196 protein-coding genes, 3 tRNA genes, 1 pseudogene and 1 riboswitch (1 of these 201 running past the window's edge) are annotated in these 227,786 nt (G+C 64.8%); of the genes and pseudogenes, 113 read left to right on the top strand and 87 right to left on the bottom strand.

What is annotated here, in order from left to right:
* Positions 1-1,815, top strand: the 3' portion of a protein-coding gene (locus ACIPK7_RS24820) for an LTA synthase family protein (protein ID WP_401090800.1). It extends 261 nt beyond the left edge of the window; only the last 1,815 of its 2,076 coding nucleotides appear in the window; its start codon lies beyond the left edge, outside the window; its stop codon occupies positions 1,813-1,815.
* A gap of 287 nt (positions 1,816-2,102) precedes the next feature.
* Positions 2,103-2,888, top strand: coding sequence for a sulfite exporter TauE/SafE family protein (locus tag ACIPK7_RS24815; RefSeq protein ID WP_192433820.1), 786 nt, complete (start codon positions 2,103-2,105; stop codon positions 2,886-2,888).
* Between the two features lie 19 nt (positions 2,889-2,907).
* Here the strand turns inward: ACIPK7_RS24815 and ACIPK7_RS24810 are convergent, their stop codons facing one another.
* Positions 2,908-3,924 carry an AraC family transcriptional regulator gene (locus tag ACIPK7_RS24810; RefSeq protein WP_401090798.1) on the bottom strand — a complete coding sequence of 339 codons (1,017 nt, stop codon included), beginning with the start codon at positions 3,922-3,924 and terminating at the stop codon, positions 2,908-2,910.
* A 146-nt stretch (positions 3,925-4,070) separates the two neighbouring features.
* On the opposite strand from ACIPK7_RS24810, the gene ACIPK7_RS24805 reads away from it, so the two are divergent.
* The 6 genes from ACIPK7_RS24805 to ACIPK7_RS24780 all read left to right on the top strand — a co-directional run bounded on the left by ACIPK7_RS24805 (position 4,071) and on the right by ACIPK7_RS24780 (position 9,502).
* Positions 4,071-5,546, top strand: coding sequence for an NAD(P)/FAD-dependent oxidoreductase (locus ACIPK7_RS24805; RefSeq protein ID WP_192433816.1), 1,476 nt, complete (start codon positions 4,071-4,073; stop codon positions 5,544-5,546).
* Positions 5,530-6,492: an alpha/beta hydrolase gene (locus ACIPK7_RS24800; RefSeq protein WP_401090796.1), complete on the top strand. Its 963-nt coding sequence runs from the start codon at positions 5,530-5,532 to the stop codon at positions 6,490-6,492. The genes ACIPK7_RS24805 and ACIPK7_RS24800 overlap by 17 nt, the downstream gene beginning before the upstream one ends.
* Positions 6,489-7,250: an SDR family oxidoreductase gene (locus ACIPK7_RS24795; protein WP_192433812.1), complete on the top strand. Its 762-nt coding sequence runs from the start codon at positions 6,489-6,491 to the stop codon at positions 7,248-7,250. The genes ACIPK7_RS24800 and ACIPK7_RS24795 overlap by 4 nt, the downstream gene beginning before the upstream one ends.
* Before the next feature lie 33 nt (positions 7,251-7,283).
* The gene (locus tag ACIPK7_RS24790; RefSeq protein ID WP_401090794.1) at positions 7,284-7,967 is read left to right on the top strand and encodes a VIT1/CCC1 transporter family protein; all 684 of its coding nucleotides are present in this window, start codon (positions 7,284-7,286) and stop codon (positions 7,965-7,967) included.
* A 276-nt stretch (positions 7,968-8,243) separates the two neighbouring features.
* Positions 8,244-8,582 (top strand): ribonuclease E inhibitor RraB, encoded by a 339-nt coding sequence (locus ACIPK7_RS24785; RefSeq protein ID WP_045208619.1) that lies wholly within the window; start codon positions 8,244-8,246, stop codon positions 8,580-8,582.
* A gap of 215 nt (positions 8,583-8,797) precedes the next feature.
* Positions 8,798-9,502, top strand: a complete 705-nt coding sequence (locus ACIPK7_RS24780; RefSeq protein WP_401090792.1) for a type 1 glutamine amidotransferase — start codon at positions 8,798-8,800, stop codon at positions 9,500-9,502.
* Between the two features lie 92 nt (positions 9,503-9,594).
* Here ACIPK7_RS24780 and ACIPK7_RS24775 read toward each other — a convergent pair whose 3' ends face one another.
* The 5 genes from ACIPK7_RS24775 to ydcS all read right to left on the bottom strand — a co-directional run bounded on the left by ACIPK7_RS24775 (position 9,595) and on the right by ydcS (position 15,364).
* The gene (locus ACIPK7_RS24775) at positions 9,595-11,019 is read right to left on the bottom strand and encodes a gamma-aminobutyraldehyde dehydrogenase (RefSeq protein ID WP_401090790.1); all 1,425 of its coding nucleotides are present in this window, start codon (positions 11,017-11,019) and stop codon (positions 9,595-9,597) included.
* Between the two features lie 166 nt (positions 11,020-11,185).
* Complete coding sequence (locus ACIPK7_RS24770) at positions 11,186-12,007, bottom strand: ABC transporter permease (protein WP_401090788.1); 822 nt, start codon at positions 12,005-12,007, stop codon at positions 11,186-11,188.
* On the bottom strand, positions 11,997-12,848 hold the full coding sequence (locus tag ACIPK7_RS24765) for an ABC transporter permease (RefSeq protein ID WP_225614938.1): 852 nt from the start codon (positions 12,846-12,848) through the stop codon (positions 11,997-11,999). The genes ACIPK7_RS24770 and ACIPK7_RS24765 overlap by 11 nt, the downstream gene beginning before the upstream one ends.
* 47 nt (positions 12,849-12,895) lie before the next feature.
* The gene (locus ACIPK7_RS24760) at positions 12,896-13,915 is read right to left on the bottom strand and encodes an ABC transporter ATP-binding protein (protein ID WP_401090787.1); all 1,020 of its coding nucleotides are present in this window, start codon (positions 13,913-13,915) and stop codon (positions 12,896-12,898) included.
* A gap of 276 nt (positions 13,916-14,191) precedes the next feature.
* Positions 14,192-15,364: a putative ABC transporter substrate-binding protein YdcS gene (gene ydcS / locus ACIPK7_RS24755; RefSeq protein WP_192433800.1), complete on the bottom strand. Its 1,173-nt coding sequence runs from the start codon at positions 15,362-15,364 to the stop codon at positions 14,192-14,194.
* Between the two features lie 325 nt (positions 15,365-15,689).
* Here ydcS and ACIPK7_RS24750 point away from each other — a divergent pair, with 325 nt between their 5' ends.
* The 4 genes from ACIPK7_RS24750 to ACIPK7_RS24735 all read left to right on the top strand — a co-directional run bounded on the left by ACIPK7_RS24750 (position 15,690) and on the right by ACIPK7_RS24735 (position 19,666).
* Positions 15,690-17,102 (top strand): circularly permuted type 2 ATP-grasp protein, encoded by a 1,413-nt coding sequence (locus ACIPK7_RS24750; RefSeq protein ID WP_192295392.1) that lies wholly within the window; start codon positions 15,690-15,692, stop codon positions 17,100-17,102.
* A gap of 2 nt (positions 17,103-17,104) precedes the next feature.
* Positions 17,105-18,055, top strand: coding sequence for an alpha-E domain-containing protein (locus ACIPK7_RS24745; RefSeq protein ID WP_192433797.1), 951 nt, complete (start codon positions 17,105-17,107; stop codon positions 18,053-18,055).
* The gene (locus tag ACIPK7_RS24740; protein WP_192433795.1) at positions 18,052-18,861 is read left to right on the top strand and encodes a transglutaminase family protein; all 810 of its coding nucleotides are present in this window, start codon (positions 18,052-18,054) and stop codon (positions 18,859-18,861) included. The genes ACIPK7_RS24745 and ACIPK7_RS24740 overlap by 4 nt, the downstream gene beginning before the upstream one ends.
* 70 nt (positions 18,862-18,931) lie before the next feature.
* The gene (locus ACIPK7_RS24735) at positions 18,932-19,666 is read left to right on the top strand and encodes a proteasome-type protease (RefSeq protein WP_192433793.1); all 735 of its coding nucleotides are present in this window, start codon (positions 18,932-18,934) and stop codon (positions 19,664-19,666) included.
* 235 nt (positions 19,667-19,901) lie between these two features.
* On the opposite strand, the gene ACIPK7_RS24730 is transcribed toward ACIPK7_RS24735, so the two are convergent.
* Positions 19,902-20,705 (bottom strand): cytochrome c, encoded by an 804-nt coding sequence (locus tag ACIPK7_RS24730; protein WP_192433791.1) that lies wholly within the window; start codon positions 20,703-20,705, stop codon positions 19,902-19,904.
* Positions 20,706-21,377: 672 nt separating this feature from the next.
* On the opposite strand from ACIPK7_RS24730, the gene ACIPK7_RS24725 reads away from it, so the two are divergent.
* The 4 genes from ACIPK7_RS24725 to ACIPK7_RS24710 all read left to right on the top strand — a co-directional run bounded on the left by ACIPK7_RS24725 (position 21,378) and on the right by ACIPK7_RS24710 (position 26,341).
* Complete coding sequence (locus tag ACIPK7_RS24725) at positions 21,378-22,583, top strand: acetyl-CoA C-acetyltransferase (RefSeq protein WP_054908479.1); 1,206 nt, start codon at positions 21,378-21,380, stop codon at positions 22,581-22,583.
* A gap of 17 nt (positions 22,584-22,600) precedes the next feature.
* Complete coding sequence (locus tag ACIPK7_RS24720) at positions 22,601-24,745, top strand: 3-hydroxyacyl-CoA dehydrogenase NAD-binding domain-containing protein (protein WP_401090783.1); 2,145 nt, start codon at positions 22,601-22,603, stop codon at positions 24,743-24,745.
* 100 nt (positions 24,746-24,845) lie between these two features.
* Positions 24,846-25,400: a cysteine hydrolase family protein gene (locus ACIPK7_RS24715; RefSeq protein WP_401090782.1), complete on the top strand. Its 555-nt coding sequence runs from the start codon at positions 24,846-24,848 to the stop codon at positions 25,398-25,400.
* Between the two features lie 203 nt (positions 25,401-25,603).
* Positions 25,604-26,341 (top strand): amidotransferase, encoded by a 738-nt coding sequence (locus tag ACIPK7_RS24710; protein ID WP_401090780.1) that lies wholly within the window; start codon positions 25,604-25,606, stop codon positions 26,339-26,341.
* Positions 26,342-26,442: 101 nt separating this feature from the next.
* Here the strand turns inward: ACIPK7_RS24710 and ACIPK7_RS24705 are convergent, their stop codons facing one another.
* The 4 genes from ACIPK7_RS24705 to ACIPK7_RS24690 form a co-directional block, all read right to left on the bottom strand.
* Positions 26,443-27,414, bottom strand: coding sequence for a magnesium and cobalt transport protein CorA (locus ACIPK7_RS24705; protein ID WP_081520665.1), 972 nt, complete (start codon positions 27,412-27,414; stop codon positions 26,443-26,445).
* 91 nt (positions 27,415-27,505) lie between these two features.
* Positions 27,506-27,727, bottom strand: coding sequence for a hypothetical protein (locus ACIPK7_RS24700; protein ID WP_192433778.1), 222 nt, complete (start codon positions 27,725-27,727; stop codon positions 27,506-27,508).
* A 347-nt stretch (positions 27,728-28,074) separates the two neighbouring features.
* Positions 28,075-28,266 carry a hypothetical protein gene (locus ACIPK7_RS24695; RefSeq protein ID WP_192433776.1) on the bottom strand — a complete coding sequence of 64 codons (192 nt, stop codon included), beginning with the start codon at positions 28,264-28,266 and terminating at the stop codon, positions 28,075-28,077.
* Between the two features lie 159 nt (positions 28,267-28,425).
* Positions 28,426-29,115, bottom strand: a complete 690-nt coding sequence (locus tag ACIPK7_RS24690; RefSeq protein ID WP_401090778.1) for a crotonase/enoyl-CoA hydratase family protein — start codon at positions 29,113-29,115, stop codon at positions 28,426-28,428.
* A 237-nt stretch (positions 29,116-29,352) separates the two neighbouring features.
* On the opposite strand from ACIPK7_RS24690, the gene ACIPK7_RS24685 reads away from it, so the two are divergent.
* Complete coding sequence (locus ACIPK7_RS24685) at positions 29,353-30,627, top strand: hypothetical protein (protein ID WP_401090776.1); 1,275 nt, start codon at positions 29,353-29,355, stop codon at positions 30,625-30,627.
* A gap of 22 nt (positions 30,628-30,649) precedes the next feature.
* Complete coding sequence (locus ACIPK7_RS24680; RefSeq protein ID WP_024765462.1) at positions 30,650-30,934, top strand: GNAT family N-acetyltransferase; 285 nt, start codon at positions 30,650-30,652, stop codon at positions 30,932-30,934.
* Positions 30,935-31,053: 119 nt separating this feature from the next.
* Here ACIPK7_RS24680 and ACIPK7_RS24675 read toward each other — a convergent pair whose 3' ends face one another.
* A complete protein-coding gene (locus ACIPK7_RS24675) occupies positions 31,054-32,130 on the bottom strand; it encodes a 3-deoxy-7-phosphoheptulonate synthase (RefSeq protein ID WP_138216372.1) in 1,077 nt (358 codons plus the stop codon).
* A gap of 180 nt (positions 32,131-32,310) precedes the next feature.
* Positions 32,311-32,730, bottom strand: coding sequence for a PilZ domain-containing protein (locus tag ACIPK7_RS24670; protein ID WP_192433769.1), 420 nt, complete (start codon positions 32,728-32,730; stop codon positions 32,311-32,313).
* On the opposite strand from ACIPK7_RS24670, the gene ACIPK7_RS24665 reads away from it, so the two are divergent.
* The 5 genes from ACIPK7_RS24665 (at position 32,729) to cysB (ending at position 36,715) form a co-directional block, all read left to right on the top strand.
* Positions 32,729-33,115: a thioredoxin gene (locus ACIPK7_RS24665; protein WP_401090774.1), complete on the top strand. Its 387-nt coding sequence runs from the start codon at positions 32,729-32,731 to the stop codon at positions 33,113-33,115. The two genes, ACIPK7_RS24670 and ACIPK7_RS24665, sit on opposite strands and share 2 nt — an antisense overlap.
* On the top strand, positions 33,115-34,062 hold the full coding sequence (locus ACIPK7_RS24660; protein WP_401090772.1) for a putative 2-dehydropantoate 2-reductase: 948 nt from the start codon (positions 33,115-33,117) through the stop codon (positions 34,060-34,062). Before ACIPK7_RS24665 ends, ACIPK7_RS24660 begins: the two co-directional genes overlap by 1 nt.
* Before the next feature lie 17 nt (positions 34,063-34,079).
* Positions 34,080-34,991 (top strand): 5'-nucleotidase, encoded by a 912-nt coding sequence (locus ACIPK7_RS24655; protein WP_401090770.1) that lies wholly within the window; start codon positions 34,080-34,082, stop codon positions 34,989-34,991.
* 96 nt (positions 34,992-35,087) lie between these two features.
* Positions 35,088-35,573, top strand: coding sequence for a universal stress protein (locus tag ACIPK7_RS24650; RefSeq protein WP_192433761.1), 486 nt, complete (start codon positions 35,088-35,090; stop codon positions 35,571-35,573).
* 167 nt (positions 35,574-35,740) lie between these two features.
* Positions 35,741-36,715, top strand: coding sequence for an HTH-type transcriptional regulator CysB (gene cysB / locus ACIPK7_RS24645; RefSeq protein WP_192433759.1), 975 nt, complete (start codon positions 35,741-35,743; stop codon positions 36,713-36,715).
* Positions 36,716-36,771: 56 nt separating this feature from the next.
* Here the strand turns inward: cysB and ACIPK7_RS24640 are convergent, their stop codons facing one another.
* The 3 genes from ACIPK7_RS24640 to ACIPK7_RS24630 form a co-directional block, all read right to left on the bottom strand.
* Positions 36,772-37,956: an MFS transporter gene (locus tag ACIPK7_RS24640; RefSeq protein ID WP_401090768.1), complete on the bottom strand. Its 1,185-nt coding sequence runs from the start codon at positions 37,954-37,956 to the stop codon at positions 36,772-36,774.
* A gap of 77 nt (positions 37,957-38,033) precedes the next feature.
* Entirely contained in the window at positions 38,034-38,378 is a 345-nt protein-coding gene (locus tag ACIPK7_RS24635; protein ID WP_192433754.1) for a hypothetical protein, read from the bottom strand.
* A gap of 86 nt (positions 38,379-38,464) precedes the next feature.
* The gene (locus tag ACIPK7_RS24630) at positions 38,465-39,199 is read right to left on the bottom strand and encodes a phosphoadenylyl-sulfate reductase (protein WP_192433752.1); all 735 of its coding nucleotides are present in this window, start codon (positions 39,197-39,199) and stop codon (positions 38,465-38,467) included.
* 189 nt (positions 39,200-39,388) lie between these two features.
* On the opposite strand from ACIPK7_RS24630, the gene thrH reads away from it, so the two are divergent.
* A complete protein-coding gene (gene thrH, locus ACIPK7_RS24625; RefSeq protein WP_024765701.1) occupies positions 39,389-40,006 on the top strand; it encodes a bifunctional phosphoserine phosphatase/homoserine phosphotransferase ThrH in 618 nt (205 codons plus the stop codon).
* A 166-nt stretch (positions 40,007-40,172) separates the two neighbouring features.
* Here thrH and pabB read toward each other — a convergent pair whose 3' ends face one another.
* A complete protein-coding gene (gene pabB, locus ACIPK7_RS24620) occupies positions 40,173-41,516 on the bottom strand; it encodes an aminodeoxychorismate synthase component I (protein ID WP_401090765.1) in 1,344 nt (447 codons plus the stop codon).
* Between the two features lie 162 nt (positions 41,517-41,678).
* Between pabB and ACIPK7_RS24615 the strand changes: the two genes are divergently transcribed.
* The 7 genes from ACIPK7_RS24615 (at position 41,679) to ACIPK7_RS24585 (ending at position 52,516) form a co-directional block, all read left to right on the top strand.
* Positions 41,679-44,387, top strand: a complete 2,709-nt coding sequence (locus tag ACIPK7_RS24615) for a LuxR C-terminal-related transcriptional regulator (protein ID WP_401090763.1) — start codon at positions 41,679-41,681, stop codon at positions 44,385-44,387.
* Between the two features lies 1 nt (position 44,388).
* Entirely contained in the window at positions 44,389-47,112 is a 2,724-nt protein-coding gene (locus tag ACIPK7_RS24610; protein ID WP_401090761.1) for a LuxR C-terminal-related transcriptional regulator, read from the top strand.
* Between the two features lie 231 nt (positions 47,113-47,343).
* Positions 47,344-47,799 carry a DUF6160 family protein gene (locus tag ACIPK7_RS24605; RefSeq protein WP_017516894.1) on the top strand — a complete coding sequence of 152 codons (456 nt, stop codon included), beginning with the start codon at positions 47,344-47,346 and terminating at the stop codon, positions 47,797-47,799.
* Positions 47,800-47,889: 90 nt separating this feature from the next.
* Positions 47,890-48,651, top strand: a complete 762-nt coding sequence (locus tag ACIPK7_RS24600; RefSeq protein WP_081520584.1) for a C39 family peptidase — start codon at positions 47,890-47,892, stop codon at positions 48,649-48,651.
* A gap of 48 nt (positions 48,652-48,699) precedes the next feature.
* Entirely contained in the window at positions 48,700-49,704 is a 1,005-nt protein-coding gene (locus ACIPK7_RS24595; RefSeq protein WP_081520583.1) for a transporter, read from the top strand.
* An 18-nt stretch (positions 49,705-49,722) separates the two neighbouring features.
* Entirely contained in the window at positions 49,723-51,321 is a 1,599-nt protein-coding gene (locus ACIPK7_RS24590) for an outer membrane protein transport protein (protein ID WP_401090759.1), read from the top strand.
* A 10-nt stretch (positions 51,322-51,331) separates the two neighbouring features.
* Positions 51,332-52,516, top strand: a complete 1,185-nt coding sequence (locus ACIPK7_RS24585; protein WP_401090757.1) for a MalM family protein — start codon at positions 51,332-51,334, stop codon at positions 52,514-52,516.
* Between the two features lie 157 nt (positions 52,517-52,673).
* On the opposite strand, the gene ACIPK7_RS24580 is transcribed toward ACIPK7_RS24585, so the two are convergent.
* From ACIPK7_RS24580 to ACIPK7_RS24555, 6 genes are all read right to left on the bottom strand, one after another.
* Entirely contained in the window at positions 52,674-53,660 is a 987-nt protein-coding gene (locus ACIPK7_RS24580; RefSeq protein WP_024765708.1) for an alpha-L-glutamate ligase-like protein, read from the bottom strand.
* Between the two features lie 3 nt (positions 53,661-53,663).
* Complete coding sequence (locus ACIPK7_RS24575; RefSeq protein WP_401090755.1) at positions 53,664-55,196, bottom strand: inactive transglutaminase family protein; 1,533 nt, start codon at positions 55,194-55,196, stop codon at positions 53,664-53,666.
* 4 nt (positions 55,197-55,200) lie between these two features.
* On the bottom strand, positions 55,201-55,743 hold the full coding sequence (locus ACIPK7_RS24570) for an ATP-dependent zinc protease (protein WP_081520578.1): 543 nt from the start codon (positions 55,741-55,743) through the stop codon (positions 55,201-55,203).
* Positions 55,744-56,026: 283 nt separating this feature from the next.
* Positions 56,027-56,920 (bottom strand): DUF2950 domain-containing protein, encoded by an 894-nt coding sequence (locus ACIPK7_RS24565; RefSeq protein WP_192433734.1) that lies wholly within the window; start codon positions 56,918-56,920, stop codon positions 56,027-56,029.
* Between the two features lie 10 nt (positions 56,921-56,930).
* Entirely contained in the window at positions 56,931-58,559 is a 1,629-nt protein-coding gene (locus ACIPK7_RS24560) for a DUF3300 domain-containing protein (RefSeq protein WP_401090752.1), read from the bottom strand.
* A gap of 154 nt (positions 58,560-58,713) precedes the next feature.
* Positions 58,714-59,532, bottom strand: a complete 819-nt coding sequence (locus tag ACIPK7_RS24555) for a pyruvate, water dikinase regulatory protein (protein ID WP_017516884.1) — start codon at positions 59,530-59,532, stop codon at positions 58,714-58,716.
* A gap of 166 nt (positions 59,533-59,698) precedes the next feature.
* Here ACIPK7_RS24555 and ppsA point away from each other — a divergent pair, with 166 nt between their 5' ends.
* From ppsA to ACIPK7_RS24515, 8 genes are all read left to right on the top strand, one after another.
* The gene (gene ppsA / locus ACIPK7_RS24550) at positions 59,699-62,068 is read left to right on the top strand and encodes a phosphoenolpyruvate synthase (protein ID WP_401090750.1); all 2,370 of its coding nucleotides are present in this window, start codon (positions 59,699-59,701) and stop codon (positions 62,066-62,068) included.
* A gap of 65 nt (positions 62,069-62,133) precedes the next feature.
* Complete coding sequence (locus tag ACIPK7_RS24545; RefSeq protein ID WP_401090748.1) at positions 62,134-63,108, top strand: alpha/beta fold hydrolase; 975 nt, start codon at positions 62,134-62,136, stop codon at positions 63,106-63,108.
* A gap of 96 nt (positions 63,109-63,204) precedes the next feature.
* Entirely contained in the window at positions 63,205-63,693 is a 489-nt protein-coding gene (gene rraA / locus ACIPK7_RS24540) for a ribonuclease E activity regulator RraA (protein ID WP_024765711.1), read from the top strand.
* Between the two features lie 101 nt (positions 63,694-63,794).
* Complete coding sequence (locus ACIPK7_RS24535; RefSeq protein WP_081516451.1) at positions 63,795-64,793, top strand: zinc transporter ZntB; 999 nt, start codon at positions 63,795-63,797, stop codon at positions 64,791-64,793.
* 54 nt (positions 64,794-64,847) lie between these two features.
* Positions 64,848-65,096, top strand: coding sequence for a hypothetical protein (locus tag ACIPK7_RS24530; protein ID WP_017516812.1), 249 nt, complete (start codon positions 64,848-64,850; stop codon positions 65,094-65,096).
* Positions 65,097-65,098: 2 nt separating this feature from the next.
* Positions 65,099-65,923 carry a mechanosensitive ion channel family protein gene (locus tag ACIPK7_RS24525; protein ID WP_045208529.1) on the top strand — a complete coding sequence of 275 codons (825 nt, stop codon included), beginning with the start codon at positions 65,099-65,101 and terminating at the stop codon, positions 65,921-65,923.
* A gap of 73 nt (positions 65,924-65,996) precedes the next feature.
* Entirely contained in the window at positions 65,997-66,587 is a 591-nt protein-coding gene (sigX, locus tag ACIPK7_RS24520) for an RNA polymerase sigma factor SigX (RefSeq protein WP_138216354.1), read from the top strand.
* 109 nt (positions 66,588-66,696) lie between these two features.
* Positions 66,697-67,755, top strand: a complete 1,059-nt coding sequence (locus ACIPK7_RS24515) for an OmpA family protein (RefSeq protein WP_192433726.1) — start codon at positions 66,697-66,699, stop codon at positions 67,753-67,755.
* A 68-nt stretch (positions 67,756-67,823) separates the two neighbouring features.
* Here ACIPK7_RS24515 and cobA read toward each other — a convergent pair whose 3' ends face one another.
* The 11 genes from cobA to acnB form a co-directional block, all read right to left on the bottom strand.
* Positions 67,824-68,561 carry a uroporphyrinogen-III C-methyltransferase gene (gene cobA, locus ACIPK7_RS24510; RefSeq protein ID WP_192433725.1) on the bottom strand — a complete coding sequence of 246 codons (738 nt, stop codon included), beginning with the start codon at positions 68,559-68,561 and terminating at the stop codon, positions 67,824-67,826.
* Positions 68,558-71,311, bottom strand: coding sequence for a molybdopterin-dependent oxidoreductase (locus ACIPK7_RS24505; RefSeq protein WP_401090745.1), 2,754 nt, complete (start codon positions 71,309-71,311; stop codon positions 68,558-68,560). Before ACIPK7_RS24505 ends, cobA begins: the two co-directional genes overlap by 4 nt.
* A gap of 32 nt (positions 71,312-71,343) precedes the next feature.
* Positions 71,344-71,673, bottom strand: a complete 330-nt coding sequence (nirD, locus tag ACIPK7_RS24500; protein ID WP_192433721.1) for a nitrite reductase small subunit NirD — start codon at positions 71,671-71,673, stop codon at positions 71,344-71,346.
* Between the two features lie 55 nt (positions 71,674-71,728).
* Complete coding sequence (gene nirB / locus ACIPK7_RS24495; protein WP_401090743.1) at positions 71,729-74,179, bottom strand: nitrite reductase large subunit NirB; 2,451 nt, start codon at positions 74,177-74,179, stop codon at positions 71,729-71,731.
* 268 nt (positions 74,180-74,447) lie between these two features.
* Positions 74,448-76,118 (bottom strand): protein kinase, encoded by a 1,671-nt coding sequence (locus tag ACIPK7_RS24490; protein ID WP_401090742.1) that lies wholly within the window; start codon positions 76,116-76,118, stop codon positions 74,448-74,450.
* 116 nt (positions 76,119-76,234) lie between these two features.
* Positions 76,235-77,446, bottom strand: coding sequence for a nitrate/nitrite transporter (locus tag ACIPK7_RS24485; protein WP_401090740.1), 1,212 nt, complete (start codon positions 77,444-77,446; stop codon positions 76,235-76,237).
* A gap of 313 nt (positions 77,447-77,759) precedes the next feature.
* Complete coding sequence (locus ACIPK7_RS24480) at positions 77,760-78,188, bottom strand: thioesterase family protein (protein ID WP_401090738.1); 429 nt, start codon at positions 78,186-78,188, stop codon at positions 77,760-77,762.
* 98 nt (positions 78,189-78,286) lie between these two features.
* The gene (locus ACIPK7_RS24475) at positions 78,287-78,979 is read right to left on the bottom strand and encodes a polysaccharide lyase family 7 protein (RefSeq protein WP_192433711.1); all 693 of its coding nucleotides are present in this window, start codon (positions 78,977-78,979) and stop codon (positions 78,287-78,289) included.
* Between the two features lie 237 nt (positions 78,980-79,216).
* The gene (locus tag ACIPK7_RS24470; protein ID WP_192433709.1) at positions 79,217-79,795 is read right to left on the bottom strand and encodes an ANTAR domain-containing response regulator; all 579 of its coding nucleotides are present in this window, start codon (positions 79,793-79,795) and stop codon (positions 79,217-79,219) included.
* A 2-nt stretch (positions 79,796-79,797) separates the two neighbouring features.
* Positions 79,798-81,000 carry a CmpA/NrtA family ABC transporter substrate-binding protein gene (locus ACIPK7_RS24465; protein WP_192433707.1) on the bottom strand — a complete coding sequence of 401 codons (1,203 nt, stop codon included), beginning with the start codon at positions 80,998-81,000 and terminating at the stop codon, positions 79,798-79,800.
* 395 nt (positions 81,001-81,395) lie between these two features.
* On the bottom strand, positions 81,396-84,005 hold the full coding sequence (acnB, locus tag ACIPK7_RS24460) for a bifunctional aconitate hydratase 2/2-methylisocitrate dehydratase (RefSeq protein WP_192433705.1): 2,610 nt from the start codon (positions 84,003-84,005) through the stop codon (positions 81,396-81,398).
* A gap of 381 nt (positions 84,006-84,386) precedes the next feature.
* On the opposite strand from acnB, the gene ACIPK7_RS24455 reads away from it, so the two are divergent.
* Positions 84,387-84,863 carry a DUF1289 domain-containing protein gene (locus ACIPK7_RS24455; protein WP_192433703.1) on the top strand — a complete coding sequence of 159 codons (477 nt, stop codon included), beginning with the start codon at positions 84,387-84,389 and terminating at the stop codon, positions 84,861-84,863.
* A 61-nt stretch (positions 84,864-84,924) separates the two neighbouring features.
* Here ACIPK7_RS24455 and ACIPK7_RS24450 read toward each other — a convergent pair whose 3' ends face one another.
* Positions 84,925-85,788: a universal stress protein gene (locus tag ACIPK7_RS24450; RefSeq protein ID WP_192433701.1), complete on the bottom strand. Its 864-nt coding sequence runs from the start codon at positions 85,786-85,788 to the stop codon at positions 84,925-84,927.
* Positions 85,789-85,961: 173 nt separating this feature from the next.
* Between ACIPK7_RS24450 and ACIPK7_RS24445 the strand changes: the two genes are divergently transcribed.
* Positions 85,962-86,573: a tRNA-(ms[2]io[6]A)-hydroxylase gene (locus tag ACIPK7_RS24445; RefSeq protein ID WP_401090735.1), complete on the top strand. Its 612-nt coding sequence runs from the start codon at positions 85,962-85,964 to the stop codon at positions 86,571-86,573.
* A gap of 144 nt (positions 86,574-86,717) precedes the next feature.
* On the opposite strand, the gene ACIPK7_RS24440 is transcribed toward ACIPK7_RS24445, so the two are convergent.
* The 3 genes from ACIPK7_RS24440 to ACIPK7_RS24430 form a co-directional block, all read right to left on the bottom strand.
* Positions 86,718-88,046: an SPFH domain-containing protein gene (locus ACIPK7_RS24440; RefSeq protein WP_192433698.1), complete on the bottom strand. Its 1,329-nt coding sequence runs from the start codon at positions 88,044-88,046 to the stop codon at positions 86,718-86,720.
* Positions 88,047-88,169: 123 nt separating this feature from the next.
* Positions 88,170-88,892: a UDP-2,3-diacylglucosamine diphosphatase gene (gene lpxH / locus ACIPK7_RS24435; RefSeq protein ID WP_192433696.1), complete on the bottom strand. Its 723-nt coding sequence runs from the start codon at positions 88,890-88,892 to the stop codon at positions 88,170-88,172.
* 4 nt (positions 88,893-88,896) lie between these two features.
* A complete protein-coding gene (locus tag ACIPK7_RS24430) occupies positions 88,897-89,403 on the bottom strand; it encodes a peptidylprolyl isomerase (RefSeq protein ID WP_192433694.1) in 507 nt (168 codons plus the stop codon).
* A 121-nt stretch (positions 89,404-89,524) separates the two neighbouring features.
* Between ACIPK7_RS24430 and ACIPK7_RS24425 the strand changes: the two genes are divergently transcribed.
* Positions 89,525-91,207, top strand: coding sequence for a glutamine--tRNA ligase/YqeY domain fusion protein (locus tag ACIPK7_RS24425; protein WP_401090816.1), 1,683 nt, complete (start codon positions 89,525-89,527; stop codon positions 91,205-91,207).
* Between the two features lie 3 nt (positions 91,208-91,210).
* Positions 91,211-92,599 (top strand): cysteine--tRNA ligase, encoded by a 1,389-nt coding sequence (gene cysS / locus ACIPK7_RS24420; RefSeq protein WP_401090732.1) that lies wholly within the window; start codon positions 91,211-91,213, stop codon positions 92,597-92,599.
* 63 nt (positions 92,600-92,662) lie between these two features.
* On the opposite strand, the gene folD is transcribed toward cysS, so the two are convergent.
* Positions 92,663-93,517 carry a bifunctional methylenetetrahydrofolate dehydrogenase/methenyltetrahydrofolate cyclohydrolase FolD gene (gene folD, locus ACIPK7_RS24415; protein ID WP_401090730.1) on the bottom strand — a complete coding sequence of 285 codons (855 nt, stop codon included), beginning with the start codon at positions 93,515-93,517 and terminating at the stop codon, positions 92,663-92,665.
* Between the two features lie 262 nt (positions 93,518-93,779).
* Here folD and ACIPK7_RS24410 point away from each other — a divergent pair.
* The 9 genes from ACIPK7_RS24410 to ACIPK7_RS24370 all read left to right on the top strand — a co-directional run bounded on the left by ACIPK7_RS24410 (position 93,780) and on the right by ACIPK7_RS24370 (position 102,729).
* A tRNA-Arg gene (locus tag ACIPK7_RS24410) sits at positions 93,780-93,856 on the top strand.
* 31 nt (positions 93,857-93,887) lie between these two features.
* Positions 93,888-93,963 (top strand) — tRNA-His (locus ACIPK7_RS24405).
* Between the two features lie 52 nt (positions 93,964-94,015).
* Positions 94,016-94,100, top strand: a tRNA-Leu gene (locus ACIPK7_RS24400).
* Between the two features lie 142 nt (positions 94,101-94,242).
* Positions 94,243-95,553, top strand: a complete 1,311-nt coding sequence (gene tig, locus ACIPK7_RS24395; RefSeq protein ID WP_192433688.1) for a trigger factor — start codon at positions 94,243-94,245, stop codon at positions 95,551-95,553.
* Between the two features lie 93 nt (positions 95,554-95,646).
* Positions 95,647-96,285, top strand: a complete 639-nt coding sequence (gene clpP / locus ACIPK7_RS24390; protein WP_138216336.1) for an ATP-dependent Clp endopeptidase proteolytic subunit ClpP — start codon at positions 95,647-95,649, stop codon at positions 96,283-96,285.
* 107 nt (positions 96,286-96,392) lie between these two features.
* A complete protein-coding gene (gene clpX, locus ACIPK7_RS24385) occupies positions 96,393-97,673 on the top strand; it encodes an ATP-dependent Clp protease ATP-binding subunit ClpX (protein WP_401090728.1) in 1,281 nt (426 codons plus the stop codon).
* 133 nt (positions 97,674-97,806) lie between these two features.
* Entirely contained in the window at positions 97,807-100,203 is a 2,397-nt protein-coding gene (gene lon, locus ACIPK7_RS24380) for an endopeptidase La (protein ID WP_401090726.1), read from the top strand.
* 136 nt (positions 100,204-100,339) lie between these two features.
* A complete protein-coding gene (gene hupB / locus ACIPK7_RS24375; protein WP_003087931.1) occupies positions 100,340-100,612 on the top strand; it encodes a nucleoid-associated protein HU-beta in 273 nt (90 codons plus the stop codon).
* Positions 100,613-100,839: 227 nt separating this feature from the next.
* The gene (locus tag ACIPK7_RS24370; RefSeq protein WP_401090725.1) at positions 100,840-102,729 is read left to right on the top strand and encodes a SurA N-terminal domain-containing protein; all 1,890 of its coding nucleotides are present in this window, start codon (positions 100,840-100,842) and stop codon (positions 102,727-102,729) included.
* 87 nt (positions 102,730-102,816) lie between these two features.
* Here ACIPK7_RS24370 and fabI read toward each other — a convergent pair whose 3' ends face one another.
* The 8 genes from fabI to gloB all read right to left on the bottom strand — a co-directional run bounded on the left by fabI (position 102,817) and on the right by gloB (position 113,652).
* On the bottom strand, positions 102,817-103,614 hold the full coding sequence (gene fabI / locus ACIPK7_RS24365; RefSeq protein ID WP_401090724.1) for an enoyl-ACP reductase FabI: 798 nt from the start codon (positions 103,612-103,614) through the stop codon (positions 102,817-102,819).
* A 27-nt stretch (positions 103,615-103,641) separates the two neighbouring features.
* On the bottom strand, positions 103,642-105,252 hold the full coding sequence (locus ACIPK7_RS24360; RefSeq protein ID WP_401090722.1) for an ABC transporter ATP-binding protein: 1,611 nt from the start codon (positions 105,250-105,252) through the stop codon (positions 103,642-103,644).
* A 1-nt stretch (position 105,253) separates the two neighbouring features.
* Positions 105,254-106,273 carry an ABC transporter permease gene (locus ACIPK7_RS24355; RefSeq protein ID WP_192433675.1) on the bottom strand — a complete coding sequence of 340 codons (1,020 nt, stop codon included), beginning with the start codon at positions 106,271-106,273 and terminating at the stop codon, positions 105,254-105,256.
* A 4-nt stretch (positions 106,274-106,277) separates the two neighbouring features.
* Entirely contained in the window at positions 106,278-107,360 is a 1,083-nt protein-coding gene (locus tag ACIPK7_RS24350) for a microcin C ABC transporter permease YejB (RefSeq protein ID WP_081516482.1), read from the bottom strand.
* Positions 107,360-109,225: an extracellular solute-binding protein gene (locus ACIPK7_RS24345; protein ID WP_401090720.1), complete on the bottom strand. Its 1,866-nt coding sequence runs from the start codon at positions 109,223-109,225 to the stop codon at positions 107,360-107,362. The genes ACIPK7_RS24350 and ACIPK7_RS24345 overlap by 1 nt, the downstream gene beginning before the upstream one ends.
* On the bottom strand, positions 109,222-111,051 hold the full coding sequence (locus tag ACIPK7_RS24340) for an extracellular solute-binding protein (RefSeq protein ID WP_401090718.1): 1,830 nt from the start codon (positions 111,049-111,051) through the stop codon (positions 109,222-109,224). The genes ACIPK7_RS24345 and ACIPK7_RS24340 overlap by 4 nt, the downstream gene beginning before the upstream one ends.
* Before the next feature lie 116 nt (positions 111,052-111,167).
* Positions 111,168-112,778 carry a LysM peptidoglycan-binding domain-containing protein gene (locus tag ACIPK7_RS24335; protein WP_401090716.1) on the bottom strand — a complete coding sequence of 537 codons (1,611 nt, stop codon included), beginning with the start codon at positions 112,776-112,778 and terminating at the stop codon, positions 111,168-111,170.
* A 79-nt stretch (positions 112,779-112,857) separates the two neighbouring features.
* Positions 112,858-113,652, bottom strand: coding sequence for a hydroxyacylglutathione hydrolase (gene gloB / locus ACIPK7_RS24330; protein ID WP_192433649.1), 795 nt, complete (start codon positions 113,650-113,652; stop codon positions 112,858-112,860).
* Between the two features lie 89 nt (positions 113,653-113,741).
* Here gloB and ACIPK7_RS24325 point away from each other — a divergent pair, with 89 nt between their 5' ends.
* The 9 genes from ACIPK7_RS24325 (at position 113,742) to nudC (ending at position 125,641) form a co-directional block, all read left to right on the top strand.
* Positions 113,742-114,497, top strand: a complete 756-nt coding sequence (locus tag ACIPK7_RS24325; protein ID WP_401090814.1) for a class I SAM-dependent methyltransferase — start codon at positions 113,742-113,744, stop codon at positions 114,495-114,497.
* Between the two features lie 11 nt (positions 114,498-114,508).
* The gene (rnhA, locus tag ACIPK7_RS24320) at positions 114,509-114,952 is read left to right on the top strand and encodes a ribonuclease HI (RefSeq protein ID WP_192433647.1); all 444 of its coding nucleotides are present in this window, start codon (positions 114,509-114,511) and stop codon (positions 114,950-114,952) included.
* Positions 114,953-115,024: 72 nt separating this feature from the next.
* Positions 115,025-115,762 (top strand): DNA polymerase III subunit epsilon, encoded by a 738-nt coding sequence (gene dnaQ, locus ACIPK7_RS24315; protein WP_401090714.1) that lies wholly within the window; start codon positions 115,025-115,027, stop codon positions 115,760-115,762.
* 192 nt (positions 115,763-115,954) lie between these two features.
* The gene (locus ACIPK7_RS24310) at positions 115,955-118,207 is read left to right on the top strand and encodes an Orn/Lys/Arg decarboxylase N-terminal domain-containing protein (protein WP_401090712.1); all 2,253 of its coding nucleotides are present in this window, start codon (positions 115,955-115,957) and stop codon (positions 118,205-118,207) included.
* A gap of 106 nt (positions 118,208-118,313) precedes the next feature.
* Complete coding sequence (locus ACIPK7_RS24305) at positions 118,314-120,500, top strand: putative bifunctional diguanylate cyclase/phosphodiesterase (RefSeq protein WP_401090710.1); 2,187 nt, start codon at positions 118,314-118,316, stop codon at positions 120,498-120,500.
* Between the two features lie 191 nt (positions 120,501-120,691).
* Complete coding sequence (locus ACIPK7_RS24300; RefSeq protein ID WP_192433638.1) at positions 120,692-122,035, top strand: amino acid permease; 1,344 nt, start codon at positions 120,692-120,694, stop codon at positions 122,033-122,035.
* A 238-nt stretch (positions 122,036-122,273) separates the two neighbouring features.
* On the top strand, positions 122,274-123,086 hold the full coding sequence (locus ACIPK7_RS24295; RefSeq protein WP_192433636.1) for a crotonase/enoyl-CoA hydratase family protein: 813 nt from the start codon (positions 122,274-122,276) through the stop codon (positions 123,084-123,086).
* A gap of 42 nt (positions 123,087-123,128) precedes the next feature.
* Positions 123,129-124,802: a ferrous iron transporter B gene (locus tag ACIPK7_RS24290; RefSeq protein ID WP_401090708.1), complete on the top strand. Its 1,674-nt coding sequence runs from the start codon at positions 123,129-123,131 to the stop codon at positions 124,800-124,802.
* The gene (gene nudC, locus ACIPK7_RS24285; protein ID WP_401090706.1) at positions 124,802-125,641 is read left to right on the top strand and encodes an NAD(+) diphosphatase; all 840 of its coding nucleotides are present in this window, start codon (positions 124,802-124,804) and stop codon (positions 125,639-125,641) included. The genes ACIPK7_RS24290 and nudC overlap by 1 nt, the downstream gene beginning before the upstream one ends.
* 167 nt (positions 125,642-125,808) lie before the next feature.
* On the opposite strand, the gene ACIPK7_RS24280 is transcribed toward nudC, so the two are convergent.
* Positions 125,809-126,591: a TSUP family transporter gene (locus ACIPK7_RS24280; protein ID WP_192433630.1), complete on the bottom strand. Its 783-nt coding sequence runs from the start codon at positions 126,589-126,591 to the stop codon at positions 125,809-125,811.
* A gap of 155 nt (positions 126,592-126,746) precedes the next feature.
* Here ACIPK7_RS24280 and ACIPK7_RS24275 point away from each other — a divergent pair, with 155 nt between their 5' ends.
* Positions 126,747-127,391 carry a hypothetical protein gene (locus tag ACIPK7_RS24275; protein WP_401090704.1) on the top strand — a complete coding sequence of 215 codons (645 nt, stop codon included), beginning with the start codon at positions 126,747-126,749 and terminating at the stop codon, positions 127,389-127,391.
* A gap of 153 nt (positions 127,392-127,544) precedes the next feature.
* Here the strand turns inward: ACIPK7_RS24275 and ACIPK7_RS24270 are convergent, their stop codons facing one another.
* From ACIPK7_RS24270 to ACIPK7_RS24255, 4 genes are all read right to left on the bottom strand, one after another.
* Entirely contained in the window at positions 127,545-128,312 is a 768-nt protein-coding gene (locus ACIPK7_RS24270) for an SDR family oxidoreductase (protein ID WP_024763300.1), read from the bottom strand.
* 168 nt (positions 128,313-128,480) lie between these two features.
* The gene (locus ACIPK7_RS24265) at positions 128,481-129,548 is read right to left on the bottom strand and encodes a phosphotransferase family protein (RefSeq protein WP_192433624.1); all 1,068 of its coding nucleotides are present in this window, start codon (positions 129,546-129,548) and stop codon (positions 128,481-128,483) included.
* 334 nt (positions 129,549-129,882) lie between these two features.
* Positions 129,883-130,194 (bottom strand): SCP2 sterol-binding domain-containing protein, encoded by a 312-nt coding sequence (locus tag ACIPK7_RS24260; protein WP_081516542.1) that lies wholly within the window; start codon positions 130,192-130,194, stop codon positions 129,883-129,885.
* Positions 130,195-130,252: 58 nt separating this feature from the next.
* Positions 130,253-130,963: a histidine phosphatase family protein gene (locus ACIPK7_RS24255; RefSeq protein ID WP_192433622.1), complete on the bottom strand. Its 711-nt coding sequence runs from the start codon at positions 130,961-130,963 to the stop codon at positions 130,253-130,255.
* Between the two features lie 211 nt (positions 130,964-131,174).
* Between ACIPK7_RS24255 and sohB the strand changes: the two genes are divergently transcribed.
* Together sohB and ACIPK7_RS24245 are read left to right on the top strand one after the other, a co-directional pair.
* Positions 131,175-132,203, top strand: coding sequence for a protease SohB (gene sohB / locus ACIPK7_RS24250; RefSeq protein WP_192433620.1), 1,029 nt, complete (start codon positions 131,175-131,177; stop codon positions 132,201-132,203).
* A gap of 74 nt (positions 132,204-132,277) precedes the next feature.
* Positions 132,278-133,270, top strand: a complete 993-nt coding sequence (locus tag ACIPK7_RS24245; RefSeq protein WP_401090701.1) for a YhdH/YhfP family quinone oxidoreductase — start codon at positions 132,278-132,280, stop codon at positions 133,268-133,270.
* Between the two features lie 33 nt (positions 133,271-133,303).
* On the opposite strand, the gene ACIPK7_RS24240 is transcribed toward ACIPK7_RS24245, so the two are convergent.
* Complete coding sequence (locus ACIPK7_RS24240; protein ID WP_401090699.1) at positions 133,304-134,158, bottom strand: alpha/beta fold hydrolase; 855 nt, start codon at positions 134,156-134,158, stop codon at positions 133,304-133,306.
* Between the two features lie 11 nt (positions 134,159-134,169).
* Positions 134,170-134,607 (bottom strand): hotdog fold domain-containing protein, encoded by a 438-nt coding sequence (locus ACIPK7_RS24235; protein ID WP_192433614.1) that lies wholly within the window; start codon positions 134,605-134,607, stop codon positions 134,170-134,172.
* Positions 134,608-134,733: 126 nt separating this feature from the next.
* Here ACIPK7_RS24235 and ACIPK7_RS24230 point away from each other — a divergent pair, with 126 nt between their 5' ends.
* On the top strand, positions 134,734-135,312 hold the full coding sequence (locus ACIPK7_RS24230) for a TetR/AcrR family transcriptional regulator (protein WP_192433612.1): 579 nt from the start codon (positions 134,734-134,736) through the stop codon (positions 135,310-135,312).
* A gap of 158 nt (positions 135,313-135,470) precedes the next feature.
* On the opposite strand, the gene ACIPK7_RS24225 is transcribed toward ACIPK7_RS24230, so the two are convergent.
* The 5 genes from ACIPK7_RS24225 to ACIPK7_RS24205 all read right to left on the bottom strand — a co-directional run bounded on the left by ACIPK7_RS24225 (position 135,471) and on the right by ACIPK7_RS24205 (position 140,276).
* Positions 135,471-135,974 carry a DUF934 domain-containing protein gene (locus ACIPK7_RS24225; protein ID WP_401090696.1) on the bottom strand — a complete coding sequence of 168 codons (504 nt, stop codon included), beginning with the start codon at positions 135,972-135,974 and terminating at the stop codon, positions 135,471-135,473.
* A complete protein-coding gene (locus ACIPK7_RS24220) occupies positions 135,958-137,616 on the bottom strand; it encodes a nitrite/sulfite reductase (RefSeq protein ID WP_192433608.1) in 1,659 nt (552 codons plus the stop codon). The genes ACIPK7_RS24225 and ACIPK7_RS24220 overlap by 17 nt, the downstream gene beginning before the upstream one ends.
* Before the next feature lie 256 nt (positions 137,617-137,872).
* Positions 137,873-138,370 carry a PaaI family thioesterase gene (locus tag ACIPK7_RS24215; RefSeq protein WP_192433606.1) on the bottom strand — a complete coding sequence of 166 codons (498 nt, stop codon included), beginning with the start codon at positions 138,368-138,370 and terminating at the stop codon, positions 137,873-137,875.
* Positions 138,371-138,685: 315 nt separating this feature from the next.
* Complete coding sequence (locus ACIPK7_RS24210; protein ID WP_045208331.1) at positions 138,686-138,901, bottom strand: DUF2970 domain-containing protein; 216 nt, start codon at positions 138,899-138,901, stop codon at positions 138,686-138,688.
* Positions 138,902-138,950: 49 nt separating this feature from the next.
* Positions 138,951-140,276 (bottom strand): MATE family efflux transporter, encoded by a 1,326-nt coding sequence (locus ACIPK7_RS24205; protein WP_401090693.1) that lies wholly within the window; start codon positions 140,274-140,276, stop codon positions 138,951-138,953.
* A 230-nt stretch (positions 140,277-140,506) separates the two neighbouring features.
* Positions 140,507-140,594, top strand: a riboswitch (cyclic di-GMP riboswitch).
* Positions 140,595-140,715: 121 nt separating this feature from the next.
* On the opposite strand from ACIPK7_RS24205, the gene ACIPK7_RS24200 reads away from it, so the two are divergent.
* The 4 genes from ACIPK7_RS24200 to ACIPK7_RS24185 all read left to right on the top strand — a co-directional run bounded on the left by ACIPK7_RS24200 (position 140,716) and on the right by ACIPK7_RS24185 (position 142,716).
* On the top strand, positions 140,716-141,315 hold the full coding sequence (locus ACIPK7_RS24200) for a hypothetical protein (RefSeq protein WP_192433600.1): 600 nt from the start codon (positions 140,716-140,718) through the stop codon (positions 141,313-141,315).
* Positions 141,312-141,842: a GTP-binding protein gene (locus ACIPK7_RS24195; RefSeq protein ID WP_401090691.1), complete on the top strand. Its 531-nt coding sequence runs from the start codon at positions 141,312-141,314 to the stop codon at positions 141,840-141,842. Before ACIPK7_RS24200 ends, ACIPK7_RS24195 begins: the two co-directional genes overlap by 4 nt.
* Positions 141,843-141,874: 32 nt before the next feature.
* Positions 141,875-142,285: a hypothetical protein gene (locus tag ACIPK7_RS24190; protein ID WP_192433596.1), complete on the top strand. Its 411-nt coding sequence runs from the start codon at positions 141,875-141,877 to the stop codon at positions 142,283-142,285.
* A 71-nt stretch (positions 142,286-142,356) separates the two neighbouring features.
* Positions 142,357-142,716: a hypothetical protein gene (locus ACIPK7_RS24185; protein ID WP_024763315.1), complete on the top strand. Its 360-nt coding sequence runs from the start codon at positions 142,357-142,359 to the stop codon at positions 142,714-142,716.
* Between the two features lie 81 nt (positions 142,717-142,797).
* On the opposite strand, the gene ACIPK7_RS24180 is transcribed toward ACIPK7_RS24185, so the two are convergent.
* From ACIPK7_RS24180 to metH, 3 genes are all read right to left on the bottom strand, one after another.
* A complete protein-coding gene (locus tag ACIPK7_RS24180; RefSeq protein WP_401090689.1) occupies positions 142,798-144,159 on the bottom strand; it encodes an FAD/NAD(P)-binding protein in 1,362 nt (453 codons plus the stop codon).
* Positions 144,160-144,333: 174 nt separating this feature from the next.
* Positions 144,334-144,684, bottom strand: coding sequence for a 50S ribosome-binding protein YggL (locus tag ACIPK7_RS24175; protein ID WP_081516557.1), 351 nt, complete (start codon positions 144,682-144,684; stop codon positions 144,334-144,336).
* A 185-nt stretch (positions 144,685-144,869) separates the two neighbouring features.
* Positions 144,870-148,562 (bottom strand): methionine synthase, encoded by a 3,693-nt coding sequence (gene metH / locus ACIPK7_RS24170; protein ID WP_401090686.1) that lies wholly within the window; start codon positions 148,560-148,562, stop codon positions 144,870-144,872.
* 222 nt (positions 148,563-148,784) lie between these two features.
* Here metH and ACIPK7_RS24165 point away from each other — a divergent pair, with 222 nt between their 5' ends.
* Both ACIPK7_RS24165 and nfuA read left to right on the top strand, forming a co-directional pair.
* Positions 148,785-151,022 carry a fatty acid cis/trans isomerase gene (locus ACIPK7_RS24165; RefSeq protein WP_401090812.1) on the top strand — a complete coding sequence of 746 codons (2,238 nt, stop codon included), beginning with the start codon at positions 148,785-148,787 and terminating at the stop codon, positions 151,020-151,022.
* A gap of 165 nt (positions 151,023-151,187) precedes the next feature.
* Entirely contained in the window at positions 151,188-151,772 is a 585-nt protein-coding gene (gene nfuA / locus ACIPK7_RS24160; protein WP_184597512.1) for a Fe-S biogenesis protein NfuA, read from the top strand.
* Positions 151,773-151,937: 165 nt separating this feature from the next.
* On the opposite strand, the gene ACIPK7_RS24155 is transcribed toward nfuA, so the two are convergent.
* The 8 genes from ACIPK7_RS24155 to lpdA all read right to left on the bottom strand — a co-directional run bounded on the left by ACIPK7_RS24155 (position 151,938) and on the right by lpdA (position 162,013).
* Positions 151,938-153,104: an MFS transporter gene (locus ACIPK7_RS24155; RefSeq protein ID WP_401090684.1), complete on the bottom strand. Its 1,167-nt coding sequence runs from the start codon at positions 153,102-153,104 to the stop codon at positions 151,938-151,940.
* A 9-nt stretch (positions 153,105-153,113) separates the two neighbouring features.
* On the bottom strand, positions 153,114-153,356 hold the full coding sequence (locus ACIPK7_RS24150) for a DUF1272 domain-containing protein (protein ID WP_401090682.1): 243 nt from the start codon (positions 153,354-153,356) through the stop codon (positions 153,114-153,116).
* A gap of 29 nt (positions 153,357-153,385) precedes the next feature.
* Positions 153,386-154,390 carry a GlxA family transcriptional regulator gene (locus ACIPK7_RS24145; RefSeq protein ID WP_401090680.1) on the bottom strand — a complete coding sequence of 335 codons (1,005 nt, stop codon included), beginning with the start codon at positions 154,388-154,390 and terminating at the stop codon, positions 153,386-153,388.
* A gap of 101 nt (positions 154,391-154,491) precedes the next feature.
* Positions 154,492-155,037, bottom strand: coding sequence for a DUF4256 domain-containing protein (locus ACIPK7_RS24140; protein ID WP_401090678.1), 546 nt, complete (start codon positions 155,035-155,037; stop codon positions 154,492-154,494).
* A gap of 64 nt (positions 155,038-155,101) precedes the next feature.
* Positions 155,102-156,103 carry an HD domain-containing phosphohydrolase gene (locus ACIPK7_RS24135; protein ID WP_401090676.1) on the bottom strand — a complete coding sequence of 334 codons (1,002 nt, stop codon included), beginning with the start codon at positions 156,101-156,103 and terminating at the stop codon, positions 155,102-155,104.
* Positions 156,100-159,783, bottom strand: a complete 3,684-nt coding sequence (locus ACIPK7_RS24130) for a PAS domain S-box protein (RefSeq protein WP_401090674.1) — start codon at positions 159,781-159,783, stop codon at positions 156,100-156,102. Before ACIPK7_RS24130 ends, ACIPK7_RS24135 begins: the two co-directional genes overlap by 4 nt.
* Positions 159,784-160,098: 315 nt before the next feature.
* Positions 160,099-160,368 (bottom strand): hypothetical protein, encoded by a 270-nt coding sequence (locus ACIPK7_RS24125; RefSeq protein ID WP_026079120.1) that lies wholly within the window; start codon positions 160,366-160,368, stop codon positions 160,099-160,101.
* A gap of 244 nt (positions 160,369-160,612) precedes the next feature.
* Complete coding sequence (gene lpdA / locus ACIPK7_RS24120) at positions 160,613-162,013, bottom strand: dihydrolipoyl dehydrogenase (protein WP_192433571.1); 1,401 nt, start codon at positions 162,011-162,013, stop codon at positions 160,613-160,615.
* 210 nt (positions 162,014-162,223) lie between these two features.
* Between lpdA and ACIPK7_RS24115 the strand changes: the two genes are divergently transcribed.
* The 5 genes from ACIPK7_RS24115 to ACIPK7_RS24095 all read left to right on the top strand — a co-directional run bounded on the left by ACIPK7_RS24115 (position 162,224) and on the right by ACIPK7_RS24095 (position 165,849).
* On the top strand, positions 162,224-163,345 hold the full coding sequence (locus ACIPK7_RS24115; protein WP_401090672.1) for a M14-type cytosolic carboxypeptidase: 1,122 nt from the start codon (positions 162,224-162,226) through the stop codon (positions 163,343-163,345).
* 288 nt (positions 163,346-163,633) lie between these two features.
* Positions 163,634-163,789, top strand: a complete 156-nt coding sequence (locus tag ACIPK7_RS24110; protein ID WP_171039465.1) for a hypothetical protein — start codon at positions 163,634-163,636, stop codon at positions 163,787-163,789.
* Positions 163,790-164,125: 336 nt separating this feature from the next.
* Complete coding sequence (locus ACIPK7_RS24105; protein WP_348589848.1) at positions 164,126-164,518, top strand: hypothetical protein; 393 nt, start codon at positions 164,126-164,128, stop codon at positions 164,516-164,518.
* A gap of 145 nt (positions 164,519-164,663) precedes the next feature.
* Complete coding sequence (locus tag ACIPK7_RS24100) at positions 164,664-165,116, top strand: PaaI family thioesterase (RefSeq protein ID WP_401090669.1); 453 nt, start codon at positions 164,664-164,666, stop codon at positions 165,114-165,116.
* A gap of 175 nt (positions 165,117-165,291) precedes the next feature.
* Positions 165,292-165,849, top strand: a complete 558-nt coding sequence (locus ACIPK7_RS24095) for a hypothetical protein (protein WP_192433560.1) — start codon at positions 165,292-165,294, stop codon at positions 165,847-165,849.
* 203 nt (positions 165,850-166,052) lie between these two features.
* On the opposite strand, the gene ACIPK7_RS24090 is transcribed toward ACIPK7_RS24095, so the two are convergent.
* Positions 166,053-166,559, bottom strand: coding sequence for a BRO family protein (locus ACIPK7_RS24090; RefSeq protein WP_401090667.1), 507 nt, complete (start codon positions 166,557-166,559; stop codon positions 166,053-166,055).
* Between the two features lie 374 nt (positions 166,560-166,933).
* On the opposite strand from ACIPK7_RS24090, the gene ACIPK7_RS24085 reads away from it, so the two are divergent.
* The 3 genes from ACIPK7_RS24085 to ACIPK7_RS24075 are packed head-to-tail and all read left to right on the top strand — an operon-like array spanning position 166,934 to position 168,509.
* The gene (locus tag ACIPK7_RS24085; RefSeq protein WP_401090665.1) at positions 166,934-167,515 is read left to right on the top strand and encodes a PAAR domain-containing protein; all 582 of its coding nucleotides are present in this window, start codon (positions 166,934-166,936) and stop codon (positions 167,513-167,515) included.
* Positions 167,512-168,225: a peptidoglycan recognition family protein gene (locus ACIPK7_RS24080; protein WP_401090663.1), complete on the top strand. Its 714-nt coding sequence runs from the start codon at positions 167,512-167,514 to the stop codon at positions 168,223-168,225. Before ACIPK7_RS24085 ends, ACIPK7_RS24080 begins: the two co-directional genes overlap by 4 nt.
* Positions 168,222-168,509, top strand: a complete 288-nt coding sequence (locus tag ACIPK7_RS24075; RefSeq protein WP_401090662.1) for a hypothetical protein — start codon at positions 168,222-168,224, stop codon at positions 168,507-168,509. The genes ACIPK7_RS24080 and ACIPK7_RS24075 overlap by 4 nt, the downstream gene beginning before the upstream one ends.
* Positions 168,510-168,621: 112 nt before the next feature.
* Here the strand turns inward: ACIPK7_RS24075 and ACIPK7_RS24070 are convergent, their stop codons facing one another.
* The 4 genes from ACIPK7_RS24070 to pobA form a co-directional block, all read right to left on the bottom strand.
* Positions 168,622-169,776, bottom strand: a complete 1,155-nt coding sequence (locus tag ACIPK7_RS24070) for a catalase family protein (protein ID WP_401090660.1) — start codon at positions 169,774-169,776, stop codon at positions 168,622-168,624.
* Between the two features lie 268 nt (positions 169,777-170,044).
* Complete coding sequence (locus ACIPK7_RS24065) at positions 170,045-171,952, bottom strand: di-heme-cytochrome C peroxidase (RefSeq protein ID WP_401090658.1); 1,908 nt, start codon at positions 171,950-171,952, stop codon at positions 170,045-170,047.
* A gap of 191 nt (positions 171,953-172,143) precedes the next feature.
* Positions 172,144-172,380 carry a hypothetical protein gene (locus ACIPK7_RS24060; RefSeq protein WP_401090656.1) on the bottom strand — a complete coding sequence of 79 codons (237 nt, stop codon included), beginning with the start codon at positions 172,378-172,380 and terminating at the stop codon, positions 172,144-172,146.
* Positions 172,381-172,848: 468 nt separating this feature from the next.
* Positions 172,849-174,033, bottom strand: a complete 1,185-nt coding sequence (pobA, locus tag ACIPK7_RS24055; protein ID WP_401090655.1) for a 4-hydroxybenzoate 3-monooxygenase — start codon at positions 174,031-174,033, stop codon at positions 172,849-172,851.
* A gap of 116 nt (positions 174,034-174,149) precedes the next feature.
* On the opposite strand from pobA, the gene ACIPK7_RS24050 reads away from it, so the two are divergent.
* The 20 genes from ACIPK7_RS24050 to ACIPK7_RS23955 all read left to right on the top strand — a co-directional run bounded on the left by ACIPK7_RS24050 (position 174,150) and on the right by ACIPK7_RS23955 (position 195,953).
* Positions 174,150-175,019, top strand: coding sequence for a helix-turn-helix domain-containing protein (locus ACIPK7_RS24050; protein WP_401090810.1), 870 nt, complete (start codon positions 174,150-174,152; stop codon positions 175,017-175,019).
* Positions 175,020-175,025: 6 nt separating this feature from the next.
* Positions 175,026-175,955, top strand: a complete 930-nt coding sequence (pcaQ, locus tag ACIPK7_RS24045; protein ID WP_401090653.1) for a pca operon transcription factor PcaQ — start codon at positions 175,026-175,028, stop codon at positions 175,953-175,955.
* Positions 175,956-176,072: 117 nt separating this feature from the next.
* Positions 176,073-176,792 carry a protocatechuate 3,4-dioxygenase subunit beta gene (pcaH, locus tag ACIPK7_RS24040; RefSeq protein ID WP_401090651.1) on the top strand — a complete coding sequence of 240 codons (720 nt, stop codon included), beginning with the start codon at positions 176,073-176,075 and terminating at the stop codon, positions 176,790-176,792.
* A 12-nt stretch (positions 176,793-176,804) separates the two neighbouring features.
* A complete protein-coding gene (gene pcaG / locus ACIPK7_RS24035; protein WP_192433541.1) occupies positions 176,805-177,410 on the top strand; it encodes a protocatechuate 3,4-dioxygenase subunit alpha in 606 nt (201 codons plus the stop codon).
* Positions 177,400-178,479 (top strand): cell division protein ZapE, encoded by a 1,080-nt coding sequence (zapE, locus tag ACIPK7_RS24030; RefSeq protein ID WP_401090649.1) that lies wholly within the window; start codon positions 177,400-177,402, stop codon positions 178,477-178,479. Before pcaG ends, zapE begins: the two co-directional genes overlap by 11 nt.
* 292 nt (positions 178,480-178,771) lie before the next feature.
* Positions 178,772-179,614, top strand: coding sequence for an IclR family transcriptional regulator (locus ACIPK7_RS24025; RefSeq protein WP_017519476.1), 843 nt, complete (start codon positions 178,772-178,774; stop codon positions 179,612-179,614).
* Between the two features lie 290 nt (positions 179,615-179,904).
* Positions 179,905-181,254 carry an MFS transporter gene (locus ACIPK7_RS24020; RefSeq protein WP_192433537.1) on the top strand — a complete coding sequence of 450 codons (1,350 nt, stop codon included), beginning with the start codon at positions 179,905-179,907 and terminating at the stop codon, positions 181,252-181,254.
* A 277-nt stretch (positions 181,255-181,531) separates the two neighbouring features.
* A complete protein-coding gene (locus ACIPK7_RS24015) occupies positions 181,532-182,044 on the top strand; it encodes a GspH/FimT family pseudopilin (RefSeq protein ID WP_192433535.1) in 513 nt (170 codons plus the stop codon).
* Between the two features lie 8 nt (positions 182,045-182,052).
* Complete coding sequence (gene pilV / locus ACIPK7_RS24010; protein WP_401090646.1) at positions 182,053-182,598, top strand: type IV pilus modification protein PilV; 546 nt, start codon at positions 182,053-182,055, stop codon at positions 182,596-182,598.
* Between the two features lies 1 nt (position 182,599).
* Positions 182,600-183,376 carry a PilW family protein gene (locus ACIPK7_RS24005; protein WP_192433532.1) on the top strand — a complete coding sequence of 259 codons (777 nt, stop codon included), beginning with the start codon at positions 182,600-182,602 and terminating at the stop codon, positions 183,374-183,376.
* Positions 183,373-183,915: a PilX N-terminal domain-containing pilus assembly protein gene (locus ACIPK7_RS24000; RefSeq protein WP_192433530.1), complete on the top strand. Its 543-nt coding sequence runs from the start codon at positions 183,373-183,375 to the stop codon at positions 183,913-183,915. The genes ACIPK7_RS24005 and ACIPK7_RS24000 overlap by 4 nt, the downstream gene beginning before the upstream one ends.
* Before the next feature lie 28 nt (positions 183,916-183,943).
* Positions 183,944-188,281, top strand: a complete 4,338-nt coding sequence (locus ACIPK7_RS23995; protein ID WP_401090644.1) for a pilus assembly protein — start codon at positions 183,944-183,946, stop codon at positions 188,279-188,281.
* Between the two features lie 12 nt (positions 188,282-188,293).
* Positions 188,294-188,707: a type IV pilin protein gene (locus ACIPK7_RS23990; protein WP_192433528.1), complete on the top strand. Its 414-nt coding sequence runs from the start codon at positions 188,294-188,296 to the stop codon at positions 188,705-188,707.
* A 221-nt stretch (positions 188,708-188,928) separates the two neighbouring features.
* Positions 188,929-189,882 (top strand): AraC family transcriptional regulator, encoded by a 954-nt coding sequence (locus tag ACIPK7_RS23985; protein ID WP_192433526.1) that lies wholly within the window; start codon positions 188,929-188,931, stop codon positions 189,880-189,882.
* A gap of 191 nt (positions 189,883-190,073) precedes the next feature.
* Entirely contained in the window at positions 190,074-190,517 is a 444-nt protein-coding gene (locus ACIPK7_RS23980; protein WP_192433524.1) for a cupin domain-containing protein, read from the top strand.
* Positions 190,518-190,667: 150 nt separating this feature from the next.
* Entirely contained in the window at positions 190,668-192,035 is a 1,368-nt protein-coding gene (benA, locus tag ACIPK7_RS23975) for a benzoate 1,2-dioxygenase large subunit (protein ID WP_401090641.1), read from the top strand.
* The gene (gene benB, locus ACIPK7_RS23970) at positions 192,035-192,520 is read left to right on the top strand and encodes a benzoate 1,2-dioxygenase small subunit (RefSeq protein ID WP_225614926.1); all 486 of its coding nucleotides are present in this window, start codon (positions 192,035-192,037) and stop codon (positions 192,518-192,520) included. Before benA ends, benB begins: the two co-directional genes overlap by 1 nt.
* 154 nt (positions 192,521-192,674) lie before the next feature.
* Complete coding sequence (gene benC, locus ACIPK7_RS23965; RefSeq protein WP_401090639.1) at positions 192,675-193,685, top strand: benzoate 1,2-dioxygenase electron transfer component BenC; 1,011 nt, start codon at positions 192,675-192,677, stop codon at positions 193,683-193,685.
* 153 nt (positions 193,686-193,838) lie between these two features.
* Positions 193,839-195,167, top strand: a complete 1,329-nt coding sequence (locus ACIPK7_RS23960) for an MFS transporter (RefSeq protein ID WP_401090637.1) — start codon at positions 193,839-193,841, stop codon at positions 195,165-195,167.
* 12 nt (positions 195,168-195,179) lie between these two features.
* Positions 195,180-195,953: a 1,6-dihydroxycyclohexa-2,4-diene-1-carboxylate dehydrogenase gene (locus ACIPK7_RS23955; RefSeq protein ID WP_401090635.1), complete on the top strand. Its 774-nt coding sequence runs from the start codon at positions 195,180-195,182 to the stop codon at positions 195,951-195,953.
* An 18-nt stretch (positions 195,954-195,971) separates the two neighbouring features.
* Here ACIPK7_RS23955 and ACIPK7_RS23950 read toward each other — a convergent pair whose 3' ends face one another.
* A complete protein-coding gene (locus tag ACIPK7_RS23950; protein ID WP_192433514.1) occupies positions 195,972-196,844 on the bottom strand; it encodes a LysR family transcriptional regulator in 873 nt (290 codons plus the stop codon).
* Positions 196,845-196,992: 148 nt separating this feature from the next.
* On the opposite strand from ACIPK7_RS23950, the gene ACIPK7_RS23945 reads away from it, so the two are divergent.
* The 9 genes from ACIPK7_RS23945 to pcaC all read left to right on the top strand — a co-directional run bounded on the left by ACIPK7_RS23945 (position 196,993) and on the right by pcaC (position 205,487).
* Positions 196,993-198,114: a muconate cycloisomerase family protein gene (locus tag ACIPK7_RS23945; RefSeq protein ID WP_401090633.1), complete on the top strand. Its 1,122-nt coding sequence runs from the start codon at positions 196,993-196,995 to the stop codon at positions 198,112-198,114.
* A gap of 43 nt (positions 198,115-198,157) precedes the next feature.
* A complete protein-coding gene (catC, locus tag ACIPK7_RS23940; protein ID WP_081516603.1) occupies positions 198,158-198,448 on the top strand; it encodes a muconolactone Delta-isomerase in 291 nt (96 codons plus the stop codon).
* A 47-nt stretch (positions 198,449-198,495) separates the two neighbouring features.
* Positions 198,496-199,428 carry a catechol 1,2-dioxygenase gene (gene catA / locus ACIPK7_RS23935; RefSeq protein ID WP_401090631.1) on the top strand — a complete coding sequence of 311 codons (933 nt, stop codon included), beginning with the start codon at positions 198,496-198,498 and terminating at the stop codon, positions 199,426-199,428.
* A 404-nt stretch (positions 199,429-199,832) separates the two neighbouring features.
* A complete protein-coding gene (locus ACIPK7_RS23930; protein WP_192433508.1) occupies positions 199,833-200,681 on the top strand; it encodes a CoA transferase subunit A in 849 nt (282 codons plus the stop codon).
* Positions 200,681-201,463: a CoA-transferase subunit beta gene (locus ACIPK7_RS23925; RefSeq protein ID WP_138216258.1), complete on the top strand. Its 783-nt coding sequence runs from the start codon at positions 200,681-200,683 to the stop codon at positions 201,461-201,463. The genes ACIPK7_RS23930 and ACIPK7_RS23925 overlap by 1 nt, the downstream gene beginning before the upstream one ends.
* Entirely contained in the window at positions 201,460-202,665 is a 1,206-nt protein-coding gene (gene pcaF / locus ACIPK7_RS23920) for a 3-oxoadipyl-CoA thiolase (protein ID WP_401090629.1), read from the top strand. The genes ACIPK7_RS23925 and pcaF overlap by 4 nt, the downstream gene beginning before the upstream one ends.
* Positions 202,666-202,806: 141 nt before the next feature.
* Positions 202,807-204,177 (top strand): 3-carboxy-cis,cis-muconate cycloisomerase, encoded by a 1,371-nt coding sequence (locus tag ACIPK7_RS23915; RefSeq protein ID WP_401090627.1) that lies wholly within the window; start codon positions 202,807-202,809, stop codon positions 204,175-204,177.
* Positions 204,178-204,186: 9 nt separating this feature from the next.
* Entirely contained in the window at positions 204,187-204,975 is a 789-nt protein-coding gene (pcaD, locus tag ACIPK7_RS23910; protein WP_401090625.1) for a 3-oxoadipate enol-lactonase, read from the top strand.
* 113 nt (positions 204,976-205,088) lie between these two features.
* On the top strand, positions 205,089-205,487 hold the full coding sequence (pcaC, locus tag ACIPK7_RS23905; RefSeq protein ID WP_045208224.1) for a 4-carboxymuconolactone decarboxylase: 399 nt from the start codon (positions 205,089-205,091) through the stop codon (positions 205,485-205,487).
* Between the two features lie 318 nt (positions 205,488-205,805).
* On the opposite strand, the gene ACIPK7_RS23900 is transcribed toward pcaC, so the two are convergent.
* From ACIPK7_RS23900 to ACIPK7_RS23850, 11 genes are all read right to left on the bottom strand, one after another.
* Positions 205,806-207,761, bottom strand: a complete 1,956-nt coding sequence (locus ACIPK7_RS23900; RefSeq protein WP_401090623.1) for an acetoacetate--CoA ligase — start codon at positions 207,759-207,761, stop codon at positions 205,806-205,808.
* Between the two features lie 101 nt (positions 207,762-207,862).
* Positions 207,863-208,633, bottom strand: coding sequence for a 3-hydroxybutyrate dehydrogenase (locus ACIPK7_RS23895; protein ID WP_401090621.1), 771 nt, complete (start codon positions 208,631-208,633; stop codon positions 207,863-207,865).
* A 203-nt stretch (positions 208,634-208,836) separates the two neighbouring features.
* Positions 208,837-210,228 (bottom strand): GntP family permease, encoded by a 1,392-nt coding sequence (locus ACIPK7_RS23890; RefSeq protein ID WP_401090619.1) that lies wholly within the window; start codon positions 210,226-210,228, stop codon positions 208,837-208,839.
* A gap of 93 nt (positions 210,229-210,321) precedes the next feature.
* Positions 210,322-211,587 carry an OprD family porin gene (locus ACIPK7_RS23885; protein WP_401090617.1) on the bottom strand — a complete coding sequence of 422 codons (1,266 nt, stop codon included), beginning with the start codon at positions 211,585-211,587 and terminating at the stop codon, positions 210,322-210,324.
* Positions 211,588-211,906: 319 nt separating this feature from the next.
* Positions 211,907-213,331, bottom strand: a complete 1,425-nt coding sequence (locus tag ACIPK7_RS23880) for a sigma-54 interaction domain-containing protein (protein ID WP_401090615.1) — start codon at positions 213,329-213,331, stop codon at positions 211,907-211,909.
* Between the two features lie 409 nt (positions 213,332-213,740).
* Positions 213,741-214,643, bottom strand: coding sequence for a hydroxymethylglutaryl-CoA lyase (locus ACIPK7_RS23875; protein WP_401090613.1), 903 nt, complete (start codon positions 214,641-214,643; stop codon positions 213,741-213,743).
* Between the two features lie 259 nt (positions 214,644-214,902).
* Positions 214,903-216,864 carry an acetyl-CoA carboxylase biotin carboxylase subunit gene (locus tag ACIPK7_RS23870; RefSeq protein ID WP_401090611.1) on the bottom strand — a complete coding sequence of 654 codons (1,962 nt, stop codon included), beginning with the start codon at positions 216,862-216,864 and terminating at the stop codon, positions 214,903-214,905.
* Complete coding sequence (locus ACIPK7_RS23865; RefSeq protein ID WP_401090609.1) at positions 216,864-217,661, bottom strand: gamma-carboxygeranoyl-CoA hydratase; 798 nt, start codon at positions 217,659-217,661, stop codon at positions 216,864-216,866. Before ACIPK7_RS23865 ends, ACIPK7_RS23870 begins: the two co-directional genes overlap by 1 nt.
* A 10-nt stretch (positions 217,662-217,671) precedes the next feature.
* Positions 217,672-219,279, bottom strand: coding sequence for a carboxyl transferase domain-containing protein (locus ACIPK7_RS23860; protein ID WP_401090607.1), 1,608 nt, complete (start codon positions 219,277-219,279; stop codon positions 217,672-217,674).
* 122 nt (positions 219,280-219,401) lie between these two features.
* Positions 219,402-220,565: an isovaleryl-CoA dehydrogenase gene (locus ACIPK7_RS23855; RefSeq protein ID WP_401090605.1), complete on the bottom strand. Its 1,164-nt coding sequence runs from the start codon at positions 220,563-220,565 to the stop codon at positions 219,402-219,404.
* A gap of 57 nt (positions 220,566-220,622) precedes the next feature.
* Positions 220,623-221,027, bottom strand: a complete 405-nt coding sequence (locus tag ACIPK7_RS23850; RefSeq protein WP_401090603.1) for a MerR family DNA-binding transcriptional regulator — start codon at positions 221,025-221,027, stop codon at positions 220,623-220,625.
* Positions 221,028-221,277: 250 nt separating this feature from the next.
* Here ACIPK7_RS23850 and ACIPK7_RS23845 point away from each other — a divergent pair, with 250 nt between their 5' ends.
* From ACIPK7_RS23845 to ACIPK7_RS23825, 5 genes and pseudogenes are all read left to right on the top strand, one after another.
* Positions 221,278-223,176 (top strand): sigma-54-dependent Fis family transcriptional regulator, encoded by a 1,899-nt coding sequence (locus tag ACIPK7_RS23845; RefSeq protein ID WP_401090601.1) that lies wholly within the window; start codon positions 221,278-221,280, stop codon positions 223,174-223,176.
* Positions 223,176-224,903, top strand: coding sequence for an ABC transporter ATP-binding protein (locus ACIPK7_RS23840; RefSeq protein ID WP_401090599.1), 1,728 nt, complete (start codon positions 223,176-223,178; stop codon positions 224,901-224,903). The genes ACIPK7_RS23845 and ACIPK7_RS23840 overlap by 1 nt, the downstream gene beginning before the upstream one ends.
* Positions 224,893-225,566 (top strand): annotated as a pseudogene (locus ACIPK7_RS23835) (S8 family serine peptidase). The gene ACIPK7_RS23840 and the pseudogene ACIPK7_RS23835 overlap by 11 nt, the downstream one beginning before the upstream one ends.
* A gap of 191 nt (positions 225,567-225,757) precedes the next feature.
* Positions 225,758-227,074, top strand: a complete 1,317-nt coding sequence (locus tag ACIPK7_RS23830; RefSeq protein ID WP_401090597.1) for an NAD(P)/FAD-dependent oxidoreductase — start codon at positions 225,758-225,760, stop codon at positions 227,072-227,074.
* A gap of 63 nt (positions 227,075-227,137) precedes the next feature.
* Positions 227,138-227,665, top strand: coding sequence for a hypothetical protein (locus tag ACIPK7_RS23825; protein ID WP_401090595.1), 528 nt, complete (start codon positions 227,138-227,140; stop codon positions 227,663-227,665).
* The last annotated feature ends 121 nt before the right edge of the window (positions 227,666-227,786 follow it).

Genomic DNA, 227,786 nt, shown 5'->3' with positions numbered 1-227,786 from the left:
GTGGTCAGCGTACGCGCCATGGGTTGGCGCTGGCTGTGGAAGACCTGGCTGACTATTGCCGCGAGCATCACGCTGTTCCTCGGTGTGCTGGAGATGGACTTCTACCGTGAATTCCACCAGCGCCTGAACAGCCTGGTGTTCCAGTACATGTCCGAAGACCCGAAGACGGTCATGAGCATGATCTGGTACGGCTACCCGGTGGTTCGCTACCTGCTGGCCTGGGCCATCGCCACCTGGCTGCTGTACATGCTCTTCCGCGGCATCGACCGCGCCACCCGCCCGGCCGCCTGCGGTCCTTCGGCTGCCGCCTGGTATATCCGCGTTGCGGCGCTGCTGGTGATGATCGTGCTGTGTGTCGTCGCTGCCCGCGGCACTCTGCGCCAGGGCCCGCCGCTTCGCTGGGGCGATGCCTTCACCACCGACTCGCAGTTCGCCAACCAGCTCGGCCTGAACGGCACCCTGAGCCTGATCAAGGCTGCCGAGAGCCGCTTCTCCGAAGACCGCGACAACATCTGGAAATCCACCCTGCCCCAGGACCAGGCCCTGGCCACCGTGCGCAAGATGCTGGTGATGCCGGACGACAAGCTGGTCGACGCCGATGACGCACCGGTTCGCCGCGACTACACGCCGCCGGCCGATGGCACTCTGCCGGTGAAGAACGTCGTGGTGATCCTGATGGAAAGCTTCGCCGGTCACTACGTTGGTGCGCTGGGCGCTCCAGGCAACATCACACCGTACTTCGACAAGTTGGCGAGGGAAGGGCTGCTGTTCACCCAGTACTTCTCCAACGGCACCCATACCCACCAGGGCATGTTCGCCACCATGGCGTGCTTCCCTAACCTGCCGGGCTTCGAGTACCTGATGCAGACGCCCGAAGGTGGCCACAAGTTCTCCGGCCTGCCGCAGCTGCTGTCGGCGCGCAAGTTCGAGGATGTTTACGTCTACAACGGCGATTTCGCCTGGGACAACCAGTCGGGCTTCTTCGCCAACCAGGGCATGACCTCGTTCATCGGTCGCAATGACTTCGTCAACCCCGTGTTCTCCGACCCGACGTGGGGCGTGTCCGACCAGGATATGTTCTCCCGCGGTAACGAGGAACTGGACAAGCTGCACGCTACCGGCAAGCCGTTCTATGCGCTGCTGCAGACCCTGTCCAACCACGTGCCCTACGCGCTGCCCAAGGACCTGCCGGTACAGCCGGTGACCGGCTATGGCAGCCTGGACGAGCACCTGACCGCGATGCGCTACTCCGACTGGTCTCTGGGACAGTTCTTCGAGAAGGCCAAGAAGTCTCCGTACTACAAGGACACCATCTTCGTGGTCGTCGGCGACCACGGCTTCGGTACTCCCGAGCAGCTGACCGAGATGGACCTGTTCCGCTTCAACGTACCGCTGCTGGTCATCGCCCCCGGCATCCAGGAGAAGTTCGGCGCTACCCGCGACACCGTCGGCACCCAGATCGACATCGTGCCGACCATCATGGGCCGCCTGGGCGGCGAAGCGCGTCACCAATGCTGGGGCCGGGACCTGCTGAACCTGCCTGAGGGCGACAAGGGCTTCGGCATGATCAAGCCGTCGGGTAGTGGCCAGGACGTGGCGCTGGTTTACGGCAACCGCATCCTGATCAAGCCTAAGGAAGGCGACATCCGAGTCTATGACTACAAGCTGGGTAAGGACTTCGGCGCGACTCGTATCGAGAACACGCCGGAGCAGTCGGAGATGAAGACTCGTCTGGAATCCTTCATCCAGACCGCCACCCAGGCCCTGCTGGACAACAAGACCGGTGTTGTCGACGGCAAACCTGACGTGAAGTGATCGAGCGGTAAGCGAAAAAGGGGCCTTCGGGCCCCTTTTTCTTTGGCATTTCGTAGACGTGAGCGTGCTCGCGAAGCACTTTGGGGACAGTGCCACGGTGTGGTTCGCGAGCAAGCTCGCTCCTGCAGGGGAAGCAGCTTGCCAAAGCCTTGGCGTGGGAATAGATAAGCGGACACGCGGCAAGAAGAAGTTATAAAGTAAGACGATATCGATCTAATGAATTATAAGAAAACTCGTTATCCTGCCGCCCACACCACGAGGTGATCAGTTTTCGTCAGGACGCGTAGATGGATGTTGGCAATATCGGTTTCGTAATCGCGGGTCTTGTCGTTGGCTTTATCGTTGGAATGACTGGTGTCGGCGGCGGTTCGCTGATGACGCCGATTCTCCTCTGGTTCGGTATCAATCCCGCTGCCGCAGTGGGCACCGACCTGCTCTATGCCGCCATCACCAAGTCCGGCGGCGTCCTGGTTCACCGCAACAACGACAACATCGACTGGCGCATCACCGGCTGGCTGGCCTTGGGCAGTGTCCCGGCGGCGGCGCTGACGCTGCTGTTCCTGCACAGCCTGCACACCGATACCGCGGCGATGAACGCCGTGATCAAAAACGCCCTGGGCGTCGTGCTGCTGCTCACCGCACTGGCGGTGCTGTTCAAGAAGCAGGTGCTGGCCTTCGCCCAGCGCCATGCCGGCGACAGCTTCCACTTCAGCGGCTCGAAGCTGAACACCCTGACCGTGATCACCGGCGCCATCCTCGGTGCGATGGTCGCGTTGACCTCTATCGGCGCTGGTGCGCTGGGCACCGTGGCGCTGTTCATCCTCTATCCCTTCCTCGCCACCCGCCGCCTGGTAGGGACCGAGATCGCCCACGCCGTACCGCTCACCCTGGTCGCCGGCCTCGGCCACGCCAGCATGGGCAACATGGACTGGGGCCTGCTGGGCTACCTGCTGATTGGCTCGCTGCCAGGCATCTACGTCGGCAGCCACCTGGCCGGGCGTATTCCGGACGGCATCCTGCGGCCGTGCCTGGCGGTGATGCTGGCAATGATCGGCTACAAGCTGGTCTTCTAAGCGCTCGTTTGCCCTGCGCTCAGTTGCGGCGGAAACGCCCCGGAGTCACGCCTTTCCAGCGGCGGAAGGCGTGGATGAAGTTCGACACCTCGCCATAGCCGAGCCGCTCGGCAATCTCCTCCAGACGAATCGCTCCGGTGGCCAGTAACTCCTCGGCCAGCGCCTGGCGCACCTCGTCCAGCAAAGTGCGATAACTGCTGCCCTCGGCTTCCAGCCGGCGGCGCAGCGTGCGCGACGTCATGTGCAGTTCGTCCGCCAGTTGTTCCATGTCCGGCAGCCGCCCCGGCGTACCCAGCAGCCGATCACGAATCAGCCCGGACAGCCCTGTGCGCACCTGGCGCCTGGCGAGAAGGGCGCGGCACTGTTCCTCGCAGCGGCGAGCCACCTCGGGATTGGCGCCGGGCAGCGGCATGTCGAGGATGTGGCTGTCGAAGACGATGCGGTTCTCTGCCTGGCCAAAGAGTGGCGTCACGCCCAGCTCGTCGATGTAGGGCTGCTGGTCGGCCGGCGCCTCGCGGCGGAACAGCGCCTGGCGGATCGGCGGCGGCTGGTTGGTCAGGTCGCGCTGGATGCGCAGCACGCCGCCGCCGTCGCGGTCGATGAGAAAGTCGCGCAGGTCCTCCGGCACCGCTGCATCGTCCAACACCAGATGCGCCTCGCCGTCGTGCTCCTCCAGCGTCATGCGGTGGAAGGCGTAGGTCAGGTCGAGGTAGCGCAGGCCCAGATGCGCCGCGCTGAGGAAGGTCGAGCTGCTGAGCAGGGCGAAGCCCCAGATGCCGTACGTATTCAGGTGATAGCGCAGACCGGCCTTGAGGCCGATGCCGGGGCGCTGGCCGACCTGCCGGTTGATGTTGCGCAGCAGCTCCAGTTCCTGCGCGGCTTCCACCTCGGCGCCGGGGTCGGCGAGCACGCCGATATCCAGGCCGGTGCCGTCCAGGCACTGTTCCAACGTCATGCCATGGTCGAGGCCGAACTGGGTCATGAGCTGCACGCTGATGGCGCTGCGCCTGGATGACCAGGCTGGGGTGGCAGGCATCGGAACCTCGGCTTTCAAATGACCGAAAATCGGGGGTGACCGAAAGTCACAATTTTATGTCCGACTATGCCATAACCCGCCGTAGGAAGTCGCACTAGGATGTTGTCATCCGCCGCCGTGCGGACTTCGAAACCGGGAGCACAACAATGACAACACCTTCCCGTCGATCGGCCGCCCCGCGCGTGCTGATCATCGGTGCCGGCTTCGCCGGCCTGGGCCTGGCGATCCGCCTGCAGCAAGCGGGTATCCAGGACTTCCTGATCCTCGAAAAGGCCGCCGACGTCGGTGGCTGCTGGCGTGAGAACGTCTATCCGGGCGCCGCCTGCGACGTGCCTTCGCACCTGTATTCGTTCTCCTTCGAACCCAAGGCCGACTGGTCGCGTAAGTTCGCGCCACAGGCGGAAATCCTCGACTACGCGCGGCACTGCGCGGACAAGTACCGCTTGCGCGAGCACATCCGCTTCAACTGCGAAGTGCGCGAGGCGAGCTTCGACGAAGCGGTCGGCGAGTGGCGGGCAATCTGCGCCGATGGCGAGGAGCTGCGCGCCCAGTCGCTGGTCTGCGCCCTTGGCCAACTGAGCCGCCCGCTGATCCCGAAGCTGCCGGGCATCGAATGCTTCCAGGGCAAGGCGTTCCACTCCGCGCAGTGGGACCACGGCACGCCGCTGGAGGGCAAGCGCGTCGCGGTGGTTGGCACCGGCGCCAGCGCCATCCAGTTCGTCCCGCAGATCGCTCCGAAGGTGGCCGAGTTGCTGCTGTTCCAGCGCAGCGCCGCCTACGTGATTCCCAAGCCGGACCGCCTCTACGCCGACTGGGAGCGCCGTATCAAGGCGCGCCTGCCCTGGCTGCAGCGTCTGGACCGCGGCCTGAAGTACATCCAGCACGAGGCACGCGCTCTAGCCTTCACCGTGTTTCCGCCGATGATGAAAATCATGCGGATCAGCTTCCACCTGCACATGCGCAAGAGCATCAGCGATCCGCAACTGCGCGCGCGGCTGGAGCCCGATTACCCCATGGGCTGCAAGCGCATACTGATCAGCAACGACTATTACCCGGCGCTGGCGCGCAGCAACGTGAAGCTGGTGGACGCCGGTATCCGCGAGGTCACCGAGGACGCCATCGTCACCCGTGACGGTGTGCGGCATCCGGTGGACACGATTATCTACGGCACCGGTTTCGCCGCCACCGAGTTCCTCGCACCGATGCGCATCACCGGCCTGGGCGGGCGCGAGCTGAACCAGGCCTGGAGCGATGGCGCGGAGGCCTACAAGGGCATCAGCGTCAGCGGCTTCCCCAACTTCTTCATCCTCTACGGGCCGAACACCAACCTGGGGCACAACTCCATTATCTACATGCTGGAGAGCCAGTTCCCCTACGTGCTCAGTTGCCTGCAGCGGATCCAGCACGACGGCCTGAAGTACCTGGACCTCAAGGCGCCAGCGCAACAGGGCTTCAACCGCCAGTTGCAGCACGACCTGCAGCACACCATCTGGGAGCGCGGCTGCAGCAGCTGGTACAAGACCGCCAGCGGACGCAACACCGTGAACTGGCCGGGCTTCACCTTCCGTTACCGCCAACAGACCCGTCAGCCGGAGTTCGCCGACTATGACTGCATCCGTTGAACCGCAACTGCCGCAATCGACCCGCCAGAAGCTGCTCACGGCCACCCTGCGCGGCGCGCTCAACCTGCTGTTCCGCGGGTTGATGGGGCCTCAGTTACCGGTGAAGGCGCAGCGCGCCCTGCTGCGCGGGCTGACGGCCGCCACGCTGACGCCGCGTGGCGTGCACCGGGAGCAGACGACGCTGGGCGGTGTTCCCGCCGAAGTCTGGCGACCGGAAGGCGTGGGCGAGGGCCGGGTGATTCTCTATCTGCACGGCGGCGCCTACCTGATCGGCTCGCCGGCCACGCACCGGGCAATCACCGCCAACCTGGCGCGGCGCTGCAAGGCCGAGGTCTGGGTGCTCGACTACCGTCTCGCCCCCGAATACCGTTTCCCCGCACAGCGTGACGACGCCGTGGCGGCCTACCGCGCTCTGCTGGACAAGGGCATTTCCGCACCAGGCATTGCGGTGGCGGGGGATTCCGCCGGCGGCCACCTGACTCTGCAACTGGCCTTGGAGGCCAAGGCGCAGGGCTTACCGGCGCCGGGCGCGCTGGTGACCTTCTCGCCGGTGACCGATCTCTCCAACGAGCACCTGCACGCTCCAGCGGCGGGAGACCCGTTGATCACCCGCGCCTGGATGGACAGCGCCATGCAGATGTTCTGCCCGCCGGGCGTGCCCCGCGCGGACGCCCAGCTGTCGCCGCTGCACGCCGATCTCAGCGGCCTGCCGCCGCTGCTGATCCAGGTTGGCGAGGACGAGGTGCTGCGCAATGACAGCCTGCGCTTCGCCGATGCCGCGCGGCGCTATGGCAATACGGTGCAATTGCAGCGATTCCCCGGATGCTGGCATGTGTTCCAGGCTCATGCCGGGCTGCTGGACGTAGCCGACCGTGCGTTGCAAGACGTTGCCAAATTCCTCGCCGGGCACTTGCGGGCCGGCAATCCGCAAGGAACGCCTCTATGAACACCATCCTGATCAGCGGAGCGGCCTCGGGCATCGGTGCCGCCACTGCAAAACTGTTCCACCAGCGCGGCTGGCGCGTAGGCTTGATCGATCTCAATCCCGAACCGCTGGCGGCTCTGGCTGCCGAACTGGGCGGCGCCTGGCAGCGAGCGCTGGATGTCACTGACGCCGAGGCAGTGACGGCGGCGGTGCGCGAGTTCGCCGAAACCAACGGCGGCCACCTGCGCCTGCTGTTCAACTGCGCGGGCATCCTGCGCTTTGGGCGCTTCGAGGACATCAGCCTCGCGGAGCACAACCGCATCATTGCCATCAATGTGCAGGGCGTACTCAATTGCTGCTATGCCGCGCTGCCGTTCCTCAAGCGCACGAAGGGCGCGCAGGTGCTGAACATGGGGTCCGCGTCCGGGCTCTACGGTGTGCCGCTGATGGCCAGTTACTCGGCGTCGAAGTTCGCCGTGCGCGGGCTGACCGAGGCGCTGGAGCTGGAATGGCGCGAGCTGGGAATCCGCGTCGCCGACCTGATGCCGCCCTTCGTGCGCACGCCGATGGTTGCCAGCCAGACCGTCGAGCCGCCGGTGTTGCGTCGCCTCGGCGTTACCCTGGTGGCCGAAGACATCGCCAAGGCCGCGTGGCGGCAGGCCCAGAGCGGCGGTGTGCATCGACCGATAGGTGCGATGTTCCGCGCGATGTACTGGTCCGGACAGTTGTCGCCACCGGCGATCAACCGGTGGGTCATGGCCTGGCTCAGCCGCGCCTGAGTAGACTGCAGGGGCGGCGAAGGAGGCCGTCCCATGCAGCAGAACCCTGAACCTCAGCCATCGGCCTGGCAGCGCGTGCTGCAGGACATCACCTCGCCCTTCGACCGAATCAGCGAGATGACCTACGGGGTGATCATGACCCTGACCATCATCTCGGTGATTTCCGCCGCCAGTGCAGGGGCGAGCCGGCAGGACCTGATCGTCGCCGCGCTGGGCTGCAACCTGGCCTGGGGCCTGGTGGATGCGCTGATGCTGCTGGTACGCCTGCGGGTCGAGCGGGTGCACCAGCACAGCCGGCTGCGTGCCCTGCGCGGTACTTCCAGCGATATCGATTTCCGCGAGGGGCTCGACGAGTTCCTGCCACCGCGACTGGTGGCCGCGCTGCAACCCGACGAAGTCTGGCGGCTGCGCCAGCGCCTGATGCGCTCCGAACTGGGCACCGGGCAACTGCGTCATGGTGGTGCCGAGGTATGGCTGGCGGCTTTGCTGATCGTGCTGCTGGTCACCGGTATCACCCTGCCGCTGATCCTCCCGCTATGGCTGGTGCCGGACGACCGGCTGGCGCTGCGCGTGACCCAGGGCATCGGCGTCGCCATGCTGTTTGGCCTGGGCTGGTTGCTCAGTCGTTGGTCAGGTGACTCGCCTTGGCCGGGTGCACTCGGCTTCATGGCGCTGGGTATCGCCATGACCGGCTTGTGCATCGCGCTGGGTGGCTAGCGGCGATGGATTGGGGTATCGCCGCCTGTCGCCGGCTAACGGCGCAAAACGTCAAAGGAGCGGCACGTACCGCCCTCAGGCGCTACTCTGAGCAAAGTGGCTGGGAGATTTCCGCTGCGCCGCTCGGCGCGTTCGGCGGAGTTGGCCACCATTTCGGGGGACGTTGCATCATTTGACGTTTCCCGGCGGCACACTGAAGTGCCCGGAACATGCCCGCCCAGGGCGTGTTCGTTGGCGGGGAATACACTCTGAACGTCTCGACAGGAGGTGCGTACCATGGAAAAGCCCCTCTCGGAGGATATCAGCGTCAACGTGTTGCGCCGGATGAAGGAAGGTGGCTTCGATTTCGCTCGTATTCATCCCATCGACTTTTTCGCCATCTTTTCCGATGAACAGAACGCCCGCAAAGCTGCCCGGCAGTTTCGCGGAGAGTCGCTGAGAACCCAGGTCGAAGCGCGCGATGACGGCGGCTGGAACCTGCAGATCAGCAAGGTGATGTTCGCCACCCATGCCGCCATCGGCGATTTCGAACACGACCTTGAGGAAGTCGTGGTGCCACTGGGCGGTACGCTCGATGGATGGGGCGTGACCCAGGAGGTCACCTCCCTGCGTTGATCGCAACACGTCGTTGAGCCGTCTTTCGACGGCCGATCTTCTACCCGCGCTCTTTACCCGTAAGAATGAAAATGCGCGCCGTTGCCAACTGTGACGGCGCGCCTTTCTTCGCCCGGCAAACGTCTCCAGGGCGGCAGCCGTGCAAGGACGAGCTTGCGGGCACGCCCGGTTTCCTCATCGCCACCGATGCGGCAGACTGCCGCGCGGAGGTGACCATGACCGATATCCTGATCCTGACCCACGTCGATTTCTGCCCGCCCGGCCACCTGGGCGCGCTGCTCGACCGTCTGCAATTGCCGTTCGATGTACGCCGTGCCGACCTGGGCGAGTTGCAGGGCTACGACCTGGAGCGGCCAAAAGCCGTTGCCATCATGGGCGGGCCCATGAGCGTGAACGATGACCTGCCATGGCTGCGGGACGAGATCAGCGCAATCCGTCGCTTCATCGAGCGCGACGTACCGATGATCGGCCACTGCCTGGGCGGCCAGCTGCTGGCCAAGGCGCTCGGCGCCGATATCCACCGCCTGCCGTACACCGAGATGGGCTGGCAGCCGATGCGCCGCCAGGAAGGGCAGAGTCCGTGGCTGGCGCACCTTCCCGAGGAATTCTCGATCTACCAGTGGCATGGCGATACCTTCGACATTCCCGAAGGCGCCACCCGCTTGCTGTCCAGCCCCTGGTGCGAGAACCAGGGCTTCAGCTTCGGCGACCGTATTCTTGGCCTGCAGGGCCATCCGGAGATGACCGAGGAGCTGGTGAGCGGTTGGGTCAATGGCTTCCCGGAATACCAGGACCCCAGCCAGCCGAGCCAGGAGTGCGCGGAAGCGATGCTGGCCGAGCTGCCGCAGAAGGTCGCGGCGATGAACCGCGTGGCGGAGGGGTTCTACCAGCATTGGCTGAAGCTGGCCGGGTTGGTCTGATCCTGCTGTTTCGGCACGGCGGCGAGCCATCGAGGGCGGAGTCCGCTCTACGCTGCGGCGACGCTCCTACAGGTAAAACACTCCCGTGCAGCTCAATGCTTGAACATGATGTGCCGCGCGACGGTGTAGTCCTCCAGGCCATACATGGACAGGTCCTTGCCGTAGCCGGACTGCTTGAAGCCGCCGTGGGGCATCTCGCTGCACAACATGAAGTGGGTGTTCACCCAGGTGCAGCCGTACTGCAGCCGCGCCGCCACCCGTGAGGCGCGGCCGACATCCTTCGTCCACACCGACGAGGCCAGTCCGTAGTCGGAGTCGTTGGCCCAGCGCACGGCTTCGTCGGCGTCGCTGAACGGGGTCACCGATACCACCGGACCGAACACTTCGCGGCGGACGATCTCGTCGTCCTGCTGCGCGTTGGCCACCACCGTCGGTTCGTAGAAGAAGCCGTTGCCACTGACCACTTTGCCACCCGTGGCGATCTGGATGTGCGGGCTGGCCTTGGCGCGCTCGACGAAGCCGGACACGCGGTCGCGCTGGGCCGCAGTGATCAGCGGGCCGAGTTCGGTACCGGGGTCGTTCTGCAAGCCCGTCTTCAGGCTCGACACGGCGCTGGCGAGGTCGGCGACGAAGTTGTCGTACACCTTCTTTCCGGCATAGATGCGGCACGCGGCGGTGCAGTCCTGCCCGGCGTTGTAGAAGCCGAAGGTGCGGATGCCGGCGATCACGTCTTCCAGGTCGGCGTCGTCGAAGACGATCACCGGGGCCTTGCCGCCCAGCTCCATATGCAGGCGCTTCACGCTGTCGGCGGCGCTCTTGATGATGGCCTTGCCGGTGCCTACGGAGCCGGTCAGCGAAACCATGCGCACCAGATCATGGCTGACCAGCGGCGCGCCCACGCTCGGGCCGCGGCCGAACACCAGGTTGACCACGCCGGCGGGGAACAGCTCGGCGATGAATTCGGCCACCCGCAGGGCAGTCAGCGGCGTCTGCTCGGAAGGCTTGAGCACCACGCAGTTGCCGGCGGCGAGCGCCGGGCCGAGCTTCCACGCGGCCATCATCAGCGGGTAGTTCCACGGCGCGATGGAGGCGACCACGCCCACCGGGTCGCGGCGGATCATCGAGGTGAAGCCGGGCAAATACTCGCCGGCGGCGGAGCCGGGCAGCACGCGGCAGGCGCCGGCGAAGAAGCGGAACACGTCGGCGATGGCCGGGATCTCGTCGTTCAACGCGGCGGCGTAGGGCTTGCCGCAGTTGTCGGATTCCAGCCGGGCCAGTTCCTCGGCGTGTTCCTCGATGCGGTCAGCGAGGCGCAGCAGGAGCATGGCGCGGTCTTTCGGGGCGGTCTGCGACCAACCGTCGAAGGCTGCGTCGGCGGCGCGCACGGCGCTGTCCACCTGGGCTTCGCTGGCCTCGGCGATCTGGCCGATCACGGCGCCGGTGGCGGGGTTGAGGATGTCCAGCGGGGCGCCTTCGCCGGCGACGAACTGGCCGTTGATCAGGAGTTTGGTTTGCATGGGGGCTCCTCCTTCAATGGGTTTCCCCTCACCCCAACCCTGGCTGCGCGCCCCGCTCCTGAGGGAGAGGGGGCTGTCCTCTGCGCGGTGGTATCCCGCTGCACGGATGCTCCCTCTCCCTTCAGGGAGAGGGCGGGGGAGAGGGCGCTTCGCAAAACGCCAGGATTCATTTCCCGCCCCCCGCCACGTCGCTGGTCCCGCGCGTCAGGTAGTAGGCGCCAAGAATGGGCAGCATGGTGGCGAGCATCACCAGCATGGCGACGACGTTGGTGATGGGCACGTCGCGCGGGCGACTCAGCTGGTTGAGCAGCCACAGCGGCAGGGTGCGCTCGTGGCCGGCGGTGAAGGTGGTGACGATGATCTCGTCGAACGACAGGGCGAAGGCCAGCATGCCGCCGGCCAGCAGCGCCGTGGCGATGTTCGGCAGGATGATGTAGCGGAAGGTCTGCCAGCCGTCGGCACCCAGGTCCATGCTCGCTTCGATCAGGCTGAAGGAGGTGCGGCGGAAGCGGGCGATCACGTTGTTGTAGACGATCACCACGCAGAAGGTCGCGTGGCCGATGACGATGGTCAGGAAGCCGGGTTCGATCCCCAGCGTCTTGAACGCCGACAGCAGGGCGATACCGGTGATGATGCCGGGCAGCGCGATGGGCAGGATCAGCATCAGCGAGATGCTCTCCTTGCCGAAGAAGTCGCGGCGGTACAGCGCGCCAGCGGCCAGGGTGCCGAGGACCATGGCGATCAACGTGGCGACGCAGGCGATCTTCACCGACAGCCAGATGGCGTCGAGCACGTCGCCGCGCTGGAAAGCAATGCTGAACCACTTCAGGGTGAAGCCCTGCAGCGGGAAGCTGTAGGCCGACTCCTCGGTGTTGAACGCGTAGAGCAGGATCACCAGGATCGGGAAGTGCAGGAACACCAGCCCGCCCCAGGCCGCCAAGCGCAGGAGCCAGGAGGGCCGATCGGTGGAGTGTGCGTCAGAGCGCATCGAAGGCCCCCAGTCGCTTGGCGATGGACAGGTAGACGGCGATCAGCACGATGGGCACCAGGGTGAAGGCCGCCGCCAGCGGCATGTTGCCCACCGCGCCCTGCTGCACGTAGACCATGGTGCCGATGAACAGCCCGCTGGGGCCGACCAGTTGCGGGATGATGAAGTCGCCCAGGGTCAGGCTGAAGGTGAAGATCGAGCCCGCCACCACGCCGGGGAAGGCCAGCGGCAGGATCACCTGGAAGAAGGTCTGCCGCGGGTGCGCACCGAGGTCCGCCGAGGCTTGCAGCAGCGAGGGCGGCAGGCGTTCCAGGGCGGCCTGGATCGGCAGGATCATGAACGGCAGCCAGACGTAGGTGAACACCCAGAAACGGCCCAGGTGCGAGGTGGACAGCGTGTTGCCGCCCACGGCTGGCACTTGCAACAGCAGGTCCAGCAGGCCGAGCAGGTGCAGGTGCTCGATCACCCAATAGAGGATGCCGCCCTTGGCCAGGATCACTGTCCAGGCGTAGGCCTTGACGATGTAGCTGGCCCACATCGGCAGCATCACCGCGATGTAGAAGAACGCCTTCTCCTTCGGCCCGGCGTAGCGCGCCATGTAGTAGGCGATGGGGAAGGCGAGGACGGCGCTGGCCACCGACACGGTAATCGCCATGCTGAAGGTGCGCAGGACGATGTCGTAGTTGGCCGGGTTGAACAGGGCCTGGTAGTTGGCCAGGGTCAGGTCCGGCGTCACCGCCATGGTGAAGTCGTCGAAGGTGTAGAAACTCTGCCAGAGCAAGGCGAACAGCGAGCCGATGTAGATCACCCCGAACCACAGCAGCGGCGGGATCAGCAGCATCAGCAGATACAGCGTGCTGCGCCGGTAGAGGAAGCTGGAGATCGCCCTCACGGCGCCGGTTCCTCGAGCAGCGGCACCAGCGCGCTGCGCGCCCAGCAGGCGGTCACCGCGTCACCCGGTTTCGGCCGTTGCTCCTCTCGCTCGCCATTGGGTAGGGCGGCCACCAGACGCACGCCGTTTTCCAGTTCGATCTCGTAGCGGCTGCTGGCACCCATGTACTGCACGTCGAACAGCGTGCCGCTGACTTCCAGTTCGCCTTCGCCTGCATGGCCGAAGCGCACGTGCTCGGGGCGCAGCGAGTGCGGGCGCGACTCGCCCAGCAGGCGTTGGCCGAGGTCGCCGCGCAGCACGTTGGCAGTGCCGACGAACTCGGCGACGAAGCGCGTGGCGGGGCGCCGGTAGAGGTTGCCGGGGGTGTCGACCTGTTCGATGCGGCCCTTGTTGAACACCGCCACGCGGTCGGACATGGACAGCGCTTCGCTCTGGTCATGAGTGACGAAAATGAAGGTGATGCCGAGTTGGCGTTGCAGCTTCTTCAGCTCCACCTGCATCTGTTCGCGCAGCTTCAGGTCGAGCGCGCCGAGGGGTTCGTCCAGCAGCAGTACGCGCGGGCGATTCACCAGCGCACGAGCCAGGGCGACGCGCTGGCGCTGGCCACCGGAGAGCTGCGCCGGCTTGCGCTTGCCGTAGCCGGCCAGGGCGACCATGCCGAGGGCCTCTTCGGCGCGGTGGTAGCGCTCGGCCTTGGCCACGCCTTTCACCTTCAGGCCGTAGGCGACGTTGTCCAGCACGCTCATGTGCGGGAACAGCGCGTAGTCCTGGAACACCGTGTTCACGTCGCGCTCGTAGGGCGGCAGGCCCGACGCTTCCGCGCCATGGATGCGGATGGAGCCGGAGGTGGGTTGCTCGAAGCCGGCGATCAGCCGCAGGCAGGTGGTCTTGCCCGAGCCGGAAGGGCCGAGCATGGAGAAGAACTCGCCGTCGCGGATCTCGATGGATACCGAATCGACGGCGCGCACCTCGCCGTAATGACGGCTCACGTCGGTGAACTGGACGGCTGTGGTCATGCTGCTGGCTACCTGAATGGCGGGGCTGCATCAGAAAAGGTAGCGCATGGGGGGAAGGGCGCTTGGTCAGCTGGAGATCATGGTGTGGCTCATATCGCGCTCCCTCTCCCTAACCCTCTCCCTGAAGGGAGAGGGGACTGTTCGGCGAGCGCGGTTGATTCACCACTCACTGCGAAAACGAAGTTTCCGGCTGGCTCAGCTATCAGCTCCCGCTCGAACGACTCCCTCTCCCTTCAGGGAGAGGGCTGGGGAGAGGGGCTCTCAATCGCGGAAGTGTCACCGGCCCCCCATGATCGCAATGTAATCCTGCGTCCACCGGCTGTACGGCACGCACTGCCCCTGGGAACACTTGGCCTGCGGGGTCTTCCAGAAGGCGATGCGATCGAACTGGTCGTAGCCGTTGGTGGCGCAACCCTGGGCGCCGAGCAACTGGCTGCCGGTGCAGCCGTCCGGCACGGCCGGTACCGAGCCGAACCAGGCGGCGACGTCGCCCTGCACCTTGGGTTCCAGCGACCAGTTCAGCCACTTGTAGGCGCACACCGGGTGCTTGGCGTCGACGTGCAGCATGGTGGTGTCGGCCCAGCCGGTGACGCCTTCGCCGGGGATGGTGGAGGCGATCGGCTGCTTCTCGCCCAGCAGCGCGTTCACCTGATACGGCCAGGAGCCGGAAGCGGCCACGCCCTCGTTCTTGAAGTCGCTCATCTGCACCGTCGCGTCGTGCCAGTAGCGGTGGATCAGCTTCTGCTGTTCACGCAGCAGCTTGAGCGCGGCGGCGTACTGTTCCTCGTTGAGCTCGTAGGGGTCCTGGATGCCCAGCTTGGGCTCGGCGGTCTTCAGGTAGAGCGCAGCGTCGGCGATGTAGATCGGGCCGTCGTAGGCCTGCACGCGGCCCTTGTTGCTCTTGCCGTCGGGCAGCTTCTGTTCGCTGAACACCACACTCCAGCTTTCCGGCGCCTTGGGGAAGACCTTGGTGTTGTACATCAGCACGTTCGGCCCCCACTGGTAGGGCGTGCCGTAGTGCTTGCCGTCCACCGTGTGCCAGGGCGCGTCCTGCAGGCGCTGGTCGACGTTCTTCCAGTTGGGCACCAGGGCGATGTTGATCGGCTGCACGCGCTTGCCGTAGACCAGCCGCAGCGAGGCGTCGCCGGAGGCGGTGACCAGGTCGTAGCCGCCCTTGGCCATCAGGCTGACCATCTCGTCGGAGGTGGCGGCGGTCTTCACGTTGACCTTGCAGCCAGTGTCCTTCTCGAATTGGCTCACCCAGTCGTAGTTCTTGTCGCTCTCGCCGCGTTCGATGTAGCCGGGCCAGGCAATGATATCGAGGGCGCCTTCGGGGTTGCCCAGCTGCTTGAGCGCCTCGGCGGCCTGCAACGAACCGCTGGCGAGCAGGCTGATGCCGGCGAAAGCCAGCGCCGCGACTTTCGCTGAAGACAATTGCACGGATGACATGGACGGACTCCTGTTGTTCTTCGTGTGGGAGCCACTGCGGAACCAGCGCGCAGAAAAATGGCACCTCCGTTCACCGCTGCGTGTCCATGGGGAATGGCCACGCTCTTGCAGCGTAGTTCTGGCCCCGGAGGCTGACAAGCGAGCCCCGGCGCGGCCCGTGGGCGCAAAAAGGGCGCAGCGCACGCGGCCTGCAGCGGTTTCGCACCATGGCAGTGCGGTCTGCGCCAACAGCCTTTGCAAGTCATTGAATGGACAGGAAATCGACCTCTGGCACGAGCCTTGCGAAGCTCTGTTGCCGAGTGAGAGCGGCAACAAGGAGTGGAAGATGGCTCGGGTGTTCTATGACGAAATGCATGACGCCGCTGGCGCCTGCCGACCGCACTACACGGAGTTCGCCCGCTGGCTGGCGGACATGCCCGGCGAACAGCTGCAGCAGCGCCGCCGAGAGGCCGACCTGCTGTTTTATCGCGCGGGTATCACCTTCACCCTCTATGGCGACGACCAGGGCACCGAGCGCCTGATCCCCTTCGACACCATCCCGCGCAGCATCCCCGCCAGCGAGTGGAAGATCATCGAGGCCGGCTGCATCCAGCGGGTGCAGGCGCTCAACCTGTTCCTCGCCGACCTCTACCACGACCAGCGCATCCTCAAGGAAGGCCTGATCCCGCCCGAGCAGGTCCTGGCCAACGACCAGTACCAACTGGCGATGCAGGGCCTGGACGTGCCCGGCAACGTCTACGCGCACATCGCCGGCATCGACCTGGTGCGCGACGGCAACGGCGCCTACTACGTCCTCGAAGACAACCTGCGCACTCCCAGCGGCGTCTCCTACATGCTGGAGAACCGCAAGATGATGATGCGCCTGTTCCCCGAACTGTTCGGCGCCCAGCGCATCGCGCCCATCGACCACTACCCGAACCTGTTGCTCGACACCCTGCGCCAGGCCAGCGAAGTGGAGCAGCCCTGCGTGGTGGTGCTGACGCCGGGCCGCTTCAACAGCGCCTATTTCGAGCACGCCTTCCTTGCGCGCGAGATGGGCGTGGAGCTGGTGGAAGGCGCCGACCTGTTTGTCCGCGACGAGCGCGTCTACATGCGTACCACCTCCGGCCCGATGCCGGTGGACGTGATCTACCGGCGCGTCGACGACGACTTCCTCGATCCGCTGGCCTTCAACCCCGACTCCATGCTCGGCGTGCCCGGCCTGCTGGCCGCCTATCGCGCGGGCAACGTGGTGCTGGCCAACGCCATCGGTACTGGCGTGGCCGACGATAAATCCGTCTATCCCTACGTGCCGGAAATGATCCGCTTCTACCTCGACCAGGAACCGATCCTGCACAACGTTCCGACCTGGCAGTGCCGCCGGCCGCAGGACCTGTCCCACGTGCTGGCGCACCTGCCCGAGCTGGTGGTGAAGGAAGCCCAGGGCTCCGGCGGCTACGGCATGCTGGTCGGGCCGGCCGCCAGCAGCGCCGAAATCGAAGCCTTCCGCGCCCGGCTGATGGCGCGTCCGGAGGCGTACATCGCGCAGCCGACCCTGAGCCTGTCGACCTGCCCGACCTTCGTCGAGAACGGCATCGCCCCGCGCCACATCGACCTGCGGCCGTTCGTTCTGTCCGCGCCGGACAACGTGCGCCTGGTGCCCGGCGGGTTGACCCGCGTGGCGCTGCGCGAAGGTTCGCTGGTCGTCAACTCGTCACAAGGTGGCGGTACCAAGGACACCTGGGTGGTGGGGGATTAAACATGCTCAGTAGAACCGCTTCCGACCTGTACTGGATGTCGCGCTACCTGGAGCGCGCCGAGAACCTCGCGCGCATGCTCGACGTGTCCTACTCGCTGTCGCTGATGCCCCAGGACGGCCGTGGCGATGGCCTGGAAGAACTGGCCATGCCGCTGCTGATCACCGGCAACCTCGACGCCTACCTCGCCCGCCACGGCGACCTGCACGCTGAGCGCCTGCTGAACTTCTTCGCCCTCGATGCGCAGAACCCGGCGAGCATCTATTCCTGCTTCGGCGCGGCCCGTGCCGGCGCCCATGCGGTGCGCGGACGGATCACCACCGACATGTGGGAGAACATCAACGCCACCTGGCTGGAGATGCGCGACATCGCCCACCAGGGCCTGCTGCGCTACGGCATCAGCCACTTCTGCGAATGGGTGAAGGACCGCTCGCACCTGTTCCGCGGCGCCACTTTCGGCACCAGCATGCGCAACGATGCCTTCCACTTCATCCGCCTGGGCACCTACATCGAGCGCGCCGACAACACTCTGCGCCTGCTCGACGCACGGCATCAGGTGCTGGGCGAGCACAGTGCCGGCCCGGCCGAAGGCACGGCGCGCGGCTACTACCAGTGGACCGCGCTGCTGCGCGCGCTGTCGGCGTTCGAGGGCTACACCGAGCTGTACCGCGACGCCCTCAACGCACGGAATATCGCCGAACTCCTGCTGTTGCGCGAGGACGTCCCGCGCTCGCTGCTGGCCTGCGCCGAAGAGCTGCGCCAGATCCTCGCCAGCCTGCCCGGCATCAACGGCCGCCCGGCCCAGCGTCTGGCCGCCGAACTGGAGGCGCGGGTGCGCTACACCGGTATCGACGAAGTGCTGGGCAGCGGCCTGCATCCCTGGATCACCGACCATATCGGGCTGGTTCGTCAGCTCGCCAACGCCATTCACAGCTCGTACCTGGAGGCCGCATGAAACTCTCCATCCGCCATGACACCACCTACCGCTACGAAGACCAGGTGCGCGCGAGCATCCAGTACCTGCGCCTGACCCCGCAGGAAAGCGAGCGCCAGCACGTGCTCGACTGGCAGCTGCACCTGCCGCGCCCGGCGCATCCGCAGCGCGATGCCTACGGCAACATCCTCCACGTGCTGACCCTGGACGAGCCCCACGAGGCCATCGTCATCGCCGCCCACGGCCAGGTGGAGATCGACGTGGAGAACGAGCGCGAGCACGATCACCTGTCGCCGCTGCCGTTCCTGCGCAGCACCCGCCTGACCCAGGCCGACGGCGCGCTGCAGGAGTTCGCCCGCGCCCAGTGCGCCGAGCGGCGCGACCGCAAGGCGATGATCAGGCTGATGCAGGCCTTGAACGAGCGCATCGCCTACGTGCCCGGTTCGACCCAGGTCGACAGCACTGCCGCCGAAGCCTTCGCAGCGGGGCAGGGCGTCTGCCAGGACCACGCCCACGCCTTCCTCGCCTGCCTGCGCCACCTGGGCGTGCCGGCGCGCTATGTGTCCGGCTACCTGTATACCGACGTCGAGGACCACCTGGCCAGCCACGCCTGGGCCGAGGCCTGGCTCGACGACGCCTGGTACAGCTTCGACGTGACCAACGTGCTGGACCGCCCGGAGCGCCACCTGAAGCTGGCGGTGGGCCTGGATTACCTCGACGCCTGTCCGGTGCGCGGCATGCGCCGGGGCGGCGGTGGCGAGCAGATGCACGCCCGCGTCACCGTGGCGCCTGGGCATCTGCAGCAGATGCAACAGGCGCAGCAGTGATGAGGTTGCGTGGCACAAGCGTCGGCACCGGCATAAGATCGGTGCCAGTTCCCGCCGCCATGAGAAAGCCATGACCTACTGCGTCGCCATGAACCTCGCCCAGGGCCTGGTCTTCGTTTCCGATTCGCGCACCAACGCCGGCGTCGACAACATCGCGGTGTTCCGCAAGCTGCATATCTTCGGCACGCCGGGAGAGCGCCTGATCGTGGTGCAGAGCGCCGGCAACCTGGCCACCTCCCAGTCGGTGATCAGCACGCTGCGCCAGCGCATGGGGAGCGACGGGCCCAACCTCGGCACGGTGGAAAATCTCTTCGAGGCCGCGCGCCTCGTGGGTACGACGCTGCGCGAGGTGGTCGATCATGACGAGAACATCGGCCAGAACCAGGGTGTCGACCTGGGCAGTTCCTTCCTGGTCGGCGGGCAGATAGGCACTGAAGTGCCGCGCCTGTTCAACGTCTACCCACAGGGCAACTTCATCGAGTCATGCCGTGATACGCCGTACTTCCAGATCGGCGAGAGCAAGTACGGCAAGCCGATCATCGACCGCGCCATGAGCTACGCCACGCCGCTGGAACAAGCCCTGCGCTGCGCGCTGATCAGCTTCGACTCGACTATCCGCAGCAACCTCTCGGTGGGCATGCCGCTGGACCTGCTGGTGTACCGCGAGGGCAGCCTGGAAGTGCCGGCGGGGTACCGCATCCAGGAGGGCGACCCATACTTCGAGGGCATTCGTAACCAGTGGGGCGCCGGGCTGCGCCAGTTGCTGGGCGAACTGCCGGCGCCGCCGGGGGATTACTGGCACTGAGGCCTGGTTAAGCATCTGCGCTTGAGCTGAAACCCCTTACCCCAGCCCTCTCCCAAGGGGAGAGGGAGCCGTCCGTGCCGGCTGACGCGGTCGTTTCATCCTGCTCCGAACGGTCCCCTCTCCCTCTGGGAGAGGGTTAGGGTGAGGGCAATCCCTTGCGCCGATGCACCCGGAACTTTCGATGGATGCTCTGCAGGAGTGAGCATGCTCGCGAGCCATTACCGTGCCGGTTTGGTTACCCGCCAGCCTTCACCTTCCGCCCCGCCATGTGCTTCAGGTAAGCGACGATCTGGTCCAGTTCTGCATCGCTGATCACATCGGCGGCGAAGCCCTTCATCCGCGCTTCCGGCCAGTGCCGCAGGCTCTGCGGGTCACGGATGTACTGCTTGAGATAACCCGGCGCGAAGTACTCGGTGGGGTTGTGCGGCAGGTTCAGGTCCGGGCCGAACTGAGAGTCGCCGGCGCCGTTCAGACGGTGGCAGGCCAGGCAGTTCTTCTGGAACTGGGCGAAGCCCTTCTGCACTGATTCCGGCGCATTCTTCGCCGGCAGCAGCGCCGGGAAGCGCTCGGCCAGCGGCTTGAGGTAACGAATGCTGGCGACCTGGAAGGGCCATTGCTCCGGGCCGATGCCAGCGGCTTTCGGATCGCTCCACACCAGGTAGAAAGGCCCGGCGGATGGCTTGCCCTCGGCCAGCGGGGGCCAGGGTTTACCCGACTCCTCGATGGCCAGCCAGGCGCGCGAACCTTTTTCTGCCAGCAGCGGCGCGGCCGGCAGTTCGGCGGCGAATCCATCCAGCGCCACGGCCTGCAGGTGGTCGGCCGGCTGCACACCTTGCAGCAGCGCCGCCAGCGGCACCGCGCGGTAATGCATGGTGCGGTTGTAGGAGACGTCGGCGGGAATCTCGATGTCCTGCGCCTTTGGGTTGGCCAGCAACTGTTCCGTGCTCAAGTCGTGCTTGCCGTCGGGCAATTCCAGGGTGAGCGTGGCGGCGAAGGTGGTGGGGCAGAGCAGGAGCAGCGTCAGCAGCAGTGGGCGCATGGTCGCATCCGTGGCGGGAGTGGGCCGCGGAACATTAGCAGAGGTGTGGGCGTAGCAGGAGGTAGGTGGCTCCCGCGCTGCGTTGACCGTGGCTCGCGGATGGCGGCGCGCGGTACGCAGCGGCGGGGTAGCCGGGTGTTGGCCCTAGCCGACCAGACGACTCAGATTGGGGATGATCAAGACTACAGTGGTTGCGAACACGATCAGGCTAGCCTGACGCCATTTTCTCGATTGTTTGTCCATGATGTCCTTCCGCCTTTCTTGTTCTTGGCACGGCTCACTCACGGCCTGTTGATAGTGACGCGCATGCCTTGGCTTCTGGTTTATCGAGCCGAGCCGGCAAAACCCGGCAACGGCACTCTTCGCATCATCTGCCTGATTGAGTCTAAGCCTAGTGCCGCGCGGGCTTAGACCATCTGGCAGCAAGTCCTGCAGCTTCAGGCATATTCCCTCTATATGACCGAACCGTGACAGCTGCGTTCAGCTTTTCGACCGCTCGTCCATCTTCCCCGACAGGCCCTTTCCAGAGCCTTCGAGCTTTTCGCCGCCGGTCGGTCGCTGAGCGTGGCGGTCAATTGCGCTGAGCGCTGCGGTCATTGCCCCTTGCCGATACGCCGCTAAGGTAGGCCGACACGCCACGCCTGCGTGACGACAACTCTAAGAGAGAACGCCATGACCGAAGCATTCATTTACGACGCGGTGCGTACTCCCCGCGGCAAGGGCAAGAAGGACGGCGCGCTGCACAGCGTCAAGCCGGTCAACCTGATGGCCGGTGTCCTGCGCGCGCTGCAGCAGCGCAACCAGCTCGATACCGCCCAGGTCGACGACATCGTCCTCGGCTGCGTGACCCCGGTGGGCGACCAGGGCTCCGACATTGCCAAGACTGCTGCGCTGGTGGCCGACTGGGACGAGCAAGTCGCCGGCGTGCAGATCAACCGCTTCTGCGCCTCGGGCCTTGAAGCGGTCAACCTGGGCGCCATGAAGGTGCGCTCGGGCTTCGAGGACTTGGTGGTGGTCGGCGGCGTGGAATCCATGTCCCGCGTGCCCATGGGTTCGGACGGCGGCGCCTGGGCGCTGGACCCGGAAACCAACCTGCACACCAGCTTCGTCCCCCAGGGCATCGGCGCCGATCTGATCGCCACCCTGGAAGGCTTCAGCCGCGCCGACGTCGACGCTTTCGCCCTGCGCTCCCAGCAGAAGGCCGCCAAGGCCCGCGCCGAAGGGCTGTTCGCCAAATCCCTGGTGCCGGTGACAGACCAGAACGGCATCGTCCTGCTCGACCACGACGAATTCATCCGCGCCGACTCCACCCTCGAAGGCCTTGGCGCGCTCAAGCCCAGCTTCGAGATGATGGGGCAGATGGGCTTCGACGCCAGCGCGCTGCGCAAGTACAGCTTCGTCGAGCGCATCGAACACGTGCACACGCCGGGCAACAGCTCCGGCATCGTCGACGGCGCCACCGCCATGCTCATCGGCTCTGAGGCCAAGGGCCGCGAACTGGGCCTGAAGGCCCGCGGACGCATCGTCGCCACCGCGGTGACCAGTACCGACCCGACCATCATGCTCACCGGCCCCGCGCCGGCGACCCGCAAGGCGCTGGCCAAGGCCGGGCTGAAGGCCGAGGACATCGACCTCTACGAGGTGAACGAAGCCTTTGCCTCGGTGGTGATGAAGTTCATGAAGGACATGGGCGTGCCGGAGAGCAAGGTCAACGTCAACGGCGGCTCCATCGCCATGGGCCATCCACTTGGCGCCACCGGCTGCATGATCCTCGGCACCCTGCTGGATGAGCTGGAGCGGCGCAACCTGCGCTACGGCCTTGCCACCCTCTGCGTGGGCGGCGGCATGGGTATCGCGACGATTATCGAAAGGGTTTGAGGCCGGAGAACAAGAAAATGACCGACGCCATCCGTTATGAGAAAGGCCAGGACAATATCGTCGTCCTGACCATGGACATGCCCGGCCAGAGCGCCAACACCATGAACGGTGTCTACCGCGAGGCCATGGCCGCCACCGTGGCGCGCCTGGAAGCCGAGAAGGATTCGATTGCCGGCGTGGTGATCACATCCGCGAAGAAGACCTTCTTCGCTGGCGGCGACCTCAATGAACTGATCAAGGTGACCAAGGCCGATGCCCAGGCCTTCTACGAAGGCATCCTGGTGCTCAAGGGCCAGCTGCGTCGCCTGGAAACCCTCGGCAAGCCGGTAGTCGCCGCCATCAACGGCGCGGCCCTGGGCGGCGGCTGGGAAATCTGCCTGGCCTGCCACCACCGCATCGCCCTGGATGAAAGCCACGTCCAGCTCGGCCTGCCGGAAGTCACCCTCGGTCTGCTGCCCGGCGGTGGCGGCGTGGTGCGCATGGTGCGTCTGCTCGGCCTGGAGAAAGCCCTGCCGTACCTGGCCGAAGGCAAGAAGGTACGCCCGGACCAGGCGCTCAAGGCTGGCCTGATCCATCAACTGGCCTCCAGCCGCGAAGAGCTGCTGAGCAAGGCCCGCGAGTGGATCGCCGCCAACCCGGCTGCCAAACAGCCGTGGGACAGCGCCGGCTACAAGATCCCCGGCGGCACGCCGGCAAGCCCTGCCGTGGCGCAGATGCTGGCCATCGCCCCGTCCGTGCTGCGCGACAAGACCAAGGGCTGCTTCCCGGCGCCGGAGAAGATCATGTGCGCCGCCGTCGAAGGCGCGCAGGTGGACTTCGACACTGCTCAACTGATCGAGGCGCGCTACTTCACCGAGCTGACCACCGGCCAGGTGGCGAAGAACATGATCGGCACCTTCTGGTTCCAGCTCAACGAGATCAACGCCGGCAAGTCCCGCCCGCAGGGTGTCCCGCCGCAGCAGACGAAGAAGGTCGGGGTGGTCGGCGCCGGCATGATGGGCGCGGGCATCGCCTACGTCTCGGCCGCCGCTGGCATCGAGGTGGTGCTCAAGGACGTTTCCCTCGAAGCCGCCGAGAAGGGCAAGGCCTACTCCGCCGGCCTGCTGGACAAGAAGGTCGGCCGGGGCCAGATGAGCGCCGAGAAGCGCGACGCCTTCCTCGCGCGGATCAAACCGACCGCCAGCGACACCGACTTCGAAGGCTGCGACCTGATCATCGAAGCGGTGTTCGAGGACCGTGGCCTGAAGGCCAAGGTCAGCGCTGCCGCCGAATCCGCCGCGCTGCCCGATGCGGTGATCGCCTCCAACACCTCGACCCTGCCGATCACCGGCCTGGCCGAAGCCGTGGCGCAACCGCAAAAGTTCATCGGACTGCACTTCTTCAGCCCGGTGGACAAGATGCCGCTGGTGGAGATCATCCGCGGGGAGAAGACCGACGACGTCACCCTGGCTCGCGCCTTCGACTACGTCCTGCAGATCAAGAAGACCCCGATCGTGGTTCACGACAGCCGTGGCTTCTTCACTTCGCGCGTGTTCGGTACCTTCACCAACGAAGGCCTGGCCATGCTCGGCGAGGGCGTGTCGGCGGCGATGATCGAGAACCAGGCGCGCCAGGCCGGTATGCCGGTGGGCCCGCTGGCGATCAGCGACGAAGTGTCGATGAGCCTGATGACCCACATCCGCGAGCAGACCCGTAAGGACCTGGAGGCCGAAGGCAAGCAGTTGCCCAAGCATCCGGCCTTCGCCGTGGTGGACCTGATGGTCAACGAGTACAAGCGTCCGGGCAAAGCTGCCGGCGCTGGCTTCTACGACTATCCGGCCAACGGCAAGAAGCACCTGTGGCCGGAGCTGAAGCAGCGCTTCGAGAAGGCTGACGCGCAGATATCCGCCGAGGATGTGCGCGACCGCATTCTCTTCGTGCAGGCGATCGAGACGGTGCGCTGTGTGGAGGAGGGCGTGCTGACCTCCACCGCCGACGCCAATATCGGCTCGATCTTCGGAATCGGCTTCGCGGCCTGGAGCGGCGGCGCGCTGCAGTTCATCAACCAGTACGGCCTGAAGGACTTCGTCGCTCGCGCCCAGTACCTGGCCGAGCAGTACGGAGAGCGCTTCCTACCGCCGGCGCTGCTGTTGGAGAAGGCGGCGCGGGGCGAGAGCTTCTGAGGCGTTCTCCTCTGAATGAGAAAACCGGCCCGAGTGGCCGGTTTTTTCTTGCCCGAGCAAATCGTAGGATGGCGCCTTCCCCATCAGCAGGATCGCCCCGATGACGCCTCCCGCCTTGTTGATCATCGACCAGCAGAAAGGCATGCGTGACAGCCGCGAGCCGCGCAACAACCCGCAGGCCGAGCAGCGCATCGGCGAACTGCTGGCGGCCTGGCGCCGGGAAGGTTGGCCGCTGGTTCATATCCGCCACATGTCGCGCACGCCGGGCTCACCGTTCTGGCCGGGACAGCCGGGCGCCGAGTTCCAGGATGCGCTGGCGCCGCTGGAGCATGAGCACGTGGTGGAGAAGAACGTCCCCGACGCTTTCATCAACAGCGGGCTGGAGCGCTGGCTGCGTGTGCGGGACATCGGGGCGCTGGTGATCTGCGGGGTCAGCACCAACAACTCGGTAGAGGCCACGGCGCGTTCTGCGGGCAACCTGGGCTTCGCTGCGCAGGTCGTCGCGGACGCCTGTTTCGCCTTCGACAAGCGCGATTTCAACGGTGTGCAACGCAGCGCCGAGGAAGTTCACGCCATGTCGCTGGCCAATCTGCAGGGCGAGTACGCGCAGGTGCTGGAGACGAACTTGGTGCTGCAAAGGCTGTCCATCGGCTGAATCCTTGCCAACCGGCCGTCACCCCTGTGCATCCGTGCAATTGAAGGAAGTCGGTTTTTCCGGTATTTCCCCTGAAATTCCTGCACAAGAATCCGCTCGGCATCTTGTGTGGTGAAAAAATAGGGCGTAATTTTCACGCGCGTTTCATCAGTGTCAGGAAAACCATCCTTATCAGCCGCTAACCCCCCAGGAATCACCCCTGCATGTCGTTGCACATCTGCATTCTGGAAACCGACATCCTCCGCCCCGAACTCATCGATCAGTACAAGGGCTATGGCTGGATGTTCCAGCAACTGTTCGCCAAGCAACCCGTTCCGGCCGAATTCACGGTCTACAACGTGGTGGAAGGGCATTACCCGCCCGACGATGAGAAGTTCGACGCGTATCTGGTGACCGGCAGCAAGGCGGACTCCTTCGGCACTGATCCCTGGATCCAGACCCTCAAGGACTACGTGCTCAAGCTCTACGAGCGCGGCGACAAGCTACTGGGCGTGTGCTTCGGCCACCAGTTGCTGGCGCTGGTGCTGGGCGGCAAGACCGAGCGCGCGAGCCAGGGCTGGGGCGTGGGCATCCACGACTACCGCATCGAGGAGCAGCCGGAGTGGATGAGCCCGGCGCCGGGCGACGGCCTGACCCTGCTGGTCAGCCACCAGGACCAGGTCACCGAACTGCCCCACGGCGCGCGTCGCATCGCCTCCAGCGACTTCTGCCCGAACGCCGCCTACGCCATCGGCGATCAGGTGTTGTGCTTCCAGGGCCACCCGGAGTTCCAGAGCGACTATTCCCAGGCGATTCTCGAACTGCGCAAGCACATCTTCAGCGAGCCGGTATTCCAGTCCGGCATCGACAGCCTCTCGCGCCCGCACCAGGGGACGGCAGTCGGCGAATGGATGATGCGCTTCGTCCAGCAAGGTCGCGATGAGAAGAAGAGCGCGGCCTGATTCCTGCCGTGTTGACTGAAAACGCCGCTTATTCGAGCGGCGTTTTTGTTTCTGAAGAGCGCCTTGCAGGTGCTTATCGTGGGCATGGCCGTCTGGCCGGACTAAAGCCAATCCGCCTGCTTGAAGCTGATGTATAGCCCGACGCAGCCCAGCGCCAGCAGCCCCATGATCAGGAAGTAGCCGTAGTGCCAGTGCAGCTCCGGGATGTACTCGAAGTTCATCCCGTAGATGCCGGCCACGGCGGTGGGGAACGCGAGGATGGCTGCCCAGGCGGCGAACTTGCGCTGCACCACGCTCTGCCGCGAGGACTCCAGCGCCAGCCCGACCTCGATGGTCTGGCTGGCCACGTCGCGCAAAGTGGTGAGGTCTTCGAGCAGGCGGTTCACGTGGATCGCCACGTCGCGGAAGTAGGGGCGCATCTGCTTGTCGATGAAGGGGAAGTCCAGGCGCTGCAGCTCCTGGCAGATTTCCACCATGGGCGCGGCATAGCGCCTGAGCCGCAGTACTTCACGGCGCAGGCCGTAGATCTTTTCGATCTGCTCCTGGGTCAGCGACTTGCGCAGCACCTCTTGTTCCACCTCCTCAATCTCTGCGCGGATCGCCTCGACCACCGGCTCGTAATTGCTCATCACGAAATCCAGCAGGGCGTAGAGCACGAAGTCGGTGCCATGGGCCAGCAGCAGCGGCCGCGCCTCACAGCGCTGTCGGACCTGGGCGTAGGACTGGGAGAAACCGTGGCGTGCGCTGATGATGTAGCCGATTCCGGCAAAGAGATGGGTTTCGACGAACATCAGCCGACTATCGGCGCGGATCGGTGAGTAGATGACGATGAACAGCGCATCACCGAAGGTTTCCAGCTTCGGCCGGCTGTGCTTTTCCAGCGCGTCTGACACGGCCAGTTCGTGCAGGTTGAACTGCCGTTGAAGATTGAACATCTCTTCCGGCGTTGGCTCCTGCAGGCCGGTCCAGACGAAGTGGTCGGGCTGGCACGCCCAGCGGTAGCCGTCCTCCAGCGGGATGTCGGAGACCTTGCGGCCCTTGCTGTAGACGGCGGAAGCAATGACTCGGCCCATGCTGAAGCCCACCCTGCTGCGGATCGGTCGGGAGTCGTTCTGCTGGGATTGAGTGTTGGCCAGCCTGGCGCGACGCGCCAGCGCAGCGGAATCAGGAGTGAGGTGTGAGCGCTTCCTGAAGGCCCTGCAGAGCCACTGGCACCGCCTGGTTGAAGCGTTCGAAAAGCCCACTGCGGTCGATGTTGTCCACTGGGGCACGGCGCGCGTCGTCGAAGCCGGCGCTGAGGGCGGTGACTACCAGGATCACGATGGTGTAGAGCCCCAGGACGGCGAGGGCGCCGTTGCGGGCGTAGCGGTGGGCTTGGCGGTTCATGCTGGCGACTCGGGCTCGGGGAAGTGATGGCCTAGTGTCGCTTTGGTCAATTCGATTGAATAACGATGCCGGTTGGTTCTCGGTATCAGGCAGATTGATAGATAGCGGCGCTACGACCAGACGCAAGGAGGTGAGTGGCGGGACGCTATCGGAGGTTTTCGGGACTCTGGCGGGCTTCATGGCTGCTTGACCCTCGTCAGGGAGGGGAGGCGACGGGCGTGGCGGCCGTCGAAAAGCACTGAGGTTGCTTCATCGTCTCTGAAAGGCCCGGCATCACGCCGGGCTTTTCGCTTCGGGCAGGGCTGCATGACGTCACCTGCGGCAGGCGGCTGGCGGGATGGGAGGTTTCAGCCCTGCTTGGAAGCGGCTTCGACATTCACCTGGCTGGCGGACTGTTCGGACTGCTGTTGCCCGATAGCGGCCTGGGTCATGTGAACCATGCGGTCCTGCATAAGCGGCGATTCTTCGGCGAAGCTGGCTTGGGCGGCAAAGGCGGTAGCGGCGGCGAGTACACTGGCGGCGATGATGTTGAGTTTCATGATGAACACCTCTGGGTTGGTTTGTTTTGGGTTCATCCATAGGTTAATGCGTAATAATTTTTGAAAAATAGCAAACTGGCTTAATCAGTGTTGCTATTTGGGTAATAGTGATGGCATGAAAAAGCCCGGCACCAGGCCGGGCTTTTTGTCATCGGGCGATCAGACCAGGTGGTTCCGGTCCAACTCGATGGACTTGTCCAGGGTTTCCAGCAACTGCTTGCGCACTTTCAGCTTGGTGTTGCGGTGGGCAGTCATGTTCAGCTTCTTCAGGTGCTGGGCGGCCTCCAGAGCAGCGGCCTGAAGTTGTTCGGCCGGCACCACCTTGTCGAGGAATCCGGCGTCCACGGCGTCGCGCGGGTTGAACATTTCGGCGTTCACCACGGAGCGGGTGAAGGCGGAGCGGCGCAGGCGGTCACGGGCCAGTTCGATGCCGACGTGGTGCATGGTCATGCCGATGGCCACTTCGTTGAGGCCGATCTGGAACGGGCCGTCGACGCCGATACGGTAGTCCGCCGAGAGCAGGATGAACGCGCCCTTGGCTACCGCGTGGCCGGTGCAGGCGACAATGACCGGGAACGGGTGGGACAGCATGCGGCGGGCCAGGGTGGAGCCGGACGCCACCAGGTTCACGGCGTTTTCCGGGCCGGAGGTCATCACCTTGAGGTCGTAGCCGCCGGAGAGAATGCCTGGCTGGCCGGTGACGATGACGATGGCACGGTCCTTTTCCGCCTGGTCCAGGGCCTGGTTGAAGGCTTCGATGACCGCCGGGGAGATGGCGTTCACCTTGCCGTTGTTCAGGGTCAGGATGGCGATGCCGTCTTCGAATTGGTAGCTGATCAGCTCACTCATGGCAGAGGGTCCTGGGTTGCAGTCCTTGGGTTGGAAGTGGCCAGAACATACTGACACGGGCCTGGTGCGTAAAGCGTTTTGACTGACTGATGAGTCAGCTGCATGCCACTGGATTCGGGCGATTTCTGTGCGCTGTGCACGCAATTTCCGACTGCATTCGTGGAGAGGTCTCAGGCGTACTGTTAAGCTGCCACTATCCCTACGCGCTGCTCTCGCACAATCCAGGATGTGCCTGCCATGTCGAAGATTCTCAAGTGGTCCCTTTTTGCCGTCGTGGCGATCGCCCTCATTATCAAGGCGTCGCTGTGGCTTTCCGTGCGCAGTGTGGTGAACGATGCCATAGCCCGCGTCTCGCCGTTCATGGACATCACCTATGGCGGCATCTCCTCGTCGTTCGACGGCCGGGTGGGATTGCAGAACGTGGTGATCAGGGTGCCCATGGCCGGCGACAGTCTGAAGGTTTCCCACGCCCAGCTGAAGTTCAATGGGCTGCGCGAGCTGCTGAGCTTCAAGGAGCGCCTGGATGAGGGCAAGCTGCCGGAGCAGTTGGCAGTGGACCTGAAGGGTGTCGAGCTGCAGATCCACGGTCCTTTCATGCAATCGCTGTATGCCCAGCCGGCAGAGAAGAGTGCCTTCACCGCCATGAGCGAAGTGGCCTGCGACAACGTACGCAATATCGGCGTCGACGAATTGCTGCAGATGGGGTACCGCACCCTCGAGTCGGATATCGAATTCTCCTACCGCATGCAGCCAGGTGCGCAGACCCTGACCTTCGACCTGCGCAGCGATACCCGTGACATGCTGGACATGCACACCAGCATGACGCTGATAAACGTTTCCGAGCGTCCCGGCGACATGCGCGTGAACCCGCCGCGGGTCTCCCAGGTCGTTATCGAGATGAACGACAACCAGTACCAGCGCCGGGTCAGCGAATTCTGCCGTGGCAAGCTGGGCGTGGATCAGAAGGCCTATACCGCGCTCTCGCTGGAGAAATTCGACAAGTCCCTGCGCCAGCAGCGCATCGCACTCGACAAGCCGATACTTGAGGCTTATGGCCGTTACCTGGAAGATCCGCGCTCGCTGCGCATCGAGTTGACGCCGAGCGAAGGCATGACCTGGGGCGGTCTGCAATTTTTCGAGCCCAAGGATGTGATCCAGATGCTGCATCCGGTCGTCTTAGTGAACCAGCAGTCAGTCACACCGCTGGGGTTCGCCTGGGTCGATCCGGTTAAGGAAAAACTCACGCCGGAAAGCCAATATCAAATGGTTTCGGCCCCGGAAACGGTTGAGTCGCAGGCCAAAACGCAGCAATATGAGTTCGTTAGCGTTGAAAGCCTTGCCCAGTACACTGGCAAGCGCCTGCAGTTCATCACGTTTGATGGTGCCTATTATCAGGGTGTGCTGCACAAGGTGGAGAACGGCCGAGTCTATATTACTGTCCTGATCGGGACTGGCTCGGCGGAAATGTTCCTCCGCCTGAACAAGATCAATCAGGTGCGGGTCATGTTGTGAGGCCCTGCGAAGGAGAGAGCAAGTGAGTGAGTCGTTGTCCATCCAGCATGATGAAACCAGCCATCAGTTCGTAACGACTGTTGATGGTCATCGCGCCTATCTGGCCTACATGGATCTGGGCAAGCAGACGCTCGACATCTATCGCACCTTCGTTCCGGACAGCCTGCGTGGCCGTGGTATCGCCGCCGCACTCACCGAACATGCGCTGCAGTTCGCCGAGCGCAAGGGCTACAGCGTCATCCCGTCGTGCTCCTACGTCGAGCGCTACCTGGAACGCCGCCAGCGCCACACCGATACCGCGCTCTGACTTTCAGCGCGCAGAAATAAAAAAACCCGGCCCATGCCGGGTTTTTTGTGCCTGCGGAATTGTCGCACGCCAAAGAAAAGCCGGGCTGATGCCCGGCTTTTTCGTGCGTGCCTGGAGTGTCAGCCGCGCTGGCGCTTGGGCAGAACTTCCTTGAGCTTGGCGTGCATGCTGCGCACGGCCTTCTCGGTGGTGTCCCAGTCGATGCAGGCATCGGTGATCGACACGCCGTACTGCAGCTGGCACAGGTCCTTCGGGATCGGCTGAGCGCCCCAGCCCAGGTGGCTTTCCACCATCAGGCCGACGATGGAGTTGTTGCCTTCGGCGATCTGGTTGGCGACGTTGTCCATCACCAGCGGCTGCAGGGCCGGGTCCTTGTTGGAGTTGGCGTGGCTGCAGTCGACCATCACGTTCAGCGGGATCTTCGCTTTGGTCAGTTCCTGTTCGCACAGGGCGACGCTGACCGAGTCATAGTTCGGCTTGCCGTTGCCACCGCGCAGCACTACATGGCCGTAGGCATTGCCCTTGGTGGTGACGATAGAGACGCCGCCTTCCTGGTTGATACCCAGGAAGCGGTGCGGGCTGGAAACCGACTGCAGCGCGTTGATCGCCACGGTCAGGCTGCCATCGGTGCCGTTCTTGAAGCCGACCGCCGAGGACAGGCCGGAAGCCATCTCGCGGTGAGTCTGGGATTCGGTCGTGCGCGCGCCGATGGCCGACCAGCTGATCAGGTCCTGCAGGTACTGCGGGGAGATCGGGTCGAGCGCCTCGGTGGCGGTGGGCAGGCCCATCTCGGCGAGGTCGCGCAGCAATTGGCGGCCGATGTGCAGACCGTCCTGGATCTTGAAGGAGTCGTCCAGGTACGGGTCGTTGATCAGGCCTTTCCAGCCAACCGTGGTGCGCGGTTTCTCGAAGTACACGCGCATCACAAGGAACAGCGTGTCGGAAACTTCCGCGGCCAGCACCTTCAGGCGCTCGGCGTATTCGTGGGCGGCCTTGATGTCGTGGATCGAGCAGGGGCCGATCACCACGAACAGGCGGTGGTCCTTGCCATCAAGGATGTCGCGGACGACCTGGCGGCCGTTGGCGACGGTGCGCAGGGCGGCGTCGGTCAGGGGGATTTCGCGCTTGAGCTGCTCCGGCGTGATCAGTGTCTCGTTGGAGGCAACGTTAAGGTCGTCGATCTGTAAATCAGCCATCGTGGTACTCAATCAGGTCACGGGTGCCGGCCGCCAGAAATCCCCGTGCGATGGGGCGCAGGCAGAGGTGTCGCTAAGGGGAACCCGAACCTTAACCGTTCAGGCAGCGCCTCGACAATGGCTCGATGCAGGAAAATGCCCGCAACACGGGCATTTGCGCGACTTTCTGCGGGGTGCCGATCAGACCGCGCAAAACATTGGGAAGTCGGCGGCGTTCTGCGCGATCCACTCCAGTGCCAGGGTCTCGAACGGCAGGCTGGCGCCGCTGGCCTGCTCCCGCTGGCGGCGGTACTGCTCTATCTGGCAGACCTGCTCGACCATGCGCGCCCGGAACAGAGTGTCCTCGTCGATGAAGGCAATGCCCACACGGTAGTCGCTGGCCTGCTTGCGGCTCCAGGCGATGACGCCGGGGTAGCAGGCGGAGTCGCCCAGCAAGGGGATGCGCAGCTCGATAGAGGTGCCGCGGCGAAAGCCCCGTGGCGAATTGCACGCGACGCCGCCGAGGCTGATATTGTGCAACCGCTGGCGCGGCAGGAAAGTCTGTTTGCGGATGACCAGCTCGACCGGGAAATCGCAAGGGTGACGCAGGAACTGACGCATGACGGAACGCTCCGACTGCAATCTTTATAGTGGTGGCACCTTGAGTATAGTGCCGGCCCACGAGCTGACCGACCTGGACGCCGACCGCCGGCTGCTGGAGCTGCCGGGCGTGTCGCTGCTGATTTTTACCGGGGAAGGCTGCTCTACCTGTCGCTGGGCGAGGCAAGTGCTGCCGGAGTTCGGCCTGCCCATCGACCGCCTGTGCTGGATCGACGCTGGGCACAGCGGCGGGCTGGTCGAGCGCTACGAGGTCTTCCACTTGCCGTCCCTGTTCCTGGTGCGCGACGGCCACTTCCTCGGCCCGGTCCACGCACCGCTGCGCCCCGAACCCCTGATCCAAGCCCTGCGCGCTGCCCTGGCGCGCCCTGCTGAGGAATTGCCTTGATGAATCTGCGAATCGGCATCATCGGAACCGGCGCCATTGGCGGCTTTTACGGCCTGATGCTGGCCCGCGCCGGCCATGACGTTCATTTTCTGCTACGCAGCGAGTATCCCACCGTCGCGCAGAACGGCTTGCGCCTGAACAGCCAGGTGCACGGCGCGCTGAGCCTGTCGCCGGTGAATGCCTACGATGACGTGGCGAAGATGCCGCCCTGCGACTGGCTGCTGGTGGGCGCCAAGACCACCAGCAACGCCGATCTCGCGCCGCTGATCATTCAGGCCGCCGGGCAGGGGGCGAAGGTCCTGCTGCTGCAGAACGGCCTCGCCGTGGAAGACGAGTTGCGCGCGCTGCTGCCTGAACACATCCACCTGCTCGGCGGTCTCTGCTTCATCTGCGTGCACCGTGCCGAGCCGGGCGTGATCGAACACCAGGCCTTCGGCGGGGTGAACATCGGTTACCACTCGGGCTCCGCCCAGGAGGCCGAAGCGCACCAGGCGGTCGTGGAGGAGGGCGCAGCGCTGTTCCGCAGCGCCGGCCTGGACTCCAATGCCATGCCCAACCTGGAGCAGGCGCGCTGGCAGAAACTGGTCTGGAATATCCCCTACAACGGGCTATCCGTGCTGCTCGACAGCGGCACCCGGGCGATCATGGACAACCCCGACAGTCGCACCCTGGTGGCCGAACTGATGGAGGAAGTCATCGCCGGCGCCGCCGCGTGCGGGCACTCGCTGCCCCAGGGCATCGTCGGGGCGATGCTCAACTCCACCGACGCCATGCCGGACTACCTGCCCAGCATGTACCATGACTTCGCCCAGCGCCGGCCGCTGGAGCTGGGCGCAATCTACGCGGCGCCTCTGGAGGCCGCACGCAGGGCCGGACGTGAACTGCCTAAGATCGAGGCGCTGTATCGCGCGCTGCGATTCATTGACGCACGCAACCGGACTCGCTGACGAACACCGGGGGAAACATGGCAAAAGGGCTGGGCGACAAGCTGGTAGTGGCGATCTCCTCGCGGGCGCTGTTCGACCTCCGGGAAAGCCATCAGGTCTATGAAAGCGAGGGCGTCGAAGCCTATCGCCAGTACCAGATCGACCGCGAGGACGAAGTCCTGCCGCCGGGCGATGCCTTTGCTCTGGTGCAGAAGCTGCTCGCGCTGAACGGCGGGACCGATAGCGCACCGGTGGAAGTCGTACTGGTGTCGCGCAACAGCGCCGACACCGGCCTGCGCGTGTTCAACTCCATCCAGCACTACGGCCTGGGTATCTCCCGCGCCGCCTTCGTCGGCGGCCGCAGCCCTTATCCCTACCTCAAGGCGTTCAACTGCCACCTGTTCCTCTCCACCCATATAGAGGACGTGCGCAATGCGCTGGACGCCGGCTTCGCTGCCGCGACCATCCTTTCCGGCGGCACCCGCCGGGAAGCCAGTGGCGAATTGCGCTTCGCCTTCGATGGTGATGCCGTGCTGTTCTCCGACGACTCCGAGCGCGTCTACCAGCAGGGCGGCCTGGAAGCCTTCCAGACCCACGAGCGCGAGTCCGCCCGCGAGCCGTTGGGCGGCGGGCCGTTCAAGCCCTTCCTGAAAGCGCTCAACCGCGTGCAGCAGGCCTTCCCGCAGGAGTCCTGCCCGATCCGCACGGCATTGGTCACCGCGCGCTCCGCACCGGCCCACGAGCGGGTGATCCGCACCCTGCGCGAGTGGGACATTCGTCTCGACGAATCGCTGTTCCTCGGTGGCCTGGACAAGGCCGCCTTCCTCGAAGCCTTCGCCGCCGACGTGTTCTTCGACGACCAGCCGATGCACTGCGAGAAGGCACGGGAGGTGGTGGCGACCGGCCATGTTCCCCACGGCGTGAGCAACGAGCAGAAGGTCTCGGGATAGCCGCCCGGCCGCGACATCCGGCCTTCTCGGAGCGATTCGCGTTCTCCTGCTACGCTGCTGGATAGGCCCCGCCGCGCAGGCAGTCGAGGAGGCCGCATGATCCGAACGATTCTTTACGCCACCGACCTCGGTCTTTACGCCCCCTACGTCCTTCAGCACGCACTTTCGCTGGCCCGTGCCTACGGAGCCGAGGTGTATGTCGTGCACGCGGTAGAACCGTTGGGGTTGTTCGCCGAATCCGTCCTGCAGACCTATCTGGACGAAGGCACGCTGAAGGAGATGCGTACCAACGGCCTGACCAACGTCATGGGCAGCATCGAGCAGCGGGTTATGGAAGGGTTCCGCGATGAACTGGGGGAGGCGCGCCAGGACGCCGAGCTGATCCGCTCGGTGCGCGTGGTGCAGGGGGATGCGCCGATGGTGATTCTCGACGAGGCCAAGCGCCTGGACGTCGACATCATCGTCGCTGGCAGCCACAGCCACGGTGATGGGCTGAACGCGCCGCTGGGACGCACCGCTGCGCGCCTGGTGCAGCTGGCCGAAGTGCCGGTCTACCTGGTGCCGATGCTGCAGCACCGCTGAGAGCTTTGTGACGATACGTCGGCCAAGCCCGGAATTTCCGTGGGGCTTTAGACGAATGGCATGCACGGCGAAAAAAAACGTCTAGTTTTATTCCTTAAACCATTAATATGGTTATAAAACGACAAGGCCCTGATCGCGGGTCGCGACATTCATTTCGAGGAAAGTCCATGAAGCTTCAACAACTGCGCTATATCTGGGAAGTCGCGCACCACGATCTGAACGTCTCGGCCACTGCCCAAAGCCTGTACACCTCCCAGCCCGGTATCAGCAAGCAGATTCGCCTGCTGGAAGACGAGCTGGGTGTCGAAGTCTTCGCCCGCAGCGGCAAGCACCTGACCCGCGTCACCCCGGCTGGCGAGCGCATCATCACCACCGCCGGCGAGATCCTGCGCAAGGTCGAGAGCATCAAGCAGATCGCCCAGGAATTCTCCAACGAGAAGAAGGGCACGCTGTCCATCGCCACCACCCACACCCAGGCGCGTTACGCCCTGCCCGGCGTGATCAGCGGCTTCATCAAGCAGTACCCGGACGTCTCCCTGCATATGCACCAGGGCACGCCGATGCAGATCGCCGAGATGGCCGCCGACGGCACCGTCGACTTCGCCATCGCCACCGAGGCGCTGGAGCTGTTCGGTGACCTGATCATGATGCCGTGCTACCGCTGGAACCGCTGCGTGATCGTGCCCCAGGGCCACCCGCTGACCAAGGTGCCGAAACTGACCCTGGAACTGCTCGCCGAGCAGCCCATCGTCACCTACGTTTTCGGCTTCACCGGCCGCTCCAAGCTCGACGAAGCCTTCAACCAGCGTGGCCTGGTGCCGAAGGTGGTGTTCACCGCCGCCGACGCCGACGTGATCAAGACTTACGTGCGCCTGGGCCTGGGCGTGGGCATCGTGGCCCACATGGCGGTCGATCCGAAACTGGACAACGATCTGGTGATGCTCGACGCCAGCCACCTGTTCGAGTCCAGCGTGACCAAGATCGGTTTCCGTCGCGGCACCTTCCTGCGTGGCTTCATGTGCGACTTCATCGAGAAGTTCGCCCCGCACCTGACCCGCGACCTGCTGGCCAAGGCCGTGCAGTGCCACAACAAGACCGAGCTGGACGAGCTGTTCGACGGCATCGAGTTGCCGATCTACTGATCGCGGCCCGTACCCGAAAAAAGCCCGGCATCTGCCGGGCTTTTTCATTGCTGACTTCAGTGGATACGCCAGCGCAGCAACAGCAGGGCGGCGAAGGCGAGTGCCGCGCCAATCAGAAAGGTCCAGCTGGCGCCGAAGCTCTGCCACAGCCAGCCGGCCAGTATGCTGGCCAGCAGCATGGCGACGCCGCTTGCCAGGTTGAACACACCGAATGCGGTGCCCTTGAGATCGGCTGGCGTGGTATCGGCGATCAAGGTCGCCAGCAGTCCCTGGGTGAAGCCCATGTGCAGGCCCCACAGTGCGACGCCGACGAGCATCAGCGGCGTGGAGTCGGCCCAGGCCAGCAGCAGGTCGGCCGCCACCAGCAGGAGCATGCCGATAGCCAGCAGGCCGGTGCGGTCGGTGCGGTCCGACCACCAGCCCACCGGGTAGGCCGAGAGCATGAATACCAGGGCCATCACCACCATGACGATTGGCGTCCAGGCCATCGGCAGGCCAATGTCCTGGGCGCGCAGCACCAGAAAGGCTTCGCTGAAGCGGGCGAGGGTGAACACCGCGCCGACGCCGACCACCCACCAGTAGCGCGCCGGGAAGCTGAGCAGCGCATCGCGATGGATCGGCGAGCGGAAGCGCTGGGTGCCTTCCGCCTGTTCCGGTTCCTTGACGAAGAAGATGATGGCCAGCACCGCGATGCCGGCGGGAATGCAGGCGAACCAGAACACCAGCGGCAGGTTGTTGCCCAGCCAGAGCATCAGCACGATGGCCAGCAGCGGGCCGGCGAAGGCGCCGACGGTATCCATGGACTGGCGCAGTCCGAAGCACGCGCCACGGATCGACGGCGGCGAAACGTCCGCGATCAGTGCATCGCGTGGTGCGCCGCGGATGTCCTTGCCGATACGGTCGAGCAGGCGCGCGGCGAAGATGGTCTCGCCGGAGGTAGCCAACGGGAACAGCGGCTTGGACAGCGCCGCCAGGCCATAGCCGAACAGCACCAAGCCCTTGCGCCGACCGAGGAAGTCGCTGATGGCGCCGGAGAACACCTTGACGATCAGCGCGGTGGCTTCGGCGATGCCTTCGATCAGGCCCACCGCGACCATGCTCAGCCCCAGACTACCGACCAGAAACAGCGGCAGCAGGCTGTGCAGCAATTCGGAGGACACGTCCATGAACAGGCTGACAAAGCCCAGCGCCCAGACTGTGCCGGGAATGCGAGGGTGTGTGGAGTCCGAGCCGTCTGCCATGAGTTACATCCTTGTACGTCAGGGAAGGAACAAACAGTCTGGCCGGACGGGCATCAAGAAAGCGTCAAAGGCGGCGCTCAGAGGCGATCGAGGTCGTCGCGCTGGGCCAGTTCGGCCAGGGCTTCGCGGGAGTCCAGCGGGAGTTCGCCCCGGCCTTCGAGCACTTCGTGGAGGAAGCTCATGAACACCGTGTAGACGACCTCGTGGCCGTCATCGTGGCGGACGACGAAAAAGGGTGCGGTGTCCACGCCGTACTGCGCGGCGACCAGCCAGCCGGTGCTGGCGGGGTTGCGCTCGTCGGCGACCAGGGTGCGGTCGATTCGACTCAGATAGCCGCCCTTGACCAGGCGTTCGTGGACTTCGCGGCACTTGCGGCAGTCCTGGCCATCGGCCAGGACTTTCTTCACCAGGGTGATACGCATGGGATCGGCTCCGTCGCAGGCGTGCAGGCGTCCGATCCTGGGCTGCGGGCTGACAGGGAATATTCCGTCAGCGAAAGGGTAAGACCTCAGGCCTTGCTGATCAAATTGCCAGCGTGCAGGCCGCACTCTTTCTGTGTGGCTTCTTCCCACCACCAGCGGCCTTCTCGCTCGTGCTGGTTCGGCAGTACCGGGCGGGTGCACGGCTCGCAGCCGATGCTGATGAAGCCGCGCTCGTGCAGGCTGTTGTAGGGGATTTCCAGCATGCGGATGTAGGCCCAGACCTCTTCGCTGCTCATGTTCGCCAGCGGGTTGAACTTGATCAGCGGTTTCTCCGGGGTGGAGAAGGCGCCGTCCAGTTCGACCACGGCGACTTGGCTGCGGGTGCCGGGGCTCTGGTCCTTGCGCTGGCCGGTGGCCCAGGCGGTCACGGTGGACAGCTTGCGCTTGAGCGGCTCGATCTTGCGGATGCCGCAGCACTCGCCATGGCCGTCCTTGAAGAAGCTGAACAGGCCCTTTTCCTTGACGAACGGCTCCAGTAGACGCGGGTCCGGAGTCATCACCTCGATGGCGATGCCGTAGTGCTCGCGAACCTGTTCGATGAAGCGGTAGGTCTCCGGGTGCAGGCGGCCGGTGTCGAGGCTGAACACCTTGACGTTCTTGTTGAGCTTCCAGGCCATGTCCACCAGTACCACGTCCTCGGCACCGCTGAAGGAAATCCACAGCTCATCGCCGAAGTGCTCGAAGGCAAGCTTCAGGATGTCCTGTGGGGCTTTACTGGCATAGCTCGCGGCGATTTCCGCGATATCGAACGGGAGGCTCATCAGGCGGTATTCCTAGTTTTAATGGCGCAAGGCGCTCTGTGGGCGCGATGGTAGCAAAGAGGGGAATATGCCCCTAAATAACCATCAGGAAGGTTGACTGTGGTGTTTGGGTATAAGTGGCGCGTTGCACGGGTTGGAGCGAGCGGCTAGAGTGCCGCCTCTCAAGTCAAACCTGCGGGGAAATCGTTCGTGGAAATCGCCTGTCTCGACCTGGAAGGGGTTCTGGTTCCGGAAATCTGGATCGCCTTCGCTGAAAAAACCGGTATCGAAGCGCTGAAGGCGACGACCCGTGACATCCCGGATTACGACGTGCTGATGAAGCAGCGTCTGCGCATCCTCGACGAGCACGGCCTGAAGCTGTCCGACATCCAGGAAGTGATCGCCACCCTGAAGCCGCTGGAAGGCGCGGTGGAGTTCGTCGACTGGCTGCGCGAGCGCTTCCAGGTGGTGATCCTCTCCGACACCTTCTACGAGTTCTCCCAGCCGCTGATGCGCCAGCTCGGTTTCCCGACCCTGCTGTGCCACAAGTTGATCACCGACGAGACCGATCGCGTGGTGGATTACCAACTGCGCCAGAAGGATCCGAAGCGTCAGTCGGTCATTGCCTTCAAGAGTCTGTACTACCGTGTGATCGCCGCTGGTGATTCCTACAACGACACCACCATGCTCTCCGAAGCCCACGCCGGCATTCTGTTCCACGCGCCGGAAAACGTGATTCGCGAGTTCCCGCAGTTCCCGGCCGTGCACACCTATGAGGACCTGAAGAAGGAGTTCCTCAAAGCATCCAACCGCCCGCTAAGCCTGTAACACCGGCTGTGACGAAAAAGCCCCGCATCTGCGGGGCTTTTTATCTTGGGCGCTTTTGTAGGAGTGAGGGGACGCCGTCGTTATTGCTCGCGAACCCGCTCAACTCGAACGTTGCCGGCGAACTCTGTTCGCGAGCAGGCTCGCTCCTACAGGGAGATACCCGGCCTCACAGGCCTTCCAGGGTCCGCAGCAGCACGCCCACCTTGGTCAGCGATTCCTCGTATTCCTCTTCCCAATTCGAGTCGGCGACGATGCCGCCGCCGGCCCAGCAGCTCGCATGGCCGTCCTTGACCAGCACGGTGCGGATGGCGATGGAGCTGTCCATTTCGCCACGCACGTCGAGGTAGAGCAGGCTGCCGCAGTAGATGCTGCGCTGGGTCGGCTCCAGCTCGTCGATGATCTGCATGGCGCGGACCTTCGGTGCGCCGGTGATGGAGCCGCCGGGGAAGCTGCCTTCGAGTAGGTCGAACGCGTCCTTGCCGTCTGCCAGTTCGCCACGCACGCTGCTGACCAGGTGGTGGACGTTGGGGTAAGTCTCCACCGCGAACAACTCGGGCACGCGCACGCTGCCGGGTCGGCAACTGCGGCCCAGGTCGTTGCGCAGCAGGTCGACGATCATCAGGTTCTCGGCACGGTCCTTCTCGCTGGCGAGCAGGGCGTCGGCGTTGGCCTGGTCGGCCTCGGGCGTGTCGCCGCGCGGGCGGGTGCCCTTGATCGGGCGGGTTTCCACCTGCTTGCCGTGGAGCTGGATGAAGCGCTCCGGCGATAGGCTGAGGACGGCGCCTTCAGGCAAAGCCATATAGCCGGCAAAAGGCGTAGGACAGGCCTCGCGCAGCGCGCGGTAGGCCGACCAGGACGATCCATTACAGGGGGCACGGAAGCGCTGCGTGTAGTTCACCTGGTAGCAGTCGCCGGCGAGGATGTAGCGGTGCACCCGCTCCAGCGCTTCGCGGTACTGCTCGCGGCTGAGGTCGGGACGGAAGGGAGCGGAAAGCTGGAAGGGCGTTAACGCTTCATCGTCAGAGGCGTTCTCGAACAGCGCGATCAGACGCTCTCGCTCGCTCGTCGCCAGTGACGGGTGGAAAACCAACTGGCTGCTGAGTTTCTCGTGATCGGTAATCAGCGCCCAGGCGTACAGGCCCAGGCGGGCGTCGGGCAAGGCGAGGTCGTCGAGGTTCGGCACGGGCAAATGCTCGACCCGCCGGCCGAAGTCATAACCGAGATAACCGATCATTCCGCCGACGAATGGCAATTGGTGGTTGTCCGGGACTTTTGCCTCGCCCAGGCTCTGCAGGGCGGCTCTTGCGCGGGCGAAAAAGCGCTTGGCCGATTCGTCGGCGGTTGGTGCCAGTTCTGCCAATGGCCAGGCGCTCAGAAGGTCATAGCGTCCACGTGTGGCAATGGGTCTACCAGCGTCCAGGAGTACGGCGCCGGGTGCCCGATGAATCAGGGCGAAGCGTTCGCCCGGGTCTTCCTGGTAGGGAAGCGGGTGCAAAAAACAGTCAGGCATGGGTAACAGCGTGCAGGCAAATGAGGTGATCAGGTCGGCTGAAGTGTCGATCCTAGAGCTATTTCTTCAGTTTACGTAGGAAAAGCATTCTGATAAGAAGTGACGAATCCCACGCGGACAGTGCTCCGTACCAACAACGATAATGACATAGGGATACAGGCCGTGGATGTAGTGCTCGAGCCCGCAGCCGGCAGCCTTCTGCGCTCCAGATTAACACCCCCTCGGGTGCCTGCTGATTATTTGATTCGTCCCGAGGTCCAGAATGCCCTGGACCGACATCCTTATGCCTCGATACTGTCGTTCTCGGCGCCCGCCGGCTTCGGCAAGACCACTGCGTTGGCGGCGTTGGCCGGCAAGCGTGCAAGCGAAGGCCACAAGGTCGCCTGGCTTTCCCTGGAGAGCGACGACGACGATCCCGGCCGTTTCTGCCTGAAGCTTATCCAGGCCCTGGCCACCGCCGTGCCGGGCACTGGCGAGGATGCGCTGGGCTACGTGCACAACACCATGCGTGTGCCAGTGGTCGCGGTCATGGAAAGCCTGCTGATGGACCTCTCCCGCGACGAGCGCAAGGTCCTGCTGGTACTCGACGACCTGCATGAGATCACCCATTCCGATGTCTTCGCCGGCCTCAATCGCCTGGTGCAGTACGCGCCGCCTGGCCTCACCCTGGCCATCGGCAGCCGCTCCCAGCCGCCGCTGAACCTCGCCACCTGGCGGGCCAAGGGCCTGCTGCTGGAAATCGGCCAGGACGAGTTGCGCCTGTCCCGCGACGAAACCCGTGAATACCTGGCCCGCGATGGCCTGCAACTCGAAGATAGCTGCCTGCAGTCGTTGCACAACCAGACCGAAGGTTGGATGGCGGGGGTTCACCTGGTCAGCCTGTGGTTGCGTCAGCAGCCGGGCGCTCCGGAAGACCTCAAGCTGCTCAGCAACGACAAGGCAGCGGTCGGGGATTACCTGCTGCGCGCGGTGTTCGAACGTCTGCCGGCCGATGTGCAGGGCGCGCTGCTGTCCCTGGGGATTGCCAATCGCCTGAACGGCGACCTGGCCAACACCCTGACCGGTCGCCAGGACGGCCAGGCGTTGCTGGAGCACCTGGACAGCATGCAGCTGTTCCTCCTGCCGCTGGACCGCGACCGCCAGTGGTACCGCTTCCACCAGCTGTTCGCCGACTTCCTCCGCGCCCGCCTGCGCGAGCGTGATCCGGAGCGCTTCAAGCAACTGCACTTCAACGCCAGCCTGTGGTTCACCAACCACCACATGCCGACCCTGGCCATCGAGCACGCCTGCCTCGCCGAAGACCCGGAGATGCTCGCCGCGCTGGTCGATGGCTGCGGCCTGGAGCTGATCAACCGTGGCCAGCTCTACCTGATCTCGCGCTGGCGCAAGCACGTGCCGAACGAGATCGCCGAGCGCTACCCGATCCTCGTGCTCAGCGACGTCTGGACCCGCGCCACCGAGCTCAGCCTTCCCGAAGCCAACCGTATGATCGACGAGTTGCTGGCGCGCTGGGGCGACGCACGCGGCAGCGGCCCGATGGGTAACCAGTACCTTTCGGCGCTGGCGGTTAAAGCCGTGCTGGCGCTGCAGAAAGATGACCTCGAACAGTGCATCACCCTGGCGCGCAAGGTGGAGAGTCAGTTGGGGCAGAACTCGGCGTTCCTCGAGGGCGCGATTCTGCTGATCGGAGCTTTCGCTCAGGTCGTGCGTGGCCAGGCTGAACAAGCGCGTCGCCTGATGGGGTTGGCGCAGCAGCGCAACCACTTCCTCGACGGCCGCTATCTGCACATGCAGCAATGCACCATCGAGGTGGTGCTGGCGCTGGAGCAGGGCCAGGTCAAACAGGCGCAGATGCTCATCGAGCGCGTGCGCGAGCAGGCCATGCCGCTGTTCGACAAGCGCTCGCAGGCTCTCGCGCTGCCGGCCATCGCCGAAGCGCTGACGGCCTATTACCGCACCGAGCTGGATGGCCTGGAAGAGCGCCTGCGCTGGGCGCTGGGCCGGGTCGACGTGGTCAACCCGATCGACCTCTATGCCCAGGGCATGCAGTGCCTGGCGCGCATCCAGCGCCTGCAGGGGCGCGGCAAGGAGGCGCTGGCCACCCTCGGGCTGATGCAGACCCTGGCTTCGCGCAACCAGTCCTGGCGCTTCTTCGCCATGGCGGTGGGCGAGGAGATCAACCTGATCCTCCAGGAGACCGCCACCGACCGCTGCAAGCGCGCCGAGCAGCGGCTAAAGGCGATCGACTGGGCGAAGCTCGCCAGTCACTACAAGCAGATGCCGTTCAACCCGGTGCTCTGGGTGCAGGGCATCAGCCGCGTGCGCCTGCTCCAGGCGCGCGGGCACTTCAGCGAGGCGCTGCACGAAATCACCCAGCTGCGCGGCATGCTGCAGCCGGGCTGGCACGGCCTGCAACGGCTGCGCCTGGATCTGCTGGCGGCCCTGAGCTACCAGCGCCTGGGTTACCAGGAACGTTCCCACAGCCTGCTCGGACAATGCCTGGTCGGCGCCGAGCGGGAAGGGGTGCGGAGCATTTTCATCGAGGAAGGCGAGGGGATTCGCCAGTTGCTGCAGCAACTGGAATCCACCGAGCGACAACCGGCGCTGCAGGTCTTCATTCGCGGAATGTTGACCGTCTGGCCGGGGCAGGAAGCACGCAGGTCCCCCGAAGTGCTCGAAGAAGGTCTGACCGACCGCGAGCGCGAAGTGGTATGCCTGGCGGCCCAGGGACTCTCCAACGAGGAGATCGGCCAGCAGCTGTCGCTGGCCCTGGGCACCGTCAAATGGCACCTGCACAACATCTACGAGAAGCTCAAGGTGCGCAATCGGACCCAAGCGATACGCCGTGCCCGCGAGCTGAGTCTGCTCTGACATGACGACCCTGACCACACTGCCGCAGCAACCCTTACCGCTGCTGCGCACCAAACTGTTCCCGCCGCGCACCGACAGCGATTCGCTGTTGCCGCGCCGCGCCCTGATCGACCGCCTGTACGCCAACCGCCAGCAGCGCGTGCTGATCCTCAGTGCGCCGGCCGGGTTCGGCAAGAGCACCATTCTCAGCCTGTTCCGCCAGCGTCTGCTGGAGGGTGGCGCGCGGGTTGCCTGGATGTCCTGCGACGAGGGCGACAGCGAACCGCAGCGTCTGGTGCAGTACCTGGTGGCGAGCATCCGCAGCGTCGAGGCGGATTTCGGCACCAACACCTCGAACCTGCTGCAGTCTGATATGACCCTGCCGTTGGAAGGCATCATCGACGCCTTCCTTTCAGACCTGCGCCGCCTCGACGGACCAATCTACCTGCTGCTCGACGATTTCCACCAGATCCGCCACCCGGCGCTGGCGCACGGCGCGCGTTACCTGATCGAGCACCTGCCGGACAACATCCGCCTGGTCACCAGCACCCGCTATCGCCCGCGCTTCCTGGTCGACGAACCGGGCCTGGCGCCCTGGGCCTTCTGCCTGAGCGGCGACGACTTGCGCCTGACCCGCGAGGAAACCGACACATTCCTCACCGGACTCAAGGGCCTGGCGCTGAACGACAGCGAGCTCAAGCTGCTGCACAAACGCACCGAGGGTTGGATCACGGCGCTGCACCTCGCCGCCCTGGCGCTGGCGCGCAACCCGGACCGCGCGGCGCTGCTCAAGGGGCTCTCCGGCACCGAGCGCGACCTCGCCGATTACCTCGCCGAGGATGTGTTGCGCAGCCTGCCCGAACCGCTGCAGCAGTTCCTCGACCAGACCTCGGTGCTCGACGAATTCTGCGCCGAGCTGTGCAACGCCCTGACCGGGCGCCGCGATGGCCTGGACATGCTGATGCGGCTGCAGAACGAGCAGTTGTTCATCATTCCCTTGGACGACCAGCGCGAGTGGTTCCGTTACCACCACCTGTTCGCCGAGTTCCTCCAGGGCCGCCTGGCGCGCAACGCCGACCCGACGCCGCTGTTGCACGCCGCCGCGCGCTGGTGCGAGGGCCGCGACATGGCCGACCGTGCGATCAAGTACGCCCTGCGCGCCCGCGACTACGCCTTCGCCGCCGACCTGCTGGAGCGCCAGGGCGCCAAGCTGATCGCCGGCAACCGCGTCTACGGCATCCTCGGCATGCTCAGCAGCATTCCCGCCGAGGTGATCCGCGAGCACCCGGTGTTCCAGATCTTCTACGCCTGGCAACTGGCCTTCGAGCAGAAGTTCGCCGAGGCCGAGGCGCTGATCGAAGAGCTCAGCGTCCGGTTGCTGCAGGGGCAGGGCAAGGTGCGCCACTTCGGCATGGCCGAATTGCTCGCCGTGGCCCAGGTGCTCAAGGCGCTGGTGCTGCTCTACCAGGACAAGCTGGAGGCCTGCCTGAAGGTGGCGCGCCAGTGGCTGGCGCTGGTGCCAGGCAACCAGCCGGTGTTCCGCGCCAGCCTGTCGTGCATCCAGGCGGCGGCCTATGCGCTGCTGGGTGACTACGCCGAAGCGGCGAACGCTATCGGTGTCGCCCGCGATTGCCTGCGCATGGCCGACAGCGAATACCTGCAGGTCGTCGTCAGCATGATCGAGGCGCTGATCTGCAAGGAACGCGGTGAGCTGGAGCGCGGCCGGACCATTGCCGAGAGTGCGCGCAGCCGCGTGGAGCGGGTCTTCGGCCGGCGCAGCCGGGTCGGTGGGCCGCTGTCCCTGGCCTATGCGGACCTGCTGTACGAGCAGGATCGTCACGCGGCGATCCTTGCCGAACTGCCGCTGGCCACCACCTGGCGCGACGTTGCCACACCGGTGGAGCTGATCAGTCGTGGCCAGTTGGTGATGGCCAAGGCGCGATTCTTCGCTGGTGAGGCCGAACAAGGGTTGGCCCAGCTCGACGAATGGCTGGTTGGCCTGCAGTCGCCGGGCTACGAGCGGGTGCATGCGCTGGCCATGAGCTGCAAGGTGCAGCTGCTGCTGTGGATGCGCCGGCCCAACGAGGCCGAGCGCGTGTGTCTGCAACTGGCGCGGCACCTGTCAGGGCTCAACGCCGAACGCTACGCCGATGCCCACGCGGCGCTGGTGATGGCGGAGGCGCGCCTGGCGCTTTCCGAGCGCCACGCCGAACGTGCGCAGCAGCGTCTGGAATCGTGCCTGGCGGGCTTTACCTCGCCCTATCAGCGCGACCGGCGGCTGCGTCTTTCGCTGTTACTTTCTGTGGCGTATTGGCAGAAAGGTAACAGCGAAAAAGCCTTCGCTCTGTTCGCCCCCACCCTCGAGGAAGCCTGGAACCTGGGTTACCGGCGCCTGTTCCAGGACGACGCCCTGTGGCTACTGCCGCTCTGGGAGGCCTGGAAAGGCGCCGAACCCAAGCGCGCATCGGCCTGGCAAGGGGTGGCCGAGATGCTTCGCGAACAGTGCCGCAGGCTCTCTGTAGACCCTGAAAGTTTCGATGAAAATCAAGATGTTAGCCATCGCGAGCGGGAAATCCTGCGGCTCGTGGCGGCGGGTTTGTCGAACCGGGATATCGCCCAGGCGGTGCATCTGTCGGAGGCCACCATCAAGTGGCATCTGCACAACCTGTTCGCCAAGCTCGGCGTGCGCAGCCGCACCCAGGCGGTACTCAAGGGGAAGAGTCTGGGACTGCTCAGCGAAGCTTGAGTCGGAAGGTTGGTTTTGCGCCATCCCTTGGATGGGCTGGCAGGTTCACGGCGGGTCAGTAGCTTGGAGACCAGGACGAGAAGCTTCGTGCTTCACGAATCCATACCCGCGGCGCCTAAGGAAGAAGTCGGGGGTCTGGAAGATCGGCAGCAGCCGGTCAACCTGCAGCGGGGTAGGACGCCCCTTGCAGTGCCTGGGGCAACCCCACCTGAACACTGGAGAGTTATAACAATGAAAATCAAGCAACTGGTTCTTGCAAGCGCAGTTCTGGCCGCTCCGTTCCTGGCACATGCCGACATGAAATCCATGGATGACGCTGCACTGTCCGGTATCACCGGCCAGGATGGCATCAGCATTTCCGGTACCTTCAACGCCTCCATTGGCGCTGTCACCTACAAGGACGCCGACACCAACGGCGGTTCCCTGGTCCTGCAGGGTATCCACCTGCCGAGCGTGACCATCGCCGACAACGCGCCGATGACCGTCGACGTGGTGAAAACCAACATCACTCCGGTTGGCGGCGGCACCGCCGTAGCCACCGAGCAACTGGCCATCGGCCTGCCCACCGTGACCGGTGACGTCACCATCGACGCCGTCAAGGTAGGCACCGGCGGCGCCAGCATTGGTTCGCTGACCGTTTCCAACCTGAACCTCGCCGGTTCGACCGTGAAGGTCTGGGGTCACTGATCCCGAAGGTTGAAGCGCAGTACCCCTTGCCGGCGCCTGCCGGCGAGGGTCTTCCAGGAATGACTTCCAGAATTTGAAGCGAGGGGTGGGATGTTCGAGATTCTGCTGGGAAGCCTGCTGGGCCTGTTCGGTTTTACCCAGGCCGTGGATACCAAGCCGCAACAGCAGGGCACAGTGAACATCTCGCAGCCGCTCACGCCCAACGGTCCCTTCCGTGAGTCGGTCCAGCTCGAGCCGATGAGCCAGGTGCAGTTCCGCAACGTCATCCGCCAGGCCTACGACTACAGCTGCGGCTCGGCGGCGCTGACCACGCTGCTGGACTACTACCTGGGCCGCAACCTGGAAGAACGTCAGGTCATGGAAGGCCTGATCAAGTACGGCGAGGCCGACAAGATCGTCCAGCGCCGTGGATTCTCGCTTCTGGACATGAAGCGCTATGCCGCCGCACTCGGCTACAAGAGTGGCGGCTTCCGTGCCGAGTTCTCCGACCTGGACTCGCTCGAACACCCGGCGCTGGTGCCGATCCACTATGCCGGCTTCAAGCATTTCGTCGTGGTCCGCGACGTCTACAACGACCACGTCTTCGTTGCCGATCCTGCCTTGGGCAACATCAGTTTCACCCGCGCCCGTTTCGAGGAAATCTGGGACCAGAACGTGCTCTTCGTGATCTACCCCAGCGGCCAGGAGCCCAGGAACGCCCTGGAGCTGAAGGAGGCCGACATGCGCCTGGTGGACGACCGGACCGTGAGCCTGCTGGCTTTCCGCGAGTTCCCGGAGATGAGCAAGGTCACCCAGAACCAGATTGGCACAGCCGCCACGAACGGAGATGTCCAGTACATCCGGCGCAAGTGATCGCCCGATCGGCCCATACGAATAAGAACAAGACCAGGGGATAGCAACATGGATTTCAAGGGGTTTGCGTGCGTTGCCGCTCTGGCCTTGCTGGCAAGTACCAGCACCATCGCCGAAGAAGCGACAACCGAAGACGCGCGTGATGCGCTGGCCAAGAAGGATACCGACGCCGACAGCGCCAAGGCGCTGGAGCAGGTATTCCAGGCCGCCGAGAAGAGCTACACCCTGCTCAAGAAAGGTGAGCGCCAGCTGACCTACGGCTTCGACTACACCCTGATGCGCGACACCCGCCTGCAGGCCGTGCGCAGTGGCGAGAACGTCTACAGCGTGCTGGCCCAGAGCGAGGCGCAACACACCTTCACCAACTCGTTCACCTTCGACTATGGCATCTGGGACAACCTGACCTTCAGCATGCGCCTGCCGTTCGTGGCCAAGTACGACACCGAGCGCGACATCCATGCCTACAGCCTGGGCGACGTCTCCGCCACCCTGCGCTGGCAGCCCTGGGCCGCGCGCCGCGGCGCCCCGGTCACCACGCTCTACGCGACCCTCGGCCTGCCCACCGGCGATAGCCCGTACAAGGGCAACGTGCAGGATGACGTCTCCACCGGCAACGGCTTCTACAGCCTGGGCGCCGGCGCCAACATGTCCTACGTGATCGACCCCGTCGTGCTCTACGGCTCGCTGGGCTACACCTACAACATGAAGGTCGATGACATCCACCAGAACCAGTTCGGCGAGGAGCTGGAGAAGGTGGTGCCGGGTGACACGCTGAACTTCGCCATGGGTATGGCCTACGCGCTGTCCTACGACGTTTCCCTGGCCACCTCCTACCAGATGGCCTACTCGTTCAAGAACAAGTACTACTTCAACGACCGCACGGTCGAGGCGCCCGAGCAGACCAGCGCGATCATGAACTTCTCGCTCGGCCTGCGAACATCGCCGGACTACATCGTCAACGTGAACGCCGGTTTCGGTCTGACCGAAGACTCGCCGGATGTACTGCTGGGGGTTTCCCTTCCCCTGGATATCCAAGGCCTCAAAGCCCAGTAACCGACGAGCGACTACCACATGACTATGCGCATTTCGCCCCTCGCGGTGGCGATGGCAGGGGTAGGGTTTGGCTGGGCGACGCTCGCCAACGCCCAGCTCGCCAACGACCTGACCATCGGCAACCCCAAGGCCATGGCCATGGCCAACGCGGTCACGGCCGACTCCACCGGCATCGACGCGGTGCACTACAACCCTGCTGCCCTGACCAAGCTCAAGGGCCGCCAGACCCAGCTCAAGCTGATCACCGGGGTCATGGATATCCGCGCCGGTTTCAAGGCGCCGCCGGACTATGGTTCGTCCTCCTTCGGCCTGGACGACGACCCGGTGGCCGGTGAGAACAGCCGTACCCTGACTCCGACCATGTACCTGCCGGGCCTCGGCGGCATGACCGACATGCCGCTGCTGGTGGCGCCACTGGCCGGCCTGTCGATCAACCCGCCGGGCTCCAAGTTCACCTTCGCCACCAACGTCTACGCGCCCCAGGCGCTGGGCTATTCGCGCGACTCCGACAGCGACCCGGCACGCTACGAAGGCCGCCGCGTCTCGCTGCAGCGCATCACCTACTTCTCACCCTCGGTGGGCTACGAGGTCAACGACGACCTGTCGGTGGGCCTGAGCATCGGCTTCTCCCACCAGGCGATGGCGCTGGATACCGACTTCCGCAACCCGGGCCTGCTCACCGGCCTGCTGCAGACCCTGCACGACACCACCTGCGTGCCGGGTGCGCAGGAGATCGTCGAGCTGGTGTTCAACGTCTGCGGCGGCCGCATCGGTCCCTACGACTCGCTGGCCAACCTCAAGCTGGACATGCAGCAGACCCTCTCGCCGAGCTTCAACCTGGGCGTGCTCTGGGAACCCTACGACTGGCTGGCCTGGGGCGCGACCTACCAGAGCGAGTCGCGCATGCACCTCAAGGGCAAGTACCGCGTCGACTACACCAAGGACTGGCAGGGCTTCTGGTCCGGCATGCAGAACTCGATCTTCGGCGCCTTCCTCAGCCCGCTGTTCCCCTACGGTAATGCCGAGGAAGAGCACGGCGTGGCGACGCTGAACATGGTCAACCCGGACAGCTTCTCCACCGGTATCAAGGTGCGCCCGTTCGACAAGTGGCAGTTCAACTTCGACCTGAAGTGGACCGACTACAGCGACTGGAACAACCTGGAAATCGAGTTCGACAAGGAGCTGGACCTGCTGCGCATCGCCAAGAACTTTGCGCCCAACGGCGCCACCGACCACAGCATCATCCTCGACCGCGGCTACCAGGACACCTGGAGCTATGCCATGGGCGTGCAGTACGACGTCAACGACCGCCTGCAACTGCGCGCCGGGTATGAGTACCGTCCCTCGGCGATCCCCAAGGACAAGGCCGACGCCCTGGTGCCCATCGGCGATGCCGATCTCTACGGCCTGGGCCTGGGCTATCAGTGGGACAAGGACACGGTGATCGACCTGGGCTTCAACTACTTCGTCTCCAAGCAGAGCATCAAGGCGGGCACCAGTTGCAACCTGAACTGCACCGGCATCGACAACCTGGTGTACAACCCCTATGCCGGCCTCGACGTCAGCACCACGGTAAAGGCCTACGTGTTCGCCATGACTTACCGCACCACCTTCTGAGGGCAACAACATGAGCAGGCTGACCCTCCTGATTTCCTGCTTCGCCGCCGTCGGCGTGGCGAGCGCATCGGCGCAGGCTGCCAGCGGCCGCTACCTGTCGTGGATCGACGACAGCGGCCAGGTGCATAACACCTTCGTCGACGCCAACTACGCCCAACAGCAGCGCCAGGCGGACAGGCGCATCGACCAGAGCGACCGCGCGCGACTGATCGACCTCAGCGCCACCCAGTGGCCTGGCAGCCGGCCGGCGGGGGAGAGCAAGCGCCGCTACTTCACCTGGGTGGACGCCCAGGGCAACCTGCAGAACAGCTTCTACGCCGCTGGCCAGGTCGCACCCGGTCGCGCCGATTACGTGCTGCCCAACGGTGATCACTCTTCCGAGTACATCGACGCGGAATCCTATGAGGACCGCGGTTTCGTCCGCAGTGAGAACGGCAACCCGTACTTCACCTGGGTCGATGACAAGGGCCAGGTGCGCAACTCGCCGATCACTGCGGAACAGCGGGGGGCGATGTTCCGCCGCGGCGAACAGGGCGGCAGCAATATCGCCTTCACCGAAGGCCGGCAGATCGACCTGAAAGGGCGGTCGAACAATTTGCCGGGGCTCGACGGCATGGGCGAGCAGACTGATGCCATGAAGGCGCTGCTCAAGGGCAGCGGCAAGACCCTGGACGACCTCTACGTCGACCTGCAGCGGCGCTGCTGCGACCAGATGGGCGACGGTGACTTCACCGAGCTGTCGGTGGAGGAGCCCCGCTACGAGGAGCTGAACAAGTTCTCGCCGAGCTTCGACTTCCCCATGGGCAAGAGCTACTTCGTGGCGATGAAGCTGCCCAGCTCACAGCACGTCTACGGCTTGCGCGTGCGCAGCTTCGCCAACCACCAGGTGGTCTACCCGTCGCTGCTGTTCCTCGACGAGCAGAAGCGCCCGACGCGACTGGTGAGCGATGCGGTGTACAAGCTCAACCCGGAGACCTGGTACCGCTATGCCTTCATCGAAGGGACTATCCCGGTGCGCGCCAACCAGGGGGAGCGCTACGTGCTGCTGCTGACCACCGACGAGGACCGCAGCCTGCAGACCCTCGACAACAAGCCTTACAAGCGCCCGCTGGAAGACCTGGCGGTGAACGAGGCGGGGATGAAGGTGCGCGAGCACGGCGATCAGGGTGGGTTCGAGTTGGCCGTAGTGCGCTGAAGTCGTTCCGTAGGGCGGATAACCCGGAACGGGTTATCCGCCAGCCTTCACGGCGCATAACGCCGTTGGCGTTATGCGCCCTACGCGCCACAGCCTGAGTGAGCGTGAATGAAAAAGCCCGGCGAATGCCGGGCTTTTTTTTGTGGGGCAGGGCGCCTCAGACTTCCTTCGGATGCACGTGGCCGAAGAGCTGCTGGGAGAAGCGCACGCGCTCTTCCACGGTTTCCTTCACGCCCTTGGCTTCCAGCTCGGCGATATGCGCCTCGACGGCATGGGTGCGCAGGGTCAGGCCGCAGTCGTTGGCGATCTGGATGTTCAGGCCGGGGCGGGCGTTGAGCTCAAGGATCAGCGGGCCCTTGTCCTGGTCCAGAACCATGTCCACGCCGATGTAGCCCAGGCCGCACAACTCGTAGCAGCCGGCGGCGAGTTTCATGAAGCCGTCCCAGTTGGGCAGCTGTACGCCGTCCACTGCGTTGGTGGTGTCCGGGTGCTTGCTGATCTTGTTGTTCAGCCAGGTGCCGCGCAGGGTCAGGCCGGTGGCCAGGTCTACACCCACGCCGATGGCGCCCTGGTGCAGGTTGGCCTTGCCGTTGGACTGGCGGGTCGGCAGACGCAGCATCGCCATCACCGGGTAGCCCATCAGCACGATGATGCGGATGTCCGGCACGCCTTCGTAGCTGATGCTCTTGAAAATCTGGTCCGGGGTCACGCGGTACTCGATCAGCGCGCGGTCGCGGTGGCCGCCCAGGGAGTACAGGCCTGTGAGGATGCTCGACAGCTGGTGCTCGATTTCCTCATGGCTGATGATTCGCCCGGAGACCGTCTTGTAGCGCTCCTCGAAGCGGTCGGCGATCACCAGGATGCCATCGCCGCCGGCGCCCTGCGCCGGCTTGATCACGAAGTCGCTGCGCTCGCCGATGATTTCCGGCAGGCGTTCGATCTCCTTCTCGGTGGAGATGATCCCGTACATTTCGGGTACGTGGATGCCCGCCTCGATGGCGCGCTGCTTGGTGATGATCTTGTCGTCGACGATCGGATACAGGTGCCGCTGGTTGTACTTGAGCACGTAGTCCGCGTTGCGTCGGTTGATGCCCATGATGCCTTTGGCTTCCAGGGCTTTCCATCGCTTGATCAGGCCGAACATGGCTTAGTCCTTGAGGAAGGCTTTGAAGCGGAACAGTTCGGTCAGGCGGTAACCGCGGTAGCGACCCATCGCCAGCATGAACGACACCAGAATCAGCAGCACGGCCGGGAAGGTGAACACGAAGTACACCAGCTCCGGGACGCGCATCAGGATGTGCGCCAGGGCGGCGGCGAACAGGGTGCCGATGGCGGCCTTCATGGCGTGGGCGGCGCCGCGCTCTTCCCAGGTGATCGACAGGCGTTCGATGCTCATGGTCAGGATCACCATCGGGAACAGGGCGACCGACAGGCCGCTCTCGAAGCCGAGCTTGTGGCTGAGCAGGCTGATGGCGGCGATCATCACCACCACGAAGGTCAATACCACCGACAGGCGCGGCAGCATCTGGAGCTTCAGGTGTTCCAGGTACGAGCGCAGCGACAGGCCCAGCGCGGTGATCACGGTGAACAGGCCGATACCCCATTGCAGGCCGGTCTCGCGGAAGGCGAGGGCGATCAGTACCGGGGTGAAGGTGCCCAGAGTCTGCAGGCCGATCAGGTTGCGCAGGATCAGGATCACCAGCACGCCGAACGGGATCATGATCATGATCTGGAAGGTCTGCTGGGTGGACAGCGGCAGGCCGTAGAGCGAGTACTCGAGGAAGGCCGCGTCGGTGTTCTCGTCCGACAGCTTGGCCAGGCGGATGGCGTTCATCTCGCTGCTGTTGAGGCTGAAGCTGACCTGGGCCTTCTTGCCACCTTCGATGGACAGCAGGCTCTCGTCACCCAGCCACCAGATCAGGCGATCGTTGGGCAGGCCGCGCTCGCCGGTTTCCGGGTTGAAGTACAGCCATTCCTTGCCGTTGTAGCTGCGCAGCCAGAGTTCGGGCTGCTGCGGCTGATTGGCGACCAGGCGGATGGTGTGCACGCGCTCCAGCGGCACGTGGGCCACCGCGAGCAGGGTTTCGACCACGTGGGAACGCTTGTCCAGGCTGGTGTCGCCGGCCAGCAGCAGTTTCACGTTGTCATCGTTGAGGTTGTTGGCGCGCTTGATGGCTTCGCTGACGAAGGTCTCGACGTCCGCAGAGTGCTGGCGGATGGGCGCGATCAGGGCTTCGGCGGCGATCTTGTCCGGGCCTTCCAGGGGCAGGCTGTCGCGGAAGATCGGGCCCTTTTCCTTGGCCTTCTCGGTGGCGCCGGCATAGCGCTTGGTCAGCACCAGGCGGTAGTAGAGGGTCTGCTGGCCGTTGGCGCGGCGCGAGGACCAGGTCACCTTGCGGTTGCCGTCGGAGCGGTTGATGCCCACACCGTAGTTGTTGGAGACGAAGCTCTCGTTGAGGCTGACGTAATCCTGGGCCAACGGCGGCACGAACATCTGCACCTTCACCGGAGTCTTCGGCGTGGCGACGAACTCGACCTTGGCGTCGATGTTCCACAGGTCGTCGGTCTCGGCCTCGGTCATGGGAATGCCGAGGACGAAGATCTGGTAGGCGGTGATCGCGACGCCCAGCGTCAGCAGGATGGCGATCAGGACCTTCAGATGCAGGGTAAGAGAGCGCATGGGATTACTCGGCAGGTTTCGCTACGGGTTGGCAGCCGGGCTTGCCGGCAGCGTATTTCAGGCTCGGGTCGACCAGGGCGCCGAAGCGCTTGAGCGCGTCGGAGCCGATCAGAAGCGGGTATTGGAAGGCGCTGCGGTCGGTAAGGTTCACTTCGATGGTGCGCAGGGCCTTGCCCATGCACAGCTGAAGCTCGATGACCGGACGCGCGGTGTAGGCCTTGCCTTCGTCGGGGTCGTAGTCGCCGTGGCGGCGCTTGATCTTGCTGATGCGCGCCAGGGGTTTCTCGATCGGCTGGCTGTCGGCGGTGTCGGTGGCCAGGTAGAAACGCACCCAGGTCTCGCCATCGCGCTTGAAGCGCTTGATGTCGCGGGCACTGAGGGAGGCGGTCTTGGCCCCGGTGTCGAGCTTGGCGGCGAGCTCGATGTCCAGGTCGTTGATCCGGGCGTACTCGTTCAGGCCATAGACGGTCTTGCCGGCAGCTGCGCTGATGCCGGGAAGCAGGAAGATGCTCAGGAAAAGGAGCAGGGCAGTGGGCTTGAGTCTCATGGGCCTTGATGAGTGAGTGGCCGCAAAGCCTTGAAAAGAAACGCCCCGGTCGTCACCCCAAATAGCTGTGGCCGGCATGCCGGCCGGCGTGGCCTGGTGACGCCAGGCAATAGCGCGCCGAATTCTACCATGTGGTTTTTCGCTGGCGACAGTCGGTTGGCGCGTTGGCAGGGTATTTGTTTCAGGCGTATGACGGGGCCTTGCGCGCCCGTCGAGTGCCGGGCGAGCGACGGGCTCTGCCAGAACCCGTCCGACCGCCGGACAGTCGGACGGGTTCAGTCACTCAGGGCTTTTCCTCCTCGGTGGTGACCTCGGTCCAACTGCTGTCCGGGTCGAAACGGCTCATCTTCTTGGCGATCTTGTCGCTCTCCGGGCCGAGGTTCTTGGAGAAGATCTCGCCGTCGTGGCTGATCATGAAGCTCATCACGCCGCTGTCGCCGTACTTCACCGGCCAGGCGATCAGGGCGAAGCCGCGGGTCATCCTGCCGCCGATCTTGTAGTCGTAGGCGCCACCGGGGGCCGAGGGGCCCTGGGCGGTGAGGATGCGGTAGTGGTAGCCATGCCAGCCGTCGCCCGGCAGGTCGTCGCCGAACAGCGGGCCGAGCGGGCTTTCCTCGCCGCCGTCTTCCTCCGGCCAGTACAGACCGTCATGGTGCCCGTCGCTGCTGACGAACTTCTGCGCGTATTCCAGGACGCCGTCGCCGTTGCGGTCGACCTCGGCGTAGTCCATCTGCGCATCGTGGTACGCCTGCACGGCTTCCAGGGTCGACTCCTCGTTGCGGCCGATGCGGCGAATGCGGATTTCTTCGCCGCCAGCCTTGGCATTGAAGGCCCAGCCGTTCTTGTCGTGGACGATCGGCAGGGGCAGGGTCCAGGGATCGTTGCCGACGACCAGGTGGGCGAGGTGCGGGTTGTCTTTCTCGATCTGGTGCTTGTCCTTGTAGTGGGCGAGGAAGGCGTCCACTTCATCCCGGTCGATGCCGGCGGTCGGTATATAGCTCTGCCAGTCCTTGCCCAGCAGGGCGGCCAGGCGTTCGGGGTCGGCCTTTTCGGTGCCGAGCGCGGCAATGAAGGCGTCGGCGGCCGCGTCGGGGGTGGGGAAGCTGTCCTGGGCCAGCAGGCTGGCGGGCAGGGCGGCGAGGAGGGCGAGCGCCAGCAGGCGCGATGCGATGGGCATGGCTCGTCTCCTAGCGGCGCCGGCCGCCGCCGGAGGGCGCGCGGGCAGGACGTTGGACGGTGTGGCCGGCGCGGGCAGCCTGCGGGCGGCTGGCTGCGGCGCGACTGACTTGGCCGCGGTTGGCAACTTCGCGGGACTGTCTGGGATTGTTGGCGCCGGCAAAGGCATTGTTGCGCGGGGCCTGGGTGCGGGCATGCTGCTGGCGCGCCTGTTCACGGATCTGCTGGTTGTTCTGAGTCCGCGGCCGTTGCTGTGCCTGGTTGCTGCGGTTCTGCACCTGGTTCTGAGCGCGCTGGCGGTTTTCCTGCGTGCGGTTCAGCTCGCGGGTGGCGGCCTGCGCCCGATCACGGGCTTGGGCGTTGTCTCGGTTGCCTTGCTGCAGACGCTGCTGGGCTTGCGGGTTGTCCCGCAGGTCGCGGGTCGCCGCCTGGGCGCGCTCGCGGGCCTGGGCGTTGTTTTGCGCCGGTGGGGCAATGCCGCGTTGGCTCAGGCTTTCCCTGGCCTTCGCGCGTTCCTGGGTGCGCGTCGAGTCGAACCCGCGCAGGGCATCGCGCTGCTCGCTTCCGGCCAGCCGGCGGTTGTACTGCGCGCGGCTGGCAGAGTCGCGGTAGGGCACTCCGTTGCGGTAGGTCGGGTTGTGCTGCCACTTTGCCCGGTTGCCGTTGACGTTCCCGGTGAAGTCTCGGTTTACATTCCGGTTCACGTTCCGGTTGCTGTTGAAGTTGTTGTAATGCTCCACATCGACGTCGATGTCATGGTCGTCCCAGTCGCAGTCACCCCACAGCGAGCCGACGATGGCGACGCCAGCGCCGAACGCAAGGCCGGTGGCCAGCGCCGTGGCCACCGGGTATTCGGGCGGCGGTGGGTAATAGACAGGCGGGCTGGCGGGATAGGGCCAGGATCCGTAGACCTGCGTGGGGTTGTAGCTGGGCACGTAGACCACTTGCGGATTGGCGGGCTCGATGATGATCGTTTGCGCCGCTGCCGGTTGCTGCACTACTACGGTGTCTCCACCGGAAGCGGGCTGCGCCGGTGCCGGCTGGGCGGCCGGCTTGATGGTCACGGTCTGCTGCTCGTTCGACTGCAGGTTGCCGGCGGCCTGGGCCTGACGACGCAGGCGCTGGATGGAATCCATCACCGCATCGGGCTGGGCGAGGAAGGCATCGCCGACGCGTTGCACCCAGGCCGGGTCCTGCCCCAGCGTGGCGAGCACCAGGGGGAAGGCGACCAGCGACTGGACGCTGGGGTCCCAGGGTTGGTTGGCGACCTGTTTCACCGCGTCATCGCCTACCGCCTTGGGATTGGCCTTCGACCAGGCTGCGGCGTCGGCCACGTTACCGGGGTAGGTGGTGGCCATCAGCACCTGGGCCAGCAGCGAATCGGGATACAGCGCCAGCGGCGCGAGCATCTGGTCCAGTTCCTCGACGCTGAACACCGCCTGCGAGGGCGCGGCAGCGGGCGCGGCCGGGGCGGCGGCTGGAGGCGGGGCAGGGGGCGCTGGCGGAGGAGGCGCTGTCGCGGCGGGCGGGCTGGAGGGTGGTGTGGCGGCCGTGGCGGTCTTGGCGACGGGCTTGTCGCCCGAGTCGCAACCCGTCAATGCCAACAAGGCGACCAGAATCAGGTACTGACATTCTCGCATGGCGCTCTCCTGTGCCGGGAATGCCCGATCCGTGAAAACTGCCACGGGTAAAACGCGGGTTCAGAGAATGATAGGCGCCCGAATGAAAGGCTGCAGAAAGTCGAACGGCCGGTGATGCCGGCCGTCGGTTGGGGGATTTTTACGCGGTGGACGGTTACTTTAGCCGGCGCTCGACGCCTTTCTCGACGAGAATCTTGGCGGAGATCTCCTCCACCGAGAAATGCGTCGAGTTGATGTAGGCGATGTTCTCGCGGCGGAACAGGTTCTCCACCTCGCGAACCTCGAATTCGCACTGGGCGAAGCTGGCGTAGCGGCTGTTGGGCTTGCGCTCGTGGCGGATGGCGGTGAGCCGGTCCGGATCGATGGTCAGGCCGAACAGCTTGTGCTTGTAGGGCTTGAGCGCGTTGGGCAGTTGCAGGCGCTCCATGTCTTCTTCGGTCAGCGGGTAGTTCGCCGCGCGGATGCCGTATTGCAGGGCCATATAGAGGCAGGTGGGTGTCTTGCCGCAGCGCGAGACGCCGACCAGGATCAGGTCGGCCTTGTCGTAGTAGTGGGTGCGGGCGCCGTCGTCGTTGTCGAGGGCGAAGTTCACCGCATCGATCCGCTCCATGTAGTGCGGGTTATGGCCGATGCTGTGGGATTTTCCGACGGAATACGACGAGTCTGAGGATAATTCTTGCTCGAGCGGGGACAAAAAGGTCGAGAAGATGTCAATCATGAAACCGTTGGATTGCGCCAGGACCGAACGGATCTCACGATTGACGATGGTATCGAAGATGATCGGTCTTGCCCCGTCTGCCTCCGCAGCCCGGTTGATTTGCTGTACCATGACGCGCGCCTTTTCTTCGGTATCGATGTAAGGTCGTGTCAGTTTGGTGAAGTTGATGTTCTCGAACTGCGCCAGAAGGCTCTGGCCGAGGGTTTCGGCAGTGATGCCGGTGCCGTCGGAAATGAAGAATGCAGTTCGTTTCATGTGCGCTGCGGGCCTTATAGGTAGGATCGAATCCTGGTTATGATAGGCCCCGCGTTTGCAAGGCCCTTTGCCGGGGCATTCTCACCCATTTTTCCGGCTCCGGCCAGACAGGGTGGGGCCGCGCCGACTTGTATGACCTTTTCCAACACTTAGTGGAGAGATCACCTTGGTAGAGTACGTAGTTTCCCTCGATAAGCTCGGCGTCCATGATGTCGAACATGTGGGGGGCAAGAACGCATCCCTGGGCGAAATGATCAGCAACCTCGCCGATGCCGGCGTTTCCGTACCGGGTGGCTTCGCCACTACCGCCCAGGCCTACCGTGACTTCCTCGAGCAGAGCGGCCTGAACGATCGCATTCACGCGGCCCTCGACGCCCTGGACGTGGACGACGTCAATGCCCTGGCCAAGACCGGCGCGCAGATCCGCCAGTGGGTGATGGACGCCGAGTTCCCCGAGCGTCTGGATGCTGAAATTCGCAAGGCCTTCGCCGAGATGGCTGGCAGCAACGACAACATGGCCGTGGCCGTGCGTTCCTCCGCCACCGCCGAAGACCTGCCGGATGCGTCCTTTGCCGGCCAGCAGGAGACCTTCCTGAACATCCGCGGCGTGGACAACGTGATCCGCGCGGCCAAGGAAGTCTTCGCCTCCCTATTCAACGACCGTGCCATCGCCTACCGCGTGCACCAGGGCTTCGACCACAAACTGGTCGCCCTGTCCGCCGGCGTGCAGCGCATGGTCCGCTCGGAAACCGGCACTGCCGGCGTGATGTTCACCCTGGACACCGAGTCCGGTTTCCGTGACGTGGTGTTCATCACCGGCGCCTACGGCCTTGGCGAGACCGTGGTGCAGGGCGCGGTGAACCCCGACGAATTCTACGTCCACAAGCCGACCCTGGAAGCCGGCCGCCCGGCCATCCTGCGTCGCAACCTGGGCAGCAAGGCGATCAAGATGATCTACGGCGACGAAGCCAAGGCCGGCAAATCGGTCAAGGTGGTCGACGTGGAGAAGGCCGATCGCGCCCGCTTCGCCCTGTCCGACGCCGAAGTGACCGAGCTGGCCAAGCAAGCCCTGATCATCGAGAAGCACTACGAGCGTCCGATGGACATCGAGTGGGCCAAGGATGGTGACGACGGCAAGCTGTACATCGTGCAGGCCCGTCCGGAAACCGTTAAGAGCCGTTCCAGCGCCAACGTGATGGAGCGCTACCTGCTCAAGGAAAAAGGCAAGGTCCTGGTCGAAGGCCGCGCCATCGGCCAGCGCATCGGCGCCGGCCCGGTGAAGGTGATCCACGACGTTTCCGAAATGGACAAGGTCCAGCCGGGCGACGTGCTGGTCTCCGACATGACCGACCCGGACTGGGAACCCGTGATGAAGCGCGCCAGCGCCATCGTCACCAACCGTGGCGGCCGTACCTGCCACGCTGCGATCATCGCCCGTGAACTGGGCATCCCGGCAGTCGTCGGCTGTGGCAACGCCACCGCGGCGCTGAAGGATGGCCAGCGCGTGACCGTCTCCTGCGCCGAAGGCGATACCGGCCTGATCTACGAAGGCGAACTGGGCTTCGACGTCCGCCAGAACTCGGTCGACGCCATGCCCGACCTGCCGTTCAAGATCATGATGAACGTCGGCAACCCGGATCGCGCCTTCGACTTCGCGCAACTGCCGAACGAAGGTGTGGGCCTGGCCCGCCTGGAATTCATCATCAACCGCATGATCGGCGTGCACCCCAAGGCGCTGCTGAACTTCGCCAGCCTGCCGGCGGACATCAAGGAAAGCGTCGAGAAGCGCATCGCTGGCTACGACGATCCGGTCGGCTTCTACGTCGAGAAGCTGGTCGAGGGCGTCAGCACCCTGGCCGCCGCTTTCTGGCCGAAGAAGGTCATCGTGCGTCTGTCGGACTTCAAGTCCAACGAATACGCCAACCTGATCGGCGGCAAGCTCTACGAGCCGGAAGAAGAGAACCCGATGCTCGGCTTCCGTGGCGCCTCGCGCTACATCAGCGAGTCCTTCCGCGACTGCTTCGAGCTCGAATGCCGCGCGATGAAGAAGGTCCGCAACGAGATGGGCCTGACCAACGTCGAACTGATGGTGCCGTTCGTCCGTACCCTCGGCGAAGCCTCCCAGGTCGTCGACCTGCTGGCCACCAACGGCCTCAAGCGTGGCGAGAACGGCCTGCGCGTCATCATGATGTGCGAGCTGCCGTCCAACGCCCTGCTGGCTGACGAGTTCCTCGAGTTCTTCGACGGCTTCTCCATCGGCTCCAACGACCTGACTCAACTGACCCTGGGCCTGGACCGTGACTCGGGCATCGTCGCGCACCTGTTCGACGAACGTAACCCGGCGGTGAAGAAGCTGCTGTCCAATGCCATTCAGGCGTGCAACCGCGCCGGCAAGTACATCGGCATCTGCGGCCAGGGCCCGTCGGACCACCCGGACCTCGCCAAGTGGCTGATGGAGCAGGGTATCGAGAGCGTGTCGCTGAACCCCGACTCGGTCCTCGACACCTGGTTCTTCCTCGCCGAAGGCCAGTCCTGACGGTTCCTTCTCCATCCTGAGAGGGGCGGGTGATTTCACCCGCCCTTTTTTATGCAAGCGATTCCATGCAAAGCAGCAGTCAACTCTTCCCCGTCGCGCTAGTCAGCGCGGAATTGCGCGGCGACCTCACCGAGGACGTCTACCGCCTCAAGCCGAACAACAGCCCGGACTCCAGCGTCGAGCTGGCGGTCACCCGTCTCGGTCGCCCCGAAGGGCGGCGTGGCGTGCCGGTGATCCTGTTGCACGGCAGCTTCTCCAACCGTCGCTTCTGGTTCTCGCCCAAGGGTATTGGCCTGGGTGCGTATCTGGCGCGTGCCGGCTTCGATGTCTGGATCGCCGAGATGCGTGGCCATGGCCTGTCGCCGCGTAACGAGGACTACGATCGCAATCGCGTTGCCGACTACGCGCGCTTCGACCTGCCTGCCATCGCCAATTTCGTGGTCGAGCAGAGCGGCCAGGCGCCGCATTGGGTCGGGCACTCTCTGGGTGGCGTCACCCTGGCTGCGGCGCTGGGGGGCGGCTACCTGGGTGAGCAGCAGGCCGCCAGCGCGGCGCTGTGTGGCAGCCAGATCAGCCGCACCTACTGGCCGTTGAAGCTGCCGCCCGTGGCCTGGGGCGGGCGCTTGCTGCTCAAACGCATGGGCGGGCTGTCCGGTTCGCGACTCAAGCGCGGTCCGGAGGACGAGCCGTTGGGACTCGCCCTCGAGGCCCTGCACTGGTACAGCCTGTTCGGCCGCTTCGGCGAGAAGGACAACGACTGGTGGGGCGGTTTGCAGAAGGTTTCCCTGCCGGTGCTGGCCATCGGCTCCGATGGCGATATCCAGGACCCGGCCTGGGCCTGTCGCAAGTTGCTGGAGCAGTTCGGCTCCGAGATTCGGCAGTTCCTGCACCTGGGCCGCCGCCACGGCTTCTCGGAAGATTTCGGCCACGTCGAGATGCTGATCAGCAAGGGGGCCCAGCGTGAAGTGTGGCCGCTGCTGCAATATTGGCTGGAGCACAGCGGCTTGCCGGAAGGGCAGGGCGCTCTGGCGCAGGCTTGAGCTTGACGTGGCAGGGAGTAGACTGTGACGCCATTGCGGCTTTCGGTCACATCCAGGCCTGAAACCCTGCCGGATTTCATCAAGAGGAGCTTCTCCATGCATTACGTCACCCCCGATCTGTGCGATGCCTACCCGGAGCTGGTCCAGGTCGTCGAGCCGATGTTCAGCAACTTCGGCGGACGGGACTCCTTCGGTGGCGAAATCGTCACCATCAAGTGCTTCGAGGACAACTCGCTGGTCAAGGAGCAGGTCGAGAAGGACGGCAAGGGCAAGGTCCTTGTGGTGGACGGTGGCGGCTCGCTGCGCCGTGCACTGCTGGGTGACATGCTGGCCGAAAAGGCCGCCAAGAGCGGTTGGGAAGGTATCGTGGTGTACGGCTGTATCCGTGACGTCGACGTGATCGCCCAGACCGATCTGGGCGTGCAGGCGCTGGCCAGCCACCCGATGAAGACCGACAAGCGCGGCATCGGCGACCTCAACGTGGCCGTGACCTTTGGCGGCATCACCTTCCGCCCGGGCGAGTTCGTCTATGCCGACAACAACGGCATCATCGTTTCGCCTAAAGCGTTGAAAATGCCGGAATAATTCGAACCTTCCAGGTAAAGTTCGGGTCAATGCCGGGAGCGAAAGCTTCCGGCATTTTTCATGGGGCCTCGCGCAAGCGACCTTGAGCGAAGGAAAAGCGCATGCAGCAGTACGAGAGCGGCACGGAACGCGGACTGATCGACGGCTTCGTGCTGGACGGCCACGGTGGTGGCCGGCGGATCACCCGTAGCGAGTTGCCGCTGCTGGATCTCAAGCCCGAGGAAAGCCTCTGGGTGCACTGGGATCGCGGTGTGCCCGAAGCCCAGTCCTGGCTGCGCGAGTCCAGCGGTCTGAACGAATTCGCCTGCGACCTGCTGCTGGAAGAGGCTACCCGCCCGCGCCTGGTCGACCTGGGGGGCGAGCGCCTGCTGCTGTTCCTGCGCGGGGTCAACCTGAACCCCGGCGCGGTGCCCGAGGACATGGTCTCGCTGCGGGTCTATGCCGAGTCGCAGCGCGTGATTTCCCTGCGCCTGCGTCCGCTCAAGGCGGTGGCCGACCTGCGCGCCGACCTGGACGCCGGCACCGGCCCGAAGACGGCCTCGGAAGTGGTGCTGTACCTCGCCCACTACCTCACCGACCGCGTCGATACCCTGATCGGCGGCCTGGCTGATCAGCTCGACGCGATGGAAGAGGCCATCGAGGAAGACGAGCGCAGCATTCCCGACCAGCACCAGCTGCGCACCTTGCGGCGACGTGCCGCGGGATTGCGCCGTTACCTGGCGCCGCAGCGGGAAATCTACTCGCAGATGGTCCGGTTCAAGGCTTCCTGGACGGTGGCCGACGACGCCGACTACTGGAACGAGCTCTACAACCGCCTGACCCGCAACCTGGAAGAACTGGAGCTGGTGCGCGAGCGCATCAGCCTGATCCAGGAAGCCGAACATCGTCGAATTACCGAGCGGATGAACCGCACCATGTACCTGCTTGGTATCATTACCGGCTTTTTCCTGCCCATGAGCTTCGTGACCGGTCTCCTGGGCATCAACGTCGGCGGCATTCCCGGCTCCAGCGCACCTTACGGCTTCGCCGTGGCCTGCCTGGTGATCCTCGGGATAGTGGCTTTCCAATGGTGGATATTCCGCCGCATGCGTTGGCTCTAGGTGTGACTTTCGAGGTGGTGGGGGCGTCAAGCACCTCACACAGGCGAGGTGCGTATGCACGACCCATTTGAAGAATCCTTGCGCGATCTGCTGCGAATGCCCCCGGAACAGCCGGGAGACGACTCGCGCCTGGATCGCGTCCTGAAGACCGCCAACCGCCAGGTGGGCGCGGGCGATCTGTTCAGCCTGATGGGGCATTGGTTCCAGGCCCTGTCCATCGGCGTGAGTCGAGGCGCCGCACATCTTGCACCCGTCTCGCGCCACGCGCAGAATTCCGCCCCTTCCGCTGACAAGGCCGACTGAACATGCAATTCGACATCTGGACGCAAAGCCTGCTCACCGCCATGAACACCCTGTGGGGTAAGCTGGCCGGGTTCATCCCGAACCTGCTCGCCGCGCTGGTGATCGTGCTGCTGGGCTTCGTCGTCGCCAAACTGCTCGATGCGCTGCTCTCCAAGCTGCTGGCCAAGCTCGGCCTGGATCGCCTGATGGCGGGTACCGGCCTGACCAAGCTGCTGGCCCGCGCCGGCATCCAGGTGCCGGTCTCGACCCTGATTGGCAAGATCATCTACTGGTTCGTGCTGCTGGTATTCCTCGTTTCCGCGGCGGAATCCCTCGGCCTGCAGCGCGTCTCGGCGACCCTGGACATGCTCGCGCTGTACCTGCCCAAGGTGTTCGGCGCGGCACTGGTGCTGATCGTCGGCATCCTGCTTGCCCAATTGGCCAACAGCCTGGTGCGCGGCGCTGCCGACGGTGTCGGCCTGGAGTACGCCAATGGCCTGGGCCGCGTTGCCCAGTGGCTCGTCATAATCATCAGCATCTCGGTGGCTATCGGCCAGCTCGAGGTCAAGACCGACCTGCTGAACTACATCATTGCCATCGTGCTGATCACCATCGGCCTGGCCGCCGCCCTGGCCCTGGGCCTGGGCAGCCGCGAGGTGGCGGGGCAGATCATCGCGGGCATTTACGTGCGCGAGCTGTATCAGGTCGGACAACAGGTGAAAGTGGCTGATGTCGAAGGCATCATCGAGGAAATTGGTACCATCAAGACTATCCTGCTGACAGATGAGGGTGAGCTGGTGTCGATCGCCAACCGCATCCTGCTCGATCAGCGTGTAACCAGTCGCTGAAGATGATGACCGATTACCGGTACGGCTTCTGCAAAGCCGCGCCGGACGCTGACTTGACCTGGCCCGACCCGACTTGAACAAGCCGCAATCACTGTCCTTGCGCTATGACCCGCGCCAGCTCACCGACGAGGAGCTGGTGGAGCGTTCCCACGAGGAGCTCTACCACGTGACGCGGGCCTATGAAGAGCTGATGCGCCGCTACCAGCGCACGCTCTTCAACGTCTGCGCGCGCTATCTGGGCAATGACCGGGACGCCGATGATGTGTGTCAAGAGGTCATGCTCAAGGTGCTGTATGGTCTGAAGAACTTCGAGGGGAAGTCGAAGTTCAAGACCTGGCTGTACAGCATCACTTACAACGAGTGCATTACCCAGTATCGGAAGGAACGGCGTAAACGCAGATTGCTCGATGCGCTGAGTCTGGATCCCATCGAGGAAGCTTCTGAAGAGAAAGCTCCGAAAGTCGAAGAACGGGGTGGACTAGACCGCTGGCTAGTTCATGTCAATCCCATTGATCGGGAAATCCTCGTGCTTCGATTTGTTGCGGAACTGGAGTTCCAGGAGATCGCCGACATCATGCACATGGGGCTTAGCGCTACGAAGATGCGCTACAAACGTGCACTCGATCGAATGAGAGAAAAGTTTTCGAATGTGACGGAATCTTAGTCCGGGAAATATTGTCTCTCTGTTTGGCAAGTTCTGATAAACTTGCCACCCAAGTTGTACGGCCTATGGTTAGGACAACTTATTGACCACCAAGATGGGGATTTAACGGATGAAACTGAAGAACACCTTAGGCGTCGTAGTTGGCTCGCTGATCGCCAGCGCCGCTGTCAATGCCTTCGCTCAAGGCCAGGGCGCCGTCGAAGTCGAAGCATTCGGTAAGCGCTACTTCACCGACAGCACCCGCAACATGAAGAACGCGGACCTGTACGGCGGCTCCGTTGGTTACTTCCTGACCGACGACGTCGAGCTGGCTCTGTCCTACGGTGAGTACCACGACGTACGTGGCACCTACGAGACCGGCAACAAGAAGGTCCATGGCAACCTGAGCACTCTGGACGCCATCTACCACTTCGGCACTCCGGGTGCTGGCAACCTGCGTCCGTACGTTTCCGCAGGTATCGGCCACCAGAGCCTGACCAACATCAGCGATGCCAATGGCAGCCGTCAGAACCTGACCATGGCCATGATCGGCACCGGCCTGAAGTACTACTTCACCGAGAACTTCTACGCCAAAGCCAGCCTCGACGGTCAGTATGGCCTGGAGCAGCGTCAGAACGGTCACCAGGGCGAGTGGATGGCTGGCCTGGGCGTCGGCATGAACTTCGGCGGCGGCGCCAAGCCGGCCCCGGCTCCCGAGCCGGTTGCTGAAGTCTGCTCCGACTCTGACAACGACGGCGTCTGCGACAACGTCGACAAGTGCCCGAACACCCCGGCCAACGTCACCGTTGACGCCAACGGCTGCCCGGCTGTTGCCGAAGTCGTTCGTGTTCAGCTGGACGTGAAGTTCGACTTCGACAAGTCCAAGGTTAAAGAGAACAGCTACGCTGACATCAAAAACCTGGCTGACTTCATGAAGCAGTACCCGTCCACCTCCACCACCGTTGAAGGCCACACCGACTCCGTCGGCACCGACGCCTACAACCAGAAGCTGTCCGAGCGTCGTGCCAACGCCGTTCGTGACGTACTGGTCAACGAGTACGGTGTTGAAGGCGGCCGCGTAAACGCTGTTGGTTACGGTGAGTCCCGTCCGGTTGCTGACAACGCAACCGCCGAAGGCCGCGCTGTTAACCGCCGCGTAGAAGCCGAAGTGGAAGCCCAAGCCAAGTAATTGGTCTGAGCTGACGAGAAAAACCCGGCCTAGGCCGGGTTTTTCTTTGCCTGCAGGAAATGTGAGCTTCAGGCGGAGCGGGCCAGGATTGCCTGCTGGGCAGCGGCGGCGACTTCGCCGATCACCAGGATTGCCGGGCTCTTCAGGGCGAAGCTATGGGCGTCTTCGAGCATGTCGCCCAACTGGCTGCGGTATTCGCGTTGGGTGGGCAGGGAAGCGTTCTCGATCATCGCCACCGGCGTGCCGGCCGCCATGCCGCCTTCGAGCAGTCCGTCGCGGATTTCCGCCAGTTTCGCCACGCCCATGTAAACCACCAGCGTTGTTCCGCCTTCGGCCAGGCCGCGCCAGTTCAGTGGGCTGTCGTCCTGGGTGTGCGCGGTCACCAGGGTCACGCCCCTGCTGACGCCGCGCAGGGTTACGGAGATGCCGCACTGAGTCGCTGCTGCCAGCCCGGCAGTGATGCCGTTGACCAACTCGCAATCGATACCCCGCGCAATCAGCCAGTCAGCTTCTTCACCGCCACGGCCGAAGATGCACGGATCGCCGCCTTTCAGGCGTGCGACGCGGCGCCCCTGGCGGGCGTAGCGCAGCATCAGGCGGTGGATAAAGTCCTGCGGGGTGGAGCGGCAGCCGCCGCGTTTCCCGACGCAAATCACTCGCGCCGAAGGGCTGTGCTCCAGCACCGCCGGATTCACCAAGTCGTCGATGAGCACCACGTCGGCCTGAGCCATGGCCCGGACGGCCTTCAAGGTCAGCAGCTCCGGGTCCCCGGGGCCGGCGCCGATCAGCCAGACTTTTCCACTCATGCCGTTCTCCTCAGGCTGCCGTCTTCGCGGCTTGATTCAGGCGTATCTGCCAGTGGCTCTTGAGCCAGTAGGCGCTTGATTTCCGGTACGCAGGAGCCGCAGGCGGTCCCGCACTTGAGCTCACATTTGAGGCCTTCCAGGTCGAGGCCCTTGTCGATTCCGGCCTGGATGCGGCTCTGGCTGACGTTCAGGCAGTTGCACAGGGTCTTGTCCGCTGCTGCGCCGGCTTTGCCCGGGGCAGCACTGAGCGGGGCGAGCAGCCAGCGGCGCAGTTCCTGGTCGGCGCGGCCTTCCTTCCACAATTCGCGCAGCCAGGCGCGAGCGGCGGTTTCACCGGCGAGCCGCAGCGAGACGATTTGCGATTGTTCGATACGCACGCGTTTGCCGACGGTGCGGCGCGGGTCGTCATAGGCCATGACCGGGCCGGAACCGAGGTCGAGCAGGGCGTCGATACGGGCCAGCCACTCCGCACTGGGGGCTTCGTGGTGCGCGGCACGGATCACCAGTGCCGGGCGTTCACGGCCGGTAGGGCTGAAGCTGGCGTAGCGCAGGTCTTCGAACAGCGGGCGCAGGGCGTCGAAGCGCTTCTGCACCTCACCTTCCACCAGCGCGAAGAACTGCCAGGGCAGCTCGATGCGGCTGACCTCCACCGTGGCGTGTTTCAACTCGGGTTGGCGGGACAGCGGGTCCACCGCGGGCAGGGTGAGCACGTTGATGCCCAGGCCCTTGAGGAAGCGGTCGCCCCAGTGCATCGGCAGGAAGGCCTGGCCGGGGCGCAGGCGGTCGTCAGCCTGCACCGGCAGCACCAGCTCGCCCCGGCGGCTGTGCAGGCGCACCAGTTGGCCGTCGCGCAGGCGCCGGCGGCGCAGTTCATCCGGGTGCAGGCCGAGCACGGCTTCTTCCACGTGGCCGAACAGTTGCGGCGCGGTGCCGGTGCGGGTCATGCCGTGCCACTGGTCACGCAGGCGGCCGGTGTTGAGGATCAGCGGATAGCGCGCGTCACGCTGCTCTTTCGGCGCGCGGTAGGGCTCGGCGATCAACCGGGCGCGGCCATTGGCGGTGGGAAACTGGCCGTCGCCGTACAGGCGCTCGGTACCGCACGTTGCGCCGGGGCGGAACGGCCATTGCTGCGGCCCGCGACTGTCCAGCAGCGCGTAGTCGATGCCGGAAAGGTCGAGGTCGTGCTCACGGGTCAGCAGTTTGTATTCGTCGAACAGTGCGGACGGCGAGTCGAAGTCGAACAGGCTGGGTTTGCCGGGGCGCAGGCGCTGCTCCAGGCGGCGGGCGAAGTCGCAGACGATGTTCCAGTCCGCCCGTGCTTCGCCGATGGCCGGGATGGCCGGGCGCACGTGGCTGATGCGGCGTTCGGAGTTGGTCACCGTGCCTTCCTTCTCGCCCCAACTGGCGGCCGGCAGCAGCAGGTCGGCGTACTGGCAGGTCTCGCTGGTGGTGAAGGCTTCCTGGACGATGACGAAGGGGCAGGCGGCCAGGGCTTCGCGCACGCGGGTCTGGTCCGGCAGTGATTGAGCCGGGTTGGTGCAGGCGATCCACAGGGCCTTGATGCGCCCGTCGCGTACGGCGTCGAAGAGTTCGATGGCGCTCAGGCCGGGGTTCTCCGGCAGTTGTTCGACACCCCAGTAAGCCGCCACTTCGGCACGGTGTTCGGCGTTGGCCGCCTCGCGGTGGCCGGGCAGCAGGTTGGACAGGCTGCCGGTCTCGCGCCCGCCCATGGCGTTGGGCTGGCCCGTGAGGGAGAAGGGGCCGGCGCCGGGGCGGCCGATCTGCCCGGTGGCCAGGTGCAGGTTGATCAGCGCGCTGTTCTTCGCGCTGCCGGCGGTGGACTGGTTCAGCCCCATGCACCAGAGCGAGAGGAAGGAAGGCGACTGGCCGATCCACTGGGCTGCGCGCTGCAGGTCGTCGGCGGCGATGCCGCAGATTTCCGCCACGGCCAAGGGCCCGTAGTCGCGCACCAGGGCTTTGAGTTCATCCAGGCCGTCGGTGTGGGCATCGATGAAGGCGCGGTTGATCCAGCCTTCCCAGAGCAGGATATGCAGGATGCCGTGGAACAGCGCCACGTCGGTGCCGGGCAGGATCGCCAGGTGCAGGTCGGCTTGCTCGGCAGTGTCGGTGACGCGCGGGTCGATGACGATCAGTTTCATCTGTGGGCGACGTGCGCGGGCCTCTTCCAGGCGGCGGAACAGCACCGGGTGGGCGTAGGCCATGTTGCTGCCGGCGATCATCACGCAGTCGGCCAACTCGATGTCCTCGTAGCTGCAGGGTGGGGCGTCCGCGCCCAGGCTGCGCTTGTAGCCGACCACTGCCGAGGACATGCACAGGCGCGAGTTGCTGTCGATGTTGTTGGTGCCGACCAGGGCGCGGGCCAGTTTGTTGAAGGCGTAGTAGTCCTCGGTCAGCAACTGGCCGGAGACGTAGAAAGCCACGCTGTCCGGCCCGTGCTCGCGGAGGGTTTCGGCGAAGACGCCGGCAGCATGCTCCAGCGCGGTGTCCCAGTCGGTGCGGGCGCGCGACAGGCCCTTGCCCAGGCGCAGCTCCGGGAACTGCGCGCGGGCATCCGCATCGCCGGTGAGGTGCAGGGTCGAGCCCTTGCTGCACAAGCGGCCGAAGTTGGCCGGATGCTGCGGGTCGCCCTGAACGCCGAGGATGCGCTCGTCGTCGTGCTCGATCAGTACACCGCAACCCACGCCGCAGTAGCAGCAGGTGGAGGCGGTGGTGCGAAGGTTCGGAGTCATGGCGCGGCCTCGCTCTGAATCAAATACTGGGGTCAGGCGCAGTGGGCCAGGTTGTCGCGCAGGGCCAACAGCACACGGCCATCCTCGATCTTCACCTCGTGGCGATGGGCGCAGCCCTGGTCGGGCGCCACGGCCTCGCCGCTTTCCAGTTCGATCTGCCAGTTGTGCAGCGGGCAGGCCACGCGCTTGCCGTAGATCAGGCCCTGGGACAGCGGTCCGCCCTTGTGCGGGCAGCGGTCGTCGAGGGCGAAGACCTCGTCATCGGAGGTGCGGAAGATCGCGATGTCGCCCTTGGGGCCGGCGATGACGCGCGAGCCCAGCGGGTTGATGTCGTCCAGGGCGCAGATGTCTAACCAGTTCATGGGGTGTCTCCGGCAATCGGGTAGTAGGGGCCCCGGTGGCGGGGCCGGCGGGCACTCAGGCGGGTTCCAGCTGCTTGAGAGGAATCCGTTCGAATTCCTTCTTCAGCGGCTGCTGGGCGATGCGCTCCTGCCACGGGTCCTGCTCCAGCGACAGGGAGAACTGCAGGCGGGCATTGAGCGCCTTGCGGTTTTCCGCGTCTTCCAGCACGGCCTTCCTGATGCGCTCCATGCCGACCCGCTGCAGGTAGTGCACGGTGCGTTCGAGGTAGAAGGCTTCCTCGCGGTAGAGCTGGAGGAAGGCGCCGCTGTACTCGCGGACCTCGTCGGAGGTCTTGAGCTTGACGAAGAACTCCGCCACCTCGGTCTTGATCCCGCCGTTGCCGCCGATGTACAGCTCCCAGCCCGAATCCACGCCGATGATGCCGATGTCCTTGATGCCGGCCTCGGCGCAGTTGCGCGGGCAGCCGGAGACCGCCAGCTTGACCTTGTGCGGCGACCACATGTTGAACAGGTCGTGCTCGAGGTCGATGCCCAGCTGGGTCGAGTTCTGCGTGCCGAAGCGGCAGAACTCGCTGCCGACGCAGGTCTTCACGGTGCGGATGGACTTGCCGTAGGCGTGGCCGGAGGGCATGTCCAGTTCCTTCCAGATCGCCGGCAGGTCGTCCTTCCTGATACCCAGCAGGTCGATGCGCTGGCCGCCGGTGACCTTGACCATAGGTACCTGGTACTTGTCGGCGACGTCGGCGATGCGCCGAAGTTCGGCGGCGTTGGTGACGCCACCCCACATGCGCGGGACCACCGAGTAGGTGCCGTCCTTCTGGATGTTGGCGTGGGCGCGCTCGTTGATCAGGCGCGACTGCGGGTCGTCCTTGGCTTCGCCCGGCCAGGTGGAGATCAGGTAGTAGTTCAGTGCCGGGCGGCAGGTGGCGCAGCCGTCCGGGGTGCGCCAGTCCATGAAGCGCATGGCGCCGCTCAGGGTGATCAGGTGATGGTCGCGGATCGCCTGGCGCACCTGGCCGTGGTTGAGGTCGCTGCAGCCGCAGATGGCTTTTTCGCTCTTGGGCTTCACATCCGCCGCGCCGCCCACGGTGCTGATCAGGATCTGCTCGACAAGCCCGGCGCAGGAGCCGCAGGAGCTGGCGGCCTTGGTGTGCTTCTTCACCTCGTCGACGCTGAACAGACCGTTCTCCTGGATTGCCTTGACGATGGTGCCCTTGCACACGCCGTTGCAGCCGCAGACTTCGGCAGTGTCAGGCATGTTCGCCGCACTGTTCTGGCCCTGGTGGCCGACGTCGCCGATGCTGCTCTCGCCGAACATCAGGTGGTCGCGGATTTCGCCGACGTTGTGGTTCTCGCGGATCTGCCGGAAGTACCAGCCGCCATCGGCGGTGTCGCCGTAGAGGCAGGCACCGACCAGCACGTCGTCCTTGATCACCAGCTTCTTGTACACGCCGCCGATGGGATCGGAGAGGGTGATGGTCTCGGTGCCTTCGCCGCCCATGAACTGGCCGGCGGAGAACAGGTCGATGCCGGTGACCTTGAGCTTGGTGGAGGTCACCGAGCCCTGGTAGCGGGCGAAGCCGAGCATGGCCAGGTGGTTGGCGCAGACCTTGGCCTGCTCGAACAGCGGGGCCACCAGGCCGTAGGCGATGCCGCGGTGGCTGGCGCATTCGCCTAGGGCGTAGATTCGCGGGTCATAGGTCTGCAGGGTGTCGTTGACCAGGATGCCGCGGTTGCAGGGCAGGCCGGTCTTCTCCGCCAGTTCGGTGTTGGGGCGGATGCCGGCGGCCATCACCACCAGGTCGGCGGCGATCGTTTCGCCGTCCTTGAAGCGGATGGCGCAGACGCGGCCGCTGCCGTCGTCGATCAGTTCTTCTGTGTGGGTGTTCAGGCGGAACTGGATGCCGCGCGATTCCAGCGCTTCCTGCAACAGCTTGCCGGCGGTGCGGTCCAGTTGGCGCTCCAGCAGCCAGTCGGAGAGGTGCACCACGGTGACGTCCATGCCGCGCTGCTTGAGGCCGTTGGCCGCTTCCAGGCCGAGCAGGCCGCCGCCGATGACCACCGCGTGGCTGTGGGTGCCGGCGGTGTCGATCATGGTCTGGGTGTCGGCGATATCGCGGTAGCCGATCACGCTCTGCAGGCGGCTGCCCGGCACCGGCAGGATGAAGGGATTGGAGCCGGTGGCAATCAGCAGTCGATCGTACTCGGCCTCGGTGCCGTCTTCGGCATAGACCTTGCGGCGATGACGGTCGATGCGGGTGACCTTGCGGTTGAGCAGCAGGCGGATGCCGTTCTCGCTGTACCAGTTGAGGTCATTGAGGACGATGTCCTCGAAGGCCTGCTCGCCGGCCAGTACGGGGGAGAGCAAGATGCGGTTGTAGTTGGGGTGGGGCTCGGCGCCGAACACGGTGATGTCGTAGAGGTCCGGTGCGATCTTCAGCAGTTCTTCCAGGGTCCGCACACCGGCCATGCCGTTGCCGATCAGTACGAGCTTGAGCTTTTTCATATCAGTGCTCCGTCACGCAATCGCGGAAAACAAAAAAGGCGTCCCGCCGGTTACCCAGCGAGGACGCCTTTGTCCAAGTCCCGATCGGTCGGGAAGTGCGAGCCTCTTCGTTGAGGGCCGCGCTTTTGTAGATTGTTGCCAGGGTCATTGCAGGGGCTGTGCCAACTTGCTCAGTGCCTGGCTTTCGCGGCTTTGGGAGGCTTCCTTCGGCATTCCGGCTTTGACTGTTGCACTGAGGTGATGCGCTGCGAACCGAACTGGTGCGACTTCAGCCCCCGTGTAGCAGCCAGAACAGCAGCCCCAGGTTGATCGCCAGCGAGGCCAGGGCGACGCCGCGCCAGACCCGCAGCGGCTCGCGTTCCAGCAGAGGACGCGGACGCGCCGGGGCCTGCCGTTCGCCTTGCTCCAGGGCAAGCAGGCATTCCTCGGCGGTTTCGAAGCGCTGCTGCGGCTGGGCGGCGATCAGTTTCGCCAGCCAGTCGTCGAGCCAGGCCGGTACGTCCGGGCGATAGCGGCTGGCCGGGGTGGCCGTGCCAAAGCGCGGATGCTGGAAGGCTTCGATCTCGCCGTAGGGGTAGTGCCCGCAGAGCAGTCGGTAGAGCGTGACGCCGGCCGCATAGAGGTCTTGGCGGGCCTCCGGCGCCGCGCCCTGGAAGGATTCCGGTGCGAGGTAGCTCGGGGTGCCGGGCAGGTCGTGCGGGTCTTCCTGGGACAAGCCGGGGCAGTAGGCCAGACCGAAGTCCAGCAGGCGCAGCTCGCCGTCGTCGGCCCAGTGCAGGTTTTCCGGCTTGATGTCGCGGTGCAGGATGTTACGCCGGTGCAGTTGGCCCAGGCCGCGCAGCAGGCGCTGGGCGAGGTCGAGCCAGTCGGGCAGGTTCAGCGGGCCGTCGAGTTTCAGGTGCTCGTCCAGGGTCTGCCCCGGATGCTCGCGCATCACGTAGTACAGGTGCTGCCGTTGCGGCAGGCTGTGCACTTCGGGGAAGTAGCGGCCCTGCACGCGGCGCAGGAACCACTCCTCCAGCAACAACGCCTGGGCGGCTTCCGCGGAGTCGCGCAGTGCCGGCGGCAGGGTCTTGAGCAGCCAGGGACGGTTCTGCCGGTCGCGCACGCGGTAGATCAGCGATTGGCGCGACTGCGCCAGTCGTCCCTCCACCTGCCAGCCTTCGAACTCCTGGTCGTCCCGCAGTGCGGGCGGCGCGGGCCAGTGGTCGAGTTGGGCGAGGGCGTCGCCGAGGCTCGCGGGCGGCAGTTCGTCCACCTGCAGGAGCAGGGCGCTGGCGTTGTCCTGGCTGCCGGCGAGGTGGGCGGCGCTGACCAGTGCGTCGGCGCAGGCCTGCAGGCTCTGCGCATCCTCCAGCAGGCGCTGGATGGCGCTGTCGCCAAGGGCGGCCCAGATGCCGTCGCTGACCAGCAGGAAGCTCTGTCCGGCTTCCAGTTCGCCGTCGCAGTAGTCCACCACCAGATGCTGGTCGAGGCCCAGTGCGCGTTTGAGCACGTGCTGCATGCCGGGTTGTTCCCAGACGTGGTCCTGGGTCAGGCAATCCAGCTGGCCGGCGTGCCAGCGGTACAGGCGGCAGTCGCCGACATGGGCGAGGGTGAAGCGCCGGCCCCGCAGGATCAGCGCGGTGAGAGTGGTGAGCAGCGGCTGGCCACCACCGTTGGCCTGCAGCCAGCGGTTCTGCGAGATCAGCAGGCGGTCGAGGGCCTGGGCGACGGCCCAGGTCTCGGGGGTGGCGTAGTAGTCGGCGGCCAGCGTCTGCAGGCTCAGGCGCGCGGCCAGGCCGCCGTCGGCGCAGTGGCTGACGCCGTCGGCGATGGCGAACAGGTGCCCCTTGCTGGCGGCCAGCCCCGCGGGCGGGGTGACCACCCGCAGGGCATCCTGGTTCTCGTCGCGCGGGCCGGTGGCGCTGGCCTGGGCAAAGGATAACTGCAAGGTCATCGCCACCACCTGTAGGAGCGAGGGGGACGCCATCGTTGTTGCTCGCGAACTGATTTCCAGGCGACTTCGGTGTCAAGCGGTTCGCGAGCAAGCTCGCTCCTACAAAGGCGCATCGTTCAGACTCGCGCCGCGGTAACGGCCGCGCTACCCCAGGTGGTGCGCCAGCGGGCTTTCACTGCATGCAGGCCGAACCAGGCCAGTACGCCGAGGCTGGCGAACAGCCAGAGGCCGATCTGGTAGTCGCCGGTGGCCTGCTTGATTGCGCCCAGACCCGCCGTCAGGCAGAAGCCTCCAATGCCGCCGGCCATGCCGATGAGGCCGGTCATCACGCCGATGGTCTGGCGGAAGCGCTGCGGCACCAGCTGGAACACCGCGCCGTTGCCCGCGCCGAGGCTGAGCATGGCGACCACGAAGAGGCTCAGTGCTGCCACCGCGCTGGGCAGGTGGAAGCCCACGGCGGCGATGCAGATCGAGGCGACGGTGTACATCACCAGCAGGCTGCGGATACCGCCGATGCGGTCGGCCAGGGCCCCGCCCAGCGGACGCATCAGGCTGCCGGCGAAGACGCAGGCGGCGGTGTAGTAGCCGGCTTTCACCGGGTCGAGGCCGTACTGGTCGTGGAAGTAGCCGGGCAGGGTGCTGGCGAGGCCGAGGAAGCCGCCGAAGGTCACGCTGTAGAAGAACATGAACCACCAGCTGTCGCGGTCGCTCAGGGCCTTCAGGTAATCCGCCAGGGATTTGGCCGGCGGGCGTTCCGGGGCGTTCCGGGCGAGCAGGGCGAACACCACCAGGGTGGCCAGCAGCGGGATCAGCGCGAAGCCGAAGACATTCTGCCAGCCGAACGCGGCGGCGATAGCTGGGGCGAACAGCGCGGTGAGCACGGTGCCGGAGTTGCCGGCGCCGGCGATGCCCATGGCCTTGCCCTGGTGCTGCGGCGGGTACCACTGCGAGGCCAGCGGCAACGCCACGGCGAACGAGGCGCCAGCCATGCCCAGCAGCACGCCGAGGATCATCGCCTGCTCCAGGCTGTGGATACCCAGCCGCCAGGCGCCGAACAGCGCGCTGATGACGATCACTTGGCCGAGGATGCCGGCGGCCTTGGGCGACCAGCGATCGGCCAGCAGACCCATGAGGAAGCGCAGGATGGCGCCGGAGAGGATCGGCGTGGCGACCATCAGCGCGCGCTGCTGGGTGGTCAGTTGCAGGTCGGTGGCGATCTGCACCGCGAGCGGGCCGAGGACGTACCAGACCATGAAGCTCAGGTCGAAATACAGGAAGGCGGCAAACAGGGTCGGCGCATGGCCGGCTTTCCAGAAACTCGTGTTCATCGAACACCTCGTCAGCAACGGTAGAGGAGCCCGGTCATGCGCCGCGTGGCAGCCGCCGGGTTCAAGAGGATCCTGAGCCCCTGCGCCGGGGCAAACGAAAAAGGCGTCGCTCCACCCACCGCACTGCGCGGGTGTGGATGCGACGCCTTTGTCGAAGTCGGGTAATCGCCGTTGATTACCATCGCCTTGTGTAGAGCAAGGCGCGGGCCAGGATGAAAAATCCCAGTTGGATCAAGGGGATGGATAGTGAGGTCGGATCATGGATGATCCATCGAAGGGCGCGCCGTGCTGCGGCGTGCCCTGTGCTGGAGCGTCAGGCGATCCAGTTGACGTTGGGGAAGGTGTCGCGGAAGGCCTCGGGGATCGGTACGACCTTGCCGAGCTTGTAGTCGAAGAACACGAAGCCCGACTTGGCCATGGCCACCAGGGTGTCGTCGGCCGGGCGGGTGATGCGGAAGATGATGTCGCCGCCGTACTTGTTGAAGTCCATCACGCCGACTTCGAATAGCAGTTGGTCGCGGGCGTGGGCCTCGGCGCGATAGGTGGTGGCGAGATCGGTGACGATGATGCCGGTCTCGCGGATGCCGTAGTCGAACAGGAAGCGCGCACGGGCCTCGGAGATCATCGAGATCATCGAGTCGTTGCCCAGGTGGTTGGCGCCATTGATGTCGGTGACGCGGACGGTGAGCTTGGTTTCGTAGATGAAGAGTTCTTCGGGGAATTCCAGTTTCAGGCGGGCCATGGCGGTCTCGGTGACAAGGCAACGGGTGGTGCGGATGTGCTGCGCATTCTACGCGCAGTCCGCGCGCCCCGCGCCTCATCAGGCCAGTGAATGGCGAATCAGCGGTGCGCCGAGTTCAGGTGGAAGACGGTCACCCGCGCGCCCTCGCTGTTGTCGCCGTAGTTGTCGTTGATGTAGGCCCCGGCCTTGAAGTAGAGCAGTTGCTTGGACCAGGTAGTGCTGAGGATCTTGCGGTAGTAGTTGGCCCGGCCGTCGGAGGTTTCCACGCGAATCGCCAGGTTGCCCACCGAGGTGACGCGCAGGCTGTAGTTGAAGGTCTGGTCCAGGGCTATGTTGTCGATCAGCGGGACGTTGATGCTGGCGCTGTCGTCGGGGTGGTTGCGCACCAGTGCTTCCAGTCGTCCGCTCTCCAGGGTGGGCAGGTAGTGGTACTGCAGCTTGACCAGCGGCTCGCCGTCGCCGGTATAGGGCGAGCGGCTGTGGATCTGGCCGATGATGATCTTGTTCTTCGAGGGCACCTGCTGAACGCTCATGGTCACGCGCAGCTCGTTGTCGCCCTGGGTGTAATACCAGTTGGAGACCTCGCCGTTGGACAGGGTCTCGCGCAGCTCGCTGCGCGGGTAGACGCTGTCGGAGGTGTGCGAGCCGGTGACGGGCACCCAGAACACCACCTGGCTGCCGCCGCGCTGGAAGTAGCGGCTCTGGTAGCCGCGGGCAATCTGCTCGGTGGTGACTTCGGTGGGGCGAGGGTCGGTGGGAACGCTGAGGTTCCAGGTGGAGAGGTCGATCATGGGCTTGCCCTTGCTGAGCCGCGCAGGCGGCGAGGTCGGGTGGGCGCCGAGGTGCCTAGCCGGCGGCGGCCACTTCGATGCGCCATCGAACCCTGCCGATGACGCTCCTGGGGCCCGGCCAGAAGACCGGGCGGCCGCAGAATAGGGCGTTGCGGGCGGGGCGGGGGCCAGCTCGGCGACTGGCGAAATGATCGCGCCGTGCCGCCGCTGGCAGATGGCCGGCCCCTGCTGGCAGCCTCAGGGGCCGAGCATCTCGTGCATCGCGATGATCTGTTCCGCCACCTGCGCCAGCTTCTGCTGGCGGCCCATGGCCTGGCGGCGCATCAGGGTGTAGGCCTCTTCCTCGGTGCAGCCTTTCATCTTCATCAGCAGCCCCTTGGCCAACTCGATGCGCTTGCGCTCGGCCAGTTGCTGCTCACGGGCCTGCAGTTGCGCGCGCAAGGCCTGGTCGCTCTCGAAGCGGGCCATGGCGACATCGAGGATCGGCTGCAGGCGCTCGGCCTGGATACCCTCGACGATGTAGGCGCTGACCCCGGAGCGGATCGCCTGGCGCATCACCTGTGGGTCGTGCTCGTCTGTGAACATGACGATGGGGCGCGGCTGGTCGCGGCTGACCAGTACCACCTGCTCCAGCACGTCGCGGCCGGGGGATTCGGTGTCGATCAGGATCACGTCGGGTTGCAGCGCTTCCACGCGCTGCGCCAGGTCAACCGTGAGGCCGGATTCGTCGATGACCTCGAAGCCGCTTTCCATCAGGGCGGCCTTGAGGCGCCCGACCTTCTTCGGGGTGTCGTTGATCAGCAGGACGCGCAGCATGCTCAACCTCGCTCCGCCAGGGCATTCAGCTCGAAGCTGCGGGCGTAAGCGGCCGGGTCGCTGCCGTCCCAGAGCCGGCCGTCGATCAGGGTCGAGGCGCGCATCGGGGTATCCGGCACGCTGACGCCGATGGCGCTGGCGGCTTCTCGGTAGAGGTCGAGTTGCTGGACCTGGCGGACGATGCCCAGGTAATCGACGTCTTCGCGCAACAGGCCCCAGCGGCGGAACTGGGTCATGAACCACAGTCCGTCAGAGAGCCAGGGAAAGGTCGCGTGACCACCACTGAAGAAGCGCAACGAATGCGCGTCCTGCCAGGCATGGCCGAGCCCGTCCTGGTAGCGGCCGAGCAGGCGCGGCTCGATGCTGGCGAGCGGGGCGTCGACGTAGTCTTCGCTGCTGATCAGTTGGGCAGCGCTGCGCAGGTTGTCGGCGTTGGCTTCGATGAAGCGGCTGGCATCGAGCAGGCTCATGATCAGTGCGCGGGCGGTATTGGGATATTCCTCGACGAAGGCGCGGGTGGTGCCCAGGACCTTCTCCGGGTGGTCCGGCCAGATCTGCTGGCTGGTGGCGAGGGTGAAGCCCATCCCTTCGTCCACCGCCAGTGCGCCCCAGGGACCGCCGGCGCAGAAGCCGTCGATGCGCCCTGCTTTCAGGTGCTCGACCATCTGTGCCGGCGGCACCACCAGGCTGCGCACGTCATGCAGGGGATGGATGCCGTGGCTGGCCAGCCAGTAGTAGAGCCACATCGCATGGGTGCCGGTGGGAAAGGTGTGCGCCAGGGTGAGTTGCGCACCATTCTGGCGCACGTGGCTTTGCAGTGCCTCGGCAGAGGTCACGCCATCGCGCATCAAGGGGGCGGAGAGGTTGATCGACTGGCCATTCTGGCACAGGCCCATGAGCACGGCCATGTCGGTAGCTGGGGCGCCGCCCAGGCCAAGTTGTAGGTCGTAGATGAGCCCGTAGAGGCTTTGCGCGGCGTCCAGTTCGCCGCTGAGCAGCCGATCGCGCAGGGCGGCCCAGGAGTTTTGCCGCTGCAGGTTGAGTGTCAGGCCGTAGGGCTGGCCGAAGCCCTGGGTAGCAGCTACCACCAGAGAGGCGGAGTCAGTCAGGGCCATGAAGCCCAGGTTGAGCGCAGTCTTCTCCGGGGCATCGGAGCCGGCCACCCAGGCCAGGCTGTCGGGCAATGGGCTGGTGCTGTCGATCATCTCCACCTCTGAGCACGTGATCCATACAAAAAAGCGCCGCGCTGCCTGCCGTCAAAGGAAGGTAGCCGCGACGCCATTGTCGGGGGCGGTCCATCGTTGGGCCGCAGGTAGCAGGAGTCGAGCAAGTGCTGTGCCAGTGGCAGTGCGGAAAAAAAAGAAGCCCCGCCATGGAGGCGGGGCGCAGAGGAAGGGAGCGCACCTCTGGAGGGTTCCACAAGGGCACCTGAGCACGGATATCGGCAGGAGCCTGTCGTCCACCTTAGACCCGGTAGCCCGTGGCGCAACCGGTCAATAAGTATTAGGCCCATCGTTAGGAGAGGGCGTGAGCGCTCTATTCCGGGTCCTGGAAAAGAAAAGCCCCGCACGAGGCGGGGCTTTTCATCACGCTAGGAATCTCAGACCTGGACGGCCGGGATCTTCGCGTTGGCTGCAGCTTCGCGGAACTCGGCGATCTGGTCGAAGCTCAGGTAGCGGTAGATATCGGCAGACATGCTGTCGATGTCCTTCGCATAGGCCATGTACTCCTCGACGGTCGGCAGCTTGCCGATGATCGAAGCGACAGCGGCCAGCTCGGCGGATGCCAGGAACACGTCGGTGGCGTCGCCCAGACGGTTCGGGAAGTTACGGGTCGAAGTGGAGACCACGGTGGAACCGGTCTGTACGCGAGCCTGGTTACCCATGCACAGCGAGCAGCCCGGCATTTCCATGCGCGCGCCGGCCTTGCCGTAGATGCCGTAGTAGCCTTCTTCGGTCAGCTGGTGGGCGTCCATCTTGGTCGGCGGAGCCAGCCACAGACGGGTCGGAATGCCACCCTTGACCTTGTCCAGCAGTTTGCCGGCAGCGCGGAAGTGACCGATGTTGGTCATGCAGGAGCCGATGAAGACTTCATCGATCTTGCGGCCTTCGACACTGGACAGCAGACGGGCGTCGTCCGGGTCGTTCGGAGCGCAGAGTACCGGCTCCTTGACGTCGGCCAGGTCGATCTCGATGACCGCTGCGTACTCGGCGTCCTTGTCGGCTTCCAGCAGTTGCGGGTTGGCCAGCCAGGCTTCCATCGCTTGCGCGCGGCGCTCCAGGGTACGGGCGTCGCCGTAGCCTTCGCCGATCATCCAGCGCAGCAGGGTGATGTTGGACTTCAGGTACTCGGCGATGGCCTCTTCCGGCAGCTTGATGGTGCAACCGGCAGCCGAACGCTCGGCGGAGGCGTCGGACAGCTCGAAAGCTTGCTCGACGGTCAGGTCGTTCAGACCTTCGATCTCGAGGATGCGGCCGGAGAAGATGTTCTTCTTGCCCTTCTTCTCAACGGTCAGCAGGCCAGCCTGGATGGCGTAGTACGGGATCGCATGGACCAGGTCACGCAGGGTGATGCCCGGTTGCAGCTTGCCCTTGAAGCGCACCAGAACCGATTCCGGCATGTCCAGCGGCATGACGCCGGTGGCAGCGGCGAAGGCGACCAGGCCGGAACCGGCCGGGAAGCTGATGCCGATCGGGAAGCGGGTGTGCGAGTCGCCGCCGGTGCCGACAGTGTCAGGCAGCAGCATGCGGTTCAGCCAGCTGTGGATGATGCCGTCGCCCGGACGCAGGGAAACACCGCCGCGGGTCATGATGAAGTCCGGCAGGGTGTGGTGGGTCTTGACGTCGATCGGCTTCGGGTAAGCAGCGGTGTGGCAGAAGGACTGCATCACCAGGTCGGCGGAGAAGCCCAGGCAAGCCAGGTCTTTCAGCTCGTCGCGGGTCATCGGGCCGGTGGTGTCCTGGGAACCGACGGTGGTCATCTTCGGTTCGCAGTAGGTGCCCGGACGTACGCCCTGGCCTTCGGCCAGACCGCAGGCGCGGCCAACCATCTTCTGGGCGAGGGTGAAGCCCTTGCCGCTGTCGGCCGGCGCTTCCGGCTTCTTGAACAGGTCGGACGCAGGCAGACCCAGCTCGGCGCGGGCCTTCTCGGTCAGGCCACGGCCAACGATCAGCGGGATACGGCCGCCGGCGCGGACTTCGTCCAGCAGAACCGGGGTCTTCAGCTCGAAGGTGGTGACCACTTCGCCGCTGTCATGACGCACGACCTTGCCTTCGTACGGGTACACGTCGATGACGTCGCCCATGGCCAGGTTGGTGCAGTCGAATTCGATCGGCAGGGCGCCGGCGTCTTCCATGGTGTTGTAGAAGATCGGGGCGATCTTGGTGCCGAAGCAGAAGCCGCCAGCGCGCTTGTTCGGAACGTAGGGGATGTCGTCGCCGAAGAACCACAGCACCGAGTTGGTGGCGGATTTACGGGACGAACCGGTGCCGACCACGTCGCCGACGTAGGCAACCGGGAAGCCTTTGGCCTTGACGGCTTCGATCTGCTTCAGCGGGCCGACGGAGCCCGGCTGGACCGGCTCGATGCCGTCGCGAGCCATCTTCAGCATGGCCAGGGCGTGCAGCGGGATGTCAGGGCGCGACCAGGCGTCCGGAGCGGGGGACAGGTCGTCGGTGTTGGTTTCGCCGGGGACCTTGAACACGGTCAGGGTCAGCTTCTCGGCGACGGCCGGACGGGCCTTGAACCACTCGCCTTCGGCCCAGGATTGCAGCACGGCCTTGGCGGCGGCGTTGCCTTTCTTGGCGCGCTCGGCGACGTCGTGGAAGGCGTCGAACATCAGCAGGGTGTGCTTCAGTTGCGCGGCGGCGACTTCGGCCAGCTCGGCGTTGTCCAGCAGCTCCACCATGGTGGCGATGTTGTAGCCGCCCTGCATGGTACCCAGCAGCTCGAGGGCGCGGGTCTTGGAAATCAGCGGGGAAGTGGCCTCACCCTTGGCGACGGCGGACAGGAAACCGGCCTTGACGTAGGCAGCTTCGTCCACGCCCGGCGGTACGCGGTTGGTGATCAGGTCGAGGAGAAATTCTTCTTCGCCGGCCGGCGGGTTCTTCAGGAGTTCGACCAGACCAGCGGTCTGTTCGGCGTTCAGCGGCTGGGGCACGACGCCCTGGGCGGCACGCTCTTCTACGTGTTTGCGATAGGCTTCAAGCACAGTATTTCCCTCATCAGTGGTCCCGGAGGACGCGTATCCAGGAGACCCCTCCGATCCATTCGTCAGGCATGGTGGACGGTAATCCACTGACCTACGACGGCACCGGCGATCTCCGGGCAGAAGCTGTTTTCAAAGTTTTACGCCGGGTGGCCTGGGACTGATGGGTCTGGGCGCTTGAGGGAGGCGCCCAGACCGCGCGGCTGCCGGAATCTGTGCTTCGTGACGCTTTGAAAACAGCTTCTTTCGGACAATGACGCCAAAAAGGCGCAGCCATTCTAATGGAATTAATGGGGCTTGGTAAGCCGAATTGCGTGGCGCCAAAGGGTGATCTTGCCTAGACAAAGGGCTAACATGCCCGCTTTGCCAGCTATCTGCTCAGCCATGTCTTCGCAACGCATCAAAACCCCCTGTGTCGGGCTCTGCTCGACGGTCTATGGCGACCTGGTCTGCCGTGGCTGCAAGCGCTTCCACCACGAAGTGGTGAACTGGAACCGCTATGGCGACGAAGAGAAGCGGGCGGTCCTGAGCCGTCTCGAGATCCTGCTGACGCAGGTGATGATGGCCAAGCTGGAAGTCTTCGATGCGTCCCTGCTGCGGAGCCAGCTGGAGCAGCGGCAGATCCGCTTCGTGCCCGAGCAGTCGCCCTATTGCTGGGCCTACCAGCTGATTGCCCGGGGTTCGCGGATGATCAACCAGGTGGAGGCCTACGGCTTGGCGCTGCTGCCGGAGTTCCGCGAATGGCCGTTGCCGGATCTGCGCGACGCCATCGACAAGGAGTTCTTCATCCTCTCCGAGGCGCATTACGAGCGGTACATCGCGCCGAGCTTCCTGGCTGACGGGCTGGAAGCGCGGCTCTGAGCTTCACGTTGCGATAAAAAAGAAGCCGCCCGAGGGCGGCTTTTTTCGTCGCGGCGCTGGATCACGGCTTGGCGACCAGTTCCTCCAGGTGGGCAATGATGTCGTCCGGCTTGAGGACCAGGATGTCGCTCTCCAGCGAATCCAGCACCACTTCGGCGGTGTTGCCGATCAGCGCGCCAGATAATCCGGTGCGCGCCACGCTGCCGATTACTGTGACCGCTGCGTCGAGATTATGCGCTGCGCGGGGAATCAGTACGTCCGCCGGGCCTTCCTCGATATGCAGGTGCTGATCGTCGACGCCGTATTCGGCCTGGAACGCCTTGCACGCCTCGCGGTACTTGGCCTCGATGGTCTCGCTGAGCTGGAAGGTCGGGTCGGCGGCCGAGAGCATGGGCGAGGGGTGCGCGCTGATGACGTGCAGCTGGCCGTGGGCGAGGCCGGCGATGTCGTAGGCGTGGCTGACGATCCCCGCATGCAGGGTGCGGTGCTCGACATCATTGTTGCCCACATCCACGGCGGCGAGGATGTTGCGCCCGGCCCAGGGCAGGCTGGTCTTCACCAGCAGTACCGGGGCAGGGCAGAAGCGCAGCAGCTTCCAGTCGTCCGGGGTGAGCAGGGCTTTCTTCAGCGGGTTGTCCGGGCTGTGCTGCTTGATCACCAGCCCGCAGCCTTCGGCCTGCTGCTCGGCGATGATGGTCTGGTGCAGGTTGTCCTTCCAAGCCTGGCGGCTGGAGGCGCTGAAGCCCTCCTGGCGCAGCACCTCGGCGACTTCCTCGAGCTTGACGCTGTAGTCGGCGCGCCGCTCGCAGGCCAGCAGGTGCAGGTGCGACTGGGTCACGCTGGCGATCAGGCGGGCCCGTTTCAGCGCGAGACCTTCCGGCTGGTCCGGGTCTACGACTACGAGGATGCTACGGATGGCTTGCATGATCGTCTCCCTTCGTGCGCGTTGTTTATGTGGAACAACTGTAGTCGGGATATCTCGTTCATGACGTTGAGGCATATCAACGCCGGAAGCTGGTTCCGCGCGGTGGCATTCGTATAATGCTCCGCCTTTATGACACCGGCCAGCCGGTAGGTCGCGAGCTCGGAGTTTTGAAAATGCTGTCTGAAATCAGGGAATTCCTCGGTTGTGCCACGCCGGATGCGTGGGTGGAAGCCGCGCTGCGGGATCAGACGGTGATGCTGATCGACCACAAGAACAACGAATTCAAGGCCGCCAGCACGGCCCTTGCCCTGATCGCCAAGTACAGCGCCCACGAGGAGCTGGTGAACTTCATGTCGCGCCTGGCGCGCGAGGAGCTGCGTCACCACGAGCAGGTGCTGGCGATCCTGAAGAAGCGCGGCATCCCCCTGCGGCCGATCTCCGCCGGCCGCTACGCTTCCAGCCTGCGTACCGTGGTGCGCAACCACGAACCGCAGAAGCTGGTGGATACCCTGATCGTTGGCGCTTTCATCGAATGCCGCAGCTGCGAGCGTTTCGCTGCGCTGGTGGATCACCTGGACGCCGACCTGGCGAAGTTCTACGGCTCGCTGCTGAAATCTGAGGCGCGGCACTTCCAGGGCTACCTGAGCCTGGCGCGCCGCTATGGCGATGAGGCCGACATCGACCGCCGTGTGGCGGAGATCCGCGAAGTGGAGGCTGGCCTGATCCAGTCGCCGGACAGCGAGTTCCGTTTCCACAGCGGTGTGCCGGTCGAGCTGGCAGCCTGATCTTTCTGCCGAAATAAAAAAGCGCCCGACTGGGCGCTTTTTTATTTCGGCTCTTCGTAGGAGCGAGCTTGCTCGCGAACCAGCCCAGCGCCGGAGCTTCTGGGAAATCCATTCGCGAGCAAGCTCGCTCCTACAGATACCGACTCAGTCCTTCACCTTCAGATCCAGCGCCAGATCCCGCGCGGCCTTGGTCGCCAGGACGCCCATCAGCTGGCCGATTTCATCTTGGCGACTGCTGGCACTGTTCTGTCCGCCGGCCATCATCACGCTGGGGACGGGCGCCTGGGCGGCAGCTTCGGCCCAGACCTTGTTGATGGCAATCAGCGCGTCCAGCTTGGGCTGCAGCGCGCCGTCCGCCTTGATCACCGCTTCGCGGGCGTAGGCATCGGCGTCGGCGGTGATCTTGGTGGCTTGCGCCGTCACGGCAGCCTTGTCTCGCAGCAACTCAGCAGTTTGCTTCTCGATCTCGGCGCGCTGCCTCTCGCGCTCAGCGTTGATCACCGCCAGCTGTTTCTCGGTTTCCGCCTGGGTGGTGCGCTCGATCTGGTCGCGCAGGGTTTCCTGGCGCTTGGCTTCCACTTCCTTCTCGCCGCGGGCGGTAACCAGCAGCTTCTCTTCCTCTTCCTTCAGGCGGTTCTGACGAGCGACGGCCAGCTCGGCCAGCGCCTGCTGGACCTTGACCATGCGCTGCTTGTACTGCGGATTCGGGTCGACGTTGGTGATGCGCGCTTCCACCACTTCCACGCCAAACTTGCGGAACTGCTGTTGCTTGCGGACCGGGATGCCCTTGGCATCAGTGACTTTCTCGGTGACGAACTGGCTGGCGTTGTTGTCGCCGAAGCTGCCCTGTTCGGTGCCGGCCTGGAGGATGGCGGTCTGGTGCGGTACGGCACCACGCGGGCCACGGACCTCCTTGCGCTTGATCAGGTACAGGCCGTCGTTGAGCTGGTTCTCGAACTCCGCGGCGAATTCGCTGCGGGCGCCGGCATAGTAGTCGTCGGCGGTCATCAGCGAGGCGGTAGCCTGCAGGGTTTCCTTGATCGCCGGGACCAGCGCGGTACGGATGAAGTTGTCCGGGTTGCGGTATTCCTGGGCCATCTTCAGGAACTGGTCGCCGCCGGGGAGGCGGAAGCGCGCCGAGGATTCGACCTTGGCGTCTACGTTGCCGAGGAAGACGATGGGGAAGGCTTCGATGGTGGCACCCAGCCCATCGTTATCCGGGTTGTTGTCGTTCTCATCCATGATCAGCACGGACTGCACGCTGATGGCCTTCTTCCAGGTGGTGGCGCGGCCGAACCACTTGGTGGAGTAGCCCACGTCGTCGACGATCTTCTCGTCGCCGAAGATGGTCCGCACGTGGGTCATGAAGCCGGCTTCGTTATAGAAGAAGACGCCGTTGAACAGGATGAAGGCGGCGGCGACCAGTGCCAGGGGCAGGGCGCCGAACTTGATGAGGTTTCCCTTGCTGAACATGTTTCTTCCTTGAGTGAGCAAATCGCAAATGCTGCGCAAGGCGGTCGGTGCCGGTCAAGGAGAAATGTCTGACAGTGCGGCTGGGTTAACGCCAAAAGGCCACCATTGCGGTGGCCCGGAGCGTCACAGCGGGAAGGGTGCCTGCTGCAGGCCCTGCTCGTCGGCCTCCAGTGCCCAGCCCTGGCTGTCCCAGTCGCCGAGGACGATGCGCCGCGCGGGGCGGCCGTCGATTTCCAGTTCGTGGACGGCGGGGCGGTGGGTGTGGCCGTGGATCAGAATGCGTACGCCTTTGTCGCGCATGATCTTCTCCACTTCCGCCGGGGTGACGTCGACAATCTCGCTGGCCTTCATGCGGGTCTGCGTGCGGCTTTCCTTGCGCAGCTTGCGCGCCAGCTTGTGGCGGGTAGCCAGTGGCAGGTTGCGCAGGATGAACAGTGAGAGCGGATTGCGCAGCCAGCGGCGCAGCTTCATGTAGGCCGCGTCGAGGGTGCACAGGCTGTCGCCATGCATCAGCAGGATTTTCTCGCCGCCCAGGTCGATCAGGCTCGGGTCGCGCAGCAGGGTGCAGCCGGCTTCCCGGCAGAAGGCCTGGCCAATCAGGAAGTCGCGGTTGCCGTGCATCAGGAAGATGCGCGTGCCGCTGTCGGACAGTTCACGCAGGGCGCGGGCGATGGAGTGCTGGAACTCGTCCATGCCGTCGTCGCCGATCCAGGCTTCGAAAAAGTCGCCGAGGATATACAGCGCCTGCGCCCTGCGGGCTCGGGTGGAGAGGAAATGCAAGAACGCCCGGGTGATATCCGGGCGTTCTGCTTCGAGATGCAGGTCCGAGATGAACAGGACGCTCATCAACTCACTCGCCGATGACTTCTGCTTTCTCGATGATCACGTCGTCGGCCGGTACGTCCTGGTGGCCGGAGCGCATGGTGGTGGCGACAGTCTTGATCTTGTTGACCACGTCCATGCCGTCCTTCACTTCACCAAACACGCAGTAGCCCCAGCCCTGTACGGTCGGCGCGCTGTGGTTGAGGAAATCGTTGTCGGCGACGTTGATGAAGAACTGCGCGCTGGCCGAGTGCGGCTCCATGGTGCGGGCCATGGCGACGGTGCCGATCTTGTTGCCGACGCCGTTGTTGGCTTCGTTCTTGATCGACTTGCGGGTGGACTTCTGCTTCATGCCCGGCTCAAAACCGCCGCCCTGGATCATGAAGTTGTTGATCACGCGGTGGAAAACGGTGTTGTCGTAGTGGCCGGCCTTCACGTACTCCTTGAAGTTGGCCACGGTTTCCGGCGCCTTGTCGTCGAAGAGTTCAAGGGTGATGTCGCCGAAGTTGGTCTGCAGTTTGACGGTGGTAGGCATCAGGGAATTCCGCTCTTTGAAAAAATCGAAGGCCTGTCAGGGGGTTGACAGCTTCGGCTATGATAAGCGCTTTGGTTTGGCTGGCCTACCCTGGCCGAACACCAGCATGATCAAGGACACCATGAGCAAGCCTACCGCCGATACGAAAGAAGCCACTGTTGCCGCCAACTTCCTGCGCCCGATCGTTGCGGCCGACCTGGAAAGTGGCAAGCACCAGAAAATCGTCACCCGCTTCCCGCCGGAGCCCAACGGCTACCTGCATATCGGTCACGCCAAGTCCATCTGTCTGAACTTCGGCCTGGCCAAGGAGTTCGGCGGTGACTGCCACCTGCGCTTCGACGACACCAACCCGGCGAAGGAAGACCAGGAGTACATCGATGCCATCGAGGCCGATGTGAAATGGCTGGGCTTCGACTGGGCCGGCCAGGTGCGCTATGCGTCCAACTATTTCGATCAGTTGCATGATTGGGCGGTAGACCTGATCAAGGCCGGCAAGGCGTTCGTCTGTGATCTGAACGCTGAGGAAATGCGTGCCTACCGTGGCTCGCTCACCGAGCCGGGCAAGAACAGCCCGTTCCGCGAGCGCTCGGTGGAAGAGAACCTGGACCTGTTCGCCCGTATGAAAGCCGGCGAGTTCCCGGACGGCGCCCGCTCGCTGCGCGCGAAGATCGACATGGCCTCGCCGAACATCAACCTGCGCGACCCGATCCTCTACCGCATCCGCCACGCCCATCACCACCAGACCGGCGACAAGTGGTGCATCTACCCCAGCTACGACTTCACCCACGGTCAGTCGGACGCCATCGAGGGTATCACCCACTCCATCTGCACCCTGGAGTTCGAGGATCACCGCCCTCTGTACGAGTGGTTCCTGGCCAACCTGCCGGTCCCGGCCCAGCCGCGCCAGTACGAATTCGCGCGCCTGAACCTGAACTACACCATCACCAGCAAGCGCAAGCTCAAGCAGCTGGTCGATGAAAACCACGTGCATGGCTGGGACGACCCGCGCATGTCGACCCTCTCCGGCTACCGCCGCCGCGGCTACACCCCGGCGTCGATCCGTGCCTTCTGCGACATGATCGGCGTGAACCGCGCTGGCGGCGTGGTGGACATCGGCATGCTGGAGTTCGCCATTCGTGACGATCTGGATGCCAACGCCGGCCGCGCCATGTGCGTGCTCAAGCCGCTGAAAGTGGTCATCACCAACTACCCCGAAGGCCAGGTCGAGAACCTCGAGCTGCCGCGCCATCCGAAGCAGGACATGGGTGTTCGCGTGCTGCCGTTCAGTCGCGAGATCTACATCGACGCCAGTGACTTCGAGGAAGTCCCGCCGGCCGGCTACAAGCGCCTGATCCCAGGTGGCGAAGTGCGCCTGCGTGGCAGCTACGTGATCCGTGCCGACGAAGCCATCAAGGATGCCGCCGGCAACATCGTCGAGCTGCGCTGCAGCTACGACGAGAACACCCTGGGCAAGAACCCCGAGGGTCGCAAGGTCAAGGGCGTGATCCACTGGGTGCCGGCTGCCGAGAGCGTCGAATGCGAAGTGCGCCTGTACGATCGCCTGTTCCGCTCCGCCAACCCGGAGAAGTCGGAAGAGGGCGGTAGCTTCCTCGACAACATCAACCCCGATTCCCTGGTGGTGCTCAAGGGCTGCCGAGCAGAGCCGTCGCTGGCCAGCGCCACGGCCGAGGATCGCTTCCAGTTTGAGCGCGAGGGTTACTTCTGCGTCGATGCCAAGGACTCCAGGGCCGACGCCCTGGTCTTCAACCGCACCGTAACCCTGCGCGACTCCTGGGGGCAGTAAGGGATGGCTGACTTGCAGATCTACAGCACGCTGTCCAAGACCAAGGACAGCTTCAAGCCGCTGGTGGGCAACCAGGTGCGCATGTACGTGTGCGGCATGACCGTGTACGACTTCTGCCACATCGGCCATGCCCGCGTGATGGTGGCGTTCGACGTCATCGCCCGCTGGCTGCGCCATCGCGGCTATGACCTGACCTATGTGCGCAACATCACCGACATCGACGACAAGATCATCCGCCGCGCCCAGGAGAACGGTGAATCGTTCGAAGACCTGACCGCCCGCATGATCGCCGCGATGCATGAAGACGAGGCGCGCCTGTCGGTCCTGCGTCCGGACATCGAGCCGCGCGCCACCGGCCATATCGCCGGCATGCACGAGATGATCCAGACCCTGATCGACAAGGGTTACGCCTACGTGCCGGGCAATGGCGACGTCTACTACCGGGTCGGCAAGTTCGCCGGCTACGGCAAGCTGTCGCGCAAGAAGATCGAGGACCTGCGCATCGGTGCGCGGATCGAGGTCGACGAATCCAAGGAAGACCCGCTGGACTTCGTGCTCTGGAAGGGCGCCAAGTCCGGCGAACCGAGCTGGGAGTCGCCCTGGGGGGCCGGGCGTCCGGGCTGGCACATCGAGTGCTCGGTGATGTCCACCTGCTGCCTGGGCGAGACGTTCGATATCCACGGCGGCGGCCCGGACCTGGTGTTTCCGCACCACGAGAACGAGATCGCCCAGAGCGAGGCGGCCACTGGCAAGCTCTATGCGGCCAGTTGGATGCACGCCGGCGCGGTGCGCGTGGATGGCGAGAAGATGTCCAAGTCCCTGGGTAACTTCTTCACCATCCGCGAGGTGCTGGAGAAGTACCACCCGGAAGTCGTGCGCTTCCTACTGGTGTCCAGCCACTACCGTAGCCCGATCAACTATTCCGAAGACAACCTGAAGGAAGCCAAGGGCGCGCTGGAGCGTTTCTACACCGCGCTGCGTGGCCTGCCGCAGGCGGCTGCCGCGGGTGGCGAGGAGTTCGTCGAGCGCTTCGGTGCCGCTATGGACGACGACTTCGGTACGCCGGAAGCGGTTGCTGTGCTGTTCGAGATGGTCCGCGAGGTCAACCGCTTGCGCGAAAGCGATCCGGCGGCAGCGACTGCATTGGCGGCGCGCGTGCGTGAGCTGGGTGCTCTGCTGGGTGTTCTGCAGCTGGATGCCGACGAGTTTCTCCAGGCTGGCGCAGCTGGCAAGGTCGATGCGGCGCAGGTCGAGGCGCTGATCCAGGCTCGCCTGGATGCCCGCGCGTCAAAGAACTGGGCCGAGTCCGATCGCATTCGTGACGAGCTGACCGCTCTGGGCGTGGTGCTGGAAGACGGCAAGGGCGGCACTACCTGGCGTCTTGCTGAGTAATAGCTTCCCGGGAATGAAAAAGGCCGCTGATCAGCGGCCTTTTTCTTGCTCGTCGAAAACCTGTCAGCCGTGCAGGTGCTCTGCGGCGTACAGGGTGTTTTCAAGCAGGCAGGCGCGAGTCATCGGGCCGACGCCGCCCGGAACCGGGGTGATCCAGCTGGCGCGCTCGGCAGCCACGTCGTACTCCACGTCGCCCACCAGCTTGCCGTCTTCCTGGCGATTGATGCCCACGTCGATGACGATGGCGCCTTCCTTGATCCATTCGCCCTTCACCAGGCCTGGTTTGCCAGCGGCAACCACGACCAGGTCGGCGCGACCGACGTGTTCGGCCAGATCACGGGTGAAACGGTGAGTGACGGTGACGGTGCAGCCGGCCAGCAGCAGCTCCAGTGCCATCGGTCGGCCGACGATGTTGGAAGCACCTACTACGACCGCGTCCAGGCCGTACAGGTCGACACCGGTGCTCTGCAGTAGGGTCATGATGCCCTTAGGCGTACAGGGGCGCAGCAACGGGATGCGTTGAGCCAGGCGGCCGACGTTGAAGGGATGAAAGCCGTCCACGTCCTTGTCCGGGCTGATGCGCTCCAGTAGTTGGGATGCATCGAGGTGGGCGGGGAGGGGCAGTTGGACGAGGATGCCGTCAATGGCCGGATCGGCGTTCAGGCGGTCGATCAGCGCCAGCAGCTCTTCCTGGGTGGTGCTGGCGGGGAGGTCGTACGCCTGGGAGAGGAAGCCGACCTCTTCACAGTCCTTGCGCTTGTGCGCGACATAGACCTGAGAGGCGGGGTCGCTGCCGACCAGGATCACAGCCAGGCCGGGGATGCGCAGTCCTTGCTGGCGGCGCTCATTGACGCGTTGGCCAATCTGCTGGCGGAGGCTGGCGGCGATCGCTTTGCCGTCGATCAGTTTTGCAGTCATGTCGGGGGGATAACCATTAAGGCGGGTGAAAAGAAGGCGCGCATTTTCGCATGCTGCCTCCATAAGGCAAAGGCGGGAGCCCCTGATTTGGCGTAACTCCTTTATCTCTTTGAATTTTTTTTAAAAAAGTTGTTGACGGGGTATGGTCTCATCGATAACATGCGCCCCGCTTGCCGAGCACAGCCTGAAACACGAAAGAGGCAGTGCCAACCGATTCGGTGGTTTCCACTGAGTCTGCTTAGCAAGGGTTGCCGCCACTAAAGCGCCCGTAGCTCAGCTGGATAGAGCATCCGCCTTCTAAGCGGATGGTCGCAGGTTCGAGTCCTGCCGGGTGCGCCAAGTGGCGTTCGGTACAAGCAAGTGTAATATGGTGGGCGTAGCTCAGTTGGTAGAGCACAGGATTGTGGCTCCTGGTGTCGTGGGTTCGATTCCCATCGTCCACCCCATATTCCGAAGCGCCAGGCCCAGAGCCTGGCGTTTTCGTTTCTGCGGTACCCTGCGGACGTGGTGAAATTGGTAGACACGCCGGATTTAGGTTCCGGTGGCGCAAGCTGTGAGAGTTCGAGTCTCTCCGTCCGCACCATCTTCTTTCCATAAGCTCTCGCATCCGTGAATTTCCGCAGCTTCCGCTCGGGGTGACTTCTGCATTTCTAGCTACTAGAATGCTTGCCCTTGATTCTGGGAGCCGGAAGGACCGGCTTACGTCTGTGCCACGAGGAATATCCATGCAAGTTTCCGTTGAAAGCACCTCCGCTCTTGAGCGCCGCATGACCGTTGGCGTGCCGGCCGAGCGCATCGAGACCGAAGTCAGCAAGCGTCTGCAGCAGACCGCTCGTCGCGCCAAGGTTCCTGGCTTCCGTCCCGGCAAGGTGCCGATGAGCGTGATCCGTCAGCGCTACGAAGCCGCCGCTCGTCAGGAAGCCCTCGGTGACCTGATCCAGGAAACCTTCTACGAAGCCGTGGTCGAGCAGAAGCTGAACCCGGCCGGTGCTCCCTCCGTCGAGCCGAAAGTGTTCGAGAAAGAGAAGGGCCTCGAGTACATCGCTACCTTCGAAGTCTTCCCCGAGTTCCAGGTTGCCGGTTTCGACGGCATCAAGGTCGAGCGCCTGCAGGCTGACGTGGCTGACGCTGATCTCGACAACATGCTGGAAATCCTGCGCAAGCAGAATACCCGCTTCGAAGCTGTTGACCGTGCCGCTCAGAACGACGATCAGGTGAACATCGATTTCGTTGGCAAGATCGACGGCGAGGCCTTCGCTGGCGGTTCCGCCAAGGGCACCCTGCTGGTGCTGGGCTCCGGCCGCATGATTCCGGGCTTCGAAGAAGGTCTGGTTGGCGCCAAGGCCGGTGAAGAGCGTGTTCTGAACGTGACCTTCCCCGAGGACTACCAGAACCTGGATCTGGCCGGCAAAGCCGCCGAGTTCACTGCTACCGTCAACAGCGTCGCCGAGCCGAAGCTGCCGGAACTGAACGAAGAGTTCTTCGCTCTGTTCGGCGTGAAGGAAAGCACTCTGGAAGGCTTCCGCACCGAAGTTCGCAAAAACATGGAGCGTGAGCTGCGTCAGGCCATCAAGTCCAAGGTGAAGAACCAGGTGATGGAAGGTCTGGTCGAGACCAACCCGATCGAAGTTCCGAAAGCCCTGATCGGCAACGAAGTCAATCGTCTGCGCGTCCAGGCTGTCCAGCAGTTCGGTGGCAACATCAAGCCCGACCAACTGCCGGCCGAGCTGTTCGAAGAGCAGGCCAAGCGCCGCGTAGTGCTGGGCCTGATCGTCGCTGAGCTGGTCAAGCAGCACGAGCTGAAGGCTGACGAAGCCCGCGTTCGCGAAATGATCGAAGAGATGGCTTCCGCTTATCAGGAGCCGGAACAAGTTGTTTCCTGGTACTACAAGAACGACCAGCAGCTGAACGAAGTTCGTTCGGTTGTACTGGAAGAGCAAGTTGTAGATACTGTCCTGCAGAAGGCCAATGTGACCGACAAGCAGGTATCCTACGAAGAAGCGGTCAAGCCTGCAGAAGCTCCGCAAGCGGCCTGATCCAACGCTTCGTTCGATTGTCACAAGCCAGCCTTCGGGCTGGCTTGTGCGTCTATAGAGACATGAATTTTTATTAGGGAGTGATCGTCGGACATGCATAATCCTTATATGCCGCAAGTTCCGAACATTCAGGCCGCTGGTGGTCTGGTGCCGATGGTGGTGGAGCAGTCCGCCCGCGGTGAGCGTTCCTACGACATCTATTCGCGCCTGCTGAAGGAGCGGATCATCTTTCTGGTCGGCCAGGTTGAGGACTACATGGCCAACCTCGTGGTTGCCCAATTGCTATTCCTCGAAGCCGAGAACCCGGACAAGGACATCCATCTCTACATCAACTCGCCGGGTGGTTCCGTGACCGCTGGTATGTCGATCTACGACACCATGCAGTTCATCAAGCCCGACGTATCCACCATCTGTGTGGGGCAGGCGTGCAGCATGGGTGCGCTGCTGCTGGCTGGCGGCGCCGCTGGCAAGCGCTACTGCCTGCCGCATTCGCGCATGATGATCCACCAGCCGTTGGGCGGCTTCCAGGGACAGGCTTCGGACATTGAGATCCACGCCAAGGAAATCCTCTTCATCAAGGAGCGTCTGAACCAGGTGCTGGCACACCACACCGGCCAGCCGCTGGACGTTATTGCACGCGATACCGACCGTGACCGCTTCATGAGTGGCGAGGAAGCCGTCAAGTACGGTCTGATCGATCAGCTCTTCACCCAGCGTCCTGCTGCCAGCTGAGTCTCTCCGCACTGCCGCGGCCGGTAATCCGGCCGCTCGCGGGCTTGAAAATGCCTGCGAATGCCTTCATCTTGTCCTTCACGTATATCCCCGATTGGAACGATCGAATGACTGACACCCGCAACGGCGAGGACAACGGCAAGCTGCTGTATTGCTCCTTCTGCGGCAAGAGCCAGCACGAAGTGCGCAAGTTGATTGCCGGCCCCTCGGTCTTTATCTGCGACGAGTGCGTCGACCTGTGCAATGACATCATCCGTGAGGAGGTGCAGGAAGCACAGGCGGAGAGCAGTGCGCATAAGCTACCGGCGCCGAAAGAGATCCGCACCATCCTCGATCAGTACGTGATCGGCCAGGAACGTGCCAAGAAAACCCTGGCAGTAGCGGTTTATAACCACTACAAGCGCCTGAATCAGCGTGAGCGCAAGGACGATGTCGAGCTAGGCAAGAGCAACATCCTGCTGATCGGGCCGACCGGCTCGGGCAAGACCCTGCTTGCCGAGACATTGGCCCGTCTGCTTAATGTTCCCTTCACCATCGCCGATGCCACCACCCTCACCGAGGCTGGCTACGTGGGCGAGGACGTCGAGAACATCATCCAGAAGCTTCTGCAGAAGTGCGACTACGATGTCGAGAAGGCCCAGATGGGTATCGTCTACATCGACGAAATCGACAAGATCTCGCGCAAGTCCGACAACCCGTCGATCACCCGCGACGTGTCCGGCGAAGGCGTTCAGCAGGCTCTGCTGAAGCTGATCGAAGGTACCGTGGCTTCCGTGCCGCCCCAGGGCGGCCGCAAGCACCCGCAGCAGGAGTTCCTGCAGGTCGACACCCGTAACATCCTGTTTATCTGCGGTGGCGCGTTCGCTGGCTTGGAAAAGGTCATCCAGAACCGTTCTACCAAAGGCGGCATCGGATTCAACGCCGAGGTTCGCAGCCAGGAAGCGGGTAAAAAGGTGGGGGATGCGCTTCGCGAAGTCGAGCCGGAAGATCTGGTGAAGTTTGGCCTGATTCCGGAGTTTGTCGGTCGTTTGCCGATCATCGCGACGCTCGAAGAGCTGGACGAAGCTGCGCTGATGCAGATTCTGACCGAGCCGAAGAACGCGTTGACCAAGCAGTACGCCAAGCTCTTCGAAATGGAAGGTGTGGACCTTGAGTTCCGCCCGGACGCACTCAAGGCCGTTTCCCGTCGCGCGCTGGAGCGCAAGACCGGCGCCCGTGGCTTGCGTTCGATCCTCGAAGGCATCCTGCTCGACACCATGTACGAAATCCCCTCGCAGAACGACGTCAGCAAGGTGGTGATCGACGAGAGTGTCATCGAGGGCTCCTCCCAGCCGCTGCTGATCTACGAGAACAGCGAGCAGCCGGCCAAGGCTGCACCTGACGCCTGAAACCAGAAGGGGCCCTAGGGCCCCTTTTTTCTTCCCATCTACCGCGCTTGTTTTTTCCTAGCCCTAACCCCATCTTAGGCCGAAGGGTCCAATCCCATCGTTTTGGCCAAGTGCCGCTGTAGAGCCGAATATCATGAAAACACTCGTCGAGTTGCCCCTGCTCCCCCTGCGTGACGTAGTGGTGTATCCGCACATGGTCATCCCGCTTTTCGTGGGGCGAGAGAAATCAATCGAGGCCCTCGAGGCCGCCATGACCAGCGACAAGCAAATCCTGTTGCTGGCGCAGAAGAATCCGGCCGACGATGATCCGGGCGCCGATGGGCTGTACCGCATGGGTACCGTCGCCACCGTTCTGCAGCTGCTAAAGCTACCCGATGGCACCGTCAAGGTACTGGTCGAGGGCGAGCAGCGCGGCCAAGTAGAGCGCTTTATCGACGAGGATGCCTATTGCCGTGCGGAGGTTTCGATCATTGACGAGGCGACCGTCGGCGAGCGCGAATCCGAAGTCTTCACCCGCAGCCTGCTCAGCCAGTTCGAGCAATATGTGCAGCTGGGCAAGAAGGTCCCGGCGGAAGTCCTGTCCTCGCTCAACAGCATCGACGAGCCTGGCCGCTTGGTGGACACCATGGCTGCCCATATGGCGCTGAAGATCGAGCAGAAGCAGGAAATCCTCGAAATCACCGAGCTTTCGGCCCGCGTCGAGCACGTGCTGGCCATGCTGGATGCCGAAATCGACCTGCTGCAGGTCGAGAAGCGCATCCGTGGCCGCGTGAAGAAGCAGATGGAGCGCAGCCAGCGCGAGTACTACCTCAACGAGCAGATGAAGGCCATCCAGAAAGAACTGGGTGACATCGACGAAGGCCACAACGAAGTCGAGGAGTTGAAGAAGCGCATCGACGCCGCCGGCCTGACCAAGGAAGCCATGGCCAAGGCCACTGCCGAATTGAACAAGCTCAAGCAGATGTCGCCGATGTCCGCCGAGGCGACCGTGGTACGTTCCTACATCGACTGGCTGGTGAATGTGCCTTGGAAGGCCGAGAGCAAGGTGCGCCATGACCTGGACAAGGCCGAGGACATCCTTGACGCTGACCACTATGGCCTGGAAGAGGTCAAGGAGCGCATCCTTGAGTACCTCGCTGTCCAGAAGCGCGTGAAGAAGCTCAAGGGGCCGGTGCTCTGCCTGGTTGGCCCGCCCGGCGTAGGCAAGACCTCACTGGCCGAGTCCATTGCCCGCGCGACCAACCGCAAGTTCGTGCGCATGGCCCTGGGCGGTGTTCGCGACGAGGCCGAGATTCGCGGTCACCGTCGTACCTACATCGGTTCCATGCCCGGTCGTCTGATTCAGAAAATGACCAAGGTGGGCGTACGCAACCCGCTGTTCCTGCTCGACGAAATCGACAAGATGGGCAGCGACATGCGCGGGGACCCCGCGTCGGCGCTGCTGGAAGTGCTCGATCCTGAGCAGAACCATAACTTCAACGACCACTACCTCGAAGTCGATTACGACCTCTCCGATGTGATGTTCCTCTGCACGGCGAACTCCATGAACATTCCGGCAGCGCTGCTGGACCGCATGGAAGTCATCCGCCTGCCGGGTTACACCGAAGACGAGAAGATCAACATCGCCGCGAAATATCTTGTACCGAAACAGACTGCGGCCAATGGTCTCAAGAAGGGCGAGATTGTCTTCGAAGAAGCGGCTACCCGTGACATCATTCGCTATTACACCCGCGAAGCCGGTGTGCGCAGCCTTGAGCGCCAGATCGCCAAAGTATGCCGCAAGGCGGTCAAGGATGGGGGTAAGGCCAAGCGCATCGAAGCCGTAGTGACTCCGGATTCGCTGGAAAACTACTTGGGTGTGCGCAAGTTCCGCTACGGCCTGGCCGAGCAGCAGGACCAGATTGGCCAAGTCACCGGCCTCGCCTGGACCCAGGTGGGCGGCGAATTGCTGACCATCGAATCGGCCATGGTTCCCGGCAAGGGCGCACTGACCAAGACCGGCTCGCTGGGCGACGTCATGGCGGAATCCATCACCGCTGCGCTGACTGTTGTTCGTAGTCGTTCGAAGAGCCTGGGCATCGCACCAGACTTCCACGAGAAACACGATATCCACATCCACGTGCCGGAAGGTGCGACGCCGAAGGACGGCCCTAGCGCGGGCATCGGCATGTGCACCGCACTGGTTTCGGCGATCACTCAGATCCCGGTCCGTGCGGACGTTGCCATGACCGGCGAAATCACCCTTCGGGGTCAGGTGCTGGCCATTGGCGGTCTGAAGGAAAAACTTCTGGCCGCGCACCGGGGTGGAATCAAGACAGTCATCATTCCCGAGGAAAACGTACGAGACCTTAGGGAGATTCCGGATAATATTAAGGCCGATCTCGTTATTAAACCGGTTAAATGGATTGACGAAGTCCTGCAAATTGCGCTGCAATACGCCCCGGAGCCCTTGCCCGATGCGGCTCCCGAGATGGTTGCAAAGGATGAGAAGCGCGAGTCTGATTCCAAGGAGCGAATCAGCACGCATTAGTTGGGGGGCTTTCTTGACACTGTTTTTGAGCCCTTGTTATAAAGCGGCACTTGCTTTGTCAGTTGGCAAACCAGCACCTGCTTTTGCTTACACCTAACACATAGAAACATACTCAACAGAAATAAGGGGACTTAGAGTGAACAAGTCGGAACTGATCGATGCTATCGCCGCATCTGCTGATATCCCGAAAGCTGTTGCCGGTCGCGCTCTGGACGCGGTGATCGAGTCTGTAACTGGCGCCCTGAAGGCTGGTGACTCCGTCGTACTGGTAGGCTTCGGCACCTTCGCTGTCAAAGAGCGCGCTGCTCGCACCGGTCGCAACCCGCAAACCGGCAAGCCGATCAAGATCGCTGCTGCTAAGATCCCGGGCTTCAAGGCCGGTAAAGCCCTCAAGGACGCTGTCAACTAAGCGTCTTTTTGGACTTGACCTGGATCGGTTCAACTTCGGTTGGGCCGGTCACGGAGCGATGACCCGGCTGGCGTAGGTCGGTTGGAATCATCAGGGGTCACGGGCTAAATGCCCGCAAGCTCCACCAGTTACGAGAAGGCGCATCCTCGGATGCGCCTTTCTTATATCCGCTTTTTTTCCACGCCGCGCCGCCATTGACGGTGGGTCGTGGCCGCGTCGGGGGCCGCATGCTGCAAAACATCAGGGACAATTCCCAAGGCTGGATCACCAAGACCATCCTGGGCGTGATCGTTGTCCTCATGGCTTTGACCGGGTTCGATCAGATCATTCGCGCAACCCATCACGAGAACGTCGCTGCTCAGGTCAACGGTGATGACATTAGTCTGCCGGAACTGCAGCAGGCTGCGGACATGCAGCGTCGCCAGCTGATGCAGCGTCTGGGCAAGGACTTCGATTCGTCCATGCTCGACGACAAGCTGCTCAAGGACTCCGCGCTGAAGTCGCTCATCGAGCGCAAGCTGATCCTGCAGGCTGCCCAGAACGACAAGTTCGCCTTCTCCCAGCAGGCGCTGGATCAACTGATCCTGTCGACCCCTGAGTTCCAGGTGGACGGCAAGTTCAGTGCCGAGCGTTTCGACCAGGTCATTCGCCAGATGGGCTATGACCGAATGCAGTTCCGTCGCATGTTCGGCGAGGAAATGCTCATCGGTCAGCTGCGCGCCGGCATCGCCGGTACCGGCTTCGTCACCGATGACGAGCTGAATGCCTTCGCTCGCCTGGAGAAGCAGACCCGCGACTTCGCCACCCTGACCCTCAAGGCCGACCCGGCCAAGAGCAAGGTCGAGGAAAGCGAGATCAAGGCGTACTACGACGCTCATAGCTCCGAGTTCATGACGCCCGAGCAGGTCACCATCGATTATGTCGAGCTGAAGAAGTCCGCCTTCTTCGACCAGGTGGAGGTGAAGAAGGAAGACCTCGATGCCCTCTATCAGAAGGAGATCGCCGGTCTGGCCGAGCAGCGCGACGCCGCGCATATCCTGATCGAGGTGAACGACAAGCAGAACGACCAGCAGGCCAAGGCCAAGATCGACGAGATCAAAGCACGCCTGGACAAGGGTGAAGACTTCGCCAAGCTGGCCAAGGAGCTGTCCAACGACACCGGTTCCGCCGCCAACGGTGGTGACCTGGGCTTCGCCGGTCGTGGCGTGTATGACCCGGCCTTCGAAGAGTCGCTGTATGCACTGAAGAAGGGCGAAGTCTCCGCCCCGGTGAAGACCTCCTACGGCTGGCACCTGATCAAGCTGCTAGGCGTCGAAGCACCGGAGGTTCCGACCTTCGACAGCCTCAAGGCCAAGCTGGAGCACGAAGCCAAGACCCAACTGGTCGAGCAGCGCTTCGTCGATGCGACCAAGCAGCTGGAAAGCTCCGCCTATGAAGCCTCCGATCTGGGCCAGCCGGCTCAGGACCTGGGTCTGAAGGTGCAGACCAGCAAGCCGTTCGGCAAGGAAGGTGGTGAGGGCGTGACTGCCAACCGCCAGGTCATCCAGACCGCTTTCAGCGCTGAAGTGCTGGAAGAGGGCGCCAATAGCGGCGCCATCGAACTCGACCCGGATACCGTGGTCGTGTTGCGCGTGAAGGAGCACCACAAGCCTGAGAAGGAAACCCTGGAACAGGTGAGTGCCGATATCCTCAAGCGTCTGCAGGTCGAGCACGCCGCCACCGATGCCAAGGCTCGTGGCGAAGCGCTGCTGGCTGGTCTGCGCGACGGCAAGATCCCGCTGACCCAGGCTCAGGAAGGTCAGGACTGGAAAGTCGTGGAAGCGGCAGCCCGTGGTCAGGAAGGTGTCGACCCGGTGGTGCTGCAGAGCGTGTTCCGCATGGCTCGTCCGGAAGGTGCCGGCAAGCCCAGCCTGGGTGGCGTCGCACTGCAGAGCGGCGACTTCGTGCTGGTCAAGCTCAGCGGTGTGAACGAGCCTACCGCCAAGCCGACCGAAGAAGAGAAAGCGATGTACCAGCGCTTCCTTGCCTCGCGTAGCGGCCAGGACGATTTCGCTGCGTTCCGTCGCTACCTGCAGGATCAGGCGAAGATCGAGAAGTTCGACGACGCCAAGAAGTAAGAAACAGGGGCCGCGCAAGCGGTCCTGGTTTTCAGTAGAAAGAAAAAGGCCGCTGATGCGGCCTTTTTCTTTGCCCGGTTGAAAGCCTCAATCGTCGCTCAGCGGACCCATCGCCGTGGTGTTGAAGCCGCCATCGACATAAAGAATTTCGCCGCTGATACCGCTGGCCAGGTCCGAGCAGAGGAAGGCGCCGGCGTTGCCGACCTCCTCGATGGTGACGTTGCGCCGCAGTGGGGTCTGGCGCTCGTTGGCGGCGAGCATCTTGCGGAAGCTCTTGATGCCTGACGCTGCCAGGGTGCGGATCGGGCCGGCGGAGATGGCGTTGACGCGGGTGCCTTCCGGGCCGAGGCTGGCGGCCAGGTAGCGCACGCCGGCTTCCAGGCTGGCCTTGGCCATGCCCATGACGTTGTAGTTGGGCATCGTGCGCTCGGCGCCCAGGTAGGAGAGTGTCAGCAGGCAGCCGTTGCGGCCCTGCATCAGTTCGCGGCCGGCCTTGGCCAGGGCGACGAAGCTGTAGGCACTGATGTCGTGGGCGATGCGGAAGCCGTCGCGGGTGGTGACTTCGGTGAAGTCGCCGTCGAGCTGCTCGCCCGGTGCGAACCCCACCGAGTGGACGATGCAGTCCAGGCCGTCCCACTGCTTTGCCAGTGCGGCGAACACGGCTTCGATGTCTGCATCGCTGGCCACGTCGCAGGGGAAGCACAGCTCGGCGCTGGAGCCCCAGCCGGCGGCGAACTCCTCGACGCGGCCCTTGAGCTTGTCGTTCTGGTAGGTGAAGGCGAGCTCGGCGCCTTCGCGGTGCATCGCCGCGGCGATGCCGGAGGCGATGGACAGCTTGCTGGCGACACCGACGATCAGTACGCGTTTACCGGCGAGAAACCCCATGTCATTGCTTCCTTGTCTGCAGCTGGTTCAGCCTTGCGTGGGCACCAAGAAGGCTGCCTCCAGTAGTTGCTGTGTGTAGGCATGCTGTGGCGCGGCAAAGACGTCTTCGGCCATGCCCTGTTCGACCACCTTGCCGTGGCGGATCACCATCAGCTGGTGACTGAGGGCTTTCACTACAGCCAGGTCGTGGCTGATGAACAGGTAGGTCAGGTTGTACTTGGCCTGCAGTCCGCGCAGCAGTTCGACGACCTGGCGCTGCACGGTGCGGTCCAGTGCCGAAGTCGGTTCGTCCAGCAGGATCAGCGCCGGCTTGAGCACCAACGCGCGGGCGATGGCGATGCGCTGCCGCTGGCCCCCGGAAAACTCGTGGGGGTAGCGGTGGCGGGTGTCCGGGTCGAGTCCGACTTCCTTGAGCGCCTCGATGATCGCTTGCTCGCGTTCCTCTTGCGTGCCCATGCCGTGGATCTCCAGACCTTCACCCACGATCTGGCCCACCGACATGCGCGGGCTGAGGCTGCCGAACGGGTCCTGGAAGACTACCTGCATCTCGCGGCGCAGTGGCCTGACTTCCGCCTGGTTCATGTCTTCGATGGCCTGGCCCTCGAAACGGATGCCGCCCTGGCTGTTGATCAGTCGAAGGATAGCCAGGCCGAGCGTCGACTTGCCCGAGCCGCTTTCGCCGACAATGCCCAGGGTCTGGCCACGTGGCAGGCTGAAGTCGATGCCGTCGACCGCCTTGACGTGGTCGACGGTCTTGCGGAAGACGCCTTTCTTGATCGGGAACCACACGCGCAGGTCGTCGACCTCCAGCAGCGGCGTTCCAGGCTCGTTCTGCGCGGGGGTGCCACTGGGCTCGGCACCGAGCAATTCGCGCGTGTAGGGGTGCTGTGGGGCCGCGAAGAGGGTATCGCAATCGGCCTGCTCGACGATGCAGCCGCGTTTCATCACGCAAACGCGATGGGCGATGCGCCGGACGAGGTTGAGGTCGTGGGTGATCAGCAGCATCGCCATGCCCAGGCGCTGTTGCAGGTCGCGCAGCAGGTCGAGGATTTTCAGCTGTACCGTGACGTCCAGCGCCGTGGTCGGTTCGTCGGCGATCAGCAGCTCCGGCTCGCAGGCCAGCGCCATGGCGATCATCACCCGCTGCCGCTGGCCGCCGGACAGTTCGTGCGGGTAGGCCTTGAGTCGGCTGGCGGGGTTGGGAATGCCGACCAGATCGAGCAGCTCCAGCGTGCGTGCGCGGGCCTGGTTGCCGCTCATGCCCTTGTGCAGTGCGAGCACTTCGCCGATCTGCTTCTCGATGGTGTGCAGCGGGTTCAGCGAGGTCATGGGTTCCTGGAACACCATGGCGATGCGGTTGCCGCGGATGCCGCGCAACTTGCGCTCGGGCAGCTTGAGCAGGTCCTTGCCGGCGTAGTGGATGCTGCCGGAGGGATGGCTGGCGGTGGGGTAGGGCAGCAGGCGCAGGATGGAGTGCGCGGTGACTGACTTGCCGGAGCCGCTTTCGCCTACCAGCGCGAGGGTCTCGCCCTTGCGGATGTCGAAGCTGATGTGTTCCACCGCGCGGACCTGTTCGTCGCCGCAGAGGAAGTCGACGGAGAGGTCGCGGACTTCGATGAGGTTCTCGTTCTGGCTCATGTCACTTCCTCGGGTCGAAGGCATCGCGGGCGGCTTCGCCGATGAACACCAGCAGGCTCAGCATCACGGCCAGCACCACGAAGGCGGTGATGCCCAGCCAGGGCGCCTGCAGGTTGGACTTGCCCTGGGCAACCAGCTCGCCCAGCGACGGCGCGCCGGCGGGCAGGCCGAAGCCGAGGAAGTCCAGGGAGGTCAGGGTGCCGATCGCGCCGGTGAGGATGAAGGGCATGAAGGTCAGGGTGGAGATCATCGCGTTGGGCAGGATGTGGCGGAACATGATCGCCCCGTTGCGCATTCCCAGGGCGCGGGCGGCGCGTACGTACTCGAGGTTGCGGCCACGGAGGAACTCGGCGCGCACCACGTCCACCAGGCTCATCCAGGAAAACAGCAGCATGATGCCCAGCAGCCACCAGAAACCCGGCTGTACGAAGCTGGCGAGGATGATCAGCAGGTAGAGCACCGGCAGGCCCGACCAGATTTCGAGGAAGCGCTGGCCGAGCAGGTCGATCCAGCCGCCGTAGAAGCCTTGCAGCGCGCCCACGGCGACGCCGACGATGGAGCTGAGCACGGTGAGGATCAGGGCGAACAGCACCGACACGCGGAAGCCGTAGATTACTCGCGCCATGACGTCGCGCGCCTGGTCGTCGGTGCCCAGCCAGTTCTCCGCGCTGGGCGCTGAGGGAGCCGGTACTCGCAGGTCGTAGTTGATGGTGTCGTAGCTGTAGGCGATCGGCGGCCAGAGAATCCAGCCGTTCTTCTGCGCGATCTGCTCACGCATGTACGGGCTCTTGTAGTTCGCCTCCATGGGGAACTCGCCGCCGAAGGCAGTTTCCGGGTAGCGCTTGGCCACCGGGAAGTACCACTCGCCGTCGTAACGGATCGCCAGTGGCTTGTCGTTGGCGATCAGCTCGGCGCCTAGGCTCAGGATGAACAGCGTGAGGAACAGCCAGAGTGACCACCAGCCGCGCTTGTTGGCCTTGAAGCGCGCCCAGCGGCGCTGATTGATGGGAGACAGGCGCATCGGATTACTCCCGGTTCTCGAAGTCGATGCGCGGATCGACCAGCGTATAGAGGACGTCGCTGACCAGCTTCATGATCAGGCCGAACAGGGTGAAGATGAACAGCGTGCCGAACACCACCGGATAGTCGCGGTTCAGCGCCGCCTCGAAGCTGAGCAGACCCAGGCCGTCGAGGGAGAAGATCACCTCGATCAGCAGCGAGCCGGTGAAGAAGATGCCCAGCAGGGCCGAAGGCAGGCCGGCGATGATCAGCAGCATGGCGTTGCGGAATACGTGGCCGTAAAGCACGCGACGCTCGGTCAGGCCCTTGGCGCGGGCGGTGACCACGTACTGCTTGCCGATCTCGTCGAGGAAACTGTTCTTGGTCAGCAGGGTGATGGTGGCGAAGTTGCCGATCACCAGCGCGGTGATGGGCAGCGCGAGGTGCCAGAAATAGTCGCGGACCTTGCCGCCCCAGGTCAGCTCGTCGAAGTTGTTGGAAGTCAGCCCGCGCAAGGGGAACCAGTCCCAGTAGCTGCCGCCGGCGAACAGCACCACCAGCAGGATGGCGAAGAGGAAGGCGGGGATGGCGTAACCGACGATGATCGCCGAGCTGGTCCAGACGTCGAAGTGGCTGCCGTGGCGCACTGCCTTGGCGATGCCCAGCGGGATCGACACCAGGTACATGATCAGCGTGCTCCACAACCCGAGGGAGATGGACACGGGGAGTTTCTCGACGATCAGGTCGGTGACCTTGGCATCGCGGAAGAAGCTCTGGCCGAAGTCCAGGTGCACGTAGTTCTTGAGCATGATCCAGAAGCGCTCGGGTGCCGGCTTGTCGAAGCCGTACATGCGCTCGATTTCCTTCACCAGCTCCGGGTCCAGGCCCTGGGCGCCGCGGTAGTGCGTGCCGGCGGAGGCGACTTCACCGCCGCCGCCGGAAATGCGCCCGGTGGCGCCGCCGCTGGCGGCATCGAAGCCTTCCAGCTTGGCGATCATCTGTTCCACCGGGCCGCCGGGGGCGGCCTGGATGATGATGAAGTTGATCAGCAGGATGCCGAACAGGGTGGGGATGATCAGCAGCAGGCGCCGCAGGATGTAGGCCAGCATCAGTGGGTCCCTTGGGCGACGGCGCCGTCTGCCGGCGTTTCGCTCGCGGCATTGGTATCCGTCTTGGTCGGTACGGCCTTGTCGCGGGCTTGCCACCAAGTCTGCAGCGCGTAGCTGTAGGGCGGCAGTTTTTCCGGGTGGGCGATGCGGTTCCAGTAGGCGATGCGCCAGTTGCCCAGGTACCAGTTGGGCACCACGTAGTGGCCCCAGAGCAGCGCGCGATCGAGGGCGCGGGCGTGGCGCACCAGGCTTTCGCGGGAGCCGGCGTTGATCAGGCCTTCCACCAGGGCATCGATGCCCGGATCGCGCAGGCCGATGAAGTTGCGGCTGCCGGGCTTGTCGGCGCTGCTGGAGTGCCAGAACTCACGCTGTTCGTTACCGGGCGAGCTGGACTGCGGCCAGCTGCTGACGATCATGTCGTAGTCGCGCGAGCGCAGGCGGTTGATGTATTGCGAGACGTCGACGCGGCGCAGCTGCATGTCGATGCCCAGCTCCGCGAGGTTGCGCTTGAAGGGCAGCAGCACGCGCTCGAAGTCGGCCTGGGCGAGCATGAACTCGAAGCTCAGCTGCTTGCCGTCGGGGCCGACCATCTTGTCGTTCTCGATCTTGTAGCCGGCATCCAGCAGCAGCTGGTAGGCCTTGCGCTTCTGCTCGCGGATGATGCCGCTGCCATCGCTGGTGGGCGGCACGTAGACCCGGGTGAAGACTTCCGGCGGCAGCTTGTCGCGCAGCGGCTCGAGAATCTTCAGCTCCTCGGCGTCGGGCAGCTCCTTGGCGGCCATCTCGGAGTTCTCGAAGTAGCTGCCGTCGCGCAGATAGGAGCCGAAGAACAGCTGCTTGTTGGTCCACTCGAAGTCGAACAGGTTTGTGATCGCTTCACGCACGTGCGGGTCCTGGAACACCGGGCGGCGGATGTTGAAGGCATACGCCTGCATGCCCCACGGGTTGCCGTTCACCGGCTCCTCGCGGACGATGCGGCCGTCGCGCACGGCGGGCGAGTCGTAGGCGGTTGCCCAGTTTTTCGCGATGCGCTCGTCGTTGAAGTCGAACTGCCCGGCCTTGAAGGCTTCCAGGGCGACGGTGAGGTCGCGGTAGGACTCCACCACCACGGCGTCGAAGTTGTTGAAGCCACGATTCACCGGCAGTTTCTCTCCCCACCAGTCCTTGACCTTCTCGTAGCGGATCGAACGGCCCGCCTCGACCTTGGCGATGCGGTACGGGCCGCTGCCCAGTGGCGGTTCCATGTTGGTCTTGTTGAAGTCGCGGCTGGCCCACCAGTGCTTGGGCAGGATCGACAGCTGGCCGAGGATGAGCGGCAGCTCGCGGTTGTCGCCGTGCTTGAAGTCGAAGCGCACGCGCAGCTTGTCCTCGGCCACCACCTTGTCGACATCCGCGTAATAGTTGCGGTACATCGGGTCGCCGTCCTTCATCAGCGTCTCGAAGGTGAACACGACGTCTTCGGCGGTGACCGGTGTGCCGTCCTGGAACTTCGCCTCGGGGCGCAGGTAGTAGCGGACGAAGCGGTGCTCCGGGTCCTTCTCGATCTTCTCGGCGAGCAGGCCGTATTCGGTGAAGGGTTCGTCGAGGGAGTGGAAGGTCAGGGTGTCGTAGATCAGGTTGATCTGCGGAGCGGAGTTGCCCTTGGCGATAAAGGGATTGAGGCTGTCGAAGCCGCCGAAGTCGGAGAGGCGCAGCGTGCCGCCCTTGGGTGCATCGGCATTGACGAAGTCGAAGTGCTTGAAGTTTGCCGGGTACTTCGGCGCCTCGTCATACAGGGTGATGGCGTGCTGCGGCGCGGCCTGCGCACTGCCCAGCAGTCCCAGCAACAGGCCGGCGCAGAGCGCGGCGCGGCGGGGGCTTTTCATAGGGTTTTCTCCTGGTCTTTTTGCCACCAGGCTCGCAGGCCCAGCGTATAGGGCGGCGTGGTGACGAAAGCGAAGCGGTTGCGGTACGCCAGTCGGTGCTTGTTCAGGTACCAGTTGGGAATGCTGTAGTGCTGCCACAGCAGCACGCGGTCCAGGGCGCGTGCAGCGGCTTCCTGCTGGTCGCGGTCGCTGGCGCCAAGCAGTTTCTCGAGCATCGCGTCCACCACGGGGTTGGCAATGCCTGCGTAGTTCTTGCTGCCCTTGACTGCCACCTGGCTGGAGTGGAAGTACTGCCATTGTTCAAGGCCGGGGCTCAGGGTCTGGGGCAGGGTCATCAGAATCATGTCGTAGTCGAACTGGTCCAGACGCTGTTTGTACTGGGCGCGGTCCACGGTGCGCAAGCTCGCATCGATACCAATGCTGGCGAGGTTCTCGCGATACGGCTGGAGAATGCGTTCCAGGCTGGGGTTGACCAACAGGATCTCGAAGCGCAGTTGCTTGCCGTTGGCGTCCAGCAGGCGGTCGCCGGAGAGCTTCCAGCCGGCTTCGCCCAATAGACCCAAAGCGTGGCGCAGGGTTTCCCGCGGGATGCCGGCACCCTTGGTCACCGGCACGGTGAAGGGGCGCTTGAACAGCGCTTCGGGCAGTTGCGAGCGGTACGGCGAGAGCAGCAGCCACTCCTGGCCCTGAGGTACGCCGGTGGCCGCGAGCGTGCTGTTGGGGTAGTAGCTGCTGGCGCGCACGTACGCATCGTTGAACAGCGCGCGGTTGGTCCATTCGAAGTCGAACATCATCCCCAGAGCCTCGCGCAGGCGGCGGTCGGAGAACGTCGCGCGGCGAGTATTGAGGAACAGTGCCTGGGTCTGGGTGGGAATCTGGTGGGGGATTTCCGCCTTCACCACGTCGCCCCGGCGCACCGCCGGGAAGCGGTAGTTGCTGCGCCAGTTCTTCGCCTGGTGTTCGATGTAGACGTCGAACTCGCCGGCCTTGAAGGCTTCGAAGGCGATGCCGGCGTCACGGTAGAAGTCCACCTCGACGCGGTCAAAGTTGTACTTGCCACGATTCACTGGCAGATCCTTGCCCCACCAGTCCTTGACCCGCTCGAACACCAGGCGGCGTCCCGGCTCCACCTCGGTGATCTTGTACGGCCCGCTGCCTAGCGGTGGTTCGAAGGTGGTGGCCTGAAAGTCGCGGCCCTTCCAATAATGCTGCGGGAGTACCGGCATCTCGCCCAGGCGCAGGATCAACAGCGGGTTGTCGTGACGCTTGAAGACGAAGCGGATGCTCTGCGGCGAGAGGATATCGACCCGCTGCACTTCCTGCAGATTGGTGCGGTACATCGGGTGGCCGTGGTGCAGCAGCGTGCGATAGGAGAACGCCACGTCGTAGGCGGTGATTGGCTTGCCGTCGTGGAAACGGGCTTCCGGTCGCAGGTTGAACACCACCCAACTGCGGTCCTCGGCGTATTCCACGCTGCGCGCGATGAGGCCGTAGCTGGAGGCCGGCTCGTCGCCGGACGGGTCGTATAGGCCGGTGCCGACCATCAGCGGCTCGTTCAGCTCGCTGACGCCGTACTGCGGGAAATCCGCGGTGCTGACCGGCGGACTGCCCTTGAAGGTGTAGGGATTGAGTGTGTCGAAGGTGCCCAGGCCCATCAGCCGCAGCAGGCCGCCCTTGGGCGCCCTGGGGTTTACCCAGTCGAAATGGTCGAAGCTGGCCGGGTACTTGAGGTCGCCGAACTGGGCGTAGCCGTGGCTCTCGGTGATCTGGGCGGAGGCAGGGTGGCCCAGGAAGAGTCCCAGGAGCAGGAGAGACAAGCGACGCATCAGGCGTAGGATCCGATCCCGGCTGGCTGAAGGAGGTTAGCGTCGTACAGTAGCAGCTTGTCCTTGCTGCCAGAAGACATGCGGCCGGGGCTGTGCGCCCCGGCGCAAGGTGGAACTCAGCGGCTGGCGGTATCGAGGTACAGCGTGATGGTCTGGCCCGGCTTCAGGGCCTGGCCGCTGCGCGGGTTCCAGCGCTTGATGTGCTGCATCTCGACGTTGAAGCGCTTGGCGATCAGGTACATCGAATCGCCCTGCTTGACCTTGTAGTAGGTTGCGGTGTCCTGCTCGGCCTTGCTCTTGCTGCTGGAAGCCAGCTGGGTGGCGGCGGCGCTTTGCATCTTGAGGGTCTGGCCCGGCTTGACGCCATGGCTGTCCAGGCCGTTCCAGCGCTTGAGGTCCGCAACCTCGACGCCATTCTTCTTGGCGATGTTCCACAGGGTGTCGCCATTCTTCACGGTGTAGCTGCGAGTAGCTACACGGGCGCTGGCGATGGTCTTCGAGCTTTCGACCTGGGCCAGTTGGCGCGGGCTCTCCGGCTCGATGGTCGGACGGCCGGGCTGTCCGGGGATGACCAGGGTCTGGCCATTGCGCAGGCGGTTGGCGCTCAGGCGGTTGGCGGCCTTGAGCTCGGCGACGCTAAGACGGTAACGCTGGGCGATGCTGTGCAGGCTGTCGCCTTTGCGCACGCGGTAATGGCCGTTGTTCGAAGCCACCAGCGGTTTGACCTGCACCGGCTCCAGGTTGGCGACGCCGGCCTTGAGCGAATCCGCCTTGGCCAGCGGCACCAGCAGGTGATGCGGGCCATCCAGGGTCACGCCGCGTTTGAAGGCGGGGTTGAGCTGCTGCAGTTCGTCCTGGTCCAGATCGCCTGCGGCGGCGACCTGGGAGAGGTCCAGGCCCGGCTTGACGCGGATCGAGGTGAAGTAAGGCTGGTTGGCGATCGGGCTGAGGTTGATGCCGTAGATGGTCGGGGCATTCACCAGCTGCGACAGGGCCAGCAGCTTGGGCACGTAGTCCTGGGTTTCCTGCGGCAGCGGCAGGTTCCAGTAGTCGGTGGGCAGGCCGAGGCGCTCGTTGCGCTCGATCGCGCGGCTGACGGTACCTTCGCCGGCGTTGTAGGCGGCCAGCGCGAGCAGCCAGTCGCCGTTGAACATGTCGTGCAGGCGGTTCAGGTAGGTCAGCGCAGCGTTGGTCGACGCGGTGATGTCGCGGCGGCCGTCATAGAAGTTGGTCTGGCGCAGGTTGAAGTGCGTACCGGTGCTTGGGATGAACTGCCACAGGCCCACGGCCTGGGCGCGCGACACGGCCATCGGGTTGTACGAGCTCTCGATCATCGGCAACAGCGCCAGTTCCAGCGGCATGTCGCGCTCTTCCAGGCGCTCGACGACGTAGTGCATGTACGGCGCGCCGCGCTCGCTGGCGTTTTCCAGGAACGACTGGTTGCTCATGAACCACAGGCGCTGACGCTCGATACGCGGGTTGGTATTGAGCTGGTCCTGCAGTTGGAAGCCGCCGCGCATGCGTTCCCAGATATCGTTCTGGGCCTGGTTCCAGGCGGGGTTGAACTGCACGTCGACGGCGCGGGAGGCGCTGCGGGCCTGGTTGTTGCTGGCGGTCTGCTGGGTCGACTGGCAGCCCGCCAGGCCCGCCGCGAGGAGGACAATAGAGACTCGGATGGCGCGTGCCAATGCGTCTAGATCGGAGGTTTTTCTGGTCTTTGGCGGCATTGGCTGATGACTATGTCCGGGGCAAAAATTTCGGCGATTCTAGAAACCGAGCCGGCCCTGGTCAAGATTTCGCCAGCCTTCAGAACTGGTCCTTCCAGCGGCGAATGGTCGCAAAGACCTCTTCCGGCGTGCGGATTTGCTGGCCGCTCCGCTCGTCGGCGACTTTCTTAACGGATGTTTCCGACACGCGAAGGAAAGGATTCGTCGCGCGCTCCAGGGCAATGGAAGAAGGAAGACTGATCTTCCCTTGTTCGCGCCAGCGGCTGACTTCTTCGAAACGTGCGAGGACTTCGGGATTCTCCGGTTCGACTGCACAGGCGAAGCGCAGGTTGCTCAGCGTGTATTCGTGGGCGCAGTACACGGCGGTGCGACCGGGCAGGGCGGCCAGCCGGCTCAGCGATGCATGCATCTGCGCCGGCGTGCCTTCGAACAGGCGGCCGCAACCGGCGGCGAACAGCGTGTCGCCGCAGAACAGCAGCGGCTGCTGTTCGTCACCATGGCTATCCGTTGCATGGAAATAGGCGATGTGCCCCAACGTATGGCCGGGCACGTGGATGACTTCGAAGCCCAGGCCGAGCACTTCGACCCGGTCGCCGCCCTCCAGCGCCACGTCGCGTCCCGGAATCTTTTCCCCGGCCGGGCCCAGCACACGGGCGCCGGTTTCCGCCTTGAGGCGGGCGACGCCGCCGACGTGGTCGGCATGGTGGTGGGTGATGATGATGTCGGTCAGTTTCCAGCCGGGATGGACCTGCAGCCATTGCTCGACCGGCGCGGCGTCGCCCGGATCGACTACGGCACATTCGCGGCGGGTCACATCCTGCAACAGCCAGAGGTAGTTGTCAGAAAAGGCGGGCAGAGCATCTATCTGTATCATGGGTGGAAAGTCGCCAAGTGGTGGGCATTGGCGCATAGTAGTGCGGATACACACTTTTGTGTCGCGCTGTCCCACAGGGGGTAGTGATGATCGAAGAACCCTTCGCCCAGGCCGATGCCGACTGGCTCGAACTGATCGACCAGGCACGCCACTGGCTGTCGGGACCGATCGGCGGAATGATGCTCGCCGAAGAGCAGCAATTGCTGATCGACGAACTGGAGCGCTATTTCGGCGGCTATCTGGTGCATTACGGGCCGCATGCCGAGCTGCCGGCCAGTGTCGGCAACATCCAGCGCGGCGTGCGCCTCGGGCCACCTTTGCCCGGGGTGGAAATCGCCTGCGACGAGGCGGCCTGGCCGCTGGGCGAGCATGCCGCCGACGTGGTGCTGCTGCAGCATGGTCTGGATTTCTGCCTGTCGCCGCACCGCCTGTTGCGCGAAGCCGCGCGCAGCGTGCGTCCGGGAGGGCACCTGCTGGTGGTCGGGGTGAATCCCTGGAGCGCCTGGGGCATCCGCCATTACTTCGCCCGCGATGCCTTGCGCCGCGCGCGCTGTATCGCGCCGAGCCGGGTCTGCGACTGGCTCAATCTGCTGGGCTTCGCGCTGGAGAAACGCCGCTTCGGGTGTTATCGTCCGCCGCTTGCATCGGTGAAATGGCAGGGCCGTCTGGCCCGCATGGAGACCTGGGGCCCCGTCCTGCAGGGTTCCGGCGCCGGCTTCTATCTATTGGTGGCGCGCAAGCTGGTGGTCGGTCTGCGGCCCCTGCGTCAGCCCCGTCGCGAGCAGCGCGGCCAACTGGTGCCGCTGCCGGTGGCCAAGGTCAGCCGCCGCGATTCCGAGTCCTGAAAGCGAGCCAAATGAGCGAAGAGAAAGTCGAGATCTACACCGACGGCGCCTGCAAGGGTAACCCGGGCCCGGGTGGCTGGGGCGCCGTGCTGTTCTACAAGGGCGCCGAGCGCGAACTGTGGGGCGGCGAGCCCGAAACCACCAACAACCGCATGGAACTGATGGCCGCCATCATGGCCCTCGCGGCGCTCAAGCGGCATTGCGACGTGCGCATCGTCACCGACTCGCAGTACGTCATGCAGGGCATTACCGAGTGGATGGTCAACTGGAAGAAGCGTGGCTGGAAGACCGCCGCCAAGCAGCCGGTGAAGAATGCCGACCTGTGGCAGGCGCTGGACGAACAGGTGAACCGGCATAATGTCGAGTGGCGCTGGGTGCGCGGCCACACCGGCCACCCCGGCAACGAGCGCGCCGATATGCTCGCCAACCGTGGTGTGAGCGAACTGCCGCGCTAAGCGTCCGACTCTCAGAATCAAGGTCGCCCGAAGCCATCCGGGCGAATCAATTGCAAGAAGGTTTCACACAGAATGCGCAGCGTCGTACTCGATACTGAAACGACCGGTATGCCGGTCACCGACGGCCACCGGATCATCGAGATTGGTTGCGTCGAACTCGACGGCCGCCGCCTCACCGGCCGGCATTTCCATGTCTACCTGCAGCCTGATCGCGAGATCGACGAAGGTGCGATCGCGGTCCACGGCATCACCAATGAATACGTCAAGGACATGCCGCGCTTCCGCGAAGTGGCGGATGACTTCTTCGAGTTCATCAAGGGCGCCCAGCTGATCATCCACAACGCGGCGTTCGACGTTGGTTTCATCAACAACGAGTTCGCCCTGCTGGGGCAGACCGAGCGCGCCGACGTCGCCGACTACTGCGGCATTCTCGACACTCTGCTGATGGCCCGTGAGCGCCATCCGGGCCAGCGCAATAACCTCGACGCCCTGTGCAAGCGCTATGGCGTCGACAACTCCGGCCGTGACCTGCACGGCGCACTGCTCGATGCCGAGATTCTCGCCGACGTCTACCTGGCGATGACCGGTGGCCAGACCAGCCTGTCGCTGGCTGGCAATGGTGCCGAAGGGGATGGCAGCGGTCGTGCCACGGCCTCGGCGATTCGTCGCCTGGCGGCAGATCGTGGGCTGACCCGTGTGATTCGTGCGAGTGATGCGGAGATCGAGGCGCATCTGGCGCGCCTGGCAGTGATCGAGAAGTCCGCCGGTGGTCCGTCGCTGTGGGCGCAGATGGAAGCCCCGAAGGAGTGATCCTCCTCGCTACCTGAGAAAAGGCCCCTGAACAGGGGCCTTTTTGTTTTTCATAGGAGCGCGCAGCTTCGCTGTGGCCTGTCAGCCACGCGACGTTTTATTACAGCCGTCAGCCGGCTACATTCCCCTACATTCCGTGAGTCCATACTCTGAAAGGGATCGACGCAGTCGTACGTCATTCAGGGGTTCACAATGTACAAAGACTTGAAATTCCCCATTCTCATCGTTCACCGCGACATCAAGGCCGATACCGTGGCCGGCGACCGGGTGAGGGATATCGCGCGGGAGCTGGAGCAGGACGGCTTCAGCATCCTTTCCACCGCCAGCTCCGCCGAGGGGCGCATCGTCGCCTCGACCCACCACGGTCTCGCCTGCATTCTGGTCGCCGCCGAGGGGGCGGGGGAGAACCAGCGTCTTCTGCAGGATGTGGTGGAACTGATCCGCATGGCGCGGGTGCGTGCGCCGAAGTTGCCGATCTTCGCCCTCGGTGAGCAGATGACCATCGAGAACGCGCCGGCTGAGTCCATGGCTGACCTGCACCAGCTGCGTGGCATCCTCTACCTGTTCGAAGACACCGTGCCCTTCCTCGCCCGCCAGGTCAGCCGCGCCGCACGCAAGTACCTGGAAGGCCTGCTGCCGCCGTTCTTCCGCGCGCTGGTGGAGCACACCGCGCAGTCCAACTATTCCTGGCACACGCCCGGCCATGGCGGCGGCGTGGCCTATCGCAAGAGTCCGGTGGGGCAGGCGTTCCACCAGTTCTTCGGGGAGAATACCCTGCGCTCGGATCTCTCCGTCTCGGTGCCCGAACTGGGCTCGCTGCTCGATCACACCGGTCCGCTGGCGGAGGCGGAAGCCCGCGCGGCGCGCAATTTCGGCGCCGATCACACCTACTTCGTGATCAACGGCACCTCCACGGCGAACAAGATCGTCTGGCACTCCATGGTCTGCCGCGACGACCTGGTGCTGGTGGATCGAAACTGCCACAAGTCGATCCTCCATTCGATCATCATGACTGGCGCCATCCCGCTGTACCTGACGCCGGAGCGCAACGAGCTGGGCATCATCGGGCCGATCCCGCTGTCCGAATTCAGTCGTGAATCCATCGCCGCGAAGATCGAGGCCAGCCCGCTGGCGCGCGGCCGCGAGCCCAAGGTGCGGCTGGCGGTGGTGACCAATTCCACCTACGACGGCCTTTGCTACAACGCACAGATGATCAAGCAGGCCCTGGGCGACAGCGTCGAGGTGCTGCATTTCGACGAAGCCTGGTACGCCTATGCGGCCTTCCACGAGTTCTACGCCGGACGCTACGGCATGGGCACCAGCCGTGACGACAGCGGCCCACTGGTGTTCACCACCCACTCCACGCATAAGATGCTCGCGGCTTTCAGCCAGGCCTCGATGATCCACGTGCAGGATGCCGGCGCGCGGCGCTTCGAGCAGGCGCGCTTCAACGAAGCCTTCATGATGCACATCTCCACTTCGCCGCAGTACGGCATCATCGCCTCGCTGGACGTGGCCTCGGCAATGATGGAAGGCCCGGCGGGGCGTTCGCTGATTCAGGAGACCTTCGACGAGGCCCTGAGCTTCCGCCGCGCCCTGGCCAACGTGCAGCAGAATCTTGTCGAGGACGACTGGTGGTTCTGCGTCTGGCAGCCGCCGGGCGTGGAGGGTACCGACGAGGTGAAGACCCGCGACTGGGTGCTGGAGCCGAATGCCGACTGGCACGGCTTCGGCGATGCAGTGGAAGACTACGTGCTGCTCGATCCGATCAAGGTCACCCTGGCCACGCCGGGGCTCACCGCCGGCGGGCGCCTGGATTCGCGCGGAATTCCGGCCGCGGTGGTCAGCCGCTTCCTCTGGGAACGCGGGCTGGTGGTGGAGAAGACTGGGCTGTACTCCTTCCTCGTACTGTTCTCCATGGGGGTGACCAAGGGCAAGTGGAGCACCCTGGTCACTGAGCTGCTGGAGTTCAAGCGCAGTTACGACGCCAACCAGCCGCTGGCGGACGCACTGCCCAGCGTCGCCCAGGCCGGCGGCGCGCGTTATGCGGGCATGGGCCTGCGCGACCTCTGCGACGAGCTGCACCGCTGCTACCGCGACCACGCCACCGCCAAGGCGATGAAACGCATGTACACGGTGCTGCCGGAGATCGCCATGCGCCCGGCGGACGCTTACGCGCAACTGGTGCGCGGCGAGGTCGAAGCGGTGCCCATCGATCGGTTGGAAGGGCGCATCGCCGCGGTGATGCTGGTGCCCTATCCGCCAGGCATTCCGCTGATCATGCCGGGCGAGCGGTTCACCGAATCCACCCGCTCCATACTCGATTACCTGGCCTTCGCGCAGAGTTTCGAGCGCAACTTCCCCGGCTTCGATTCAGACGTCCATGGCCTGCAAGTGCGCGAGGTAGACGGCGAGAAGCGCTACACCGTGGAGTGCTGCAAGTGACCGTCCGGCTACTGACGACAGCGACATACATCACTGTATGAAAAGTGGAACTATCCTTGTGCGCATCGGTAAAGGGAGAAATTGAGGAAAAAGGGAGGTTTCCCCCATGCGCTGTCCCGTGACGTTGCCGAATGAGAGCGAGCGCCTGAGTGCGCTCTCCGATTACGGATTCGACGACGAAAGCCTGCTGCCCAGCCTTGACCCGGTGGTGCAGATCGCTGTCCGCATGTTTGGCATGCCGGTCGCAGCGGTGAACATGATCGGCAGTGACCACGTGTTCTTCGCCGCCGCCACTGGCATCGGCGAAGTCGACATGGGGCGCGACGTATCCTTCTGCGCCCATGCCATCGCCCAGGACGGCGTGATGGTGGTGGGCGACGCCAGCCGCGATGAGCGCTTCCACGACAACCCGCTGGTGACGGCGCCCAATGGCGTGCGCTTCTACGCGGGCGTGCCGTTGCTCTCGGTCGAGGGACAGGCGCTGGGCGCGCTGTGCATCATCGACAGCCAGCCCCACGAAGACTTTTCCGGCGAGGACCGCGAGCGCCTGGTCGAGCTGGCGCGCATGGCGTCGGACCGGCTCGAATTGCGCCGCATCGAAGTGGCCTCCTCGCGTACCCGGCCGCTGTTCGAGGAATACGCAGGCACTTCGCCAACGCCCGTGGTGTGGTTCGACTGCTGGGGCGAGATCGTCGCCTGGAACGAGGCGGCGGCCAACCTGTTTGGCTACGACTTGATCGAAGGCAGCGGTCAGTCCTTCGAATTGCTGCTGCCCGAGCGCAGCCGCCAGTCCTTCCGCGCCCTGATCAGCGGGGCCAGCGATGCCACGTCCCTCGACGGCATGGCTGTGCCCGGGGAAATCTCCGGCCTGCGTAAGGACGGTTCCGAACTCTCGCTGGGCCTGACGCTGTTCAGTTGGTCGGAAAGGGGCAAGCTCAAGTTCGAAGCGGTGCTCAAGGACCTCACTGCCCGCCATCTGGAGGAAGAGGCGCTGCGTCAGTTGGCCAGCGTCGACGTGCTCACCGGTCTGGCCAACCGCGGCCAGTTCTACCGGCGCACCGAGGAAGTCCTGGTGCAGTCGCGCCCGGCGGCCGTGCTGATGATTGACCTGGACGGCTTCAAGGACGTCAATGACTCCCTCGGCCATGCCGTCGGCGACGGCATTCTGCGGCAGGTTGCCGCGCGACTGGCCCGGCTGGCCAGCGCTGGCGCCACTGTTGCGCGCATCGGTGGCGACGAGTTCGCCATCCTCGAGCCGAACCTGCTTTCACCCGAGCACGCCATGCGCCTTGCCCAGGCGGTGATCGCCAGCATTGCCGAGCCCATCGTCATCGACGCTCATGAGGTGCGGGTCGCTGCCAGTTGCGGCGTGGCTCTGGCGCCTCTGCACGCGCAGGAAGCGCTGGAGCTGGTGGGTGACGCCGACCTGGCGCTGTTCAAGGCCAAGAGCAGCGGTCGCAGCCACGCGTTCGTGTTCCTTCCGGCGCTGAAGATGGAAGCGGCGGCGCGGCACCTGTATGGCATGGAGTTGCATCGCGCCGTCGCCAACGGCGAGTTCCTGTTGTTCTACCAGCCCCAGGTCAGCCTGCGCGACGGCTCCCTGCGCGGGGCCGAGGCGCTGATCCGCTGGCAGCATCCACAGCGCGGCCTGCTGTCGCCGGCGGCCTTCCTGCCGTCGCTGGAGGGCGGGCCCCTGGCGGCCATCGTCGGCGCCTGGATACTGGATGAGGCCTGCGCCCAGGCTGCCTACTGGCGGCGCAACGGTGCGCCCGACCTGCGCATGGGGGTGAATCTGTTCGGAGCGCAGTTCCGCATGGGCAACCTGGTCACCCAGGTGCTGGAGGCGCTGGAACGGCACGGCCTGCCGGCGGAGGCGCTGGAGCTGGAGATTACCGAGAACATCGTGCTCAATCACGACGACACCGTTCTCAGTACCCTGCAGAGCCTGCGCTCCTATGGGGTCGGGATCGCTTTCGACGACTTCGGCACCGGCTACGCCTCCCTCAGCCTGCTCAAGACCTATCCGCTGAGCCGCATCAAGATCGACCGCACCTTCGTCATCGGCATGCTGGAGACCCAGCAGGACCTCTCGGTGATCCGCGCGATCCTCGACATGGCCCGCAGCTTCGACCTGGAGACCATCGCCGAAGGCATCGAAACCTCCGCCCAGCGCGACCGCCTGCGCGCCGAACGCTGCACCGAAGGGCAGGGCTACCTGTTCGCCAAGCCGATGCCGTCGATGCAGTTCGAGCAGCTCTACGAGATCGGCACGCGGCGGGTCGGCTCCGCCTGAGCGGCGGAATTTCTGCAGCGGCATTGACCGCGCGGGGCGAAATCGCTCGAAACGGGCGGTCTCGTCCTGCAAAACGGTTTCCTCCTTTGCCCGGCGCTGTCTACCCTGTAGGACAGATCGCCGCTCTGGGACTTTTCCACGGGCGGGGCGATAACACGAAAATACAGATCGCGGGCTTCTAAGGAGCGCAGATGGCGGAAGCGAAAAAGGGCAGCATGGGTTTCTGGAGCTGCACCGCGCTGGTGGTTGGCAACATGGTGGGGTCGGGGGTGTTTCTGCTGCCGTCGAGCCTGGCTGCGTTCGGTGGGCTCAGCCTATTCGGCTGGCTGGTGTCGAGTACCGGGGCGGTGATCCTGGCCTTCACTTTCGCTCGGCTGGCGCGGCTCAATCCTGGCGCTGGCGGGCCTTACGCCTATACCCGCGACGGTTTCGGCAGCTTTGCCGGCTATCTCTGTGCCTGGACGTACTGGAAGGCTGCGTGGATCGGCAACGCAGCCATCGCCGTCACGCTGGTGGGCTACCTGCGGGTGTTCATCCCGGCGCTGGCCGACCCACTGTTGATGGTCGCCACAGCCATCGGCGCCATCTGGCTGTGCACCCTGATCAACCTGCGCGGCATCACTGCCTTCGCTGTCGTGCAGAACTGCCTGACCGCGCTCAAGCTGATCCCGCTGCTGCTGGTGGGCATCCTCGGCTGGTTCCACTTCAACCCCGACTACCTGACTATCCCGGCGCCCAGCGAGCTGCCGAACATGGGCTACGCCCAGGCGATCGCCACCACGGCGGCGTTGACGCTCTGGTCGTTTATCGGCCTGGAGTCGGCCACCGTGCCGGCGGACGATGTGCGCGACCCGAAGAAGACCATCCCCCGCGCCACGCTGTTCGGCACCCTGGCCGCCGCTGCGGTGTACATCCTGTCGATCACGGCCGTGCAGGGCCTGATGCCACCGGATGTGCTGGCCAAGTCCACCTCGCCGTTCGCCGATGCCGCGCGCATCCTGCTGGGCACCTGGGGCTATTACCTGGTGGCTGGCGGCGCGGTGATCGCCTGCCTGGGCGCGCTCAACGGCTGGGTGCTGCTGCAGGGCCAGATTCCGGTGGCGCCGGCCCGCGACGGGCTGTTCCCCGAGTCCCTGGGCAAGCTCAACAAGAACGGTGCGCCGGCCAACGGCCTTCTGTCATCAGGGTTGCTGGTCACCGCGCTGGTGATGGTCGATGGTCATGGCGAGCTGGTGGAGGTGTTTAACGTCATCATCCTGCTCGGCACCATGACCGGCGTCGTGCCCTATGCCTTCTGCACTGCCGCGTTGATCCAGATGCTGGCGGTGAAGCCCGAGTCCTTCTCTCCGCGCTCGCGTCCGCAGGTGCTGGCGATTGGTTGCCTGGGCTTCCTCTACTCGCTGTGGGCGCTCTATGGCACGGGTCAGCAGGCGATCTTCTGGGGCTTCCTGGTGTTCATGGCGGGCATCCCGATGTACACCTGGCGCCAGTACCGCAACCGCGCACAGGGGCTGCCGATGGCCGCTGGCGACTGATTGCCGCGGCGACCGCCTTCCTGCCAGATCAAGCAGTTGCTGAGCGAATGGCGAGCGGATTCACGACCGATGCCGTGGCCTGTGTCACAGACCGCGGCATCGACTTTTAGTCTTGCCTTGTTATAGTGGCGCGATGCCAAAAATCTGTATCCAGCACCCATAAGAACTGTCGGCCCGGGCTCCAGCGGCAGCGCGCCGCACCCAGACGAGAAGCAGGGCATTCCCGAGGACATCTCCCGTGACCGAATACAAAGCCTTCCGCGTTGAACTGGCGGACAAGATCGCCCATGTGCAGATCAACCGCCCGGAAAAACTCAACGCGATGAACGCCGATTTCTGGAAGGAAATCATCGATATCTTCCAGTGGGCCGATGAAACGGATGAAGTCCGCGTCGTCGTCCTCAGCGGCGCCGGCAAGCACTTCTCCGCCGGTATCGACCTTGCCCTGCTGGCCCAGGCCGCCAGCCACCTGGGCAAGGACGTCGGCCGCAACGCCCGCGCCCTGCGCAAGACCATCCTGCAACTGCAGGGCTCCTTCAATGCCGTGGACAAGTGCAGCAAGCCAGTCCTCGCGGCGGTCCAGGGCTACTGCATCGGCGGCGGCATCGACCTGATCTCCGCTTGCGACATGCGCTACTGCAGCGCGGACGCGCAGTTCTCCATCAAGGAAATCGACATGGGCATGGCGGCCGATGTCGGCACCCTGCAACGCCTGCCGAGGCTGATCGGCGATGGCATCATGCGGGAGCTGGCCTACACCGGGCGCAACGTCAGCGCCGAGGAAGCGCAGCGCATTGGCCTGGTCAACAGCGTGTACGCCGACCATTCCGCGCTGCAGGACGGCGTGATGGAGCTGGCCCGGCAGATCGCCGCCAAATCGCCGATCGCGATCCGCGGCACCAAGGAAATGATCGGCTATGCCCGCGACCACCGCGTCGAGGATGGCCTCGAATACATCGCCACCTGGAACGCCGCGATGCTGCAGTCCGCTGACCTGCAGGCCGCCATGATGGCGCACATGAGCAAGAAGACCCCCGAGTTCGCCGATTGATGTCCGTCCACTCTTCTCGCGCGCAGGAGGCGCACTAGGCCGATGGTTACTGGAGCCACGTCCCTCAGTCTGGTCCGCGACGAGCTGTTCGCAACGATGGAGGAGGCCGAGCAGAATCTCGAGCACTTCATCGCCGAGCGTCAGAACGGCAGCCTGCTGCAACATTCCGTCGATTGCCTTAGCCAGATTCGCGGCACGCTGAATCTCATCGAACTGGCCGGCGCTGAGCTGCTGGCGCAGGAAGCGCTGGACCTGGCCACCGACATTCCGACCGGGGTCAGTGAAGACCGCGACGGTCAGCTGGCAGCGCTCGGCAATGCGCTCTACGTGCTGCGCCGTTACCTGGAAAATCTCGAAGCGCACCGCCAGGAAATCCCTGAGCTGCTGCTGCCGGCGATCAACGATGTGCGCCAGGCCGCTGGCCAGCCCGCGCTGCCGGAGAGCTTCTTCTTCAGCGCGCGCCTGGACCTGCCGCGCCCGCTGCGCGCCGTCACCGCGCCGCAGGTGGAAGACCCGGCCCGCGAAGTCCGCCGCCTGCGGCAGATGTACCAGGTCGGCCTGGTGGGACTGATCCGCGAGCAGAATCTCTACCCCAGTCTCAAGCTCATGGGCCGCGCGCTGGGCAAGCTCGACGTGCTGCTGGGCAGCGCCGCGCGCACCCGTCTGTGCTGGGTTGGAGCAGGTGCGCTGGAGTCGCTGGTGGACGCGCAGATGCTGCCGCGCAAGACGCGCAAGCAGGTGTTCGCGCGCCTGGATCGCGAGCTGAAGCAACTGATCGCCAACCCGCAATACGAAGCGCCGCGCCAGTTGCTCAAGGAGCTGCTGTATCTCACCGCGCTGGCAGACACCAGCGGCGTGCGAGCTACCGAACTGCGCCAGGTGTTCGGCCTGGCGCCGCTGCCGTTCACCGATCACTTGCTCGAAGATGAGTCGCAGCGCCTGTCCGGCCCGGGCAAGTCGGTGATGCGTTCGCTGTCGGTGGCGATCCGCGAGGAACTCACGGCGGTGAAGGACCAGCTCGACCTGATCGAGCGCGGCGTGTCCCAGGCCGATGCGCTGGGCATCCTGCACACCCAGCTGGGCAAGCTGGCCAAGACCCTGGGCATGGTCGGCTTGAACTCCGCCGCCACCTCGCTGCAGCACCAGCATGGCGTGGTCGCCGGCTGGGTTGCCAAGGGCTCGGTGGACGAACCGGCCGCACTCAACGCCCTGGCCGATGCGCTGCTGTACGTCGAGAGCATGGTCGGCAATCTGGAGCGGGGCGAGCGCATGAGCGCGCGTCCGGCGCCGGTGGGCGAGGACGATTCTTTCGCCGTGCACCAACTCGCCGAAGCGCGCATCGTGGTAATCGACGAGGCCCAGGCGGGCCTGGCGCTGGCCAAGCGCGCGATCACCGCGTACCTGGAATCCAACGGTGACAAGCTGCACCTGGCCAACGTACCGATCAGCCTGCAAGCGGTGCGCGGTGGTCTGTGGTTCCTCGGCCAAGAGCGCGCGGCATTGCTCGTGGGCGCCTGTGCCGATTACATTCAGGGGCAGATGATCGAGACGACCCAGATGCCGTCCGAGCAGATGCTGGAAACCCTGGCGGATGCGCTGACCGGCCTGGAGTACTACCTGGAGGGTGGAGCCATGATGCGGCCTGAAGGTCAACCCGACGTCCTCGACGTCGCGAGCGAGAGCGTCAAGGCCCTGGGCCTGACGGTGGCAGCCTGATGCGTACCGGACGCTGGGAATCCTCGATGTTCGAGGTCGCTGCCAACGGCGGCTGGGCGCTCGCCCACTGCCAGCAGCAGTTCCTCGGCGACAGCAATGGCGTGCTGTTCCCCCGGGACTGGCTCAAGCGCCAGGACCTTGCGGTGCTTTCCGAGCACGCCGTTGGCCAGTTCGACGGCGAGCCGGTCTACCTGCTGGAAATCGACCGTACCGACCCGCTGGAAGGCGCCAGCTGGATCGGCCTGCGCCAGTTCATGATGCAGGCCGAGGAAGACATCTTCGCCATGCTCGGCTTCGCCAGCCAGATCGGGGTCTGGTGGCGGCAGAACCGCTTCTGCGGCAGCTGTGGCCAACCCAGCCTGCGCATGCCCCGCGACCGCGCCATGCATTGCGAAAGCTGCGGCATCCAGCGCTACCCGCTGTTGTCGCCGAGCATGATCGTGCTGGTAACCCGTGGCGATGAAGTGCTGCTGGCGCGTTCTCCGCGCTTCGTGCCGGGGATGTACAGCACCCTGGCCGGCTTCGTCGAGCCGGGTGAGTCGGTGGAGCACTGCGTTGCGCGGGAGGTGCGCGAAGAGGTGGGCGTCGAGATCGGCAATATCCGCTACATGGGCAGCCAGCCCTGGCCGTTCCCGCATTCGTTGATGTTCGGCTACCACGCCGAGTACGTCAGCGGCGAGATCGTCATGCAGCCGGACGAGATCGAGGATGCCCGCTGGTTCCATGTCGACGAGCTGCCGCGCCTGCCGGCCGAGCGCTCCATCGCCCGCTACCTGATCGAGGTCTACCTGGCGCGCCGCGCCGGTCGTCCCGATCCTGTCCTGCCCGGCGGCGCCTGATTCCAGGCGCCGTTCCGGCCTGTCTCAGAACCTGGTTACGATCTCGCGAGCTAGCGCAGAACAAGGCAAAAACAGGCGAGGATGCGGAGTTTACGTGCTGTAAATGAGCAGTCCGAGCCTGTTTTTAACGCCGTCCTGCCGACGCGCAGCAGATCGTAACCGGGTTCTCAGGCTGCGGCGGTAAACCAGTGCTGCCAGGCCAGGCGCACGGTCAGGGCGAGTACAACCAGGATGAACACCGGGCGGATGAACTTGGCACCGCCACCAATAGCCGTGCGCGCGCCGAAGTAGGCGCCGATCATCAGCGAACTGCCCATGCACAGGCCCATCAGCCAGACCACCTGACCCGAGGCGATGAACACCGCCAGCGCCACGATGTTGCTGACGAAGTTCATGCTGCGCGCCACGCCGCTGGCGCGGACCAGGTCGAGCGGGTACATCAGCAGGGTGCTGACGGTCCAGAATGCACCGGTGCCGGGGCCGGCCACTCCGTCGTAGAAGCCCAGACCGAGGCCCTGCGGCCACTGACGGCGCTGGGCGATGCGCGGGTTGGCGTCCAGCGGCGCTTCGGGCGTCTTGCCGAACAGCAGGTACAGGCCGCAGCCGAATACCACCACGGGCAGCATGCGGTTGAGCCATTCCGCCGGCATCAGGTGTGCGGCCCAGGCGCCGAGCGCTGCGCCGATGGCTGTGGCGATCAGGCCGTTGCGCCACTGGCGCGGCTGGAACAGTTTGCGCCGATAGAAGGTGTAGCTGGCCACGGCGGCGCCAAAAGTCGAGCTCAGCTTGTTGGTGCCCAAAGCAAGATGCGGCGGCACGCCGGCGGTGAGCAGGGCGGGGATGGTCAGCAGGCCGCCACCGCCGGCGATGGCGTCGATGAAACCGGCAAGGAAGGCGACGCCGGCGAGGATGACAAGAGTGGTCGGGTCTACGACGAGTTCGAAGGGCATGGGTCCGCCTTGATCGGGGGCCCGTGGCGCCACTCTCTCGTAAAGAGTGGTGCGCGGGAAACGTTAACGGGCCCGAAAGCTGCGACGGTCTGGCTGGCCGTGCAGGTACGCGGTGCGCATAATGCCGGCAATTCTACGAGGAAGGAAATCATTCGATGCAGTACGACGGTCTGGCTTGGGTCGTTGCCTTCTTGGCGCTGTTGGCGCTGGTGGTAGCCGCCCGCATTCTCATCGACCGTCACTGGTTCCTCGGCTGGCTGCGGGGCACGGCAGGAATGTTGTTCGTGGTCGTGGCCGCGCTTGTGGCGTTGGTAGCCTGGGACCTGCGCAGCTACGACCCGCTGCCGGCAGAGCGCCCGCTGGCGACGCTGAGCTTTCACAAAGTGGGCGAGCAGCGCTATGACGTCACGCTGTTGGAGGGTAATGACGAGCGCCGCGTGGAGCTGGCAGGTGACCTCTGGCAGCTGGACGCGCGGGTACTGGAGTGGAAAGGCCTGGCGCGGCTGATAGGGATGGCGCCGGGTTATCGCCTGCAGGACCTCAGCGGCCGCTTCCTGGCTGTGGAACAACAGAGCCTGGGGCGCAAGGTGGCGCTGGCGGATGATGTGCTGGGTATCGACCTGTGGCGCTGGCTGCGCGACGGCCAGCATGATCTGCTGACCTTCGTGCCCAAGGCGGGCCGGGTGACCTACCTGCCGATGGCCGATCAGGCTGTTTTTGCAGTGCGCTACGGAGCCGGCGGGCTGACAGCCGAGCCGATGAATGCGGCGGCGAACCAGGCGCTCAAGAATTGGCAGTGACTTTGTAGGAGCGAGCTTGCTCGCGAACCCGCTTCACGCTGGAGACTCAAGGTGCGATTCGTTTCGCGAGCAAGCTCGCTCCTACGAAAAGCCCAATCTCCGCCCATGAAAAAGGGAGCCGACCGGCTCCCTTTTTCGTTTCCGCGACCACGCTTAGGCGAGGAACCCGCCGTCAACGTTCAGCGTTACGCCAGTGGTGTAGCTGGAGGCGTCGCTGGCGAGGTACAGCACGGCGCCGGCCATTTCGCTTGGGTCTGCCACACGCTTGAGCGGGATGCGCTGCAGGGCGACGTTGCGAATCGCGTCGTTGCTTACCAGCGCCGAGGCGAACTTGGTGTCGGTCAGGCCCGGCAGCAAGGCGTTGCAGCGGATGTTGAACTGCGCGCATTCCTTGGCGAAGACCTTGGTCATGCTGATCACCGCAGCCTTGGTCACCGAGTAGATGCCCTGGAACTCGCCCGGGGTGACGCCGTTGACCGAGGCGACGTTGATGATGCTGCCGCCGCCATTGGCCTTCATCAGCTTGCCGCCCTCGATGGACATGAAGTAGTAGCCGCGGATGTTCACGTCGACGGTCTTCTGGAAGGCCGACAGGTCGGTGTCCAGCACGTTGCAGAACTGCGGGTTGGTGGCGGCGTTGTTGACCAGGATGTCCAGGCGACCAAACTGCTCGCGGATCTGCGCGAAGACGGCCTGAATCTGCTCCATCTCGCCGATGTGGCAGGCAATCGCGGTGGCCTTGCCGCCGGCGGCGACGATTTCGTCAGCCACGGCCTGGCAGCCGTCGATCTTGCGGCTGGAAACGATCACGTGGGCGCCCTGTTGGGCCAGCAGTTTGGCAATGGCCTCGCCGATGCCGCGGCTGGCGCCGGAGACGAAGGCGATCTTGCCGTCGAGGTCGAACAGTTGGGTCTTGGACATGGAAATTCTCCTTGTTTTTGGGCCGCGAGAGTCGCCTGGCGACCGGCTGCGCGTCGGCCGTACTGCGTTGGAAGCCGGACTCAGATGCTCATTTACAATCGGTAAACTCCGCTCTTCGTCCGGCTTCCGCCTTGTACGGCTCTAGCTCGCCAGGTCGACAGTCGACTCTCACAGGCGGGACTTGCCGATGACCTGCAGGCTCACCTGTTCCAGCAGCTTGTTGGCGTGGATGAAGGTGGCGAAGCGCTTGTCCTGGGTCTGGCCGTGGAAGAAGCGGTAGTAGATCTGCTGCATGATGCCGGCCAGGCGGAACAGGCCGTAGGTGTAGTAGTAATCGAGGTTGTCGATCTGGATGCCGGCGCGCTCTGCGTAGTAGTCGGCGAACTGCTGGCGGGTCAGCATGCCCGGCTCGTGGCTGGGTTGGCGGCGCAGCATCTGCATCGGCTGCGGGTCGTCGGCCTGGATCCAGTAGGCGAGGGTATTGCCCAGGTCCATCAGCGGGTCGCCGATGGTCGTCATCTCCCAGTCGAGCACGCCAATGATCTGCATCGGGTTGTTCGGGTCGAGGATGACGTTGTCGAAGCGGTAGTCGTTGTGGACGATGCCAGGTTTGTGGTGGTCGGCCGGCATCTTCTCGCGCAGCCACACCTTCACCTGTTCCCAGGCCGGCGCGTCGGGGGTCAGGGACTTCTCGTAGCGATCGATCCAGCCACCGATCTGACGCTGCACATAGCCCTCGGGCTTGCCCAGGTCGCCCAGGCCGCAGGCGTTGTAGTCGACGTTGTGCAGGTCGACGAACTTGTCGATGAAGCTCTTGCACAAGGCGGTGGTCTTCCCGGCATCGAGGTTCAGTTCCTTGGGCAGATCGCTGCGCAGGATGATGCCGTTGACCCGCTCCATGACGTAGAACTCGGCGCCGATCACCGACTCGTCGGTGCAGTAGGCGTACGCCTTGGGGCAGTAAGGGAAACCGTCCTTGAGCTGATTCAGGATGCGGTATTCGCGGCCCATGTCATGGGCAGACTTGGCCTTCTTGCCGAACGGCGGGCGGCGCAGGACCAGTTCCTGGTTATCGTACTGGATCAGATAGGTCAGGTTCGAGGCGCCACCGGGGAACTGGCTGATGCGCGGCTGACCCTGCAGGCCGGGAATGTGGTCCTTGAGATAGCCGTCGATCACGGCGGCATCGAGTTCTTCGCCTTCGCGGGAGCGGATGGTCTGGTCGGTCAACGACATGCTGGTCCCTTTTTATCTAGGAGCTCGTCTTGTACTGGCTCGTACTGATCTCCTCGCGAGGGCCCAGGGCTCCTGGCGAGGTGCGCGCAGGCCGGCGTCTTTGTCTAGCCCGATGGGGTGCGGCAGGATCAGGCAAAGCAATGATGGCGCCGGGTGATCATTGGCTAATCTAATGTCCGGCCCTGTCCGTCACAAGCACACAAAGCCCTTATTGGCGTTCGTGTTGCACCCCGATCAGGCTGCCTGATCCGGGCCTTGCAGCGGGGCGCGGGCATAAAAAAACCGGAGCCATGGACTCCGGTTCTTCGTGCTGCGCGGGCAGGTTTTCCTCGGATCAGACCGGGAACAGTTCGCCCAGCTTCATCGCCAGCATCATGTCGCCTTCGGCGCGCAGCTTGCCAGCCATGAAGGCCTGCATGCCGTCGGTTTCGCCGCTGGTGATGCCCTTGAGGGTTTCGCTGTCCATGATCAGGGTGACGTTGGGGGACTCGGCGTCGCCCTGTACGACCTGGCAGGTACCGTCCTTGACGACCAGGTAGTGGTTGTCGCCGTCTTCGATGTTGAACTGGAACACCAGATCCAGGCCGGCGGCCGCGCTGGCGTTGAACTTGCTCTGCATGGTGGAAACGATGTCAGCAACACTCATGGTTCTATTCCTTTTCTAGGTTTTCTCGCGCGACGCTCGCGTCGCAATGGGCCGGTACTCAACGATAGGTGATGAGTTCCGGCGCCCTCAACAGTTCCAGATGCACGTGACTGTTGAAGGAAGCCAGGGCCACTTCGCTGCCGCGGAACTTCAGGCGGTTGAGCGAGGTGTTGACGATCTGCCAGTTGAGTTCGAAGGCGTTCAGCGCCGGAATCCCGGTCACGTGCTGGAGGACCGCAGTGATGGTGCCGCCGGAGGTGAACACGCCGATGTTGTCCTTGCCGCTGGCCGACTCCAGCAGACGTTGGAGGCCGCCGTGCACGGTGTCGAGGAATTCTGCCCAGCTGACCAGACCGTCCTTGTCGTGGTCGCCGGAAACCCAGCGGGCGATCACGGTGGAGAACAGGCGCTGGAACTCGGCGCGGTGGTCGGCGGCATTGCGCATGATGTGCAGCGCCTGCGGCTCGATTTCCAGCAGGTCCGGCAGGTGCGCGCGGATCACGGCATCGGCTTCGAATTCGTTGAAGGCGGAGTCGATTTCCAGGGCGGGGGTTTCGATCCCGGCTTCGTTCAGCCGGCCCATCACCGCTTCGGCGGTGTGGCGTTGGCGGCGCAGGTCGCCGGCTACGCAGCGATCGAAGCGCAGGCCCAGGCCAGCCAAGTGCTCGCCGAGGATTTGGGCCTGGCGTACGCCGGTGGCCGAGAGCACATCGTAGTCGTCGGCGCCGAACGAAGCCTGGCCATGTCGAATCAGGTAGATGCTTCCCACGCGCAGTATCCCGGCAGGGCTGAAAGTTCCGGCGAGGTTATGAGGATCACCTGGGGCTGTCAACGAAAAAACATACGCTTGTTTGAATGGCATTCGCTGGACTGATGCAGCGGTTTGCCAGCGCTGGTGGCGGGCCTGCGGCGTGGGTATGCTTGCGGGATTCGCTGCGCTCGCCTGGCGGGCTCGACCAGAATTGTAAAAGGGGATGTGAGTGGAGTTTCTAGCGGATTACGCGGGTTTCCTGGCCAAGACCTTCACCGTGGTGGTGGCCATCGTCATCGTCCTGGTGGTGATCGCCGCACTGCGCGGCCGCGGCCGTCGCGGCGGGAGCGGGCATCTCGAGGTGCACAAGCTCAACGACTTCTACAAGGAGCTGCGCGAGCGCCTGCAACATAGCGTATTGGAAAAGACCAAGCTCAAGGCGCTGCGCAAGTCCGAGGCGAAAAACCTGAAGGAAGCGAAAAAGAAGAAGGGCGGCGAGAAGAATCGCGTCTATGTGCTCGACTTCGACGGCGACATCAAGGCTTCGGCCACCGAGCAGCTGCGCCATGAAGTGACCGCGCTGCTGACCCTGGCCACCCCGCGCGACGAAGTGGTTCTGCGCCTGGAGAGTGGCGGCGGCATGGTCCACGGCTATGGCCTTGCTGCTTCCCAGCTGGCGCGCATCCGCCAGGCCGGCGTACCGCTGACCGTCTGCGTCGACAAGGTTGCAGCCAGTGGCGGCTACATGATGGCCTGTATCGGCGAGCGCATCCTTTCCGCGCCCTTCGCCATCCTCGGCTCCATCGGCGTGGTGGCTCAGTTGCCCAACATCCATCGCCTGCTGAAGAAGCACGACGTCGATTTCGAGGTGCTCACTGCTGGCGAGTACAAGCGCACCCTGACCGTGTTCGGCGAGAACACCGACAAGGGCCGGGAGAAGTTCCAGGAAGACCTGGAAACCACCCACGAGCTGTTCAAGCGCTTTGTCGTCCACTACCGCCCGCAACTGGCCATCGACGAGATCGCCACCGGCGAGGTCTGGCTGGGCCAGGCGGCGCTGGGCAAGAAGCTGGTCGACGAGCTCAAGACCAGTGACGAGTACCTGGCCGAACGCGCCCGCGAGGCGGATGTCTACCAGCTCAGTTATGTACAGAAGAAGTCCATCCAGGAGCGCTTTGGCGTGGGCGTCAGCGGCGTGGTCGATCGCGTACTGGTGACCTGGTGGGACCGCCTGGGCCGCAGCCGCTTCTGGCAGTGACTCGTCTGGCAAAGATCGGGTGTCGGGCGCCGGGATTGCGCCCGTTTTAGCGAATTCGAAAGAGGAGGGTCGAGATGAGTGCATTCAAGGCGTTGTGGGTCACGGAGAGCGCGCATGGCGTGTATGACCTGCAGGTGGTCGAGCGGCAGGTTGCCGATCTGCCCGCGGGTGAAGTGCTGGTGCGGGTGAAGTATTCCTCGCTGAACTACAAGGATGCGCTGTCCGCCAGTGGCAACCGTGGCGTCACCCGCAAGTACCCGCACACTCCCGGTATTGATGCGGCCGGCGTGGTGGAAGAGTCTTCGGTGGGCGAATTCTCTGCCGGCGACGAAGTCATTGTCACCGGCTACGACCTGGGCATGAATACGCCCGGTGGCTTCGGCCAGTACATCCGCGTGCCTGCGGCCTGGCTGATCAAGCGCCCACAGGGCCTTTCGCTGCGCGAGTCGATGATCCTCGGTACCGCCGGCCTGACCGCCGCGCTGTGCGTCGACAAGTTGGAGCGTGCTGGCGTCACGCCGTCCGCGGGCCCGATCCTGGTCACGGGCGCTACCGGCGGCGTGGGTAGCATCGCGGTGATGCTGCTGGCGCAACTGGGCTACACCGTGGCCGCCGCCACCGGCAAGCTGGAGCAGGCCGAACTGCTGAACCGCCTCGGCGCCCGGCAGATTCTCGACCGCGCCACCGTCTCCGATGGCGTCGACAAGCCGCTGCTGCGCGAGCAGTGGGCCGGCGCGGTGGACACCGTGGGCGGTGACATCCTGTTCAACGTGGTCAAGTCGCTGCAATACGGCGGCAGCGTCGCCTGCTGCGGCCTGACCGCCGGCGCCGCCTTCAAGGCCACCGTACTGCCCTTCATCCTGCGCGGCGTGAACCTGCTGGGCGTGGACTCGGTGGAGCTGCCGCTGGTGGTCAAGGCTTCCATGTGGGACAAGCTGTCCCTGCAGTGGAAGCTCGACAACCTCGAAGCGGCAGTGCGCGAGGTCAAACTCGACGACCTGCCGGCTGCCATCCACCAGATCCTCGCCGGCAAGCTGGTCGGCCGGGTGCTGGTGACGCTGGACTGATTCTTCGTTCGATGCCTCTGCCGGGCTTGGGTGTCAGTCCAGGTCCGGCAACAGGTAACCCGTCCACAGCGAATCGGCGAATTGGCTGCGGAAGAAGCCGAAGTGGCCGATGCGCTTCACGCCGATGTCCTGCGGGGCAATTCTCTTCACGGTCTTGGGTGAGCCACGGTAGAAACCGTGCAGCGACTCGGTGTTGCGGCCGGACATCATCTCGTCGTCGGTGAAGGAGATGGAGGTGATGGGCGTGCGCACCGATGAATACGCCTCGCGCACCGCACCGCCTTCCGCGCCCACCGAGTACTCGGGATTCAGGCACCAGCGCCGCCATTGTTCGATCACGCCGCGCGGCAGGTCGCCGACCACGCCCAGGCGTTTGCCCGGGAAGTAGCCCAGCAGCGGCGTAATGGTCGGTGCCAGGCAGTACCAGAGCAGCCAGGCCTTGTGTCTCAGGCCCTTGGTGTTCTCGCGCCAGTAGCCGCTGCCGGTGGCGATGGTAAAGGCGCGGTGGATTCGCTCGGTGCCGCGCACGAAGGGCAGGATCTGCCCGCCGAGGCTGTGGCCGATCCAGTACACGGGCAGCTCGCTGGCGGCCTCGACCACCGCGTCGAGCATGGCGCTGCAATCGTGGTTTCCCCAGGCCAGTATGTTGATATCCAGGTCGCGCAGATGGCCGGCGCGGGACTTGCCCATGCCGGTGTAGTCGAAGGTCACGGCGAGGAAGCCGCGCTCGGCCAGCCAGTGTGCGAAGGCTGCGTAGAAGCGCTGTTCGACGCCCATGGCGGGGACGATCAGCACCGCTCCGCGAGCCTCGCCGGGCGGGTAGTACCAGTGGCTGGAGAGGCTGTGGCCGTTTCCGTTGTCCAGTGGGCGGGGGAGCGGGGTGATCATGGCGGGGACCCTCAGGCCTGGCTGATGTACATGGTGATGTCGGCGCGGAAGACCTTCTTGTCACCGACGTAGGCGAGCACCGGGACGATGACGTCGCCTTCCTGGTTCCAGTCGATCGCTTGACCGTCGGCCACGGCGCGCACATCGCCCTCGGCCTTGGCCAGGTATTCCACGGTCATGCCGCGGGGAATCCAGCGCCGGCCTTTGGGGATCGACACGTCGGTCATGGTTCCTGCGGCCAGCTCGGCCGCATTGCACAGGGCAATGGCGTGCACGGTGCCGATGTGATTGAGCACTTCGCGGCGTTTGGGGAAGGTGACTTCTGCATAGCCCGGACGCAGCTCGACGAACAGCGGCGCGATGCTGGCGAAGTAGGGGGCTACCTGGCCGATCATGGCGCTGAACTGCGCGGGGCCGGCCTGCTGGTACATTTGCATCATCTGACTCATGGCAACTCCGGGATAAAGCGGATTGAAGAAGGATGCGCGCCCAGGCAGTATACGAAGATTAGAAAGTAATTCTAGAAAAATATTCTAGAATTACTTTCTGGACCCAATTCCCGAATCAGGACCCCCATGGCCCGACCTTCCCGTAAAGACGACATCCTCCAGGCCGCGCTCGCCTGCTTCAGTGAATCCGGCGTAGACGCCACCACCATCGAGATGATCCGCGACCGCTCCGGCGCCAGCATCGGCAGCCTCTATCACCATTACGGCAACAAGGAGCGGATCATCGGCGCGCTGTACCTCACGGGCGTTGGCCAGTACGCGGCGCTGCTGGACGCTGGAGTCGAGGAGGGGATGAGCGCGGAGGCCTGCGTGAAGCTGTTCGTCACCAGCTACGTCGACTGGGTGGCGGCCAATCCGAACTGGGCGCGTTTCATTCTGCACAGCCGCGGCCGTGTCGAGGCGGGAGAGGTGGGCGAGGCGTTGCGCGAGGCCAACCGCGAGCAGGGGCGGCGCATTGCCGGGCTGCTTTCCGAGCACCGCAAGGCCGGCGCATTCAAGGAGCTCGCGCCGGAATTGTTCAATTCGGTGGTGATCGGTCCGAGCCAGGACTACGCGCGCAACTGGCTGGCCGGGCGCACGCGGGTGGATCTGATCGAGTGCCGCGAGCAACTGGCTCAGATCGCGTGGGAGAGCGTGCGAGCTTGAAGGTCACTACGTGATCGTAGGGCGAATAACGTGGAACAGGTTATCCGCCGTCCTACTAGTTAATGGCGGATAACGCTGGCGCGTTATGCGCCCTACGAGAAACGTGCCGAGCAGAAATGAAAAAGCCCCGCAGTGCGGGGCTTTTTCCTGTCGCTTAATCAGGCGAGCTGACGGCGACGGAACAGCGGTTGCGGCTGGGTCACCGAGGTCTGGTAGACCTCGGAGAAGTCGTCCAGGCCGGCCAGCGCCGCTTGCGGGTCGCGGTCGGCGCGGATGGCATAGGCGTCGAAACCGCAGCTTTGCATGAAGAACAGCTGATCACGCAGCACGTCGCCGATGGCGCGCACTTCGCCCTTGTAGCCGAAGCGCTCGCGCAGCAGGCGCGCGGTGCTGAAGCCGCGACCGTCGGTGAAGGCGGGGAAGTTCACGGCGATGACCCTGAAGTTGTCCAGGTCGCCGGCGATGGCCTCGGGCTCTTCGTCCGCGTCCAGCCATACGCCCAAGCCGCCGTCACGGCCGCGCAGGGCTGGGCCGTGTTCCAGCCACAGGTTCAGCGGGATGATCACGTCGTCGCAGTTGGGCACGGTCTCGAGGGTCGCGTCCTTGGGCAGCATGTGCCAGCGATCGTCGACGACCTCGCGGTTCTTAATGATTCGCTGCATATACGCGCTCCTTGAAGGGATCGATGCCGATGCGACGGTAGGTATCGAGGAAGCGTTCCTCTTCGGTGCGCTGTTCCACGTAGACGTTGATGATCTTCTCGATCACGTCGGCCATCTGGTCCTGGGCGAACGACGGGCCGAGGATCTGTGCGAGGCTCGCCTCACGGCTGGCGCTGCCGCCGAGGGAGACCTGGTAGAACTCCTCGCCCTTCTTGTCCACGCCGAGGATGCCGATGTGGCCAACGTGGTGGTGGCCGCAGGCGTTCATGCAGCCGGAGATGTTGAGGTCGAGGTCGCCGATGTCGAACAGGTAGTCAAGGTCATCGAAGCGACGTTGGATGGCTTCGGCTACCGGCAGCGACTTGGCGTTGGCCAGGGAGCAGAAATCACCGCCCGGGCAGCAGATGAGGTCGGTGAGCAGGCCCACGTTCGGGGTGGCGAAACCGTTCTCGCGCAGTTCGCCCCAGAGGGTGAAGAGCTGCGCCTGCTCGACGTCGGCGAGGATGATGTTCTGGTTATGGCTGTTGCGCACTTCGCCGAAGCTGTAGCGGTCGGCGAGGTCGGCGACTGCGTCCAGCTGCTTGTCGGTGATGTCGCCAGGCGCCACGCCGGTGGGCTTGAGCGACAGGGTCACGGCGACGTAGCCGGGTTTCTTGTGGGCGAAGGTGTTGCGGGTGCGCCAGCGGGCGAAGCCGGGGTTCTCGGCGTCCAGCTGGGCGAGGGCGGCGTCCTGGTCTTCCAGGGCCTGGTAGGCCGGATCGACGAAGTGAGCAGCCACGCGCTGCAGTTCGGCGTCGGTCAGGGTGCTCGGGCCGTCCTTCAGGTTCGCCCATTCTGCGTCGACCTTCTGGGCGAAGACTTCCGGCGTCAGCGCCTTGACCAGGATCTTGATGCGCGCCTTGTACTTGTTGTCCCGACGGCCATAGCGGTTGTACACGCGCAGGATGGCGTCCAGGTAGGACAGCAGGTGCTGCCAGGGCAGGAATTCATTGATGAAGCTGCCGACGATCGGAGTACGGCCCAGGCCGCCACCGACGGAGACGCGGAAGCCCAGCTCGCCGGCTTCGTTCTGCACCGCTTCCAGGCCGATGTCGTGCACCTCGATGGCCGCGCGGTCACTCACGGCGCCGTTGACGGCGATCTTGAACTTGCGCGGCAGGTGGGCGAATTCGGGGTGGAAGGTCGACCACTGGCGGATGATCTCGCACCAGGGGCGCGGGTCCACGAGTTCATCGCGGGCGACGCCGGCGAACTGGTCGGTGGTGGTGTTGCGGATGCAGTTGCCGCTGGTCTGGATCGCATGCATCTGCACGGTGGCCAGCTCCGCGAGGATTTCCGGCACATCTTCCAGTTCCGGCCAGTTGTACTGGACGTTCTGGCGGGTGCTGATGTGCGCGTAGCCCTTGTCGTAGTCGCGGGCGATCTGCGCCAGCTTGCGAACCTGCCGGGAGGACAGCAGGCCGTAAGGCACAGCCACTCGGAGCATGGGCGCGTAGCGCTGGATGTACAGGCCATTCTGCAGACGCAGCGGGCGGAATTCCTCGCCGGTCAGTTCGCCCGCCAGGTAACGGTGGGTCTGATCGCGGAACTGCTTGACGCGATCTTCTACGATCCTCTGATCGTATTCGTCATATACGTACATGAATCATCCTGCTGTCAGGCTATAGCGCTCAGGGCGTATTGCGTATCCCAGCGCGCACGGCAACGCGCTCCACGCGGAGTGGGGCGCACGATACCAGTTCGGGAATATGCGCAAAAGTGATGTTTGAGTATATGGCGAGAACTTTCGGGTATAAGTCGCGCCAGGCCTGAAACTCAAGCGGGACGGGGACTTGAAGCAGGGCGTCAGTTCCTCGGTTGCGCTGCCTGGCTATCGACGGCGGCGCAACGGGAGTCGATCAGGCATCGCGGCCGTGGGCGGCGTCACGCAACTGCGAGGTGTCGACGCGGACGAAGATCGAGTCGCCGACGCAAGTCAGCACATCCCCGGCGTAGACCTCGCAGATAATCCGGCTCTTGCGCCCGACTTCACCTTCTACATAAGCCTTCAGGGTCAGCGGCACGCCCATGGGCGTCGGTTTGATGTATTTGACGCCCAGGTTGCCGGTCACGCAGTCGATGCGCGGCAGACTGCCCGGCTCTCGGCCTTCGGCGCGGTAGTGGTGGGCCATGGCAGTCCAGTTCGAGTGGCAGTCCACCAGCATGGCGATCAGGCCGCCGTAGACCAGTTCCGGCCAGCCGCAGTACTTGGCTTCGGGCAGGTGCTCGGCAACGACGTGGATGCCGTCCTCGTGCCAGCGGCTCTTGATGTGCAGTCCGTGCGGGTTGCTGCCTCCGCAGCCATAGCAGACGCCTTCCGGCGCGACAGTGTCTTGCAGTGATTCCACGTGCTTCATCCACTCGCTTGTTCTTATGGAGCCAGCAGCCTAACGGCATTTGCGCAGCGGCGGAAAGGGGCAGTTCCTTGAGCAGCGGGCCGGGCTGGTCTTAACTCTTGCCTGTGGTCCTTCAGCCAATAACGAGAAGATGGGGGAAGCATGAGCGAAGAAACGTCCAACAAGACCAGCGACAGCGTCGTCGATGCCCGCGCCGCATTCATTCTGATCCTGCTGGTGGTCGCGACCGCCGTGTTCTGGGTCAGCCACCAGTGACAGCGGTGCCGGCGGGTCGTCCTGCGGCCCGCCCGGTACCTCATCTTTCAGCCGGCTTTCCTACAGCCCGGCGAAATGCAGCACCAACTGCACCAGCCCGTAGAGCAGCAGCACGAAGACCAGCGTGAAGAGAATGCCCATGGCGATGAAATGACTGGGCTTGCCGTGGGTGAAATCGCGCGCGCGATTGCGCCCGCTCTGTACGCCGAAGGCCGCGGCCAGCACGCTGTGGAGCATCTGCCAGAAGCTTGGCGGCTTATTCTGTTGCTCGTCCATCGGTGGTCCTCCTTTTTGCCTGCAAGCCTAGCTCCTGACGGAGCGAACGCTAGAGTTCGATCTGCGTCCACTGGCGTTTCTGCCACATCACCGCGAAGATCGCCGAGGCCAGCCCGCGCTGCAGTATCTGCATGCTCCAGATCGCCAGCAGCCCGCCGCCCAGCACCGGGCCGACCAGGTAGGCCAGCGGCAGGAAGAACAGCCATTGATTACCCAGGCTGACCGCCATCACCGTGCGCACGGCGCCCGCGCCCAGCAGCGCCTGGGTCAGCACCAGCGCGGTGGCATCGATCACCATGCCCATGCCGGTCAGCATCAGTGGCACGCGGCCCAGTTCGATCAGCGCGTGGTCGCTTACGAACAGCCGCAGGATGGTTTCGGGGAAAATCCAGAACGGGGCGCCCAGCAGCGCTAGGCCGCAGGCCGCCACCTTCACCACGTCCCAGCCCCAGCGGTGCGCGCTGTCGAAGTCGCGCTCGCCCATGCTCTGGCTGACCAGCGTGGTCGCCGCCATCCCCAGGCCGACGCCAGGCAGGATCAGGAATAGCGCGAGGTTGATCAGCACGTGGGCCACCGCCAACTCGCGAGTGCCGACCTGGGCGATGATCCAGAACAGCAGGGTGATGCCCGCGGCGAAGAAGAACTGCTGCAACGAGTTTGGCAGCGACAGGCGCAGCAGAGTGCGGATGTCCCTTTCGCTTGGTGGGTGCGGGTGAAAGCCCTGGGCTCGGGCGTCGCGCCAGGTGATCCAGGTGTATATCAGCGAGCCGAGGTACAGCGCCAGCGTGGTGCCCAGGCCGCTGCCCACCGCGCCCATCCGGGGCAGGCCGAACAGACCATGGATCAGGCTGTAGCTGATAGCCGCGTTAGCCAGGTGCATCACCACCAGGGTGCGCATGTACATGCCCGAGCGGCGAGTGCCGTTCCAGTAGCCGCGGAATGAGAAATTGAGGCCGACGGCAAGCACCGACAAGGCACGCCATTCGAAGTACGGGATACCAACCGCGAGCACTTCGGGATCGTTGGACAGCGCGCGGACGATTGGCTCGGCGAACAACAGGCAGATCAGCGTTATCGGCAGCGATAGGCCCAGCGCCACCAGCAGCCCGCAGTTCAACGGAGCGGCGAGCTCGGCGTTGCGGCCTTCACCCCGCCGGCGCGCCACCAGTGCCTGCACGCCTGCGCCCAGGCCCATCACCAGCGAGATGGCGACGAAGTTGGCGTAGCTGCCGATACCGACCCCGGCGAGGGACTTTTCCCCGAGGTGGCCGACCATGGCCGCATCCACCAGGTTAAGCAGGCTCTGACTGAGCATCCCGCCGATGATCGGCAAGCCCAGGCTGAGAATATTCTGGAACCGCTGGCGCTCTAGCATGGCGTCTCTGGGCAGTGAGCTCCGGCCTGTTCTGGACATCCGGCGGGCCCGTGCCGGTGGGACTCCGCTGTAGGAAATCCTAGCCGAAGGGGGCGTTTCATGCCCCCTTTTAGAACGGAATATGCCTACGAATATTGCGAAGTTGTTCCGGCGATATTTCCGATATTTGTGTGAGGTGTATCACGATTTTTCGCCTTGGCGAACGAAATCGGCGTACTACGCTGAGATTCAATTGACCAGGGCAAACCTGTGCGAAAGCCAGGGACGCAAAGCCACCGATCTACAGCCCGGAAGGGCCATGACCGCGGGGTTGCCAAGCAGGCCGGATGTTCGTCCGCGCCTTCTGCGAGCTTGCGCTCGGCATCTTCCAACGTCCCGGTGAGCCTCCTGATCAACCCGTGCAGGTTGATGGTGTTTGTTGGCCAAAGGGAGCGCGCCGATGAATCAGCCGTATCAGGTTCAATATACCTACGGGTTCGCCCGGATGTCGTTGCGGGATCAGGTGGTGTTCAAGTCCATCGTCGGGCTGCTCAGCGGCCGCACGCTGGCCAACTGGGCCTATGTCGACGGTCCGGCCGACCTGCTGGTGGAGGGTGAGGAAGGCGAGCCACGGGTGCAGTTGCGCATCGCGGAGGGTGAACCCTTCTGGGTGCACTGGCCGTTACGCGCCAGTGAAGTCTTCGACTGCCTGGAGCGAGCCGCTCGCGCCATTGGCCACCGGCCGGTGGAGACTCCCGGCGGAGCGTTGCGCCTGAAGCATTGGCCGGCGGCCTCCCTGCTCAAGGGAGATCATCGTTATGTGCGCCTGGCCACGCTGCTCTGCGCGCGGGCCATGAGCCTGGATGAGTTGTGCGAGCGCTCGGGCGTGTCGCGCCAGGTGGCGGAGAGCTTCGTTCGCCTGATGGGCGCCCGGGAGCTGCTTCAGCACACCGAGGCCATGCCTGTTGCACCTGCGCAGCAAACCACTGCGCCCATCGGCCTGCTGGCGCGCATCCGTCGTCATCTTGGCCTGGGTGGTGCTATGGAGGATGGCCGATGAGGGAATACAAGATCCTTTTCACCGGCACGATGGGCGCCGGCAAGACCACAGCCATCGCCGCGATCAGCGATATCGAGCCGGTCAGCACCGATGTGCAGAACAACGACCCGAGCCTGGACAAGGCGCGCACCACCGTCGGCCTGGACTACGGCGAAGTGGTGCTTGGCACGGACGAGCGCCTGCGCCTGTACGGCACTCCCGGCCAGGCCCGCTTCGCCTTCATGTGGGGAATCCTCGCCCGAGGTGCGCTCGGGCTGGTAATCCTGATCGACAACTCAAGGCCCGACCCGCTGGGCGACCTGCGCGTCTACCTCGATGGTTTCGCCGATTGCATCGGCCGCGCGCCCTGTGTGATCGGTGTGGGCCGCCTGCCGGGCAATCCCCATCCGGGCTTGGACGACTATGCGGCCGCCCTGGCGCAGGCCGGATACAGCTTCCCGGTGATCGAGGTGGACGTACGCGAAGCCGAGCAGGTGCGGCTGCTGCTTGACCTGCTCCTGCTGCAACTGGAATGCACGGCGGCCTGAGGCCTGATGTTCGCCACCGACTGGAGTCAATCATGGAACAAGCCCTGATGAGCCTGCCGGAAAGACTGCGCCACGACGCCGAGCGGGCGCTGGATGAACTGGGCGCCAGCCTGGGCCGGCTGAGCGCGGCGGTGATTGCCACCACCGATGGTTTCGAAGTGGCCTCCCGCGCCGGCAAGGGGCTGGAGGTTTCCAAGCTGGCGGCAATGGCCTGCTCGATCTCCGCCCTCGGCGCGATGGTCGGCCAGGAGAGCGAAGTCGGGCCGCACCAGAACGTGATCGTCGAGGCGAGCGAAGGCTACATCGTCATCGTCGATATCCCGCACCCGAGCCACCCGATGATCCTCAACCTGGTCGCCGACCGCGAGGAGATGCTCGGCCAGGTGCTCTACCAGGCAAAACGTATGGCAACACGGCTGGCGGATCTGTCGCTGGCCGGCTGAGACAAAAGGCGTCGCGGCGCGCGCGGCTGCGGGGCCCCTACAACAGGACGCGCACTCGAGGAGTTATCGCTATGGCAGCACTGCAACAATCGCTGGACGAACTGCTGAACCTGGATGGTGCCCTGGCGTCGGCCGTGGTGGATGCCAAGAGCGGCATGCTGCTCGGGCAGGCGGGTGGTGGCGTGGACCTGGAACTGGCGGCGGCCGGCAACACCGAAGTGGTCCGCGCCAAGCTCAAGACCATGAAGTCGCTGGCGCTCAATGATGTGATCGAGGACATCCTCATCACCCTCGGCCGCCAGTACCACATCATCCGCCCAATGGCGAAGCACGAAGGCGTGTTCATGTACTACGTGCTGGACAAGGTGAAAGCCAACCTCGCCCTGGCTCGGCGCAAGCTGCAGGAGGTGGAGGGGCAGATGGCGATCTGAGCCTCGCGTGATCGACAGGCGGACGGGGAGGTCTGCCCGTCTTCGTCGTACCCGACTGGCCCTTTGCGGGCCAGTCGCGTTTCAGGCCAGCAGCAACTCGGCTAGGCGCGCCGCGTAGTTGCGCAACTCAGGTACGGCGGTTGCTTCCCAGTGGCTGGCGCGCAGCATAGGGCTGAGCAGGTAAAGGTTCGGGTTGGCCGTGCCTTCGGCGTCCAGCAGGCGAAAGCCGCTGTCGGTATCCAACCCCAGCCCTTGCTTGTCCTGGCGGATCACGCCGTGCTCCAGCAGTCCATTGAGCATTGGTTCGTTCACGGTGCGCAGGTTGGTGCAGGGTCCGGTGCAGTTGATCAGGTAATCGAAGCGTTGCCGCTGCGACTGATCCGCCCCGCGTTGGCGAATTTCCAGCTCGATGCCTCCTTGCGCCGCGCTCGCTGCCAATACCCGGCCTGCCCGAACGCTCAGTTGACCGCTGTCGCGCAGGTCATTGATGCGCTGGGCCACGGGCGGCGCGGCGCGGTGACGGTGAACATCCCAGTACGGCTGCAGATGCCGCAGGAAGCGGCTGCGCTCGCGGTCATCCAGTACCTGCCAGAGTTGTGACGTGACCGGGCGCAGTGCGGCGATCACGTCGCGCCAATCGTGGCCGTCTGCGGCTGCCTGACGGATCAGAACGCGCAGGCTGCGAAGTCGCTGGTTCAACCCCATTTCACGCAGGAATGCCTCCGGCAGCTCCGGCAGTTGCGGATGGCTCGCGTTGTCACGGTGCGCCTGGGGCAGCAGTGCGCGGCGGGAGAGAGCCTGCAGCGGGCCGCGATGGCCCTGGTCCTGCAGCGCCAGCGCCATGTCGTACATGGTCAGGCCCGCCCCCAGCAGCAGTATCTCGGCATCGGCCGGAATGCTTTCCAGGGCGCCTGGCGTCCATGGATCACGTAGGTAGCGTGGATCGTCTTCCAGCACCTTGAGCGGGCCGGGAGTGGCCGGGGCGAAGTTGCCGGTAGCGATGACGACTTTCGCGCTGTCCAGCGGCTGGCCGTCATCAAGCAGCAGGCGCAGGTGATCGCCTTGATCGGACAGTTCCAGCACTTGCTGGCAGTGGCTGCTGAAACGGACGCCGGGAGCGGCTTCGGCGATGGCGTGGCCGAGACGGTCCTGCAGATAGTCGCCGTAGAAGCGGCGCGGCAGGAAGTCGCTTGGTTTCGCCTCGGGCATTTGTTTTCGAGCGAATTCGAGGAAGTCCGATGGCCGATCGGGGAACAGGCTCATGCGTTCGGCCGGCACATTGAGGATGTGGCTGGCGGAGCGGGTACCGTAGGCCAGGCCGCGGGCAAGACGCCCGGAACGGTTGATCAGGCTGAGGCGCAGTGGGCCCCTGGCATTTCGCAGCAACTGGATGGCCAGTGCTGTACCGCAGAATCCGCTGCCGATGATGGCGATGTGTTCCATGCAACCCGCTCCCTGTTCGGATCGGGGCAGGTTCGCAGAGCGGGGAATGACTGACAACCGTATGACAAAAGGAATCTTTGATCGGATCGTGCGATTCCATCGATTGTCGCGCCGGACGGAAAGCCCCGGCATGCAAAACAACAAGGCGACCCGTGGGTCGCCTTGTAGTCGCACTTATTCGAACAGGCCGTGCCAGCAGTCGCTCAGCTCGCCCAGTTCGAAGGACTTTGCCCAGGACTGTTTTTCCAGCCACAGGCGGGTGGTCTCGCGGTCGGCTTCGGTCAGGCTACCAACGGCGTTCAGGCACAGGTAGCCGGTGAACTCGCCGTCTTCGGTGGCGCCGCCGACGAAGACCCAGCCCTCGGACTCGACGAAGGCGATCCACTGGTCGAGCACGTCATCCAGGTCGCCGCTGTAGTTCACTTCCAGGCTGAAGCCGAATTCCTGGAACTCGGCCAGGCGCAGTTTCTTCAGCAGGCGGCGCTTGCGCGGTTTGGCCATCTGTTCGGGGGTGAGGTATTTCATTCGTATTGCTCTCGTCAGCGGAAGCCTGGCGGGTGGCCGGCTTCGATCCGTTGTGGCCCAGGGGTACCCAGGATGGCGGGATTATCCCGCATCTGCGGCGCAAGTGCAGCGAAGGTTTTGCCCGGGCAGTGGAAAGCCCTGACGAGGATGTCGCGCCGGGTGGGCCCGGTCGCGACATGGGTTGCTCAGTTGTCGTAGCCCAGATTCGGCGAGAGCCAGCGCTCGCTAGTGGTGATTTCCTGGTCCTTGCGCGCGCTGTAGCGTTCGATCTGGTCCTTGTCGACCTTGCCCACGGCGAAGTATTGCGCTTGCGGGTGGGCGAAGTACCAGCCGCTGACGGCGGCGGCGGGGAACATGGCGTAGTGCTCGGTCAGGGTCACGCCGGAGATGCCCTTCGGATCGAGCAGCTTGAACAGTGTGCCTTTCTCGGTGTGGTCCGGGCAGGCCGGGTAGCCGGGCGCCGGGCGGATACCGACGTACTGCTCCTTGATCAGCGCCTCGTTGTCCAGGTGCTCCTCGGGCTGGTAGCCCCAGTATTCCTTGCGCACGCGCTGGTGCAGCCACTCGGCGCAGGCTTCGGCGAGGCGGTCGGCCAGGGCCTTGACCATGATCGCGTTATAGTCGTCGCCCTTGGCCTCGTAGGCCTTGGCCACTTCCTCGGCGCCGATGCCGGCGGTGGTGATGAAGCCGCCGACGTAGTCCTTCACGCCGCTTTCCCTGGGCGCGACGAAGTCGGCCAGGCTGAAGTTCGGCTTGCCGTCGGGCTTGATGGTCTGCTGGCGCAGGTGGTGCAGGGTGGCCAGCTTGTGGCCGTCGTCGCCGTAGACCTCCAGGTCGTCGTGGTGCACCTGGTTGGCCGGCCAGAAGCCGAAGACGGCCTTGGCGCGAATGAGCTTCTCGCCGATCAGCTTCTTGAGCATCGCCTGGGCGTCGTTGAACAGGCTGGTCGCCGCTTCGCCCACGACTTCGTCGGTGAGGATGCGCGGGTATTTGCCGGCCAGGTCCCAGGAGATGAAGAAGGGCGTCCAGTCGATGTACTCGGCCAGCACGTTGAGGTCGATGTCATCCAGCACCTTGACGCCGGTGAAGCTCGGCACCGGCGGCTGGTAGCCGGCCCAGTCGAACTTCGGCTTGGCGGCGATGGCCTGTTCGTAGCTCAGGCGCTCGGTGCGTGCGCTGCGGTTGGCGGTGCGCTCGCGGACTTCCGCGTACTCCTCGCGCAGCTTGCGGGTGTACTCGGGCTTCATTTCCTTCGACAGCAGGGTGGTCGCCACGCCCACTGCGCGGGAGGCGTCGGTCACGTAGACCACGGCGTCGTTGCTGTACTGCGGGTCGATCTTCACCGCGGTGTGCGCCTTGGAGGTGGTGGCGCCGCCGATCAGCAGGGGCAGGTGGAAGTTCTGCCGCTGCATTTCCTTGGCGACGTGAACCATCTCGTCCAGCGACGGGGTAATCAGGCCGGAGAGCCCAATGATGTCGCACTTCTGCTCGCGGGCGGTCTGCAGGATCTTCTCGGCCGGGACCATCACGCCCAGGTCGACGATGTCGTAGCCGTTGCAGCCCAGCACCACGCCGACGATGTTCTTGCCGATGTCGTGCACGTCGCCCTTCACCGTGGCCATGAGGATCTTGCCCTTGGCCTCGGGCTTGTCGCCTTTCTCGGCTTCGATGAAGGGGATCAGGTGGGCCACCGCCTGCTTCATCACGCGGGCGGACTTCACCACCTGCGGGAGGAACATCTTGCCGGCGCCGAACAGGTCGCCGACCACGTTCATGCCGTTCATCAGCGGGCCTTCGATGACCTCGATGGGGCGCGCGCACTTCTGCCGGCACTCCTCGGTGTCCTCGACGATGAAGGTGGTGATGCCCTTGACCAGTGCATGCTCCAGGCGTTTCTCGACGCTGTGGCTGCGCCACTCTTCGTCTTCCACTTCCTTGACCGCGCCGCCGCCCTTGTAATTGTCGGCGATTGCCAACAGCGCCTCGGTGGCGTCCGGGCTGCGGTTGAGCACCACATCCTCGACCTTGTCGCGCAGTTCCTGCGGGATCTCGTCGTAGATCTCCAGCTGGCCGGCGTTGACGATGCCCATCGTCAGGCCGTTCTGGATGGCGTAGTAGAGGAATACCGAGTGGATCGCTTCGCGCACCGGGTTGTTGCCGCGGAACGAGAACGACACGTTGGACACCCCGCCCGAAGTCAGGGCGTAGGGGAGGTTGTCGCGGATGTAGGCGCAGGCCTCGATGAAGTCGACCGCGTAGTTGTTGTGTTCCTCGATGCCGGTGGCGACCGCGAAGATGTTCGGGTCGAAGATGATGTCTTCCGGCGGGAAGCCCACTTCGTTGACCAGGATGTCGTAGGAGCGCTGGCAGATTTCTTCCTTGCGCGCCTGGGTGTCGGCCTGGCCGGCTTCGTCGAAGGCCATTACCACCACCGCAGCGCCATAACGCTTGCACAGGCGGGCGTGGTGCTTGAACTGCTCGACGCCTTCCTTCATGGAGATCGAGTTGACGATGCCCTTGCCCTGGATGCACTTCAGGCCTGCCTCGATCACGTCCCACTTCGAGGAGTCGATCATGATCGGCACGCGGGAAATGTCCGGCTCGGAGGCGATCAGGTTGAGGAATCGGACCATGGCGGCCTTCGAATCCAGCATGCCCTCGTCCATGTTGATGTCGATCACCTGGGCGCCCGCTTCCACCTGCTGCTGCGCCACTTCCAGCGCTTCGGCGTAGTTCTCCTCGCGAATGAGGCGAGCGAACTTGGCCGAACCGGTGATGTTGGTGCGCTCGCCGACGTTCACGAACAGCGAGCTGCGGTCGATGGTGAACGGCTCAAGGCCGGACAGGCGGCAGGCGCGGGGGATTTCCGGAATGGCGCGCGGGGTGTACTTGGCTACGGCCTTGGCGATGGCTTCGATGTGCCCAGGCGTGGTGCCGCAGCAACCGCCGATAATGTTGAGGAAGCCCGACGCGGCGAACTCTTCCACGACCACGGCCATTTCCGCCGGGGACTCGTCGTATTCGCCGAAGGCGTTGGGCAGGCCGGCGTTGGGGTGCGCGGAGACGTGGGTGCCGGCCTTGGTGGCCAGCTCTTCCAGGTAGGGGCGCAGCTCTTTGGCGCCGAGGGCGCAGTTCAGGCCGACGGAGATCGGCTTGGCGTGGCTCACCGAGTTCCAGAAGGCTTCGGTAGTCTGGCCCGACAGGGTACGGCCGGAGGCGTCGGTGATGGTGCCGGAAATCATGATCGGCAACTCGACGCCCAGTTCCTCATAGACGCCCTGTACGGCGAAGATCGCGGCCTTGGCATTGAGGGTGTCGAAGATGGTCTCGATCAGGATCAGGTCCGCGCCGCCCTCGATCAGGCCGCGAGTGGATTCGCTGTAGTTCTCCACCAGTTCGTCGAAGGTGACGTTGCGGAAACCGGGGTCGTTGACGTCCGGGGAGATCGAGCAGGTACGGCTGGTCGGGCCGAGGACGCCGGCGACGAAGCGCGGGCGGTCCGGGGTTTCGGCGGTCTTGGCGTCGGCCACTTCACGGGCCAGGCGCGCGCCCTCGACGTTCATCTCGTAGGCCAGTTCCTGCATGTCGTAGTCGGCCTGGGACACGCGGGTGGCGTTGAAGGTGTTGGTTTCGAGGATGTCGGCGCCAGCGTCGAGATAAGCCTTCTCGATGGCCTGGATGACGTCCGGGCGGCTGAGCAGCAGCAGGTCGTTGTTGCCCTTCACGTCGCTCGGCCAGTCGGCGAAGCGCGCGCCACGGTAGTCCTCTTCCTGCAGCTTATAGCTCTGGATCATGGTGCCCATGCCGCCATCGAGGATCAGGATGCGCTCCTTGAGGGCTTGCTGGAGGGCTTGCAGGCGTGCGGCACGGTCGATCATTGGAGTTCTCGGAAAAAGGCGTGACGAAAGGTCGCTGATGATAACAAAGCTGCAGGAAATTTGACCGCGCGCGGTTTTACATGAAAATTCCTCATGTTCAGTCTTTGGTTGGAGCGCATTGCGCCGGCACTCCCGCTAGAATCCGCTCCATCCTGATGTCCGGAGTCCTTCATGTCCCTGCGAGCCCGCTTCACGTTGCTCATCGCGTCCCTTGTGTTTTCGATGCAGGCCCTGGCGGGAGGGCTGTCCTACACCAAGGACATCCAGCCGATCTTCACCGAGAAATGCGTGGCCTGCCACGCCTGCTACGACTCGCCTTGCCAGCTCAACCTGACGGCCGCTGAAGGTGCGCAGCGCGGAGCGAACAAGCTGCCGGTCTACGACGGTGGACGCAGCAAGGCGCAGGATCCGACGAGGCTGTTCCTCGATGCCCACGGCGCGGATGCCTGGCGGCGCAAGGACTTCTGGTCGGTGCTCGACGGCCGCGGCAGCCAGGCGGCGCTGATGGCACGGATGATCGACTTGGGACGTGAGCACCCCCTGGTGCCCAACGCGAAGATTCCCGACGGGCTGGACCTGTCGATCAACCGCACCAACCAGTGCCCGACGCCCGAGTCCATCGACGACTTCGTGGCCAAGAACCCGCGCAGCGGCATGCCTTTCGCCGTTACCGGCCTGAGCGACAAGCAGCTGTCGACCATCAAGACCTGGCTGGCCCGGGGCGCGCCGGTGGACGAAAAGGCCTGGCAGCCGGGCGCCGGCGAGGCCGCGCAGATCGCCGACTGGGAAGCCTTCCTCAACCAGCCCGGAGCGCGCCAGAGCCTGGTGCAGCGCTGGATCTACGAGCACCTGTTCCTCGCCCACCTGTACTTCACCGAGCGCGGCGAGCCGGGGCATTTCTTTCAGCTGGTGCGTTCGCGCACGCCCAGTGGCCAGCCCATCGACCCGATCGCCACGCGCCGGCCGAACGACGATCCGGGCAATACCTTCTATTACCGCTTGTGGCCCATCCAGGGCGTGATCGTGCACAAGACGCACATCACCTATCCCCTCAATGACTCGCGCCTCAAGCGCAACCAGGAGTTGTTCTACGGTACCAACTGGAACACCGACAAGGTTCCCGGCTACGGCCTGCAGCACCGCGCAAACCCCTTCGTGACCTTCGAGGCGATCCCGGCGCGGGCGCGCTACCAGTTCATGCTGGACAACGCCGAGTACTTCGTCCGCACCTTCATACGCGGGCCGGTGTGCCGCGGGCAGATCGCCACCGACGTGATCCGCGACAACTTCTGGGCGCTGTTCCAGGATCCGGACCACGACCTCTACGTCACCGACCCGAAATTCCAGCGCCAGGCCTCGCCGCTGCTGGCGTTGCCAGGGCAGATCGATGACATGGGCGCCATGCTGTCGCAGTGGCGTTCCTACCGCGACAAGCGCAACAAGTACGAAGAACTGCGCCAGGACGTCTATGACGATGCGCCGCCGCCGACCTGGGCCGACATCTGGGCCGGCAACGACAACGCGGTGCTGAGCATCTTCCGCCAGTACGACAGCGCGTCGGTGCGCAAGGGCCTGATCGGCGGCGTGCCGCAGACCATCTGGTGGCTGGACTATCCGCTGCTGGAGCGCACCTACTACGGGCTGGTGGTGAACTTCGATGTGTTCGGCAACGTTGCCCACCAGGCGCAGACACGACTGTACTTCGACCTGATCCGCAACGGCGCCGAGCAGAACTTCCTGCGCCTGATGCCCGTCGGTGCACGCAGGAAGCTGCTCGACGACTGGTACCAGAGCAGCGGCAAGCTGAAGATGTGGGCCGACTACTACAACAACGACAGTGATGAGCCGACCGGGCTGTTCCTGCCGGAGAAGGGCGCCAAGCTGGCCTTCGCCAGGCAGTTGCTGAAGAACTACGTGGCGCTCAATGCGCGGCCCGACCCGATCAACCTGTGCGAGAACGGCGCCTGCTACCGCAACACCGTCGCCGCGCCGCTGCAGGATGCCGAGCAGGCCTTCAGCCGGCTGGTCAGCCGTCCTGCCGCGGGGCTTCCGGTGATCGACCAGTTCCCGGAGGCAACGATCCTGCGTGTGGAACTGCCGGACGGGCGGCGTGAGATCTACACCGTGCTGCGCAACCGTGCGCACAGCAACGTCGCTTTCATCATGGGTGAATCCCTGCGCTACCAGCCGGGGCTGGACACGCTGACCATCTACCCCGGCGTGCTGTCGAGCTACCCGAACTTCATGTTCAACCTGAAAGCCGCCCAGGTGAGCGATTTCGTCGCTGCGCTGGAGCAGGTGAAGAGCGCTGCGGACTTCGAGAAAGTCGCCGACCGCTGGGGCATACGCCGCAGCCACCCGCAGTTCTGGTTCTACTTCCACGACCTGGACGCCTATCTGCGCGAAACCGAGCCCGTGGAAGCGGGCGTGCTGGACATGAATCGCTACGAGAACCTCTGACCCGCTCGCCCCCTGCAGGAGCGCCCAATGAATGTCCAGAATGGGGCCGTTCCTGCAGGGAGTCCTGCGAAATACAAAGCTGCGAATTATTCCTACTAAAACGGTAGGGCTTTATCCCGTCCCCCCGAATGGCGTAAACTGGCGCCACGTTTGCGAGGAGTTGCCATGAGCGCTATCACCATTACCGAAGCCGCACAGGATTACCTGGCCGAGCTGCTGTCCAAGCAGGACACTCCCGGCATCGGCATTCGCATCTTCATCACCCAGCCGGGCACCCAGTACGCCGAAACCTGCATCGCCTACTGCAAGCCGGGCGAGCAGAAGCCGGAAGACACTCCGGTCGGCCTGAAAGCCTTCACCGCGTACATCGATGCCATCAGCGAGCCGTTCCTGGATGACGCCGTGGTCGATTACGCCACTGATCGCATGGGTGGCCAGCTGACCATCAAGGCGCCCAACGCCAAGGTGCCGATGGTCAACGAAGACAGCCCGCTCACCGAGCGCATCAACTACTACCTGCAGACCGAGATCAACCCGGGGCTTGCCAGTCACGGCGGCCAGGTGAGCCTGGTGGACGTGGTCGAGGACAACATCGCCGTGCTGCGTTTCGGCGGTGGTTGCCAGGGCTGCGGCGCGGTCGAGATGACCCTGAAGGATGGTGTCGAAAAGACCCTGATCGAGCGCATCCCGGAGCTTAAGGGCGTGCGTGACGTCACCGACCACAGCAACCGCGAGAACGCCTACTACTAAAGCAGGCGATCGAGCAGCAGAAAGGCGACCTTCGGGTCGCCTTTTTCATTGGCGGATTTCGACGCAGTCGCAGGGCGAATCACGCCCCAGACGTCTTTCGCCGTTGCGGCGGATAACCCATGCCGGGTTACTCGCCCTACGTGAACCGCTTCGGCACAGGAGCTGTCATGCCTGCGCCATTTCCCTGCGCCCCGTCCAGAGCATCACCAGTGCGACCAGCAGTACCGGCCATACCAGCAAGTTTACCGCGCTCCAGCCGACGCTGGTGATCAGTGCGCCGGAGCTGAAGGACATCAGCGCCGCCAGGCTGCCATTGCCCAGCTCCATCAGGCCCTGCGCATGGCCGCGCTCCTGTGGCGTGTGCCCGAAGGCAAGCAGTGTGGTGCCCGCCACCAGCATGAGGTTCCAGCCCATGCCTAGCAGCAGCGAGCTGACCAGGAACTGCGCCACCGACTGACGGCTCAGCGCCACTGCCGCACTCACCGCCAGCAACGCCATGCCGACCCAGGCCACGCGGCGCCCGCCGAGGCGATCCACCAGCGGACCGGCGGCAAACGCGGGCAGGAACATCCCCAGCACATGCCACTGGATCACGCTCACCGAGCTTTCCAGCGGCAGCCCGCAGAAGCTCATGGCCAGGGGCGTTGCGTTCATGATCAGGATCATCAGCCCGTGGCCAGCGGCGGTGCAGGCCATGGCGGCGCGGATGGTTGGGCGCGCGAGCAATTCGCCCATCACCTTCCAGCCTCCGGTGGGCGGCACGGGTGCCGCACCCTCAGGCAGACGGCTCAGTACAGCGATGGCGATCAGTGCCAGCGCGGCAATCGCCAGATAGGAACCCACGAAGGGGGCGGGCAGGGCGTTGCGCGACCACAGTGCCAGGCTAGGTGCGAGCAGGGCGGCCAGCACGCCGCCGCCGATCACGTAGGCCGTGGCGCGGCCCTTGTGGGCTTCATCCACCGCTTCCAGCGCAGCGAAGCGGTAGTACATCGCTGACGCCTGGTAGGCACCGATAGGCAGCGCGCCAAGGCAAAACAGCAGGAAGTCCGCCAGCCACACGCCCAGCGCGCAAAGCAGCCCGCCGAGCACGCCGCAGGCCGCGCCCAGCAACAGGCCGCGTCGCCGCCCGTGGTGCTGCATGAACAGCGACAACGGCTGCACCGCCAGCAGGTTGCCCAGCACCAGGATCGCCAGCGGCAGCGTCGCCAGGCTGTTGATCGCGGTGAGCTGGGCGCCTACCAGCGAAGTGAGGGTGATGCCGATCAGCGAGCAGGACCAGTACAGCGCCTGGCTGGTGAACAGCAGGCGGATCGCCGGGGTGCGCAGCAGCATGGTGCCCCCTCAGCCCTGGCAGCCGGCGGACTTGAGTATCCGCTGGGTGGAGGCGGGGCTGGTTGTGAGCTTCGCCAGTGGACGACGCGGGCGTGCTACCAGTTCACCGCCGCAGTTCGGGCAGTGGCCGTGCAGCACCTGCTCGGCGCAGTCGGTGCAGAAGGTGCATTCGAAGCTGCAGATGCGGGCGTCGGCGCTGTCGCCGGGCAGGTCGCGGTCGCAGCATTCGCAACCGGGGCGGAGTTCGAGCATGGCAAGGTCCTTGGGAGTTGTTGTCGTTGTCAGTGCAACTGACCGAAGCGCTCGGCGTATTCCTGGGGGCTGATCGCCAGGTGCTTGTGGAAGGTGCGGCGCAGGTTCTCCGGGTGGCCGAAGCCGCACAAACGCGACACCGTGCTGATCGACGCCTGGGCGTCCTGCAGCAGCGCGCGCGCCGCTTCCAGGCGCACCCGTTCGACGTAGCGGCCGGGCCCCATGCCCAGTTCGTTGATGAAGACTCGCGAGAGCGTGCGCGGGCTCATGCAGGCCTGCTCGGCCAGGGCCTCCAGTGACAGGTCGTTGCCCAGGTGCGCCGGGATCCATTCCAGCAGTGCAGCCAGGCGCGGCGTGCGGGTCGGCTCGGGGGTCAGCCAGTGACTGAACTGTGCTTGCCCGCCCGGACGCTTGAGGAACATCACCAGGCGCCTCGCCACAGCCAGAGCCAGCGCGCGGCCGAGGTCAGCCTCCACCAGCGCCAGGGCGAGGTCGATCCCGGCAGTGACGCCTGCCGAGGTGAACACGTGGTCATCGCCGTCGCGGCGCTGCGGATCGTAAGTATGCAGGCGGTCGCCCTGGACGAGGACTTCAGGGAAGCCCGCGCAAAGCTCGTCGACGTCCGCCCAGTGCGTGGTAGCCGGCCGGCCATTCAATACGCCGGCAGCAGCCAGGATCAGCGCGCCGGAGCACACCGAGCCGAGCCGGCGCACCTGAGGTTCGGCGGCCGCCAGCCAATGCAGCAGCTCGCCGTTCTTGCATTGTGCCGGTACACCCAGCCCGCCGGGCACCAACAAGGTATCCAGGCTCGAGGGATCGGCTTCCCGCCACGCCCGGTCGGCGCAGATGCGGATGCCCGCCGAGGTCGCCACCGGCCCGGCCTGTTCGCCCAGCACCAGCAGCTCGTAGAGCGGCGCCAGGCCTTGGCGCTGGCGCTCGACGTTGGCGGAGGCGAACACCTGCAGCGGCCCGGTGATGTCCAGGCTCATGACCTCGGGGTAGAGGAGGCAGGCAATTTGGCGGGGCGATTCCATGGCAAGACTCGTTCATTGGATGCAACGAGTGTGGCGGTGGCCGACGCTGGCGGCAATGTCAGTCGCCCCACAAATCTTGCCAGGTTACCCGCCGCGTGCCGTCAAACCTTCAACACACCGCGGAAGCCCCGAGCAGCGTAATAGGACTGCACGCCGTTGTGATAGGTGAATACCCGACCGTAGCGGCAGTCGCCGAACAGCGCGCCGTCCAGCTTGCGCATGGAACCGGGGGTACGCAGCCAACTGGAAGTCTTCTGATCGAAGCTGCCCAGCTCTTGCAACTGGCGGTACTGCGCCTCGTCCAGCAGCTCGATGCCGATCTGCGCGGCCAGCTCAGTGGCGCAGCCGGCGGGCTTGTCCTTCTTGCGTGCGTCCAGCGCCTCGCGGTCGTAGCAGAGGCTGCGGCGGCCGGCCGGGGTCTCGGCGGAGCAGTCGAAGAACAGGATGGCGCCGCTGGCGCTCTCGCGGCCGACCACGTCGGGCTCGCCGCCGGTGGCTTCCATCTGCTCCAGGGCCTTGAGTTTGGCTGGGGCCTCCTTCAGGCGCGCCTGGACGTCCGCCCAGTGGATGCCCTGGTGGCGCTCGGGGTGCTGTTCGAAGCGGGCCTGCAGTGTCGCCAGCAGGGTGTCGTGCTGTTTCGCATTCATCTTGCTTACTCTCGGCAGGGAGTTGAAGGTCTGAGAGTAAAGCAGGCTTTGCGCGAGCCGAGGTTCAGCCAGCGTCGGCCCAGCGCTCGCGCACGGCGAGAACGTCGGGCAGGCAGCCAAGGAACAGCTCCACCAGCTCGGGATCGAACTGGTTGCCTTTCTCCCGGCGCAGCAGCTCCACCGCCTCGTCGATGCTCCACGCCGGCTTGTAGGGGCGCACGCTGGTCAGCGCGTCGAACACGTCGGCGATGGCGACGATGCGCCCCTCGATGGGAATCTCCTCGCCGCGCAGACCTTTCGGGTAGCCGGTGCCGTCCCAGCGCTCGTGGTGGGTGAGGGCGATGCTGCGGGCCAGGCGCAGCAGATTGGAGTCATGTTCGCCGATGATCCGTGCGCCGATCTCCGGGTGCTGGCGCATCACCTTCCATTCGCGCTCGTCGAGCCGGCCAGGCTTCTGCAGGATGGCGTCGGGGATGCCGATCTTGCCCACGTCGTGCATGGGCGCGGCGTTGAGCAGGTCGTCGGCGGCCTTCTCCGAGTAGCCGGCAGCCAGTGCCAGGAGGTGCGCGTAGTGGCTCATGCGAATGACGTGCAGGCCGGTCTCGTTATCCTTGTACTCGGATGCCTTGCCCAGGCGCTGGACGATCTGCAGGCGCGTCTCGCGCAGCTCCTCCACGCTCACCAGCGAAAGGTGCGTGCGCACGCGGGCCTTGACGATAGGCGGGCTGACCGGCTTGGTGATGTAGTCCACCGCGCCTACTGCGAAGCCCTTGGCCTCGTCCGGCACATCCGCCAGGGCGGTGACGAAGATCACCGGGATAGCACTGGTGGCCTGCTCGGCCTTGAGCCGCTGGCAGACCTCGAAGCCGGTCATGCCGGGCATCATCACGTCCAGCAGGACCAGGTCGGGGCGCTCTCGGTTGGCCAGTTCCAGGGCCTTGTCGCCGTCCTTGGCGAACAGCAGACGGTAATCGTCCTGCAGGATGTGGCGCAGCACCTGGAGGTTGGTGGCTTCGTCGTCCACCAGCAGCAGACAGGGCCGATGATCGTGGGCGGTCAGGGTCATGCTTGCTCCAGGCGGGTGCCGAGGGTCCGGACCCATTCCAGGGCCTGGTCGAAGTCGAAATCGTCGATGGCGTAGCGCAGGGCTTCGAAGGCCTCGCGGTGTTCGCCCTGTGCGGTACCCAGGCGCAGGCGTTCCAGTGCCTGGTCGTCCAGGCCGCCACGAGAGAGGGCCAGTTGCAGAGCTTGCAGCGCGTCGCGCAGGTCCTGCGAGGCGGCTTCGCCCACGGCCTGGCCTACGGCTTCGGCAACCGCTTCCGGCACCAATGGCACCGATTCGCGGACGGTGGCGAACTCCCCGCGGACCCGCTCCAATGCCGTTCCCAGCTGCTCGGCTGTACCGTGGTCGGCGGCGTCCTCCAGCGCGCCGATGGCGCCGGCCAGACGCGGCAGTGCGAGGTTGGCAGCGGCACCGCGCAGGCGGTGGGCGAGGGCGGTGACGGCAGCGCGGTCGCTATCGTTCACGGCGTTTTCCAAAGTGATCAGGCTGGCTTCTTGTTCATCGAGGAAACGTGCGATGGCCCGAGCCATGGGCAGCGGGCCGCCCCACAGGCGCGCGCCGACGTTCCAGTCCAGGGTCGCCAGCGGTGCGGGCTGGCTGGCTAGTGCGCTGCGAACCGCCGGCGCGGTGCCGAGCAGGCGGGCCATTTCATCCAGCAGGCCGGCCAGCTCCAGCGGTTTGCTGGCGAAACCGTTCATCCCGGCGTCCAGGGCGTTCTGCCGGTCGCGGTCGAGCACGCTGGCGGTGAGGGCGATGATTGGCACGGCTTCCACGCCGCGTTCCTGTTCGATGCTGCGGATGCGCCGGGTCGCTTCCAGGCCGTCCATGCCGGGCATCTGAACATCCATCAGGATCAGATCGAAGCCCTGTGCGCTGTAGGCTTCCACGGCGGCGTGGCCATCACCGACGCTGTGCGGGAGGTGGCCCAGGCGACGCAGGTTGAGCTCCAGCAGCTCTACGTTCTGCGGTACGTCGTCGGCTACCAGAATGCGCAGCGGTGGCAGGCTCGGCGCGTGGCTGCGGGCCGTCGGTTGCACGCTGCGCCCGGCCGGCAACGGCAGGTCGACGGTGAACACGCTGCCGCGGCCGACTTCGCTTTCCACGGTGATGCGACCGCCCATCAGCTCCACCAGCTGGCGCGAGATGGTGGTGCCCAGCCCGGTGCCGCCGAAGCGCCGGCTCATGGAGGCGTCGGCCTGGGCGAAGGGGTCGAAGATGCGTTCCAGGCGGTCGGCGGCGATGCCGATGCCGGTGTCGCGGATGGCCAGGCGCAGGGCGCCGGGTTCGCCGCTGATGACCAGTCGCACTTCGCCGCGCTCGGTGAATTTCACCGCGTTGCCCAGCAGGTTGGTCAGCACCTGCTGCAGGCGCAGCGGGTCGCCCTGGAAGTACTCGCCGGCCCGCTGGCCGTAGTCGATCTGCAGGCTCAGGCCCTTGCGTTCGGCGGACAGTCGCAGCGCCGCGCAGACCTGCTCGCACAGCTCAGGCAGGGAGAAGTCGAGGGCTTCCAGTTCGATGGCGCCACGGTCGAGCTTAGCGGTGTCGAGGATGTCGTTGAGCAGGCCCAGCAGCGAGCGCGAGGCGTTCTGCACGGTGGTCAGGTAGCGCCGCTGGTTTTCTTCCAGCGGCGAATCCAGCAGCAGTTCGGTGAAGCCCATGATGGCGTTCATCGGCGTGCGGATTTCGTGGCTCATGTTGGCGAGGAAGCTGCTGCGTGCGGCGGCGGCCTGTTCGGCGCGGTCGCGGGCGCTGCGCAGTTCCTGCTCCATGACGCGGCGCGGGGTGAGGTCGGTGGCCAGTTTCACCACCTTCACCGGCTTGCCATCGAAGTCGAGGATCGGATTGTAGGTGGCGTGGATCCACACTTCGCGCCCGTCCTTGGCCAGGCGGCGGTATTCGCCGGCACTGTACTCGCCGTCGCGCAGTCCCTGCCAGAACGTCTGGTAGCGGGCGCTGGCGGCGATGTCCGGCGGGCAGAACAGGCTGTGGTGCTGGCCCAGCACCTCGGCTTCGGTGTAGCCGAAGAGTTCGAGGATGTTCTCGTTGGCGGCGAGCACGCGGCCGTCCAGGTCGAACTCGATCAGCGCCATGGCGCGCCCGATGGCGGTGACTTTGCCTTCGTACTCGTTGCTCAGCAGCTTGGTTTCGGTCTGGTCGAGCAGTACGCCGTCGATCCACTGCGGCTTGCCGGCTTCGTCGTAGCAGGCGCTGCCGCCTTCCCAGATCCAATGCTCCGCGCCGCTGCGATCGAACAGGCGGTATTCGACGACATAGCTGCGGTGTTCAGCGATGGCGCGACGGACTTCTTCGTTCACCGCCGGTTGGTCATCGGGGTGATATAGCTCGCCGAAGGTGATGCGCCGGTCGATAAAGTCCTGTGCCGACCAACCGGTGACGGCCTCGACCGCGTCGCTGACGAACAGGATGCTCCAGACGTCGTCCGGCAGGACTCGGAAGGCGATGCCGGGCATGTTGCGGATCAGCGAGCGGTACTGTTCCTCGCTGGTGCGCAGGGCCTGTTCCATCACGCGGCGCTCGCTGATGTCGGCGACGAACACGACGAACCAGGGTTTGCCGTCGTGGTCGGTGACGCCAAGACTGACCCGCGCGGGGAATTCACGGCCGTCGCGGGTCAGGCCTTCCAACTCCAGTTCGGAGTTATGGAACTGGCGCTCGCCGCTGCGCTTGTAGTTCTCCAGCGCGATGCGGAATTGTTGCCCGTAGGCCTCGTTCATCAGCACCTGCATGCTCTGGCCGACCAGTTCGTGGGGGTGCCAGCCGAACAGGCGCAGCACGGCGTGGTTGACCGAGCGGATCACGCCGCTGTGGTCGATGGTGAGAATGGCCTCGACGGCGGCGTCGAGCAGCGAATCCAGGTGCTTGCGCCGTCGCTGCAGTTCCTGGAACAGCTGGCGGTAGCGCAGCAGGCCGTTCACCGCGGCGACGCAGATGCTCAGGCTGATGGTGGCCATGGAAACCGCCATCGCCAGGTAGAAGCTGCCCTGCACGCCCTGCGGCACACCGAATTCCTCCCGCCCGACGAAGCGCGCTGCAGCCATCCCGGTGTAGTGCATGCCGGCGATCGCCAGGCCCATCACCATGCCGCTGACCAGGATCGTCAGGTTCGGCCGCATCCGCCCGTGCAGGCCGAAGCGCACCCACAGCGCGATTACTGCAAGGACCACGGCGACGAGGATCGACAGGGCGAACATCCACGGGTTGTAGCGCAGCAGCGGGGCCATTTGCATCGCCGCCATACCGCTGTAATGCATGGCGCCGATGCCGGCGCCTACCAGAATGCCGCCGCCGATCAGCTGTAGGCGGCTGACGTTGCGCCGAGCCAGAAGGTTCAGGGCGATCCACGAGGCGAAGAGGCTCGGCAGGCCGGAGAGAAGGGTAATCAGCGGGTCATAACGCACCGCCGCGCAGAGCTGGAAGGACAGCATGCCGATGAAGTGCATCGCCCAAACGCCGCCGCCCAACGCCACCGCGCCGGTGCCGATGGCCAACTGACGGTAGAACGGGCTGCGCGCCAGCCGCGCTACGCCCGACAGTTGCAGAGCCATGGCCGAAGTGAAGATGGCGATGAGGATGGATAGCGCTACCAGCGCCGGGTTGTGCTCGCCGAAAACCAGCAGCGAAGGGGTGTCGCCGCTGTAGAAATATCGCTGCAGATCGAGCATTGAACGAAGACCGTACTGCGTGCCGAAGGCCCGGTGGAAGACGAGACTGGGGAGTCAGTGCGAAGCAAATCACAGGATGGCTGCAAATTGCCATCATTGTCGGTCATGGCGCCCGCGAAACCCGCGCCACTAGAGCGGATTCTGACGAGCGGAAAGCCAGGGTTCGGATTCGAAGCTGAAACGATGGAGCCCGGACGACAACCGATAATCTGCTATCGGCGTGGGAGGCGGGAAATTGAGCGGGGGCCGACGGCTGGCGTCGGAAACGAAGAAGCCCGGCGCGGGCCGGGCTTCAACGGGGTACCTGTCGGTCGCTCAGGCGGGCATATGCCATTCCTGCAGGCGGTAGCCTTCGCGGTTCAGTTCGTCGCGTGCCTGGTTCAGCAGGCCTTCGAGCTGCTCCGGGTCGGAGTAGGCGGAGCTGGGAATGCGGGTGAGGCCCAGCAGACGGGCACCGGTACGATCCAGGACGGACAGGTCGAGGCTGCCGTCGCCCCCTTGGTCAACCCAGGTCACGCAGTGGAAGGGTTGGAAGGCTCGTCCGGTGATCAGCAGAGCCTCGTTGAAACGAAGAGTCGCATGCATGGTTGTGATCTCTCTGCGGTAATCCATTGCGAAGATGGCGAAAGCGGTTCATCCACTTTCGTGTTCGTTCACGCAATTGATGGTTTCAGAGTCGAAGAAAGTCACAGCCTATGTCGCGTTTGTACACAAAGTAGTCGCAAATTAATCCATGTTAAACGCTGCAGGCCCCGTCTGCCGTGGTCTGCAGCGCTAGGATGGGTGCGCTGTCGCGCCGCACCTACCGCTCGTCAGAGGCGACGGGCGGTCAGGCCTGCATGGCCCAGCCGTCCACATTCATCGCTGCCTGGCGCAATGCCTCGGAGCGGGTCGGATGCGGGTGACAGGTGCGTGCGATGTCCTCGGCGGCTCCGCGGAATTCCATCGCCACGCAGTACTCCGCGATCATGTCGCCGACGTTCGGCCCGATCATGTGCACGCCGAGGATCTCGTCGCTGCGCTCGTCCGCCAGCACTTTTACGAAGCCCTCGGTTTCGTGGTTGATCTTCGCCCGACTGTTGGCGGTGAAGGGGAACTTGCCCACCTTGTAGGTGCGGCCCTCGGCCTTGAGTTGTTCCTCGGTCTTGCCCACGGTCGCGACTTCCGGGTGGGTGTAGATCACGCTGGGGATCACGTCGTAGTTCACTTCCCCTGCCTTGCCGGCGATCAGCTCGACGCAGGCGATGGCTTCGTCCTCGGCCTTGTGCGCGAGCATCGGGCCGGAGGTGACGTCGCCGATCACCCAGATGCCCGGCACGCTGCTGCGGTGCTCGTGGTTCTCCAGCATGCCGCGCTGGTCGGTGGTCAGCCCCACGCTCTCCAGCCCGAGCCCCTGGGTATAGGGGCGGCGGCCGATGGCGAGCAATACATAATCGGCCTCGATCGACTCCGCCGCGCCGCCGGCGGCCGGCTCTACGCTCAGGGTCACCTGCTTGCCGCTGACTTTGGCCTGGGTGACCTTCGAGCCGAGCTTGAAGCTCATGCCCTGCTTGGTGAGCGCACGCTGGAAGGTCTTGGCGGTTTCCAGGTCCATGCCGGGGCAGATGCGGTCGAGGTACTCGATGACTGTGACCTCCGCGCCCAGGCGGCGCCATACCGAGCCCAGCTCCAGGCCGATGACGCCGGCGCCGATCACCACCAGGTGCTTGGGCACCTCGGGGATGGACAGCGCGCCGGTGGAATCGAGGATGCGCTGGTTGTCCACCTCGACGCCCGGCAGCGGGGAGGGCTCCGAGCCGGTGGCGATGATGATGTCCTTGGCGGTCAGCGTGGTCTTGCTGCCTTCAGCGCCGGTCACTTCGACCTTGCCCGGCCCGTCGATGCGGCCCCAGCCCTTCACCCAGTCCACCTTGTTCTTGCGGAACAGGAACTCCACACCCTTGGTCAGCGCGGTCACGCTTTCGGCCTTCTGCTTCATCATCTGCGCCAGGTCCAGCTTGGGCTTGACCTGAATGCCGAGGTTGGCGAACTCGCCGCCGGCTGCCGCCTCATACAACTCGGACGCATGCAGCAGCGCCTTGGACGGCATGCAGCCGACGTTCAGGCAGGTGCCGCCCAGGGTCTCCCGGCCCTCTACGCAGGCGACTTTCAGACCTAGCTGGCCCGCGCGAATCGCAGCGTTGTAGCCACCGGGGCCGCCGCCAATGACGATCACATCGTATGCGCTCATGCAGTGTTCTCCGCAGTTGGAAAAGGGGTGACTCGAGGTTAGTCCGTGCCCGCCGGATCACCAGCACAGGGCCTGGGAATAGCGTTACCTGATTTATATTACGAACATAATGTATGTGGCGGCACAAGTCACGCGAACATGACAGGAGCGGCGGGGAGGGCGAAAATGTGGGGCTTTGGCGCCTCAGGTTCGTGCGCCTACGGAGAATTCATGAAGATCGACTGCGATTTCGACAGTGGCAACATCCAGGTCATCGACGACAGCGACCCGCGCCACGTGCGTCTGGCACTGCGGCCGGACACCAAAAGCCCGCACTTCCAGTGGTTCCACTTCAAGGCCGAGGGCCTCGAACCCGGCCAGCAGTACCAGTTCAGCCTGACCAACACGCCCGGTTCCAGCTACACCGGCGGTTGGCCGGGCTACAACGCCGTGGCTTCGTTTGATCAGCGTGACTGGTTCCGTGTGCCCAGCACCTACGACTCCAACGGCCTGCACTTCAGCCTCGATGCCGAGCAGCCCCAGGTCTGGTTCGCCTACTTCGAGCCCTACAGCCGTGAACGCCACGCTGAACTGGTGAAGCGCGCCCAGGACAATGGCGCCGAACTGCTCGCCACCGGCCACAGCCTCGAAGGCCGCGAACTGCCCCTGCTGCGCATCGGTAAAGGCGCGGCAGGCGCGCGCAAGATCTGGCTGATCGCCCAGCAGCACCCCGGCGAGCACATGGCCGAGTGGTTCATGGAAGGGTTGATCGAGCGCCTGCAATCCAGCGACGTCGAAGTCCAGCGTCTCCTGGAACGCGCCGACTTCTACCTGGTGCCGAACATGAATCCGGATGGCGCCTTCCACGGCCATCTGCGCACCAACGCCGCCGGCAAGGACCTCAACCGCGCCTGGGCCGCGCCCAGCGCCGAGGAAAGCCCCGAAGTGCTCTTCGTCCAGCAGCAGATGGCCAAATACGGCGTGGACCTATTCCTCGACGTACACGGCGACGAGGAAATCCCCTTCGTGTTCGCCGCCGGCTGCGAAGGCAACCCGGAGTTCACGCCCCGGCTGGAGCGCCTGGAAAGCCTGTTCCGTGAGCGTCTGGAAGCCAACGGCGAATTCCAGAGCGTGCACGGTTACCCGAAGGACGCTCCCGGCCAGGCCAACCTGACCCTGGCCTGCAACCACGTCGGCCGTACCTACGACTGCCTGTCGCTGACTCTGGAGATGCCGTTCAAGGACCACAACCTGTCGCCCAATGCGCGCACCGGGTGGAGCGGGACGCGTTCGAAGGCGCTGGCGGAAGCCTTGCTGGTGACGGTGGCGGACCTGATCGACGAATTGCGTTGATTCGTAAGGCGTACAAGCGTTCGTGGTTGTACGCCGTGGTACAGGCTCTTTGTAGGGGCGAGCTTGCTCGCGAACAGCTCAACGTTGGCGCTGCAGGGGAACTCGTTCGCGAGCAATAACAATGGCGTCCCCTCGCTCCTACAGGTTGTTCGTCAGCCATGTCACTTTCGCGTGGTGTTCCTACACCTCGCCCGCCTGACCGTTTGGTCAATCCGTCCCGCCTGGATGTTGAATCTTCGTACCCGCGTGCTAGTCCAATTAATGAGCATCAGCACGCAGGAGGTGCGTATGACTCGACATCGCAAGCTGTTGACCCCGCAGGTCATCGAAGACCTGCAGGAACGCATGGACGCCCTGGAAGAACTGGATTTCAGAGAGCGCCGGGAAGTGCGCAAGAACCGCTCGGGCGAACACAGGCCCCGCATTTTTGCTGGCGTGGCCTGAGCAAGCGGGCCCCAGGGCCCGGCCTCACTGGCGCCTGCGCCAGCCAAGGAGACACGGCAAGGTCGATTCGGCATGGCGCCGGAGCGGCCTTGCGTGACGACGAGCCCTCTCATTCATTTCGTCGGACCGTATTCGGTATTCCGTAGCTACCGCGGCACTTCCTTCAGCTCATTCAGGCAGCAGAGTCGCATTCCAGAGCGGCTCGCTTCTGTAACGTCACGCATACTCAATAGCGGTTGTCTTACAAAAATCCGACTGAAAACTTGAACTGCTTCACATAAAATCGAGTCTTCCGATAGTGCATTTCGCTCTACCCCTGCAGTCAGAAGTAGCCCCATGGAAAACCACAGCACCCCCCTGGGTCCGGTTCCCGCTCATCTGGTCCGTGAAGCCGTGGCCAAGAAGACCGGTCTGGGCTGGGTGGTCGAGTTCAACGTCGCCACCTGGCTCAACCTGGCTGTGCGCGACGACACCGCCATCGCCCTCAAGGTCAGCTACCTGGACGGCGAAAAACCTCGTGAAGTTCTGGTCGACAAGGGCAGCATCTTCGGCGCCCAGCGCATCCTGCTGTGCGGCATCGCCCGCCTCGGCGTTAACCAGAAGTTGGAATCGATGAGCCTGTCGTTGGAAACCCGCGCGCCCATCCAGTCCCTGCTGGTCGAGGAACTCTTCGTCCAGGCCGTCGAGCGCCAGAGCGAAAAGAAGAACGGCACCCGCCGGTCACGTTGACCACCCGGGGCGAGTGGTGTCGATTGTTCGCCTGAGTGCTGCAATTGGCGAGCATTCCTGTCATGCATGAAGCTACTTCGGGCTTGCGATCCGCCGGCCGGAGCGGGGAACATCGCCTGGCCTCACTCGTGCACCAGGAAGCCCCATGTCCCTCGATATCGACCAGCTCAAGCTCTACACCGCCCACCGTGGCATCGCCATTCCCATGCTCGATTTCCTGCAGTTCCGCCACGCTCCGGCGGAAGACGGAAACGGGCCGGGCCGCCTGGTCATACGCGTCGAACCGCAGCACGTGAACGGCTGGGCCAACGCGCACGGAGGTCTGATCATGACCCTGCTCGACGTCGCCATGGCCCTGAGCGCCAGCGATGCCGACGAAGCCCATCGCGGCGTGGTGACCGTGGAGATGAAGACCAGCTTCCTGCGCCCCGGCGGCGAAGTCGGTGAAGTACTCGAAGCCCACGGCAAGGTGCAGCACCACACCCGCTCCATCGCCTTCTGCGAGGGCGAGCTGCGCAACAGCCAGGGCGTGGTCGTCGCCACCGCATCCGGCACCTTCAAGTACGTCAACAAGCCGCGCCCGCTGGCCGACGCCTAGCACCGTTGCCGGTCGGAAATCCCCCTGTAGGGCGAATAACCGCGTAGCGGTTATCCGCCGTCTCGCTTCCACGGCGCATCACCTTGCACCACCGCCGCGCAGCGCCCATGCGCGATATTGAAAGATGGCACTGCTGAGATGCCCGCCGCCCTCAACCCAGGCAGGACACCCCGCCATGAGCCTTGAACCCTCGACTCTGCTGTGGAGCGCACCGCTGGTGATGCTGCTCGGCGGCTACCTGCTGATCCGCTGCATCGGCGGGCTGCGCCGGGTGATCGCACCCGACCTCTGCTACCGCTGGGCCGACCCCGCCCACGCGGAGGTGGTGACGCTGCCGCAACCGGGGCGCTACGTGGTCAATATCGTCTTCCCGCCCTTTACCGTCGTCACCGGTACCGCGCACTTCGACGCAGATTTCGCCGTCACTGCCTGCGCCACCGGCAACCCCGTGCCCTACGAGGCGTGCAGCCGCTTCAACGTCTTCACCGTGCGCCGCAGCGACATGGGCGGCAACGCCAGCAATCCCCTCGGCGAATTCCACTGCAGCGACCCCGGCGATTACCGGATCACCTGCCTGACCCCGTATCACATCCGCTCCGGCTTCCTGCTGGAAGTGACACCCTACGTCTCGCCGGGCGGCGTCGTCCCGCTGATCCTCGGCACGCTGCTAGCGTCCTTCATGACCATCGGCGGGCTCATAATGACCCTGCTGAAGCTGGGCGGGCAGCTCTGACGCGACCGCGACGTGACGCACCAGCAGGATGGGTGAAGCGTAGCGATATCCATGCTGTCGGCGCCCAGGCATTGATGGGTATCGCTGCGCTCCACGCCATCCTACGAACGGCATTTCCCGGTGAGCCCGCAGGGCGAATAACCGCGAAGCGGTTATCCGCCGCCACAGCGTCACGGCGGATAACGCGTACCGCGTTATGCGCCCTACGTCCGCAGCCGCTTCGACCAACCTCGCCAGCCGCTACGCCCGGCAATCGGCGAGCGCCCGCCGAGCACGCGCGGCAGGTCGCCGAAGCTCACCCACAGGTCATCCTGCCAATCCAGCACCCGCAGGCATTGCCGTTCGAATTGCAGCTGCACATGGCGCGGGCCGGCGGAGTTGAACTGGCTGCGCACCTGCGGCACCACCGTGCCGCTGATCCAGCGCCGCAGCGAACCGAAGTCCGGCACGTTGAACAGCACCAGCGCCTGGTACACGGCGGATTCGCTCAGCAGCACGAAATCGAGTTCCAGGCCGTCCTCGGTCAGCAGCCGCTCCTGGCGAATCTGGTCGTCTGCCAGGCGCATGGCCATGCGCTCTTCATATTGGTAGCCGGCCACGCGGCAGAAATCGGAGAGGATGAACCAGACCTGATCGTCGATCAGCAGGGCGCGCAGCGTGCGGCGATTGCGGAGGAAGGGGAGAGGGGTGGGCAGGGATGAATCGTCCATTTCAGTCGCATCTCTTACTACGAGCAGGCCACCTACGGACGATGTTGGATCAGCAGCCACACGAACCAACACGCCGCGTTCCGGTGGACGGCCCAAATGGTTGGGCCGCCGATACAGATCGGCGATTGTCTCTAGGGTTTCGGGCTGCTAATCCCGGCCCCGTCGTTTTCACGGGGCGGAGGGAGAGTAAGTAAAGGCATTCATGACAGTCAAGTATTGCCAAGTTCTTTCGCAGAGTTTTTGTAAGTGAAATATCTTAACTTTCTTACAGGTTCTGAGTCTGAATTCTCTGTTTTATTTGGGATCAGGCCTACAGTAATGGCTCCAATCCTTGGTTACGTTCACTGCTTGACTCCTATCTCTAAGGAAGTGATATGGCGATTGGGCATTATATCCGTCGAGGTGATCAGACAACCTGCGGCGGGGTGGTACTAGAGGGGCACCCTGCGTATTCCATGTACGGGGAGCCTGTGGCGCGAGATGGCGACGCCGTATCCTGTGGAAAAGACGGCAAGCACTACGTGATCGCTGGCGGGATTAAGAACTACGTAGCTGGCTGTCGTGTCGCCGGTACTTTAGACAGCGTCAGCACTTGTCCTTGTAATGCGCGATTAATTTACTCGTTGCCAAACGCTACGTACCAGTGTGATCGAGACTCCATCAATTCTGTAAATAGTGTGGAAAGCGTCGTTCCCTCATCTCCCTTGGCTGTGGCTCCGAAAAGGAGCAATCAAGTGTTTTCGAGGTCATTTGCCATTACCGAGAGTAATACTGGGCAGCCGCTGGTTGGCCGGAAATTCATTGCGCTAATTGATGGGCTCCGAATGACAGGCCTGACAGACGCCAATGGCGTAGCGACTGTCGACGCAGTTGCGGAGGACGCAGTGATTGAGATTCATGTCCTGTTCCGGTCCCCATTTCGTGAGTTGACAGAGTTCTCGGAGGCGATTACATGAACGGGAAAAAATTCACGACTAAAGAAAAAGCACAGGAAGTCAAGGTTGGTCTGCCCGCGAGTATTGTTGCCATTACGGTGAATGATCGTGCCGCGACTCGGGAGGCGCTTATCAGGAAAGTTCGTCAGCTTGGTGGTAAGTTTGTTGAACGATCCGAGTGGGGAGCTGTAAAAGGTAATGCCACGGCAGCTGACTGGGATTACTCTATGATTGCCCTTCACCACGCCGGACGAAGCTATTCTTGCGGCGTTGGGGCGGAACAAATGCGAGAAACCCAAGAGGAACAGATTGATAAGTTCGAAGATTTTTCGTATCACTTTGGTGTCAGCTGCGATGGTGTTATTTATGAAGGGCGCGATATTCGCCTGAAAGGTTCACATGTTAGGCAGTACAATACAGGAGTCGTTGGTATTGTTTTGCTAAATAACCTCAGTACCGCCGGCGAAGGTGGAGATATTGTTGCTTTGGGGCGTCAAGGGTTGGAGTTTCTGGGCGTGAATACGACAAATTCCATTCCGGAAGCGCAAATCGATTCGGTGTTAACCTTGATCTCTGCGTTGAAGAGTGTGTTCTTCATTAAGCATTTTGGCGGCCACCGGGAATACCCTAATCAACTCTCTGAAGGAAAGATCTGCCCAGGAAATGTTGGAATGGAGCTTGTGAAAAATATTCGCAAGAGAATGGATCTACTTCCGCCGCCCACATCATGAAAAAATTTTTCGCCCTCGTTTTAATGCTATGCGTAGCTCACCTTTATGTCGGGTTTTATGAGACTCGTTGGGCCGAGGACAACAAGAGAGTTTTCTTCATAAAGAAATATCCCTCGTTACAAATTGAGTTTGTGAACCTCTTTGCCAGTGATGCGGATGACAAGTCCCTTGATCAGTTGAGCCCATTGGAGCGGGCTACGGTACGTGATTACTGTAAATACCGTCTGGGTATCGAGGCTGAGCTGAAAACGCAGGCCGAATTGAACGCCTGTAAAGAACGCTGAGAAGATTGTCAAAAGTCAACAAGCCCATATGTTAGCGGGCTTGTTGTCATCTCCCCCGTGTTGATTTTTCGCTCCAAGCGGTTTGTTGCATCAGGGGATGCTCCTTGCAGCCTTACTCCCCACCCACCCCATTCCTCTGATGTCGATAAACACTCACCGCCTCATAAACCGCCTTCCGCAACCGGTTGATCCCGCCAATCGGCCGGTGCTCCGGCAGGGCGTGCCAGGGGTTGTAGGAGAGGTTGTCGCAGGCGAGGTTCTGTTCGCGGCTGTCGAAGTCCTGGGGCGGGATGCTGACGGTGGCGACGGTCTGGAAGGGGGAGTCCTTCTCGCTCCATTCGACGCTGACGTCTTCGATGGGCATGTATTTGCTTGGGTCCTGTTTCTGCACTTGCAGGGCGAAGCAGGCGGGGATGCGGTCGACCGAGAGTTGCTGGTACATGGCGGTACGCAGGAAGTTGGGCAGCTTCTCGTTGAGCTTGGGTAGCTGGTAGGCCGGGCAGCCTTCGCTCAGCGGGATGACGCGGTACTTGATGTTGTTGGCCTCGCCCAGCTTGTAGGGGGCGATGCCGTTGTAGCCGGCCTGCAGGGGGCTGTCCGGGGCGGGGGCGAGGGTCTGCAGGGCGATGACCAGGTGGCGGATTTCCCAGGTATTGGGCTTCCAGCTGGGGAAGAAGGCGGCGACCTTCTGGCCGCTGGCTTGCGCTGCAAAGTTCTGCCGGTATTCGGCGACGTCGCGGACGAAGAACACCGGGTGGTTGAACATGACGAAGTCCTGTTCGGTGTCGTGGCCCTTGCCGGGCATCAGCTTGGCGCCGGGCACGTCGAGCAGCTTGATGGCCATGCCGCGGGCATCGCGGGCGCTGTCGAACTGCGGGTAGGCGTTGCCGTTGGAGAAGCGGACCATCGCTTGCCATTTGTGGCCGGGTTCGGCGAACACACCCTGGCGCAGGCCGGGGGCGAGGTCGCTGCTGACGGTGACTTCGGCCTTCACGCAGCCGTGGGCCTTGGCGTGGGCGTCGCGCAGTACGCGGGTGTTGTCGCGGTGCTGTTCGACGATGCGCACGGCGTCTTCGATGATGGCTTGGGTGAGCTGGGCCTCGCCCGGCGGGATTTCTTCCTGGGCGGAGACGGGGCCGGAGAATTTCCACGCGTAGTAGAGGCTGCCGATGCCCCAGCCGAGCAGGCCGATGGCGGCGACGGCGAGCAGCAGACGGCCGAGCCATTTGCCGAGGAAGAGCCAGATTCGGGTGAGCAGGGAGCGCATGGCACGGGGTCCTTTCGTGTTCTTTTTATGGAGGGGATTCCGTTCCCTGGCCCTTGCGGGTGCAGCGAGGTGGGCCTGGTGCCGGGCGTTTCCCTCTCCCTAGCCCTCTCCCTGAAGGGAGAGGGGATGGGTTCGGTGTTTCGGTGGTGGTTAGGAGTTGGCCTTCACTTGTAGGAGCGAGCTTGCTCGCGAACCCGCCCGGCGCCGGAGCTGCCGGGGAATCTATTCGCGAGCAAGCTCGCTCCTATGAAGATCAATCCGGCGCAGGTCATTCGCACTTCGGCCCCGGCGTCCACGGTGGGGTGGGGACGTTCGGATCGAGGCGGTTTTCGTATTCGGCGTTGCCCAGCACCTTCAGGTATTCCACCAGCGCCCAGCGTTCTTCCGGCGAGAGGGCGCGGCCGATGACACCGTCCTTGCGGCAGCCGTCGCGGAATTCGTGGCCGCCGTTGCTGTTGCCGGTGACGCTGGTCTTGTAGAGGAAGCCGCCGGGGAAGCGCTCGGTGCGGTAGCCGGCGTACTTCGGGTCGTACTCGAAGCTGCCGACCCAGAACTGGCTGTCGCGCTCGGCCACCGGGGAGAGCATCTGGAACAGATTGGGCACCGAGCCGTTGTGCAGGAAGGGCGGGGTGGCCCAGATGCCGTCCAACGGGCGGGCCTTGTAGGCACGCAGTTCGCGCACGCCGATGTCGAGGCCGTAGCCGTTCATCTCCTTCTGCTGCTCGGGGCTGATGTGGGCGTCACGGTAGGCGCGCTGCTCGACGTAAGCGGTGACGAAGGCCAGGCCCTTGGCGGCGGAGATCTTCGACAGGTCCGGCTGCTCTTTACTCTCGGGGTAGAGCTGCACGTTCATGTTCTTCAGCTCTTCCAGGTTCCACTTCAGCGAGCGCACGTCGAAGGTGTGGTCGGCGATGTTGTCGGCGGTGGTGGGGTCGGTGCCTATCTCGCTGGTGGGGACCATCTTCATGCGCCACTCGGGCACGCGCGCCGGGGCGATGTAGTCCTTGGCTCCGGGTTCCTTCACGTGGGGGCCGTGGCAGTACACGCAGTTGGCCTGGAACAGGGCGCGGCCCTGGGAGGCTTTCTTCAGGTCGATCTCGCCGAAGACCTCCTTCGGCCAGGTCGGCGGCTTGAGCTGCTTGAGAGTCTCTTCCAGGGTGTAGAGGTCGCGCAGGCGCACGCTGGAGGCATAGCGCTCATCGCCCATCACCGGTTTGCCGTCGCTCTCGAATAGGCGCAGGGTGGCGCCGACGCCGAGGGCTTCGCCGATGTTGCGTGCCATGGGCTGCATGGCCGAGCCGTTCCACTGCACCCAGTCGAACTTCCAGATGTCCCACACCTGCGGATAGTTCACCGGGGCGTTGGCGACGCGGTAGTTGGAGGCTTCGATACCGTCGCCGAACACGCTGTTGGCGATGCGACCGAAGGCGTCGGCGCGGCCGGGGCCCTCCAGGGTCGGGTAGAGGCCGCGGTGGGTGTCGTTCCAGGCGGTGGAGACGAGGGTGCCGAGCACGTTGCGCACGTCGCGCTTGAGCGCAGCCTTGCCCTTGGGATAGCGGTCGCCCAGCACGCCCTTGGCGAAGCGGTCGAACTTCCACGGCACGTAGTAGGTGGAGGCGAGGCTGGCGCCCAGTGCCTGACCGAACGCGCCGCCGCGCAGGGTCGGCACGGTGGAGGCGATGGAGTGCATGGCGGCGCCGCCGTCGATGCGCACGGCGGTGCCTTTGTAGCGCAGCTCGCCGGTGTGGCAGGCGGAGCAGGTGATGTCCAGATACCAGGTGCCGGTCTCGCCGTCCTGGTGGCGGGCGAAGCCGACCGGCAGGTTGCCAGGGTTCTTGGAGGTGGCCGCCAGGGTGTCGTCGGCGTCGCGGCCGATCTGCTCGGGCTCGATCAGGAAGCCGAAGCGTGCGAGGTTCTCGGGGCTGGCGAACTTGTCTTTGTTGAAGGGCTGCTCGAGGTGGGTGAACCAGTCATAGCGCAGGCCTTTCACCTGGGTGCCCTGGGGCGTGTAGTAGTAGGTTTCGCGGTCCGCCGGGCTCCACTGGTCGAGGTGGACCATCTTCTCCGGCTTGGAATACTCGGGAAGATTGGGGTGCGCGGTGTACCAGGCGACGAGGCCCACGATGAGCAAAAGCAGCAGCAGGACTGCAAGTAGGACGCGGCCGATAATGCGCATCGAAACTTCCTTGTTATGTGTGCGAAATAGAATCGGACGTTTATGCCAAGTACGCGGCGGCTTGGCAAGGTGATGCCGTACGGAATTCAGGGTTTTTATGGCGGGTTACGGGGCCTAGATGGGGGTGTTTGCGGTTTCGCGGGGAATTTAGGTGTGGCGGCAGCGATACCCATCGCCTTTCAGATGAATGCCTAGGACGCGGGCCGCAGTTCCAACAGCAGGCTGAGGCAGATCGCCGCGCCGATCAGTACGCCGACCACGCTGGCTATGATCAGCGGCCAGCGCAGGCCGGGGCTGTCGGCCTCGTCATTGGGAATGCGCGCGTGGATGGCGGGCCAGAGTTCGTCCGGTGGTGGCAGTTCTGGCCAGGGTTCGTCGCTGGGTGGCGGGGAAGGGTGGTCGGCGAGCTGGTAGAGCAGGGCGATCATCCAGTCCAGCGCAGAGATGCGCGTGGGGTGGTAGCGGTCGGCGTCGGTCCAGATGTGGAGGAAGGTGTCGACCAGCAGGGCATCGGCTTCTGCCTGGTCGGTCTTCAGCTTCAGCGCCAGTGGGTAGAGACGCGACGCCGTGTTGCGGTACAGCGTGGCAAAGGCGCGCGCGTCGCCGTCGCCGCTTTCGGCAAGCAGGTAGCTGAGGAAGTTCGCTTCGTCCGGGTCGATGACGGCCTCCGGCGGTGTCGCGGCGAGCGGCGTGGCTGGAGAGGTAAGGATAGTTGGTGGGGCTTTTCGTAGGAGCGAGCTTGCTCGCGAAGGGGGCGGTTCGCTGCGGCGGCCGTATGTGGACGTTGGGTAAATTCGTAGGGCGAATAACCTGGAACAGGTTATCCGCCGGCTATTGAACGGCGGATAACGCTGGCGCGTTATGCGCCCTACGGGGCTTACGACCCGGAAGGGGGTTCAGATCACTTCCTCGAACGGAAGGCCGACATAGTTTTCCGCGATGGTCGTGCGGCCGGCCTCGGAGCCAAGGAAGTAGTCCAGCTCGGTCTCCAGCATGCGTCGGGTAAAGGCGTCGCTGTCGGGGAACTGGTGGAGCATCGAGGTCATCCACCAGGAGAAGCGCTCGGCCTTCCAGATGCGCCGCAGGGCGATGGGCGAATACTGTTCCAGCAGGTCGATGCGCCCTTCGCCGTAGACCTTCACCAGGATGCGGTGCAGCGCGTCGACGTCGCTGGCGGCGAGGTTCAAGCCCTTGGCGCCGGTGGGCGGGACGATGTGCCCGGCGTCGCCGACGAGGAACAGTCGGCCGTATTGCAGTGGCTCCACCACGAAGCTGCGCAGCGGGGCGATGCTCTTTTCCAGCGACGGGCCGGTGACCAGCTGGCCCGCGGCGTCTTCGGGAATGCGGCGTTTGAGTTCTTCCCAGAAACGCTCGTCGGACCAGTCCTCGACCTTCTCTTCCAGCCCCACCTGCAGGTAATAGCGGCTGCGGCTGGCGCTGCGCTGGCTGCACAGGCTGAAGCCGCGCTCGCTGCTGGCGTAGATGAGTTCGTGGTTGACCGGCGGGGTATCGCTGAGCAGACCGAGCCAGCCGAAGGGGTAGACGCGCTCGAAGACGCTCAGGCGCTCGGCGGGGATGCTGCGCCGGGCCACGCCGTGGAAGCCGTCGCAGCCGGCGATGTAGTCGCAGTCCAGGCGCACGCGTTCGCTCTCGTGAGTGAAAGTGACGTAGGGCTTTTCGCTGGTGACGTCATGCAGCTCCACGTCGGCTGCTTCGTACACGCTCAGGGCGCCGCTGGCGGTGCGAGCCTGCATCAGGTCGCGGGTGACTTCGGTCTGGCCGTAGACCATCACCTGCTTGCCGCCGGTGAGGGCCTTGAGGTCGATGCGCTCGCGGCGGCCGTTGAGCACCAGTTCGAAGCCGTCATGCAGCAGGCCTTCGGCGTCCATCCGGGCGCTGGCGCCGGCTTCGCGCAGCAGGTCGGCGGTGCCTTGTTCCAGCACGCCGGCGCGGATGCGGCCGAGTACGTAGTCAGGTGCCTGGCGTTCGAGGATCACGGTGTCGATGCCAGCCTTGTGCAGCAGTTGGCCAAGCAGAAGGCCGGCGGGGCCGGCGCCGATGATGGCGACTTGAGTCTTCATGGGTGGCTCCTTGGAGAGCGCTGTTGTTTTTGTCTCCTGCATTTTTTGTGGATGGGATCGGCCTTTGAAGGTAATTTCCAACAGTATTCTTGGATTTTTCATGGATGTGGGCGGTGATCGAACAACGCACTGACACGCCGGTCCCGGTGTTCCGTCTTTATGGCGAGACGACGGTGTGGCCGACGCCGGACCTGATTCACTGCGAATCCATCGCCTCGCGCAGCCGCCTGCACGACTGGGAAATCCGCCCGCACCGGCACGTGGACCTGGTGCAACTGCTCTATGTGCAATCGGGCGCGGCGGAGCTGGAAGTGGAGGGGCGGGTGACGCTGGTCCGCGAGGCTTCGCTGCAGGTCACGCCGGCGCTCGCGGTGCACGGCTTCCGCTTTGCCGAGGACGTGCAGGGCTGGGTGCTGAGCATGGGCCTGCCGCTGGCCGAGCAGCTTGGCGGACTGCTGCAGAGCCCGGTGCTGGAGCAGCCGGCGTGCTTTAGCGTGGGCGATGGCAAGCGCCAGCTGGATGCGCTGTTCGAGTCCATCGACGTTGAGTACGCCCGGCAGGCGCCGGGTCGCGACCTGATGCTGCAGTCGCTGCTCAATATGCTGCTGGTCTGGCTCAGCCGCCAGGCACTGGAACAGGCCCGCGCGAAGGCGAGCCAGCAGGATCGCGGCGTCGAGCATATGCATGCGTTCTCCCGCCTGCTGGAACAGGATTTCCGCGAACACCGTCCCATCGAGCACTACGCGGCGGCGCTGGGTATCAGCGCCGCGCACCTCAATGCGCTGTGCCGGCGGTTGGCCGGGCAGTCCGCCCTACAGATGGTCCATCAGCGCCTGCTGCTGGAGGCCAAGCGCAACCTGGTGTACACAGCCATGACCATCCAGCAGGTGTCGGACAGCCTGGGCTTCTCCGAACCCGCTTACTTCTCCCGATTCTTCAAGCGCTACGCCGGGGTTTCACCCCGCGCGTTCCGCGAGCCGCGTTGAGCTGCCATGAATATCGATTCGCGTATCAAGTTCCGCCACCTGGTGTGTTTCCTCGAAGTGGCCCGCCAAGGCAGCCTGGCCCGCGCGGCGGACGCCCTCGCGGTGAGCCAGCCGGCCATCTCGAAGACGCTCAAGGAGTTGGAGAACCTGCTCGAAGCCAGTCTGTTCGAGCGCGGCAAGAGCGGCGCCAGCCTGACCGAGGCCGGCGTGGCCTTCCTGCGCTACGCCGGCCCCTGCGTGCAGGCGCTGCGCGACGGCGTGAACAGCCTGCGCGGCGGTGAGTACGCCTCCAGCACGGTGCGCCTGGGCGTGCTCTCTACCGTGGAAAGCCTGCTGATGCCGGAGACGGTGCGGCGCCTGCACGAGCGCCACCCGGCGCTGGTGGTCAGCGTGGTGACCGGGCCGAGCGCGCATCTGCTCTCGCAACTGCGGGTGGGCGAGTTGGACCTGGTGGTCGGCCGAATGACTGAAAGCCCGCAGATCCAGGGCCTCGCCTTCGAGCATCTGTACAGCGAATCCATGACCCTGGTGGCCCGCGCCGGCCATCCGCTGCTGGGCCGTCCACTGCCGCCCTCGGCGCTCGACGACTGGCCGCTGGTGATGCCACTGGCCGGCACCACCATTCGCAAGTCCGCCGACAGCCTGCTGGTGCAAAGTGGCCTCGGCCAGCCCCGTCGCCGGCTGGAAACCCTGTCCACGGTGCTCAGCCGCCGTTATGTATTGACCAGCGACGCGCTGTGGATCGCCCCGCTGGATTCGGTGCGCCTGGACCTGCGCTCCGGCGAGATGCTCGAACTGCCTCTGGACGTACAGGAGCCGGGCGGTTCGGTAGGGGTGTGCAGCAACTCGACGTTGCCGCTTTCGCTGGGTGCGCACTGGTGCCTGGAGGTGCTGCGTGAGGTCGGCGAAGCGTACCGCGAGGGTGCTTATCCATAACTAAATGGTTATGGATTGTGAGCATCTTTTCAGTTTTCGGCACCGGGCATGCGGGCGACACTCCGCCGCACTGCCTGATGCAACAGGCTCCGATAAATCCAACAAGAGGAGACCGACATGTCCGACGCGGAAAACAGCCGCTTCGTCATTCGTGACCGAAACTGGCACCCCAAAGCCCTCACGCCCGACTACAAAACCTCCATCGCCCGGTCCCCGCGCCAGGCCCTGGTGAGCATTCCGCAATCGGTCTCCGAAACCAGCGGCCCGGACTTCTCGCACCTGAAGATGGGTGAGCACGACAACGACCTGCTGCTCAACTTCAACAACGGTGGCCTGCCCATCGGCGAGCGCATCATCGTCTCCGGCCGGGTCATGGACCAGTACGGCAAACCGGTGCCACATACCCTGGTGGAGATGTGGCAGGCCAACGCCGGCGGCCGCTATCGCCACAAGAACGACCGCTATCTTGCGCCGCTGGATCCGAACTTCGGTGGCGTCGGCCGGGCGTTGACCGACAGCGAAGGGCGCTACATCTTCCGCACCATCAAGCCCGGTCCGTACCCGTGGCGCAACGGCCCGAACGACTGGCGTCCGGCGCACATCCACTTCTCCATCAGCGGCCCGTCGATCTCCACGCGCCTGATCACCCAGTTGTACTTCGAGGGTGACCCGCTGATCCCGATGTGCCCCATCGTCAAGTCCATCGCCAACCCGGACGCGGTGGAGTCATTGATCGCGAAGCTCGACATGAGTAACGCCAACCCCATGGACTGCCTGGCCTACCGCTTCGACATCGTGCTGCGCGGCCAACGCAAGACCCATTTCGAGAACAAGTGAGGAGGACCGACCATGCCTATCGAACTGCTGCCGGAAACCCCCTCGCAGACTGCCGGCCCTTATGTGCACATCGGCCTGGCGCTGTCTGCCGCCGGCAACCCCGCCCGTGATCAGGAAATCTGGAGCGAGATGGCCAAGCCCGGCACGCCCGGCGAACACATCCTGCTGATCGGTCACGTCTATGACGGCAACGGCCACCTGATCCGCGATTCTTTCCTGGAGCTGTGGCAGGCGAATCACGAGGGTGTGTACGACACGGCCTACGATCTGGAAAAGCCTTTCAATGGCTTCGGACGCACGGCAACGACCTTCGATGCCGGCGAGTGGCAGGTGCAGACCATTAAGCCCGGCGTGGTGAAAAACGCCGCCGGCGTGCCCATGGCGCCGCACATCAACGTCTCGCTGTTTGCCCGTGGCATCAACATCCACCTGCAGACCCGCCTGTACTTCGAAGATGAGGCGCAGGCCAACGCCGTGGACCCGGTCCTGAACCTCATCGAGCAGCCCGAACGTCGGCAAACCCTCATTGCAAAGCGTTGCGAGGTGGACGGGAGGCTCGCTTACCGGTTTGATATCCGCGTCCAGGGAAATGCGGAAACGGTGTTCTTTGACTTCTGATACGCGACTTCACGAGACATCCGCCGAACCGGTCGCCGACCGTGTCCGGCGGCACTTCGCTGCCGCGCTCGACGAGCGCGGCTATCGGGCGGACGAGGCACAGACTGCGGCGGTGGACCACCTCGCCAATTGGCTTGACGACTTCCTCGCCGGCCGCCACGGCTTCCTGCGCAAGCCGGTGGCTGGCGTCTACCTGTGGGGAGGCGTAGGGCGCGGCAAGAGCTTCGTCATGGACCAGTTCTTCGCCGCCGCGCCGACCCAGGCCAAGCGCCGGGTGCACTTCCATGCCTTCCTGCAGGAACTGCAGGTGAGCATGCTGGCGATCTCCGGGCAGTCCGATCCGCTGGTGCGCGTCGCCCGCGCCATCGCTGAAGAAACCAGGCTGCTGTGCTTCGACGAATTCCACGTGCACGACATCGGCGATGCCATGCTCCTGGGGCGAATGCTGAAGGTACTGGTGGATGAGGGCGTAGGCGTGGTCTGTACGTCCAACTACGAGCCGGAAAACCTCTGTCCGAATCCGCTGTACCGCGAGCGCTTCCGCCCGGCCATCGAGCTGATCGAAAAACGCTTCGAGGTGATCTCGGTGGATGCCGGGCAGGATTACCGCGAGCACAGCACTTCGCTGGAAGAGTGGGGCAGCTTCCTCTGGCCGGCTCGTGCCGATGACCTGGAGCTGATCGGCTCACGCCTGGGGCTGGCGGTGGACGCCAAGTTCGACGAGGTGCTCAGTGTCAATCACCACCCGCTGAAGGTGCACGCCCACGACGATCACTGCGCGTGGATGGATTTCAGCGAGATGTTCGAACGCCCGCGCTCGGCTAGCGACTATCTGTGGCTGATCGAACACTACCCGCGCATGGCGGTGAGCGGTCTCGGCCCGCTGGCGGATTATCCGCCGGACGTGAGCATGCGTTTCCTCAATTTCATCGACATCGCCTATGACCGGCAGCTGAAGCTGCAGCTGTTCGCCACGGTGTCGCTGGAGGAGCTGGCGGCGGGCGGGGCGGCGCTGGACTTCTCGCGCACACTGAGCCGGTTGCGGCAGTTGAAGCTGGAGCCGCTGTAGAGGCTGCGAGCGGGCTTGGCAAGGTATGTTCGCGAGCAAGGGCTAGGCGCTCCCCTCGGTCCTACAGGTCCGTGCCGCCGCGCTTTTCGTAGGAGCGAGCTTGCTCGCGAACCAACCCCTACACCAAGTGCCAGTGGGAAGCCATCGCGGATGGAGTCCGCTCCTACGCTCAGGCGAAGGAGGGGCATTTCCGGGTGGGGAGAAGCTCTGTTCGATAATCGGTCAGTCGTGTTGCGATAATCGCCCGCGCGTGTCGATAATCGCCCGAAATTCGCCTGCCAGGACAACAACAATGACCGACGCTCCCCGTGCCAGCCTGCCGCCCCTCGCGCCGCCAATCATCGCTTCGCCCGCCAAGCGCATCGAAGCCTTCACCGGCGACCCGAATTTCATGACTTCGCTGGCCCGTGGCCTGGCGGTGATCCATGCGTTCCAGGAGCGCAAGCGCCACCTGACCATCGCGCAGATCAGTCACCGTACCGAGATTCCGCGCGCCGCCGTGCGCCGCTGCCTGCACACGCTGATGAAGCTCGGCTACGTGACCTCCGACGGTCGCACCTATTCGCTGCTGCCCAAGGTGCTGACCCTCGGTCACGCCTATCTGTCCTCGACGCCCCTGGCGGTCACCGCCCAGCCGATCCTCGACCGCTTGAGCGAGCAACTGCACGAGGCCTGTTCCATGGCAACGCTGGAAGGCGACGAGATTCTCTACATCGCCCGCTCGGCCACGCCGCAGCGCTTGATCTCGGTCGACCTGAGCGTCGGCAGCCGCCTGCCGGCCTATTGCACGTCCATGGGTCGCATCCTGCTCGCCGGGCTGAACGACGACGCGCTAGAGGATTACCTCGCCCACGCCGACCTGCAGGTGAAGACCAGCCGCACCGTGCACACCCCGGAAATGCTCCGCGCGAGCATCGCCGAGATCCGCCAGCAGGGCTGGGTGATCATCGATCAGGAACTGGAGGTCGGCCTGCGTTCCATCGCCGTGCCGCTGAAGGATTCCGCCGGCCAGGTGCTGGCCGCGCTGAACGTTGGCACCCACGCCGGCCGCGTGTCGCGCCAGGAGCTGGAAACGCGCTTCCTGCCGGTGCTGTTGGAGGCCAGTCGCGAGCTGGGTACGCGGCTTTTCCATTGAGTCTGGGGAGGCTGGCCTGTCTTTCGCCGGCCTCTGGCATTCCCTGTTCGCTAACCGCCCACTGTGGCGATTATCGAATTGAACGGCTCTACGTCTCTTCGTACTGTTGCTCGACCCGTCCAGCCGGACGGGCAATAACAACAATGAGCGTCAGCCATGGCCCCTGTATGCCTGTCCGATCTGCCGGTTCGTGCGTCCATCGGCTCGCGCCTCATTCCTGTCCAGCTTGCGGGAGTGCAGGGCGATAAAGCCGGCCTTCCCGCGACGACGCCTTCGCAGGAAGTCTTCGCATGACCAGTTCCGCCCACGTGCCCGCTGCCGGCACTCTTGACGTCCAGTCGTTCATCAACGCCCAGCCGCTGTCGCTGTACCAGTGCCGTATCGTGCTGCTGTGCTTCCTCATCGTCTTCCTCGACGGGCTGGATACCGCTGCAATGGGCTTCATTGCCCCGGCGCTGACCCAGGACTGGGGCATCGATCGCGCCAGCCTCGGCCCGGTGATGAGCGCCGCGCTGATCGGCATGGTGTTCGGCGCCCTGGGCTCCGGCCCGCTGGCCGACCGCTTCGGGCGCAAGGGCGTGCTGGTGGTGGCGGTGTTCCTCTTCGGCCTGTTCAGCCTGATCTCGGCCTACAGCAGCAACCTCGAGCAATTGATGGCGCTGCGTCTGCTGACCGGCATTGGTTTGGGCGCGGCGATGCCCAACGCCACCACGCTGCTCTCGGAGTACACCCCCGAGCGCCTCAAGTCGCTGCTGGTGACCAGCATGTTCTGCGGCTTCAACCTGGGTATGGCGTCGGGCGGCTTCGTCTCCGCCAAGCTGATCCCGGCCTACGGCTGGCACAGCCTGCTGCTGCTCGGCGGCGTGCTTCCGCTGCTGCTGGCGGTGGTGTTGCTGGTGTGGCTGCCGGAGTCGGCGCGCTTCCTGGTGGTGCGGAATCGCGGGGCGGACAAGGTTAAGCGCGTGCTGGCGCCCATAGCTCCGGCCGAGGTGGTCGCGGCCCGTGACTTCAGCGTGCCCGAGCAGAAAACGGTGCAGAGCCGCAATGTGTTCAAGGTGATCTTCTCCGGTACCTACAGCGCAGGAACCCTGCTGCTCTGGCTGACCTACTTCATGGGTTTGGTGATCGTCTACCTGCTCACCAGCTGGTTGCCGACGCTGATGCGCGATGCCGGCGCGAGCATGGAGCAGGCCGCGTTCATCGGCGCGCTGTTCCAGCTTGGCGGGGTGCTCAGTTCGGTGGCGGTGGGTTGGGCCATGGACCGCTTCAACCCGCACAAGGTCATCGGCATCTTCTACTGCCTGGCCGGCGTGTTCGCCTACTTCGTCGGACAGAGCCTGGGTACCGTCACGCTGCTGGCGACCCTGGTGCTGGCTGCTGGCATGTGCGTGAACGGCGCGCAGTCAGCCATGCCGTCGCTGGCGGCGCGCTTCTACCCCACCCAGGGACGCGCCACCGGGGTGTCCTGGATGCTTGGCATCGGCCGCTTTGGTGCCATCCTCGGTGCCTGGATAGGCGCGACACTGCTGGGCCTGGGCTGGAACTTCGAGCAGGTGCTGACCGCGCTGATGGTGCCTGCCGCCATCGCCACCGCGGCGGTGCTGATCAAGGGGCTGGTGAGCCACGCTGACGCCACCTGACAGGCGCTTCTGACAGGGCCGCGATGCAAGGTCGCGGCCTTCCTGTTCGCCGGCGCCCAAGGCGCCCGTCGGGCTCGACGCGATGTCGGCTGCCCTGGCGCCAGGAGGATGAACGGTCGCCCAGTAGGAGTGAACGGTCGAAAAAATTCCCCTGTTTCGCTTAATCGGATTCAACTCCCTGAAGAAATTGCTGTCGGACCAGTAGCCAATCTTTGTCTTGGCACCCGCAAGGGGGCTCCTGTTTGAGCCAGCCACCTGACCATCGTTGGAAAAGTTCATGGTTCTTCATGCAGTGGGATGCTCGATTTTCCGCCCGATAGTGCGGCGCGGCCCCGGACGCCAGGAAGGCTTCTCCCTGGTGGAGCTGATGGTGGCGGTCGCATTGCTGGCGATCTTCGCCGGCGTGGCCCTGCCAGGCTTCCGCTACCTGATCGAATCCAGCCGGGTGCAGAGTGGCGCCTCGACGCTTTACCGGCTGCTCCAGGCGTCCCGCGCCGACGCCGTGAATTCCCGCCAGACCCTCACGCTTTGCCCCAGCAGTGGAAACCTGCAGTGGGTGGTGGTGCGCGCGAGCACCTGTGGCTCCATCACCGCCACCTCGGTGGGCCAGCGCCTGGACCTGCCGAGCAGCCTCAGTATCAGTAGCAGCGTCAACAACCTCTCGTTCAAGCCCGATGGCAGCGCCGCAGCGGCTGATCTGGGCATATCCAGCGATGGCACCAACAAGGCGTTCAGCATCAAGGTGGCTGCTTCGGGTTACATCAGCCTGCAGAGTGCGACCGGCCAATGAGACGGAGCATGGCGAGACACAGCGTGGCCGGTTTCAGTCTGGTGGAGGTGATGGTGGCTCTGCTGGTCACCTGCTTCGGCGTGCTCGGCATGCTGGCGATGCAGGGGCGAACCATCGCCTACGCCCAGGACACCATCCTGCGTAGTAGTGCGGCGGAACTGGCGGACGAACTGATGGAGATGATGCGCACCGATATCTATTCCACCCAGGACGGCAGCGTGGCGCAGGTGGTGCCACCGTCGAGCTGGGGCTACTACAAGGCCGCCAGCGCGTCATTTCCCATCGCTCCCGGCAGTTGCGCGTCACTGGCGAAATTGACTGCCAGCCAGCGCCTGGCCTGCTGGGCGCAGCGGGTGAACCAGGCGCTGCCGGGTGCTTCGGACCTGGCTGGCGAGTTCCATGTCTGCCGCACCAATGGCAGCAGCACGTGCAGCAACAGCGGGTCGGCCATCGAGATCCAGCTGGCCTGGCGGGTGAAGGCCGGTGAGTGCCTGGACGCCAACGCCACCGGCGATAACACCATCTGCCGTTACGTACTGCGGGAGGAACCCTAGGATGCGCGGGCCGGGTGTGCGTGCGCAGGCTGGGGTGACGCTCATCGAGCTGATGATCGCCATGGGCCTGAGCCTGTTCCTGATCCTGGGCATCACCCAGATGTTCCTCGATGGACAGGACCGTTCGCGCTACTTCGATGGCCAGGCGCAGAACCAGGACAACGCGCGCTACGCCCAGCAGATGCTCGACGCACGCCTGTCGAAAGCCGGTTACCGGCGCCTGCCGTCCTCGCGGATGACCGCCGCGTTTCCCGCGCAGACCAGCAACGGCTGCGTCTTCGCAGCCGGTCAGGCACTGGTGCGGGTAGATGCCAATACCGTCTGCCTGCGCTACCAGCCGCGCGACACTACCGATGTCGATTGCACCGGTGCTTCACTGGCCAGCCGCGCCGGGGTGAACAAGCCCTACAGCAACTACAGCCCGAGCAACAACGTGGTCGAGAAATTCACCCTGGGCAACGGTCAACTGACCTGTAACGGCAGCGCCCTGGTGGAGAACGTGGTGGCGCTGCGCTTCGATTTCGGAGTGGACAGCGAGAGCGACGAATTCAATCGCCAGGTGACGCAGTACGTCGCCACGCCGGCCACTGGCCAAACAGTGCGCAGCCTGCGTTACGCGCTACTGCTGGCCAGCAGCGGCTCGGTGAGCAGCAGGTTGGCTGCCACCACCTGTCAGCGCTGGCAGGACCTGTACGGCAGCAAGGCTTGCACCGATGGCGATGGGCCCGTGCGGCGCATCGTCAGCGGGACCAGCATGTTGAGGAACCTGATGCCATGACCCGACTGTCTTCCCGCCGGCAGCGCGGCGCGGTTTTATTCGTCGCACTGGTGATGCTGTTGCTGATCACCCTCGCCGCCGTCGGTGGCATGCGCGGCATGCAGCTGGAAGGGCGGATGACCGGCAATCGCCTGGAGCAGCAGCGGCTGATGAGTGCGGCCGAATCCGCGCTGCGCGAAGGGGAAGGGCGCCTGCGCAAGAGCCCCCGCGCGTTGGACAACTGCACGGCGGGCACCTCACCTTGCTTCACCGCGGCGGCGATCAGCTACAGCACCGACTTCAGCAAGTCCAATCTCTACTCCGGCATGGACGGCGGCACCAGCCTGCTGCGCAGTGCGCGCTGGTACCTGCGCTACATCTCGAACAACTGCAAGGGTGGCGCGGGTGGCAGCGCCAACTCCTACCTGTCGAAAGGGCAGGTGGGGTGCACCTACTACTACGAGGTCAACTCGCAGGCCTACAAGGGCACCGCCACGAGCAAGGCTTGCGGGGCCGATGCGCTGTGCCTGCGTTCGACCTTCGGGCTGGTGATCCCGTGAATCGTTGTGCTCGAAGGATGCCGACGCCATGGCTTGCTCAATGAGCATGCTGCGCACGACGCTGTTCCTGCTGCTGGTGTGCCTGGCGGGCGCGCCGGCGTGGGGGGCGTCCCTGGCGCAGACGCCGCTGTTCGTCAGCAACATCGCCCCACCGATGAACATGCTGGTCGTCGGACGTGACCAGAAGTTGTACTTCCCGGCCTACAACGACGCTTCCGACATCGACGGTGACGGCCAGCTGGACACCTACTACAAGCCCGGCATCGACTACACCGGCTACTTTGATTCCTACAAGTGCTACGTCTACGACGTGCTCAGCGGCACCTTCGCGCCCTCCAGCACCACGAGCACCAAGAAGTGCACCAGCGCCGTGGGACGTTGGAGCGGCGATTACCTCAACTACCTGACCATGTCGCGCCAGGACGTGCTGCGCAAGGTGCTCTACGGTGGCTATCGCTCCACCGACAGCACCCTTTCCACGGTACTCGAGCGGGCTTTCATCCCTAACGACGCGCACAGTTGGGGCAAGGAGTATCTGAGCGTCGCCCGCGACGGCTACAGCCTCTCCGACTACACCCCGATCCCGCTTCCCACCAACGGCAAGTACGTGCTCTTCGCCAACACCTCGATCGGCAGCGGCACACTGGGCGCCTACAACAGCGCAGCAGTGCCCCGCTTGCGCGTCATCACCAGCACCCAGCAGACACTGGGCACCTACCGCATCTGGGGCTGGGTCTCGCGGGAGTCGGCCCAGGGCACCAATACCCTCACCAGCACCACCAACAGCGACGCCACCATCGTCCCCGCCTACGATCTCAACGTCCGGGTGCAGGTCTGCGTAGCCGGCCTGCGGGAAAGCAACTGCGCGCAGTACGGCAGCCTCTACAAGCCCACGGGCGTGCTGCACGACTATGGCGCCTCGGACAAGATGTACTTCGGCCTGGTCACCGGCACCTACGCCAACAACCTGCGCGGCGGCGTAGTGCGCAAGGCGGCGGCGTCCTTCAGCAACGAGTACAACAGCTCCACCGGGCGCTTTCTGACCGACTCCACCACCGGCACCGGCTGCCTCAACGGTCGCTGCTACGTAAACAACAGCGGCATTGTCGCCAACCTCGACCGGCTGGTGTTCTCCGCCGGCTGCACCGACTCCAGCGGCTACAACCTCAATCCGCTGACCAACGGCAAGTGCGTCGACTGGGGCAACCCGCTGGGCGAGATGGCCTACGAGACCCTGCGCTACTACGCCGGCAAGGCGCCGACCGCGGCTTACGCGGCCGGCACGGCCGACACCAACGTGGGCCTTTCCAGCCTGACCAGCTGGGCCAACCCCTACAGCACCTATCCGTCCTGCACCCGGCCGTTCATGACGCTGATGAGCGACGTCAACCCGAGCTACGACTCGGATGTGCCGGGCAGCCCCCTGGGCACCGACAGCCAGCCGACCAACGACATCAGCTTCAACTTCGCCAGCGTCGGCGCCACCCTGTGGAGCCGCGAAGTGGGCGGCAGCGCCTCGGTGAACGTCGGCCAGTCCGGCGGCACCAATGACTCGGCACCCACCGCCAAGACTGCCAGCAGCTTCGCCACCATTCGCGGACTGGCCGAGGAGCCCACGCGCCAGGGCAGCTACGCGACCTCGGCTGTGTCCTTCTTCGGCAGCCAGAACGCGCTGACCACCGCGGGCTCGAACAAGGTGCAGAGCTTCTCCATCGCCCAGTCCTCGACCCTGCCCAACATCCGTATCAAGACCAGCAAGGGCATGCTGCGCCTGGTGCCGTTCAGCATGAACGTCAGCCAGGGCGTGGTCAGCCAGATCACCGGCTTCTACATCGACACCCTGACTCGCGACGGCGCCGGCAACCTCACCTCCATCACTTTCCGCGTGGTCTACGACGACTCCGCCCAGGGCCGCGACTACGACATGGACGCCATCGTGCTATATACCGTGACGGCCAGGAGCGATGGCTCCGTGGACGTGACCAGCCAGACCGAATACTCGGTGGCCGGTGACGAGTCGCACATGGGCTACACCATGGCCGGCACCACCAAGGACGGCGTGTACCTGGAGGTCACCGGCGGCGGCAACGGCTCGGTACGTAACAGGCTCGACACCCCCGACGGCAAGTTTCCCGGCGATTGCGCGGCGACCGGCATCAGCTGCGCTCTGCTGCCCGGCCTGAGCGGCAGCAGCGGGGCGCTCAGCGGCAACCGCCTGGCCTACCACACGCGCAATTTCACGCCCTCGGCCACCACCGCGGTGACCAACCTGCAGGACCCCCTGTGGTACGCCGCCAAGTACGGCAAGACCGACCTCATCAACTGGGATCGCGACGGCGACGGCGTGCCGGACAACTACTTCCTGGTCAGCAACCCCGGCAAACTGGCCTCCCAGCTCAAGTCGGCATTCGACGACATACTCCAACTCAATACCTCGGTCGCCGCCGTGGCGGTGGACTCGCAGTCGCTGGACAGTGGCAGCTACACCTACGGCACCAGCTTCGTCACTGGCGACTGGACCGGCGACCTGCTGAAGAAGCAGCGAAGCATGACCACCAGCAGCACCGGGGCGATCACCACGACCACCACCACCCTGTGGCGGGCATCGGCGCAACTGGGCACGCCCAGTGCGCGCAACATCCTGTTCGCCAAGAGCGGCGCACTCACTCCATTCAACTGGAGCAACCTGACTGCCGCCCAGCAGACCCAACTCAACCGCACCGTTGCCGGCGTGGTGGACAGCCAAGGGCAGGCACGGGTCGGTTTTCTGCGCGGTGAGAACAACACCTTCCGCACCCGAACCACATTGCTCGGCGACATGATCAATTCGGCGCCCGTGCTGGTCAGTGGCTCCGACTACTTGGCTTCGCGCGCCGACGCCCTGGAGGGCAGCGCCACCTATGCGGCGTTCGCCACCGCGCTGGCGGCGAAGCCCTCGGTGGTTTACGTCGGCGCCAACGACGGCATGCTGCACGCCTTCAACGCGACCACCGGCGCCGAGATCTTCGCCTTCATCCCCAGCGCGGTGATCCCCAACCTCAACGCCCTTACCGCGCCGGACTACGGCAAGCAGCAAGGCACCGAGCACCGTTATTTCGTCGACGGCACGCCGGTGGTGTCCGACGTCTACTACGGCTCGGCCTGGCACAAGGTCCTGCTGGGCAGTCTCGGCGCCGGCGGCCGCGAGGTATTTGCCCTCGATGTCACCGACCCCACCGCACCCAGACTGCTCTGGGAGTTCACCAGCGACAACGACAGCAGCCTCGGCTACACGGCGGCGCGGCCTTCCATTGCGCGCCTGCACAGCGGCAAGTGGGTAGCCCTGGTGCCCAACGGCTACGACACCGGCAGCAGTACCGCCTCACTGCTGATCATCGACATCCAGACCGGCGCGCTGCTGAAGAAGATCACCGCTATCCCGAGCCTGACCGCGGCCGAAACCGCTTCGCTGGACGCCCTCAACAACGGCCTGTCGCGACTATTCGTGGCGGATGCCAACAGTGACGGCATCGCCGACTACGCCTACGGCGGCGACCTGCTGGGCAACCTCTGGCGTTTCGACCTGATCGACACCAGCGTGGGCGACCCGCTCAACAGCACCGCCTCGGAGGCGCGCTACGCCGTGTCCTTCGGCGGCAGCCCGCTGTACGTCGCGCGCAACGCCAGCGGTACGCGCCAGCCGATCACCAGCGCGCCGTCCCTGGTCGACCATCCTGGCGGCATCGGCTACATCGTTGCCTTTGGCACCGGCCGCTACCTGCTCACTGCCGACAAGACCTCCACCGCGCCGCAGAGCGTCTACGGCATCTGGGACCGCAAGGTCGCCGGCGAAGCCACCACCTCCTCGCTGACGTCGGCGCGCACGCGCAGCAACCTGCAGGCGCAGACGCTCACGGCAGGCACTTTAAGCGGCACTTCGATCTACACCCTGAGCAACAACGAGGTGGCCTGGTACGACACCTCCGGCAACACCGCTGACGGCAACGTCAACAAGTGGGGCTGGTACTTCGATTTTCCGGTGGCCGGCGAGCGGCAGATCTATGACATGACGCTCTATGGCTCCAGCCTCATCTTCAGCAGTTCCACGCCACAAACCGGCACCTGCGCCGCCGGGCTCTCCGGAACCCGCTACGCGATCGATCCCGAGCGCGGCGGGCTGACGCCGTACAACGTCTTCGACCTGACCAACGATGGCACCTTCGATGCGCTCTCGGCGTTCATAACCGGCGGTGGCGATATCACCGTTTCCGGTGGCTACACCTACACCGGCGCCGAGGGCGGCGGCAGCCTGCTGCCGGATGCCATCCACACCAACACCGGCGCGGTCAGCGGCCGGCGCACCTGGCAGATCCAGCCAGCCAACTGACAGGAATAACGCATGAAGCAAACGCGGCGCGAGAGTGGCTTCACCCTGATCGAACTGATGATCGCGGTGGTGATCGTGGCGATCCTCGCCGGTATCGCCTTCCCCAGCTACCAGCGCTACGTGCTGCGCAGCCATCGGGTCGAGGCCCAGGCGCTGCTCAGCGAGGCGGCTGCCCGGCAGGAGCGCTACTACTCGCAGAACAACGCCTACGCCAGCACCGCCGCCGCGCTGAACATGACCAGCAACGTCAGCGCACTGCAGTACTACAGCCTGGCCATTTCCAACGTCACGGCCACCACCTACACCCTGACTGCCACTGGCAAGGGAACTCAGGCCAAGGATGCCCAGTGCCTGAGCCTGAGCCTCGACCAGGCCGGCACTCGCAGCAACACTGGCACGGGAACCGGCACCACCTGCTGGCAATGAGCAGGCGCCGAAAGCGTGCGATTGGCGAACACTGCGCCCCAGGTCGAATTGCGCCAGTGGCTGCCGGTCCCTAGGGTGAAGCGGATTCGCGGGCCTGCCTTGCATCTGGATTGCCCGCACGACCGTCCATCCCGGCCGATGCCCGCATTCCGGGCCACGGCATAGACTGGGCGCACGAGCCGCGACGAAGAGCGCGGCCAACCACAAGAGTGAGTGCCTGTATGCAAAGCCTGCTGAGCGAGCGCAGCCGCGTGTTCGAACGTGCCGACCCTTACGCGGTATCCGGCTACGTCAACCAGCATGTGGGCACCCACGACCTGTGTTTGCCAGCCCACGGTCATCCCCAGGCCAGCCTCAACCACCGCCGCTTCGCCAGCCTCGACCTGTGCCGCATCAGCTACGGCGGTGCGGTGCGCGTTACCTCGCCTGCACTGGAGAGCATCTTCCACTTGCAGATACTGCTCAGCGGCCATTGCCTGTGGCGTGGCCAGCGCCAGGAACACTACCTGGCGCCGGGCGAACTGCTGCTGATCAACCCGGACGACCCGGTCGACCTGACCTACTCGGACGACTGCGAGAAATTCATCCTGAAGATTCCGGTGACCCTGCTCGAAGCCATCTGCGCCGAGCAGCGCTGGAGCCATCCGCGCGCCGGTGTGCGCTTCACCGAGAACCGCTACCAGTTGGGCGAACTGGAAGGCTTCGTCAACCTGCTGTCGATGGTCTGCCAGGAATCCGAAGCCGGCGAGCGGCTGGCGCGGGTCGACGAGCACTACCAGCAGATAGTTGCCAGCAAGCTGCTGACCCTGCTCAAGACCAACGTCAGCCGCGAACCCATCGCCGGTGCGAGCGCTTCCTTCGAACGCATCGAGGCTTACATCGAAGGCCACCTGCGCGAGGACATCGACGTCGAAGCCCTGGCGCGCCAGGCCTCCATGAGCCTGCGTTCGCTCTACGCGTTGTTCGAGCGGCACGCCGGTGCCACGCCGCGCCAGTACATCCGCCGCCTCAAGCTGGAGCGCATCCGCGCTTGCCTGAGCGATCCGGCCTGCCCGGTGCGCAACGTCACCGAGCTGGCGCTGGACTATGGCTTCCTGCACCTCGGGCGCTTTGCCGAAGGCTACCGCCAGCAGTTCGGCGAGCTGCCATCGGAGACACTCAAGCGCCGCAGCTGATCTCCGCCCCCTGAAGGAGCGGACCATGCCGGTGATCCGCCGGCAGGCCGGCGTTTCAGACGGTTTGCGAAGTGGCCGGAAGTAGCGATGCCACCTTGCCGTTCCTCCGATTCCCCGCTTCGCTTGCGCGGATGGGGCTGTACTTGGGATACACGTACCAATGCGTGCGCAACCCCAGGGAGGTCGCGTCCATGAATCCCACCCCGTTCATCCTCTCGCCGGGAGAGCGCAGCCCGGCCCTCAATGTTGTCGGCATCCGCATCAACGTGCTGGTGGCCGACACCGACTCGGCGGCGCAGCGGATCACCTTCCAGGCAGGCGAGGAGGGCGCCGGGCCGCCGCCGCATACCCATGACTGGGACGAGTCCTTCTATGTGCTCCACGGCGCGGTCGTCTTCACGGTCGCCGAGCGCACGGCCGCCTGCCTGGCCGGCACGTTGATTCATATTCCCGCCGGCACCTTGCATGGCTTCAGCTTCGGCCCCGGCGGTGGCGAGATGCTCGAAATCACCGGCGCCCAGAGCCAGGCCATCGAGATGTTCCGCGCCCTGGATCGCGAGCTTGTGCCTGGCCCCGTGGACGTGCCGAAGACCGTTGAAGTGGCCGCTGAATACGGCGTCATCTTCCACCTCTGAATCCCCGGCGGCCTGCTCGCGCGGGCCGTCATTGCGGCTTCACGGCAAACCTGCAGAAAACGGATAGCACTCTGCACAAAGCGGATATTGCCCCGCCGAACCCAGCCCTAACCTGAGCCTGCCTGAACAAAAACAACGGAGGCCCCGGCCATGTCCCTGGGTATCGACTACTTGCGTTCGCTGCTTGAGGAAGACCCTGCCAAAGGCGTCTATCGCTGCCGGCGGGAGATGTTCACCGACCCGCGCCTGTTCGACCTGGAGATGAAACACATCTTCGAAGGCAACTGGGTCTACCTCGCCCATGAAAGCCAGATCCCCGAGAAGAACGACTTCCTGACCGCCATGATCGGCTGCCAGTCGATCTTCATCGCGCGCAGCAAGGACGGCGTGCTCAACGCCTTCCTCAACGCCTGCAGCCACAAGGGCGCCATGCTCTGTCGGCACAAGTCCGGCAACCGCGCAAGCTACACCTGCCCGTTCCACGGCTGGACCTTCAACAACTCCGGCAAGCTGCTCAAGGTGAAGGACCCTGCGGCGGCCGGCTACCCGGAAGGCTTCAACTGCGAAGGCTCCCATGACCTGACCAGAGTGGCGCGCTTCGAGTCCTATCGCGGCTTCCTCTTCGGTAGTCTCAAGGCCGACGTCAAGCCGCTGGTGGAGCACCTGGGCGAGTCGGCGAAGATCATCGACATGATCGTTGACCAGTCTCCCGAGGGCCTGGAGGTACTGCGCGGGTCCTCCAGCTACATCTACGAAGGCAACTGGAAACTCACTGCCGAGAATGGCGCCGATGGCTACCACGTAAGCTCCGTGCACTGGAACTACGCCGCCACCCAGAACCAGCGCCAGCAGCGCGAAGCCGGCGAAGAAGTGAAGACCATGAGCGCCGGTGGCTGGGCCAAGCAGGGCGGGGGGTTCTATTCCTTCGACCATGGCCACCTGCTGCTTTGGACCCGCTGGGCCAACCCCGAAGCGCGCCCGGCCTTCGAGCGCCGCGACGAACTGGCCCGCGACCATGGCCGCGCCCGCGCCGACTGGATGATCGAGAACTCGCGCAACCTCTGCCTGTACCCCAACGTCTACCTGATGGACCAGTTCAGCTCGCAGATCCGCATCGCCCGGCCCATCGACGTCAACCGCACCGAGATCACCATCTACTGCATCGCGCCCAGGGGCGAGAGCAGCGAGGCTCGTGCCCAGCGCATCCGCCAGTACGAGGACTTCTTCAACGTCAGCGGCATGGCCACGCCGGACGACCTGGAAGAATTCCGTTCCTGCCAGCAGGCCTACCAGGGCAGCGCGGGCGGCTGGAATGACATGTCGCGCGGGGCGAAGCACTGGATCGACGGCGCCGACGACGCAGCGCGTGAGATCGACCTGGCGCCGGCTTTGTCCGGCGTGCGCACCGAGGACGAAGGCCTGTTCGTGCTGCAGCATCAGTACTGGCAGCAGACCATGATCGACGCGCTGGCGGCCGAGCAGGCCAATCGCATCGCTGTTACAGAGGAGGGCGTGTGATGAGCCGCTACGAGACCGTCCGCGACTTCCTCTACCGCGAAGCGCGCTACCTCGACGACAAGGACTGGGATGCGTGGCTGGAGCTGTACGCCGCCGACGCCACCTTCTGGATGCCCTCCTGGGACGACCGCGACCAGCTCACCGAAGACCCGCAGCGGGAAATCTCGCTGATCTGGTACGGCAGCCGTGGCGGCCTGGAAGACCGCGTGTTCCGCATCAAGACCGAGCGCTCCAGCGCGACCCTGCCGGACACGCGCACCTCGCACAACCTGAGCAACATCGAGGTGCTCGGCGAGGCCAACGGGCAGTGCCAGGTGCGCTTCAACTGGCACACCCTGAGCTTCCGCTACAAGACCGTCGACAGCTACTTCGGCACCAGCTTCTACACGCTCGATGTGCATGGCGAGCAGCCGCTGGTAAAGGCGAAGAAGGTCGTGCTGAAGAACGACTACGTCAGGCAAGTCATCGACATCTACCACATCTGAAAAACACGGCGTGAAGCTGCTGCGCTTGCCCGTGCTGCGTTGGAGAACGGTCCGTAATGCTCATTCACTAGAGTGAACTGCGCTTCCGAACCGTCCTCCGCCTTGCCCGGCCTGCGCTCGCGACGCTTCAAGCCGCGTTTTTGAGGCGAATGACATGAACAAGATCGCGCTCAACTTCGAAGACGGCGTTACCCGTTTCATCGACGCCAGCCCCAGCGAGACCGTGGCCGATGCGGCCTACCGCCAGGGCATCAACATTCCGCTGGATTGCCGCGACGGCGCCTGCGGCACCTGCAAGTGCTTCGCCGAAGCCGGCCGCTATGACCTGGGCCAGGAATACATCGAGGACGCGCTCACCGAGGACGAAGCCGAGCAGGGCTACGTGCTCACCTGCCAGATGCGCGCGCAGAGCGATTGCGTGGTGCGCGTGCCGGCCTCCTCGCAAGTCTGCAAGACCGCCCAGGCCAGTTTCGAGGCCAGCATCAGCGCGGTGCGCCAGCTCTCCGAAAGCACCATCGCGCTATCGATCAAGGGCGAGTCGCTGAGCAGGCTGGCCTTCCTGCCGGGGCAGTACGTCAACCTGCAGGTGCCGGGCAGCGAACAGAGCCGCGCCTACTCCTTCAGCTCGCTGCAGAAGGACGGCGAGGTCAGCTTCCTGATCCGCAACGTACCGGGCGGCCTGATGAGCAGCTTCCTCACCGGCCTGGCCAAGGCCGGTGACGCGCTGTTCCTGGCCGGCCCGCTGGGCAGCTTCTACCTGCGCGAGATCAAACGGCCGTTGTTGCTGCTGGCCGGCGGCACGGGGTTGGCGCCCTTCACTGCGATGCTGGAGCAGATCGCCGAGCGCGGCAGCGAATATCCGCTGCATCTGATCTACGGCGTCACCCACGACTTCGACCTGGTGGAGGTGGACCGCCTGGAAGCCTTCGCCGCGCGCATCTCGAACTTCACATGGAGCGCCTGCGTGGCCAGCCCGGAGAGCCGCTACCCGCAAAAGGGCTACGTCACCCAGCACATCGAACCGGCGCACCTGCACGACGGCGAGGTGGACATCTACCTCTGCGGCCCGCCGCCGATGGTCGAGGCGGTCAGCCTGTACATCCGCGAGCAGGGCATCACGCCGGCGAATTTCTATTACGAGAAGTTTGCCGCCAGCGCCGCCTGAGCCCGGAATATGCCTGCATACCCAGTGGGTATGCAGGCATGCCGACAAAGTATTATTCCTCGGTGCCACCGCGCCCTAGCCTCCGGGCTGGGCCCCTGGCAGGGCCTGCATAACAACAATCAGCGAGGCATTGCCCCCGCAGCGGAGACCCACATGAGCCAGACTTGCAACATACCTGACGTGATAGATCACGCCGCCTTGAGTACCTTCCAGTGGCGCGTGTTCGTCCTGTGTTTCCTGGTCGCCATCTTCGATGGCTTCGATACCCAGGCCATTGCCTACACGGGCCCGGCGATCATCGAGACCCTGCAGCTTTCCACCGGCGGCCTGGCGCCGATCCTCAGCGCCGGCATCGTCGGCATGGCCCTGGGTGCCATGGCGCTTGGACTGTTCGGTGACCGCTTTGGCCGCCGCCCGACGGTGATGGGCGCGGTCGCTCTGTTCGCCCTCGCGACCTTGGCCACGGCCTTCGCCAGCAACGCCGAGCAGATCCTGGTGCTGCGCTTCCTCGCCGGCCTCGGCATGGGCGGCGCCACGCCGGTGCTGCTGGCATTGGCCTCCGAGTACGGTCCGGCGCGCCTGCGTGGCGCCATCGTCACCGGCATCCTGCTGGGCCTTCCGGCGGGCGCCATGCTCGGCGGGCTGCTCGCCGCCCAGCTCATGCCGCTGATCGGCTGGCAGGGCATCTTCCTCGCAGGCGGGCTGCTGCCGCTGGCGCTGCTGGTCGGCCTGTACTTCGCGCTGCCGGAGTCGCTGCAGTTCCTGGCCACCCGCTCGGGCGCGACGGCACAGGTGCGCCGCATTCTCGCGCGGATCAGTTCGCGGACGCTCGCCGATGACGTACGCTTCAGCGTGCCGGAAGCCGCCACCCGTACCAGCGTACGCGCCCTGTTCGGGCCGGGGCTGGCGCGCAATACCCTCGCCGTGTGGCTGACCTACCTGTTCAACTGGGTGGCCTGGTTCATGTTCCTCTCCTGGCTGCCCACCGTGCTGAAGACCGCCGGCCTGCCGGTAGAGCAGGCGCCGTTGGGTACCGTCACGGTCAATGCGGTGTTCATCCTCTGCGCCATCCCGCTGTCGATCCTGCTGCCGCGCCTGAACACCCGCAACGTGCTGCTCGGCCTGTTCGCCCTCGGCGTACTGGTCAGCCTTGGCCTGTCCCTGAGCGGCGACAACTGGGCGCTGGTGTTCCTGCTGGTCGGCGCTGCGGGCCTGGGCATTGGCGGGCAGCAGATCGCCCTCAACTACCTGGTGGTTTCCGCCTACCCGACCAGCCTGCGCGCCACCGCCACCGGCTGGGCCATCGGCCTTGGCCGGGTGGGCGCCATCATCGGTTCCGCCCTGGGCGGAACCTTCCTCGAATGGGGCGGCGTCGCCGGTTTCTACCTGGCGCTGGCCATTCCCCTGCTGCTGGCGCTGGTCGCCGTGGCCCTTATCCGCGGCAGCGAGAAGCCCTCGGGCGGGCTCGTGGCCGCACACTGACAGGAGAACGTCATGTCCCGTTTCGACAACAAGGTTGCCCTCGTCACCGGCGCCGCCCAGGGTATCGGCCGGCGCGTCGCCGAGCGGCTGGTGGAAGAGGGCGCCAAGGTTATTGCCGTGGACCGCTCCGAGATCGTCCATGAACTGCAGGACGCCCTCGGCCAGCACGGCGAAGTGCTCACCCAGACCGCCGACCTGGAACGCTTCGCCGACTGCCGGCACGTGGTCGATGAGGCAGTAAAGCGCTTCGGCCGTCTCGACATCCTGGTCAACAACGTCGGCGGCACCATCTGGGCGAAGCCCTTCGAGCACTACGCCGAAGACGAGATCGAATCCGAGGTACGCCGCTCGCTATTCCCCACCCTGTGGTGCTGCCGCGCGGCGCTGGTGCCGATGCTGGAACAGGGCGCGGGCGCCATCGTCAACGTCTCGTCCATCGCCACCCGTGGCGTTAACCGCGTTCCCTACGGTGCGGCAAAGGGCGGGGTGAACGCGCTGACCGCCTGCCTGGCCTTCGAGACCGCCGAGCGCGGCGTGCGGGTCAACGCCACCGCGCCCGGCGGCACCGAAGCGCCGCCGCGGCGCATCCCGCGTAACGCGGCGCAGCAGAGCGAGGAGGAGAAAGCCTGGTACCAGCAGATCGTCGACCAGACCGTGGGCAGCAGCCTGATGAAGCGCTACGGCAGCATCGACGAGCAGGTCGGCGCGATTCTCTTCCTCGCCTCCGACGAAGCCAGCTACATCACAGGCGTGACCCTGCCGGTGGGTGGCGGCGACCTCGGCTGAGTCGCCGCCATGATGCGCTCAGGGCAGGTTTGCGCCGATCAGCTGCAGGCAGCGTTGCAGCGGCGCACTGACGTCGCCGCGGCGCTGGCTGAGGATGATCGGCGAGACCGCCTCGGCGTCGGTCAGCGTCGCGTAGCCGATGTCGGCGCGGTGCTGCTGTTGCACCGACGCCGGAACCAACGCTACGCCGAGGCCGGCGGCGACCAGGCCGATGGCGGTCTGCAGCTCGTTGGTCCATTGCGTGACGCGCACGCTCAGGCCGTGAGTGGCGAACAGCGCCAGCACATGGTCGGCGTAGCTGGGGCGCGGGTTGGCGGGGTAGAGCACAAAGTCCTCGCCGGCCAGCTGCGCAAGGCTCAGCGGCGGGCCGAGCAGGCGATGCCCCGCCGGCAGTACGGCGACCATCGGCTCCTCGCGCAATACCTGCTGGACGATGGCCGGATCGTCGATGCGGATGCGCCCGAAGCCGATGTCGATGCGCCCGCTCTTCAGCGCCTCGACCTGCTGCACTGTGGTCATTTCCTGCAGCCCGAGCTCCAGCCCGGCGTCGCCGCGCAGCTCGCGGATCAGCCCGGGCAAGCCGTCGTACAGCGTCGAGGGCGCGAAGCCGATGCCGAACCACTGGCGCTCGCCGTGGCCGATGCGCCGGGTGCTCTCGCAGATGCTTTCCAGCTGCGCCAGCAGGGTGCTGGTCTGCTCGTGGAAGTAGCGTCCGGCGTCGGTCAGGCGCAGCGGCCGGCCACGCTCCAGCAGCGCCACGCCAAGCAGTTCCTCGAGCTGCTGGATCTGCCGGCTCAGTGGCGGCTGGGCGATGTGCAGGCGCTCGGCGGCGCGGGTGAAGTTGAGGGTGCCGGCCACTTCGCGGAAGTAGCGCAGATGTCGCAGCTCCATCATACCTCCAGGGTATGCAACAAGATGGCAACGATATTGGACTGCCTGCAGGCCCCGGCGCAATCCTTCGTCAATCGTGAAAAGACCTGTCGGGTATCGCCGCAATGCAGCCCGGCCCATCCAGAAATCCCAGACCGGAACGCCGTCCATGAGTAGCCCCGTCATCGAACGCATCGAGTCGATCATCGTCGACCTGCCGACCATCCGCCCGCACAAGCTGGCCATGCACACCATGCAGCAGCAGACGCTGGTGATCATCCGCCTGCGCTGCTCTGACGGTGTCGAGGGCATCGGCGAAGCCACCACCATCGGTGGCCTGGCCTACGGCAACGAGAGCCCGGAAAGCATCAAGGCCAACATCGACGCGCACTTCGCGCCGCTGCTCAAGAGCCAGGACGCCAGCAACATCAACGCCTGCATGCAGCGCCTGGACAAGTCGATCAAGGGCAACACCTTTGCCCGCTCGGGTATCGAGAGCGCACTGCTGGACGCCCAGGGCAAGCGCCTCGGCCTGCCGGTCAGCGAGCTGCTCGGTGGCCGGGTGCGCGACAGTCTCGAAGTGGCCTGGACGCTGGCCTCCGGCGACACCGCCCGCGACATTGCCGAAGCCGAGCAGATGCTGGACATCCGCCGCCACCGCATCTTCAAACTGAAGATCGGCGCCAACCCGCTGGAGCAGGACCTCAAGCATGTGGTGGCGATCAAGAAGGCGTTGGGCGAGCGTGCCAGCGTGCGGGTGGACGTCAACCAGGGCTGGGACGAATCCCAGGCCATCCGCGGCTGCCAGGTGCTCGGCGAGAACGGCATCGACCTCATCGAACAGCCCATCTCGCGCATCAACCGCAGCGGCCAGGTGCGCCTGAACCAGCGCAGCCCGGCGCCGATCATGGCCGACGAATCCATCGAGAGCGTGGCCGACGCTTTTAGCCTCGCCGCTGACGGCGCCGCCAGCATCTTCGCCCTGAAGATCGCCAAGAACGGTGGCCCGCGCGCCGTGCTGCGCACTGCGCAGATCGCCGAAGCCGCCGGCATCGCGCTGTACGGCGGGACCATGCTCGAAGGCGCGGTCGGCACCTTGGCCTCGGCCCACGCCTTCCTCACCCTGGAGAAGCTGACCTGGGCCACCGAGCTGTTCGGCCCGCTGCTGCTCACCGAGGAAATCGTCACCGAGGCACCGGTCTACCGCGACTTCCACCTGCACGTTCCGCGCACGCCCGGCCTGGGCCTGACCCTCGACGAGGAGCGCCTGTCGCGCTTCCGCCGTACCTGATTCGCAACCCTTTTTCCGACTGCCCTATAGAGGAGAAGACCCGATGCTGTTCCACGTGAAGATGACCGTGAAATTGCCCGTCGATATGGACCCGGCCAAGGCCGCCCAGCTCAAGGCCGACGAGAAGGAACTGGCCCAGCGCCTGCAGCGCGAGGGCAAGTGGCGCCACCTGTGGCGCATCGCCGGGCACTACGCCAACTACAGCGTATTCGACCTCGCCAGCGTCGAGGAACTGCACGACACCCTGATGCAGCTGCCGCTGTTCCCCTACATGGACATCGAGGTCGATGGGCTCTGCCGCCATCCGTCCTCGATCCATACCGACGACCGCTGATTTACATCCCGGACGAATCAACAAGAACAAGACTTGAGGATCGCATCATGACCGTGAAGATTTCCCAGACTGCCGACATCCAGAAGTTCTTCGAAGAAGCCAGCGGCGCCCTGAATGACCAGGGCAACCCGCGCGTGAAGAACCTCGTCCTGCGCATCCTGCAGGACACCGCGAAACTCATCGAAGACATGAACGTCACCCCCGACGAATTCTGGAAGGCGGTGGACTACCTCAACCGCCTCGGCGCCCGCCAGGAAGCCGGCCTGGTCGTTGCCGGCCTGGGCATCGAGCATTACCTCGACCTGTTGCTGGACGCCCAGGATGAAGCGGCCGGTATCGGCGGCGGTACCCCGCGCACCATCGAAGGCCCGCTGTACGTGGCCGGCGCGCCGCTGTCCGAAGGCGAAGCGCGGATGGATGACGGCAAGGACGCGGGCACCGTGATGTTCCTTTCCGGCCGGGTGTTCGACCCGCAGGGCAAGCCGCTGGCTGGCGCCGTGGTCGACCTCTGGCACGCCAACACCAAGGGCACTTACTCGTACTTCGACAGCACCCAGTCCGAGTTCAACCTGCGCCGACGCATCGTCACCGACGCTGAAGGGCGCTACAAAGCCCGTAGCATCGTGCCCAGCGGCTACGGTTGCCCGCCGGACGGCCCGACGCAGGAACTGCTGAACCAGCTCGGCCGCCACGGCCAGCGCCCGGCGCACATCCACTTCTTCATCTCCGCGCCGGGGCATCGCCACCTGACCACGCAGATCAACCTCGCCGGTGACCAGTACCTGTGGGACGACTTCGCCTATGCCACCCGTGACGGGCTGATCGGCGAGGTGCGTTTTGTCGAGGACGCGGCGGCTGCCAAGGCGCGCGGTGTGGACGGGCGCTTCGCCGAGATCGAGTTCGACTTTCAGTTGCAGCAGGCGGTTTCCGCCGACGCCGAGGATCGCAGCAACCGCCCTCGCGCGTTGCAGGAAGCCTGATTCCCAGACGGTGCTGACCCTGTAGCAGCGCGGGGGACGCCATCGTTATTGCTCGCGAACCCGCCCAGCACCGGAGTGGTCGGGTAACCCGGTTCGCGAGCAAGCTCGCTCCTACGAAAAGCACTTAGCTGTCTTGCGTCGCGATGATCCGGCGCTGCGGCTGTCGCAGGCATGGCCAGCTCCCACAAGGGCAATCCCGCGCGCTCCTTGCAGGAGCGAGCCATGCTCGCGATCGCGGACAAGGTCCGCGCCCGCCCGAACGACTTTCCACGCCGCAAGAACCAGCCGTTAGCCCCCTAAGAGAAGTGTTCGATATTCGCACCAATAGTCGATTATCGCATTGTTCGTCCATCCCCCCGACGGTACTGTTTTCCCATCGGCACCCCTACACAACGAGACCGACCATGGCTGAACTCCTGACTCTCCGCGAAGCGGTCGAGCGCTTCGTCAACGACGGCGATACCGTCGCGCTCGAAGGCTTCACCCACCTGATCCCGACCGCCGCCTCCCACGAGCTGATCCGCCAGGGCAAGAAAGACCTGCACCTGGTGCGCATGACCCCCGACCTGGTCTACGACCTGCTGATCGGTGCCGGCTGCGTGCGCAAGCTGACTTTCTCCTGGGGCGGCAACCCCGGTGTCGGTTCGCTGCATCGCCTGCGTGACGCGGTGGAGAAGGGCTGGCCGCGCCCGCTTGAGATCGACGAGCACAGCCACGCCGACCTCGCCAACTCCTATGTCGCTGGCGCCTCGGGCCTGCCGTTCGCCGTGCTGCGCGCCTACGCCGGCTCCGACCTGCCGAAGGTCAACCCGAACATCAAGTTCATCAATTGCCCGTTCACCGGCGAGCAACTGGCCGCCGTGCCTTCGGTGCGTCCGGACGTCACCGTGATCCACGCGCAGAAGGCCGACCGCAAAGGCAACGTGCTGCTGTGGGGCATCCTCGGCGTGCAGAAGGAAGCCGCCCTGGCTGCCAAGCGCTGCATCGTCACCGTGGAAGAAATCGTCGACGACCTGAACGCACCGATGAACTCCTGCGTACTGCCGACCTGGGCGCTGTCCGCCGTCTGCCTGGTGCCCGGCGGCTCGCATCCGTCCTACGCCCACGGCTACTCCGAGCGTGACAACCGCTTCTACCAGGCCTGGGACCCGATCGCCCGCGACCGCGACACCTTCAACGCCTGGATCGATACCTACATCCGCGGCACCAAGGATTTTGCTGAGTTCCGTACCAAACTCGCGGAGGCCAAGTAATGAGCGCCTACAGCACCAATGAAATGATGACCGTGGCCGCCGCCCGCCGCCTGAAGAACGGTGCCGTCTGCTTCGTCGGCATCGGCCTGCCGTCCAAGGCCGCCAATCTCGCGCGCCTGACGGCATCGCCGGACGTGGTCCTGATCTACGAATCCGGCCCCATCGGCGCCAAGCCCAGCGTGCTGCCGCTGTCCATCGGTGACGGCGAGCTGGCCGAAACCGCCGACACCGTGGTGCCCACCGGCGAGATCTTCCGCTACTGGCTGCAGGGCGGTCGCATCGACGTCGGCTTCCTCGGCGCGGCCCAGGTCGACCGCTTCGGCAACATCAACACCACCGTCATCGGCGACTACAACAAGCCGAAGGTGCGCCTGCCCGGCGCCGGTGGCGCGCCGGAGATCGCCGGTTCCGCCAAGGAAGTGCTGATCATCCTCAAGCAGTCCCACCGCACCTTCGTCGACAAGCTGGCCTTCATTACCTCGGTCGGCTTCGGCGAGGGCGGTGATCACCGCCAGCAGCTCGGCCTGCCCGGCAAGGGCCCGGTGGCGATCATCACCGACCTGTGCATCATGGAGCCGGAAGCCGGCAGCAACGAATTCATCGTCACCACCCTGCACCCGGGTGTGACCCGCGAGCAGGTGGTCGAGAACACCGGCTGGGCGATCCGCTTCGCCGAACAGGTGACCGAGACCGTCGCGCCGACCGACGTAGAGCTGGAAGCCCTGCGTGCCCTCGAAGCCCGCACCGCCGCCGCCCACGGCCAGCTGGGAGGTGAGGAATGAGCCGAGAGGTCTTCATCTGCGATGCCGTGCGCACGCCCATCGGCCGCTTCGGCGGCTCGCTCTCCGGCGTGCGCGCTGACGACCTCGCCGCCGTGCCGGTGAAGGCGCTGGTCGACCGCAATCCGCAGGTCGACTGGGCCGCGCTGGACGAGGTCTACCTCGGCTGCGCCAACCAGGCCGGCGAGGACAACCGCAACGTGGCGCGCATGGCGCTGCTGCTGGCCGGCCTGCCGGAAAGCGTGCCGGGCGTGACCCTCAACCGTCTCTGCGCCTCGGGCCTGGACGCGGTGGGCACCGGCTTCCGCGCCATCGCCAGCGGCGAGGCCGAGCTGGTCATCGCTGGCGGCGTCGAGTCGATGTCCCGCGCGCCTTACGTGATGGGCAAGGCCGACAGCGCCTTCGGCCGCGGGCAGAAAATCGAAGACACCACCATCGGCTGGCGTTTCATCAATCCGCTGATGAAGGCGCAGTACGGCGTGGACGCCATGCCGCAGACCGCGGACAACGTGGCCGACGACTACAACGTCAACCGCGCTGACCAGGACGCCTTTTCCCTGCGCAGCCAGCAGCGTGCCGGCGTCGCCCAGGCCAACGGCTACTTCGCCGAGGAAATCGTCCCGGTGGTGATCAAGGGTCGCAAGGGCGAGACCGTCGTCGACACCGACGAACACCCGCGCCCGGACACCACCCTGGAAGCGCTGGCCAAGCTCAAGCCGGTCAACGGCGAAGGCAAGACTGTCACCGCCGGCAACGCTTCCGGTGTGAACGACGGCGCGGTAGCGCTGATCCTCGCCAGCGCCGAGGCGGTGAAGAAACACGGCCTGACGCCGCGGGCGAAAGTGCTCGGCATGGCCAGTGCCGGCGTCGCTCCGCGCGTAATGGGCATCGGCCCGGTGCCGGCGGTGCGCAAGCTGCTGGAGCGCCTGAACCTGTCGGTGGACCAGTTCGACGTCATTGAACTGAACGAAGCCTTTGCCGCGCAGGGCCTGGCGGTGACCCGTGATCTCGGCATCGCCGATGATGACGTACGGGTGAACCCCAACGGCGGCGCGATTGCCCTTGGACACCCGCTGGGTGCCAGCGGCGCGCGCCTGGTGCTGACGGCGGTACACCAGCTGCAGAAGTCCGGCGGCAAGCTCGGCCTGTGCACCATGTGCGTGGGCGTGGGGCAGGGCGTGGCGCTGGTTGTCGAGCGCGTATAGCTCTTTGCTCTTCGTAGGAGCGAGCTTGCTCGCGAACCCGGCCCTCGCAGCGGGGGGCGTTCGCGAGCAAGCTCGCTCCTACAGGGGCCTTCTCTCCGGTCATACTGTCCGACAACGCCCGCCGATCTCCGGAGCCACCTCGTGAGCACCAACCTTCTGTTCGACGCTTACTTCACCCAGCCCGCCATGCGCGCGATCTTCAGTGACCACGGCCGGGTGCAGGGCATGCTCGACTTCGAGGCCGCGCTGGCCCGTGCCGAAGCCCGCGTGGGCGTGATCCCGGCGAGCGCCGTGGCACCCATCGCCGCCGCCTGCCGCGCCGAACTCTACGATTTTGCTGCACTGGCCCAGGCCATCTGCAGCGCCGGCAACTCCGCGATCCCGCTGGTGAAGGCGCTGGGCAAGCGCATCGCCGCCGAGGACGCCGAAGCCGAGCGCTACGTGCATCTGGGCGCCACCAGCCAGGATGCCATGGACTCCGGGCTGGTCCTGCAACTGCGCGCTGCCATCGAGCTGCTCGAAGGCGACCTCGCCCAACTGGCCGACGCACTCGCCGTACAAGCACAAGCCCACGCCGGCACGCCCATGGTCGGCCGCACCTGGCTGCAGCACGCAACGCCCGTCACCCTCGGCATGAAGATCGCCGGCTGGCTGGGCGCGATCACCCGTCATCGCCAGCGTCTGAATGAACTCAAGCCGCGCCTGCTGTGCCTGCAGTTCGGCGGGGCATCCGGCAGTCTCGCCGCGCTGGGCGAGCAGGGCTTTGCCGTGGCCGAGGCGCTGGCGGAAGAACTGAACCTGCAAGTGCCCGAGCAACCCTGGCACACCCAGCGTGACCGCCTGGTGGAGTTCGCCAGCCTGTTCGGCCTGATCGCCGGCAGCCTCGGCAAGCTGGGCCGCGACCTCAGCCTGCTGATGCAGACCGAGGCCGGCGAAGTCTTCGAACCTTCCGCGCCGGGCAAGGGCGGTTCCTCCACCATGCCGCACAAACGCAACCCGGTGGGCGCCGCCGTGCTGATCGGCGCGGCTACCCGCGCGCCGGGTCTGGTCTCGACCCTGTTCGCCGCCATGCCCCAGGAACACGAGCGCAGCCTCGGCCTGTGGCACGCCGAATGGGAAAGCCTGCCGGAGCTGTGCTGCCTCGTCTCCGGCGCACTGCAACAGGCACTGAGCCTGGTGCCGGGCCTGGAAGTCGATGCCGAGCGAATGCTCGCCAACCTCGATCTGACCCGTGGCCTGGTGCTCGCCGAAGCCGTGAGCATCGCCCTGGCCCAGCGCATCGGCCGCGACGCCGCGCACCACCTGGTGGAGCAATGCTGCAAGCAGGCGGTGAAGGAGGGCGCGCATCTGCGCACGGTGCTCGGTGCCAACGCCGAAGTCGCCGCACAACTGAATGCCGGGGAGCTGGATCGCCTGCTCGATCCCGCCCATTACCTGGGCCAGGCGCGCCGCTGGGTCGAGCGCGCGCTGGCCGAACACCAAGTACTTTCCTTGCGCAAAGAATCCCGATAGGAGCCTTGCATGCCTGCCGTACATCTCGCCGATGGCGACCTGAATTACCTTCTTGAAGGGTCCGCCGGCGCCCCCGTGCTGGTGCTGTCCAACTCGCTGGGTACCGACCTGCACATGTGGGACGCGCAGGTCGCCGCCTTCGCCGAACACTTCCGCGTGCTGCGCTATGACACCCGTGGCCACGGCGCTTCGCTGGTAACTCCCGGCCCGTACAGCATCGAACAGAACGGCCGCGACGTGCTGGCCCTGCTGGATGCGCTGGAGATTCCCCGCGCGCATTTCTGTGGCCTGTCCATGGGCGGCCTGATCGGCCAGTGGCTCGGCATCCACGCGCCGGAGCGCATCGAGCGCCTGGTGCTGTGCAACACCGCCGCCAAGATTGGCACCCCGGAAATCTGGAATCCGCGCATCGAGACCGTGCTCAGCGGCGGCGCCGAGGCTATGCGCAACTTGCGTGATGCTTCGATCTCGCGCTGGTTCACTGCCGACTTCGCCGAGGCCGAGCCGGGCAAGGTCGAGCCGATCGTCGGCATGCTGGCGCAGACCTCGCCGGAAGGTTACGCAGCCAACTGCGCGGCCGTGCGCGACGCCGATTTCCGTGGCGAGATCGGTGCTATCACCGCGCCGACCCTGGTGGTCTGTGGCGCCGCCGACCCGGTGACCACCACCGAGGACGGCCGCTTCCTGCAGGCGCGCATTCCCGGCGCCGAGCTGGTGGAATTCCGCGTCGCGCACCTGTCCAACGTGCAGGCCGGCGATGCCTTCAGCCTGCGCGTGCTGGACTTCCTGCGCGCATAGCTGCTTCTCGTAGGAGCGAGCTTGCTCGCGAACCTCAGCCCCCGCAGCGGGGGTTGTTCGCGAGCAAGGGCTAGGCGCCCCCTCGGTCCTACAGGTTGAATTTGGAGTTAGAGATGGACGAGAAAGAACGCTACGAAGCCGGCATGCAGGTGCGCCGCGCGGTGCTGGGCGACGCCCACGTCGACCGCAGCCTGCAGAAGCGCAATGCCTTCAACGAAGAGTTCCAGGAAATGATCACCCGCCACGCCTGGGGTGACATCTGGACCCGCCCCGGCCTGCCGCGCCACACCCGCAGCCTGATCACCATCGCCATGCTGATTGGCATGAACCGCGAGGGCGAGCTGACGCTGCACCTGCGCGCCGCGCGCAACAACGGCGTGACCCGCGAAGAGATCAAGGAAGTCCTGCTGCAGAGTGCGATCTACTGCGGCATCCCGGCCGCCAACGCCACCTTCCACCTCGCCGAGGCGGTGTGGGACGAGCTGGGCACCGAGTCGCTGGGCGACGCCTGATCAGCGCCGCCCGGACCACGCATCCGGGCGATGGCTGATTGGCGAGAGCGCCGATCGCAGGTAGGGCTGCTCTTGTAGGGCGCATAACGCGCCAGCGTTATCCGCCGCAGGATTGCCGGCGGATAACCTGTTCCAGGTTATGCGCCCTACGACCCTGCATCGGCGCGCTCTTCGTAGGAGCGAGCTTGCTTGCGAACCAGGGCCTGCACGCAGGCCTAGCCGGGAAGAGATCGCGGAGAAGCTCCGCTCCTACGAGAGCAAGAGCCCTCACCTTGGCTGGGGAGAGGGTATGCATAGGCGCGACGTCGCCTATGTCCCTCAGCTCTCCAGCTCCTTCCGATCCCTGAACAACTCCAGCGCCTGCGGGTTGGCCAGCGCGTCGGTGTTCTTCACCGGCTGGCCGTGCACCACGTTGCGCACCGCCAGTTCGACGATCTTGCCGCTGATGGTGCGCGGGATGTCGCTGACCGCGAGGATCTTCGCCGGTACGTGGCGAGGGGTGGTGTTGCTGCGGATGGTCTGGCGGATGCGCTCCTGCAACGTGTCGTCCAGTTCCACGCCGTCGCGCAGGCGTACGAACAGCACCACGCGAACATCGCCCTGCCAGTCCTGGCCGATGGCGATGGATTCCAGCACCTGCTCGATCTTCTCCACCTGGCGGTAGATTTCCGCGGTGCCGATGCGCACGCCGCCGGGGTTGAGCACGGCATCCGAGCGGCCATGGATCACCAGGCCGCCGTGTTCGGTTTCCTCGGCGTAGTCGCCGTGGGCCCAAACGCCGGGGAAGGTGGCGAAGTAGGCGTCGAGGAACTTCTCGTCGTTCGCGTCGTTCCAGAAGCCCACGGGGATCGACGGGAAGTGCCGTACGCAGACCAGCTCGCCTTTCTCGCCATGCACCGGTCTGCCGGCTTCGTCCCAGACCTCCACCGCCATGCCCAGCGCCTTGCACTGGATTTCCCCGCGCCACACCGGCGCGGTGGGGTTGCCGATGGCGAAGCAGGAAACGATGTCGGTGCCACCGGAGATCGACGACAGGCAGAGATCGGGTTTCACGTCACGGTAAACGTAATCGAAGCTCTCGTGGGCCAGCGGCGATCCGGTGGAAAGCAGTGTCTTCAGGCGCTCCAGCGAATGGGTCTGGCGCGGTCGCACGTTGGCCTTTTCCAACGCGGCGATGTACTTGGCGCTGGTGCCGAAGACGCTGATGTTCTCCGCGTCGATCAGGTCCATCAGGCGCTCGGGGCCGGGGTGGAAGGGCGAGCCATCGTAGAGCACCAGCGTCGCGCCGACCGCGAGGCCCGAGACCAGCCAGTTCCACATCATCCAGCCGCAGGTGGTGTAGTAGAACAGCGTGTCGTCCGGCCCCAGGTCGACGTGCAGGCCGTGTTCCTTGAGGTGCTGCAGCAGCACGCCACCGGCGCCGTGGACGATGCACTTGGGCACGCCGGTGGTGCCGGAGGAGTAGAGGATGTACAGCGGGTGGTCGAAGGGCACCGGGGTGAACACCGGGTCGCCGCCGCTGTGGAAAAAGTCCTGCCAGAGGCTGACCCGCGCCGGCGTCTGGAAGTCGCTGCGGCGCGCGTGGCCGTTGGCGTAGGGGACGATCACCAGCTGCTCCAGGCTGGGCAGCTGGGCGAGGATTTCGTTGAGCTTGGCGCTGAGGTCCAGCACCTTGCCGGCGTAGCGGTAGCCGGCGCAGGCGATCAGCACCTTGGGTTCGATCTGGCCGAAGCGGTCGATCACCCCATGGGTGCCGAAGTCCGGCGAGCAGCTCGACCAGGTGGCGCCCAGGCTGGTGGTGGCGAGCATGCCGACCACGGTCTGCCAGGTGTTGGGCATGAAGGCCGCGACGCGGTCGCCGACGCCCACGCCGGCTTCGCGCAGGGCGCGCTGCAAACCTGCGACCTGGGCAGCCAGCTCGGCATGGCTGATCACCTCGCGCTGTTCGTCCTCGCTGATGGCGATCAGCGCCGGCTTGCTGTCGCGGCGGCGCAGCAGGTGTTCGGCGAAGTTCAGGGTGGCGCCGGGGAACCAGCGCGCATCGGGCATTTCCGGGCCTTCCTCGAGGACCGCCGTGGGCGCCTCGTGGAACTGCACGCCGAAGGTGTCGACGATGGCGAGCCAGAAGGCTTCGCGCTCGGCGATGCTCCAGGCGTGCAGCGCGGCGTAGTCGGGCAGGTCGACGCCGTGCTGTTGCGCCACCTTGCGGCGGAAGGCGTCCATCCGGGTGGCGGCGGTGCGTTCGGGTGAGGGGGTCCAGAGCAGTGGGTTCATTGACGACGACTCCAGCGAAGGATCGGTGGGCACCGCCGACAAGCGGTACCCATCATCTTGACACGAAGCTTCGCCACAAGTGCTTCGCCGCTGCGGGTGAATCACTGCGCGACCCAGCCGCCGTCCATGTTCCAGGCGGCGCCGCGGACCTGGGCGGCGGCTTCTGAACACAAGAATAGCGCCAGCTCGCCGAGCTGTTCGGCGGTGACGAAATCGAGCGACGGCTGCTTCTCCGCCAGCAGGTCGTGGCGCGCCTGCTCCGGAGTGGCGCCGGCCTGCACCCGCGCATCGATCTGCTGCTGCACCAGCGGCGTCAGCACCCAGCCGGGGCAGATGGCGTTGCAGGTGATGGCGCTGGTGGCGGTTTCCAGGGCGGTGGTCCTGGTCAGGCCGATCACCCCGTGCTTGGCGGCCACGTAGGCGCTCTTGCCGGCGGAGGCGACCAGGCCGTGGGTGGAGGCGATGTTGAGGATGCGTCCCCAGCCGCGCTGGCGCATGCCCGGCAATGCCAGGCGGGTGGTGTGGAATACCGAGGAGAGGTTGATGGCGATGATCGCGTTCCAGCGCTCCACGGGGAACTCCTCCAGCGCCGCGACGTGCTGGATGCCGGCGTTGTTGACCAGGATGTCGAGGCCGCCGAACTCGCGCTCGACGTAGGTGACCATGTCGGCGATCTGCTCGGGTTGCGCCATGTCCGCACCGTGGTGGCCGATGCGCGTGCCGTGTACCGACAGCTCGCGCACGGCCGCGTCGATGTCGCCGAAGCCGTTGACCACCACGTTGGCGCCCGCCTGCGCGAGGCGCGCGGCGATGCCCAGGCCGATGCCGCTGGTGGAGCCGGTGACCAGTGCGGTCTTGCCTTTGAGAGTCATGTAAATCTCCTCTGGAACGGGTTGGTCGCATCGCTGCGACTATCAAAACATTGGATTACCCAGAATTCGTTTGTGGCCTTGCGAGCTAGAGCAGAACAAGGAAAAAGCAGGCGAGGACGCGGAGTTGACGTGTAGTCAATGAGCAGGTCATCGCCTGCTTTTGACGCAGTTATGCCGACGCGCAGCTAGCCACAAGCGGATTCTCAGACGATGCCGGTGGCGTAGAAGGTGCCTATCACCACGAACACCGCGAGGGTCTTGATCAAGGTGATGGCGAAGATGTCCTTGTAGGCCTCGCGGTGGGTCAGGCCGGTGACCGCGAGCAGGGTGATGACCGCGCCGTTGTGCGGCAGGGTGTCCATGCCGCCGGAGGCCATGGCCGCGACCCGGTGCAGCACCTCCAGCGGAATGTTGGCGGCGTGGGCGGCGGCGATGAACTGCTCGGACATGGCCGCCAGGGCGATGCTCATGCCGCCCGACGCCGAGCCGGTGATGCCGGCCAGGGTGGTGACGGTGATGGCCTCGTTGACCAGCGGATCGGGGATCTTCTTCAGCGCATCGGCCAGTACCAGGAAGCCCGGCAGCGAGGCGATCACCGCACCGAAGCCGTATTCCGAGGCAGTGTTCATGGCCGCCAGCAGCGCGCCGCCCACGGCGGTCTTGCTGCCCTCGGCAAGCTTGCTGCGGATCACCGTGAAGCTGGTCACCAGCACCAGCAGGATGCCCAGCAGCAGGGCCGCCTGCACCGCCCAGATGCCGGTCAGCTTGGCCACGTCGCTGGCCACCGGCGCGGCCATGCCGGCCAGTTGCAGGCTGTGGGTCTTGCCGTAGATCTGGGGAATCCAGTGGGTGAACAGCAGATTGGCAACACCCACCAGCACCAGCGGTGAGAGCGCCAGCAGCGGGTTGGGCAGTTTGATGTCGTCGGCGGTTTCCGGCTCGTTGCGCAGCTGCGTGCCGTAGCCTTCACCGGCAGCGCGCGCCTTGCCGGCCTGGCGGCGCAGGAACAGCATGCCCACGGCGAAGACGAACAGGCTGCCGATCAGCCCCAGCCAGGGCGCGGCCCAGCCGGTGGTGTTGAAGAAGGCGGTGGGGATGATGTTCTGGATCTGCGGGGTGCCGGGCAGGGCGTCCATGGTGAAGCTGAACGCGCCCAGGGCGATGGTCGCCGGGATCAGCCGCTTGGGAATGTTGCTCTGGCGGAACATCTCGGCGGCGAAGGGGTAGACCGCGAACACCACCACGAACAGCGACACGCCGCCGTAGGTGAGCAGGGCGCAGACCAGCACGATCACCAGCATCGCCTGGCTCGTGCCGAGCAGGCGGATGGCGGCGGCGACGATGGAGCGCGAGAAGCCCGACAGCTCGATCAGCTTGCCGAACACCGCGCCGAGCAGGAACACCGGGAAGTAGAGTTTGACGAAGCCGACCATCTTCTCCATGAACACCCCGGTGAAGGCCGGGGCGACGGCGGCAGGGTCCGTCAGCAGCACCGCGAGCAGCGCCGCGATGGGGGCGAAAAGGATCACGCTGTAGCCGCGGTAGGCGGCGAGCATCAGCAGGGCGAGGGCCGCAAGGGCGATGACCACGCTCATCGAAGTATCTCCAGTTGTCGCGCGGCCAGGAGCCGCGCGTCGTTCTTGTTGTAGTGGGCTTGCTTGACGATCAGGAGTCAGGCGCTCAGGCGGTTACCAGAGCGGCAGCACGTAGCTGAGGATCAGGCGGTTCTCGTCCAGGTCGTTGCCGAAGTGGCTGGAGCGCACCGTCGCGTTGCGCCACTTCACGCCGACGTTTTTCAGCGGGCCGCTCTGCACCACGTAGCCGATGTCGGTGTCGCGTTCCCACTCCTTGCCTTCGGGTTTGCCGGCGCCCAGCTCGATGTTGTCGCCGGACAGGTAGCGCGTCATGAAGGTCAGGCCGGGAACCCCGAGGGCGCCGAAGTCGTAGTCGTAGCGGGCCTGCCAGGATTTCTCGTCGCGGTTGGCGAAGTCGCCGATCTGCACGAAGTTGACCAGGAAGGCGTCGGTGCCGCCGATGTAGGCGAAGCCGGTGTCGCCGCTCATCGATTGGTAGCCGGCGCCGAAGCCGTGGCCGCCCAGGGTGTAGGTGAGCATGGCGCCGAAGGCACGGTTGTCGACGTTGCTGTGGCCATCGTTGTCGGAGCGCGCGTAGCGCAGGTCGGTCTTCAGCGCCTGGCCGGCGGCAATCGGCAGCATGTGCACCAGATTGACGATGTGCTGGTCGTAGAGCCCGTCGAGCTTGGCGTAGCTGTAGCCGGTGGTGAGTTGCGGCGTCCACTTGTAGCTCAGGCCGGCGAAGTCGAACTGGTCGCTGGTGTTGGTGGCGACGATGCCGCGGGCGCTGCCGCTGGTGACGGTCATGTCCTCGCGGTTGGAGGAGTCGCGCTGGCTCACCTGGCGCAGGCGGCCACCGTCGAAGGTCAGGCCGGCGAACTCGGCGGAGTTCAGGTGCGCGCCTTCGAAGGTCTGCGGCAGCAGGCGCGAATCGTTGGCCAGCACGGTGGGCAGCTTGGGCAGCAGGGTGCCGACTTTCAACACGCTTTTCGAAGCGCGCAGTTTGGCGGTAAGGCCCAGTTCGCTGTAGTCGTCGGGCGCGCCATGGACCTTCTGCTTGTCGCGCGGCAGCAGGCCGGAGCCGGCGCGGTCGGGGCTGGAATCCAGCTTCACGCCGAGCAGGCCGAGGGCATCCACGCCCACGCCGATGGTGCCTTCGGTGTAGCCGGACTCGTAGCGCAGGATGAAGCCCTGGGCCCATTCTTCCTGCTTGGACTGCGCGGCGTTGTCATGGCGGAAGTCGCGGTTGAAGTAGAAGTTGCGCAGTTCGACGCTGGCCTTGCTGTCGGCAAGAAATTCGGCGAAGGCCTGGGGCGAAAGGGCGAGGGTGGAGCCGAGGGCGGTCAGAACGGCGGCATGATTGAGCGTGGAGCGGCTCATCGGTGATCTCCTGGCGCGGCGCCGTGTGCGAAGCGGGACTGGCCGTGGTGTCCGCTGGGTCTGTTCGCGTTCGGGCAGCGTTGATTGTTGTTATGTCGGCTGTGCGGCGCGATGGCCGCGAGAGGCGACATAGCCAGGACCGTGCCAGGATTGTAACTATCTGATTTTTAAGTCTTATTTTGAGAAAATCGACTGCTGATGGATGCCGTTTGTCTCTGAATGGAGACGGATTTCCGCAAGGCTATGCCAGGGGCAGTGATTTGTGGAGAAACTGGCTTGTCTCATTTTTGAGACTTGTCTCTTTTTCGGGATTGGCGGGTCAGGGTTGCAGACCCAGTGCCGCCATCTTCTTGTACAGGGTGGAACGGCCCAGTCCGAGGCGCTGCGCGGCGGCGTCGACGTTGCCGGCCTGCTCGGCCAGGGTGTTGGCGATCAGCTCGCGCTCGAAGGCATCCCGTGCCGCATAGAAATCCTGCCCTTCGCCCAGCCTGGCTGACGGCGCTGCTGGGCCGACCGGCAACGGTTGCAGCTCACCCAGCGCAGAGCGCAGGGCAGCGGCATCGATCTGCGGGCGGTCGCCCAGCAGCACGGTGCGCTCCAGCAGGTTGCGCAGTTCGCGCACGTTGCCCGGCCAGGCGTGCCGGGCAAGCAGGGCGAGGCCGCCGGCATCCAGCTCGAAGAGGGTCTGACGGTCGTCGCGCAGGCCGTCGAGGATGGCTTCGCACAGCGCCGGCAGGTCTTCCAGGCGCGCGCGCAGTGGCGGAATCTCGATGGGCAGGACGTTGATGCGGTAGAACAGGTCTGCGCGGAAACGCCCCTCGCGCACGGCGGCGTCGAGGTCGATGGAGGTGGCCGCGATCAGGCGGACGTCGCTGCGCAGCATCTCATTGGAGCCCACCGGCTCGAATTCCTTTTCCTGCAGCACGCGCAGCAGCTTGCTCTGCAGGGTCAGCGGCATGTCGCCGATCTCGTCGAGGAACAGTGTGCCGCCCTGGGCGATCTGCAGCTTGCCGGCGCGGCCCTTGCGGTCGGCGCCGGTGAAGGCGCCCGGCGCGGTGCCGAAGAACTCGGCTTCCAGCAGGGTCTCCGGGATGGCGGCGGCGTTGAGGCTGACGAAGGGTTTGTCCGCGCGCGGCGACGATGCGTGGATGGCATGGGCGAGCAGCTCCTTGCCGGTGCCGGTCTCGCCCAGCAGCAGGATCGGCGCCTCGCTGGCGGCCCCCCGGCGGGCGCGCCGCTTCACTTCCAGGCTGGCCGGGCTGGTGCCGATGAAGTGCGCGAAGCTGTACTTGGCCTGGCGCGCCTGCAGCAGCGAGCGGGTCGAGGCCAGCTCGGCCTGCATGCGCTGGTAGCGGGTGAGCAGCGGTGAGAGCGCGCGCAGCTCGTCGAACAGGGCGAAGCCGATGCCGCCGATGACCTCGCCCGCGTCGTCTCGGATCGGCACGCGCATGACCACCAGCGGGTCCTTGGCCATGTCGAGGATGTCCAGCAGCATCGGCCGGCCGCTGCTGACCACTTCGCGCATCAGGCTGCCAGGGATCACCTGTTCCACCGGGCGGCCGATGGCCTGTTCGGCGTTGTCCAGGCCGAAGCGTTGGGCGTAGCGCTGGTTGATCCAGACGATGCGCGCCTCGCGGTCGACTATCACCGTGCCTTCGCTGAACTGCTCGAAGATCTCGAACAGCGAGCGGATCGCCAGTTGGCGGACGCTGGGGTAGTCCTTGAGGCTGTCGTTATCGGTCATCGGTGGGCCGTGCGCGAGGAGGGCAGAGGGCGCACTGTACCGGGATGTGGAGAGCAGGTCAGCCGGGTAGGGCGTTATCCGCCGATCCCTCGGCGGCGGATAAAGTGTTCCGCTTTATGTGTCCTGCGGTCTGCGTCGAGTGTCGTGGCTCCCTGGAGCAACTGTCTTCTTTCTGGCAAGTCTGTGCCGATGTTTCCCCCTCACCCCAACCCTCTCCCGGAGGGAGAGGGAGCAGATTGTGCCGGCTGACGCTGTAGTTTCATCCTGCGCCGAACGGTCCCCTCTCCCTCTGAGCGGGGCGCGCAGCCAGGGTTAGGGTGAGGGCAGATCCGAGCGCAGAAGCTCAGGGTAGGAACGGGCCATGCCTGCGATCGCGCGCATGGCGCGCTCCTACAGGTCGAATCCGGTGTCAGCGCTTGGACAGCTGCGCCTTGGCTACGCGCGAGCCGTTGGGCTTGTCGAGCACGGCGCAGATGCGCTGGCCGGCGTCGATCAGTTGGTCCAGGTCGATGCCGGTATCGATGCCCAGGCCGTTGAGCAGGTAGAGCACGTCCTCGGTGGCAACGTTGCCGGTGGCGCCCTTGGCGTAGGGGCAACCGCCCAGGCCCGCGACCGAGCTGTCGAACACCGCGATGCCTTCCAGCAGGCTCGCGTAGACGTTCGCAGTGGCCTGGCCGTAGGTATCGTGGAAGTGTCCGGCCAGTTGTTCGCGCGGCACGCGCTGGCCGACGACTTCGAACATGTGCCGGGTGGCGCCGGCGGTGCCGACGCCGATGGTATCGCCCAGGGAGACTTCGTAGCAGCCCATGGCGTGCAGCTCCGCGGCGACGGCGGCGACCTGTTCCGCGTCCACCTCACCCTGGTAAGGGCAACCGAGGACGCAGGAGACATAGCCGCGCACGCGCACACCGTGCTGGCGCGCTGCTTCCATGATCGGCACGAAGCGCTCCAGGCTCTCCTTGATCGAGCAGTTGATGTTCTTCTGCGAGAAGGCCTCGGAGGCGGCGGCGAATACCGCGACTTCCTTCACCTGCGATTCCAGCGCGGCCTCGAAGCCCTTCAGGTTCGGCGCCAACGCGGCGTAGGTGACGCCGGCCTTCTGCTGGATGCCGGCGAAGACTTCGGCCGAGCCGGCCATCTGCGGCACCCACTTGGGTGACACGAAGCTGCCGACCTCGATGTAGCTCAGGCCGGCGGCGGTGAGGTCGTCCACCAGGCGCACCTTGTCGGCGACGGCGATGGGCTGTTTCTCGTTCTGCAGGCCGTCGCGCGGGCCGACTTCGACCAGGCGGACGGATGGGGGCAGGGTCATGGTTTGTCCTCGTTGGGTTCTCGCGAAGGCTGGCTTTGGCTCTTTGTAAGGAGCGAGGGGGACGCCTAGTCCTTGCTCGCGAACGCATTGCACCCTGAGTTACTGGAGTGAAGCGGGTTCGCGAGCAAGCTCGCTCCTACAAAAAAGCGGCATCGGTATCGGGCGGAAGTCAGGTAGGGCGCATAAAGCGGAACGCTTTATCCGCCGTTGCTGCGTGGCGGATAACGCTGGCACGTTATGCGCCCTACGAAAGCCGGCGTCAGGCCGGTGCTTCTTCCAGCTCGACGAGCGCCGTTCCTTCCGACACCAGTTCGCCTTCGCTGCAATACAGCGATTTCACCACGCCAGCGTGCGGCGCGCGAATGCTGTGTTCCATCTTCATGGCTTCGAGCACCACCAGCGCGGCGCCGGCTTCGACGCTCTGGCCGGGTTCGACCAGGATGCGCACGATGCTGCCGTTCATCGGCGCGCCCAGGCCACCCTGGTGCGAGTGAGCGGCTTCGGCCTCGGCGATCGGGTCGAAGCGCTGCACGCTGACCAGCTCGCCGTTCCATTCCAGATAGAGGCTGTCGCCACGGCGGATAACCTGGTGACGGCGGCGAACTTCACCATCCTTTACATCCAGCCATTGCCCGTCGAGCTTCGCGATACGCTGGCCGTCGGCGTGGCGTAGACGTACGACATGCGACTCGCCCTTGGCCAGCAGGTGCAGGTCGGTTTCCCCCGGCAGGCCACTGCGCCAGCCGCTCTGGGCGGACCACGGCGAATGGGCGTCGTCGCCACGCACGCGGGCGGTTTCGCTCTGCACCCAGGCTTCGGCGGCAAGCTGCCAGAAACGCTCAGGCAGGGCGGTGGCCGCGGGCAGCAGGTCATCCTGGTAGCGGCCGATGAAGCCGGTATCCAGCTCACCCTCGGCGAAGGCCGGGTGGGCCAGCACGCGGCGCAGGAAGGCCAGGTTGGTCTTGAAGCCGCCGACGGCGGTTTCGCCGAGCATCGACAGCAGGCGCTGGCGGGCTTCCTCGCGGTTCTCGCCCCAGGCGATCAGCTTCGCCAGCATCGGGTCGTAGAACGGCGAGATGTCGTCGCCCTCGCGGATGCCGCTGTCCACCCGGCGGCCGGGGCCGGCGGCGGGTTCGCGGTACAGCGCGAGGTGGCCGCTGGCGGGCAGGAAGCCGCCTTCGGGGTCTTCGGCGTAGAGGCGTACTTCGATGGCGTGGCCAATCAGCGGCACCTGTGCCTGGGTGATCGGCAGCGGTTCGCCACGGGCAACGCGAATCTGCAGGGCGACCAGGTCGAGGCCGGTGATGGCTTCGGTGACCGGGTGCTCTACCTGCAGGCGGGTGTTCATTTCCATGAAGAAGAACTGGCCGCTGCCTTCGTCGTAGAGGAACTCCACGGTGCCGGCGCCGACGTAGCTGATGGCCTGGGCGGCGCGCACGGCGGCCTCGCCCATGCCCTGGCGCAGTTCCAGCGAGAGGCCCGGAGCCGGCGCTTCTTCCACCACTTTCTGGTGGCGGCGCTGGATCGAGCAGTCGCGCTCATTGAGGTACAGGCAGTTGCCGTGCTGGTCAGCGAACACCTGGATTTCCACGTGGCGCGGCTTGGTCAGGTACTTCTCTACCAGCATGCGCGAGTCGCCGAAACCGGACTGCGCTTCACGCTGGGCGGATTCCAGCGCCTCGGCCAGTTCGGCCTCGCGCTCCACCACCTTCATGCCCTTGCCACCGCCACCAGCGGCGGCTTTCAGCAGTACCGGGTAGCCGATGCGCTGCGCTTCGCGCTGGAAGGTCGCGTAGTCCTGCGCCTCGCCGTGGTAGCCGGGCACCAGCGGCACGCCGGCGGTTTCCATCAGCGCCTTGGCGGCGGACTTGCTGCCCATGGCGTCGATGGCGCTGGCCGGCGGGCCGAGGAACACCAGCCCGGCCTCTTCACAGGCGCGGGCGAAGCCGGCGTTCTCCGAGAGGAAGCCATAGCCGGGGTGGATGGCCTGGGCGCCGGCGGCTTTCGCGGCGGCGAGCACGGCGTCCGCGCGCAGGTAGCTTTCAGCCGGTTTGGCGCCGCCCAGGTCGATGGCGATGTCCGCCTCTTCGACGTGGCGGGCGTTGCGGTCGGTGGCGCTGTGCACGGCCACGGTGGTCAGGCCCAGGGCCTTGGCGGTGCGCATCACGCGGCAGGCGATCTCGCCGCGGTTGGCCACCAGCAGGGTATCGATCTTCTTCATCAGACTTGCTCCTGCCAGGCCGGTTTGCGTTTCTCCAGGAAGGCGCGCAGGCCTTCCTGCCCCTGGGGGCTGGTGCGGATACGGGCGATGGCGGCTTCGGTATACCGGCGGCGCTCAGGCGTGAGTTCGCCCGCGCCGATTTCGTGGAACAGCGCCTTGCACGCGACCAGGGCGGCAGGGCTGTTGTTCATGAGGTTGGCGATCCAGGCGTCGGCTTCGTCATCCAGGTCGGCGGCCGGGTAGTGCTCGTCCACCAGGCCCAGTTCGCGGGCTCGGATGCCGCTGAAGCGTTCTGCAGTCATGGCGTAGCGGGTGGCGGCGCGCTGGCCGATGGCTTTTGTGACGAACGGGCCGATGGTCGCGGGGATCAGGCCGATGCGCACTTCGGACAGGCAGAACTGCGCGTCCTCGGCGGCCAGGGCCATGTCGCAGCAGGCCACCAGTCCGACGCCGCCGCCGAAGGCCGCGCCCTGCACGATGGCGAGAGTCGGCTTGTTCAGCTGGTGCAGGTTGTAGAGCAGTTCGGCGAGCTGCTGGGCGTCGTTGAGGTTGCCCTGATAGTCCAGCTGCACGGATTCCTGCATCCACGCCAGGTCCGCGCCACCGCAGAAGTGCCGGCCGCGGCCGCGCAGCACGACCAGGCGTACGCGCTCGTCGCTGACCACGGCAGCCAGCGCCTGGATCAGCTCGGCGATGGTCTGGGCGTTGAAGGCGTTGTTCTTCTCCGGGCGGTTCAGCCAGAGAGTGGCGACGCCGCGCGGGTCGATATCAAGCTCAATGTTCTGATAGTCGGTCATGGCTGCGGCCTTACATGCGGAAGACGCCGAAGCGCGTGGCTTCGACAGGCGCGTTGAGCGAGGCGGAAATGGCCAGGCCTAGCACATCGCGGGTCTGTGCCGGGTCGATGACGCCGTCATCCCACAGACGCGCGCTGGAGTAGTAGGGGTGGCCCTGGCGCTCGTACTGTTCGAGGATCGGCGCCTTGATCTTCGCCTCGTCCTCGGCCGACAGCGCGTTACCGGCGCGTTCGGCCTGCTCGCGCTTGACCTGGGCCAGCACGCCGGCGGCCTGCTCGCCGCCCATCACGCCGATCCGCGCGTTGGGCCACATCCACAGGAAGCGCGGGTCGTAGGCGCGACCGCACATGCCGTAGTTACCGGCGCCGAAGCTGCCGCCGATGATCACGGTGAACTTCGGCACCTGCGCGCAGGCCACCGCGGTGACCAGCTTGGCGCCATGCTTGGCGATGCCACCGGCTTCGTACTTCTGGCCGACCATGAAGCCGGTGATGTTCTGCAGGAATACCAGCGGGATGCCGCGCTGGCAGGCCAGTTCGATGAAGTGCGCGCCTTTCTGCGCGGCTTCGGCGAAGAGAATGCCGTTGTTGGCGAGGATCGCCACCGGGTAGCCGTGCAGGTGGGCGAAGCCGCACACCAGGGTGGTGCCGAACAGCGCCTTGAACTCGTCGAATTCGCTGCCGTCGACCAGGCGGGCGATGATCTCGCGCACGTCGAAGGGCTGCTTGCTGTCCACCGGGATCACCCCGTACAGCTCCTCGCTGGCGTACAGCGGCGCGCGCGGGGCGCGGGTGTTGAGCTGGCCCTGCTTTGTCCAGTTGAGGTTGGCGATGCAGCGGCGGGCGATGGCCAGCGCGTGCTCGTCGTCCTCGGCGTAATGGTCGGCCACGCCGGAGGTCTTGCAGTGCACGTCGGCGCCGCCGAGGTCCTCGGCGCTCACTACCTCGCCGGTGGCTGCCTTCACCAGCGGCGGGCCGGCGAGGAAGATGGTGGCCTGGTTGCGCACCATGATGGTCTCGTCGCTCATCGCCGGCACGTAGGCGCCGCCGGCGGTGCAGGAGCCCATCACCACGGCGATTTGCGGGATGCCCTGGGCGCTCATGTTGGCCTGGTTGAAGAAGATGCGGCCGAAGTGCTCTCGGTCGGGGAAGACCTCGTCCTGGCGCGGCAGGTTGGCCCCCCCGGAGTCCACCAGGTAGATGCAGGGCAGGCGGTTCTGTTGGGCGATGGTCTGGGCGCGCAGGTGCTTCTTCACGGTCAGCGGGTAGTAGCTGCCGCCCTTCACCGTGGCGTCGTTGCCGACGATCATGCATTCCACGCCTTCCACGCGGCCGATGCCGGCGACCACGCCGGCGGCGGCGACGTCTTCGCCGTACACCTCATGGGCGGCGAGGGCGGAGACTTCGAGGAAGGGGGAGCCGGCGTCGAGCAGGCGGTTGATGCGTTCGCGCACCAGCAGCTTGCCGCGTGCGGTGTGCTTGGCCTGGGCGGCGGCGCCGCCGCCTTCGTGGACGCGGCCGAGGACGGTGCGCAGGTCCTGGACGTTCTCCAGCATGGTCGCGGCGTTGGCGGCGTATTCCGGGGAACGGGTGTTGAGTTGGGTGCCGAGGATGGTCATAGGGTCTCCACGAGCGGGAAAAGACCTGTAGGAGCGAGGGGGCGCCTAGCCCTTGCTCGCGAAGCTCTGCATGAGGCGGTTCGCGAGCAAGCTCGCTCCTACAAAGGCAAGGGGGTCAGTGTTCAGCGGGTCTCGTTGAACAGCTCGCGGCCGATCAGCATGCGGCGGATTTCACTGGTGCCGGCGCCGATCTCGTAGAGCTTGGCGTCGCGCAGCAGGCGGCCGGTGGGGAATTCGTTGATGTAGCCGTTGCCGCCGAGGATCTGGATCGCGTCCAGGGCCATCTGGGTGGCGCGCTCGGCGGTGTAGAGGATCACCCCGGCGGCGTCCTTGCGGGTGGTCTCGCCACGGTCGCAGGCCTGGGCGACAGCATAGAGGTAGGCGCGGCTGGCGTTGAGCTGGGTGTACATGTCGGCGACCTTGCCCTGGATCAGCTGGAACTCGCCGATGCTCTGACCGAACTGCTTGCGGTCGTGGATGTAGGGGACGATCACGTCCATGCAGGCCTGCATGATGCCGATCGGGCCGCCGGCGAGGACGACGCGCTCGTAGTCCAGGCCGCTCATCAGCACCTTCACGCCGCCGTTGACCGCGCCCAGCACGTTCTCTTCCGGCACTTCCACGTCATCGAAGAACAGCTCGCAGGTGTTCGAGCCGCGCATGCCCAGCTTGTCGAACTTGCTGCCACGGCTGAAGCCTTTCCAGTCGCGCTCGACGATGAACGCGGTGATGCCGTGGGCGCCTTTCTCTGGCTCGGTCTTGGCGTAGATCACGTAGGTGTTGGCGTCCGGGCCGTTGGTGATCCAGGTCTTGCTGCCATTGATGACGAAGCGGTCGCCGCGCTTCTCGGCGCGCAGCTTCATCGACACCACGTCGGAGCCGGCGTTGGGCTCGCTCATGGCCAGGGCGCCGATGTGCTCGCCGCTGATAAGCTTGGGCAGGTACTTGGCCTTCTGCTCGGCGTTGCCGTTGCGCTTGATCTGGTTGACGCACAGGTTGGAGTGCGCGCCGTAGGACAGGCCGACCGAAGCCGAGCCACGGCTGATCTCCTCGATGGCGATGACGTGGGCCAGGTAACCCATGTTGGCGCCGCCGTATTCCTCCGCGACGGTGATGCCGAGCAGGCCCATGTCACCGAACTTCTTCCACATGTCCATGGGGAACAGGTTGTCGGCGTCGATCTGCGCGGCGCGCGGGGCCAGTTCGCTGGCGACGAAGCCCTGCACCTGCTCGCGCAGCATGTCGATGGTTTCGCCGAGGCCGAAGTTGAGGGAGGGGTAGCTCATGGAATCACCTGTACTTGTATTTGTAATCTGATGAGAGAGCGGAGCAGGGCGTCGAGGTCAGCTCGGCACGCGCTGCTTGCGGGGTTTGTCGGTCTCGGCCATGGCCGCCAGGCAGCGCTCCTCGGCCGTGTCCAGTTCCAGTTTCATCTGCTCGATGTCGAGCAACTGCTGTTCCAGCTGCGCGCGGCGCGCGGTGATCTTGTCGAGGAAGGTCTGCAACTGCTTGGTGTTGCCGCTGCTGGGGTCGTAGAGGTCGATCAGCTCCTTGCACTCGGCCAGCGAGAAGCCGATGCGCTTGCCGCGCAGGATCAGCTTCAGAGCCACCAGGTCCTTGGCGCTGTAGATGCGCTCCTGGCCGCGGCGCTCGGGGCTGAGCATGCCTTGTTCCTCGTAGAAACGAATGGCGCGGGTGGTGACGTCCAGTTCGCGGGCAAGCTCGGAGATGGTGTAGGTCGTGGCCATGGGAATGCTCTTGCTAGGTCGTTTACCTTTACGTTAACGTAAACCTGCCTTGAGTCAGTGTCAATACAACTCGAAGGCGGCGAAGGACGGGGGAGTGGCGCGGGAATTGCCTGCTGCTTCCTACTAGACTTTCCTACTTGGGGCTTCCCCTTTACTGACGCCGTCTGCGGGTGTACACAGCCCTGACCAGCCTGCGAGTTCCGCGCCCTGACATCCCTGAAATGGGGCACGGAACCTACCGGAGCGATGCATGACTACAAGAACAATAAGCAGCGACCTGCTGCGCGAAGCCCATTTGGCCCGTGAACGCCTGCAACAGGAAGGCGAAGTCCCCAGCGGCGTGCTCCGCGAGGAAATCGACGCCTCCTGGCGGCGCAGCGTCGGCCATGGCCTGGACTGCGCGAGCGGCACCGAGCACGGCCTCGATACGCGGGTGAAGCCCGACGTGCTGCTGGCCGGCAATCGCGTTTTGCTCGACGCCGCCACCCCCGAACTCGACTACCTGCAACAGCGCCAGGGCCATGACGGCGTGATCATCCTGGCCAATGCCGACGCCACCATCCTGTCCGTCGAAGGCGCCCGCGAGCGCATGCAGAGCAAGGGCTTGGCCGACATCGTCCAGGGCGCCTGCTGGAGCGAAGCCTCGCGCGGCACCAATGCCCTGGGCACCGCGCTGGTAGAGAAGCGCGCCACGCAAATCGATTGCGGCGAGCACTTCCTCGACCGCCTGAGCCGCTTCTCCTGCACCTCGGTGCCCATCGAAGGGCCGCAGGGCACGCTGCTCGGCGTGCTCGACATGACCCGTGAAGGGCCGCTCTCCGGCCCGCGCGAAAGCCTCTCGCTGCTCAGCCTCGCGGTGTTCCAGATCGAAGCGCGGCTGTTCGCCGTCAGCCATCCGGGGCAGGTGGTGATCGCCTTCCATTACCGCCGCCAGTACCTGGATTCCGCCTGGCAGGGCCTGCTGGCGCTGGGGCTGGACGGCAAGGTGCTGGCCGTCAGCGGCCAGGCCTGCCAGTTGCTCGGCGCCAACCGAGAAGCCCTCGTCGGCCGGCGCAGTGAAGATTTCCTCGGCGTGCGCGGTGAGCAGCTCATCGCGCGGCTATACCAGGGCGGCGTGGGCAGCCTGCAGACGCCCAAGGGCGAGCTGTTCTACAAGACCCTGCAAGCGCCGCTGCGCAGCCATGCGGTGCCGGTCAGTACGCGTGCGCCGCGCCCGGCGGCCGGTCCCGAACTCGAAGCTCTGGCCGGCAATCACCCCCGCTACGCCCGTGCCCTGCGCATGGCGCGCCAGGGGTTGGTGAACGAACTGCCCGTGCTGCTGCTGGGCGAAACCGGCAGCGGCAAGGAAGTGGTGGCCCGTGCCCTGCACCAGGCCAGCGCGCGCAGCGACAAGCCCTTCGTCGCGGTGAACTGCGCGGCGATTCCCGAGGGCCTGATCGAGTCCGAACTCTTTGGCTACCGCGACGGCGCCTTTACCGGCTCTCGGCGCGGCGGCATGGTCGGACGGCTGCTGCAGGCCCACGGCGGCACGCTGTTCCTCGATGAAATCGGCGATATGCCCCTGGCCCTGCAGGCGCGGCTGTTGCGCGTACTGCAGGAGCGCAAGGTGGCGCCGCTGGGCGCTGGCGAAGAGCAGGACATCGACGTCGCGCTGATCTGCGCCACCCACCGCGACCTCAAGCGCCTGGTGGAGGAAAAGCACTTCCGCGAGGACCTCTACTACCGCGTCAACGGCATCAGCGTGAAGCTGCCGGCGCTGCGCGAACGCGACGACCTCGCCGAACTCGCCAGAGGTCTACTGGCACGCCTGGGCGCGCCGAAGGTGAAACTCTCCGCCGAACTGCTCGGCCTGCTGCGCGAATACCATTGGCCGGGCAACATCCGCCAGCTGGAGATGGTCCTGCGCACCGCGCTGGCCATGCGCGAGGAGGGCGAGGAGGAACTTGGCCTCGACCATCTGCCCGACAGCACTCTCGACGAACTCGCCGCCGGCGAGCGGCCGCAGAGCGGCAGCATCCGCGAGAACGAACTGGAGTTGATCCGCCAGGCGCTGGAGCGCCACCAGGGCAACGTTTCCGCCGCTGCCGATGCGCTGGGCATCAGCCGCGCCACGCTGTACCGCAAGCTCAAGCAACTCAAGGTGGGCTGATGTTCTTCACCCGCCTGATCGAGAGCGACGATCCCCAGGCGCTCAAGGCTTCGCTGCGTTGGCTGTACGGCTTCGTGAGGCCGCACAAGGCGGCCATCGCCGGCCTGCTCGGGTTGTCGTTCTGCGCATCCCTGCTGGTGCTGGCGCAGCCCTGGCTGACCAAGACGCTGATCGACGACGGCTTGCTGGCGAAGAACTTCCCGGTGCTGGTGACGGTGGCGGTGGCGATGATCATCGTCGGCCTGGCGGGTACGGCGTTGTCCGGCCTTAACCGCTACCTGCACACGCGGCTGTCCGGGCGCATCCTGTTCGCCTTGCGCGATGCGTTGTACCGCCACCTGCAGACGCTTTCGCCGAGCTTCTTCGGCCGCCGTCGCATCGGCGACCTGATGTCCCGGCTCGACGGCGACGTCGCCGAGATCCAGCGCTTCGCCGTGGACTCGCTGTTCTCCGCGGTCTCCAGCGTGATCGGCCTGGTCGGTGCGCTGGTGCTGTTGCTCACCCTGTCCTGGAAGCTCTCGCTGCTGGTGGCGCTGCTGATCCCGCTGGACGTGCTCTGGCTGCGCTGGATGCGGCGCAAGGTGGAGCGCGAGGCGCGCGGCCTGCGCGAGCGTTCGGCGGACCTCTCGTCGTTCTTCGTCGAGACGCTGCCGGCCATGAAATTCATCCAGTCCGCCGGCCAGCAATCCCGCGAAGCCGGGCGCCTGGAAGGGCTGGGGCAGGGCTACCTGGGCCAGTTGCTACGCCTGCAACTCACCGAGTTCTTCACCCAGGCGGTGCCCGGTACGCTGATGTCGCTGTCGCGCGCCTGCGCCTTCCTGGTCGGCGGTTACTGGGTGGTGCAGGGCACCTGGCAGCTGGGTTCGCTGATCGCTTTTTCCACCTATCTGGGCATGGCCATCGGGCCGGTGCAGAGCCTGCTCGGCCTGTACGTCGCGCTGCAACGTATGACCGTCAGCCTCGGCCGGGTGATGGAGCTGCGCGGCGAAGAAGCGACCATCGTTTCACCTGCCGCACCACGACCGATGCCGGCGGTGGGCGAGCTGCGCCTGGAGAATCTGCACTACGCCTGGCCTGGCCGTGTGCAGCCGGTTTTACAGGATGTGCAGGCGGTGATTCCCGCCGGCCTCAAGGTCGCGCTGAGCGGCCCGTCCGGGGTCGGCAAGAGCACCCTGATCGATCTGCTGCAACGCTTCTACGATCCTGACCAGGGGCGCATCCTGCTCGACGGCGTGGACCTGCGCGAACTCGACCTGCACGCCCTGCGCCGGCGCGTGGCGGTGGTCAGCCAGGACATCGTGCTGTTCCGCGGCAGCCTCGCCGACAACCTGGCCTACAGCGCGCCCGAGTCGAGCCGCGAGGCCATCGACAGGGCCGCCCGCGCGGCGCAGCTGGACAGCCTGATCGCCAGCCTGCCCGAAGGCCTCGACAGCCCGCTGGGCGAGCGTGGCCAGCAGCTTTCCGGCGGGCAGAAACAACGCATCGCCATCGCCCGCGCGCTGCTGCAGGACCCGCTGATCCTGGTGCTCGACGAAGCCACTTCGCAGGTGGACGAGAGCACCGAGCGGGAGGTGATCGCGGCTATCGACCGGCTGTTCGCCGGGCGCACGCGGCTGCTGATCAGCCACCGCACCTCGACTCTGGCTGCCGCCGACCTGCATCTTGAATTGCAGGATGGGCAGATGCGGGTGCGTGAGGCGCAGGCGGTGCAGCAGCATGAGGCCTGAATTGTGTTGGTCGGCGTAATCGATAGCGGGCATTCGGAGGAACAGGCTGCGTCGGTCATCAGTGGCCAGCGCTTCCGCCTGGCCGATGATGGATTGGACCGACTGCCATTGTCGGTTGATCTGCTGGGCCACGGCAGCGCTGTCTGCGCAGCGATCCTTTCCCATGCACCGGATGCTCGCCTATGCGTCGCCCAGGTCTTCGATGAACGCGGCGTGACCAGCCCGCTGCAGATCGCCGCCGCGTTGCACTGGCTTCGCGAGCAGGGCGTGCGGGTGATCAACCTGAGCCTGGGCGTGCGCCAGGACCGGCCGATCCTGCGCGAGGCCGTGACGGAGCTGATCGAGGCCGGCGTGCTGGTCTGCGCGTCCAGCCCGGCGCGGGGCGAGCCGGTGTTTCCGGCGAGCTATCCGGGCGTGATCCGGGTGACCGGCGATGCCCGTTGCGGCGAGGGCGAGTGGTCCTGGCTGGAAAGTGCGCAGGCCGATTTCGGTGCGGCGGTGAAAGTAGGCGCGCGCTCCGGGGCGAGCCTGGGGTGTGCGGCCTTCAGTGGGCATCTGGCGGCGCTGCTGGTTGAGAGGCCGGAGCTGTCGAATGTGCAACTCATCGAGGTGATGCGTGAGCGGGCGGCTTTTCGGGGGATTGAGCGGAGGGTGGGGTTGTGAGTGACGGTGACCTTCATTTCCCTCACCCCAGCCCTGGCTGCGCGCCCCGCTCCGAAGGGAGAGGGAGCCGTGCTCGTCGAGCGTTCATCTCTGGAGCTGTCCTGTCGTTTCCGGCGTGTGCAGAAGCCTCCCTGCGCACCGAACAGTCCCCTCTCCCTCTGGGAGAGGGCTAGGGTGAGGGCAGCCGCCGCATGAGTAACCTCCCCATTTTGATCCTCGGCGCCGGCCCTGCCGGAGCGGCGGTCGCCCTCGGCCTGCGCCGCCTCGGATACCCCGTCACCGTGATCAGTGAATGGCGTCGCTTCGCTGCGGTGGAAGGTGTGTCCCAGCGGGTGCTGGAAGGCCTGCGAAACTCAGGCCTCAAGCACGCACTGGACTGCGCTGCACCGCCGTCGCAACGCCGCGTGCTTTGGAATGGCCTGGAAAGCGCGCAGAACATCGAATGCATTCTCGACCGCCCGCGCTTCGATGCCGGGCTGCGCGAGGACCTGAAGCAGGCCGGCGTCGAACTGATCGAAGCCCAGGTGCTGGCTGTGGCGGAACAAGCCCCCGGCTGGCGCATAAAGCTCGAAGGCGGCCGCGAAGCGCAGGGCGCCTTCCTGGTCGAGGCCCGAGGCCGGCAGGCGCCGCTGAACCAGAACGGAATGAAAGCCCGGCGCGGCCCGGAAACCCTCAGCCTGCTCAATCGCTGGCAGGGCGAGCCCGGTGTAGTGGCGACGGCGGTGGAAAGCCTGGCCGACGGCTGGGCGTGGATGGCGCGGCTGGCGGACGGGCGCTGCTATTGGCAGCTCACCCTGGATGTCGCCAGCAGCCAGTTGCCGCCCCGCGAGCAGTTGCTCGATTACTGCCGCGAGCGCCGCAATGCGTCGACGCTGGTCCGGCAATTCTTCGGCGATGCCGCCGAACGCGAACTGGACCTGCACGCCCGCAGCAGCACGGCGATCCTCTGCCTGGAAGCCTGTGGCGACAACTGGATTCGCGTGGGCGATGCGGCGATGGCGGTGGACCCGCTGTCCGGCAATGGCATCTTCCAGTCGCTGTCTTCGGCCCTGCAGGCGCCGCTGGTGATCAACACGCTGCTGCGCGCGCCGGAGCGCGCGGCATTGGCCCGGCGCTTCCATCAGCAACGGGTCGAGCAACTATTTCTGCGCTTTGCCCGCGTCGGCCGTGACTTCTATGCCAGCGAAACGCGGTGGGCCGATCAGCCGTTCTGGCAGGCCCGTCGCGCTTGGCCGGACGAACAGCCGAGCCACGTGCCGGCGGACTTCTCCAGCCTGCGCATCGAGCGCGCCCCGGTGCTCAAGGGCGAGTTCGTCGACGAGGCGGAAGTAGTGGTCAGCGCCGACCAGCCGCTGGGCATCTGGCATCTCGACGGCCTGGAGCTGGCGCCCTGGCTGCGGCGGCTGCGTGCAGAGCCCGAGGCGCAGGTACTGGCGGACCTGCCACCGGAGCGCCGTCGAGCCTTCCAGGGTTGGCTGCTCGCCCAGGGCTATCGACCGCAGCTTTAACCACTTCACGGATTTTCGAGGTTGCGCTGGGCGATGATGCCCGGCTGCCCGATGGAGAATCCCATGGCCTTCCTGCGCTCCGCCTTTGCCCTGTCGCTGATCCTGCTGACGCTCTTCGATACTTCGCTCGCGGCCTCGACGCCGGCGGCCGATACCGCCAGCGCGGAGCGCTTCCTGCGGCAGATCTACGCCAGCTACACGCCTGACGGCCCCGGTGTGCCGAACGGCAAGCTCAAGGAGACGGATGTCTTCGACGCTTCGCTGATCGCCTTGATGAAGGCGGACCAGGAGGCTGCCGGTGGTGAACTGGGGTACCTGGGTGGCGACCCGCTGTGCGATTGCCAGGACTGGGGCGATATCAAGGTGAAGTCGCTGGACTTCGACGCCGTAGACGACGAGCGAATCAAGGCCCAGGTGGTGCTCAAGGATGCGCTGACGGGGGAGGACCGCGATCTTGGCCTGCTGCTGCATCGCACGGCTGGCGGCTGGCTCGTCGAGGACTGCTTCAACGAGCAGGGCAGCCTGGCCGAGAACCTGCGGCATAGCACGCGTGAGCTTCTTCAGCTGAAGCAGGGCGTGGGCAAGCCCTGATTGTTTGTACTGATGTTGACGGCAGCGTAGGAGCAACTGTCTTCACACGGCACCTGTCCTCCAACCGGTGCCGTCTCTCACCATCGCGTTGATCCGCACGATCAGTACGCGCATGCATGCC

Source organism: Pseudomonas sp. NPDC086581 (assembly GCF_044746165.1).
GTDB lineage: Bacteria > Pseudomonadota > Gammaproteobacteria > Pseudomonadales > Pseudomonadaceae > Pseudomonas.
This window is presented reverse-complemented; position numbering and strand designations above follow the sequence as displayed.

Excerpts from the sequence above, each read along its gene's own strand:
- ACIPK7_RS24815 (WP_192433820.1), top strand. The coding sequence starts at position 2,103 with ATGGATGTTGGCAATATCGGTTTCGTAATCGCGGGTCTTGTCGTTGGC.
- ACIPK7_RS24810 (WP_401090798.1), bottom strand. The coding sequence starts at position 3,924 with ATGCCTGCCACCCCAGCCTGGTCATCCAGGCGCAGCGCCATCAGCGTG.
- ACIPK7_RS24805 (WP_192433816.1), top strand. The coding sequence starts at position 4,071 with ATGACAACACCTTCCCGTCGATCGGCCGCCCCGCGCGTGCTGATCATC.
- ACIPK7_RS24800 (WP_401090796.1), top strand. The coding sequence starts at position 5,530 with ATGACTGCATCCGTTGAACCGCAACTGCCGCAATCGACCCGCCAGAAG.
- ACIPK7_RS24795 (WP_192433812.1), top strand. The coding sequence starts at position 6,489 with ATGAACACCATCCTGATCAGCGGAGCGGCCTCGGGCATCGGTGCCGCC.
- ACIPK7_RS24790 (WP_401090794.1), top strand. The coding sequence starts at position 7,284 with ATGCAGCAGAACCCTGAACCTCAGCCATCGGCCTGGCAGCGCGTGCTG.
- ACIPK7_RS24785 (WP_045208619.1), top strand. The coding sequence starts at position 8,244 with ATGGAAAAGCCCCTCTCGGAGGATATCAGCGTCAACGTGTTGCGCCGG.
- ACIPK7_RS24780 (WP_401090792.1), top strand. The coding sequence starts at position 8,798 with ATGACCGATATCCTGATCCTGACCCACGTCGATTTCTGCCCGCCCGGC.
- ACIPK7_RS24775 (WP_401090790.1), bottom strand. The coding sequence starts at position 11,019 with ATGCAAACCAAACTCCTGATCAACGGCCAGTTCGTCGCCGGCGAAGGC.
- ACIPK7_RS24770 (WP_401090788.1), bottom strand. The coding sequence starts at position 12,007 with ATGCGCTCTGACGCACACTCCACCGATCGGCCCTCCTGGCTCCTGCGC.
- ACIPK7_RS24765 (WP_225614938.1), bottom strand. The coding sequence starts at position 12,848 with ATGCTGCTGATCCCGCCGCTGCTGTGGTTCGGGGTGATCTACATCGGC.
- ACIPK7_RS24760 (WP_401090787.1), bottom strand. The coding sequence starts at position 13,915 with ATGACCACAGCCGTCCAGTTCACCGACGTGAGCCGTCATTACGGCGAG.
- ydcS (WP_192433800.1), bottom strand. The coding sequence starts at position 15,364 with ATGTCATCCGTGCAATTGTCTTCAGCGAAAGTCGCGGCGCTGGCTTTC.
- ACIPK7_RS24750 (WP_192295392.1), top strand. The coding sequence starts at position 15,690 with ATGGCTCGGGTGTTCTATGACGAAATGCATGACGCCGCTGGCGCCTGC.
- ACIPK7_RS24745 (WP_192433797.1), top strand. The coding sequence starts at position 17,105 with ATGCTCAGTAGAACCGCTTCCGACCTGTACTGGATGTCGCGCTACCTG.
- ACIPK7_RS24740 (WP_192433795.1), top strand. The coding sequence starts at position 18,052 with ATGAAACTCTCCATCCGCCATGACACCACCTACCGCTACGAAGACCAG.
- ACIPK7_RS24735 (WP_192433793.1), top strand. The coding sequence starts at position 18,932 with ATGACCTACTGCGTCGCCATGAACCTCGCCCAGGGCCTGGTCTTCGTT.
- ACIPK7_RS24730 (WP_192433791.1), bottom strand. The coding sequence starts at position 20,705 with ATGCGCCCACTGCTGCTGACGCTGCTCCTGCTCTGCCCCACCACCTTC.
- ACIPK7_RS24725 (WP_054908479.1), top strand. The coding sequence starts at position 21,378 with ATGACCGAAGCATTCATTTACGACGCGGTGCGTACTCCCCGCGGCAAG.
- ACIPK7_RS24720 (WP_401090783.1), top strand. The coding sequence starts at position 22,601 with ATGACCGACGCCATCCGTTATGAGAAAGGCCAGGACAATATCGTCGTC.
- ACIPK7_RS24715 (WP_401090782.1), top strand. The coding sequence starts at position 24,846 with ATGACGCCTCCCGCCTTGTTGATCATCGACCAGCAGAAAGGCATGCGT.
- ACIPK7_RS24710 (WP_401090780.1), top strand. The coding sequence starts at position 25,604 with ATGTCGTTGCACATCTGCATTCTGGAAACCGACATCCTCCGCCCCGAA.
- ACIPK7_RS24705 (WP_081520665.1), bottom strand. The coding sequence starts at position 27,414 with ATGGGCCGAGTCATTGCTTCCGCCGTCTACAGCAAGGGCCGCAAGGTC.
- ACIPK7_RS24700 (WP_192433778.1), bottom strand. The coding sequence starts at position 27,727 with ATGAACCGCCAAGCCCACCGCTACGCCCGCAACGGCGCCCTCGCCGTC.
- ACIPK7_RS24695 (WP_192433776.1), bottom strand. The coding sequence starts at position 28,266 with ATGAAACTCAACATCATCGCCGCCAGTGTACTCGCCGCCGCTACCGCC.
- ACIPK7_RS24690 (WP_401090778.1), bottom strand. The coding sequence starts at position 29,115 with ATGAGTGAGCTGATCAGCTACCAATTCGAAGACGGCATCGCCATCCTG.
- ACIPK7_RS24685 (WP_401090776.1), top strand. The coding sequence starts at position 29,353 with ATGTCGAAGATTCTCAAGTGGTCCCTTTTTGCCGTCGTGGCGATCGCC.
- ACIPK7_RS24675 (WP_138216372.1), bottom strand. The coding sequence starts at position 32,130 with ATGGCTGATTTACAGATCGACGACCTTAACGTTGCCTCCAACGAGACA.
- ACIPK7_RS24665 (WP_401090774.1), top strand. The coding sequence starts at position 32,729 with ATGACGGAACGCTCCGACTGCAATCTTTATAGTGGTGGCACCTTGAGT.
- ACIPK7_RS24670 (WP_192433769.1), bottom strand. The coding sequence starts at position 32,730 with ATGCGTCAGTTCCTGCGTCACCCTTGCGATTTCCCGGTCGAGCTGGTC.
- ACIPK7_RS24660 (WP_401090772.1), top strand. The coding sequence starts at position 33,115 with ATGAATCTGCGAATCGGCATCATCGGAACCGGCGCCATTGGCGGCTTT.
- ACIPK7_RS24655 (WP_401090770.1), top strand. The coding sequence starts at position 34,080 with ATGGCAAAAGGGCTGGGCGACAAGCTGGTAGTGGCGATCTCCTCGCGG.
- ACIPK7_RS24650 (WP_192433761.1), top strand. The coding sequence starts at position 35,088 with ATGATCCGAACGATTCTTTACGCCACCGACCTCGGTCTTTACGCCCCC.
- cysB (WP_192433759.1), top strand. The coding sequence starts at position 35,741 with ATGAAGCTTCAACAACTGCGCTATATCTGGGAAGTCGCGCACCACGAT.
- ACIPK7_RS24640 (WP_401090768.1), bottom strand. The coding sequence starts at position 37,956 with ATGGCAGACGGCTCGGACTCCACACACCCTCGCATTCCCGGCACAGTC.
- ACIPK7_RS24635 (WP_192433754.1), bottom strand. The coding sequence starts at position 38,378 with ATGCGTATCACCCTGGTGAAGAAAGTCCTGGCCGATGGCCAGGACTGC.
- ACIPK7_RS24630 (WP_192433752.1), bottom strand. The coding sequence starts at position 39,199 with ATGAGCCTCCCGTTCGATATCGCGGAAATCGCCGCGAGCTATGCCAGT.
- pabB (WP_401090765.1), bottom strand. The coding sequence starts at position 41,516 with ATGCCTGACTGTTTTTTGCACCCGCTTCCCTACCAGGAAGACCCGGGC.
- ACIPK7_RS24610 (WP_401090761.1), top strand. The coding sequence starts at position 44,389 with ATGACGACCCTGACCACACTGCCGCAGCAACCCTTACCGCTGCTGCGC.
- ACIPK7_RS24605 (WP_017516894.1), top strand. The coding sequence starts at position 47,344 with ATGAAAATCAAGCAACTGGTTCTTGCAAGCGCAGTTCTGGCCGCTCCG.
- ACIPK7_RS24600 (WP_081520584.1), top strand. The coding sequence starts at position 47,890 with ATGTTCGAGATTCTGCTGGGAAGCCTGCTGGGCCTGTTCGGTTTTACC.
- ACIPK7_RS24595 (WP_081520583.1), top strand. The coding sequence starts at position 48,700 with ATGGATTTCAAGGGGTTTGCGTGCGTTGCCGCTCTGGCCTTGCTGGCA.
- ACIPK7_RS24590 (WP_401090759.1), top strand. The coding sequence starts at position 49,723 with ATGACTATGCGCATTTCGCCCCTCGCGGTGGCGATGGCAGGGGTAGGG.
- ACIPK7_RS24585 (WP_401090757.1), top strand. The coding sequence starts at position 51,332 with ATGAGCAGGCTGACCCTCCTGATTTCCTGCTTCGCCGCCGTCGGCGTG.
- ACIPK7_RS24580 (WP_024765708.1), bottom strand. The coding sequence starts at position 53,660 with ATGTTCGGCCTGATCAAGCGATGGAAAGCCCTGGAAGCCAAAGGCATC.
- ACIPK7_RS24575 (WP_401090755.1), bottom strand. The coding sequence starts at position 55,196 with ATGCGCTCTCTTACCCTGCATCTGAAGGTCCTGATCGCCATCCTGCTG.
- ACIPK7_RS24570 (WP_081520578.1), bottom strand. The coding sequence starts at position 55,743 with ATGAGACTCAAGCCCACTGCCCTGCTCCTTTTCCTGAGCATCTTCCTG.
- ACIPK7_RS24565 (WP_192433734.1), bottom strand. The coding sequence starts at position 56,920 with ATGCCCATCGCATCGCGCCTGCTGGCGCTCGCCCTCCTCGCCGCCCTG.
- ACIPK7_RS24560 (WP_401090752.1), bottom strand. The coding sequence starts at position 58,559 with ATGCGAGAATGTCAGTACCTGATTCTGGTCGCCTTGTTGGCATTGACG.
- ACIPK7_RS24555 (WP_017516884.1), bottom strand. The coding sequence starts at position 59,532 with ATGAAACGAACTGCATTCTTCATTTCCGACGGCACCGGCATCACTGCC.
- ACIPK7_RS24545 (WP_401090748.1), top strand. The coding sequence starts at position 62,134 with ATGCAAAGCAGCAGTCAACTCTTCCCCGTCGCGCTAGTCAGCGCGGAA.
- rraA (WP_024765711.1), top strand. The coding sequence starts at position 63,205 with ATGCATTACGTCACCCCCGATCTGTGCGATGCCTACCCGGAGCTGGTC.
- ACIPK7_RS24535 (WP_081516451.1), top strand. The coding sequence starts at position 63,795 with ATGCAGCAGTACGAGAGCGGCACGGAACGCGGACTGATCGACGGCTTC.
- ACIPK7_RS24530 (WP_017516812.1), top strand. The coding sequence starts at position 64,848 with ATGCACGACCCATTTGAAGAATCCTTGCGCGATCTGCTGCGAATGCCC.
- ACIPK7_RS24525 (WP_045208529.1), top strand. The coding sequence starts at position 65,099 with ATGCAATTCGACATCTGGACGCAAAGCCTGCTCACCGCCATGAACACC.
- ACIPK7_RS24515 (WP_192433726.1), top strand. The coding sequence starts at position 66,697 with ATGAAACTGAAGAACACCTTAGGCGTCGTAGTTGGCTCGCTGATCGCC.
- cobA (WP_192433725.1), bottom strand. The coding sequence starts at position 68,561 with ATGAGTGGAAAAGTCTGGCTGATCGGCGCCGGCCCCGGGGACCCGGAG.
- ACIPK7_RS24505 (WP_401090745.1), bottom strand. The coding sequence starts at position 71,311 with ATGACTCCGAACCTTCGCACCACCGCCTCCACCTGCTGCTACTGCGGC.
- nirD (WP_192433721.1), bottom strand. The coding sequence starts at position 71,673 with ATGAACTGGTTAGACATCTGCGCCCTGGACGACATCAACCCGCTGGGC.
- nirB (WP_401090743.1), bottom strand. The coding sequence starts at position 74,179 with ATGAAAAAGCTCAAGCTCGTACTGATCGGCAACGGCATGGCCGGTGTG.
- ACIPK7_RS24490 (WP_401090742.1), bottom strand. The coding sequence starts at position 76,118 with ATGACCTTGCAGTTATCCTTTGCCCAGGCCAGCGCCACCGGCCCGCGC.
- ACIPK7_RS24485 (WP_401090740.1), bottom strand. The coding sequence starts at position 77,446 with ATGAACACGAGTTTCTGGAAAGCCGGCCATGCGCCGACCCTGTTTGCC.
- ACIPK7_RS24480 (WP_401090738.1), bottom strand. The coding sequence starts at position 78,188 with ATGGCCCGCCTGAAACTGGAATTCCCCGAAGAACTCTTCATCTACGAA.
- ACIPK7_RS24475 (WP_192433711.1), bottom strand. The coding sequence starts at position 78,979 with ATGATCGACCTCTCCACCTGGAACCTCAGCGTTCCCACCGACCCTCGC.
- ACIPK7_RS24470 (WP_192433709.1), bottom strand. The coding sequence starts at position 79,795 with ATGCTGCGCGTCCTGCTGATCAACGACACCCCGAAGAAGGTCGGGCGC.
- ACIPK7_RS24465 (WP_192433707.1), bottom strand. The coding sequence starts at position 81,000 with ATGATCGACAGCACCAGCCCATTGCCCGACAGCCTGGCCTGGGTGGCC.
- ACIPK7_RS24455 (WP_192433703.1), top strand. The coding sequence starts at position 84,387 with ATGTCTTCGCAACGCATCAAAACCCCCTGTGTCGGGCTCTGCTCGACG.
- ACIPK7_RS24450 (WP_192433701.1), bottom strand. The coding sequence starts at position 85,788 with ATGCAAGCCATCCGTAGCATCCTCGTAGTCGTAGACCCGGACCAGCCG.
- ACIPK7_RS24445 (WP_401090735.1), top strand. The coding sequence starts at position 85,962 with ATGCTGTCTGAAATCAGGGAATTCCTCGGTTGTGCCACGCCGGATGCG.
- ACIPK7_RS24440 (WP_192433698.1), bottom strand. The coding sequence starts at position 88,046 with ATGTTCAGCAAGGGAAACCTCATCAAGTTCGGCGCCCTGCCCCTGGCA.
- lpxH (WP_192433696.1), bottom strand. The coding sequence starts at position 88,892 with ATGAGCGTCCTGTTCATCTCGGACCTGCATCTCGAAGCAGAACGCCCG.
- ACIPK7_RS24430 (WP_192433694.1), bottom strand. The coding sequence starts at position 89,403 with ATGCCTACCACCGTCAAACTGCAGACCAACTTCGGCGACATCACCCTT.
- ACIPK7_RS24425 (WP_401090816.1), top strand. The coding sequence starts at position 89,525 with ATGAGCAAGCCTACCGCCGATACGAAAGAAGCCACTGTTGCCGCCAAC.
- cysS (WP_401090732.1), top strand. The coding sequence starts at position 91,211 with ATGGCTGACTTGCAGATCTACAGCACGCTGTCCAAGACCAAGGACAGC.
- folD (WP_401090730.1), bottom strand. The coding sequence starts at position 93,517 with ATGACTGCAAAACTGATCGACGGCAAAGCGATCGCCGCCAGCCTCCGC.
- tig (WP_192433688.1), top strand. The coding sequence starts at position 94,243 with ATGCAAGTTTCCGTTGAAAGCACCTCCGCTCTTGAGCGCCGCATGACC.
- clpP (WP_138216336.1), top strand. The coding sequence starts at position 95,647 with ATGCATAATCCTTATATGCCGCAAGTTCCGAACATTCAGGCCGCTGGT.
- clpX (WP_401090728.1), top strand. The coding sequence starts at position 96,393 with ATGACTGACACCCGCAACGGCGAGGACAACGGCAAGCTGCTGTATTGC.
- lon (WP_401090726.1), top strand. The coding sequence starts at position 97,807 with ATGAAAACACTCGTCGAGTTGCCCCTGCTCCCCCTGCGTGACGTAGTG.
- ACIPK7_RS24370 (WP_401090725.1), top strand. The coding sequence starts at position 100,840 with ATGCTGCAAAACATCAGGGACAATTCCCAAGGCTGGATCACCAAGACC.
- fabI (WP_401090724.1), bottom strand. The coding sequence starts at position 103,614 with ATGGGGTTTCTCGCCGGTAAACGCGTACTGATCGTCGGTGTCGCCAGC.
- ACIPK7_RS24360 (WP_401090722.1), bottom strand. The coding sequence starts at position 105,252 with ATGAGCCAGAACGAGAACCTCATCGAAGTCCGCGACCTCTCCGTCGAC.
- ACIPK7_RS24355 (WP_192433675.1), bottom strand. The coding sequence starts at position 106,273 with ATGCGCCTGTCTCCCATCAATCAGCGCCGCTGGGCGCGCTTCAAGGCC.
- ACIPK7_RS24350 (WP_081516482.1), bottom strand. The coding sequence starts at position 107,360 with ATGCTGGCCTACATCCTGCGGCGCCTGCTGCTGATCATCCCCACCCTG.
- ACIPK7_RS24345 (WP_401090720.1), bottom strand. The coding sequence starts at position 109,225 with ATGAAAAGCCCCCGCCGCGCCGCGCTCTGCGCCGGCCTGTTGCTGGGA.
- ACIPK7_RS24340 (WP_401090718.1), bottom strand. The coding sequence starts at position 111,051 with ATGCGTCGCTTGTCTCTCCTGCTCCTGGGACTCTTCCTGGGCCACCCT.
- ACIPK7_RS24335 (WP_401090716.1), bottom strand. The coding sequence starts at position 112,778 with ATGCCGCCAAAGACCAGAAAAACCTCCGATCTAGACGCATTGGCACGC.
- gloB (WP_192433649.1), bottom strand. The coding sequence starts at position 113,652 with ATGATACAGATAGATGCTCTGCCCGCCTTTTCTGACAACTACCTCTGG.
- rnhA (WP_192433647.1), top strand. The coding sequence starts at position 114,509 with ATGAGCGAAGAGAAAGTCGAGATCTACACCGACGGCGCCTGCAAGGGT.
- dnaQ (WP_401090714.1), top strand. The coding sequence starts at position 115,025 with ATGCGCAGCGTCGTACTCGATACTGAAACGACCGGTATGCCGGTCACC.
- ACIPK7_RS24310 (WP_401090712.1), top strand. The coding sequence starts at position 115,955 with ATGTACAAAGACTTGAAATTCCCCATTCTCATCGTTCACCGCGACATC.
- ACIPK7_RS24305 (WP_401090710.1), top strand. The coding sequence starts at position 118,314 with ATGCGCTGTCCCGTGACGTTGCCGAATGAGAGCGAGCGCCTGAGTGCG.
- ACIPK7_RS24300 (WP_192433638.1), top strand. The coding sequence starts at position 120,692 with ATGGCGGAAGCGAAAAAGGGCAGCATGGGTTTCTGGAGCTGCACCGCG.
- ACIPK7_RS24290 (WP_401090708.1), top strand. The coding sequence starts at position 123,129 with ATGGTTACTGGAGCCACGTCCCTCAGTCTGGTCCGCGACGAGCTGTTC.
- nudC (WP_401090706.1), top strand. The coding sequence starts at position 124,802 with ATGCGTACCGGACGCTGGGAATCCTCGATGTTCGAGGTCGCTGCCAAC.
- ACIPK7_RS24280 (WP_192433630.1), bottom strand. The coding sequence starts at position 126,591 with ATGCCCTTCGAACTCGTCGTAGACCCGACCACTCTTGTCATCCTCGCC.
- ACIPK7_RS24275 (WP_401090704.1), top strand. The coding sequence starts at position 126,747 with ATGCAGTACGACGGTCTGGCTTGGGTCGTTGCCTTCTTGGCGCTGTTG.
- ACIPK7_RS24270 (WP_024763300.1), bottom strand. The coding sequence starts at position 128,312 with ATGTCCAAGACCCAACTGTTCGACCTCGACGGCAAGATCGCCTTCGTC.
- ACIPK7_RS24265 (WP_192433624.1), bottom strand. The coding sequence starts at position 129,548 with ATGTCGTTGACCGACCAGACCATCCGCTCCCGCGAAGGCGAAGAACTC.
- ACIPK7_RS24260 (WP_081516542.1), bottom strand. The coding sequence starts at position 130,194 with ATGAGTGTTGCTGACATCGTTTCCACCATGCAGAGCAAGTTCAACGCC.
- ACIPK7_RS24245 (WP_401090701.1), top strand. The coding sequence starts at position 132,278 with ATGAGTGCATTCAAGGCGTTGTGGGTCACGGAGAGCGCGCATGGCGTG.
- ACIPK7_RS24240 (WP_401090699.1), bottom strand. The coding sequence starts at position 134,158 with ATGATCACCCCGCTCCCCCGCCCACTGGACAACGGAAACGGCCACAGC.
- ACIPK7_RS24235 (WP_192433614.1), bottom strand. The coding sequence starts at position 134,607 with ATGAGTCAGATGATGCAAATGTACCAGCAGGCCGGCCCCGCGCAGTTC.
- ACIPK7_RS24230 (WP_192433612.1), top strand. The coding sequence starts at position 134,734 with ATGGCCCGACCTTCCCGTAAAGACGACATCCTCCAGGCCGCGCTCGCC.
- ACIPK7_RS24225 (WP_401090696.1), bottom strand. The coding sequence starts at position 135,974 with ATGCAGCGAATCATTAAGAACCGCGAGGTCGTCGACGATCGCTGGCAC.
- ACIPK7_RS24220 (WP_192433608.1), bottom strand. The coding sequence starts at position 137,616 with ATGTACGTATATGACGAATACGATCAGAGGATCGTAGAAGATCGCGTC.
- ACIPK7_RS24215 (WP_192433606.1), bottom strand. The coding sequence starts at position 138,370 with ATGAAGCACGTGGAATCACTGCAAGACACTGTCGCGCCGGAAGGCGTC.
- ACIPK7_RS24210 (WP_045208331.1), bottom strand. The coding sequence starts at position 138,901 with ATGGACGAGCAACAGAATAAGCCGCCAAGCTTCTGGCAGATGCTCCAC.
- ACIPK7_RS24205 (WP_401090693.1), bottom strand. The coding sequence starts at position 140,276 with ATGCTAGAGCGCCAGCGGTTCCAGAATATTCTCAGCCTGGGCTTGCCG.
- ACIPK7_RS24200 (WP_192433600.1), top strand. The coding sequence starts at position 140,716 with ATGAATCAGCCGTATCAGGTTCAATATACCTACGGGTTCGCCCGGATG.
- ACIPK7_RS24195 (WP_401090691.1), top strand. The coding sequence starts at position 141,312 with ATGAGGGAATACAAGATCCTTTTCACCGGCACGATGGGCGCCGGCAAG.
- ACIPK7_RS24190 (WP_192433596.1), top strand. The coding sequence starts at position 141,875 with ATGGAACAAGCCCTGATGAGCCTGCCGGAAAGACTGCGCCACGACGCC.
- ACIPK7_RS24185 (WP_024763315.1), top strand. The coding sequence starts at position 142,357 with ATGGCAGCACTGCAACAATCGCTGGACGAACTGCTGAACCTGGATGGT.
- ACIPK7_RS24180 (WP_401090689.1), bottom strand. The coding sequence starts at position 144,159 with ATGGAACACATCGCCATCATCGGCAGCGGATTCTGCGGTACAGCACTG.
- ACIPK7_RS24175 (WP_081516557.1), bottom strand. The coding sequence starts at position 144,684 with ATGAAATACCTCACCCCCGAACAGATGGCCAAACCGCGCAAGCGCCGC.
- metH (WP_401090686.1), bottom strand. The coding sequence starts at position 148,562 with ATGATCGACCGTGCCGCACGCCTGCAAGCCCTCCAGCAAGCCCTCAAG.
- ACIPK7_RS24165 (WP_401090812.1), top strand. The coding sequence starts at position 148,785 with ATGCAGGCCCTGGCGGGAGGGCTGTCCTACACCAAGGACATCCAGCCG.
- nfuA (WP_184597512.1), top strand. The coding sequence starts at position 151,188 with ATGAGCGCTATCACCATTACCGAAGCCGCACAGGATTACCTGGCCGAG.
- ACIPK7_RS24155 (WP_401090684.1), bottom strand. The coding sequence starts at position 153,104 with ATGCTGCTGCGCACCCCGGCGATCCGCCTGCTGTTCACCAGCCAGGCG.
- ACIPK7_RS24150 (WP_401090682.1), bottom strand. The coding sequence starts at position 153,356 with ATGCTCGAACTCCGCCCCGGTTGCGAATGCTGCGACCGCGACCTGCCC.
- ACIPK7_RS24145 (WP_401090680.1), bottom strand. The coding sequence starts at position 154,390 with ATGGAATCGCCCCGCCAAATTGCCTGCCTCCTCTACCCCGAGGTCATG.
- ACIPK7_RS24140 (WP_401090678.1), bottom strand. The coding sequence starts at position 155,037 with ATGAATGCGAAACAGCACGACACCCTGCTGGCGACACTGCAGGCCCGC.
- ACIPK7_RS24135 (WP_401090676.1), bottom strand. The coding sequence starts at position 156,103 with ATGACCCTGACCGCCCACGATCATCGGCCCTGTCTGCTGCTGGTGGAC.
- ACIPK7_RS24130 (WP_401090674.1), bottom strand. The coding sequence starts at position 159,783 with ATGCTCGATCTGCAGCGATATTTCTACAGCGGCGACACCCCTTCGCTG.
- ACIPK7_RS24125 (WP_026079120.1), bottom strand. The coding sequence starts at position 160,368 with ATGCATGCGACTCTTCGTTTCAACGAGGCTCTGCTGATCACCGGACGA.
- lpdA (WP_192433571.1), bottom strand. The coding sequence starts at position 162,013 with ATGAGCGCATACGATGTGATCGTCATTGGCGGCGGCCCCGGTGGCTAC.
- ACIPK7_RS24115 (WP_401090672.1), top strand. The coding sequence starts at position 162,224 with ATGAAGATCGACTGCGATTTCGACAGTGGCAACATCCAGGTCATCGAC.
- ACIPK7_RS24110 (WP_171039465.1), top strand. The coding sequence starts at position 163,634 with ATGACTCGACATCGCAAGCTGTTGACCCCGCAGGTCATCGAAGACCTG.
- ACIPK7_RS24105 (WP_348589848.1), top strand. The coding sequence starts at position 164,126 with ATGGAAAACCACAGCACCCCCCTGGGTCCGGTTCCCGCTCATCTGGTC.
- ACIPK7_RS24100 (WP_401090669.1), top strand. The coding sequence starts at position 164,664 with ATGTCCCTCGATATCGACCAGCTCAAGCTCTACACCGCCCACCGTGGC.
- ACIPK7_RS24095 (WP_192433560.1), top strand. The coding sequence starts at position 165,292 with ATGAGCCTTGAACCCTCGACTCTGCTGTGGAGCGCACCGCTGGTGATG.
- ACIPK7_RS24090 (WP_401090667.1), bottom strand. The coding sequence starts at position 166,559 with ATGGACGATTCATCCCTGCCCACCCCTCTCCCCTTCCTCCGCAATCGC.
- ACIPK7_RS24085 (WP_401090665.1), top strand. The coding sequence starts at position 166,934 with ATGGCGATTGGGCATTATATCCGTCGAGGTGATCAGACAACCTGCGGC.
- ACIPK7_RS24080 (WP_401090663.1), top strand. The coding sequence starts at position 167,512 with ATGAACGGGAAAAAATTCACGACTAAAGAAAAAGCACAGGAAGTCAAG.
- ACIPK7_RS24075 (WP_401090662.1), top strand. The coding sequence starts at position 168,222 with ATGAAAAAATTTTTCGCCCTCGTTTTAATGCTATGCGTAGCTCACCTT.
- ACIPK7_RS24070 (WP_401090660.1), bottom strand. The coding sequence starts at position 169,776 with ATGCGCTCCCTGCTCACCCGAATCTGGCTCTTCCTCGGCAAATGGCTC.
- ACIPK7_RS24065 (WP_401090658.1), bottom strand. The coding sequence starts at position 171,952 with ATGCGCATTATCGGCCGCGTCCTACTTGCAGTCCTGCTGCTGCTTTTG.
- ACIPK7_RS24060 (WP_401090656.1), bottom strand. The coding sequence starts at position 172,380 with ATGATCGCCCTGCTCTACCAGCTCGCCGACCACCCTTCCCCGCCACCC.
- pobA (WP_401090655.1), bottom strand. The coding sequence starts at position 174,033 with ATGAAGACTCAAGTCGCCATCATCGGCGCCGGCCCCGCCGGCCTTCTG.
- pcaQ (WP_401090653.1), top strand. The coding sequence starts at position 175,026 with ATGAATATCGATTCGCGTATCAAGTTCCGCCACCTGGTGTGTTTCCTC.
- pcaH (WP_401090651.1), top strand. The coding sequence starts at position 176,073 with ATGTCCGACGCGGAAAACAGCCGCTTCGTCATTCGTGACCGAAACTGG.
- pcaG (WP_192433541.1), top strand. The coding sequence starts at position 176,805 with ATGCCTATCGAACTGCTGCCGGAAACCCCCTCGCAGACTGCCGGCCCT.
- ACIPK7_RS24025 (WP_017519476.1), top strand. The coding sequence starts at position 178,772 with ATGACCGACGCTCCCCGTGCCAGCCTGCCGCCCCTCGCGCCGCCAATC.
- ACIPK7_RS24020 (WP_192433537.1), top strand. The coding sequence starts at position 179,905 with ATGACCAGTTCCGCCCACGTGCCCGCTGCCGGCACTCTTGACGTCCAG.
- ACIPK7_RS24015 (WP_192433535.1), top strand. The coding sequence starts at position 181,532 with ATGGTTCTTCATGCAGTGGGATGCTCGATTTTCCGCCCGATAGTGCGG.
- pilV (WP_401090646.1), top strand. The coding sequence starts at position 182,053 with ATGGCGAGACACAGCGTGGCCGGTTTCAGTCTGGTGGAGGTGATGGTG.
- ACIPK7_RS24005 (WP_192433532.1), top strand. The coding sequence starts at position 182,600 with ATGCGCGGGCCGGGTGTGCGTGCGCAGGCTGGGGTGACGCTCATCGAG.
- ACIPK7_RS24000 (WP_192433530.1), top strand. The coding sequence starts at position 183,373 with ATGACCCGACTGTCTTCCCGCCGGCAGCGCGGCGCGGTTTTATTCGTC.
- ACIPK7_RS23995 (WP_401090644.1), top strand. The coding sequence starts at position 183,944 with ATGGCTTGCTCAATGAGCATGCTGCGCACGACGCTGTTCCTGCTGCTG.
- ACIPK7_RS23990 (WP_192433528.1), top strand. The coding sequence starts at position 188,294 with ATGAAGCAAACGCGGCGCGAGAGTGGCTTCACCCTGATCGAACTGATG.
- ACIPK7_RS23985 (WP_192433526.1), top strand. The coding sequence starts at position 188,929 with ATGCAAAGCCTGCTGAGCGAGCGCAGCCGCGTGTTCGAACGTGCCGAC.
- ACIPK7_RS23980 (WP_192433524.1), top strand. The coding sequence starts at position 190,074 with ATGAATCCCACCCCGTTCATCCTCTCGCCGGGAGAGCGCAGCCCGGCC.
- benA (WP_401090641.1), top strand. The coding sequence starts at position 190,668 with ATGTCCCTGGGTATCGACTACTTGCGTTCGCTGCTTGAGGAAGACCCT.
- benB (WP_225614926.1), top strand. The coding sequence starts at position 192,035 with ATGAGCCGCTACGAGACCGTCCGCGACTTCCTCTACCGCGAAGCGCGC.
- benC (WP_401090639.1), top strand. The coding sequence starts at position 192,675 with ATGAACAAGATCGCGCTCAACTTCGAAGACGGCGTTACCCGTTTCATC.
- ACIPK7_RS23960 (WP_401090637.1), top strand. The coding sequence starts at position 193,839 with ATGAGCCAGACTTGCAACATACCTGACGTGATAGATCACGCCGCCTTG.
- ACIPK7_RS23955 (WP_401090635.1), top strand. The coding sequence starts at position 195,180 with ATGTCCCGTTTCGACAACAAGGTTGCCCTCGTCACCGGCGCCGCCCAG.
- ACIPK7_RS23950 (WP_192433514.1), bottom strand. The coding sequence starts at position 196,844 with ATGGAGCTGCGACATCTGCGCTACTTCCGCGAAGTGGCCGGCACCCTC.
- ACIPK7_RS23945 (WP_401090633.1), top strand. The coding sequence starts at position 196,993 with ATGAGTAGCCCCGTCATCGAACGCATCGAGTCGATCATCGTCGACCTG.
- catC (WP_081516603.1), top strand. The coding sequence starts at position 198,158 with ATGCTGTTCCACGTGAAGATGACCGTGAAATTGCCCGTCGATATGGAC.
- catA (WP_401090631.1), top strand. The coding sequence starts at position 198,496 with ATGACCGTGAAGATTTCCCAGACTGCCGACATCCAGAAGTTCTTCGAA.
- ACIPK7_RS23930 (WP_192433508.1), top strand. The coding sequence starts at position 199,833 with ATGGCTGAACTCCTGACTCTCCGCGAAGCGGTCGAGCGCTTCGTCAAC.
- ACIPK7_RS23925 (WP_138216258.1), top strand. The coding sequence starts at position 200,681 with ATGAGCGCCTACAGCACCAATGAAATGATGACCGTGGCCGCCGCCCGC.
- pcaF (WP_401090629.1), top strand. The coding sequence starts at position 201,460 with ATGAGCCGAGAGGTCTTCATCTGCGATGCCGTGCGCACGCCCATCGGC.
- pcaD (WP_401090625.1), top strand. The coding sequence starts at position 204,187 with ATGCCTGCCGTACATCTCGCCGATGGCGACCTGAATTACCTTCTTGAA.
- pcaC (WP_045208224.1), top strand. The coding sequence starts at position 205,089 with ATGGACGAGAAAGAACGCTACGAAGCCGGCATGCAGGTGCGCCGCGCG.
- ACIPK7_RS23900 (WP_401090623.1), bottom strand. The coding sequence starts at position 207,761 with ATGAACCCACTGCTCTGGACCCCCTCACCCGAACGCACCGCCGCCACC.
- ACIPK7_RS23895 (WP_401090621.1), bottom strand. The coding sequence starts at position 208,633 with ATGACTCTCAAAGGCAAGACCGCACTGGTCACCGGCTCCACCAGCGGC.
- ACIPK7_RS23890 (WP_401090619.1), bottom strand. The coding sequence starts at position 210,228 with ATGAGCGTGGTCATCGCCCTTGCGGCCCTCGCCCTGCTGATGCTCGCC.
- ACIPK7_RS23885 (WP_401090617.1), bottom strand. The coding sequence starts at position 211,587 with ATGAGCCGCTCCACGCTCAATCATGCCGCCGTTCTGACCGCCCTCGGC.
- ACIPK7_RS23880 (WP_401090615.1), bottom strand. The coding sequence starts at position 213,331 with ATGACCGATAACGACAGCCTCAAGGACTACCCCAGCGTCCGCCAACTG.
- ACIPK7_RS23875 (WP_401090613.1), bottom strand. The coding sequence starts at position 214,643 with ATGACCCTGCCCCCATCCGTCCGCCTGGTCGAAGTCGGCCCGCGCGAC.
- ACIPK7_RS23870 (WP_401090611.1), bottom strand. The coding sequence starts at position 216,864 with ATGAAGAAGATCGATACCCTGCTGGTGGCCAACCGCGGCGAGATCGCC.
- ACIPK7_RS23865 (WP_401090609.1), bottom strand. The coding sequence starts at position 217,661 with ATGACCGACTATCAGAACATTGAGCTTGATATCGACCCGCGCGGCGTC.
- ACIPK7_RS23860 (WP_401090607.1), bottom strand. The coding sequence starts at position 219,279 with ATGACCATCCTCGGCACCCAACTCAACACCCGTTCCCCGGAATACGCC.
- ACIPK7_RS23855 (WP_401090605.1), bottom strand. The coding sequence starts at position 220,565 with ATGAGCTACCCCTCCCTCAACTTCGGCCTCGGCGAAACCATCGACATG.
- ACIPK7_RS23850 (WP_401090603.1), bottom strand. The coding sequence starts at position 221,027 with ATGGCCACGACCTACACCATCTCCGAGCTTGCCCGCGAACTGGACGTC.
- ACIPK7_RS23845 (WP_401090601.1), top strand. The coding sequence starts at position 221,278 with ATGACTACAAGAACAATAAGCAGCGACCTGCTGCGCGAAGCCCATTTG.
- ACIPK7_RS23840 (WP_401090599.1), top strand. The coding sequence starts at position 223,176 with ATGTTCTTCACCCGCCTGATCGAGAGCGACGATCCCCAGGCGCTCAAG.
- ACIPK7_RS23830 (WP_401090597.1), top strand. The coding sequence starts at position 225,758 with ATGAGTAACCTCCCCATTTTGATCCTCGGCGCCGGCCCTGCCGGAGCG.
- ACIPK7_RS23825 (WP_401090595.1), top strand. The coding sequence starts at position 227,138 with ATGGCCTTCCTGCGCTCCGCCTTTGCCCTGTCGCTGATCCTGCTGACG.